Source organism: Aquimarina sp. EL_43 (assembly GCF_943422735.1).
GTDB classification, from domain to species: Bacteria; Bacteroidota; Bacteroidia; order Flavobacteriales; family Flavobacteriaceae; genus Aquimarina; species Aquimarina megaterium.
The window spans coordinates 1,038,087-1,268,772 of sequence record NZ_CALSBR010000001.1; the positions used below are offsets into that span (position 1 = coordinate 1,038,087).

Annotated in this window: 218 protein-coding genes and 1 tRNA gene (2 of these 219 only partly in view); 105 read left to right on the forward strand and 114 right to left on the reverse strand. The window is 32.6% G+C overall.

Going from position 1 to position 230,686, the window contains the following annotated elements; all coding sequences use genetic code 11:
- Positions 1–1,036 carry the 5' portion of a helix-turn-helix domain-containing protein gene (locus NNL09_RS04785; protein ID WP_196909283.1) on the reverse strand. The gene continues 611 nt to the left of window position 1, outside the view, so 1,036 of the gene's 1,647 nt are visible here — the first part of the coding sequence; it begins with the start codon at positions 1,034–1,036; its stop codon lies off the left edge, out of view.
- 427 nt (positions 1,037–1,463) lie between these two features.
- Here NNL09_RS04785 and NNL09_RS04790 point away from each other — a divergent pair, with 427 nt between their 5' ends.
- Positions 1,464–3,671, forward strand: coding sequence for a leucine-rich repeat domain-containing protein (locus NNL09_RS04790; protein ID WP_025663467.1), 2,208 nt, complete (start codon positions 1,464–1,466; stop codon positions 3,669–3,671).
- Positions 3,672–3,913: 242 nt separating this feature from the next.
- Here NNL09_RS04790 and NNL09_RS04795 read toward each other — a convergent pair whose 3' ends face one another.
- From NNL09_RS04795 to NNL09_RS04805, 3 genes are all read right to left on the reverse strand, one after another.
- Positions 3,914–5,014 carry a DUF4407 domain-containing protein gene (locus NNL09_RS04795; RefSeq protein ID WP_025663468.1) on the reverse strand — a complete coding sequence of 367 codons (1,101 nt, stop codon included), beginning with the start codon at positions 5,012–5,014 and terminating at the stop codon, positions 3,914–3,916.
- Between the two features lie 116 nt (positions 5,015–5,130).
- The gene (locus tag NNL09_RS04800) at positions 5,131–6,987 is read right to left on the reverse strand and encodes a M56 family metallopeptidase (protein ID WP_231389158.1); all 1,857 of its coding nucleotides are present in this window, start codon (positions 6,985–6,987) and stop codon (positions 5,131–5,133) included.
- Between the two features lie 77 nt (positions 6,988–7,064).
- Positions 7,065–7,436, reverse strand: a complete 372-nt coding sequence (locus NNL09_RS04805; RefSeq protein WP_025663470.1) for a BlaI/MecI/CopY family transcriptional regulator — start codon at positions 7,434–7,436, stop codon at positions 7,065–7,067.
- 166 nt (positions 7,437–7,602) lie between these two features.
- Between NNL09_RS04805 and NNL09_RS04810 the strand changes: the two genes are divergently transcribed.
- From NNL09_RS04810 to NNL09_RS04825, 4 genes are read left to right on the forward strand one after another with little or no spacing between them, the layout of a single operon-like run.
- On the forward strand, positions 7,603–8,622 hold the full coding sequence (locus NNL09_RS04810; RefSeq protein ID WP_196909285.1) for a hypothetical protein: 1,020 nt from the start codon (positions 7,603–7,605) through the stop codon (positions 8,620–8,622).
- A gap of 33 nt (positions 8,623–8,655) precedes the next feature.
- Positions 8,656–9,453, forward strand: coding sequence for a hypothetical protein (locus NNL09_RS04815; RefSeq protein ID WP_196909286.1), 798 nt, complete (start codon positions 8,656–8,658; stop codon positions 9,451–9,453).
- Between the two features lie 25 nt (positions 9,454–9,478).
- Positions 9,479–10,396: a hypothetical protein gene (locus tag NNL09_RS04820; protein ID WP_196909287.1), complete on the forward strand. Its 918-nt coding sequence runs from the start codon at positions 9,479–9,481 to the stop codon at positions 10,394–10,396.
- 1 nt (position 10,397) lies between these two features.
- The gene (locus NNL09_RS04825; protein WP_196909288.1) at positions 10,398–11,801 is read left to right on the forward strand and encodes a zinc-dependent metalloprotease; all 1,404 of its coding nucleotides are present in this window, start codon (positions 10,398–10,400) and stop codon (positions 11,799–11,801) included.
- A gap of 92 nt (positions 11,802–11,893) precedes the next feature.
- Here NNL09_RS04825 and NNL09_RS04830 read toward each other — a convergent pair whose 3' ends face one another.
- The 3 genes from NNL09_RS04830 to NNL09_RS04840 form a co-directional block, all read right to left on the reverse strand.
- Entirely contained in the window at positions 11,894–15,049 is a 3,156-nt protein-coding gene (locus NNL09_RS04830; protein ID WP_196909289.1) for a M43 family zinc metalloprotease, read from the reverse strand.
- 265 nt (positions 15,050–15,314) lie between these two features.
- On the reverse strand, positions 15,315–16,913 hold the full coding sequence (locus tag NNL09_RS04835; RefSeq protein WP_196909290.1) for a hypothetical protein: 1,599 nt from the start codon (positions 16,911–16,913) through the stop codon (positions 15,315–15,317).
- Positions 16,914–17,333: 420 nt separating this feature from the next.
- Complete coding sequence (locus NNL09_RS04840) at positions 17,334–18,722, reverse strand: dipeptidase (RefSeq protein ID WP_196909291.1); 1,389 nt, start codon at positions 18,720–18,722, stop codon at positions 17,334–17,336.
- A 78-nt stretch (positions 18,723–18,800) separates the two neighbouring features.
- On the opposite strand from NNL09_RS04840, the gene NNL09_RS04845 reads away from it, so the two are divergent.
- The 3 genes from NNL09_RS04845 to NNL09_RS04855 all read left to right on the forward strand — a co-directional run bounded on the left by NNL09_RS04845 (position 18,801) and on the right by NNL09_RS04855 (position 20,739).
- Entirely contained in the window at positions 18,801–19,490 is a 690-nt protein-coding gene (locus NNL09_RS04845; protein ID WP_196909292.1) for an aspartyl/asparaginyl beta-hydroxylase domain-containing protein, read from the forward strand.
- 171 nt (positions 19,491–19,661) lie between these two features.
- Positions 19,662–19,743, forward strand: a tRNA-Leu gene (locus NNL09_RS04850).
- A 180-nt stretch (positions 19,744–19,923) separates the two neighbouring features.
- Complete coding sequence (locus NNL09_RS04855; RefSeq protein WP_196909293.1) at positions 19,924–20,739, forward strand: endonuclease/exonuclease/phosphatase family protein; 816 nt, start codon at positions 19,924–19,926, stop codon at positions 20,737–20,739.
- Positions 20,740–20,991: 252 nt separating this feature from the next.
- Here the strand turns inward: NNL09_RS04855 and NNL09_RS04860 are convergent, their stop codons facing one another.
- The 14 genes from NNL09_RS04860 to NNL09_RS04925 all read right to left on the reverse strand — a co-directional run bounded on the left by NNL09_RS04860 (position 20,992) and on the right by NNL09_RS04925 (position 36,240).
- Positions 20,992–22,419, reverse strand: a complete 1,428-nt coding sequence (locus NNL09_RS04860) for an ion transporter (RefSeq protein ID WP_196909294.1) — start codon at positions 22,417–22,419, stop codon at positions 20,992–20,994.
- A 48-nt stretch (positions 22,420–22,467) separates the two neighbouring features.
- Entirely contained in the window at positions 22,468–23,286 is an 819-nt protein-coding gene (locus tag NNL09_RS04865; RefSeq protein ID WP_196909295.1) for a hypothetical protein, read from the reverse strand.
- Between the two features lie 6 nt (positions 23,287–23,292).
- Positions 23,293–24,906, reverse strand: a complete 1,614-nt coding sequence (locus NNL09_RS04870; RefSeq protein WP_254514208.1) for a hypothetical protein — start codon at positions 24,904–24,906, stop codon at positions 23,293–23,295.
- 2 nt (positions 24,907–24,908) lie between these two features.
- Positions 24,909–28,472: a cell division protein FtsA gene (locus NNL09_RS04875; RefSeq protein ID WP_196909297.1), complete on the reverse strand. Its 3,564-nt coding sequence runs from the start codon at positions 28,470–28,472 to the stop codon at positions 24,909–24,911.
- Positions 28,473–28,511: 39 nt separating this feature from the next.
- On the reverse strand, positions 28,512–30,047 hold the full coding sequence (locus NNL09_RS04880; protein ID WP_196909298.1) for a hypothetical protein: 1,536 nt from the start codon (positions 30,045–30,047) through the stop codon (positions 28,512–28,514).
- 4 nt (positions 30,048–30,051) lie between these two features.
- Complete coding sequence (locus NNL09_RS04885) at positions 30,052–30,441, reverse strand: hypothetical protein (protein WP_196909299.1); 390 nt, start codon at positions 30,439–30,441, stop codon at positions 30,052–30,054.
- A 5-nt stretch (positions 30,442–30,446) separates the two neighbouring features.
- Entirely contained in the window at positions 30,447–31,754 is a 1,308-nt protein-coding gene (locus NNL09_RS04890) for a hypothetical protein (RefSeq protein WP_196909300.1), read from the reverse strand.
- The gene (gene yidD / locus NNL09_RS04895; RefSeq protein WP_196909301.1) at positions 31,747–32,040 is read right to left on the reverse strand and encodes a membrane protein insertion efficiency factor YidD; all 294 of its coding nucleotides are present in this window, start codon (positions 32,038–32,040) and stop codon (positions 31,747–31,749) included. Before yidD ends, NNL09_RS04890 begins: the two co-directional genes overlap by 8 nt.
- Positions 32,037–32,276 carry a hypothetical protein gene (locus tag NNL09_RS04900; protein ID WP_196909302.1) on the reverse strand — a complete coding sequence of 80 codons (240 nt, stop codon included), beginning with the start codon at positions 32,274–32,276 and terminating at the stop codon, positions 32,037–32,039. Before NNL09_RS04900 ends, yidD begins: the two co-directional genes overlap by 4 nt.
- A gap of 116 nt (positions 32,277–32,392) precedes the next feature.
- Entirely contained in the window at positions 32,393–32,713 is a 321-nt protein-coding gene (locus tag NNL09_RS04905; protein ID WP_231389216.1) for a hypothetical protein, read from the reverse strand.
- A 303-nt stretch (positions 32,714–33,016) separates the two neighbouring features.
- A complete protein-coding gene (locus NNL09_RS04910) occupies positions 33,017–33,187 on the reverse strand; it encodes a YjzC family protein (protein WP_196909303.1) in 171 nt (56 codons plus the stop codon).
- Between the two features lie 191 nt (positions 33,188–33,378).
- Positions 33,379–34,047, reverse strand: coding sequence for a response regulator (locus NNL09_RS04915; protein ID WP_196909304.1), 669 nt, complete (start codon positions 34,045–34,047; stop codon positions 33,379–33,381).
- Positions 34,048–34,059: 12 nt separating this feature from the next.
- The gene (locus tag NNL09_RS04920) at positions 34,060–36,006 is read right to left on the reverse strand and encodes a sensor histidine kinase (RefSeq protein WP_196909305.1); all 1,947 of its coding nucleotides are present in this window, start codon (positions 36,004–36,006) and stop codon (positions 34,060–34,062) included.
- Between the two features lie 75 nt (positions 36,007–36,081).
- On the reverse strand, positions 36,082–36,240 hold the full coding sequence (locus tag NNL09_RS04925) for a hypothetical protein (protein WP_196909306.1): 159 nt from the start codon (positions 36,238–36,240) through the stop codon (positions 36,082–36,084).
- Positions 36,241–36,623: 383 nt separating this feature from the next.
- On the opposite strand from NNL09_RS04925, the gene NNL09_RS04930 reads away from it, so the two are divergent.
- The 8 genes from NNL09_RS04930 to NNL09_RS04965 all read left to right on the forward strand — a co-directional run bounded on the left by NNL09_RS04930 (position 36,624) and on the right by NNL09_RS04965 (position 42,151).
- A complete protein-coding gene (locus NNL09_RS04930; protein ID WP_196909307.1) occupies positions 36,624–37,349 on the forward strand; it encodes a hypothetical protein in 726 nt (241 codons plus the stop codon).
- Positions 37,350–37,887: 538 nt separating this feature from the next.
- Positions 37,888–38,163 (forward strand): helix-turn-helix domain-containing protein, encoded by a 276-nt coding sequence (locus NNL09_RS04935; protein ID WP_108808926.1) that lies wholly within the window; start codon positions 37,888–37,890, stop codon positions 38,161–38,163.
- A 19-nt stretch (positions 38,164–38,182) separates the two neighbouring features.
- Complete coding sequence (locus NNL09_RS04940) at positions 38,183–38,413, forward strand: hypothetical protein (protein ID WP_108808925.1); 231 nt, start codon at positions 38,183–38,185, stop codon at positions 38,411–38,413.
- A gap of 82 nt (positions 38,414–38,495) precedes the next feature.
- Positions 38,496–40,625, forward strand: coding sequence for a toprim domain-containing protein (locus NNL09_RS04945; protein ID WP_196909308.1), 2,130 nt, complete (start codon positions 38,496–38,498; stop codon positions 40,623–40,625).
- A gap of 531 nt (positions 40,626–41,156) precedes the next feature.
- The gene (locus tag NNL09_RS04950; protein ID WP_196909309.1) at positions 41,157–41,510 is read left to right on the forward strand and encodes a hypothetical protein; all 354 of its coding nucleotides are present in this window, start codon (positions 41,157–41,159) and stop codon (positions 41,508–41,510) included.
- 14 nt (positions 41,511–41,524) lie between these two features.
- The gene (locus NNL09_RS04955) at positions 41,525–41,761 is read left to right on the forward strand and encodes a hypothetical protein (RefSeq protein WP_196909310.1); all 237 of its coding nucleotides are present in this window, start codon (positions 41,525–41,527) and stop codon (positions 41,759–41,761) included.
- On the forward strand, positions 41,709–41,960 hold the full coding sequence (locus NNL09_RS04960) for a hypothetical protein (RefSeq protein ID WP_196909311.1): 252 nt from the start codon (positions 41,709–41,711) through the stop codon (positions 41,958–41,960). The genes NNL09_RS04955 and NNL09_RS04960 overlap by 53 nt, the downstream gene beginning before the upstream one ends.
- A gap of 23 nt (positions 41,961–41,983) precedes the next feature.
- A complete protein-coding gene (locus NNL09_RS04965) occupies positions 41,984–42,151 on the forward strand; it encodes a hypothetical protein (protein WP_196918863.1) in 168 nt (55 codons plus the stop codon).
- 418 nt (positions 42,152–42,569) lie between these two features.
- On the opposite strand, the gene NNL09_RS04970 is transcribed toward NNL09_RS04965, so the two are convergent.
- The 10 genes from NNL09_RS04970 to NNL09_RS05015 form a co-directional block, all read right to left on the reverse strand.
- Complete coding sequence (locus tag NNL09_RS04970; protein WP_196909313.1) at positions 42,570–43,502, reverse strand: hypothetical protein; 933 nt, start codon at positions 43,500–43,502, stop codon at positions 42,570–42,572.
- Positions 43,503–43,796: 294 nt separating this feature from the next.
- Positions 43,797–44,387 carry a hypothetical protein gene (locus NNL09_RS04975; RefSeq protein WP_196909314.1) on the reverse strand — a complete coding sequence of 197 codons (591 nt, stop codon included), beginning with the start codon at positions 44,385–44,387 and terminating at the stop codon, positions 43,797–43,799.
- 3 nt (positions 44,388–44,390) lie between these two features.
- On the reverse strand, positions 44,391–44,882 hold the full coding sequence (locus tag NNL09_RS04980) for a hypothetical protein (protein WP_196909315.1): 492 nt from the start codon (positions 44,880–44,882) through the stop codon (positions 44,391–44,393).
- A 2-nt stretch (positions 44,883–44,884) separates the two neighbouring features.
- The gene (locus NNL09_RS04985; RefSeq protein WP_196909316.1) at positions 44,885–48,445 is read right to left on the reverse strand and encodes a DUF6443 domain-containing protein; all 3,561 of its coding nucleotides are present in this window, start codon (positions 48,443–48,445) and stop codon (positions 44,885–44,887) included.
- 20 nt (positions 48,446–48,465) lie between these two features.
- Positions 48,466–53,025, reverse strand: a complete 4,560-nt coding sequence (locus NNL09_RS04990; protein WP_196909317.1) for a PKD domain-containing protein — start codon at positions 53,023–53,025, stop codon at positions 48,466–48,468.
- A gap of 188 nt (positions 53,026–53,213) precedes the next feature.
- Positions 53,214–53,570, reverse strand: a complete 357-nt coding sequence (locus NNL09_RS04995; protein ID WP_196909318.1) for a hypothetical protein — start codon at positions 53,568–53,570, stop codon at positions 53,214–53,216.
- A 262-nt stretch (positions 53,571–53,832) separates the two neighbouring features.
- On the reverse strand, positions 53,833–54,060 hold the full coding sequence (locus tag NNL09_RS05000) for a hypothetical protein (RefSeq protein WP_196909319.1): 228 nt from the start codon (positions 54,058–54,060) through the stop codon (positions 53,833–53,835).
- Between the two features lie 3 nt (positions 54,061–54,063).
- Positions 54,064–54,300, reverse strand: a complete 237-nt coding sequence (locus NNL09_RS05005) for a hypothetical protein (RefSeq protein WP_196909320.1) — start codon at positions 54,298–54,300, stop codon at positions 54,064–54,066.
- Between the two features lie 554 nt (positions 54,301–54,854).
- Positions 54,855–55,124 carry a hypothetical protein gene (locus NNL09_RS05010; RefSeq protein ID WP_196909321.1) on the reverse strand — a complete coding sequence of 90 codons (270 nt, stop codon included), beginning with the start codon at positions 55,122–55,124 and terminating at the stop codon, positions 54,855–54,857.
- A gap of 19 nt (positions 55,125–55,143) precedes the next feature.
- On the reverse strand, positions 55,144–55,413 hold the full coding sequence (locus tag NNL09_RS05015; protein ID WP_196909322.1) for a hypothetical protein: 270 nt from the start codon (positions 55,411–55,413) through the stop codon (positions 55,144–55,146).
- 173 nt (positions 55,414–55,586) lie between these two features.
- Here NNL09_RS05015 and NNL09_RS05020 point away from each other — a divergent pair, with 173 nt between their 5' ends.
- Positions 55,587–56,027, forward strand: a complete 441-nt coding sequence (locus NNL09_RS05020) for a helix-turn-helix transcriptional regulator (RefSeq protein WP_196909323.1) — start codon at positions 55,587–55,589, stop codon at positions 56,025–56,027.
- Between the two features lie 99 nt (positions 56,028–56,126).
- On the opposite strand, the gene NNL09_RS05025 is transcribed toward NNL09_RS05020, so the two are convergent.
- Both NNL09_RS05025 and NNL09_RS05030 read right to left on the reverse strand, forming a co-directional pair.
- A complete protein-coding gene (locus tag NNL09_RS05025) occupies positions 56,127–56,402 on the reverse strand; it encodes a hypothetical protein (protein WP_196909324.1) in 276 nt (91 codons plus the stop codon).
- Between the two features lie 11 nt (positions 56,403–56,413).
- Positions 56,414–57,016, reverse strand: a complete 603-nt coding sequence (locus NNL09_RS05030; RefSeq protein ID WP_196909325.1) for a hypothetical protein — start codon at positions 57,014–57,016, stop codon at positions 56,414–56,416.
- Positions 57,017–58,335: 1,319 nt separating this feature from the next.
- On the opposite strand from NNL09_RS05030, the gene NNL09_RS05035 reads away from it, so the two are divergent.
- Positions 58,336–58,656 carry a hypothetical protein gene (locus tag NNL09_RS05035; protein WP_108809132.1) on the forward strand — a complete coding sequence of 107 codons (321 nt, stop codon included), beginning with the start codon at positions 58,336–58,338 and terminating at the stop codon, positions 58,654–58,656.
- A gap of 38 nt (positions 58,657–58,694) precedes the next feature.
- On the opposite strand, the gene NNL09_RS05040 is transcribed toward NNL09_RS05035, so the two are convergent.
- The 3 genes from NNL09_RS05040 to NNL09_RS05050 form a co-directional block, all read right to left on the reverse strand.
- Complete coding sequence (locus tag NNL09_RS05040) at positions 58,695–59,915, reverse strand: site-specific integrase (protein ID WP_196909326.1); 1,221 nt, start codon at positions 59,913–59,915, stop codon at positions 58,695–58,697.
- Between the two features lie 383 nt (positions 59,916–60,298).
- The gene (locus tag NNL09_RS05045; RefSeq protein ID WP_196909327.1) at positions 60,299–61,135 is read right to left on the reverse strand and encodes a tol-pal system YbgF family protein; all 837 of its coding nucleotides are present in this window, start codon (positions 61,133–61,135) and stop codon (positions 60,299–60,301) included.
- The gene (locus NNL09_RS05050) at positions 61,125–61,691 is read right to left on the reverse strand and encodes an RNA polymerase sigma factor (RefSeq protein WP_025664295.1); all 567 of its coding nucleotides are present in this window, start codon (positions 61,689–61,691) and stop codon (positions 61,125–61,127) included. The genes NNL09_RS05045 and NNL09_RS05050 overlap by 11 nt, the downstream gene beginning before the upstream one ends.
- A 246-nt stretch (positions 61,692–61,937) precedes the next feature.
- Here NNL09_RS05050 and NNL09_RS05055 point away from each other — a divergent pair, with 246 nt between their 5' ends.
- On the forward strand, positions 61,938–63,149 hold the full coding sequence (locus NNL09_RS05055) for a S8 family serine peptidase (protein WP_196909328.1): 1,212 nt from the start codon (positions 61,938–61,940) through the stop codon (positions 63,147–63,149).
- Positions 63,150–63,283: 134 nt separating this feature from the next.
- A complete protein-coding gene (locus NNL09_RS05060) occupies positions 63,284–66,070 on the forward strand; it encodes a CHAT domain-containing protein (RefSeq protein ID WP_196909329.1) in 2,787 nt (928 codons plus the stop codon).
- A gap of 106 nt (positions 66,071–66,176) precedes the next feature.
- On the opposite strand, the gene NNL09_RS05065 is transcribed toward NNL09_RS05060, so the two are convergent.
- Positions 66,177–67,526, reverse strand: coding sequence for a T9SS type A sorting domain-containing protein (locus tag NNL09_RS05065; RefSeq protein ID WP_196909330.1), 1,350 nt, complete (start codon positions 67,524–67,526; stop codon positions 66,177–66,179).
- A 278-nt stretch (positions 67,527–67,804) separates the two neighbouring features.
- Between NNL09_RS05065 and NNL09_RS05070 the strand changes: the two genes are divergently transcribed.
- The 6 genes from NNL09_RS05070 to NNL09_RS05095 all read left to right on the forward strand — a co-directional run bounded on the left by NNL09_RS05070 (position 67,805) and on the right by NNL09_RS05095 (position 76,445).
- A complete protein-coding gene (locus NNL09_RS05070) occupies positions 67,805–68,152 on the forward strand; it encodes a hypothetical protein (RefSeq protein WP_025664299.1) in 348 nt (115 codons plus the stop codon).
- 671 nt (positions 68,153–68,823) lie between these two features.
- Positions 68,824–69,729 carry a DUF6607 family protein gene (locus tag NNL09_RS05075; protein WP_196909331.1) on the forward strand — a complete coding sequence of 302 codons (906 nt, stop codon included), beginning with the start codon at positions 68,824–68,826 and terminating at the stop codon, positions 69,727–69,729.
- 102 nt (positions 69,730–69,831) lie between these two features.
- A complete protein-coding gene (locus tag NNL09_RS05080) occupies positions 69,832–72,231 on the forward strand; it encodes a TonB-dependent receptor (protein WP_231389217.1) in 2,400 nt (799 codons plus the stop codon).
- A gap of 10 nt (positions 72,232–72,241) precedes the next feature.
- Positions 72,242–73,735, forward strand: a complete 1,494-nt coding sequence (locus NNL09_RS05085; RefSeq protein WP_196909333.1) for an ankyrin repeat domain-containing protein — start codon at positions 72,242–72,244, stop codon at positions 73,733–73,735.
- A gap of 1 nt (position 73,736) precedes the next feature.
- Positions 73,737–74,231, forward strand: a complete 495-nt coding sequence (locus NNL09_RS05090) for a DUF2271 domain-containing protein (RefSeq protein ID WP_025664303.1) — start codon at positions 73,737–73,739, stop codon at positions 74,229–74,231.
- A gap of 12 nt (positions 74,232–74,243) precedes the next feature.
- Positions 74,244–76,445, forward strand: coding sequence for a PepSY domain-containing protein (locus tag NNL09_RS05095; protein ID WP_196909334.1), 2,202 nt, complete (start codon positions 74,244–74,246; stop codon positions 76,443–76,445).
- Between the two features lie 181 nt (positions 76,446–76,626).
- Here NNL09_RS05095 and NNL09_RS05100 read toward each other — a convergent pair whose 3' ends face one another.
- Together NNL09_RS05100 and NNL09_RS05105 are read right to left on the reverse strand one after the other, a co-directional pair.
- Positions 76,627–77,082, reverse strand: a complete 456-nt coding sequence (locus NNL09_RS05100) for a DUF6438 domain-containing protein (protein WP_196909335.1) — start codon at positions 77,080–77,082, stop codon at positions 76,627–76,629.
- A 63-nt stretch (positions 77,083–77,145) separates the two neighbouring features.
- Positions 77,146–78,138, reverse strand: a complete 993-nt coding sequence (locus tag NNL09_RS05105) for a hypothetical protein (RefSeq protein WP_196909336.1) — start codon at positions 78,136–78,138, stop codon at positions 77,146–77,148.
- Between the two features lie 267 nt (positions 78,139–78,405).
- On the opposite strand from NNL09_RS05105, the gene NNL09_RS05110 reads away from it, so the two are divergent.
- The 3 genes from NNL09_RS05110 to NNL09_RS05120 are packed head-to-tail and all read left to right on the forward strand — an operon-like array spanning position 78,406 to position 82,407.
- Positions 78,406–78,924: an RNA polymerase sigma factor gene (locus tag NNL09_RS05110; RefSeq protein ID WP_025664307.1), complete on the forward strand. Its 519-nt coding sequence runs from the start codon at positions 78,406–78,408 to the stop codon at positions 78,922–78,924.
- A gap of 15 nt (positions 78,925–78,939) precedes the next feature.
- Positions 78,940–79,848, forward strand: a complete 909-nt coding sequence (locus NNL09_RS05115; protein ID WP_196909337.1) for a FecR family protein — start codon at positions 78,940–78,942, stop codon at positions 79,846–79,848.
- Positions 79,849–82,407: a carboxypeptidase-like regulatory domain-containing protein gene (locus tag NNL09_RS05120; protein WP_196909338.1), complete on the forward strand. Its 2,559-nt coding sequence runs from the start codon at positions 79,849–79,851 to the stop codon at positions 82,405–82,407.
- 110 nt (positions 82,408–82,517) lie between these two features.
- Here the strand turns inward: NNL09_RS05120 and NNL09_RS05125 are convergent, their stop codons facing one another.
- From NNL09_RS05125 to NNL09_RS05170, 10 genes are all read right to left on the reverse strand, one after another.
- On the reverse strand, positions 82,518–83,135 hold the full coding sequence (locus NNL09_RS05125) for an HmuY family protein (protein ID WP_025664310.1): 618 nt from the start codon (positions 83,133–83,135) through the stop codon (positions 82,518–82,520).
- A gap of 19 nt (positions 83,136–83,154) precedes the next feature.
- The gene (locus NNL09_RS05130; protein ID WP_196909339.1) at positions 83,155–85,239 is read right to left on the reverse strand and encodes a TonB-dependent siderophore receptor; all 2,085 of its coding nucleotides are present in this window, start codon (positions 85,237–85,239) and stop codon (positions 83,155–83,157) included.
- Positions 85,240–86,585: 1,346 nt separating this feature from the next.
- Positions 86,586–87,107 (reverse strand): FKBP-type peptidyl-prolyl cis-trans isomerase, encoded by a 522-nt coding sequence (locus NNL09_RS05135; protein ID WP_254514209.1) that lies wholly within the window; start codon positions 87,105–87,107, stop codon positions 86,586–86,588.
- A gap of 655 nt (positions 87,108–87,762) precedes the next feature.
- Positions 87,763–88,242, reverse strand: coding sequence for a hypothetical protein (locus NNL09_RS05140; RefSeq protein WP_196909341.1), 480 nt, complete (start codon positions 88,240–88,242; stop codon positions 87,763–87,765).
- Positions 88,243–88,466: 224 nt separating this feature from the next.
- The gene (locus NNL09_RS05145) at positions 88,467–88,685 is read right to left on the reverse strand and encodes a hypothetical protein (protein ID WP_196926495.1); all 219 of its coding nucleotides are present in this window, start codon (positions 88,683–88,685) and stop codon (positions 88,467–88,469) included.
- 57 nt (positions 88,686–88,742) lie between these two features.
- Entirely contained in the window at positions 88,743–88,994 is a 252-nt protein-coding gene (locus NNL09_RS05150; RefSeq protein ID WP_196909343.1) for a hypothetical protein, read from the reverse strand.
- A 574-nt stretch (positions 88,995–89,568) separates the two neighbouring features.
- A complete protein-coding gene (locus tag NNL09_RS05155; protein WP_196909344.1) occupies positions 89,569–91,395 on the reverse strand; it encodes a helix-turn-helix domain-containing protein in 1,827 nt (608 codons plus the stop codon).
- A 392-nt stretch (positions 91,396–91,787) separates the two neighbouring features.
- Positions 91,788–92,456, reverse strand: coding sequence for a response regulator (locus NNL09_RS05160; RefSeq protein WP_196909345.1), 669 nt, complete (start codon positions 92,454–92,456; stop codon positions 91,788–91,790).
- A 16-nt stretch (positions 92,457–92,472) separates the two neighbouring features.
- Positions 92,473–94,428, reverse strand: a complete 1,956-nt coding sequence (locus tag NNL09_RS05165; protein ID WP_025664314.1) for an ATP-binding protein — start codon at positions 94,426–94,428, stop codon at positions 92,473–92,475.
- A 90-nt stretch (positions 94,429–94,518) separates the two neighbouring features.
- Positions 94,519–94,680 (reverse strand): hypothetical protein, encoded by a 162-nt coding sequence (locus NNL09_RS05170; RefSeq protein ID WP_160170062.1) that lies wholly within the window; start codon positions 94,678–94,680, stop codon positions 94,519–94,521.
- Positions 94,681–95,014: 334 nt separating this feature from the next.
- On the opposite strand from NNL09_RS05170, the gene NNL09_RS05175 reads away from it, so the two are divergent.
- The 9 genes from NNL09_RS05175 (at position 95,015) to moaA (ending at position 102,401) form a co-directional block, all read left to right on the forward strand.
- A complete protein-coding gene (locus NNL09_RS05175; RefSeq protein WP_051476001.1) occupies positions 95,015–95,563 on the forward strand; it encodes a hypothetical protein in 549 nt (182 codons plus the stop codon).
- A gap of 484 nt (positions 95,564–96,047) precedes the next feature.
- On the forward strand, positions 96,048–97,223 hold the full coding sequence (gene glp / locus NNL09_RS05180) for a gephyrin-like molybdotransferase Glp (RefSeq protein ID WP_196909346.1): 1,176 nt from the start codon (positions 96,048–96,050) through the stop codon (positions 97,221–97,223).
- A 159-nt stretch (positions 97,224–97,382) separates the two neighbouring features.
- Entirely contained in the window at positions 97,383–97,718 is a 336-nt protein-coding gene (locus NNL09_RS05185; protein ID WP_196909347.1) for a winged helix-turn-helix domain-containing protein, read from the forward strand.
- A gap of 16 nt (positions 97,719–97,734) precedes the next feature.
- Positions 97,735–98,319 (forward strand): molybdenum cofactor guanylyltransferase, encoded by a 585-nt coding sequence (locus tag NNL09_RS05190; protein ID WP_196909348.1) that lies wholly within the window; start codon positions 97,735–97,737, stop codon positions 98,317–98,319.
- Complete coding sequence (locus NNL09_RS05195; protein WP_025664319.1) at positions 98,303–98,539, forward strand: MoaD/ThiS family protein; 237 nt, start codon at positions 98,303–98,305, stop codon at positions 98,537–98,539. The genes NNL09_RS05190 and NNL09_RS05195 overlap by 17 nt, the downstream gene beginning before the upstream one ends.
- Positions 98,540–98,562: 23 nt before the next feature.
- Positions 98,563–99,660 carry a HesA/MoeB/ThiF family protein gene (gene moeB / locus NNL09_RS05200; protein WP_196909349.1) on the forward strand — a complete coding sequence of 366 codons (1,098 nt, stop codon included), beginning with the start codon at positions 98,563–98,565 and terminating at the stop codon, positions 99,658–99,660.
- Positions 99,661–99,710: 50 nt separating this feature from the next.
- Entirely contained in the window at positions 99,711–100,154 is a 444-nt protein-coding gene (locus tag NNL09_RS05205; protein ID WP_025664321.1) for a molybdenum cofactor biosynthesis protein MoaE, read from the forward strand.
- A 338-nt stretch (positions 100,155–100,492) separates the two neighbouring features.
- Positions 100,493–101,404 (forward strand): bifunctional molybdenum cofactor biosynthesis protein MoaC/MoaB, encoded by a 912-nt coding sequence (moaCB, locus tag NNL09_RS05210; protein WP_196909350.1) that lies wholly within the window; start codon positions 100,493–100,495, stop codon positions 101,402–101,404.
- Entirely contained in the window at positions 101,397–102,401 is a 1,005-nt protein-coding gene (gene moaA, locus NNL09_RS05215) for a GTP 3',8-cyclase MoaA (protein ID WP_025664323.1), read from the forward strand. Before moaCB ends, moaA begins: the two co-directional genes overlap by 8 nt.
- Before the next feature lie 3 nt (positions 102,402–102,404).
- Here the strand turns inward: moaA and NNL09_RS05220 are convergent, their stop codons facing one another.
- Both NNL09_RS05220 and NNL09_RS05225 read right to left on the reverse strand, forming a co-directional pair.
- A complete protein-coding gene (locus tag NNL09_RS05220) occupies positions 102,405–103,370 on the reverse strand; it encodes a glycogen-binding domain-containing protein (RefSeq protein WP_196909351.1) in 966 nt (321 codons plus the stop codon).
- Positions 103,367–104,350, reverse strand: coding sequence for a hypothetical protein (locus NNL09_RS05225; protein WP_196909352.1), 984 nt, complete (start codon positions 104,348–104,350; stop codon positions 103,367–103,369). Before NNL09_RS05225 ends, NNL09_RS05220 begins: the two co-directional genes overlap by 4 nt.
- A gap of 161 nt (positions 104,351–104,511) precedes the next feature.
- Between NNL09_RS05225 and NNL09_RS05230 the strand changes: the two genes are divergently transcribed.
- From NNL09_RS05230 to NNL09_RS05260, 7 genes are all read left to right on the forward strand, one after another.
- Positions 104,512–105,348, forward strand: coding sequence for a universal stress protein (locus NNL09_RS05230; RefSeq protein ID WP_025664327.1), 837 nt, complete (start codon positions 104,512–104,514; stop codon positions 105,346–105,348).
- 26 nt (positions 105,349–105,374) lie between these two features.
- Positions 105,375–106,796 carry a cardiolipin synthase gene (cls, locus tag NNL09_RS05235; RefSeq protein WP_196909353.1) on the forward strand — a complete coding sequence of 474 codons (1,422 nt, stop codon included), beginning with the start codon at positions 105,375–105,377 and terminating at the stop codon, positions 106,794–106,796.
- A gap of 14 nt (positions 106,797–106,810) precedes the next feature.
- Positions 106,811–107,590 (forward strand): patatin-like phospholipase family protein, encoded by a 780-nt coding sequence (locus NNL09_RS05240; RefSeq protein WP_196909354.1) that lies wholly within the window; start codon positions 106,811–106,813, stop codon positions 107,588–107,590.
- A complete protein-coding gene (locus NNL09_RS05245) occupies positions 107,587–108,219 on the forward strand; it encodes a Crp/Fnr family transcriptional regulator (protein WP_196909355.1) in 633 nt (210 codons plus the stop codon). The genes NNL09_RS05240 and NNL09_RS05245 overlap by 4 nt, the downstream gene beginning before the upstream one ends.
- A gap of 152 nt (positions 108,220–108,371) precedes the next feature.
- Complete coding sequence (locus tag NNL09_RS05250) at positions 108,372–109,784, forward strand: rhodanese-like domain-containing protein (protein ID WP_196909356.1); 1,413 nt, start codon at positions 108,372–108,374, stop codon at positions 109,782–109,784.
- 75 nt (positions 109,785–109,859) lie between these two features.
- Positions 109,860–110,417, forward strand: a complete 558-nt coding sequence (locus tag NNL09_RS05255) for a YeeE/YedE family protein (RefSeq protein ID WP_196909357.1) — start codon at positions 109,860–109,862, stop codon at positions 110,415–110,417.
- A 4-nt stretch (positions 110,418–110,421) separates the two neighbouring features.
- Complete coding sequence (locus tag NNL09_RS05260; protein WP_196909358.1) at positions 110,422–110,835, forward strand: DUF6691 family protein; 414 nt, start codon at positions 110,422–110,424, stop codon at positions 110,833–110,835.
- Here the strand turns inward: NNL09_RS05260 and NNL09_RS05265 are convergent.
- From NNL09_RS05265 to NNL09_RS05320, 12 genes are all read right to left on the reverse strand, one after another.
- Entirely contained in the window at positions 110,824–111,828 is a 1,005-nt protein-coding gene (locus tag NNL09_RS05265) for a 2-hydroxyacid dehydrogenase (RefSeq protein ID WP_196909359.1), read from the reverse strand. The two genes, NNL09_RS05260 and NNL09_RS05265, sit on opposite strands and share 12 nt — an antisense overlap.
- Entirely contained in the window at positions 111,809–112,474 is a 666-nt protein-coding gene (locus tag NNL09_RS05270) for a hypothetical protein (protein WP_025664336.1), read from the reverse strand. Before NNL09_RS05270 ends, NNL09_RS05265 begins: the two co-directional genes overlap by 20 nt.
- A gap of 19 nt (positions 112,475–112,493) precedes the next feature.
- The gene (locus NNL09_RS05275; protein WP_196909360.1) at positions 112,494–113,015 is read right to left on the reverse strand and encodes a hypothetical protein; all 522 of its coding nucleotides are present in this window, start codon (positions 113,013–113,015) and stop codon (positions 112,494–112,496) included.
- Positions 113,016–113,058: 43 nt separating this feature from the next.
- Complete coding sequence (locus NNL09_RS05280) at positions 113,059–113,502, reverse strand: hypothetical protein (RefSeq protein WP_025664339.1); 444 nt, start codon at positions 113,500–113,502, stop codon at positions 113,059–113,061.
- An 82-nt stretch (positions 113,503–113,584) separates the two neighbouring features.
- Positions 113,585–114,028 carry an Hsp20/alpha crystallin family protein gene (locus NNL09_RS05285; RefSeq protein WP_196909361.1) on the reverse strand — a complete coding sequence of 148 codons (444 nt, stop codon included), beginning with the start codon at positions 114,026–114,028 and terminating at the stop codon, positions 113,585–113,587.
- A gap of 105 nt (positions 114,029–114,133) precedes the next feature.
- Positions 114,134–114,550, reverse strand: coding sequence for a hypothetical protein (locus tag NNL09_RS05290; RefSeq protein WP_196909362.1), 417 nt, complete (start codon positions 114,548–114,550; stop codon positions 114,134–114,136).
- Positions 114,551–114,575: 25 nt separating this feature from the next.
- Positions 114,576–114,995, reverse strand: coding sequence for a hypothetical protein (locus NNL09_RS05295; protein WP_025664342.1), 420 nt, complete (start codon positions 114,993–114,995; stop codon positions 114,576–114,578).
- A gap of 74 nt (positions 114,996–115,069) precedes the next feature.
- Positions 115,070–115,921 (reverse strand): universal stress protein, encoded by an 852-nt coding sequence (locus tag NNL09_RS05300; RefSeq protein ID WP_025664343.1) that lies wholly within the window; start codon positions 115,919–115,921, stop codon positions 115,070–115,072.
- 66 nt (positions 115,922–115,987) lie between these two features.
- Positions 115,988–116,836: a universal stress protein gene (locus tag NNL09_RS05305; protein WP_196909363.1), complete on the reverse strand. Its 849-nt coding sequence runs from the start codon at positions 116,834–116,836 to the stop codon at positions 115,988–115,990.
- An 85-nt stretch (positions 116,837–116,921) separates the two neighbouring features.
- Entirely contained in the window at positions 116,922–117,776 is an 855-nt protein-coding gene (locus NNL09_RS05310; protein ID WP_196909364.1) for a universal stress protein, read from the reverse strand.
- A gap of 40 nt (positions 117,777–117,816) precedes the next feature.
- Positions 117,817–118,668 carry a universal stress protein gene (locus tag NNL09_RS05315; protein ID WP_196909365.1) on the reverse strand — a complete coding sequence of 284 codons (852 nt, stop codon included), beginning with the start codon at positions 118,666–118,668 and terminating at the stop codon, positions 117,817–117,819.
- Between the two features lie 12 nt (positions 118,669–118,680).
- Positions 118,681–119,529: a universal stress protein gene (locus NNL09_RS05320; RefSeq protein WP_196909366.1), complete on the reverse strand. Its 849-nt coding sequence runs from the start codon at positions 119,527–119,529 to the stop codon at positions 118,681–118,683.
- Positions 119,530–119,669: 140 nt separating this feature from the next.
- Between NNL09_RS05320 and NNL09_RS05325 the strand changes: the two genes are divergently transcribed.
- The 9 genes from NNL09_RS05325 (at position 119,670) to dsrP (ending at position 130,912) form a co-directional block, all read left to right on the forward strand.
- Positions 119,670–122,066 carry a heavy metal translocating P-type ATPase metal-binding domain-containing protein gene (locus NNL09_RS05325; RefSeq protein ID WP_196909367.1) on the forward strand — a complete coding sequence of 799 codons (2,397 nt, stop codon included), beginning with the start codon at positions 119,670–119,672 and terminating at the stop codon, positions 122,064–122,066.
- Complete coding sequence (gene pdxH, locus NNL09_RS05330; RefSeq protein ID WP_196909368.1) at positions 122,066–122,674, forward strand: pyridoxamine 5'-phosphate oxidase; 609 nt, start codon at positions 122,066–122,068, stop codon at positions 122,672–122,674. Before NNL09_RS05325 ends, pdxH begins: the two co-directional genes overlap by 1 nt.
- Positions 122,675–123,226: 552 nt before the next feature.
- The gene (locus NNL09_RS05335) at positions 123,227–124,492 is read left to right on the forward strand and encodes an alginate export family protein (RefSeq protein ID WP_196909369.1); all 1,266 of its coding nucleotides are present in this window, start codon (positions 123,227–123,229) and stop codon (positions 124,490–124,492) included.
- A gap of 4 nt (positions 124,493–124,496) precedes the next feature.
- Positions 124,497–124,736 (forward strand): hypothetical protein, encoded by a 240-nt coding sequence (locus NNL09_RS05340; protein WP_025664352.1) that lies wholly within the window; start codon positions 124,497–124,499, stop codon positions 124,734–124,736.
- A gap of 4 nt (positions 124,737–124,740) precedes the next feature.
- Positions 124,741–127,065, forward strand: coding sequence for a molybdopterin-dependent oxidoreductase (locus tag NNL09_RS05345; protein WP_196909370.1), 2,325 nt, complete (start codon positions 124,741–124,743; stop codon positions 127,063–127,065).
- Between the two features lie 3 nt (positions 127,066–127,068).
- A complete protein-coding gene (locus tag NNL09_RS05350) occupies positions 127,069–127,767 on the forward strand; it encodes a nitrate reductase cytochrome c-type subunit (RefSeq protein WP_196909371.1) in 699 nt (232 codons plus the stop codon).
- Positions 127,760–128,386, forward strand: a complete 627-nt coding sequence (locus NNL09_RS05355) for a cytochrome c3 family protein (RefSeq protein ID WP_025664355.1) — start codon at positions 127,760–127,762, stop codon at positions 128,384–128,386. Before NNL09_RS05350 ends, NNL09_RS05355 begins: the two co-directional genes overlap by 8 nt.
- Positions 128,387–128,430: 44 nt before the next feature.
- On the forward strand, positions 128,431–129,552 hold the full coding sequence (locus NNL09_RS05360; RefSeq protein WP_025664356.1) for a 4Fe-4S dicluster domain-containing protein: 1,122 nt from the start codon (positions 128,431–128,433) through the stop codon (positions 129,550–129,552).
- A 139-nt stretch (positions 129,553–129,691) separates the two neighbouring features.
- A complete protein-coding gene (dsrP, locus tag NNL09_RS05365) occupies positions 129,692–130,912 on the forward strand; it encodes a sulfate reduction electron transfer complex DsrMKJOP subunit DsrP (RefSeq protein WP_025664357.1) in 1,221 nt (406 codons plus the stop codon).
- A 54-nt stretch (positions 130,913–130,966) separates the two neighbouring features.
- Here the strand turns inward: dsrP and NNL09_RS26170 are convergent, their stop codons facing one another.
- Positions 130,967–131,101: a hypothetical protein gene (locus tag NNL09_RS26170; RefSeq protein ID WP_255518921.1), complete on the reverse strand. Its 135-nt coding sequence runs from the start codon at positions 131,099–131,101 to the stop codon at positions 130,967–130,969.
- An 812-nt stretch (positions 131,102–131,913) separates the two neighbouring features.
- Between NNL09_RS26170 and ccoS the strand changes: the two genes are divergently transcribed.
- From ccoS to NNL09_RS05420, 11 genes are all read left to right on the forward strand, one after another.
- Positions 131,914–132,108: a cbb3-type cytochrome oxidase assembly protein CcoS gene (gene ccoS, locus NNL09_RS05370; protein WP_024768150.1), complete on the forward strand. Its 195-nt coding sequence runs from the start codon at positions 131,914–131,916 to the stop codon at positions 132,106–132,108.
- A 1-nt stretch (position 132,109) separates the two neighbouring features.
- A complete protein-coding gene (gene ccoN, locus NNL09_RS05375) occupies positions 132,110–134,311 on the forward strand; it encodes a cytochrome-c oxidase, cbb3-type subunit I (RefSeq protein WP_196909372.1) in 2,202 nt (733 codons plus the stop codon).
- 5 nt (positions 134,312–134,316) lie between these two features.
- A complete protein-coding gene (locus tag NNL09_RS05380; RefSeq protein ID WP_024768152.1) occupies positions 134,317–134,502 on the forward strand; it encodes a CcoQ/FixQ family Cbb3-type cytochrome c oxidase assembly chaperone in 186 nt (61 codons plus the stop codon).
- Positions 134,499–135,389 carry a cbb3-type cytochrome c oxidase N-terminal domain-containing protein gene (locus NNL09_RS05385; protein WP_025664359.1) on the forward strand — a complete coding sequence of 297 codons (891 nt, stop codon included), beginning with the start codon at positions 134,499–134,501 and terminating at the stop codon, positions 135,387–135,389. The genes NNL09_RS05380 and NNL09_RS05385 overlap by 4 nt, the downstream gene beginning before the upstream one ends.
- Before the next feature lie 76 nt (positions 135,390–135,465).
- Complete coding sequence (gene ccoG / locus NNL09_RS05390; RefSeq protein WP_025664360.1) at positions 135,466–136,887, forward strand: cytochrome c oxidase accessory protein CcoG; 1,422 nt, start codon at positions 135,466–135,468, stop codon at positions 136,885–136,887.
- 122 nt (positions 136,888–137,009) lie between these two features.
- On the forward strand, positions 137,010–137,456 hold the full coding sequence (locus tag NNL09_RS05395) for a FixH family protein (RefSeq protein ID WP_196909373.1): 447 nt from the start codon (positions 137,010–137,012) through the stop codon (positions 137,454–137,456).
- 3 nt (positions 137,457–137,459) lie between these two features.
- Complete coding sequence (locus tag NNL09_RS05400) at positions 137,460–138,161, forward strand: sulfite exporter TauE/SafE family protein (protein ID WP_025664362.1); 702 nt, start codon at positions 137,460–137,462, stop codon at positions 138,159–138,161.
- 183 nt (positions 138,162–138,344) lie between these two features.
- Positions 138,345–139,565, forward strand: a complete 1,221-nt coding sequence (locus NNL09_RS05405) for a sulfite oxidase (protein ID WP_196909374.1) — start codon at positions 138,345–138,347, stop codon at positions 139,563–139,565.
- Entirely contained in the window at positions 139,566–140,042 is a 477-nt protein-coding gene (locus NNL09_RS05410) for a monoheme cytochrome C (protein ID WP_196909375.1), read from the forward strand.
- Positions 140,026–140,997: a sulfurtransferase gene (locus NNL09_RS05415; protein ID WP_196909376.1), complete on the forward strand. Its 972-nt coding sequence runs from the start codon at positions 140,026–140,028 to the stop codon at positions 140,995–140,997. Before NNL09_RS05410 ends, NNL09_RS05415 begins: the two co-directional genes overlap by 17 nt.
- A gap of 2 nt (positions 140,998–140,999) precedes the next feature.
- Positions 141,000–141,884, forward strand: coding sequence for a sterol desaturase family protein (locus tag NNL09_RS05420; RefSeq protein ID WP_196909377.1), 885 nt, complete (start codon positions 141,000–141,002; stop codon positions 141,882–141,884).
- A gap of 21 nt (positions 141,885–141,905) precedes the next feature.
- Here the strand turns inward: NNL09_RS05420 and hemN are convergent, their stop codons facing one another.
- The 4 genes from hemN to NNL09_RS05440 form a co-directional block, all read right to left on the reverse strand.
- Positions 141,906–143,270: an oxygen-independent coproporphyrinogen III oxidase gene (gene hemN / locus NNL09_RS05425; RefSeq protein WP_196909378.1), complete on the reverse strand. Its 1,365-nt coding sequence runs from the start codon at positions 143,268–143,270 to the stop codon at positions 141,906–141,908.
- Positions 143,271–143,367: 97 nt separating this feature from the next.
- Positions 143,368–144,204 carry a universal stress protein gene (locus NNL09_RS05430; protein WP_025664368.1) on the reverse strand — a complete coding sequence of 279 codons (837 nt, stop codon included), beginning with the start codon at positions 144,202–144,204 and terminating at the stop codon, positions 143,368–143,370.
- 84 nt (positions 144,205–144,288) lie between these two features.
- Positions 144,289–145,353 (reverse strand): response regulator, encoded by a 1,065-nt coding sequence (locus NNL09_RS05435; protein ID WP_025664369.1) that lies wholly within the window; start codon positions 145,351–145,353, stop codon positions 144,289–144,291.
- Complete coding sequence (locus NNL09_RS05440) at positions 145,350–146,585, reverse strand: PAS domain-containing sensor histidine kinase (RefSeq protein WP_025664370.1); 1,236 nt, start codon at positions 146,583–146,585, stop codon at positions 145,350–145,352. Before NNL09_RS05440 ends, NNL09_RS05435 begins: the two co-directional genes overlap by 4 nt.
- A gap of 107 nt (positions 146,586–146,692) precedes the next feature.
- On the opposite strand from NNL09_RS05440, the gene NNL09_RS05445 reads away from it, so the two are divergent.
- The 7 genes from NNL09_RS05445 (at position 146,693) to deoD (ending at position 151,110) form a co-directional block, all read left to right on the forward strand.
- Positions 146,693–147,100, forward strand: a complete 408-nt coding sequence (locus NNL09_RS05445; RefSeq protein WP_025664371.1) for a hypothetical protein — start codon at positions 146,693–146,695, stop codon at positions 147,098–147,100.
- 18 nt (positions 147,101–147,118) lie between these two features.
- Complete coding sequence (locus NNL09_RS05450; RefSeq protein ID WP_196909379.1) at positions 147,119–148,003, forward strand: DnaJ C-terminal domain-containing protein; 885 nt, start codon at positions 147,119–147,121, stop codon at positions 148,001–148,003.
- Between the two features lie 10 nt (positions 148,004–148,013).
- Positions 148,014–148,307, forward strand: a complete 294-nt coding sequence (locus NNL09_RS05455; RefSeq protein ID WP_025664373.1) for a chaperone modulator CbpM — start codon at positions 148,014–148,016, stop codon at positions 148,305–148,307.
- A 203-nt stretch (positions 148,308–148,510) separates the two neighbouring features.
- Complete coding sequence (locus NNL09_RS05460) at positions 148,511–149,398, forward strand: RsiV family protein (RefSeq protein WP_196909380.1); 888 nt, start codon at positions 148,511–148,513, stop codon at positions 149,396–149,398.
- A 60-nt stretch (positions 149,399–149,458) separates the two neighbouring features.
- Positions 149,459–149,758, forward strand: coding sequence for a thioredoxin (trxA, locus tag NNL09_RS05465; RefSeq protein ID WP_025664375.1), 300 nt, complete (start codon positions 149,459–149,461; stop codon positions 149,756–149,758).
- A 2-nt stretch (positions 149,759–149,760) separates the two neighbouring features.
- Positions 149,761–150,405: a deoxyribose-phosphate aldolase gene (deoC, locus tag NNL09_RS05470; protein ID WP_025664376.1), complete on the forward strand. Its 645-nt coding sequence runs from the start codon at positions 149,761–149,763 to the stop codon at positions 150,403–150,405.
- Between the two features lie 6 nt (positions 150,406–150,411).
- Complete coding sequence (gene deoD, locus NNL09_RS05475; RefSeq protein ID WP_196909381.1) at positions 150,412–151,110, forward strand: purine-nucleoside phosphorylase; 699 nt, start codon at positions 150,412–150,414, stop codon at positions 151,108–151,110.
- Between the two features lie 62 nt (positions 151,111–151,172).
- Here the strand turns inward: deoD and NNL09_RS05480 are convergent, their stop codons facing one another.
- A complete protein-coding gene (locus NNL09_RS05480; protein WP_025664378.1) occupies positions 151,173–152,012 on the reverse strand; it encodes a universal stress protein in 840 nt (279 codons plus the stop codon).
- Positions 152,013–152,143: 131 nt separating this feature from the next.
- Here NNL09_RS05480 and NNL09_RS05485 point away from each other — a divergent pair, with 131 nt between their 5' ends.
- The gene (locus NNL09_RS05485) at positions 152,144–152,416 is read left to right on the forward strand and encodes an acylphosphatase (protein ID WP_196909382.1); all 273 of its coding nucleotides are present in this window, start codon (positions 152,144–152,146) and stop codon (positions 152,414–152,416) included.
- Positions 152,417–152,586: 170 nt separating this feature from the next.
- Here NNL09_RS05485 and NNL09_RS05490 read toward each other — a convergent pair whose 3' ends face one another.
- From NNL09_RS05490 to NNL09_RS05510, 5 genes are all read right to left on the reverse strand, one after another.
- Positions 152,587–153,036 carry a YHS domain-containing (seleno)protein gene (locus NNL09_RS05490; RefSeq protein WP_025664380.1) on the reverse strand — a complete coding sequence of 150 codons (450 nt, stop codon included), beginning with the start codon at positions 153,034–153,036 and terminating at the stop codon, positions 152,587–152,589.
- Positions 153,037–153,123: 87 nt separating this feature from the next.
- Positions 153,124–153,642 carry a DUF350 domain-containing protein gene (locus NNL09_RS05495; RefSeq protein ID WP_025664381.1) on the reverse strand — a complete coding sequence of 173 codons (519 nt, stop codon included), beginning with the start codon at positions 153,640–153,642 and terminating at the stop codon, positions 153,124–153,126.
- A gap of 5 nt (positions 153,643–153,647) precedes the next feature.
- Positions 153,648–154,667, reverse strand: a complete 1,020-nt coding sequence (locus NNL09_RS05500) for a hypothetical protein (RefSeq protein ID WP_196909383.1) — start codon at positions 154,665–154,667, stop codon at positions 153,648–153,650.
- 2 nt (positions 154,668–154,669) lie between these two features.
- Positions 154,670–155,650 (reverse strand): acyl transferase, encoded by a 981-nt coding sequence (locus NNL09_RS05505; protein WP_196909384.1) that lies wholly within the window; start codon positions 155,648–155,650, stop codon positions 154,670–154,672.
- 117 nt (positions 155,651–155,767) lie between these two features.
- The gene (locus tag NNL09_RS05510) at positions 155,768–156,115 is read right to left on the reverse strand and encodes a T9SS type A sorting domain-containing protein (RefSeq protein WP_025664385.1); all 348 of its coding nucleotides are present in this window, start codon (positions 156,113–156,115) and stop codon (positions 155,768–155,770) included.
- Positions 156,116–156,567: 452 nt separating this feature from the next.
- Here NNL09_RS05510 and NNL09_RS05515 point away from each other — a divergent pair, with 452 nt between their 5' ends.
- Entirely contained in the window at positions 156,568–157,974 is a 1,407-nt protein-coding gene (locus tag NNL09_RS05515) for an MATE family efflux transporter (protein WP_196909385.1), read from the forward strand.
- 65 nt (positions 157,975–158,039) lie between these two features.
- Here NNL09_RS05515 and NNL09_RS05520 read toward each other — a convergent pair whose 3' ends face one another.
- The 6 genes from NNL09_RS05520 to NNL09_RS05545 form a co-directional block, all read right to left on the reverse strand.
- Positions 158,040–158,867, reverse strand: a complete 828-nt coding sequence (locus NNL09_RS05520) for a hypothetical protein (RefSeq protein ID WP_196909386.1) — start codon at positions 158,865–158,867, stop codon at positions 158,040–158,042.
- A gap of 271 nt (positions 158,868–159,138) precedes the next feature.
- Positions 159,139–160,356, reverse strand: coding sequence for a hypothetical protein (locus NNL09_RS05525; protein ID WP_196909387.1), 1,218 nt, complete (start codon positions 160,354–160,356; stop codon positions 159,139–159,141).
- 135 nt (positions 160,357–160,491) lie between these two features.
- Complete coding sequence (locus tag NNL09_RS05530; RefSeq protein ID WP_196909388.1) at positions 160,492–163,257, reverse strand: TonB-dependent receptor; 2,766 nt, start codon at positions 163,255–163,257, stop codon at positions 160,492–160,494.
- Positions 163,258–163,776: 519 nt separating this feature from the next.
- Positions 163,777–165,105: a hypothetical protein gene (locus tag NNL09_RS05535; RefSeq protein WP_196909389.1), complete on the reverse strand. Its 1,329-nt coding sequence runs from the start codon at positions 165,103–165,105 to the stop codon at positions 163,777–163,779.
- Between the two features lie 41 nt (positions 165,106–165,146).
- Positions 165,147–167,957, reverse strand: a complete 2,811-nt coding sequence (locus NNL09_RS05540) for a TonB-dependent receptor (protein ID WP_196909390.1) — start codon at positions 167,955–167,957, stop codon at positions 165,147–165,149.
- Positions 167,958–168,338: 381 nt separating this feature from the next.
- Positions 168,339–168,698 carry a toxin-antitoxin system YwqK family antitoxin gene (locus tag NNL09_RS05545; RefSeq protein WP_025664391.1) on the reverse strand — a complete coding sequence of 120 codons (360 nt, stop codon included), beginning with the start codon at positions 168,696–168,698 and terminating at the stop codon, positions 168,339–168,341.
- Positions 168,699–168,968: 270 nt separating this feature from the next.
- Here NNL09_RS05545 and chrA point away from each other — a divergent pair, with 270 nt between their 5' ends.
- The 5 genes from chrA (at position 168,969) to NNL09_RS05570 (ending at position 176,035) form a co-directional block, all read left to right on the forward strand.
- Complete coding sequence (gene chrA / locus NNL09_RS05550) at positions 168,969–170,099, forward strand: chromate efflux transporter (RefSeq protein ID WP_196909391.1); 1,131 nt, start codon at positions 168,969–168,971, stop codon at positions 170,097–170,099.
- Positions 170,100–170,381: 282 nt separating this feature from the next.
- Positions 170,382–171,581 (forward strand): porin, encoded by a 1,200-nt coding sequence (locus NNL09_RS05555; protein WP_109097267.1) that lies wholly within the window; start codon positions 170,382–170,384, stop codon positions 171,579–171,581.
- A gap of 77 nt (positions 171,582–171,658) precedes the next feature.
- A complete protein-coding gene (locus NNL09_RS05560; protein WP_196909392.1) occupies positions 171,659–174,046 on the forward strand; it encodes an inorganic phosphate transporter in 2,388 nt (795 codons plus the stop codon).
- A gap of 226 nt (positions 174,047–174,272) precedes the next feature.
- Complete coding sequence (locus NNL09_RS05565; protein WP_025664395.1) at positions 174,273–174,956, forward strand: response regulator transcription factor; 684 nt, start codon at positions 174,273–174,275, stop codon at positions 174,954–174,956.
- The gene (locus NNL09_RS05570; RefSeq protein WP_025664396.1) at positions 174,956–176,035 is read left to right on the forward strand and encodes a cell wall metabolism sensor histidine kinase WalK; all 1,080 of its coding nucleotides are present in this window, start codon (positions 174,956–174,958) and stop codon (positions 176,033–176,035) included. The genes NNL09_RS05565 and NNL09_RS05570 overlap by 1 nt, the downstream gene beginning before the upstream one ends.
- On the opposite strand, the gene NNL09_RS05575 is transcribed toward NNL09_RS05570, so the two are convergent.
- A complete protein-coding gene (locus NNL09_RS05575) occupies positions 175,973–177,028 on the reverse strand; it encodes a glycosyltransferase (RefSeq protein WP_025664397.1) in 1,056 nt (351 codons plus the stop codon). The two genes, NNL09_RS05570 and NNL09_RS05575, sit on opposite strands and share 63 nt — an antisense overlap.
- A gap of 294 nt (positions 177,029–177,322) precedes the next feature.
- On the opposite strand from NNL09_RS05575, the gene trmB reads away from it, so the two are divergent.
- The 5 genes from trmB (at position 177,323) to NNL09_RS05600 (ending at position 180,550) form a co-directional block, all read left to right on the forward strand.
- The gene (gene trmB, locus NNL09_RS05580; protein WP_196909393.1) at positions 177,323–177,997 is read left to right on the forward strand and encodes a tRNA (guanosine(46)-N7)-methyltransferase TrmB; all 675 of its coding nucleotides are present in this window, start codon (positions 177,323–177,325) and stop codon (positions 177,995–177,997) included.
- 14 nt (positions 177,998–178,011) lie between these two features.
- Positions 178,012–178,641, forward strand: a complete 630-nt coding sequence (locus NNL09_RS05585) for a LysE family translocator (RefSeq protein WP_025664399.1) — start codon at positions 178,012–178,014, stop codon at positions 178,639–178,641.
- Positions 178,632–178,994: an MGMT family protein gene (locus NNL09_RS05590; RefSeq protein ID WP_025664400.1), complete on the forward strand. Its 363-nt coding sequence runs from the start codon at positions 178,632–178,634 to the stop codon at positions 178,992–178,994. Before NNL09_RS05585 ends, NNL09_RS05590 begins: the two co-directional genes overlap by 10 nt.
- Positions 178,995–179,167: 173 nt before the next feature.
- A complete protein-coding gene (locus NNL09_RS05595) occupies positions 179,168–180,307 on the forward strand; it encodes an Mrp/NBP35 family ATP-binding protein (protein WP_196909394.1) in 1,140 nt (379 codons plus the stop codon).
- 3 nt (positions 180,308–180,310) lie between these two features.
- On the forward strand, positions 180,311–180,550 hold the full coding sequence (locus NNL09_RS05600; protein WP_025664402.1) for a NifU family protein: 240 nt from the start codon (positions 180,311–180,313) through the stop codon (positions 180,548–180,550).
- Positions 180,551–180,598: 48 nt separating this feature from the next.
- Here the strand turns inward: NNL09_RS05600 and NNL09_RS05605 are convergent, their stop codons facing one another.
- From NNL09_RS05605 to NNL09_RS05625, 5 genes are all read right to left on the reverse strand, one after another.
- Positions 180,599–181,726: an acyltransferase family protein gene (locus NNL09_RS05605; RefSeq protein WP_196909395.1), complete on the reverse strand. Its 1,128-nt coding sequence runs from the start codon at positions 181,724–181,726 to the stop codon at positions 180,599–180,601.
- Positions 181,727–181,842: 116 nt separating this feature from the next.
- The gene (locus NNL09_RS05610; RefSeq protein ID WP_196909396.1) at positions 181,843–183,021 is read right to left on the reverse strand and encodes an AraC family transcriptional regulator; all 1,179 of its coding nucleotides are present in this window, start codon (positions 183,019–183,021) and stop codon (positions 181,843–181,845) included.
- A 13-nt stretch (positions 183,022–183,034) separates the two neighbouring features.
- On the reverse strand, positions 183,035–183,937 hold the full coding sequence (locus NNL09_RS05615; protein ID WP_196909397.1) for a metallophosphoesterase family protein: 903 nt from the start codon (positions 183,935–183,937) through the stop codon (positions 183,035–183,037).
- A 189-nt stretch (positions 183,938–184,126) separates the two neighbouring features.
- Positions 184,127–184,924 carry a DUF6544 family protein gene (locus tag NNL09_RS05620; RefSeq protein ID WP_196909398.1) on the reverse strand — a complete coding sequence of 266 codons (798 nt, stop codon included), beginning with the start codon at positions 184,922–184,924 and terminating at the stop codon, positions 184,127–184,129.
- On the reverse strand, positions 184,921–185,208 hold the full coding sequence (locus NNL09_RS05625; RefSeq protein ID WP_196909399.1) for a hypothetical protein: 288 nt from the start codon (positions 185,206–185,208) through the stop codon (positions 184,921–184,923). Before NNL09_RS05625 ends, NNL09_RS05620 begins: the two co-directional genes overlap by 4 nt.
- Before the next feature lie 203 nt (positions 185,209–185,411).
- Between NNL09_RS05625 and hpf the strand changes: the two genes are divergently transcribed.
- Positions 185,412–185,714 (forward strand): ribosome hibernation-promoting factor, HPF/YfiA family, encoded by a 303-nt coding sequence (gene hpf, locus NNL09_RS05630; RefSeq protein WP_024768211.1) that lies wholly within the window; start codon positions 185,412–185,414, stop codon positions 185,712–185,714.
- A gap of 570 nt (positions 185,715–186,284) precedes the next feature.
- The gene (locus tag NNL09_RS05635; RefSeq protein WP_196909400.1) at positions 186,285–187,136 is read left to right on the forward strand and encodes a M12 family metallopeptidase; all 852 of its coding nucleotides are present in this window, start codon (positions 186,285–186,287) and stop codon (positions 187,134–187,136) included.
- A gap of 116 nt (positions 187,137–187,252) precedes the next feature.
- On the opposite strand, the gene tyrS is transcribed toward NNL09_RS05635, so the two are convergent.
- Positions 187,253–188,548 (reverse strand): tyrosine--tRNA ligase, encoded by a 1,296-nt coding sequence (tyrS, locus tag NNL09_RS05640; protein WP_196909401.1) that lies wholly within the window; start codon positions 188,546–188,548, stop codon positions 187,253–187,255.
- Positions 188,549–188,814: 266 nt separating this feature from the next.
- Between tyrS and NNL09_RS05645 the strand changes: the two genes are divergently transcribed.
- Together NNL09_RS05645 and NNL09_RS05650 are read left to right on the forward strand one after the other, a co-directional pair.
- On the forward strand, positions 188,815–188,997 hold the full coding sequence (locus NNL09_RS05645; RefSeq protein WP_025664410.1) for a hypothetical protein: 183 nt from the start codon (positions 188,815–188,817) through the stop codon (positions 188,995–188,997).
- A 103-nt stretch (positions 188,998–189,100) separates the two neighbouring features.
- Positions 189,101–190,117: an NAD-dependent epimerase/dehydratase family protein gene (locus NNL09_RS05650; protein WP_196909402.1), complete on the forward strand. Its 1,017-nt coding sequence runs from the start codon at positions 189,101–189,103 to the stop codon at positions 190,115–190,117.
- Here NNL09_RS05650 and NNL09_RS05655 read toward each other — a convergent pair.
- From NNL09_RS05655 to NNL09_RS05665, 3 genes are read right to left on the reverse strand one after another with little or no spacing between them, the layout of a single operon-like run.
- A complete protein-coding gene (locus NNL09_RS05655; RefSeq protein WP_196909403.1) occupies positions 190,086–190,592 on the reverse strand; it encodes a DUF4296 domain-containing protein in 507 nt (168 codons plus the stop codon). The two genes, NNL09_RS05650 and NNL09_RS05655, sit on opposite strands and share 32 nt — an antisense overlap.
- Positions 190,589–191,929: a dihydroorotase gene (locus NNL09_RS05660; protein ID WP_196909489.1), complete on the reverse strand. Its 1,341-nt coding sequence runs from the start codon at positions 191,927–191,929 to the stop codon at positions 190,589–190,591. Before NNL09_RS05660 ends, NNL09_RS05655 begins: the two co-directional genes overlap by 4 nt.
- A 2-nt stretch (positions 191,930–191,931) precedes the next feature.
- The gene (locus tag NNL09_RS05665; RefSeq protein WP_025664414.1) at positions 191,932–192,663 is read right to left on the reverse strand and encodes a polyprenol monophosphomannose synthase; all 732 of its coding nucleotides are present in this window, start codon (positions 192,661–192,663) and stop codon (positions 191,932–191,934) included.
- A gap of 96 nt (positions 192,664–192,759) precedes the next feature.
- Here NNL09_RS05665 and NNL09_RS05670 point away from each other — a divergent pair, with 96 nt between their 5' ends.
- Positions 192,760–193,413 (forward strand): DUF4271 domain-containing protein, encoded by a 654-nt coding sequence (locus tag NNL09_RS05670; RefSeq protein WP_035095428.1) that lies wholly within the window; start codon positions 192,760–192,762, stop codon positions 193,411–193,413.
- A gap of 34 nt (positions 193,414–193,447) precedes the next feature.
- A complete protein-coding gene (locus NNL09_RS05675; RefSeq protein WP_025664416.1) occupies positions 193,448–194,194 on the forward strand; it encodes a uroporphyrinogen-III synthase in 747 nt (248 codons plus the stop codon).
- Between the two features lie 76 nt (positions 194,195–194,270).
- Here NNL09_RS05675 and pckA read toward each other — a convergent pair whose 3' ends face one another.
- The gene (gene pckA, locus NNL09_RS05680; protein ID WP_035095506.1) at positions 194,271–195,827 is read right to left on the reverse strand and encodes a phosphoenolpyruvate carboxykinase (ATP); all 1,557 of its coding nucleotides are present in this window, start codon (positions 195,825–195,827) and stop codon (positions 194,271–194,273) included.
- Positions 195,828–195,896: 69 nt separating this feature from the next.
- Positions 195,897–196,295, reverse strand: coding sequence for a DUF423 domain-containing protein (locus NNL09_RS05685; protein ID WP_025664417.1), 399 nt, complete (start codon positions 196,293–196,295; stop codon positions 195,897–195,899).
- A gap of 137 nt (positions 196,296–196,432) precedes the next feature.
- Here NNL09_RS05685 and NNL09_RS05690 point away from each other — a divergent pair, with 137 nt between their 5' ends.
- The gene (locus NNL09_RS05690; RefSeq protein WP_196909404.1) at positions 196,433–197,803 is read left to right on the forward strand and encodes a saccharopine dehydrogenase family protein; all 1,371 of its coding nucleotides are present in this window, start codon (positions 196,433–196,435) and stop codon (positions 197,801–197,803) included.
- Between the two features lie 145 nt (positions 197,804–197,948).
- A complete protein-coding gene (locus NNL09_RS05695; RefSeq protein ID WP_196909405.1) occupies positions 197,949–198,419 on the forward strand; it encodes an Lrp/AsnC ligand binding domain-containing protein in 471 nt (156 codons plus the stop codon).
- A gap of 72 nt (positions 198,420–198,491) precedes the next feature.
- Here NNL09_RS05695 and NNL09_RS05700 read toward each other — a convergent pair whose 3' ends face one another.
- The 5 genes from NNL09_RS05700 to NNL09_RS05720 form a co-directional block, all read right to left on the reverse strand.
- Positions 198,492–199,184 (reverse strand): zinc metallopeptidase, encoded by a 693-nt coding sequence (locus NNL09_RS05700; RefSeq protein WP_196909406.1) that lies wholly within the window; start codon positions 199,182–199,184, stop codon positions 198,492–198,494.
- A gap of 110 nt (positions 199,185–199,294) precedes the next feature.
- Positions 199,295–200,410, reverse strand: a complete 1,116-nt coding sequence (gene ald / locus NNL09_RS05705) for an alanine dehydrogenase (RefSeq protein ID WP_025664421.1) — start codon at positions 200,408–200,410, stop codon at positions 199,295–199,297.
- Between the two features lie 347 nt (positions 200,411–200,757).
- Positions 200,758–203,682, reverse strand: coding sequence for a leucine--tRNA ligase (locus NNL09_RS05710; RefSeq protein ID WP_196909407.1), 2,925 nt, complete (start codon positions 203,680–203,682; stop codon positions 200,758–200,760).
- Between the two features lie 104 nt (positions 203,683–203,786).
- Positions 203,787–204,722 (reverse strand): 2-dehydropantoate 2-reductase, encoded by a 936-nt coding sequence (locus tag NNL09_RS05715; protein ID WP_025664423.1) that lies wholly within the window; start codon positions 204,720–204,722, stop codon positions 203,787–203,789.
- A 205-nt stretch (positions 204,723–204,927) separates the two neighbouring features.
- On the reverse strand, positions 204,928–206,649 hold the full coding sequence (locus NNL09_RS05720; protein WP_025664424.1) for a thiol-activated cytolysin family protein: 1,722 nt from the start codon (positions 206,647–206,649) through the stop codon (positions 204,928–204,930).
- Positions 206,650–207,576: 927 nt separating this feature from the next.
- Between NNL09_RS05720 and NNL09_RS05725 the strand changes: the two genes are divergently transcribed.
- The 6 genes from NNL09_RS05725 (at position 207,577) to NNL09_RS05750 (ending at position 211,470) form a co-directional block, all read left to right on the forward strand.
- On the forward strand, positions 207,577–208,455 hold the full coding sequence (locus tag NNL09_RS05725; RefSeq protein ID WP_025664425.1) for an ABC transporter permease: 879 nt from the start codon (positions 207,577–207,579) through the stop codon (positions 208,453–208,455).
- Positions 208,456–208,513: 58 nt separating this feature from the next.
- A complete protein-coding gene (locus NNL09_RS05730; RefSeq protein WP_231389218.1) occupies positions 208,514–208,918 on the forward strand; it encodes a hypothetical protein in 405 nt (134 codons plus the stop codon).
- Positions 208,902–209,165: a DUF3098 domain-containing protein gene (locus tag NNL09_RS05735; protein WP_025664427.1), complete on the forward strand. Its 264-nt coding sequence runs from the start codon at positions 208,902–208,904 to the stop codon at positions 209,163–209,165. Before NNL09_RS05730 ends, NNL09_RS05735 begins: the two co-directional genes overlap by 17 nt.
- A 64-nt stretch (positions 209,166–209,229) precedes the next feature.
- Positions 209,230–210,024, forward strand: a complete 795-nt coding sequence (locus tag NNL09_RS05740; RefSeq protein ID WP_196909408.1) for an undecaprenyl-diphosphate phosphatase — start codon at positions 209,230–209,232, stop codon at positions 210,022–210,024.
- Positions 210,025–210,036: 12 nt separating this feature from the next.
- A complete protein-coding gene (gene truB, locus NNL09_RS05745) occupies positions 210,037–210,744 on the forward strand; it encodes a tRNA pseudouridine(55) synthase TruB (RefSeq protein ID WP_196909409.1) in 708 nt (235 codons plus the stop codon).
- 33 nt (positions 210,745–210,777) lie between these two features.
- On the forward strand, positions 210,778–211,470 hold the full coding sequence (locus NNL09_RS05750) for a hypothetical protein (RefSeq protein WP_196909410.1): 693 nt from the start codon (positions 210,778–210,780) through the stop codon (positions 211,468–211,470).
- Between the two features lies 1 nt (position 211,471).
- Here NNL09_RS05750 and NNL09_RS05755 read toward each other — a convergent pair whose 3' ends face one another.
- Complete coding sequence (locus NNL09_RS05755; RefSeq protein ID WP_196909411.1) at positions 211,472–212,086, reverse strand: thioredoxin family protein; 615 nt, start codon at positions 212,084–212,086, stop codon at positions 211,472–211,474.
- Positions 212,087–212,374: 288 nt separating this feature from the next.
- On the opposite strand from NNL09_RS05755, the gene NNL09_RS05760 reads away from it, so the two are divergent.
- From NNL09_RS05760 to NNL09_RS05775, 4 genes are all read left to right on the forward strand, one after another.
- A complete protein-coding gene (locus NNL09_RS05760; protein ID WP_196909412.1) occupies positions 212,375–214,648 on the forward strand; it encodes a WGR domain-containing protein in 2,274 nt (757 codons plus the stop codon).
- A gap of 134 nt (positions 214,649–214,782) precedes the next feature.
- Positions 214,783–216,090, forward strand: coding sequence for a leucine-rich repeat domain-containing protein (locus tag NNL09_RS05765; protein ID WP_196909413.1), 1,308 nt, complete (start codon positions 214,783–214,785; stop codon positions 216,088–216,090).
- A 51-nt stretch (positions 216,091–216,141) separates the two neighbouring features.
- Positions 216,142–216,705: a DNA-3-methyladenine glycosylase I gene (locus NNL09_RS05770; RefSeq protein ID WP_196909414.1), complete on the forward strand. Its 564-nt coding sequence runs from the start codon at positions 216,142–216,144 to the stop codon at positions 216,703–216,705.
- 33 nt (positions 216,706–216,738) lie between these two features.
- The gene (locus NNL09_RS05775; RefSeq protein WP_025664434.1) at positions 216,739–217,143 is read left to right on the forward strand and encodes an ACT domain-containing protein; all 405 of its coding nucleotides are present in this window, start codon (positions 216,739–216,741) and stop codon (positions 217,141–217,143) included.
- A 1-nt stretch (position 217,144) separates the two neighbouring features.
- Here NNL09_RS05775 and upp read toward each other — a convergent pair whose 3' ends face one another.
- From upp to NNL09_RS05795, 4 genes are all read right to left on the reverse strand, one after another.
- Complete coding sequence (gene upp, locus NNL09_RS05780) at positions 217,145–217,798, reverse strand: uracil phosphoribosyltransferase (RefSeq protein WP_196909415.1); 654 nt, start codon at positions 217,796–217,798, stop codon at positions 217,145–217,147.
- Between the two features lie 90 nt (positions 217,799–217,888).
- The gene (aat, locus tag NNL09_RS05785) at positions 217,889–218,527 is read right to left on the reverse strand and encodes a leucyl/phenylalanyl-tRNA--protein transferase (protein WP_196909416.1); all 639 of its coding nucleotides are present in this window, start codon (positions 218,525–218,527) and stop codon (positions 217,889–217,891) included.
- A gap of 221 nt (positions 218,528–218,748) precedes the next feature.
- Entirely contained in the window at positions 218,749–219,120 is a 372-nt protein-coding gene (locus NNL09_RS05790) for a DUF3127 domain-containing protein (RefSeq protein WP_025664437.1), read from the reverse strand.
- 12 nt (positions 219,121–219,132) lie between these two features.
- Entirely contained in the window at positions 219,133–220,005 is an 873-nt protein-coding gene (locus tag NNL09_RS05795) for a flavin reductase family protein (RefSeq protein ID WP_196909417.1), read from the reverse strand.
- A gap of 135 nt (positions 220,006–220,140) precedes the next feature.
- On the opposite strand from NNL09_RS05795, the gene NNL09_RS05800 reads away from it, so the two are divergent.
- Together NNL09_RS05800 and NNL09_RS05805 are read left to right on the forward strand one after the other, a co-directional pair.
- Positions 220,141–221,328 (forward strand): HAMP domain-containing sensor histidine kinase, encoded by a 1,188-nt coding sequence (locus NNL09_RS05800; RefSeq protein WP_025664439.1) that lies wholly within the window; start codon positions 220,141–220,143, stop codon positions 221,326–221,328.
- Between the two features lie 81 nt (positions 221,329–221,409).
- Positions 221,410–221,769 (forward strand): hypothetical protein, encoded by a 360-nt coding sequence (locus NNL09_RS05805; protein WP_025664440.1) that lies wholly within the window; start codon positions 221,410–221,412, stop codon positions 221,767–221,769.
- Here the strand turns inward: NNL09_RS05805 and NNL09_RS05810 are convergent.
- The 3 genes from NNL09_RS05810 to greA all read right to left on the reverse strand — a co-directional run bounded on the left by NNL09_RS05810 (position 221,766) and on the right by greA (position 223,173).
- Positions 221,766–222,176: a thioesterase family protein gene (locus NNL09_RS05810; RefSeq protein ID WP_025664441.1), complete on the reverse strand. Its 411-nt coding sequence runs from the start codon at positions 222,174–222,176 to the stop codon at positions 221,766–221,768. The two genes, NNL09_RS05805 and NNL09_RS05810, sit on opposite strands and share 4 nt — an antisense overlap.
- Before the next feature lie 4 nt (positions 222,177–222,180).
- Positions 222,181–222,570, reverse strand: a complete 390-nt coding sequence (locus NNL09_RS05815; RefSeq protein ID WP_025664442.1) for an HIT family protein — start codon at positions 222,568–222,570, stop codon at positions 222,181–222,183.
- A gap of 126 nt (positions 222,571–222,696) precedes the next feature.
- Complete coding sequence (gene greA, locus NNL09_RS05820) at positions 222,697–223,173, reverse strand: transcription elongation factor GreA (protein WP_025664443.1); 477 nt, start codon at positions 223,171–223,173, stop codon at positions 222,697–222,699.
- 120 nt (positions 223,174–223,293) lie between these two features.
- On the opposite strand from greA, the gene NNL09_RS05825 reads away from it, so the two are divergent.
- Positions 223,294–223,725 carry a hypothetical protein gene (locus NNL09_RS05825; RefSeq protein WP_025664444.1) on the forward strand — a complete coding sequence of 144 codons (432 nt, stop codon included), beginning with the start codon at positions 223,294–223,296 and terminating at the stop codon, positions 223,723–223,725.
- Positions 223,726–223,752: 27 nt separating this feature from the next.
- Here NNL09_RS05825 and NNL09_RS05830 read toward each other — a convergent pair whose 3' ends face one another.
- The 9 genes from NNL09_RS05830 to thiC form a co-directional block, all read right to left on the reverse strand.
- On the reverse strand, positions 223,753–224,163 hold the full coding sequence (locus NNL09_RS05830; protein WP_196909418.1) for a hypothetical protein: 411 nt from the start codon (positions 224,161–224,163) through the stop codon (positions 223,753–223,755).
- A 61-nt stretch (positions 224,164–224,224) separates the two neighbouring features.
- A complete protein-coding gene (thiH, locus tag NNL09_RS05835; protein ID WP_025664446.1) occupies positions 224,225–225,364 on the reverse strand; it encodes a 2-iminoacetate synthase ThiH in 1,140 nt (379 codons plus the stop codon).
- Positions 225,364–225,714: a four helix bundle protein gene (locus NNL09_RS05840; RefSeq protein WP_025664447.1), complete on the reverse strand. Its 351-nt coding sequence runs from the start codon at positions 225,712–225,714 to the stop codon at positions 225,364–225,366. The genes thiH and NNL09_RS05840 overlap by 1 nt, the downstream gene beginning before the upstream one ends.
- 87 nt (positions 225,715–225,801) lie before the next feature.
- The gene (locus NNL09_RS05845) at positions 225,802–226,575 is read right to left on the reverse strand and encodes a thiazole synthase (protein ID WP_196909419.1); all 774 of its coding nucleotides are present in this window, start codon (positions 226,573–226,575) and stop codon (positions 225,802–225,804) included.
- A 3-nt stretch (positions 226,576–226,578) separates the two neighbouring features.
- On the reverse strand, positions 226,579–227,214 hold the full coding sequence (locus NNL09_RS05850; protein WP_231389219.1) for a thiamine phosphate synthase: 636 nt from the start codon (positions 227,212–227,214) through the stop codon (positions 226,579–226,581).
- A gap of 67 nt (positions 227,215–227,281) precedes the next feature.
- Positions 227,282–227,746, reverse strand: coding sequence for a GNAT family N-acetyltransferase (locus tag NNL09_RS05855; protein WP_196909421.1), 465 nt, complete (start codon positions 227,744–227,746; stop codon positions 227,282–227,284).
- A 10-nt stretch (positions 227,747–227,756) separates the two neighbouring features.
- On the reverse strand, positions 227,757–228,533 hold the full coding sequence (locus NNL09_RS05860) for a hydroxymethylpyrimidine/phosphomethylpyrimidine kinase (protein WP_196909422.1): 777 nt from the start codon (positions 228,531–228,533) through the stop codon (positions 227,757–227,759).
- Positions 228,534–228,550: 17 nt separating this feature from the next.
- The gene (locus tag NNL09_RS05865; protein WP_025664452.1) at positions 228,551–229,153 is read right to left on the reverse strand and encodes a thiamine phosphate synthase; all 603 of its coding nucleotides are present in this window, start codon (positions 229,151–229,153) and stop codon (positions 228,551–228,553) included.
- A 92-nt stretch (positions 229,154–229,245) separates the two neighbouring features.
- A protein-coding gene (gene thiC / locus NNL09_RS05870; RefSeq protein ID WP_025664453.1) for a phosphomethylpyrimidine synthase ThiC crosses the window boundary here: on the reverse strand, positions 229,246–230,686 show its 3' portion. The gene runs 419 nt beyond the window's last position; 1,441 of the gene's 1,860 nt are visible here — the last part of the coding sequence; its start codon lies beyond the right edge, outside the window; its stop codon occupies positions 229,246–229,248.

A 230,686-nucleotide genomic window follows, 5' to 3' on the forward strand; every position in this document is an offset into this window, starting at 1 on the left:
TATCTATATTTAGCTTTTTATACTTTACAGAAAAACTACTATCTAGTTTTATCAATTTTTCCATGATTCTTAGCTGATTCGCTTTATCATTTTTCTTCTTATAATGATCTATAAGTAATGTAAATGCTTCTCTGGTTTCTAATATATAATTAGAAACGTGTACCGCAGAGTCGATTTTTTTAAAATACCCAATAGCCTCTTCTTCCTGTTTTAGTTCTAGTAGTGTTTTTCCTAAATATAAATAGGTAATAAGTATATTGGTATACGGAGTCTTTTTGGAAAGAGATAGAGACTTTTTTAAACTATCCTGTGCTATGTTATATTCTTTTCTATAATAACTATTGACTCCGTATGATGAAAGTAACTCAGAATAAAAATGTGGGATATCTCCTGATAGAGTCGATGTAATCCCTTTTTTCAAATAGAAATGTGCAGTATCATATTCTTTAAACAAATTATAACTATCCGACAGTTTACAGAGAGTAGCTATATAATGTGACCTAAATTTACCAATAGTATCCTGAGTCGATAGGAGGTCTAAATTTTTTTTATAGATTTCTAAAGATTCTTCATCTTTTCCTAAGATGGTCTTGAGTATTGCAATATTATGTGTTATAGCAATGATATGACCAATATTATTATTGATCTCTGCATGTTTTTTCGAAATTAAATAGGAAGTTAAAGCTTCATTATATCGTTCTAATTTTTGTAAAAGATAGCCTCTTAAAAGATAACCTCTTGCAGGGTAGAATTCATTTTTTACGACTTTGGTAACGGCAATCATAGAATCTGTGTATGCCAAAGCTGCTTTTGGATTATTTATATTCATTTCAAAGAATATTTGATATCCATTTGCTATCTCAATACTATCCTTGTCTTTCTTTGCTCTGGTAAGATATGTATTCGATATTTTTTTAACTAAAACAGAGTCTTTATAGTGTTTAATAAAAAGTGACCGTAATTCATCAAATGTTTTATGTGTTAATGAATCCGAAACTGAATATTGTTTTTCATTAATCCTGTTTTTCGTTATCATACTTACTCCTCTACCATGGAGAAAGGTGAAACTTATAAAAATTAAAACAATACTATAAATATTCTTCATTCTTATATTCAAAGTGAATAGTTAAAAATTCTTGACAAGATAAGGGATAACCATATAAATAGAGTATGATTTTAATAACAAATCATGAAACTTTCTTAAAAAAAACAAACCTTCTGATAAAAAGCATTTTGAAGCTAAAAACAATGGTTAAGATTTATAAATATACTGATCAAGATTTATAAATCCTAAGTTACTCTTGTTGTTATAGTGCAATTTCCACCTTTATCTTTGTTTCAAATAAGCCAGCAAGATCTACACAAAATTTGATATAAATAATCAAAAAAACATCCTCAATACAAAGCCTAAAAAACAAATTCTATTAACTATTTATCAAATTAAAACTAACTCATTCGTACTTATGAAAAAAATTATCTTTTTGGGTATACTACTATGCCTTACCCTAACCTCTTATGCGCAAAATATTCATATTCCTGATGCTAATTTTAAAAATGCTTTACTAGCATCATCAATAAATACCAATAATGATGCAAACATAAGTAAGCAAGAAGCAGAAAAAGCTTTATCCATAAAAGCTATAAATAAGAATATTCAAAATCTTACTGGAATAGAACATTTTATAAATTTAAAACACCTTACTATTCCTAAGAATAAGGTAACCTCTTTAAATCTAACAAAAAACACAAAATTACAATACTTGGATGTTGGTCAAAATCAGTTGACTAATTTAAATATATCGGGGTGTACACAATTAGAACGATTGGATGCAAATAGCAATCAATTAGCACAATTGGATGTATCTAAAAATGCGATATTATTTGAATTAAAAATATACAATAATAAATTTAAAAGAATTAATATTGATAGTAATACGAAATTATCAATACTTCATGCATGGACTAACCAATTAGAAGAATTAAATAGTACCAAAAACCTAAATCTAACTAGGTTATATGTGTGGGGAAATAAATTAACAAGCTTAGATGTTTCTAAAAACACAAAATTAGATGAATTAAATATAGGTAACAACTTACTAACCACCATAGACGCTTCTAAAAATACAATGCTTACTCATCTAGATGTAAGAGAAAGTCTGTTAACTAGTTTAAAACTGCCTGTAACTTCAACATTGAGACGTATAAACGTTGAGAAAAATAAACTAACGTCTATCAATCTTACCGGAAACTCAAATCTAGAAAGGTTAGATATAGGCTCTAATGCTTTAACAGAAATAGATCTTTCTAAAAATATCAACCTCGTTTATCTATATTGTTCAAAAAACAAGATAACTAAACTAGATGCCAGAAACTGTAAAATAGTTAACCTGGATGTTAGTGACAATAGTGAGTTAAAAACCATGTTTTTAACTCATCGATACCTAAGTAAATATATTAAGATCGATAAATGCCCAAAACTAGAATTTATTTGCTTACACAAATATTATTCTGATACTGCATACATACAAAATAGAGTTGATGCATTAGGTTATAATTGTGTTATTAGTAGTGACTGTAGCTTAGCTCCTACTTCTAAAATCATTAATTTTAATGACCCTAATTTTAAAGCTGGACTCGTATCAAAGTATGATATTGACGGTGATAATCAAATCTCTGTAGACGAAGCAGAAAAGGTAGGTGTTATCAATCTTGAAAATAAAAACATTAGTAATATAATTGGGATTGAATATTTTGTTAACTTAAGAGTTCTTCTTCTTAAAAACAATCAAATTTCTTCTGTAAACCTTAGTAAAAACAATAAACTAAACACCATAGATCTAGCCAATAATAAGCTAACCTCAATCGATCTTAGCAATAAGACTCTACTACGCTATCTTACTCTTGATAACAACCAATTATTGCAAATATCTCTAAACAGTAGTGTAGATTTACAAGTACTACGATTGTCTAATAACCAAATAACTACATTAGATATTACATCAAATACTAATTTAGAAACTGTGGATGTTAGTAGAAACTTAATATCCAAAATTGATATTAGAAATTGTAAATCTGTAAATAAGTTAAACATTAGCAACAATCCAAATCTAAGAGAAGCATATCTAACAGGAAATCATTCTTTTTACCAAAGTTACCAGCATTTCTCTGGGGTAGTTCATCATGCCAGACGTCTTTACTTAGATGGATGCCCAAAACTAAATTTTGTTTGTGTTAATTCGGTATCTTTTTTAAACGAGATTAACAACTATATAAGATTTACATTGGGGTACTCTAAATGTAACGTTAATACTAGTTGTAAACCTACCAAAACAAGTGCCTTTGATAATCACTTTATACTTTCGCCAAATCCGGCAAGTAACTATTTAGCAATAACTCCTAAAGACCCTTTAACTACTGGTAATGCTACTGTAACTATACTAAGGCTTTCTGGAGAAATTGTAAAAAAAGTAGTTGTTAAATTTATCGTTGATCCTAGAGACGAACTTATAAAAGAAGATCCTTTTGCTGCTCCAATTCCAAAAGGCACAAATGATATATTAATGGGTCTTAATTCTGTTTTGATTGATGTTACTGGATTACCTGTTGGCCAATATATTCTTCATCTTCAATCTAGTAAAGGGTTATTAACAACTAAATTTATTAAAAACTAAATCTCTATACTACTTAAAGAAAAGAGGTTGTGTTATTCGCTATTATTTGTAAATGATCAGGGAAATAGGTTGAGTTAGAAGTACAAAACACCTGTCATAAAATGAAGAATACATATTCACAACCTTTTTTTCTACAGATAGTATAGCCTATCTTTCTTATATAAAACATTGTTAAACGAACAGACCTCACAAGCCATAGTATAAGCTTGTGAGGTCTATTTTTATTTTAAGAAGTACCAAATTTATAAAATGCCCGTTTGCTTTTTATAAAAAGCATCTTGCTGTTTTTTCATCATTTCTCGGGCAATCTTTTTCTTATATGCATATAATTCCTCTTCTTCAGAAAGATCACCATATACTCTATCATTAATCGTATGATCTGTCTCTAATAGTACTTTTCGCTGATCTTCTTTCTGAGCAACCCATGTTTTTATTTCACCTTCTACATCTTCTAATTTAAAGTCATACTCTCCTTTTGGAGAGAATAATTTTGCGAAAATAGGTGAGGTTTCTATAGCAAGAAATAATAAAAAGATAAAAAATGAAGGTAACCAGGGTAACTCATTTAAAGCATTTACTCGAGCCATTAATCCATCAAAATTATCAATAATAGGTTGAGATGTTGTCACTTGATTATCATACTCGGCAGTCAATTCTGTTTTTTGAATTTCTAATGCAGCTATTTTCTCTGCATTCGCTTTTTTCAATTGGGCTAATTCTGCCAAAGCTGCATCATGTTTCTCGCGTTTTTCTTTATATACAGGTCCTTTTCCAATAATCTCTGTACCTTTTCTTCCTTCTGCCTCAGCAATATAAGTTTCATAAAGATCGTTAACCTCGGTTTCTTTGGTTGTTACTTCCTGTTTAAGTGTATTAATATCAGAATCAATTGTAGCAATAGCCGGGGTATATTGTGTTGCGATTTGCTCTTTATTCGCTAAAGTAAAATCATTCTTTTGCTCGAGTAAAACTCGATCAATTTCTTTCTCAAAAATCTTTAATTCTAAAGGTTTAGAAATGACAACTGCAATAATTATGGCCAAAATAATTCTTGGTGAAGCTTGTAGGAGTTCATCCATAAAATTATCCTTCTTCTTAATAGTGGATACAATAAACCGATCCAGATTAAAGATCAGTAACCCCCAGATTAAACCAAAGAAGATAGCAGTAAAATAAGTATCAAATACGGTATATAGGGCATAACTGGCAGCAATAAAAGCCATTACTGCTGTAAAGAAAACTGTTGCCCCAATACCAGCATATTTATTCTGTTCTCCATCAGAACTATCTGCTAATATATCGGCATCTGCGCCGGAGCATAAAATAAAAAAACGTTTTAACATCATCTAAGGGTTTTTTGATTGATAATAAGTATAACGCTGGTTTATAGCGATATGTTGCATAAAAAAACTCCCTGTAGGGAGTTTTCGTTCTTAAAACTATCGGAAAACTGGATACGTTAATTATTCTCTTTTTGTTGTTTTTCCCGAGCTTTTTGTTGTTCTTTTCTAACTTCTTGTATACGTTTTCTCGCTTCTTTTCTCTCTTTAATAGCCTCTTTTCTTACCACATCACGAGCTCTTTTCGCGTCGTCCATAGCTTTTCTGCGGGCTTTTTCTGCCTGTTTTCTTGATTTCTCTGCATTATCTCTCGCCATAGCTCTTACTTTCTCGGCTTGCTCCATAACTTGTTTTGCTTCTGCTCTACTCATTTTTGCATGAATCATTGCTTGTTTCTCGGCTTCAAATCTTGCTCTTTCAGCATTTCTCATGGCTTCTTCTCTAATCTTATAAGATTGCTCCCGGGCTCTATTCGATTCTTCCATAGCAATTAACCTGTCTTTCTCTGCTCGTTCCATCGCTATAGCTCTTGCTTGTTCTGCTTTATATCTTGATGCTTCTGCTCTCTCTATTGCCAAGTCAGCTATTTCTTCTTTTACTTGCTCTGCTTCATATCTTACCTCCTCTGCTCGTTCAATAGCGATAGCTTTATCTATTTCTGCCAGTTCTGCGAGTTCAGTTTTTTCTCTTTCTACTTCTTCCTTTATAAGTTCTGCTTCTCTTTCAAGTTCTTCAAGTTCTGCCCGAGAATAAGAAGGTGCTTTCGGAAGCTTTGACACTTTTGGCGCCTTAAGCGGTTTTGGAGGCTTTGGAGCTTTTAATTTTTTATGTGCTTTAGGAGAAGGCGGAGGTCCAGGAACGACACTCGTTTTCATTTTTGGTGGTGCTGGAGGTGAAGGTGGAATAAGATCATGCCCATCTGGATTAGCTTTATATAACCTTGTTTTTCGGTATACCTTATTGAGTTTTTTGAGAAACTTATCATTCGTGTTTTCTAGTTTGACACTAAATTGAAACTCTGTTAACTCATGGTCTTTCCACTGTTTTGTAGCATTATCAATAACGGCAGCCACACCAGATAAATCAGTGGTAATTCCATTAATGTTAATTTGCTCTCCACTAACTCTGATTTTCATTTTTTTATCAGGGTGAGTTGGTGCTACGGTAGTGCTGATTGTAGTACTTTTTTGTTGAGCTACCATCTTATTGTTAAACAAAAGAATACATCCTAAAAGGATAGGTAGAAACAGCAACAATCGAGTTGTTGCTTTAGTTTTAGAAAATTGTTGTGACATCATAACGATTCGTTTTTTGGTTAATGAATAATTGATAGGGCTCGCTAATACAGCTTGATGAGAACTGTTTGGATAATTAACGAGTAGGTCCATATATTGATGTATTGAAAACTGTTGCTTCAATACTTTTTGATCTGCAAGAAATTCATGATTTAACTTAATTGATTTTTTTAACCAAAACCATATTGGATTGAACCAAAAAATCACTTGAAAAATCTCTACAAACAGAATATCTAAAGTATGTCTTTGTTGTACATGAGTTTTCTCATGTAATAATACTTCTTGCGGAATAGCTTTTTTCTGAAATTCTTTTTTAGGAACAAATATGTAATGCAAAAATGTATGCGGAATAATAGAATTCGTGAGTAGCACATTAATATGTGAGGACTCTTTCAGGTTTTCATTTCTTCTTACCTTCTTAATCAAATGGTATATATTTTTTATAAATCTAATTGCAAAAATCAAAACACCTATACCATAAACGATCCATATAATTGTCGAAAAATAGTCTGAAGACGTGGCTTCTACCTGTACATTATCTGATAGGATTAGATGATTTACAGGTTGTTGAATATTTTCTTGATTAAGTACTGTATCTGTTTCATAAGTAATAGTAACCAGAGGGATCGTGTATGCAAAAATCAAGCTAAAAAGAAGGTAAAACCTTTTAAAATGATGCATATTCTCTCGTTCTAAAAATAGCCTGTAAAAAGACCATAATAGCACCAAACAAAGAGATGACTTTATTATATATATAATCATTGCTTTTGTTTTTGGATTTGTTTATCTACTATCTTTTTAAGTTCTTCTAATTCTGTAGTAGATAAGTTGGTTTCTGATGTGAAAAATGATGCAAACTGTGAAGCCGAATCGTTAAAAAAATTCTTAATCAGTCCATTTACATGTTTAGAAAAATAATCTGTCTTTTTTACTAATGGATAATATTCTCTTGATTTTCCATATAGCGTATAATTCACAAAACCTTTATCAATCATTCTTTTCAATAGTGTAGCTACAGTAGTAGTTGCAGGTTTAGGTTCTGGAAAAGAATCTAATAAATCCTTCATAAAGGCTTTCTCCAATTTCCAGAGATATTGCATTAATTGTTCTTCCGTTTTTGATAATTGCATTGTTCTACATTATTAGAATTAACTCTACAAATGTAGAGTAAAAATTTAAAACTACAAAAAAAACACGCTATAAAGTATCATTATAACATTTATTTCACATTAAAAATGTTGTTATAAAACGGGGAAATTTTAACTTTATAACATTAACCATTTAAATACATACACAATGAAAAAAGTACTATCTTCATTGGTGATACTCTGTATCACCATGTGCTTGCATGCACAACACAATTACGACAATCAGAACACCATTTACAGCTTAAGTGGTAATGTAGGAGTAGGAGTCACCAATCCGGCAGCCAAACTACATATCAACGGAGACATAAGAGGAAACCTTGCAGGAGGAGCACTGCGTATTAACGGAACTTATGGATACATAGATGTTGGTCCTCTTAACAGCGGATGGGCGCATATCTATACCGATATGCCAAAGTTTATCTTTAATAAAGATGTATACACTATTACAAATGCATTTTCTTCTTACAATAATGACCTCATCTTAAAAACCAAAGGAACTGAACGTTTAAGAATTAAAGATGAAAACGGATATATGGGAATCGGTATTTCTAATCCTCAAACTAGACTCCATATTAATGGAAGTATTAGAGGAAATCTTGCAGGAGGAGCATTACGAGTTAACGGAACTTATGGATACATCGATATTGGCCCTCTTAACAGTAGTTGGGCACATATCTACACCGATATGCCAAAGTTTATCTTTAACAAAGATGTATATACAACTACAAATGCGTTTTCTTCTTACAACAATGATCTAATCCTAAAAACCAAAGGAGTCGAACGTTTAAGAATTATTGATACCGATGGCACTGTTGGTATAGGAACCACTAACACAAGAGGTTATAAACTTGCTGTAAATGGTAATATCAGAGCCAAAGAAGTTGTAGTAGAAGCTTCACCATGGCCTGACTATGTGTTTCGTTCTGACTACAAATTACCCTCGCTAAATGAAGTCAAAAAACATATTAAAACTCAAGGACATCTTCCTAATATACCGAGCGAAAAAGAAGTTTTAGAAAATGGTATTCAAATAGGAAGCATGCATGCAAAATTACTCGAAAAGATAGAGGAATTAATGCTTTACACAATTCAACAGGATGAAGAACTGAAAACTTTAAGAAAAACGATATCTACTCTTCAAAATAAAGTCGAAAATCTCAGTAAATAAAAAATTCATTCAATAACTCTTAAAACCAAAACGATGAAAAAATTATCAAGTTTAATTCTATGCATTGTAGCTGTACTTAACCTTACAGCACAGGATGAGACTATTAATGGCAAACTTACTGTGACCAAACAAATCAAATGGGGAAGCACAGGAGCCATTATAAATACAGACCAGGGCGCTTCTGTTGAACTAAGAGGTAATGGAGTTCCTTATTTTGATTTCTCTAATGATCCTATTACCGATTATGATATGAGGTTAATCCTTAGAAATAACAATTTACTTTCTATTGAAGGTGGCGATGTTAAAATGAGCAATAAACTATCTACAGGTCAGAGCATTAGTTGGGGAAATACAGGAGCTATTATAAATACAGATCAGGGAGCTTCTATCGAACTAAGAGGTAATGGAGTTCCTTACTTAGATTTCTCTAATGACCCTAACACCGATTATGATATGAGGCTTATTTTAAGAGATAATAACACTCTTGGAGTTTCTGGAGGAAATTTAGCCATTGACGGAATCACAAAAACCAAAGAAGTCATAGTAAAACCAAATGTTTGGTCAGATTTTGTATTCGAACCTGATTATAGGTTACCAAGTTTAGAAGAGGTTGAACAGCATATAAAAACGAACGGACACCTAAAAAATATTCCTTCAGAAAAAGAAGTATTAAAAAAAGGGATTTCGATAGGAGAAATGAATGCTAAGCTTCTTCAGAAAGTAGAAGAATTAACACTATACACCATTCAACAAGAAAAAGAAATCAAAAGATTAAAATCTATTGAGGACAGATTAGATCAGCTTGAAAAGCTAATAGAATCTAAAAAATAAAAGTCTAATTAAACTAAATGAAATTATGAAAAACTGGATTTTTATTTTGATTCTTGTTTGTACAGGATTAGCTACAAAAGCACAGATCACTGAAGCTCCCAATGGAAATGTTGGCATTGGTACTACAACTCCATCTTCTAAATTACATGTAAATGGAGATGTGAAAATGAATATTGGCGAAGGATTTAGATTATTCGGAGATACTGAATACTTTGGACAATATCTTGATGCTATCATTTTTGAAATGCAGGATGGCAACTCTTCAGGCGGAGCGACCGATGGAGGGTTTGTTTTTAGAGGATATACTCCAACCGATCAAATAGCCAAAGAATGGATGACCATAAAAAGTGGTGGTAAAGTTGGAATAGGAACTTCTGCCCCAGCATCAAAACTACATGTAAATGGTGACTTAAAAATGAATATTGGTGAAGGATTTAGGTTATTCGGAGATACTGAATACTTTGGACAATACCTCGATGCTATCATCTTTGAAATGCAAGATAGTAATTCTTCAAACGGAGGAACTGATGGAGGGTTTGTTTTTAGAGGATATACTCCAACCGATCAAATAGCCAAAGAATGGATGACCATAAAAAGTGGTGGTAAAGTTGGAATAGGAACTTCAAATACTGGATCGCATAGATTAGCTGTAGAAGGATCCATAGGAGCAAGAGAAGTAGTTGTCGAAGCAGCGACTTGGTCTGATTTTGTTTTCTATGACGATTACAAATTGCCCACTCTTCAAGAAGTTGAAAATCATATCAACCAAAAGGGACACTTACAGGATATTCCCAGTGCTTCGGAAGTACAAGAAAATGGAATTTTCTTAGGAGAAATGGATGCTAAGCTTCTTCAAAAAATAGAAGAACTTACCTTATATATCATCCAAATGAATAAGAGAATAGAGCTGTTAGAAAAGGAAAACCAACTACTAAAAAAATAACATGAAAACATTTATAAAAAACCTAATAGTAGTAATAGCATTATTAGCTATTTCGAAAATACAAGCGCAAACATTCTGTTTTACCCCATCAGAAAGTTTTAATCAAGACGCATACGCATCTGCTTTAAGAAGTGCGGCAGTTGCAGATTCTTATTGCTTACGTATCTACGTTCATGTCATTAGAAGAAGTAATGGTACTGGAGGTCAAAGTGTTGCTCAAACCAATCAGGCAATTGATATCTTAAATCAGGATTTTAACCCTCATGGGGTTTCATTTGATTGGGACAATGTTATTAACTATATAGATAATGATAGCTATTATAGTAATCCAACTACAACTATTTATACCGTAAACAATCATTCTGATGGTATCGATGTATATATATTTGATGATGCTTCTAGTGCTGGTGGTAGAGCAAATGGTGTTGGAGAATCTTCAGAATTCTGGGTATCCGGAAGTTATTGGAAAGCTCCTTTTGGATCATTAGTAAGGTCTAGTGTTATCTCGCATGAGATGGGGCATGTATTGTTTTTATGGCATACTCATCATGGGACTGTGAATGAAGGAGGAAGTGATACCGGACAATGTGCCGAATTGGTAAACGGATCTAACAGTACAACGTGTGGAGATTATGTAGCTGATACTCCTGCAGATCCTCATCTTAGATTTAATGTAAACCATCCCGCTTGTACCTGGACTTCTAGTGGTACTGACGCCAATGGGGACAGTTATAATCCTGATGAGCGAATCATTATGGCTTATACGCATCCTGATTGTATGAGTCTTTTTACTGCAGGTCAAGGGCAACGTATGCGTAATGCAATTGCAACATTAACCCATCTTAAAAATGCTGTCGTAAGTTGTGGTAATAGTTGTCCAGAAAATTTAACGGTTACTCAAAACGTTCCATCTGGAGCTACAGATATTCAAAAAGCTACAAATACTTTGACTGCTACCAATACAATTGCCAATGGAGCAACTGCAACATATACTGGTGGTCAAAAATTAGTGCTTAAATCTGGTTTCAGAGCTCAAAACGGATCTCATTTTACTGCAAAAATAGAAGATTGTAATGTTAATAGAACAGAAATAGCAACACTTCCTGAAAAAGAAGTAGTTCTGGAGAATACTCAAATTTCTTCTGCTATAGGAAACAAAACTTTATTTAAGTTGCATCCTAATCCGGCAGATAGAACATTTACTATTTCATTAAATGGTGTGCTACCAAAGGAAGGGGTTTCTATTAAAGTTTATAATACAATGGGAGTACTGCAAGTACGCAAAAAAGTACTGTCGAAAAACTCAGAAATTAATGTAGATTTATTACCAGAAGGGCTTTATTATGTTATTATTGATGACAATCAAGGTAAAAAACATTCTAAAAAATTACTGATCAAACGATAACTAATTTATTTTATTTCTACATAAAAAAGCGGGTGTGCAGTATATAACTGACGCCCGCTTTATGTTTCCCATTTACAATCAGGTTTATTAGGTTATTTCTTTACAATGGTATGTATTTCTGAAGTTCCTTTGGATGTTATTTTCACGAAATAGTTTCCTTTTTCAGTTATTGTTCTTCCAAAAGGAAGTACTCCAGGGTTTCTATCATAGTTTTTGTGATAAATACGTCTTCCTAACAGATCATATACACTCATAGTAAACCTTTCTTTTCCTAATTTGGTTAGGTCAATATTAGTCATTTCGGTAAATGAGTTAGGATATACTTTAACCAGATTTTCTGCTTTTTCTGGACCTGCTGGTGCTGGTCTTTTGGTCAACAATCCCTGACCTGCATTAGTGTTATATGCATAATCCAATATAGTATACGATAATCCATCGTTTGCTACAGTAGCATAAAACCATCCGTAATGTGTATTACCACTAATTTTAAAGGTAAATCCTATATAACCAGATTTACCATTCCAATTCGTATATGAAGAAGAACTTACTATGTAACTATGAGATTCTGCAACAAAATTACTAGAAGCTCCAACTTCTACTCCTTCACCAAGTATGGTTACATTTTTGCTACTACCTTCGCATACAACATCTTTATTATAAGTAACCAATCGTACCGAATTATTGGTGTACCATGCTCCATAATCGCTGTTGTCTCCAACTTCTATTCTAAAGAAATCCCAGGTACTTGAGGAGCTTACAGTGATATCATTTATATCTACATAAACCACTCCGTCATTACTAGCACAAGGAGTACACGATCCACCACAATCTACTCCGGTTTCATCTCCGTTCTGAATACCATCTGTACAGGTAGGATCTGATCCTCCTGTTCCTACGGTAATCGTATAATCTTCTACCTCTCCGTAGCTAAAAGATTCACATGCTGTTGGGATACCATTGTATTTCATAGATACTCTCATTCTGGTATTCCCGTTTTTGGCGCTAGATGGGATTGTAAAACTACCACTTACTGGTGTGTCTTTTGAAGCAGCTTTACTCCATACCTGTTCGTCTGCATCAGCAAAATCTCCATCCTGGTTATAATCTATCCACACACTATATCCTTCAGAATATACGGTTCCTGACCAGGTTGGGGTAATGGTAATGGTATTAGAAGCTCCTTTAGATAATGTAGTAGATACCGAAGTGTAATCTCCATATCCTCCTGTAGAACCTGTAGAGGAGTTATCAATTGTTCCTAATTGTACTCTACTGATATATTCGTCTGATACACTTTTTCCGTTAGAATCACAGTATGTTATCGGTGTACTACAAGGCTCACATGATCCACCACAATCTACTCCCGTCTCATCTCCATTTTGGATACCATCATTACAGGTAGGGGTTGCTCCTAATTCTTTACTTCCTGCCTTAATAGTACCATAAGGCTCTGTACTATATGCATAATCTAATAATGAATATGAGTTTCCGCTAGCATTTACCTGAAATCGAAGCCAACCGTGGTATTCTTTAGCATTTTTAATAAATCTAAATCCTGCATACCCAGTTTGCCCATCCCAATTGGTATATGAATTTGTTCTAATCTCATGTAAATCAGGATATGCTCCTCCATCTACCCAATTACTAGTAGTACTAATTGGTGTATCTGCTGGTAAATTTGCAACCCTTTTTGTACTTCCTACAGTAATCATTGCAGCTTTATAGGTTTCGAATTGTAACGCAGGTTGACCACTTGGGTGCCCAGAAGCATTGTAAAATAATCCTCCGTAATTTGTTCCTCCACCCAAGGATGGAATATTAGCATCTGTAAATGGTTTCCATACCGTAGTGGCATCAACTGTAAGATCACTATTATCTACATAAACTACTTTAAAAGGATCATAAAATGAGAAGTTAAATATTACTTTATCAGAATTTAATGTACTTGTTCCACCTGAAATAATCGCATTTTTAAGAGTGATTGTACCTGAAGCATTATCAGCAGATCCATGATTATTAGTAGTCCCACTGTATTTTACCCTTAATTTCTTATTGTTTATTACCGTTATACTAGTTGAAAATCCTTGAGGAAGGCTTGACGTAAAATGCGTTCCTTGTGTTAATGTTCCAGAACTTAATGAAAAAGTACCCCCTTGTATATCTATATCATAAGAATCACCTACTAAGGTTCCATTATTAGATAATGATTCTTCAACCGTATTATTATTTACCACTAATGAAGCCCCAGTAAGATTTACCCCTGTAGCTGTCAGGTTAGCTGGTTGCCATAATGGTTTTCTTGTTGGGTGTTGTAATGCCGCGAGCATTCTGTCAATCTGTCCTTGTGTATACATTTTTGCACAACCTGCTGCTGCATCATACCCCATATAATTTTCATAGTTAATCAAATTTCCACAATCACTGGCTCCGACAACGCATCCATCGTCCCCAGAATCCGTATCTTCTTTTGGTGTATCACTAACATAATCTCCATTAGGGTCATCACATCCACCTTCAAAAGTATGTATTAAATTAAGCCAATGCCCAAACTCATGTGTAAATACAGATGCAAACTCTTTATTAGTATTACCATGTAAATATTGTCCGTTATAAACTACTCTTGCAATATTTGCATCAGACATTGTTGTATTTGGATACCATGCTACCCCAGAATTGTTCGAAACTCCATCACCATACAAATCACCTGTGATATACACATTCATATATTTATAATTGTCCCATCCATCTGAAGCAACAACAGGACTACTATAATTTCCCATTCCAGAAGCTACAGGATGAATAATTACTCCATTGGTACTACCTCCATCAGGATCAATTTTAGCCAATGCAAATCGTATACTTAGTGTTGATTTACGACCGTCAAAAACGGGGTCAATTGAATTAAAATCATCATTGAGTCCGTTAAAATCTTTATTTAACGCATCAAGAGCTCCTTTTATCTTATCATAATCAACGGTCTTCCCATGTTGAGTAGTACCATATACATGAACCACTACAGGTATAGTATACGTTTCTGCTGCTTTTTGAGAAAAAGCTTTACTCTGAACATAATTTTTGGTAAACTTATTGAAGTTTTCATATTCGGCTTTTGCTTTAGGATTTGCCGAAAAAATATACGCATTGGCATTACTTGCCTCACATCTTTTTGCATCTACTGGTTGCTGCGCCAGAAGAGACGAAACATAGGTAAATAGCATAGCTGCTAAAATAATAATTTTAGTTTTCATAATCGTATTGATTTTGTGTTATAGTTAATTACGAAAATTAAAACTATTGAAGCATTTAGGGTTATACTATTATAACCAAACACTATACTATGTTATCTGTTTCACACTATTTTAACATTTATACTGTCAAAAATACAAGGATAAAGCATAATCACTGTTGATTTTTAACAAAAAAAAGAATGTAAATAGGCACCCAATAATAAAGGTGCCTATTTGTTTTATTAGCTTGCTAATTATTGATAAACTGAATCTAATTTGTAATAAATCATTGTGAAATAACCGAGCTATTACCATTTCCTTCTTGAATTATCGTTACCGATAACGAAGTACCTTCTTGAGAAGCAGTTAAGCTATTAGCATCGCCAATTTGTTTTGTATTAAGAGTATTAGAATTTCCGATCTGAGTAGCATATGTAGTATTAAATGATCCATCCTGAGCAGAAATTACTCCATTCTCTTTTCCTTGTTGTAATTGGGATAAGAAATTTTGTTCACCATCTTGAGTGGCAATAGCACTGTTAAAGTGTCCCCCATCCAGAGTTTGCTCTACAGTATTAAAAAAACCATTTTGTGTACTCGTCATTTCATGAGCACCTCCCCAATTATTAGCAGTAGCTATGACACTATTTCCTTCTCCTTTCTGGGTTTGGGTGCTCCTAATACCATCTCCTTCTATTAGCACTTCACCCCTATTAAAAGCCCCTTCTTGATATTGCTCAACGTTGGATTCATACTCACCATATACGGTAGCAGTAGACTTGTTATAATTTCCCGTTTGTCGTTGGGATACGGTAGTGTTAAAACTATAAACAATAGTAGTAGAAGCATCATTTCCTATACCTTCTTGCCTTTGATTCACATAGCTTCTAATCTCCAGATTTGCATAAACATAATTACTTTCTCCTACCTGATTCTGAGAAATACTGCCTGGGATTGCACCTCCTTCAGGCATTCCATCATTAAAAGCCTGTGCTATATTTCCTATCCCATTCTGATGTTGACGAATAACCGTGGGTTTTGTATTTCCTTGATAAGCAAAAGCTTGATTAAATTCTCCCGTTTGGCTTTGCTCAATACGGTATATATTATATTGGATTGCAGTGGCTGTATTGTAATTACCATTTTGAAACTGAGTGATTTTACGTTCTCCAAAACTGAAACTCGAAGATGGGTGATTGGCAATCAATGTATTTCCTAATCCAATTTGTTCTTGAAAAATACTATTTTGACTAAAATCTTCTTCTTGAGTTGCTATAGCACTATTATTCTCTCCATATTGGTACTGCTCAATACTATTTTGACCAAAACCTTCTTTTTGAGTTGCTATAGCATTATTTAATATCCCTTGTTGATCTTGTATAATCTGGCCACCTTCAGTTTGAGATTGATTTGCCTGTGCTATATTATAGTTTCCATTCTGGGATTGAGTAATAGTACTGTTTACACCATATCCATTTTTTCCTATAGATGCGATCACCATGTTATTATTCCCTATCTGTATTTGTTCGATTCTACTTTCTGAAGAATAACTACCTATTTCTGCTTCTGCATTATTTGATACCCCTAATTGATTTTGATACACTTCATTAAAGTCTCCTTGCTCAATAGCATATGCCTTATTTTGATCGCCGGTTTGGATTTGACGAATAATACCATTACCCATTATTTCATTTTCTATACCTTGCTCTACTCTTGCACTATTATAATTACCATCCTGAACTATTGTTAAAGTATTGTTTACTCCTTTTTGGGAAATTTCTGTTTCATTTCCTTTTCCTGTTTGATCGACATCTATAACATTGTTTTGAGCAAAAGTGAATGCTACACTTAATAAAGCCGAAAAACCTAATATTGTTTTTTTCATCGTACTATTTTTTAATATTAAAAATTGATTTTAAGAATCTGTATTAATCAAATCAATGTTTACGATAAAACTTTAAAAATAGAAGTTAAGGGGATTTTGTTACCTTAAATTTACGATTAAAAAAAAGTAGAAAAAACAGATATTTTATGTTTTCGACAAAAGGTGTTAAAACATGAAGGTTATAATTTTTACGTAAGTTATTTCATTCATTATCATTAACTTACAAAATATCAAAGATTACATAATTTGGATTTAACAGGACCTTCTTTTACACGTTAGGGATAGTAGTGGCATCCTTTTTTGTTATCCTTAAATCTCTAAAAAAAACACTCTAGTGATTACAAAAAAGATATAACGAATAGCCCGACCCTGATTAAAAACCAGGGTAACGCCATCATTATTTTAATATATGCAAGAACCTTACTTACTTAGTTCTGTAAAATATTTATAGAAATATGGAATCGTTTCTATTCCTTTTAGGTAATTCCATACTCCAAAATGTTCATTAGGAGAATGTATTGCATCACTATCTAAGCCAAATCCCATTAGGATTGTTTTACTTTTTAATTCTTTTTCGAATAAAGAAACAATAGGAATACTACCCCCGCTACGTTGTGGTATTGGTGTTTTACCAAAGGTATCCTGATATGCTTTACTAGCTGCTTTATATCCAGTGTTATCTATTGGGGTTACATATCCTTGCCCACCATGATGCGGAGTTACTTTTACTGTTACTGCGTCTGGTGCTATGTTTTCAAAATGATTTTTAAACAATTCTGTAATTTCTTCCCAATCTTGATTAGGAACCAAACGCATAGAAATTTTGGCATAGGCTTTACTGGCAATTACTGTCTTTGCTCCTTCTCCTGTATAGCCACCCCAGATTCCGTTTACATCTAATGTAGGTCGAATAGAATTGCGTTCATTGGTTGTATATCCTTCTTCTCCATACACTGCATTGATATCTAATGATTTTTTATAGGCATCAAGAGAAAAAGGTGCTTTTGCCATTTCGGCTCTTTCTTCTGTAGAAAGATTTTCGACTTTATCATAAAAGCCAGGAATGGTAATATGATTATTTTCATCATGCAAAGAAGCAATCATTTTGGTTAATATATTGATTGGATTTGCTACTGCGCCACCATATAAACCACTATGTAAATCTCTATTGGGTCCTGTTACTTCGACTTCGACATAACTTAACCCTCTTAATCCGGTAGTAATAGAAGGAACATCTTTGGCGATCATTCCTGTATCACTAATTAAGATTACATCATTAGCTAGTTTATCCTGATTACGTTCTACAAACCAACTTAAACTTTTACTTCCTACTTCTTCTTCTCCTTCGATCATAAATTTTACATTACACGGCAACTGATTCGTCTTGGTCATAATTTCTAATGCCTTTACGTGCATATACATCTGCCCTTTATCATCACAAGATCCTCTGGCAAAAATGGCTCCCTCGGGATGGATCTCTGTCTTTTTAATTACAGGTTCGAAAGGAGGACTATCCCATAAATCTATCGGGTCTGGTGGTTGTACATCATAATGCCCATAAACCAATACTGTCGGAAGGTTTTTATCTATAATTTTTTCTCCATACACTATCGGATATCCAGGAGTTTCGCATATTTCTACAGCATCACATCCAGCATCTTTAAGGCTTTTGCTAATTTCTGATGCTGTTTTGATCACATCATCTTTATATGCTGTATCTGCACTAACAGATGGAATTTTAAGTAGCTCGAAAAGCTCATTTATAAATCGATCTTTATGTTCTTGAACGTAAGATTGTATGTTTTGCATGAATCTGAGTTTATTTTCGCCTAAAAGTAGTAAAAATGAAGTAAATTAGTTGTTCTCTATTTAAGTATATCTGCTAATATGAATGCATTTTTGAAGCTTCCCTTTTTATTTTCTGAAAATCGCCTTCTGAAAGACTTAAAACATTGTCAATCCTATTCTTTTACTTCTCATTTCAATACTGATGATTATTCTGGTAATTGGAAATCTATTGCTCTTAGATCTCTTAATGGGAATATGAATCAAATTTACGCGCACTCGTCTGGTGCTCATAATTACAAAAACACTCCTCTATTGGATCATTGTCCTTATTTTAAGGAAATAACTGCGCTTTTTGAGTGTGAAAAAGAATCTATTCGTCTACTCAATCTTTCACCTAATAGTAACATAAAAGAACATACAGATCATAATTTGGGATATGAAGATAGAAGTTTTAGAGTTCATATTCCGATCACAACAAATCGAGATGTTCATTTTTATATACATCATCAAGAAGTAACTATGGCTGTTGGCGAATGTTGGTACGGAAACTTTAATCTACCACATCGGGTAGAAAACAAAGGAGCAACCGATCGTATTCATTTAATTATAGATTGCATTCGTAATAAATGGTCGGATCAATTATTTGCTGAAGCTGGTTATGATTTTACGGCAGAAAATCAACCTCATCAATATTCTAAAGCAACTAAATTGAAAATGATCGAAGAATTAAAAACCATGAATACCGAAAGATCAAAAGCATTGATCAATTACCTAAAATCAGAATTGTAGAGATCAAAAAAGTGAGAAGATTTTAAAGAAAACATCCTGGTTTCTTAAATTGTTACTTATTACTTTTCATATTCTTCAAAAAAAATAATTTAAGTTCTTTGAGATTTATAAGGAATATGTATATTTGCACTCGCTTTTACAGAAAGTCCTAAGTATTGTAAAAGTTTTAATGCGGGCGTGGTGGAATTGGTAGACACGCTAGACTTAGGATCTAGTGCCGCGAGGTGTGAGAGTTCGAGTCTCTCCGCCCGCACAGCAAAGGAAAAGCCGAATCATCTGATTCGGCTTTTTTATTTAGGGTCATACATAGGTCATACTTTTTTATTTATCTCTTAAACACATACCTTATTAATTAAGAGAATTACGGAAATCTTCAATAGCTGAAAACTCTTTTTTAATACATTTGAAAGTAACCATTCTAATAATGCAGCTAATGAGAAAAAAAATACTCTTTATTATTATTCTTTTTGTACAGAATATTGTGTTTTGCCAGAATAATACAATCAAATTAGTATCATGGAATATTAGAGATTTCGGACAAACGAAAAACATTGATGAGTTAAGACAAATAGCTAATCTACTAAAAGGTGCAGATATTATAGCTATTCAGGAAGTAGTTGCCGGATACGGAGGTGCTCAAGCTGTTGCAAAATTAAACGATATACTTAATAGAAAAGGCGGAAAATGGGATTATGTGATTAGTGACCCTACTCATAGTCCTGCATATATGACAGAACGTTATGCCTACATCTGGAAAACAAAAAACATTAAAATTAAAAATAGAGGAAGGTTATTAAAAGAACTAAATACTGAAATTGACCGAGAACCATTATTGATTGATTTCTATAGTAACGATAATAAATTTACAATTATCAACTTTCATTCTCGTCCATATGGTAAAGATCCTAAACCGGAAATTAAAGCATTGACAAAATTTGTTGCAGATTCTTTACAAACTCCTTTACTTTTGGTAGGAGACTTTAATACTAATGAGAATGATAAAGTATTTTCACCTATTAAGAAAAAAGGATTTACTTCTACGATTGTGAATCAAAAAACAACCTTAAAAAGATCTTGTCAAAGTGGCTCCTATCTGAATTATGTTATAGATAATATTTTTTATTCTAAAAATGTTTCTAAAATCGATGGAGGAGTCATTGATTTTGTCAAATTTTGTGATAATCTAGAGAAGGCACGAAAACTTTCTGATCATCTACCTGTTTATTTAGAGTTTAAAATTAGTCATTAGGTTTAGACCAACTATAGGGCTATTAGAAAGTAATAGGTTTAAAAACTTCGACAAACTCATGCTGAATATTGGGGTTTTGACTTCATTTATAATGCTTCCTAAATCCACCGTAATTAGTCTTTATATCTCCTCGATTTAAGATAAAGGTAGGCTGATCTAAAAACCCTTATCCTAACCTTCTCCAAGAGGAAGAAGGAGCTTATGCTCATTGTACAACACTAGGTATTAATGAATTTTAAACCGAACCAACCGTTAAGCTAAATAAATAAGGCGAAAACTATCATCAACCTTCATATAATTATCAGGAGATAAGATGGATTGGTTTTGCTCATCAATAAGACCAAGAAATGTCTCGTTTCTTTCTATAAAGAATAGTTTTAGTTTCTTAACGATAATTTGATTTCCAAGATTTAAGTCGTTAAGACGAATACTTTTAATACGCTCTTTTTTATTGCCAAATAATTCATAAAACAAATTAGAAATATTAGGATTACCAATACAAGCTGTAATGATCTTAGCATCTATTAATTCTTTATACAAAATTTCGTCACCTTCAATTTTATCTTTTATAATTTCTGCATTAACTCGATCATTAATTTCAGCAATTGTATGAACATGTGGAGCCTCTTTTTCTATATTAAATATAGTCATTACAGTCCTTAGATCTACATCTCTTATAGTATCATGTACTTTAGATTCTGCAAAGACAATTGCAAACTTGGCGTTTTTTATCTTAATAAGAGCTAAGGTTTTGTAATCTGTAAAATCTGCATTTACATAAATTAAACCTGATATATCTTTTATGGGCCTAGTACTTACCAGCACTATTTTATTATAATTTTTTTTGTCCTTTAGAAGATCCTCAATGACATTTTGGGATGATTTGGTATATCCACAAATTACAATATGATTTTTGATCTTTAGACTTGTGATTTTTCCTGTAGTTATTGCATCCATAAGTTGATTTATTTTATTTAGAATAATTGAAACGAAAAAACCGAAAATAGCCATATTAAGTATCAATAGAAGTCCAGAGAATATTCTTCCAATCCATGTATTTGGGGTATCATCAACAAATTCTATTGTTTTTAAAGTATACCAAAGAGAATCTTTAAAGGAAGAAAATTCTGTACCAGCAATTTTATTTTCAACAACATAGAATACGAAACTTATTGATATAATAAGGATAAGAGTAATACTGAAGAAAACATAAAATATTCTATTTTCTTCTCGCATTCCTTGCAGTATAATATTCAACTTATCAAAATCTCTAAAGATTTTAAAAACACGAATCAATCTGAATAATCGAAGAAGTTTAAAGAACCTTAATACTCGAAATACTCTGAAAAAACTTAGAAAAGGGATAATTGCCAAAAAATCAAGCAGAGATGAAGGTCTAACCATCCATTTTAATTTATTATGAATAGCGCAAGCGATATTTTTATTTTTTATATCTCTTCTAAAATCAGAAGAAATATAAAAGCGAGCCAAATATTCTATAATAAAGAAGACTGCAATACTTATGTCTACAAGAGCTAAGTTAGTCGGTAATGCTTCATACTCATTTTGAAGAAAAGTCAAAATAATTGATAGTATAATAACTATTCCCAGGAATATTTCAAATAAATATTTTCTAGGGTTTTCATCATCAACCAACCAATATTTTAATATTTTTTTCATTTTTGCATGAAATTTTATCTAATCTTAAACGGTAAGAAAAGCTTTAATTTAAAAACCAAAAAAACCTTTCTTTTCTTTATTACTTTCTTGATGTTCTTTTAGTTTTTGTATAAACATGTTATCCAATCCTTCAATAGTATTGTTTATACCTAAAAGATTAGCTTTTAACTCCTGTTCTATAGCATGAACTTTATCTGTTAAAAGCCGTATTTGATTATCATGTAATATCGTTTTTAGCTTAGCATTTGTTTCATCAGTAAGCGTATGGATCGTATTTTTACTAACCTCTAAAGATTCTGAAATTGTTTTTTCTCCTTTAACGGAGAGTTGTTTTATTTTGGCGTCCATATTATTTTCTATAATCATAAGGGTATCCTCCATTTCATTTTGGATACTTTTAAGACTTTTTTCATATCCTGATATCAACAATTTTATTTTACTGTAGACTTTTTCTAATTCATTATGGCTATCTACTAATACAGGTTTTAGTTCTTTATTTTTGACAATGTTTTCTTCAGTTCTTTGCAATAAATTTCCTAATAAATTACTATTTCCTTCTACAAGTGCAATCATAGATTTATAATCGGATTTAATAAAACTAGTAAGCTCGTTAAAATTCTTACTATAGTTTCTGGTAAAAATCGAAGTAGTCTTCTTTAGGCTTTCAAAAGTTTGATCTGTATTTTGCGAAAAGGTATTCACCTGTAGATTTATTCCATTAATACCCTGGTTGAAAGATTGGTTTATCTTTTTTAGTTCGCTCGTTATATAATTGTAATTATTTTCTTTGTAAGCTTTTAGATATTTTTTTAACTGATAGAGCACTACAATGTGAGTAATGATTAGTATAATGATTAGATATATCATAAGGTTTTAAATTATTTTGATCATTATTTTTTTTACAACTTCCCATTGATTTGCTACTAATTGCATCTGTCCGTCTTCTCCTATTTGCTTAATTTCCGAACCAGTTCTATTAAAATTTTCACTAGTTAGGTTACAAATAGGTAAAAGAAAAATATCATAACTCTGTATGCCCGCTTGCATCATGTCTGAATAGTCATATAACAATCGAAAAGTAGCTTTAGAAGAATCATTAGGATCCATTATTAATTGTAAAGCGCTATCCCGTTTCTTAATTTTTGACTTTTTATCATCAGATAGTTGTCCTTTATCATCAGTAAAAGGAAAGTATAGAATTAAATTCTCTCGAATAGTTTTATTAATACTATTTAGAATGTGTTTTTTGACATCTTCTATCTTGTTAGATAGATCATGATTCGTAATTGTATCTGGTAATTCTTGTATTAAATTCCTTACAGAGTGATCTACTATGTTTGATATCTTTTCTGGTGAAACGGCATTATAAGATACATATTCTAAGATAAAATTTTGAGCTACTATCTCTTGTTTAATTTTTCTTTCGGCATTATCTTTATCATTGCAGGTTCTCAATTTTTCTTCAAGGTTTATTACTCGATTTTCTAACTCGTGATCAAGGAATTTTTGAAGTTTATCTGTATCTGAAAATTGATTCGACCTGATTTCTTGAAGTAATTCTTTTTTTAGAAATTTCCATGTATTGGACAAACTGGATACGCAATCCTTATTGTATTGGTGGTTCAATCTCGAAATGTAATTCTGACACCTTCTGTTAATAATAGTTTCAATCTTCTGTATATCTATCAGTTTCTGATTCATTTCTGATGTATTAGGAGCATCATCGATATGAGCTAAATCCTTATTCTTATTTGATTTTCTTTTAACTCTAAAAAACAGAAACGCTAAGAGCCCGTTAAGGACAAGACTAATAATCAAAATGATAAGTAACATCCAATTATATTTCTTTATAACAGATTCAAAATTAGAGGTGGATTTTTCTCTGTTTTCTTCTTCTAAAACAGTATCAAGTAAATTTGCTGACTTGTTATTTTTGTTTTGTAACTGCTCACTTCTATTTTCTATTATTTTGAAGCTATCTTTAGTAAACTCAATATATCTCTGGATTTTATTGATAAGCTCTATATAAGGAACTTCATTTCCTTTATGTTTAATAACACTCTTACTGATTAAATTGGTTTTTAGAATTGTGTTCAAAGAATCACCAAACTGCTCATTTGAGTAAAAAACAGAAACACTATATTGATTTCTTAATTTAATAAATCTCTTAGTGTAGTTCTGCAAGGAATCGATGTTTTTATCAGATTGATCAAATGAATTAAACTGTAAATGAATACTATCTAATGTAACATCTCTTAAATCCGGAATCGCTTCTGAATTGTTTTTAAATGCTCTATCCCTCATAATCAAATCCAAACTTTTATAAGAAATACTATCAAACAATGTATAAATCAATTGTTTATTTTCCTTCAATACTTGACTTTTTTCTTTTTCAGAGAGATGTACATCTTGAACTGTGGTAAAACTGTACCCTAATATCATCAATCCTACCAATGCGATTACTTTAAACATTTTTGTGTTTTTCATCATTACACACCTTTAAATTGATTCAGTTTTTCTGATATAATGATCTTAGAAAATGCGTACAAGTATGATTTTATAGCCTCAAAAAACAATGAATCACTTAGCATAGATTCTTTTTCTACATCTATTTTATAATTGATAACTTCTCGGATAGTATTACTAATTTTTGAAGGATCAGAAAAGAATATTTTTAGTTTTTCTGGATTATAAGACTTTTCTAGACCAAAGTTTTTGATCAAATCTGCTTCGAACCATAATTCATCAAAAAAATAATCAAAATAATCAATAACGTTTTGGGTTATTTCCGATATTGTAGGATCAGACTCCTTTACAAAATTTGCATACTGCAGCGTTTTCTTTTGAGCTGTATCTGCATCATGGATTAAATCTTTTTTGTTTCCTAAAGAGAGATAAAAATTATCAATATCTGCAGTTGGATTCGCTTTTATTTGTTCTAATCCTTTGATCCCACCAATTGCAGTGGATTCTTTTGGATTATTTAATATTTGAAGCTCTATCACCTGGATTTCATCTTGTTGGACTACTTTCTTTATAATTAAGTTTACAAGGTTTCCAATACCTTTGGGACGATTTAGATCATTGGATCCATTACTAATTGCTAATAGTTTTGCTCCATTTCCGCTGACTCCAATGTAAGAAGGAAGTTTTTTAACACTACTCATTTTCAGAATCTGAAAAGAATGGTAAAATATAGCACTATTGTGAATCAGGAATAGTAGCTTAAATTCGCTATCTAACATCAATTTTTTAGCAAAGCTGCTATAACTGAAGAAGTAACTAATCAAATCTGTAGATAGTAATCCTTTAGAGTTTTTTACATAATCAATAATATCTGTTTTAGAAAAATCTTCTCCAAAGCTCTTTCTCATTATAGATTCATATCGAGAGACAAAGCCATTATCAAAAGGATCATTTCCGCTATGAGATTCAAAAAGACTATTTCCTGCAAACCTAAAAGAGGTTGTTAATGCAGGTTTATTGTTTTCAAATACAATCAAATCGGTTGTCCCTCCACCAATATCAAGGTTCATATAGATTTCACCAGCTCCAAAGGTTCTGTCATAACTATAATAAGGTGCCCATGATTCTGTGATACTGGTTAGTTTTTCGGTATTAGAGGACTTGCTGTAATAACAAGAATATAGTTCGTTCCAGATATCAGTAAAGACAGTCATCTGGTTACTTCCCATACTTAAAGGTTTAAACCATAATAAATTTGCAGCTCCGGGATTAACCCCTTCACTCAATAATTTATTTCTCCCCATCCAAATCAACTGTTCCATAAATGCTTTCAGTTTATTTTGAGCAGCGATATTAGTCCCATCTGTAACTCCCCATTTGATATTAGAATGTACAAAATCATAATCTCTACGTAATACCCGTTGCCCAAAGCCAAAAGGGATATTGGTACTGGATAATACATTTATAGTATTGGTTTGCTCGGGATTTGTATCGTTATCAATATTAATAATAGAGCGAATCGGAAACTTAAAAACTGAATCGTGGCCCACAAGGGCAGGCAAAAACTCTGCAATCTGTGCAGCACCATAGATTGGATTTATAGAATCCAGATCATATTTTTTGAATACTTCGGTTTCTTTATTTGGTAGATGTAACATCACCATATCTGGATTAGCAGTATTGTCTTTTCCTTTGTATGAGGATAGGTTTTCTATGGTGTTTGAGGTCTTAACAGCGACAAAACTATTACTCGTTCCTATATCAAAGGCGATAGAAGCATCTTTATTTGCTAGCGAAATTACTTCTCCCATAAGGGGAATTAAAATACCTTCTAAAATTACATTCTTATCAGTATTATGAATGCGTACATGTACAGTATCAAAAGTTATATCTTTTGTTTTAGTATTCAGTTCGGTTTCTCCCTGTTCATTCCTATGTATTGTTGTTACATCCAAATAATTAGTTATACAAGGATATTTTTCATTGTTTCTGGTTCTGGAATGTGCCTTGGTAGGAATTCGTATGACTTCAGGTTTAGTTAATTCTTCTTTTATGAAATTATATGATATTTCTTCTCCTTTTAGATGATAGGATAATACTTTGTATTTATCATTATATTTTGTGTCTGAGACTTTAAAAAACGGATAGATTCCAAATGCCATATATGTTTTTATAAGAGCACCATACTCATCATTGTCGATAGTCTCGGGCTGCACTTTGTCATATGTTCTTTCAAAACTGATGGTTCCTTTCCCATTGTTTGCCTTTACCGGAATTTCCAGAGTAACAACAATAGCCCCTAGCTTTAGTTTTTCTATGGAAATCTGCTTTTTAAGATCTTCCAGAGTAAAATAGTTAAAGTAGGTTTCTGTAACGGGTAAAATAATATTCTTAACTTCTCCCGAAGGAAGCCAGAATTTAGCAGTATTTACTGGATAATCTAGTTGTATAAGATGTTTAGAAAGTAAATCATTACGAGTAATCCAAGGATATTCTATAACAGATTGCGGTAGTTTTCTTTTCTGGATAGGTGTTTTTGTAGATAGTTTTGCTTTTTCAGGGAATTCGCCATTAAGATAGTTCCATCGTTTTCTACTTAAACCTTCTAATAAAGCTAAGGGAGGTTTTTCTAATAATTTTCTTGTTTGGATTATAAAATCGCTTTGTCTGGCTATATTTTCTTCTTCTACAAGGTCAAATTTTTCGCAAAGAAAAGGTACAGTCCCGCCTAGAAAACTTACTTCTTGATTACTAATTTCCAGAATTTCATAATTATTAGTATACTCTTCTCCTTGATTTCTATTAAGACTGCTAATCATATTTTTCATGGCCGGATCCGCAATATGATTTCTGTTGTTTTCTATATAACTATAAACCTCTTTAAAAGATTGAGTGATACTGGGGTGGGTCATAAAGAAAATATTCATGAATTTTTGAAAATCTCTACTACGTTTATAAAGCGGCTCATTCCCTGTAAAAAAATAGCGATTATTATAATTACTTTTCAGTATTTCCGGGAGCTTATCACCTATCGTAAAGAAACCTGTGTAAGGAGAAGTCCCGGCTATAATATGATGGTCCAAAAAAATCAAAGTGAATTCATCAAAAACATTAGTAATCCCTCGATTAGTGAATCTAGAATCTTTATTATAATTATCAATGAATATCCTAAGTGTTTCTGCAAAAGTTCTTATCCCAGGGTTGTGGTCTTGTTTTAAGCGTTGTAATTCTTCTTTTTTCCATACTTCTATTTCAATCCTTCCTTTCAGCTTTAAGGTTTCATAACAAAATAAGATTTCGAATATATCCAAACAGTGTGAAATATATTTGTGATATGTAGTTTTGCCTAATAAGGCTGAAACACTCTTACCAGCACTCATGTAGGACTTATTAATAAAAGAGAATGAGGTTTCGAACAAGTGCATCTGCGCAAAAGGTGATGGAATAGATGTAACCGGGACTTCTGATGTACCCATATTATCTGTGATATCTCCTATTTTCCCCTCATCATACGGGTTATTCGCAAATTGATTCCAACCTATAGATGGAATCACCTGTTCTTTTATTAAACTTAATTTATGTGGCATGATCTTGTCGTTATTTGGTGATAATTTTACTTTGGATATTTATAGTGAAAATCGATTATCAATAATGTTAGATATTCCCTGATTAAGTAAAGTACTCAGAGTTCGTTCTCTATTACCTAATGGTTGGGCAGCAATACTTTTTGCGATTTTTGAAAATTCTTCATCATACTTGATCTTATCCTTTTTAAAAAAACTACTGTTGTTATTAGCATGAATTCCTGTTACAAGTGTGAATAGTTTTTTCTCGTCCAATGTAACTTCAGCTGGTAATGTTCCTGAGACATCTTTTATCAAACTCCCTTTATTACTTATAATCGAAAGATCAAAGGGTAAAAACTTACGGTCATGTTTTTCTAAAGCAAGTTCTAATAACCATCGATAATAGTAATGATTGGTAAAAGATTCTAGGTTTTTAAAAAAGGGTTGCTTCTCATAGTTATTAGAAAGTTTCAATTCATTTTTCCAGGCAAGTTTATCATTAGTCAATGCGTCTTTCATATAATTAGATACGTAGATGTTGTAGTAGTGAAAGTGTATAAATTGTTTGATATACTCGTCTCCTTTAAGCTGTTTAAGATGTAACATTCCAGAATCTTGATTCACACCATACTCAAAAAAACGAGAAGTTTGTGACAGGTCCTCCTTTGTTCCGGCATTAGGTTCGTATTCTAGAAATTCCAGAACAGAAGAAGCTGCCGTTAATTCAATAAAGTTGGCAGGATTTTTTTGTTCAATACCGCCATCAAAGTTTTCATAATTACTCTGTCGAGTGTCTCCTACATAAAACATGGTATTTACGAGTTGTTTTAAATTTCTATTGTAATACGATAAAGCGGCTTTGGTTTTAGTAATAAATGTACTAGAGTTAATAGCACTATCACCACTGTTGAATTTCTCTACGTCAACTTGAAAATAAGGAAGTACAGATACTCCACCAATAATAGCATTATTGATATAGGTTTTGTTATTCATCCCACTATTTTCATCACGAAATACATTCATAAGTAACGGAAATCCTGCTGCTCCGGTTCCTCCAAAAATCGAACTGATAATAAAGATGCGGTCATTTTGTTTAAAATCTTGGGTGAATTCTTTAAACTCAGAGGATTCAACCACATTTTTTAGCACTACACTACCCACATTCGGGTTGCCTAGAAATCCTTTTTCCAAAGGCATATCTTTATTAGCATTGCTGTACAAGAGATCAAATAACGCTTTCGTTTTTTCCATCTTTTTTGAAGACAACGAATTATAATCAACCATGTCTTTTAATGTGCCGTAATCTGTTCCACTAATATTCATCTCTTTAGGAGGCATGATTTTAGTTCTAAAGAAATGACCTTGATCTTCTTCTTCTGGAACTCCTGTATAAATAGTAGTATGGATTTTATTATAGTTTTGAATTAGCTTTCTACATTTTTCTACATCTCCATTATTAATGTCAGTATCGATAATCATCGGAATGATTTTTTCTGTATTTGTTTTGATACCAGAAGCAAGCAACATAGTTAATGACTTTAATACCCTAGAACCGGTACCGCCAATGGCAAATAGATATAATTTTGGTTTAGACATAAGATTAAAATTTTACAGGAATATATTTAGAATAAATAGAGAATCGCTTAAGCCCTATTGATAGAAAGAAATAGCCTATAAAGGAATATAGAGCATTGATCATAGCGAATAACCATATTTCATAATAAAAATCACCTAAAGTTGCTAGTTCGAATACAGAGAAACCCTCTAAAGCGATGGATGTAATAAAAACAGTAAATACATTAAATAGTCCAAATAAAAACCAGCTTCCCATCGTAGAAAAGCGCATTCCTCTTCTTCCTAGCATTAGGTAAAATATTGACCCATATAGTAATGAAGAGAATAGTAGTATCATAAACCCTACTGTATATCCTCTTTCATCCCATACCGACCAATTATTTAGATCTTCGAATAAAAAATAAAAATTTTCCATAATATTTATTGGCGTTTTTTAGTAAGTGTAAAATGTGCTAAAGTGTCATTTTGGCTTTTAAATGCTCTATCAAAAGCCTTGGTAATGGTATTAAAAGCAAAGGTTTTGTAGGTTAACGAATCCGCAACTATTCCAAGATCATCATCAAGACTAGTTTGTTTGATCCATAACGGATTCTTATTAAAAAGTGTGATCTTGATCTTCTCTGTATTAGGATTTAAATCATGAAAAATTGGTTGTAAGAAGTGAGATAGTTTTTCATGTTCAATAGTTGGTTTGTCCACATTCTTTTCTGAAAGAATACTTCTGTTCTTGGTTTTCAATACAATAGTTTCCTTGAGAAATCCAGGCTCGACCGTATAATTATTTGAGTCCATAAATTGTTTATGAAAACCTCGAAGCTGCTTATGTAAATTGATCCCCATGGTAAATTGTACAGGTCGGTTTTGACTGATTTCTTTAATTCGTAACAAATTATTTTCTATATTGATTGCTATTTTTCCCTCTCTGGGATTTTTAAGAAGATGGAATGCAGCATTGTTCATTGGAATATTATAAGAATGAGATTGTGCATACTTCCCGAATATATCCCTACTTACTAGCTCTTTAACAATATGTTTATTTCCAAAAACCCAGATATAAAAAGGACGGTTCTGTAATACGATATTGTAATAAGGTCTTTCTCGTGGATTCCCACTTCCTGTATTTAAGCGATCATAATAATAAGTTCCGTTAAAATCACTGAGGTATTGAAAAACTACAACTCCCAAATCTTCTTTTTGGATCAGATGATGATATATTTTTGTAGTTATTTTAGAGCTATGTACTCTTGTATTACTCTTACCTAGATCAGGAATACAATCTGAGACCAATATGCTTACTGAATTCTCTTTTACCGCATCAATCACATGACCGAATACATTTTGAAGTTTTGATGATCTTCCCTCTAAAATTGTTCCTTTATTCAGTTGATCTTCGAACCTCTGCCTGTCTTGCCTGTATTTTCTTGGACTGTTAGTAATCGTATAAATTTGTATGATATCATTATACATTTTATCTAAATCTGTAATTAGAAATGGAATTACTTCTTTAAGCGGATAGTGACCTACAATATCAGAATTAACATAGCCTTTCATACTTACTGAAGTTTCTAAAAAGAAATTAATTCTTTCTAAGGCTGGAGTTTCCTGAATTGTTTGATGATAGGGTACAAACTCATATTCAAGCTGTTCTGTACAGCTTATCATTAGCATAGCTAAAGCAAACAATAGTATTAATTTTGAAAACATATAATTTTTAATTTTGTTATTCATCAGTATCTAATTTTGTTAGAATTCTGTTATGGATTTCTTCTTGTAAGAACATTTCATTATTAGCAGAAATCAACAATTTTGTGTTGTCAATATCTAGAATATAGTAACCAGTCCTACAGTTTCTATATCTAAATTTCAATGCGCTAATTCCTTTATTAAACCCTTGCTTTTTAGTGATCTCAAAAACATGATTAGAGCAGCTTTTTTTAAAAATGCACCTTCTCCGGTTTGATTTTGGGATGAAAGTCCAATACAATCGAATGATGAGTAATAAGAAAAATTTCATCCTTTTGTTTTAGAAAAAACAACCATTTGTCGAGAAGTAGTATATCCGGGCTTCCCTCCGAATCCAAAACAACCACTTTCAGGTTGCACAAATGTGGTTACACTTTCTAACCGCACATATTTCCATCCAGAATTTGAATGGTATTTTATGATTTCTTCTAATTGCTCAGCTACTTGTTTTGAAGCATCTTTATTTTGAGTTACTGATGCTACAAATGGGATTACTTTATATTCCATAGTTGTTTTTTGTTATACTCAAAACTAAGGAGGTCATCAATCAATCCCTTACGTAAATTCGTAATCATAAAAAAAAGCGATATAAAAACTGCTCTTTTCTTAACTAACTGGAGGTATTAGTCTTCCCAACCACAAAGAGTTCTACCTATCTCCTTTGCTTTTGACAAAGTAACTTCGTATATCTTGGTAGAACATCGAGATAATCCTCTACAATGTTTTGTATAGTGATATCGCTTGCTGTTTTTCCCCATACAGATGTATACTTTAGGATCGTTTTGATAGCTGACTAAAACAAATGCAAGTAGTGTTAGTGTAAACTTTATATTGTCTTTTATGAAGTTGATTTTATTCAATTGGGTAACCTTATAATCTAAAAAGAGCATGTGATTTGGTAATTCTACCACCTCGATTTCTTTAAAATGTTTACTTTTTATCATCGTAAAATCAAAAATGATTTCATCCCCTTGAACAAAACTATAATAGACTTCTTCGGTTTGATCAAAAGAAGGTTTCGTAGTGGATTTGGCTAAATTAATTAATGGTTCTTATGCCAAAATTGAAATGACTTTAAATAAAATAAATAATAATAATATAATTTTTTTCAGTTACGAGTTTTTAATTAGAAAGGTTCTAGAGTTTTTAAAAAGGTTAAGCTTGTTGAGGTTTTTAAGTGACTAAGTAAAACAACAACAAGCTAACCCAATAACAAGCCTTAGAAAATTACTTGGATTATTTTATGCCTAAGCATATGCAATTAACTTCCAGGTGGTGTCTTCATCATTATAAGGAGGAAAAGTTTCTCCCTCAGATAAAGGAATTGTAGTTGAAGGAGTTCCCTGAGATTCCCATACTCCTGATTCTGGGCATTTTTCTCCTGTTTTTCTAGTTGTTCCTAGTGGTACTCTTGCCATAATTTTAAGTTTTAAATTATTATACTTCAAACCTAAAACCATTGTAAAACAATTCCTTACGAATATTCGTAAGGAAGCAATATTTTATAAGAATTATATGTAATTAAAATAATAACACCTCACATTTTACTATATGAGGTGTTATTCGGTTTTTAAAAAATTTGGTTTACTATAGCTATTTCAGTTTCTCATTATAAAAATCCAAGATCCTTGACCATTGCAATCAAATGAGTTGTATTTTTTGCTTTAAAATAATCAAATAGCTTACCTACCCTTTTATCTATAGTACTTTCACTACTAGGAGTCTTTTTTTGCCTTTTTAGTTTCTCTGAAATTTCTTTTTTGGTAAGCCCATTAGCCAATTCTTTAAGAATTAAAATATCAAAATCATCAAGATTAATCGTGTTGTCCTTATACAATTTACCTTCTAATTCCTGTGGGATATAAGTGTTTCCTAAATACACCTGCTCAAGGGCAGAAGTTAATTGTTTTATAGCATTCTGACCTTTGCATACATATCCATTTATATGTTGTTTGTCAAATATCATACTAACTTTGTCAGGCTTATCTTCTTGAGAATAAACGATAGTTTTTATATCTGGCTGTATTTTTTTGATCTCTTCAATAAGCTCAATACCTGAAGTTGGATTTCTTTCCCTATGATCTTTCTTAAAAGAAAGATCAGTGATTAGTAATTCAAAAGGTTGATTATCCTGATGTGCTTTCCTAAATTTAAGATATGCATCATAACAATATTGGGTATTATATATATCAGCAATACCCATCTTTTCTTTTAATAGATTAACTATTCCTTGATTGGCAAACTCATAATCTTCGGCAATTAATATCTTTTTGAACATATGATATTCATTTTAACTCAGAATCTGTATTTTAGCTTTAAAGCCATTTTCGTTTTCTGGATCAAATATAATTGTTCCATTAATGGCTCGAATACGCTTTTCCGTATTCTGAAGTCCATTTTTATGTAGCATTCTTTTTTTAGAGGCTCCAATACCATTATCAGAATATTGAATACTTAGTTTATTTGATTGTTGAATAAACGTAATGCCTACAAATTTTGCTTCACTATGTTTCTTCATATTAATCATTAATTCTTGTAAAACTTGATATAAAGTAATTTTCACAGCTTTGCTCATTTTTTGCCAATTAACATTATCAAAGTTTCTTAATACTAATTTGGTTTGATCAGAGGTAAAACTAGTAAGCATACTATAGAGTTGTTTATTGTATTCTCCTTCGACATCAAACCCACTATATTCTCGCGAGATATCTCTTGTTTTATTATAGATTTCATTTAATTTTTTAGGAATTATGGGGTCACTAGGATTATTTTTGAATTGCATCATAACCTGAAACACATTATTGCCAAGGTCATCATGTATCGTTTTAGAAATTTGGGTCTCTACTTCATATGCTTTTTCAACTAACTTTATTTTTGTTTCTTGTTTACTACGCTTGTTACGTTGTTTAAAAAAATAGGCCAAAAAACCAATTACTATTAATAAAACTATTATTCCGAAAAAATAAAATGTTTTTTGATTTCTCTGTTTTAGTATTTCAGATTCTTTTTCTGCATTTTCATTATCCAGTTTAAGTATTTTTTCTTGCTTTAATTTATCATCATATTTAATTTTGGCAAATTGAGTTTTAACCTGTAGTTCCAATTTGTATATACTATCTCTTAATTTTATAAATCTATTTTTCAAGTTTACATTATTAGGCTCTATTCTCATGAATAATTTTAAAGCATCTAATTCCCCTTTTGGATTTTTAATCTCTTTCGATACTACTAGGGCTTTTTTAATCCATAGCTTAGCTTTTTCTTGATTCTTTTCTAAGAAGTATTCACATAGATGCGTATAACTAGCTATTTGACCACGCTTGTCATTATTTTTTAATCGTATTTTTAATGCAGTCTGTAACTCAAATTCAATATCGTTTTTATTTTTCAACCACCTTGCATATGCTAAATTGTCAATTACTCTTGCTTTTTGTATGGGTTTGCTTATATATAAAGTATCATTGTTTATTTCAATAAGTTTTTTAATAGCTTTTGAATATTCTTTATTTGAGATGTAAGCAGTAGCTAAATTGTTGGTAAACTTTAACTTATCTTCCCTTGAACTTGCAGTTTGAATTGCTTTAATGTAATACTTTTTCGAACCATCAAAATTAAATAACTTTCTATGATTAGTTGCTAATACACTATATGCGGAAGCTATATATTTGACATCTTTATAAGGAAGTAAATATTGTAAGGATTCTGTAATAGTTTCTTTACTTCCAAAATAATCTCCTGAATTTTGTTGAATAAGTGCCATTGTTAATAGACGCCTACCTACTTGACTACTATCGTTAATCTTTGTGAAGTAACTTTTAGACTGATTATAATAATAAAAAGCACTATCAGGAATCTTTTTTATAATATTAAAATAATAACCTTTTAGATAATAATGTTGCCCTAAATACCGATCATTATTATTTGAGTTTGCTAGATTAAATAAGACTTCATTAAAGTATCTTAAACTATCAAATTGCTTAAGACGAGAATGAATAGAGTTTTTCCTAAATAAAATTTTTAGAACAAGTGTATCATTTTTACCTTTTTTGACTAGCCTAAATGCTTTGTTAATACTTTCATACCGTTTATTTATAGAATTAGTCTTATCTCTTGCTAGGTTATAATGATATAAAGCACTATCAGATTTTTGTTCATTAAGTATTAGATTGCCTTTATCTATCTTACTGCATGATAAAAATGATAGTACTAGAATTATTATGACGAGTCTAATATGCAATATTTTTTATTTAAAATTAAGATAAAAAGAAAAGCTGCACAAAAATGCAGCTCTTCAATTTAATGTAATTTATTATTAATCTCCATCTGGTTCATCTACAACCTGTTCATCATCTCCTTCTGTAGCGAATACATTGGTATATAACTCTTCAGATTCTTCAAGGTTTTCAATAGAACAAGAAGTAAAGTTCACACCCATAACAAGGGCTATCAGTATATAAAATAAATTTTTCATCTTTTTAAAAATTTTCGAATTAAACAAAGTGGATGCTGTTCGGGCATTTTGCCCGGATATGTATGCTTACAGCATCCGTTAGAAAAAAGGGAGTACTCCTTTGTTTTTTGGAAAGTGAAAATCCTTAGCAGTCGCATTTAGCTACTTTCCAATTGGCTGAATACCAACTGCAATACGAATTTTCGTAATAACTAGTTTTGTACATTTGTTATGTTAGCAATGCATAACAAGAACTAGTTGTTGAAGACAAATTTAGATGATGATTTTTGGATAGAGTCAAGCATAAATTGAGCACATTTCGGTCATCTCTAATAGCTTTAAACACAAAGGGTTTCAAGAGGTATGACCGAGATATGACCGACGAATAAATTTTCATTTCATCTATGAATCATAGAATAATAAGACTAATTGTTAGAAAAGCATTCAAAAAGGCCAGAGAAGAGTATGCAACACATACCGAAAATGCCTTAACAGAATATGTTTCAAGAAAACTTAATCAAGTAAGTAGTACAACCTTAAAAAGAACTTATAAAAAATATGTTTTAAAAGATAAGATTGACATAAATCCAAGTAAGCATACTATTAATGAATTATGTAAGTATATAGGATATAATGATTATGGAAACTTCATTAAGAAAACTAGACCTAAAAGACTCACTTATTTGATTTCAAAAATAGGTACGGCTATAGTATTGCCATTATTGATATTATTTTTAATAAAAAATGATCAAGCTATTATTAAAGACTCAAACTATAAATGCATGGCATGGGTAGAAGATCATTATGAAAAAATCTCTTGTGACTTGAATTTCCATCCAAAGTCAGGAAGAAAAATAGAACCATTCGAAACAAAAAAACTATCTAATTTCAGAAAAGTAGAAGTGACTATACTAACCAAGTTTTTTGCTGACGAGGCCAAAAAACAACCTTTAATATGGTATTATAAGAATAAAAAAGGTGAAATAGAATATTTTACGGCACCTGGATTACACCCAACAACTGGGAAAACATTAGATGAAATCACTCCATATATTATAGAGAAATATGTCCCCAAGCATAATTTTAAACCGGATTCTTTTATTAGTACTGATAAAGTGATAAAGGATTAATTCAATGCTTATATATTTTAAGCGATACTTATTTAACATAATAGATATAATAAACCAAAGCTTAACTAATTATCTAAAATCATTGAATATGCCTTAGAATATTCAAATCAAAATTGTTGATAATACTTCGCAACAATTGCTCGTATCTAGATTTCTAAAATTCTCGAAATCTGACACTTTCTAAACCTCAACCAACCTCATTTGACGTTTTTACACCAAAACTCACCTCTCTTAAAGCTCAAAAACACTCAAAAAAGCATTATCAAAACGTTATTGTTTCGTTAAAGTTTGCCTTTGTGCTCGATTTTTTGCCCGAAAATTCACTTGCATATATCGACATTAAAAAACATTTGAAAACATATCCCCACATTTGACGATACTAAAAACAGCACTCCAAATTTAGAGCATCTCAACTCTTCTCGTAACCTATTGTTTTTCATAGTTTTTTGTCTAAAATTTGCTTCAGATATCTAAACATATAATTGACTTTGCAAAGTACAATGATCTAAAAAGAGTATTCATTAAATCAAAAATCATAATGAAAGGAAAATTCATTGTATTCGAGAAAAAAGCTTTTTATAAGCTAGTAGAAGAAGTTGTACAAAGGGTAAAGAAAACCGAAAAACCCGATAAAGACAAACAGACCTCGGATTGGGTTAGTGCAATAGAAGCTAAAAAGTTACTTGGCATAAAGAGTAATGGTAAATTAAGAAAGCTTCTATATGATAATCATATTGTTGCTTCACAGCATGGGCGTACCATTTTATACTCCAAAAAGAGTATTCTGGCCTTTTTAGAACAACATAAAATCTAACTCTAAATGATAGAATGATATGAAAACATTTATCAGAACGGAGACAGAACTTATTAATCCTGAAGCTGATTATTATAGTCTTAGTGAAATCAGAAAGCTATTCAATCCTCCTATTTCCTATGTAACCATATGGAGATGGCAAAAGAGCGGAATTCTAAAATTAACTCCGTATGTATATGGTAACAAAAAGTACTATCATATAGATGAAGTTAACCAAGAATTAAAAAGGCATAAACAGTTAAAGAAATAATACTACGGGGTGTCTTATGTGGTATTTAGAATGATATGCCAGAATATCTTAAGGCATCCCAAAAACTTTAAAAACAAAAAAGATGAACCCAGATATATTAACAAAAGAAAATATCTTGAATAAGGTAAACTTGCAAGATGCTTTTAATCATTACTTGCAACCATATCATGAGAAAGGAATTCTTAAACAAGGGAAACACATCTCTAATCCATTTTTAGCGAACAAACAAAAAACTCCTTCTTTCAATATTTATAACACTGGCTCTAACAACTGGAGATTTAAAGATTTTGCAACCGGGGACGAAGGAAGCATTTTTGATTTGGTAATGCGATTAAAACAATGTGATTTTAAGGAAGCTCTTATGATCATCAATAAAGATTTTAGTTTGAACCTTACTTATGAAAATCCTAAAGTCGATTTTGATATTCAACGTAAGCAACAGTGGCAACCTATTGATTTGGAATATTGGTTGACTTATGGCATTACTGCCCCAATATTGAAACATTTTAGCGTATACCCAGTAGAAAAATATTGCAGGTTAAATAGTCAAGGTAAGCGTATTTCTTTTAATTCTTCCTCACAAAATCCTATGTATGGATATAAAATTTCTAGTGACTGTTATAAGATCTACTGTCCGCTTTCAACCCGCTTTCGTTTTGCATGGCTGGGCAATAAACCAGAAGCGTATATCTTTGGGTATAAGCAACTACCAAAAACAGGAAATCGTGTATTTATTACTGGTGGAGAAAAAGACGTGCTCTCGCTTTATGCTCGCAATGAACCTGCTATTTGTTTCAATAGTGAAACAGCCAATCCTCCTCCAAAAATTATTGATAACCTTAAGGCTCGATTTAAAGAGGTTATCGTTTTATATGATATAGATCATACCGGGATCTCACAGTCTATCAAACTCTCTAACAAATATGGTTTACAACGAATGATACTGCCAGAAAAATTAATGGAGGATAAAGGAAAAGACATTGCTGATTTCTATGCGCTTGGTTACAACCTAGATGCTTCTGATATTAAAATAGAAGCTTCAGAACCACTCCCAGAAATACAACTATTATCTACAAAAACACTTGCAAAAGAAAACGACTATATACCATTATTATTGAAAACTCAGAAAGTGCTTACCGAGCGCAAAGCGAAACTAATTCATAAAGTACCTCCTCTACTCTTTCATAAAGATATAGGAATTCTATACCCCAGAACCATTAATGTAATACAAGGAAAAGCGGGTGTACATAAAAGCAGATTAGCAGAAACCATTTGCAGTGCTTTGATCAAAAAAGAATCCTGGGATAGTGATTTATTACACTTTAGAAAAAACGCACAACAAGCAGTAACCATTTGCTATGTAGATACCGAACGTAACCTTACAGAGCAATTTCCATATGCTTTACAACAAATATTAAAAAAAGCAGGACATCAAAGAGAAGATACACCAGAAGATTTTGACTACATTTCATTATTGCAAATTCCTAGAAAGGATCGGTTTTCAGCTCTCACATCCTACATAAAAAGAGTAAAACAGATGTATGCCGGTCACGTGATTATAATACTGGATGTAATTACAGACTGTATACAAGACTTTAACAGGTCGAGCGATAGTATGCAGCTCATAGATTTAATGAACGACAGTATCAACTCTGAAGATGTTACTTTTCTGGCACTTATTCATGAAAACCCGGGTAGTACAGATAAAGCCAGGGGGCATCTTGGTACAGAATTACTTAACAAAGCAACTACGGCAATTCAGATTGGATTTGAAAAAGATAGCAACAGACGACCTACGGACTTGATTGTCTTGAATATATTAAAGTTTAGAGGTGGAAGACGTCCTGAACCTTTCTATATAAAGTATTGTGAACAAACCAACGGACTTGTAGAAGCAGATGCTGATCTTATTGATGAATCTGCAAGATCCAGAAGAACAAAAGCAGATCTTTTTGAAATTCAACAACAGATATCTCGATTGTTAAGAAGTTCCATTCAAGGTAAAACATTGGTAGAAGAACTTGCCTCTTATTTTGATTGTAGTGAACGAACTATTCGAGAGCGCTTACAGGAATGTATTGATAAAAGAATCCCAATACCTAACGGAAAAGGTATTCCTTCTGTACTACAAAAGAAAAAAGAAGGAAAGGAAGTGTTTTATAGCCTTGCTCCTATTAAAAGAGGACAAAAACAAAAGACTCTAGAACTATGACCTCTAAATAACGGAAGTTAGAAATGCGCACATATATAGTATTTCTAACTTCCGTTATCCTTAACTTTCTGAAAAACAAGAATTCACCATCATTAAGAAATAAATCCTGCTTTTCTTATTTCCAATGTGCATTTTCTTATAATTACATATGTTAAAGACAAACTGAAGTATTGTAAATCAAGTTAATACACAGATAACACACATTAGTTATATGTTAATCCGTATTGTATGGGATACAATGTATTTTGGTCTAAATTCAATTTAAAATAATCTATATTAATTTGGGGTAAGACACATTGGAAACTGGAAATAGCAGCTTAGCAAACTTTTAATATTAAGTTTTTAATTTCCAACACTTTATACTCAATAGAAATCGGAAATACTATATATGCGTGCATTTCTGGTTTCCAGATATATATTTTTATGATCGATTTACCCTAAAACGTATTAAACAATATTAACTTAGGTTAATTTGGTTTCACCCTTTATATTCTAACTGTTTCTATCATTATTTTAGTTTAAAATTAGAAGATGATAGAACAAATAAAAGATCTGCTAACAGGAGAATTCTTTACTCCTACTCGTAGTGATCAACGTTTTGCTACCAGAGAAAATCAAATCCGCTATAATAACCTTAAAGCGCGACAAAAACGAAGAGCCAAAGCCGATATCGATAGAGCATTAGATGCTAACCGTAATATTCTTAAAAAAATTTTAGATAATAAAAAAGAAGTGGTCAAAACACATGACTTTTTATTAGGAGCTGGATTTAATTTTGGAATTACAACTCATAAAATGAACAAAGAAGGAAAGCTTTGGAGTTGTGTGTATGAATATGCTCTATTGCATTTAGGAGATGATCGGTTAAAAATAACCAAAATATAGCCCATAAAAATCTCATGAAACATCCAAATATTATAGACTGTTATAAACTTGATCTCATCAAGGATATCCCTCTAGAACTTGACTTACTCACCCAACATAGAGATCGATTATTATTAGATAATCAAAAGCTTAAAAAGATAATACTTGCTTTAGGTATAGGGTTTGGCTTCATTATTATCTATAAAATTGTTACAACCAATGGAAAGAAACAGAGAAAAAATGAAGAAGAGGTATACTTCGAGAATGAGTAATGAGAACAATAATACGTTTAGAAAATTCTCAACACAAGGTGATGATTTTCTAAACAAACCAATAGTAAAAACTGTCACTAAAACCATTCTGATATCCGGAGGTATTTTTGGAGCGCTCTATATATCCAAATATTTCTTTAGTGCTACTGCAAAAATGATCAAGTCATTTAAAGAAGTGAAAAATGCCTGTAAAGAATAACCCACTACCCAATAATGTCTCTTATGAACCCCAATACAATGAATAAATTAGTAGAAAATACTCAAAAACCTGATACCGTTGCCACCGTTGTGAAAGTCATTTTTGGTGCTTTCCTTTTAGTACGTATTATAAAAACAAGTGTAGAGTTGTACTATACTTTAGAAGATCGAAAAACAGATAAATGTGAATAGTTATGATGTTATCGTTATCTTCAAAGTGCCAGAAAAATAACAACTGTTCACTCAAAGCATACACCATTATTAGGCACAAAACTGCAAAGGATATCCTATTTGATCGTTTATATCATAAATAAAACTAGAGATAATAGAATAGCAGGACATAACCATAATCTAGTATGTTTAAAACAACAATAAAAAGATCTATCATAAATTGCTAGTCCTGTACTTAAATAATAATTTTCCATAATTTTAATTACATTTTTGTCTATGGCCTATTATGAACTAAAATTGAAGACCTACCCATAGACCTCATTTGGGCCTTAATTTATACATAATAAAAAACCCAGTAAAGCTAGCTTTACTGGATTCAACTAAATATTTATAAGCTGTCAACCTATATTAGGACGACTCATTTTTTTTAATCTGTATATTACTCTAAATAAAAATCTAATATTTTAAAATCTTCATTTGAATAGATTTCTTTTTGCTCATTATTTACAATTTTAAAGATAGCATTATCAGTAGCTAAGAATACTTTATTGTTATGGATTCTATGTTTATAATTATCTGTTATCTCTTTATCAATAAAAAACTTTTTTAACGTTGATTTAATGTTATTAACATAATCATATTCTTCTATTACACAAAAACGTTTATTATTCTTATCTGAATAAACACTTAGCATACTAATTTTTTGATCTTTTTCCACTCTTACAGATCCAGAGTCAAAATAAATTAAATTTTTGTTTTCAAATCTTGGCTTTGGCAAACTATCAAAAGTAGTCATCCTTTGCTCTTTCAGGTCAAGAATCTTTAAATGAATTTTATGTTTTTTTATTGAAACAGATTTCGGGAAAACATCTGGATAAAATACATATCTCAAGTCACCAATATCATCATATTTCTTAAACTTAAAATCTTTATCTCCGATGTCTAAAGAAAATAATTTCTTATCTAAATTTAGAGTATATCCTAAAAGTTTATATCTATTATTCTTAACTTGAGCATCTGTAAAAAAACTATAATGAAGTGAATCTAAAACTATTGTATTGTCAGTTAAAGCTAATGAAGTATATGCTTCTACAAATGAATTAGAAGTTTTTTTTATCTGCTTATCACTTGATAATATATCAATTATTCTATCTCCAAAATATGCTATATGTTTTGAATTAAGAAACTTTAGATCACTTGGTAGTATCTTAATTGAATCTAATAGAATAGTTTGATTTTTATTAGTATTAATAAGATAAATTCCACCACCTTCTTTTTTATAAGCAGCAATAAGAATATCAGGTTCTTTATTAACCTCTTGATAACTATAACAAGAGGTTAAAGTGATTAATAATAATGTGATTCCCTTCATAATGTTAGCGTTTACCTAAATTTAAATTATATATTGTTTGTGTCGTTTCTACAGGTGCAGCTTTTGATGGACCATAGCGAAGCTAACAAAATATAATCCAGATATATTATACAATTTATAATTCCTGTTCATCTTACCAAAATACAATAGTACAGCTTCAAAAAATGAAACTATAATATTGTAATCCAAATAAAAAAACCAGCTACATTTCTGTAACTGGTTTCTTATCATTTATATATTCTTACCCTCCAAGCTTTGACGCCACTAGCGGAGCCCTTAGTTTAGCATAATTATTCAATCACTTTCCCATACTATTGATTTTAAAACATCTATCATTAACCCTTTTAGTTTACAATTTGACTCTTTGAAAGTTGAAAAATCCAATAAATATATTTTATCCTTTTTTTCGTTATATATGTAAAATAGGGTTGAGTAAGCTCCAAACTCTAAATCTGGGACTAATTCCTTAAACCAATATACGTCCTTGCTATTAATTTTTTCAATTCCAAAATCATACTTTTTGCCGATATATGGACTAATACTTAGGTATTCTTTAAAAATTAATTCTTTAAAAGTAAATTTGATTTTAGGATACTCAGTTATTGTTATTATCACTGGTGTATGATCCCATTCCAATTGAAAAATTGTCGATTCATTTCCTTTTTCTTTATAATTAAACATATCCTTTATTGAAGGAAGACAAAGACTGTAATTTCCGTCCGCATTGTAAAAAGGTTGGAATTCTACAGAATTACTATAGCAAGCGTTTTTGGTAATGCTATTTTTGAGAAAATCAAAATTTACATCGTCAATCTTAATCTGAATATTTTGTCCATTTGATTGGGAAAATATAAAAAATAAAAGCACTGGTATAATCAATTTCATCCTCTAGTCCTGAAGTTTTTTTTCAATTGTTTTTAGGAAAAATGTAAAATGATCGTTATTACGTTTATTGAAAAAGTATTTCCTGATATTAAAAACAAGATCTGATATTAAAAAATAAATTAATGGAATTAATAAATACAATTGATTATAATGCAAAAATATATAAATTAACATAAGTGTCGGTACTATGCATACACTTAAATGCTTAATAAAATAATTGGAAAAAGTAACCCTATAATTAATGTGACACTTAATCTCTTTCCCTTCAAATTTACCAAAAACTTTATATGAAAAATCTAAGGGGATATTAATTTTTTTCACTACTTTTTTTAATGCAAAAGTCTCATTTGATATTGTTCCTGTGTACCAAGGGTCATTTGTATACTTTTCATCTACAAAATATTGTAACTCTTGAATTACAGATGATTTTTCTGCATTTATAGTATAACCGTATCTTTGGTTTCCTATCAGAATATTAAATAAGGATATATTCATTGTTATAATTTTTGTAATGCTCTATAAAATTTCATCCTTGCACGATGTTTTTCATTAGATCCATCGTTACTATATCTATTATGTTGCATCATACGTAAATAACCATCTCTAGCTGTTTTGCTTAATGCCATACCATCAGCTGGAGTACCTGTTCTCAAATCTAACTGAATATTCTGAACTGACAAAGCTCCAGAAAAACTAAGAAGACCTATTGTATGTGATCCTGAATAAATTTCTAAACCAAGATTGTGTTTTGATTGTGGAGACAAAGTTAGGTTAATTGGCCCCATGCTACCTGTACCTTCAGTCCGTGTAAAATCTTCTCCATTATATGACCCTGCTATTTCTCCTCCTATACCAATATCGCTATACCCAAATCTAACTTCATGATCCTGCTCAATAAACTCTTGAATACTTTTGGGTAAATTAACATTTAATATAAAACCAGTATCTACACTCCATAATAATTCAGCATCAGCAATAACCTTATGAACACCTGCATCAATTTTCTCTCCAAATCCAAAAAACTTTTGCCCTTCTCTAAATTGTACTCCAAATGTAACTTCTCCTTTTAGGCTTACATGTGTACCTTTAATTTCTTGTGGATTATTTATATTTACTGTGAAATTAGGTTTTGAGTCTTGACCAATACCGTACTCTTTTTTAACAGCATTCCAAGCAACCTCATTACCTTCTTCATCTTCATATCGTCCCGAATTCCAATTGTACACCGAATCAGCTCCAGAAGGATCAGCCCAAAATGCTGGATTATTATCAAATGCCACATATGTGGAAGAAGAGAAGTGTGTTATTGGATCAATGGAAGTCCATCTGGCAATTGCAGGATCATATTGTCGAAGATCCATTTCATAAATACTTAAATCTTCATTTAACTCAATACCATTATACCCATAATTATGTTTTCTACCATTAATCATAGAATTAGCATGATTTGCTCCGTAGTTAATTCTCATTCCAAAAGGGTAATAATCTTTAACTTCTACAATCTCGGAAGCACTGATATTGCCGTCTTTATCAGCATCTTTATAGGATAATCTGATATTTCCTAAATGGTCTTGGTACTGATATATATACTTATACCCATCTGCCTCATGTTCTACGATCCCTTCTGGCTGGTTAAAGAACTCCAGATTACCATTTTTATAGACGAAATTACCTGCGTACTCTGTTGTCGATGAACTTCCATCTGTTACAATCTTCTTTAGTTTTGCTCCAGTGGCATCGTAAATGTAAGAAATATATTTTGCTCCACCATCAACATTTACCCTTGTAGGTAGGTTTAAATGGTTATAAACTATTCCGGTAATGTTCTTGTTATTATCAATAGTCATGTTACCACTCTTATCATACGAATAATCATTACCTGTATTAGTACCATCTTCAAATCCACCAGCTCCATCAATCTGCTCTTCAACAGTTAGAAGTTTATTTCCTTCGTTGTAAGTATAAGCTAAATGATCTAATACTACGCTTTGATTAGCTCCTCCCTTCTTATATCTTTTTAACGATCCTATATTACCGTTCTTATCATAAGTGATATCAGAAAGTTTAAACCAATTTTGCTCACTATTATTCTGATTATTATAATCTGCTCCATTAATCCTATTTAAAGCGTCATACTCATATTTGTAATGTCGCTCTACATTATCATTGGCAGTCTTCCATTGGGTCTCTGCTATATTCCCATTATACAGTGGTGTTGCTCCATGTTGTGGTGTATTGTAATTGATCTTAAAATCAAACAGATCATTATCATTCTGGTTATCGTTATTAATACTCTTTAACCATCTCCTTACATTGTATTTATAATTTACGTCCTGTAATCCTCCTCCAACTTCTTTAGTGATTAATTGACCTAAAGCATCGTAAGTATTAGATACAATAGTTTCAGGAGTTTGATCATTAATCGTTTGGGTTTGATCTTTTAGTCTACCCATATGATCATAAGTAAACGTATCTACCGTAACAATAGGTGCGTTGTTTCCTTTGGTATGAGTAGATTTTATTCTCTCCACTTTTCCTACAAAATCTAGCTTACTTTCTACAACATCACTAGTATTCAGATATTCATTCTTACTAGCTACATAAATAGCTCTTCCTTTCTTATCATAATAAGTAACAGTAGTAATCCAATAGTTAGTATTTAATACACGAACTTTGCTACCTGTCGGTAGAGTCTTAGTCTGATTAGAAACGGCTTCCCCATCTACAATATTAGGATTGGTTAGTCCATCAATATCAAAGTTATAATCATCGTAATAGTTGATAGTAAACACCTTATAGATACTTGTTGGATACGTCTCATTAGAATAGTATAAAGTAGTCCCACCAACAGCAATAGGAGAGGTTAGTTTGTGCTCAAACTGTGGCAGTGTAGTATCATCTTGTGATGTTGCGTTGTTAGTTCTACCTTGTATTACTCCTCTAAGGCTGCTATTAATTACCGTTCCTGTATACAATACCCTTCCAAAAGCATCGTACTTAGTAAACAACCACTGATCAAAAGTTTTACCAGTTATTGACTTTCTTAGACTAGCGTCTTGAGTAAGGATAGGTTGATCCAACTTATTATATACAATATACTCCCAATCTTTACCCGGAACTCTCTTTTCGATTAATCGGTTTCTGCGATCATATCTATACTGATAGCAAAGTTCTTTTAGCTCAGTTTCATCAATACCATCCGCTACATTTACCTTAGGAGGGATTACATAAGTGAGGTTTCCAAATCTATCATATACGTAGTAAGTGTCGTGTCCTGATCCTGCATTAAAAGCTCTTTTTAAAACAACTCGACCCTGCTTATCTTTATATTCTTTAACAGTACGATTATTACTATCTGCTGTAGTCCAATTTTCATCATGAGTAATTGTAATGTATAACTGATTAGCATCATAATAACCATCCTGAACCAAACTAGGTTTCTCTGTATCACTTGGATTTGCAAAGACTACCTTATGATATAATACCTCGTTAGTCTTATTAGTATACCAATTTGTTTTAATAGTATGATCTGCATCACTATTTCTATTAGCTTTCCAAGCTGTACCCGGAGCACCTACTTCTGTTACTCGGTTAAGTGGTGAAGGTTCAAAAATACTCTCAGAATACGCATTAATATTTTGGAGCGAAACGCCTGGGAAATCACTTTGGTAATTATCTCTGTAATATTGGTTGATATCAATATCAATGTCTACATCTTTGTAAGCTCCAATATGACTGTCCGATTCAAAAGGAAGATATTGCTTGTCCTGTCTTCCAAAATCATCATAGGAGATATGAGTTACAATATCTCTACCAGTAGGTGAGGCTTTGATTGCTCGTTGCTGTATGGGTCTACCCAGTCCATCAAAATAGGTAACACTTTCTATGGCTCTGTCTATATCATTGATATTAGAACAGTTTACACTTTCCATCTCTGCAATAGTCATAGCAGCTTGAGGAGTTACTGTATGTATATAGTTCTTATCGGATAGCACCACTTGAGCCTGAAGATTCCAGCCGATCAGAAGCATTACTATGTATATTATATGTTTTTTCATTCTACATGTTTATTAGTTAATTAATGTTGATCTCCGCAGTCTAGGCAATCGATGGGATCACCGCCTCCACCACCAGTAGATTTGTTTACTGTAATTGGCATGATTTTCTCTACAACTTGTCCAGTTTTTGAATCGGTAAATTTCACGCTTAATTCATATTCTCCGTTCTCACTCATTCCTGCAAGAAAACTTGATCCATTCCCTATATTACGCGTCCATGACGGGCTAGTCATTTTCCATAATTTCCATTGCGTTCTCGTATATTGACCTGAACCACCGCTTACGCTATTGATAGTAAAACGTCTTGTTCCATTAGTATTATTAAGATAAGCATAACCGGGAGTAATATTAACACTCATTGGATCATGAGATTTTACAACTCTGGTATTTCCTCCCCATTGGTATTGTCCACTTTCTAATCCTCTATCTACTAATCTAAATTTAATAGTATACGTTCCTTTATTAGGGAAGTTATAAGAAAGTGTCGTTCCGGTATTAGGTTGTTTTACATCATTTATAAACCACTGAAATAAATATGATTCTGTTCCTCCTGCTATTCCAGAAGCAAAAAATGTCGTAGTTGTTCCACGTACAATCTCTGATCTAGAAGCACTTACATTAGCTGCGGTTAAGGGGTGGTAAGCGTATAATTGTCTTACGGTACTTTCTACAGCTCTTCCGCTTACATTATCAATAACTTTAAAGTGTACGTTGTGTGTTCCTGTGGTGCTAGGAGTATACACAAATGTAGTTGCTGTACTAGCTTGCTTTGCTTTATTTACATACCATTCATATCTTAGGTTTCCTGTTCCTCCTCCAACATTTGAAGCTGTAAAGGTAGTTGCTGTTCCTTTTGGAATATTGGTGTAATTTGCACTTACAGAAGGAGCATTTAAATCTCTATATCTTATAACAACAGGTGTAGGCTTACTTTTTAATAATCTTTTCTTCACAGTATCATACGCGACTAAAATAATACTATAGCTCCCCTCATCAACAAAAGTTCTGGTAAAAGAATAAGAGTTATTACATTGTTCTTGATTACCATTAACAAACCAAGTATATAAGTAATTACTTCCAAGGTTTCCAGTAGCAAATGTTACAGGTTGTCCGGGAGTTACTCCCCCTGAACTTGTTATGTTAAACGTAATTGCGTCATAATCATCTGGAGATTGACCCTCGTAATTATAGTTAGTTCTTTCAATTATCTTGTCCTCATTATCCGCTATGTATTGTAATCGATTAAAGCCGTCATAATCATAATACATTGTATATCCTTTAGGATCGGTAATACTGGTTACTCCAATTAGAGGGTCGTAAGTATAAGTCGTCACCATTGCATTAGGTAAAGCATCTTTTAGATTTTGTAACGCTTCTCTAAGAATTTGTTCTTTACAAGTAGCTTCTTTACAATGATCGATATCAGCATTAGATTTTGCTTTCAAATCTGCTATATAAGCAGTAATATCTACATAAGTTGCATTCTCAATTTTAGCGATGGGATAGGTGTCTTGATATCCCCATATGTATATGATATGAGTTCCATCTGCTTTAGATATCTCTATAGGGTTTCCTGAACTATCATACTTATGATATTGTATACGATCTGTTAAAGAGTTGACAGCATTAATTACTCCTTTAGCAACCTGTATACTTTTAGGAAAATAAGAATTCGTAACGGTTCCCTGTTTGTATAAAGTACGCTGAGTCGATAAAATCGTATTATCGGTATAGGTTTCGGTTTGTATAGGAATGGCTATCCTATGCAATTGTTCTAATTTAAAATATGCATTTTTATCATCAATACTTAGATCGACCAGATTGTTACGGGAATTAGGGTAAAATATTTTGGTTTTTAAGGTATTGCCCTTACTACTTTTTACTATGTTTTGTGTCTGGAAATAATTAGGATGATCATAGTTATATGTTTGTTCTGTAACTATAGGATTACCACCATTGGTATCGAATGTCGTTTCTTTGGTAGTCGTTACTAATTTTTTACCAAAGGAATAAAAACCTCGGTTATAGAGAAAATCAAAATTAGCTCCACTACATGGCCCAAAACCACTTGCTCCTCCTCCTACTTGTAAACCAGATGGATCGGTTGAGTGAATATAATTAACAGGAAGACTTCTTTGATCAAAAAGTGTGTAATCATTTTCAATACTTTTTATTTTGGTATAACCATTATCATGATTACGTTTATAAAACTCCTGTTTTTTTAGACTTCCACTAGCCCAGCTCTTTGTATAATAATTGATAAAATTACCATAACCAAAGGTTTGTATTGCCCCAAGATATAATTGGTTGTACGGTATAGTAACTTCAGGGCAACTTCCTAAATAGTCAGGATGCTTAAAAAAATTAAATTGAGAACCTACGACCCCATTATCCATTATCCTATCTGCTGGAGTAGGCTCATAGATATAAACAATTTTACCATTATCTTTTCCGGAATGATCATAATTATACTCTGTTACCTGGGTATACTCGGCAGAAGGCCCTCCATTTATATCTAAAGCGTATGTTGGATAAGAAGTAATAACATTGAGTATTTGAGGTAAATTTCTAACCTTGTGCAATGTTTTATAATCCTCTTGATTAACAGGAATTAAAACATTGGGTTTGTTATAGGCGTATTCTTTTTTAGAAGTAAAATTTGGATTAGTTCCATCATAATTAGTGATGGATTTAATGCGTAATCCACCAACCAGATGCGTAACTGTTTCCTGACTATGTCCTTTTAGGTATTTCCAGCTTACACTAGCATATACAGAAGGGCAAGGTGAAGCTCCTAAAGCTCCATTACCATCCTCTCTGGCTTCCAGAGTGTATTCAAAATTGTTAGATAAATTTATTAAATCTACGGCATATGATGTATCGCAATACTGGGGGCTACATCCTCCTTTTCTTTGATATGTTTTTCCATCAAATTTTACATAAGAAGTACTACCGTTCAGGATAGGATTATTGTTACTGTTGGGGTCTTGTGCATTGGTAAAAGAAATATTGAGTTGTGCCTCGACAATATTATCCTGTTGGGGTCTAAATGTTTTTGTTGCCAATCCAGTGGGAGTACAGGTATATCCATCTCTGGATCCCATACCTTGTGAAGAAATACTAACCCTATCGCTTCCATATTCGGGTACATTGGCAAGTACCTGATATTTATTAGCCTCATAAGCAAACTCGGTATATCCCCCTGTAGGATATATGACTTTTTTTAATATTCCAGCCTTCATTTTTGTTTCATCTGGTGTTCTATCTCCAGTTCCAACTTCTGCTTTATGGGTTATACTTTTAAGATTTTCGATCATAAAATGAAAATCGGTTTCGTGTTTATGTACATAACTCCCTGTGTTATTATTAGCATATCCCCAAAAATCCTGACCAGAAGAAGTACGTAAGGGTAATGGCGTAGTATTATATTCAAAATGATACTGCTGTGGGGTATTCGTATTAGCGTATACATCTACTCCTTTTAATCGTAGAGAATTTCGATAATGAGGTTTTAGTAAACTTTGATACTCTGAATGGTACCCGCCACCCGATCTGTTATAATAATCATAATTAAAAGTAATTTGTTTAATAAGCTGGTCTACTCCATTAATAGTAGTATATATTTTGATGTGATTTAGCTTAGAAGACTCACTATCAATTCTATCCATACTATAATCAAAAAGTACGTATCCTGTTTTAAAATTTATTTTTTTTAATGTCTTTTCATGAGCTATATAATTTTTAGGTAATGACGGTCTGGGAGGCAAGGGTTTCCATCCCGGTAAAGGTCCTCCATTTCCAGAAGATAGTGGCATTGATACTCGATCTCCTGTGATTTCTCTTGTTTTATTAAACGTGTGACTGTCATATTCTAAAGTCACAATATCTGTTTGATTGGCAGAAGAAATTTTGGTAAGATACGAAGAGGTTGTAAATTTTTTATACGCATATGCCGATTGGTCATCCTGAAAGTTATCTGTAATTTCATGAGCATCAAAATTTAAAACACTTCCGTTTTCGGTAATTGCCGAAAACGTATAGTCTCCTTCACTAGCCGTAGCATTTATAGTTACAGGTTTATAATCAATAAATACAAATTTACCTGCATTCTGATCATAAATAAACTTACCCGTATTTCCTGAATAATTAAAAATATATTCATCGTGGTTTGAATCAGCTAATCCCTGGGTTACATCTCTAAAATATCTATTGTAAGTAGCATCAAATGTTAAATTTCCCAGATCAGGAATATCCCCGGTACCAGGTTGTCCTTTTACATTCCTTACAATAGCCCCGCCAGCATTTAATGTCCATCCCAGGCCAACCCAGGAAGCTTCTTCATTCACTCTAATTCCAGAAGTAGCATTATAACTTAAGCTAATCGGGATTTCTATATCCCCTTGCTTAATAGTATATAAAGGGATAGAAATATTTGTTGTTCCCAAATTGGTGTTGACAGGAAAAGCTCCAAATTTCCCCAAGCTTGCTGCTGTTGGAGATACAGGACTATAGGTATTAAGCTCTTGTCCAAATCCTATTCCCGAAAGAAACAAGAATAGGTATATGATTTGTTTTTTCATAAAAAGTAATTTTTGTAATGATTGAATTTTTATAGCAGAACCGATACGTATATGATGTACAAATCAGTAAAGGCAAATACTATAGATGATCATTGATTTGATATTAAGAATTGTTGTTGTGACACGAGCCGCATAAGTTAAATTGCAGTCTTTTTGTTTTCATAGTTAGATAATTATATAGTTAATATTTAAGTACTCCGTGTGCAATAATACACCATGTGAGTTTCATTTTTCGGGACTGGGCAAAAAAAGCTAAAAGTTTTTTTGTTTATGTCTTCTACCATAGTATACATCTCATTAACCGGAAGTTTATTGGAGAAGAAACCGCATTTAAACCCTACCGATTCTGCATAATAATACTGCTGTGAAGAGGTATCAAATTCTACAGGGGCATTAAGCTGTTTCATAATAAAAAGGGTACGGTATAGTTTGGTTTTAGAGATCTTTAGCTTTGCTGCCAGTTCCATAGGAGACCCGGTAGCATTAAGACGGATCAATTGATCAATACGTTGTATTAATTCGATTTGTTTTAACATGATATTCATCTGTTCTTTTTTTATTGTTTTTTAGTTGTCAGATGGAATTTGCCATTGATCATATTGGTTGGTATTAACCTAATTATTATGGCGCATTTCATAACTCTAAAGTTTTTCCCGATAATCGGGATTTAAATACTTGGGCTGTGCTTAGTACAGCCCCGAAGCTTACTTATTTAAAAAATCATTGCTATAGCTATAAGCAGGTGTCCACTATTGGTAAATTATGGAAAACGGGGCATGATGTTTTGGGGAAACATCAATAATGAGGTCATTCATAATAGAGTTCATCATCTTCTTCATACTCATCATCACCGTACCAAATCTTATCATATTCGACACGGTCAACTCCCAAAGGATAGTTATGTCTGGTTTCATAGCGTGGTTCCTTACCTTGTATTAGCTTGTCTTGCAACATCTTTATTATTAAAGAGATAGATATTACAACTATAGTAGAGAGAGCTAATAGTATAACAGTTTGTTGTACTGCTTTTTTCATAAGTCAAATGGTTTTTGTGATATCATGTACAAAAGCATATATTTTAGCATAGATCATCACCTGTTTTGGATTATCGTTTAAAAGTTGGTACATAAACTCACCAGCATCAATGTGCAATGCTTTTAAAATGCCATTGAGCATGTCTGGTGGGATATCATTTATATCGTCTGGTAACATATTTTCTTCATTAAAAATGGATACAGGAGCAACCGCAAAAGATGGGGTATTACAAAAACTCAACTTTAATTATGATTTGGATTACTCCTGTTTTTCCTTTTATCTAAGTAGGCAACACATACACTGATGGTTGTTTACTTCTTGTTTTTTGATTATTGTTTTCAATAAGAATACAGGAGTAGCACAACGCAATAGTTTTCTATACGGCTACATATCATAAATGGAGTACTATGTAATTGTGAACATACTCCCATATTCCTTTTGTACTTTTTGAAATTATGACGATAGAAGTGTAAGTACCCCCAAGTTTGGGAAAGGATATTTAAAAAATGGTTTTTAGCTATAAAAAGCTGGTTTTTAGTTGGTCATTTATCTCATGGTCTTTTGATTTGTGGCTTCTGACTTTTACATTTATAATTCGTTATTCAGTATTCATTTTGATATCAGGATTTTGCACAGATATGAGAAATAAGCATGGCCGTTCCATAAAAAAAATGACTACCCTTAGTAATTGATATACGAAACGGTACCATGCTTATATGAGTGTTACATCTGATATCCTATAGTGCTCATACAAAATTTAGCTTTGCTACAATATGCTAGTTCTTACTTTTTCATTATGAAACTGCAGTCATATATAGAGGACTACCTGTATTTATCGTTTCAATACGTAATTTTGATTTTTTAATGATTTCAGCAACTTCAAAGGGGGTACTTCCATTATAAAACTTTTCTTTTATCCAGATGCGAAGAAGAAGTGCGTAGCCTCTATGCTCCTTTACACAAGTTTTGAAAAGTTTTGGGTCTATAAACAAATAGTTAAATACCCTTTCTTCAAAAAACTTAAATTGATTTGGTTCTAAAACACGCTTTATATTCTCTTTCATAATACTTACTTATTTGGGGTTACATTAATCTTTCTAACTCTTTCTCTAATTGTTGCAAAAACACCTTACTATTTTCAATAGTTTGTTTTTGGTGAGAAATTGCCATTCGTATCATATCTTTAAGTATTTGCTTATTTGGATCTTTTTTTCTCCTATCTCTTATATTAACAATTGTATTATAATGAACATTGTGTTCTTTTGCTATAGCTCTTATCTGTGATGCGGTTAGTGTATCTTTTAATAATTTAGACAGTAAACCACTTATAGGAGTACGACTGCTTATTGCCATATCTTTTAAAAAAAATTTTACATGTTAATTCAATAGCATACAAATCATAAATTGTTAATACTGTTTTCATATATTTGTTTCTTAGTTATTGTTTTACAGTGTTAAAAATACGAAATAAAATTCGTATATACAATATTTATTTCGTATTTGTTATAATTTACACAATATTTATTATGAAAATAGGCGATAGAATAAGGAAAGTAATGGAGTTCAAAAACATGAACTACAGATCTTTAGGTATTTTACTGGATTATTCGGATGGCCAAACTAGAAATATCATGATAAATAAATCTGTTCCGAAAATTGACTTTGTACAAAACCTATTACGTGCTTTTCCTGAAATAAATGTCAACTGGCTGATAACTGGTGAAGGTAGAATGCTTGATGATGTATCAGAAAACCGAAAGGTTACAAATTACAGTAAACTTGATAATATAGAACTAATCAAACATCTTCTTGAAAGAAAAGATGAACTCATCCAAGATGAGACTTTTAAAGACTACGTAAGAATGGTGATGGAGTTAATCATGGCAGATGATGAAAGAGAGAAGAAAAACAAGGCCTTGGAGGAACTAAAAGAAATTGCTATAAAGAAGTATTCGAAAAGAAGTTGATTTTTTTATAGTGGTTGTTGTTTAAGAAGAATATTAATGATTCTAGATTATCATCTCTTATAAATTAATTTAAGTAGATTGTGTAGTATTAACATTTTTTCAAAAAGAGAAATCATGTATAATTTCATGGTATAGCTCATTAAATTCACTTTCGGTATAGTAATTAGGGTTCTCTTTCAAAATTTCTACCAACACTTCCAATTCAATACGCTGCTTTCTTTCATTGTTATGTAACTTAGAATTGTTTTTCATTTCCTTCCTGATTTCTTCTTTAACTTCCTTTCGTATAACCTTTGGACTATCATCAAAAAACTTTCTTTGTTCAGATGTAGTATATTTTCTAGGCTTCAATATCTCGAGTAATTTTTTTAACATCATTTATCCTATTAAATATTATCGGTTACTCTTTTTAAATCTTCATGAAATTCATCTATACAATCATCTACTAGCTTACCAGATTTGTATGATTTTCCTGATTCCTCAGCATACATCGCTTTAAAAATCATGTCTTTATAATATATTCTTTTAACCCTTTCAATAAAAGAAAGCTGTCTATAAATAATTTGATCTTTATACGTATAATATTTGACGAGAAAATATGTAAAAGCTGCAAATAACGAAGCAGCTATAACAAGAATCAAAACATATTTGTTTTGAGTAAAATCTTTTTGAGTGAGAAAAATGAGATGAATAAACCAAAATCCTGAAACCAATATTCCTGTAAGTGAAACAAAATGAAATTTGAAAGTACTACCCCTGGAGAAATCGTCGTGTAAGGATTTACAGCTAAAAAAGAAAAGAGCAGTCACTAACCCAAAAACAAATATCCAGAAATGAAAACTAGATCTACCCCGAAAAGAATGATCTCTATTGATTTGACGTTTCTCTGCATTTATTTTAGCAACATTTTGTTTAGAGGTTTTAACTAGGTCAGTAGCTAAAACGTAATATTGTTCAATATCAATTTTCCTATTTTTTAGATCTTCCAAATATTGATTCTGTAAATCATTCCTACGATTTATTTCTACTGAGTACTTTTGATTATTTAATGGGACTAATTTAGATTTAGCGTTAAAAAAAACATGGAATAAAGAAAGGGTGACTAGCATAAAAGCCATCACCCCTTTTATAAATGGTAATATTTTATTATTGTCCTTCTCTGTGATCGTCTTCATCAATGGTTCCATCGTCTCCTGGGTCAGTGAGTTGTAATTCTGTTTCGCTGATTTCATCATTTAGTGTTTGTCTTTCACAGCTACTCATAAAAAAAATTAAAAATAGCACGCTGAATAAAATTATAACATTCTTCATCTGATAAATATTTTAAGGTTTGTTACCCTAAAATACTATTAAATAAGGAGATTATCCTTTACCAAATGATAATTGAGTTTATTTTTTTTAGACTGATTTGGGGAAGTACTATAGAAATAGTAGAATCAATCCAATTTTATTTTAATATTTATCTTTTAAAAACAATCAAATATAAGAAAGAAGGCAGCTTTTTTAAATACGGTTTTACCGTAAATAACTGATTTTGTGAGAGTAAAACAATATTACAACACTGACATATAGGTTTTTATAAAGTCATAATTTTTGAAAAAAATTTACAACCCTATCTATTTACGGGAACCCGTAAACATTGGGATGAGCAATTTTACCTGTATAATCACGATTACAAAATCACTCCTTCTACAAATAATGTGATAGCTTCCTAAAAGCATGTACGGTTTTCTTGCTTTTTAGAGTGTTTGGTTACTTCAATCTAATGGTCATATAATGAAGGTTTAAAGAAATAAAAAAAAGAGCTATATCTGAATATTAACTACATAGAAACTATGTTCAATAGCACAGGTTTCTACGATAGATTTGAGAATGACAAATTCGAATATATTCTAGAAACTCAGAACAACAGAATATAGGGTCATTAGTTATAGGTCTTTTACAATGATAGGCTCTTTGAAACAGAATGAAAGTTTAGGTTCCTTATTTAGCTTATAGGTATATATGATCGAACAATTCATAAAAGTAAGAACCGATTTGTCTTTGGTTTATGCTTCTAAAAACTATTGTCTTTTAAATTTAATAGGTGCTCCCTCTCAATTAAGCATATCTCTATTTATAGAGAATATTACAGACATCAATCTTGATTATTCATTCCGCCTTCAACAAAATTTATATGCTAACTTTAAAAATATATAGTAACTTAGCAATTAGAAAAATTTAGGCAAACGGCCGCTACAAGCCGAGCAAAATATAAACCGCTGTATTGACCGACGCTACAATCGGATTTATGGTTACTTAATGAATAATGCTTAATTTAAAAAAAGATGATAAACTCATCGAGTTAAAAGAAGTATGTGAAAAACTAAAATTTAAAGACATTCGTACCGCTATCAAATGGTGCAAAAAAACAGGGATACCTGTTATCCCCAGAGGGAAACAAAAGCTTACTTATAAATTTCTTGTTGACATAGAATTAGATAGAGATATTGTAAAATTTCTTAAATCTGAATATCCAAAGTCCTGGAAAGAAATGTATACATTTTATCTTGACAATGACAAACGCGGATATGTGTTAGCAATAGAAGAATATAAAGTTTCTTCGAGAATCGAAGGAATAGTAAAGTAATTTGTTATTCTCTGAAATTAGAACAATATAGATGATGCCTAAAAGTTTAAGATCTTTTCTAAGGCATCATCTGTATCTTTATGAATAAAATTTCCTTGATACCCAATAGTTGTCGTTAAATGTCCATGTCTATATAACTTTTGCAGCATTTGCAGAGGCACTTTATCCCCAGCTATATTACCGAAACTATGCCTTGCAATATGATTCGTTATTTTTTTATCAATCTCGGCCAATTCAGCTATATCAGAAAGATTATTATTAAACTTTTTAGTTGCTGTTTTTATTTTTGCATACATATCTCTTGCATCTTTGGCATTTGCATTTTTCAATTCAGGAAAAATATAGTCGTTACCCTTTTTCTGATCTTTCCTATAAATTTCTAAAATAGAAATAACTTTTTCTGGCAATTTAATCGAAACCACTTTATTGTTTTTACCCATTTTATAATACAGCCTATCTTGTTTTATATCACTCCATTTCATTTTTAAAACATCTGCTATTCGTATTCCAGCAAGATAAAACGAAAAAAGAAATACATTTCTAGTATGTGCTATGGTTGTTCCTTCTTGTAAATCAAGATTTTCAATTCTTCGTATTTCAGATTCATCTAATCCAATTTTTAAAGTCTCAGGAAGGTTTATTCTAATTTTATCGGTTCCAAATGGATAATACTTCCTATCTACAACTCCCATTTTAATAGCTCTATTGTAAAGTAATCGAATCAATATCAAAATATTCATTATTGACCTTTCACTAACAGTTTCTTTCGCCTGGAGATGATACTTAAAACGGTTTAATAAAGTCTCATCGATCTCATTGAATGTTAAATTTTCATTTCCTGTAAATTCCAAAAAGCTGTTTACTTTGCTGTTGTCTGAAATTGCTCGATTGTGCTTTTTAGCCTTTCTTAAATTTTTAACATGTTCATCAGCAACCTGAAAAAAAGTTACAGTTTCAGTAACCCCTTTAATCTCATCAATAATTTGTCTAGCTGTAAATGATTTTTTAGTTGCCTCATACTCTAATATAAGATCCTCTATTGAATCAAACTTTTTCCTGATAAGTCTATTTAATTGATGATGTTTCGGATTTTCACTTGTTACTACCCTTGCTTGATCATCCCACTCATCAATACTATTTAGGTTAGTCAAGTATAAATAATTCTGTTTGCGATCTTTAGTTACTCTAATTGCTACTCTAAATATCTTACCTCCCAAGCCATCACTTTTGGGATGTAGTAGTACTTTAATTGTTGCCATAATATGAATATTGAGTCCAAATATAACGAATAAACTCAACCAAAAGGTCATACATAGGTCATACTTTTTGTGTTTTTCGTTGATTTTTAACATTTTCAAAAATCATATAAACCTTTTACACACAATACTTATGATGACATTTAAACACATTAGAAATCATTAGAAATCAAAAAATAATAGACTTAGGATCTAGTGCCGCGAGGTGTGAGAGTTCGAGTCTCTCCGCCCGCACAGCAAAAAAAGCTTCTCTTAATCGAGAAGCTTTTTTATTTGAGTACAATTTTTTTGCTGCTTTTTGACCCTTAATTGGAATTGCAATCAAATATTATCTCATGATTTTTAGTTGAATTAAATAATTAGCTATTTCTTTTAAAATTTACTTTCTATAATAACTTTTCCAAAACCTCTTTTGCCTTCTCATAATTATAGTTTTTATCATCTTTGAGAATTAATATTAACTGTTCTTTTGCTTTTACAACATCTGATTTTTTAATGTACAACAATGCCTTATACCAATATGCTCTAGAATAATCAACCATTCCGCTTTGCTGCAACTGGTCGAAGTACTCTAATGCTTTTTGATAATTTTCTAATTCGAGATGCGAAATTCCTAGATAAGAAAAAACATAAGGATTCATTTCGGTATTACCTTGTCTTTTAGTTTGTTCTATACTTCTATTAAATGCAGAAATTGCTTCTTCATATTTTTGATCTTCAAATAACAATGTCGCTTTTGCCAGCTCTTGATCGGTATCGCTCTGAACGATTAAAGAAGGTAGTTGGTCCCAATCACTATAAACCGAATATAGTTTTTTGAGGTCCTGATTTCCTGTAAATTTCATAATTAAAAAAATCAAGAAAACAGCTGCAATAGTACTTGCATAATAGATCCACTTTCTGTTATTTGTTTTCGGTTTAGAATACTTTTTTTCAAAAAATTGATCTGCAGATTCCTGAATTGTATTTTTCATCGTCATAAATTCAGAACTTCTACGATACGAACTAATTTTAGAAATGTCTTCTTTTAGAAATGTCTTAGAATTCATTAAAACCCATTCTTCAGCATTAATTGATGCTTTAACCGATTTATTAAGTTCAACTTCTTCTTTTAATAGATCATTAGATTGCATCTTTTTTTCAAATAGAAGTTTTTCGTCTTCATTCATTGCTCCCTTCACATAAGCATCAATCTGATCATATATTTCTTTATCAAACTTCATAATAACTCTTAATTACTTTAGTAAATCGCTTATCTGATTTAATCATTGCCAGAAGTTTGCTTCTACACTTAAAAACACGTTGTCTGGCAGTATTTACATTAGCATACTCTAATTCTTTTATAATTTCTTCGTACGACATATCATTAAAAAAAAGAGAAAGAATCTCTTTACAATTTTCAGATAAGGTGTTAAATTTTTCTCTGTATAATTCCATTTGTTCTTGTTCTAGCATGAACATTACAGGGTTCATTTCTTTATCTACTAGTGTATGTACTTGTTGATTCATTACCTGTCTTTTTTGTAATTCTAGTTCTCTTCGCCACATATTCTTACTAATTGTAAATAAATATGCTTCAAAACAGTCTATCTTTAGCCTTCTCTGTTGTACCCCTACAATAATGTACAATAATGATTCCTGAAAAATATCTTTGGCCTGATCTATTGTTCCTTTATTTTGATTAACAAATCTCAATGTCTTCGGAAAAAATCGTTCATATATTTCGGATATGATCTTATTATCTTGTTCTAACAAGGCATTAATAAATCGTTTACTCATCCCATTGATATTTGATAATATAATATTAAACTTACAAAAACTAAAGAATATACACCCGACCTTATCCTTAACACATCCTATATTACTTACTCTCAAATAGGTATACATTCATAATGACCTGCTAAATAGAGTTCATATAATTTGGGTAATAAATTCTTAATTTACACACTATAGTATATATACTATTAAAAACCCAATACCATGAAAAGCGCTAAATCATTTTTAAAACTTATAATACTATGTTTCATGATCACAAGTTGCAAGGATGATAATGGAGCTTTTTTATATGAAGACGCCAGCAAAAATCAAGATGCTATTGATAAAAACAAATCAAATATACATCCTATAAAAATACCTGAACAATTAAAAAATGAACTCATCATTGAATTTACCGATACAACGACTGAAGCAGATCAAGATGCTTTAAGACAAAAATATAATGTTATTGACTATAAGGCGTGTAGCTGTAATAATAAACGTGTGCAAAAATGGGTATTTGATCAAAATTCTTATACTGAAGGAAGAAAAGATGATATTGCCCAAGAAGGTGGTGTAGAAGGTACCGATTATCAATTTTATTATTATAATGAAAACATAACTCCTAACCTTATCGCAACAAATCAACCTGTAGGGCTAATAAATTCTTCTATCAGACCTGTTAATGATATAAACCCGGTAACCATAGCCATCATAGATACAGGAATTGACTTGAACATGCTACAGAATACACAACCTTTCTTATATAATAATGGATCCTATGGATCTTCATGCAATACCAATTACGAGATTTCTGGATGGGATTTTGTTAACCATGATAACAATATGTTTGATGATAATGGTCATGGAACTATTGTAGCTGATATTATTATGAAAAAATTAAAAGATAATAATATAAATGATTATCAAATACTTGCTATAAAAGCGTTTGATAAGGATGGCGCAGGAACCACCTTTGATATTCTTTGTAGTTATTTATATGCTGTTAGCAAACCCGAAGTCTCTGTTATTAATATGAGTTTTGGCTGGTATCAATACCCAAGTGATCTACTTTCTAAGTTCATTGATGCAAACACAAATATCTTACATCTTACTTCTGCTGGCAATAGTGATAATGACAATGATAATTTAGATCATTTTCCATCTTCAATTTATCATAATAATGTATTATCTATAGGAAGTTATCATGAACACAATGATCATTTTAAAAAATCTAACTTCTCTAATTATGGTATACTTAGTGTAGATTTTTTATCAAAAGGCGAAAAGGTGTCTTTCTACAATCATACTGTAGAAGGAACTTCCTTTGCAGCTCCATTTGTAGCAGCAAAAGCTATGAAATATTACATACAAGGCTATAGAACACCACAACAGATTATTGATCAATTAAGAATTAATGCTTATATACTTAATAACGAAAATCTATTATCTGTCTATTTCAAAGACAGAGTAATTAAATAATTTCTATAGGCCATACTTTATCTGTGTATTTCTTTCGGTAGCGGTTTCAGTGATTCTTATAAAATTACCTGGATAGCTTTTCTATTCTATATTAAAAGTTAACTATTTTTAGTTTTTACTTAACAATTTTATTCATGAATAACAACTTATGTTTACGGCCTACGGATTATTTCATTTTTAGCTTTATATGTATGTTGTGTTATTTCGGAAATGCACAAACCTCAAAAGCTCTTGTCGTAGAACATTATGAAAAAATAGAAAAATCTAATCATTCGTATCTATCTAAGATTGAAAGAATTAATCAATTATTAGAATTAGAAAAAATGAGTATAGATTCTTTAACATTAAGTGATCTATATCATAGATATAGCAAACTCAATTTTAGGAATAAAGATTACAAACATGCAATTATACATGGTAAAAAAGCTTTGGAAATCCAAAAAGAATTTACAGATTCTCTCCCGCAATTAATCAATAACACTTATAATAATCTTGCTTACTACTACTGGTATTCTGAAGATAAAACCAATGCTATCAAAACTTTTAAAACGCTTATCAAACAGCCTTTCAAGGATAAATTTACGATTAGAGCATATGCCATAAATTTAGCTAAACTGCTTATTGAAAGAGGAGATTATTATACATTATTAGATTATTTGCAAGAAGCAGAACATACCATCATGAAACAAAATAACTCATTGCTCAATAGAGAACTGTATAGCGTATACTTGAGTTTCTCCAATGTATATTCCAGAACCAACAAAATTGAACATTATTATAAAGCTATTGAATATCTAAAAAAAACTGAAAAAACAATTTCTCATTTACCAGATCAAAAATTAATCAAAACAAAAATCATTATCAATAATCGATATGGTAGTATTTATGATGAACTAAAAGAATACAATAAGGCCATAAGTTATTACGGCAAGGCCTTATCTCTAAGCCTGAAAACCAAAAAAAAAGACTCATTAAATATTGCTAAAATATATAATAATCTGGGATACATTTATATTGGTATAAATAAACCTGAAATTGCATTTAAGTATTATCAAAACTCATTAATATACAACCCATACCACACTTCGGCATTTGATAACCTGGGAGATTATTACTTGAACCAAGGAAGTTTCGAGCAAGCATTAATCCATTATCAAAAAGCTATAAGTTTCAATTGTTATGAATATGACAAACTCAATTTTTATGAACTCCCTTCTATAGAAGTTCTTCAACAATCTGATAACAAAATAGAATTAGTCAATGATTTAACAGATAAAGCTAAAGCCTGGTTACAATTCTATACTAAAACTAAAAACAAAGAATACTTAGAGTATGCCCTAACAACAATATTCAGAGCAGATGAATTAATTGACATTATACGGTCTGCAAGCTATGAGCAACAATCCAAATTCTTTTGGCGTAAAAGAGGAGTGGATCTTTATATGTTAGCTACTTCTATTAGCTATCAACTTAATCAACCAGAAAATGCTTTTTATTTTATAGAAAAAAGTAAATCTCTATCATTATTAGAAAACTTGACACATGAAGAAGCTAAGAAATTAGGTGGGCTACCAGAAGTATTACAAGAAAAAGAACACGTATTAAAACACGAAATATTACTGGCTAGCCAAAAAATAATTGATGAAGTTTCTTTCACCAAAAAAGACAGACAATCATTGGTTTTTAAGAAAAAAAGAAATTACGAAGAGTTTCTAAAATCTTTAGAAAAAGAATACCCTAATTATTATAATTACAAAAAGAAAATCGACTTAGTTTCTTATAAAGAAACACAACAAAAAGTTACTGAAACTAATACTGTAATAATTCAATATATTCTTTCTGATGAGGAAGGATATGGTATGTATATCGCTTCTGATACCACCCATCTGTTTACGATTCCTAATGTTCGAGTTTTACAAAAAGAAATCCTTGATCTACGTAAACTTCTACAGCGACCTTTATTTTCTATTAAGGACCAAAATTTATATAAAGCACTATCCTTTAGTATTTTTAAAAAATTGTTTCCATTTATAGATACCTTAAAATTGTATAAGAAGAAGAATAAAAAAATAATCATTATTCCGGATCATACACTTCAATACCTTCCATTTGAAATCTTAATCATGAATAATGACAATACCAATACTGTAGACAACTACTTTATCAACGATTTCGAAATTAGTTATTTATACTCTATATCCTTATCTAAAAGCGCTGAACATATTAATAAATCTCCTACTCAAAACCTTATTGGTTTTGCTCCTATACATTTTGAGAAACACAAACTTGTTGATTTAAAAAAGAGTGAGGAGAAAATGAAAAAAATCCAGCGTTTATTTGGAGGAAATATGTTAACAAAAAAAAATGCATCTAAAAGTAATTTCATAAAAGAATCCTCTACTTATAAAACCATCCATCTATCTACCCATGCGAGTTCTATGGGTAATCAAGATCCATGGATCGCTTTTTATGATGAAAAATTATATCTCAATGAATTATATTTTATTAAAACACAAGCAGAATTAGTCATTCTGGATGCATGTAAGACTGGCATCGGAGCATTACAACCCGGAGAAGGAACTATGAGTATTACTAGGGGGTTTTTTCATGCAGGAGCTAAAAGTGTTGTTTCTTCCCTATGGAATACCAATGAAAAATCTAATAATGAAATTATTCTTAATTTCTATAACTATTTAAAAAAAGGAATATCTAAATCATCTGCACTACGCAATGCTAAACTTGACTACCTAAAAACTCATCAAGGATCTGAGGTTTCTCCCTATTTTTGGGGACCTCTAATAGTCCAGGGCAATATAGATTCAATACAATTATCTGCTAATTCGCAAACATCTTTGTGGATATATATTCTTCTTTCTGGAGTATTGTTGTTGATCACACTATATCTAAGAAGGAAATTTTAATATTGTATAGTTATTTATAGTGTTTTGTTTTATGGTAAAAAATCCATTTTTTTAATAGAAAAGCCTACCCAAAAAAGGATAGGCTTTATTGATATTATTTCATATTCTAAAATATTATTTTCTGTGTCTTTTGATCAACTCCATTTGATATCTTAACAAAATACAACCCTCTTGAATAACTTGATAAATCCAATTTTGATTGATTTGCTTCTAAAGTTTTTTCTATAATATATTTTCCGGATATGTCATATACTTGTATTTTTTTAGCTCCCTCTAAGCCTAAAGTATTTATATTAAATACACCCGAGCTACTAGGGTTAGGGTATATATTCATATCAAATAAATCAGCCTGAGATTTACTCTGCCCTCCCGATAAACTGCTTATGCTACCAATAGGGTTGTTGCAGTTGTTACTATAAGAAACCTGAATCGGACCTTTAGAGATTGGAGCAGACCATGGTTTACATCCACTACGCACTTGTAATGTTATTTGGTAACTAGTAACTGCACCCGTACCCGTAGGGTTTCCTGAACCAAAATTTGGACTAAATTTATTCATTTCAAAACCCTGAGAAATTATCGGAGAAGCAGAAGGATTTGAAGATACGAATGCAAAAGTCCATTTATATTCTACTCCATTGATGAAAGGAGTAGCTTCGAATGTATTTGATGTACCCGGACAATAGCTCGATGGAAGATTAATTATAGTATTACTTAAATCATATATAGCTGGTGCAGCCGGAGTAAATATTTGGTGATATGTAGTTCCATATCCACAAACATTCTTTGGTGTTACATATACATTTACAGGACCCCCAGAATATGGCCCAGGTATTGTAACTGGGAAAGCAGGCACAGAGTTAGTAGACATTCCTGTCTGTAATGGTGAACCTCCTCCAAAATCAATTTTCCAATGATATTCATCATTTATAGAGGAATTTGGTGCTGGCGTAAATGTTACTGTATTCTGGGAGCAATAAGATCCCATTGATGTAACTGAAGTAATTGGGATAGTTCTACGAGCAAATCTATGACGATAAATTCCCCAATTACCTGATTTCCTAATATATCCTAATTTAGGTGTATAGCCACATGTATAAATAACTCTTACCTTAAATTTAACAGCTTGTAATGAACTATTGACTGTGAAAGTTACATTTGATTGTGAAGCTTGAGAAATATATCCTTGTTGTAAGATACTTCCGTTTTTATCAAGCAATAAATAATGATATCTATAAAATTTATTTGATGCAGAAGAAGGCCAATTAAATTTAAATGTATTTTGATTTCCCGGACAAGTAATAGTTGACACTGATATACCTGATATAGCCGGTGGATTGCATGCAAACATATCGTCTTCGGCCTCTATTTTTATTAGTGAATCGTTGTTTTTACTCATACCCATAAAGGAAATACAGGCAAACAAAAATGTAAAAAGTAGTTTATTGGTTTTCATAATTAAAAGTTTAATGTGTTTTAAGAATACCTACTCTTTTAAAGGCTTTTCGGTTTCCGCCTCTTTAGTATTTCTATACTAAAGGGGGAGAAAGAAGATTTCATTACCCAGTTTTTTGAAAAAAAAGTTATTTTTTTCAACTTAAATTAGTGCTTGCATTCCTAACAGAAAGGTATATTCTAATAATATACCCCTAAAGAGTTTTTTGTTGGAATTATTAGTGACTTTGTTTATCTTTTGGTGTCTCAATATATACAACAACAAAATCATATTATAAAATGAAAAAGATTCTTTTAATTTTAACGGTAGTATTAACAGCTAGTTTTACCTCTATAAATAATAATGATATCGTAGAAGCACAGGTAACCTATAGTGGACAATCTGATAAAGCGTATTATTTTACTAATAAGGATACAGGAAAGGTGCTCGAATTTACTTTTGTAAGTAAAAAAGCGATCTCTAAGTATGATTTAAGTACAAAAAAACTTACAGGAAAAGAGTTTATAATTACTTATGAAATTGATAACATAGAAATTGTAAGCAAGGATACACAAGTGAAACAATACAAAAAACGTTTAATTCTTATCGATATAAAGATGACAGACAGCGAAGTAGTTAATAACTAACAAAATCTTAGGTGAGAGAGTTTGAGTCTCTCTGCCCGTATAAAATAAATAAGAAACCTGTAAATAATTGATTTACAGGTTTCTTATTTTTTACCCAAATCTTTCACTTATATTATTATCAGCACTTTATAGTTTTTTTGATTATGAATAATTATGCTTATCTATTTATGAGGCGAAAAACGGACTAATTACTAGTGTACGGTTTGTAAGCGAATGATGGCATAAAAATTAAGCTAAAACTCAGACAATATGATTTATTGATAATTACCTCTACATAAGCGCTACAGCTTAAGTTTTTACTGTTATTTGTATCCCTAAGGACAAAAAAACTCTCCATACCAAAGGATATGGAGAGTTTACATTAACACTATGGTCATAAAACAAAAAACACGCTTTATTAATTTTAATAAAGTATACTCTAATTTCTGATTTCCTCTTTAGATACTCTTATCAACACCCTATAAAACGAGGTTTATGATACGTACCTGTATATTTTAAAAAATCTATTATCGATTATTTTTTTGCGTGAATATCAAATTGTAGCAAAAAAATGAAAAATAAAACAAAAATCTATTCCTATTTAGATTCGTTCTTAATAAATTTGCAACAAATATATATCTTATTTTAATTCAATCTAAATAAGGATTAATAATTTTTTAAAATATTCAAAAATGAAACAATTAACACTTACATCTCTTTTATTATTAGTTGCAGTATGTACTATAAATGCTCAGGGTAAGAAAAAGCAAGATAAAAATGCTATAAAAAAAATGTGTGGTTGCTACGAAGTAACTTTCAATTTTGCAGAAACCTTTCAATATAGTAATGATTCTCTTTATAAGCCTTCAAAAACAAAAATTGCCAAAGGGTTAGAATGGGCTCAATTGGTTGAAGAGGATAAAAACAAAGTTTCTATTCAGCATCTATTACAAGTAGGGGATCCTTCAAAACCTCATATTGTAAAACATTGGCGACAAGATTGGATATATGAAAACACCGATTTCTATATGTTTAACGGTAATAATTCCTGGAACTATGAAAGTAAGCCTGAATCTGAGGTAAAAGGGCAATGGACTCAAAAAGTATATCAGGTAGACGATAGTCCTCGCTATGAAGGTTCTGCAACCTGGGTACATGTAGATGGAAAAAGTTTTTGGGAAAACAGAACAGACGCTCCACTACCAAGACGAGAATACACTAAAAGAAGTGATTATAATGTAACTGTTAGAGGAAACAGACATGAGATTACTAAAGACGGTTGGATCCACGATCAAAATAATGATAAAGTAATACGCGAAGCAGGCAAAGCCGATGTTATTTTGGCTAAGGAAAAAGGCTATAATACTTATGTAAAAGTAGACGATAGCCGATGTAAAGCTGCGGCAAACTGGTGGAAAGAAAACAACCAAAAATGGGCTTTGGTTCGTAATAAATGGGAAAAGGTCTTTAGTAGAAATGCCAATTTGGTATTAGAAGCTAAAGTCGATAATAAACCACTATACAAGCATTTATTTTCTGATGAATACACAAAAGAACAAGATATTAATAAAGTCATTGAATCTTTTGTAGTTCAATAAGAATAATCATGACCGCAACCACAACCACAATAAATATATAATATAATCATGTCAGTCTTAAAAAAATTACCCCTATTGCTACTTCTATGTAGTTTAAATTTAATGTATAGTCAAGCCACTATACAAGGTGTTGTAAAAAGTGAATCTAATGAAGCGATTCCTTATGCAAATGTTTTTATTAAAGGATCTAGTCTAGGTGCACAAGCACAAGAAGATGGTACTTTTACGATTACCAATGTTCCTTTTGCCACTCATGAGATAGTAGCCAGTGCTGTTGGATATACCGAACTTAGTCAAAAGAAAGATGTATCAGGAGATATCTCGAATCTTATTTTTGTATTGCAAAATGATACCCAGTTAGAAGAGGTTGAACTTTTTGGTTCTAGAAATAAAAGAGCAGAAAAATTAGAAACACTCACCAGGCTACCTTTACAGCCCAATGAGCAATTACAGAGTATTTCTATACTGTCACATAAACTTATTGATCAGCAAAATGCTTTAACGCTAAGCGAGGTTACCAAAAATGTTGCTGGTGTGTATACATTTGCCACATACGGAAATATAAGAGAAAGTATGTCTTTAAGAGGATATAGAGGTATTCCTTTATTAAAAAATGGAGTTAGAATTAATTCAGATTTCAGAGGAGTTGGTGTTATTACCGATATGGCAGGTGTCGATAATATTCAGGTACTAAAAGGAATTTCTGCAATTAGTCAAGGTTTAGGAGGTGATTTGGGTTCTGTAGGAGGAGTCATAAATGTTGTAACCAAAACTCCTAAGTTTTATAGCGGAGGCGAAATAAATTTAAGACTTGGTAGTTTTGGCAAAGTACGCCCCACATTTGATTTTTATGGTCCTTTAGACAAAAAGGAAACCATTGCTTTTAGAGTAGCAGGTTCATATGATAGAGCAGATAGTTATAGAGTAAAAGTGAATTCGGAGCGTTTTTATATAAACCCTTCTCTTGCATGGCAACCTAATGAAAAGACCTCTATAGTTCTCGAAATGGATTACATGGATGATAGTAGAACTCCGGATCAAGGAACTATTAATTTAGGAGATTATGCAACAAATAACATTTTAAAATTACCAAATGATAAATTTTTAGGTTTCGAATCAGATAGAAACAACTCTGTAAACACCACTTATGCAGTACGTTTTGAGCGAGAAATAAATGATGACCTAAGCATAAAAGCTGGATATTTTGCTTCAGATTTAGAAACGTATGCAGAGACTTCTTATGCTTTTCAGGGAGGCGGAAGATCTGGATTACCAGAGCTACTTAATACACAAAGATATCGAGAGTATTATGCTCAGGGAAGAAGTGATAAAAATAGTGTTTTACAAATAGATTTGGTTGGTAAAGACATTAAAACAGGTTTTTTAACACATACATTTCAGGCAGGGATAGATTATAGAAATACTACTTTTGACAATACGGCTTATACGGCTAACTATCCCGATAATGATAATGACCCCGATAACGATCCTCCTACGTATATAGATATTATCGATGTCACCCAACCTATCAATAATATTTTACCTGATGGGGTTACGGTAACACCAAACCCTGCAAGAGCTACAGGATCTAAAACAAAGTCATATGGATTTACTGTCCAGGATAAGATTTCTGTTACAAAATGGGTAGATCTCTTTTTAGGTTTACGATATACCTCATTAGAAAGAACCAAAGGTAATTTTATAGGAAGAAGTTTGACTGGAGCAAAACGAGATGATGCCTTTAATCCTTTAGTAGGATTAAATATCAAACCTACAGAAAATATTATTATTTTTGGTTCCTATGCCAGTAGCTCTAATCCTATGACTTCTTTTTACCGGGATATTAATGGTAAAGAGTTAGGCACAGAACGTTGGGATCAATTTGAAACAGGTATTAAATCGGTATGGTTAGACAAAGCTTTACGTTTTAACGTAACTTATTTTTCGACCTACAGCAAAAATTTAAACTTGCAAGCAATTGACCCGGCAGGTAATTTCTTAGGATATTATTTACAAGGAGGAGAAGATACCAGAAGTGGTGTTGAAATAGAATTAATAGGTAGAGTATTGCCCAATTTAGAAATAATAGGGGGTTATTCTTATTTAGATGCCAAATATAAAAATCATGTATCATATTATTTTAATTCTAGTCCTATAAATACACCTAGGCATACAGCAAATTTTTGGGTACGTTATAACTTCCAAAAATATGTAAAAGGTCTGTCTTTAGGTGCTGGAGCTTACTATTTAGGAGAACGCCCACATAATGTATGGTCTAGAAATTACACACATACCGGAGTCGTTCCTGGTGTTAGGCCTTTTGACTTAAAAGCATATACTACGGTAAATGTACAAGCATCATATAAATTTAATAGTAAATTAAGTTTAGATGTTTTCGGAAATAATGTTTTTAATGAAATTGGATATAATGCGTATCGTACTGTATATCTTAACAGGATTCAACCTGCTAGTTTTGGGACGGTATTGCGATATAAATTTTAAATTTAAAAAAATGAATACTATAAAATTATTAGCCGCATTTCTTTTGTTTGTTAATGTTATACAAGCTCAGACAAAAAATGTTTTTTTAGAAAGAGAATTCTGGAAGACTAATCCTTCAATAAAAGTTATAGACCAGAAAATTACAGAAGGTAATAGTGCAACAGTATTAAACAAAAATGGATTTGATGCTGTAGTATATGCTATTTTAGAAAACGCAGATAATGCAATAATAAAACACTTGCTTTCTAAAAAAGGGAATGGCGTTAACAAGTTAACCCATGATAAACGAACCTATGTATTTTGGGCAGCTTATAAAGGAAATCTTGAATTGGTAAAACATCTCATTAATAATAATGCCAGATTAGATTTAAAAGATTCACACAATTTTTCACCATTAACTTTTGCTGCCGTCGCAGGACAAACTAATACAGAAATCTACGATGTGTTTATAAAAAACGGGATTGATGTTAAAAGTGATTTAGATGAAAAAGGAGCCAATGCTTTATTACTATTAATTGGTCATTTAAAAGATTTTGAACTTGTAGATTATTTTGTAGGCAAAGGACTTAATCTTGATAGTATAGACAACCATGGAAACGGAGCTTTTAACTATACAGCTTATAAGGGCAACAAAACCATGTTGGAGTTATTAATAAAAAAGGGATTGCCTTATAAAAATCCAAGTGCCAACGGGGATAACGCTATTTTGGCAGCTACTATAGGCTCACGTAGCGGTTATAATCCATTGAGTTTTATCAAGTACTTAGAAGGTTTAGGCATTAACCCGAACATTACTAATAAAGATGGAATAACACCACTGCATAACATCGCTTATGGTAATAAAGACTTAAACACATTCAACTACTTTTTAGATAAAGGGGTAAATAGTAATCAAAAGGATGATAAAGGTAATACTCCTTTGTTAAATGCATCTCATAGCAATACCTTAGAGGTAGTGAAATTATTGGTAAAAAAGACAAATGATGTAAATACCACTAATAAAGAGGGGCATTCTGCGTTAACCAATGCTATAAAAAACAACACAATAGATGTAGTTGATTTTTTAATTAGTCAAAAAGCCGATGTAAATGTTATCGATTCTAAAGGAAATAATTTGGTATACTACACACTAAAATCGTATAATCCCAACAAGGTTGATCAATTCAAAAAGAAAATAGCCGCTTTGACTAAAAAAGGATTTGATATTGCCAAGCCTCAAAAAAACGGAAATACATTATATCATTTAGCTATAGAGAAAAACGATCTGGAGTTATTAAAAATGATTCCTGATTATAATATCGATATCAATGCTAAGAATAAAGAGGGAATTACAGTCTTACATAAAGCAGCAATGAGTGCTAAGAATAATAAAATCTTAACATATTTATTATCTATTGGAGCCGATAAGACCATTAAAACTGATTTTGAAGAATCTGTATTTGATTTGGCAAGTGAAAATGAAGTATTAAAGGGAAACAACGTAGATTTAAATTTCTTAAAATAAAATGAAAAAAATAGTAACATTTAAACTGTTTCCGATAATAGCATTTGCCATTTTTACAGTATTTGGGTTTAAAAGTACTACAGATAGTAATACTTATAAATGCATGATACAAATGACAAATTATACGGGAGAAGGTGCATATATCGTTATTTCTTTATTAGACCCGAACGGAAACTACGAAAAAACACTATTTGTACAAGGTGATGATGAAGAATGGTACCATGATATTACAGATTGGTGGAAATTCTATGGAAAAAAACGTCAAGACATTGATGCGATCACAGGAGCAACTGTAAGTGGCGGTGGACGATCTATCAATATTATTGAAATTGAAAACGATAAGATAGACTCTGGCTATAAGATACGTTTTGAATCCGCTGTAGAAGATCAAGAGTATTATAAAGATGATGTAGAGTTTGAGTTAACATCTGAAACTGTAAAAAGTAAAGTTGAAGGAAAAGGATTTATACGATATATTCGTATGATGCCACAATAACAATACGATTAAATGACAATTTCAATTTGGAGATATAGCCACCTTGCTTTGGCTATATCTTCATTTGCTTTTATACTTATAGCCTCTTTAACAGGGATTATTTTAGCATTCGAACCTATATCGAATCAGCTAGAGGCTTATGCTGCAAACAACACAAAAAACCTCACTCTTGCACAAACCATAACAGTATTGCAAAAACATTATGATGAAATAATTGAAATTGAAATTGATAATAATGATTTTGTATCAGCCTCGGTAATTACCAAAGAAGGAAAAAACAAAACCTTTTATGTCGACCCGCTAACTGGTAAAAAAGTAGGTGATATTATCGAAAAAGCTCCCGTCTTTAAGTTTGCGACCAATCTACATCGTTCTTTATTTCTAAAAAGTACTGGTCGTTTTTTTGTGGGACTAGTTTCTTTTATATTATTTTTAATTGCAACAACCGGAGTTCTTTTAATTATTAAAAGACAACAAGGTATACGTCGTTTTTTTTCTAAAGTTATAAAGGAGAATTTTGAACAATATTACCACATACAAATAGGCCGATTAACATTAATTCCTATCATTATAATAGCCCTAACTGGTGTATACTTGTCACTAGAAAAATTTTCACTGCTACCATCCAATATCGTTAAACATCAAATAGATTTTGAGAATATAAAAGAAACCCCAAAACAGCAAATCAAAGATTTTGAAGTTTTTAATCAAATGCAGTTAAAACATGTTAGAAAAGTAGAATTCCCTTTTTCTGATGATCCCGAGGATTATTTTCATATAAAACTATCTGATAGAGAATTGAATATTAATCAATTTACAGGCGATGTATTAAGCGAAGTAGAGTATCCTTTTAATACATTACTATCACATTGGAGCTTGGTGTTACATACAGGTCAAGGAAGTATCCTATGGTCTGTCATCCTACTTATTTCTAGCTGCTCTATTTTGTTCTTTATGTATTCAGGTTTTTTAATGACTCTAAAACGAAGAAAGAAAAGTCTGGTACTAAAAAATGTTTATCATAAAGACAAATCTGAATACATCATCTTGGTTGGGTCAGAAACCGGAAATACATTTGATTATGCAAGACTCTTCTATGATGCTTTAATTGATTTGGGAAAAACGGTCTTTATTTCAGAATTAAACAAGTATTCCTCCTATAAAAAAGCAGAGCATTTAGTCGTATTTACAGCAACTTATGGTAAGGGAGAACCTCCTACAAATGCAAAGAGCTTTGAGCAATCTTTTAAAAAAATCGAACCTAAAAAAGAAATGAAATTTTCGGTTGTCGGTTTCGGTTCATTAGCGTATCCTGATTTTTGTAAGTACGCGATAGACATTGACAAAATGTTACAATCTCATCCAAAATTTAAATCGATTGCAGAACTATACTCTATACATAACCAATCTTATGAATCTTTTAAAAATTGGTCTTTAAAATGGGGAGAAAAGATTGATTTATCCATACAGGTAAAACAGTTACAAAAGACCACAAAATCTAAAAACAATAAACGGTTCTCGATTGTTCATAGATCGCCACTCAATAATGATAACACCTTCATACTTCGTTTACGTCCAGAAGAAAAAATACGGTTTACATCAGGAGATTTACTAGCTTTTTATCCAGAAAACGATGCTGTAGAACGATTATACTCTATTGGGAAAATTGATAACGATATTCTTTTGAGTATTAAAAAGCATGAATTTGGTATATGTTCGACTTATTTTAGTAAGCTTAGTAAAAATGATAGCATTACGGCATCAATAAAGCGAAATCCTGATTTTAATTTCCCAACCTATGCAAAAGAGGTTATTATGATTGCAAACGGAACAGGAATAGCTCCTTTTTTAGGAATGATTAGTAAAAACAATAAGAAAATAAAAACACATCTATTTTGGGGAGGAAGAAATAAACAATCTAATGAATTGTATAACGAAATAATTCAGGACAGTTTAAAAAACAATAATTTAACTACTTTTTATCCTGCTTATTCAAGAGCTCAACCAGGAAAAATATACGTACAGCATATACTTAAAAGAAATAGTAATCTAATTATAAAAACATTAGATAAAAACGGAGTTATACTAATTTGTGGGTCTGTTACCATGCAAAAAGAAGTTGTTAATCTCTTAGACAAAATATGTAAAGAAGTTAATAATAAACCAATAAGTTATTATCAAAATAAAGGACAACTTAAAATGGATTGTTACTAATTTTTAAAACTCTTAATATATTCTAATCAAAAAAAAACCTGACAAGTTAAACTCATCAGGTTTATAAATAGACACTAAATTAAGGGCAACCTTTACAAATCAAATCATTACTACTTATTATTATTAACCCCTTAATTTCCTCTATTTTTAAAGACATCTAGTTCAAGGCCTACCCAAAAAACTATCCCTCTTTATTTTCATCACTTTCGTAACCCATTGTGATGTTATCTATTGCATTTTTTAATGTAGTATCAATTTCTTTTAGGGCACCATCAATTTTGGAAGAATAATATTTATATTCTCTACCATTAAAACGCAATGTAGTAATTGGCTTATCTCTCACTTTTTTAAAAGTCAAATCTTCGTATGAACCTTTATTTAGCATCGTTTGTAACGCTCTGAGTTCCTGTTCTTCTAGTTTAGCTTTTATATTTCCTTTTACAGAAACGTGGTGTATTCCCGAGTAAGAGACCGAGCCATCTTTATATATCCATACATCATACACCGGGCATTTTCCCATACAAGATCCTTTTGAATAATATACCAGCGCTTCATCTTTTGATGTATTTACAGCAGCATTTTTGGTGGATTGACAAGAGAAACTTACCATTATTAATATTATCATTACATATTTCATACACTATCTTTTTTAAGTAATAGTGGTTTGAATGACCAAATCACTGCTACAATTTTTATCATTCTAATGCTTGTGAATACTACAGTGTGTTTTATTTTTATTACCGAAAGTATTTGCATTTTTCCATGATCCGGGTAATGGTAGGAAGCTTCTACTACTTTTTGCGATATTTCCTCTTATATAATTTCGCAGTTTTATCATTTCTGCACTATCATACATCATCTGGATCTTTTTTTCTGCTCTACTGCTTCCATTTACTCCTCCTGCTCTGGTCACAAACGTTGCAAAGATCTCTGCGATATCTTCTCCGGGATTGGTAGAAGCATATTGCGTTACATAGCGTTCTTTGTATTTATCATAAAATTTTTGTGCATCATTTTGATTATTCACTTTTCGAAATTCTTCCCAGATATCGGCCCAATGATTTTGATATAGTTTATTGATATTAGAATTATCTCTGGAGCATCCTTCTCCTGTAAAGAAATTTTTGCAATCGCCTTGAGATACAGAAGAATCAACCTGTACTTTATCCAAAGTGATGATATGTCCAAATTCGTGCACTATAGTATAGGCCAGTTCTCCTCTTGCATTAAATCCTCCTTGATATGCAAAATCTATCGCGATACCCATCTGCCATTTCGAGAGGTCCTGTGTTCTTTCTACTACATATCCAGCGGTTCCATCATTCTCGCCAGCAAAAATTACAAATTCACTCATTTTTGATCTATAATCGGGCGGAACAATTTTTTTTACCAAGTCCCATATTTCCTCATGCTTTTTAGTATCTTTTTGAAACTCTAACAGTTTCCCAGTTACTTTATAATCTTTTTCTTTTATGATTTTATCGCCATCAACTTTATAAAGAGTTATACTTCCACCATCACCACTAGTCCCACTGTCAGTTCCTGTATCGCCACCAGTAGTACCTTGGGTATCTGTATTCGAATTCGGCTGTGGGCCGGCTGCATCATCATCTTTGCTACAGGATTGAATAGAAATTGTCGCTATACTCAGAAAAATGATCAGTATATAATTCCATTTTTTTACGTTCTTCATAGTTTATTTTGGGTTAAAAATTAAACGTCCTTTCTTACACAACAGTGAACTTCTAAAACACCCTATTTTTTTATTTACTTTTTTTTAAAATCTTCTAAAAAAAATTTAGAAATAGGGTAAAAGCAAAATATACTGTTGTTATAGTATATGGAGATATCATTACAATAAAAGCTTAAGTAAAAGGCATTAGTAGAAAGAAAAAACAACATCTTTCTATACTTTTTCTTTAAATACCGTAGTTTTGAAAAAAAGCTAAGTATTTCTAAGATGTCAGAAAAACAAAAGTCTGTTTGTGATGAAAAAAACTTTAGAATAATTTTTGATAATCATTCTGAAGTGATCCTGAATTTCATTTATTATAAGTGTGGAGATATGAAACAGGCAGAAGACATAACGCAGGATGCTTTTGTAAAACTTTGGAAAAATTGCAAGAAAGTACTTTTTGGTAAGGCAAAATCATTTTTAATGAAAGTAGCTCAAAACGCTTTTTTTAATGAGCTGAATCATGAAAAAGTAATCCTAAAATACAATCAGCAAAGCTTCTCTTCTATTCAATATGATTATAGTCCCGAGTTTTTAATGGAAGAAAAAGAATTCATGGTAAAATTACAACGTAGTATTTCTGAACTCCCGCCAAAGCAAAGAGAAGTCTTTCTATTAAGCAGAAAAGACAAGAAAACCTATAAAGAAATTGCCGAGATTATTGGGTTAACCCAAAAAGCAGTAGAGCGAAGAATGCATTTAGCATTATTAGAATTAAGAGAAAAATTAGGGCGCGCGGTTTAACAAGAGAATAAAAAAATGGAAAAGTCAGATAACATAGATGTTTTTTTAGCCAAATGGGCCAGTGGTGAATTATCCGAAGAAGAAATCAATGCTTTCAAAAAATCTAAGGATTATATTTTATACGAAACTATTCTAGAAGGAACAAAGTTACTCGAAGTCCCGACGGTAGATAGAGAAAAACTTTTTGATCGTATTCAAGAAGATATCTCTAAAGAGAAAAAAGTAATCTCTTTGATTCCTGGGTGGGCATATGCAATTGCTGCAAGTATTGCACTTATTCTGGGCTACACTTTATTTTTTAATCAAAACATTACACATCAATCCGGATTTGGCGAACGACTAGCAATAACACTTCCTGATGGTTCTGAAGCAATTTTGAATGCCAAATCAAAACTATACTATAAAAAAGGAAGCTGGGAAAATACAGAACGAATCGTATTTTTAGATGGAGAAGCCTTTTTTAAAGTGAAAAAAGGAAATACATTTACCGTAAAATCTGATAACAACTCTGTATCGGTATTAGGCACACAATTTAACGTTAATGCTTCTTCTAAATTTTTTGAGGTAATCTGTTACGAAGGTAAAGTGAAAGTAGAAAATGGAATTTCTTCGAAAATTATTACCAAAGGACAAGCAGTAAGAAGTATTGATTCATCATTCGAAGAATGGGAATTAAATGATACTGCTCCTTCATGGGCTGCAGGAGAAAGTAGCTTTGTCAACACCCCATTACAACAGGTGATATCTGCTCTCGAAAAACAATATAAAATTACTATTAAAAGTGAGCGCATTGGTATCGATCAGCGATACAGTGGTGGGTTTGCCCATGATAATTTGCAAAATGCTTTGCATACTATTTTTGATGCAATGGATATTAAGTTTATTTTTATAGACAAGAATACTGTAGAATTGTCTAAAGAATAAATGAAATACCACTTTTTATTGCTTATTTTTCTTTTTTTTCTAACTGCAAATGCTCAAGAAAAAAAGAAAGACATACATTATATTGACCTCTCATTAGACGGTTTTCTAACCGAAATGGAAGGGCTTTTTGATGTAAAATTTTCTTATAACACCTCGTCATTCACAGACATAACGATCACCGTAGATCAAGATGCTATATCTTTAGACGAAATTATAGCAATAATATCTAGTCAATTTCCCATAAATTTTACGCAAGTTGATGAACGGTACTACGTTGTTAAACTTAATAAAACAACTTCTTTTTGTGGATATCTAACCGATGAAACCCACACCCCTATTGAGGGAGCAACTATACTTAACGAAGTAAAAAAAACAGGAACCTCATCTGATGATAAAGGTTTTTTTTCTTTAAAAGATAATAGCATATCAGATACTTTAACTATTTCATATCTTGGATATAAAACCATTACTATCCCTCTTAAAAAAGTAATCAACAAAAAATGTGACACCTACATTCTGTCTCCCGAAGATTTTGTGTTAAACGAAGTCATAATAAAAGAATATCTAACCTCTGGAATAGTAAAAACCAGAGATGGCTCGGTTAAAATTCAACCAAATAATTTAAATATAATTTCGGGATTATCCGAGCCCGATATTTTGCAAAATATTCAACTATTACCTGGGATCGAAAGTCCGCTCGAAACCGCTTCGGGGATTTATATAAGAGGTGGTACTCCCGATCAAAACCTAATTCTATGGGACGGTATTAAAATGTATAATTCTGATCACTTTTTTGGGCTTATTTCAGCTTTCAATCCATACATCACCAAAGATATTACCATATACAAAAGTGGAACTCAACCTATTTATGGAGATCGGGTCTCGGGAGTTATTGACATCAAAACAGATCAAACTGTACCCGATACAACACAAGGAGGTATAGGAATTAATATGACTCATGCCGATGGGTATTTAAAACTTCCTATTTCTAAAAAAACTGCTGTTTTACTATCGGCCAGAAGATCTATTACCGATGTTATTGATACTCCAACAATTAACACTTACTCTAACCGGGCTTTTCAGAATACAAGTATTACTGATAACAGATCTATTTTTGATCCTGAATCTTCAGAAAATAAAGAGCTATTTTATTTTACCGATGTAACCCTAAAATTAATTGCCAATCTTTCTAAAAAACACGATATCTCTATTTCTAATTTGTTTACTCAAAACAAACTTGATTATTCTTTTAAGGATTCTCAATTTGCAGATATGTCACAAGATAAGCTGGCTATTAAAAATTTTGGAACAAATATTTCCTGGGATAGCAAGTGGAGTTCTCGATTCTCTACAAAAACACAATTTTCATATTCTGAATATGTGCTCGAATACCAGGGGAGAAATCTCTTTATTAATCAAGATCTAACTATTGAAAAAGAAAATGCTATTGAAGAATACGGAGTGTTATTTCATTCTGACTGGACTATTAATCCTCATTTCACTTTTTCTAATGGATATCAATTCTACCATAATCAGGTAGCATTTTATCTAAAAGAAAATGATGCTGAAGTTGGAAATTATCAAGAGAATCCTACTCATAGTTTTTATTCTCAATTACAATATAGTTCTCCCCAAACATGGTTGATTAGTCTTGGGGTAAGAGGAAATTATTATGTTGCATTACAATCTACTTTTATCGAACCCAGATTCTATGTAGAACGAAAAATAGGAAAGCATTTTAGGGTTAAAGGATCTGCAGAAGTCAAAAACCAATCTATTAGCCAGGTGATTGAGTTTGCTACTTTTAATTTTGGTCTCGAAAATCAGTTATGGGTCGCAGCACAAGAAGATGATATCCCATTGTTGAGAAGTCAGCAATACACGCTGGGCACTCTTTTTCATAAAAAAAATTGGAACATTGAGATAGACACCTATTACAAAAAGATAAAAGGACTTACTTCGCTAACCAGAGGGTTTGAGTCTACTTCTGGTGACTTGTCTGAAGGAGAAAGTATCTCTACGGGAATAGATCTATTAATTAAAAAGAAAGCAGGTAAGTACTCTACCTGGCTTGGGTATTCATTTTCTGATACCGAGTTCATATTTAATACGCTTAATCAAGGTAAAGCTTTTAAGGGAAATAATAATATCACGCATTCTGTTTCTTGGTCTCATGCTTATCAGTGGAAGAAATTTCAGTTTTCGTTGGGGTGGAAATATCGTACCGGTACCCCATATACTCCTGCATTAGGGTTTACAATAGTAGATAATCAACCCATTGTTCAATACGGTGCTATAAATTCTAAGTCACTACCCGATTATCACAGACTGGATTTTTCTGTAGTATATGATTTTAACTGGTCATCAAAAAATGATAGAATAAAAAGCCGCCTGGGTTTCTCTTTATTAAACCTATATGGGAGAAAAAATATTTTAGATCGAAGTTATCCACTCTATCAATTAACCGATAGTGAAAATAATATTTCTTACGAATTAAGAGAAATCAATAAATCTTCTCTTAATATTACTCCTAATGTTACATTTAGACTAAGTTTTTAAATCATTGTTTCTTTATATAAAAAAAACTCCTCAAGTTTTGAGGAGTTTTTATCATGAGTATAAAGAATTAGTTTAAATAGGCTAGTTCATAATTTTTTGCATCAATAGCATTACTCAAAAGATGTTTCTCCTTTGTTAGGATTATACACATAATTAAATGTATAATATTGTGACTTTTTAGAAGTATCCTCGTCCTGATAATAACTCAGTATTTCTACTTTTGCATAGTTACCGTTACGAGTTTTAAAAACAAGTATTTTTCCAGGAATTGGAGAGATCAAATGACTTGGAGGTCCAGCATAATTATACCAACCTTTATCACTTCCTGTAGGGATCGCAAATGCAGCATCTGCATCTTGACTAAAAGTTACATCTTTTGCACTGGTTACACCTGCAAATGTACCAGTAACTACTGCTGCTCCTACAGTACCATTACGTGCGGGTTCTTCTGCAACACCAGTAACTGTTCCTCCATTAATTGCTATGGTAGTACCTCTAAATGCAACATCCCAATCGGTATCACTGGTAGTTATTTTTCCTGTCTCAAAATCAAATTTGGTAAATGCCCCTCCTATAGGGTTTCCAGTTCCCTGACCACCTGTTTGTATAGCCTCAAGGTTAGAAATTTTCTCAGATTTAACAGGTACTGGAGTAGGTGCATCATCATCGCTGCTACATGAAATAAGTACTGTACTAAGTACTAAAAATAATATTGATAATTTTTTCATTGTCATGACATTTAAAATATTAAAATTGATAGTTAAGTTTTGCATATAATTGTATCCCAGGTAAAGTGGGAATGTTATCTTCGGTATAATCAAAAAGATTGTTTGCACCTATTTGTAGTGTAAATTTTTCATAAAAGGTCTTACTGGCTGCAATATTTGCTGTCACAAATCCATCAACAAAGCTGGTGTCATAATCATCTATAAGATCATTACCGTTAGTATCAAACAAGGCATATTTACTTCTATATAAAAGCCTTAGGTTTATATTCGCTTTCGCGGAAACGATATCATAAAAAACTTTAAAGTTCGCATTATGTCTCGAGCGATTCACAAGTCCAAAATATTCTGATCTCGAGACTACAACTGTTTGGTTAGTTTCGGGATCACGAGCAAATACTTCGCCATTTTTCACTTGTTTTTCTTTTTCTTTATCAAAGGCATAGAGTAGTTGGTAACCTGCACTCAATCTTACATTATCAGTTATCCTGTAATTAGTATTAAATTCTAGACCTGTAGTGTATATTTTATCAAAATTGAAATAGCTAAACACGTTTTGCCCATTGGTTTTACGAGCAATAACACGAGTATCGATAAGGTTTTTAAAATCGTTTCTAAAGAAATTGAGTTCTGCATTCCATCGCTTTTCTTTATAAGTTAATCCTGCATTATATCCTATAGAACTCTCTGCTTCAAGGGGATCTTGTAGCGATGATTCGGGAACAACTACATCAAGAATTTGACCCTGCGCCTGTAGTTCGTTTAATTTTTCTAAAGCCACATTATATCCCAATACAGTATAGCCGACAGCAGAGTTTGTAAAGTCAAAATAAAGCTGTCTAAAATCCGGAGCTTTAAAACCATATCCTATAGAAGCTTTGGCAGCCAACGCATCTGTGATTTTATACCGTAATGCAAGCTTAGGACTAAACTGGTTGCTATATTCTGAATGATTATCAAAACGTGCTCCCGCAATGATGTTTAATCGCTCAATAAGATGCAAATCATATTGAGCATACGCATATTGAGAATTAAAATCTACTTGCTTATCAAAAAAAGTACGATCCAACTGGTCGTATTGAAAGCCCACCCCGAGGGTAAGTTTACTTCTATCTTTAAAAGCGTAGGTAGTTCGTATTTCTGGACGTAATAAACGTTGATCAAAATCACTATCACTTACTATATCGCCAGAACTAGAGTCTGCCAGTTCTTCTTTGGCATTGTAATTCGTATAATAAAACTCGTATTGAGTAGTTAGATGATCACTCCATTTGTGATCGAGACGTATGTGGCTATTCCATTCCTGTTCTTCGCTGTCTCCTTCAAAACTTGTAGTATTGGTGGTAAATCCAGCATCCTGGTATTGCGTATATAAACGACCAGACAGAAATAACGAAAACTGATCAGAAAAATCATAATATAACCTGCCGTTAAATGTATAATTCTCGAATGGGTTTACAGTCTGTCCCGCAGTATCAGGAGTAAGATCATAACCTTCACTAGAAAATCGATTTGCAAAAACACCATAACCAAGTTTCTTAATACGTTGCTTAATATCTACATTAATATCCTGCTGGGTATAACTGCCTATTCGATAAGAAGCATTACCCGATAACACATCGCTTTTTGGTTTCTCGGTAATGATATTAATTACACCTCCCAAAGCTTCAGAACCATAAAGACTACTAGATGGCCCTTTAACCACTTCTACTTGTTTTATATTACCAACGGTTAATCTGTTTACATCAAAATTTCCTGCTTTTCTACCCACCAGAGGAACACCATCTATAAGAATTAAAATATAATCTGAAGCAATACCTTGTATTTGTACTCCTTCGAAACCGCTTTCATCGGCAACAGTTATAATTCCTGTTTGCTCATTTAGGATTTCATTAAGTCTAATGGTTCCCGATTGCTTAATGGTTTCCTGAGAAACAATAGTAACTGGTAAAGGCAGAGAAGAAAGCTGTCTTTTTGTTCGGGTAGCTGTAAGAACTACTTCTTGTAGCTCATTAACCAAAGTAGTGTCTATAGTTTTTTCTTGCGTATATCCATTTACAACAACAAAACCTGCTAAAACACAGATTATCAGATTCTCAAACTTCATTTTTATTTAGAATGTTTCTTAATAGAGTGCAAATATATATTTATTTTTATTTATTCTAAATAAACTTAACTATTTTTGTTATTAAATTACAGAAATAACCTACAAATGATGAAAACGACATTTTGTACATTTTTGGGAATAGCATTACGATCTATAGCAACTACTTAAGTAGAAAAAAACAATTGAGATGTGATGCTATTAAAGAGGTGTGTGGTTGTCACAAAGTTATATTTAGAAATCCCGAAACATTTGCTACCGAAATTGATTATAAAAAACAAGGATATCCAGAGAGCTTTTTTGTTATTGGTACATGTAACAAAATATATGATTACCCGATTACCCCACCTTCGGACCTCACAGCGATGCTGAAACAAGTTCAAATAAGCTCGTGAGGTCTGATAAAAAAAGATCATTATCAATACAACTTAATCTTTGTTTTATGCTAATCAAAAATCCTTAAAATAGATCTCAAAACAAATTTCGACAAGCCATTTTTATTTATACTTCTATACCGTAACTTCTTACAACCAATATTATAAAACATACAATATAAACCACTGAATTATAGATTTTTATACTAGCATTATTGGATTTAATATGGAAATAATGCAAAAAATATTTAAAAAAAAGGAGAAATATCTTACGGGAAACCGTAATTATTTGAAAGCTTCTTACTATATTGTGCTTTAGGAAAATAGAACTACTAAAAAAGATAAAATAGTTCGTTTTATATTTTTTAGACACAAATTATCGAATAGAAATTATATATAAGGATTTAGGGTTAAATCATTCAGAAATCATATCCTTTTTTGAGCTATTTACTCTAAAAATATCCTTATAATGGTTGGTTTACATTAAATCAATCGTTATTCAGACCCTGCTTTTGTTGGCTCGCCAAAGTTTTACAATTGCGGGGTTGTTTCTGTTTTATAACTACCTATTCAGTAGTTTTTTACGATTGATCAAAGCTGTAATTGCTGTTCTTTCTAAGTCAACAATCTCAGTTATTTTAAGTATTACCTCAAATTTAAAGCTAATAAACGACAATTCCTTGTGGATTTCCGTAATAAAAGCGTTAAACTAATGTGAATCTGGTATTTCAAAAATTTAAATATCTGATTTTTAGATTTTTATATTTAAAACATTTTATTTATTATCTGGTAGGTAGTAACACCAGACCTCACAGGTCTTAGAAACCTGTGAGGTCTGATTAGAATAAAATCTATACGTGAAATCGTTAACTACAGTAACTAAGCTTTTACTTTAGCATACTGCGACACCTTTTTGATATGAATTAGCCTGTCATCCGGAATCTATGATTGAAACAAAAATACTTGGTTAATACACTATTTCTTCAAAACAAGATTTAGTTCCATTGTATACATCATAATTGTTTCTGGTTCAACATCACCTGTAAAAGAACCCCTTTTTCCGTATGCCAGGTATGATGGTACGATCATCATAATTATAGCACCTTCATTAATTAACATAAATCCTTCTCTTACACCCTCTAGCATACCATACATAGAACCTACTAATCCATATTTGCTATCATCCCTGGTCAATTCTCCTAATACTTCTCCGGTTGCAGGGTTTATCGTTTTATAATAAAAAACAATAAGATCTTCCTCTGTAGGAGTTAACCCATTTCCTTCTTGTTCTATAACATAGTGTAATCCCGATTCTGTTTCTATGGCTGGTATCTCATTTTCTTCAATAAATGATTTGATCCATGCAATCTCAGCATCTTTTTCTTCTTGAGTATACTCCAAATTTATTGGATCTGGTTCTAAAATTGAGCCATCATCATCTGATTTGCACGAAAAAATAAAAATCAAAAAGCTTGTTAATAATAATGTGTTTTTCATCATGTTACTGTATTTGTGATTGTTTATATTTTGGTTAATGTATTTGTTGACATTGTAACTATGACGCGATAATAAAAAATACCAGTTTCATTTTTCGGAACTGGGAAAAAAGTTTTTATTCATTCTAAAAAAATATATTTCTTGGCTCGCTTCCTTATGAAATAGCATAAGACAGATGATCTTGATAGATATATAGGATAAAAAGAAGTGTTTATTCTAGACTTGATCCAGAATAAATAAAAATGATATTTATCTAAAGGAAAATCAAAGGTTTAAGATCTGGAGTATGAAACACCAGACCTCACAGGTTATAGAAACCTGTGAGGTCTGATTAGAATAAAATCTATACGTGAAATTTTTAGCTACAATACCTAAACTTTTACGCTGGTATATTCTCTTTTTAACCACCAAGACCATGCTATGCGTCTTTTTGGCCTTCTCACGGGCCTTTTTGACGAAGTTTTTAACCCACTGCCTCCAATTTTTAAAAGGGTATTCTAAAATTTTAAGGCTTTATCTTAAAATTTTAACCTCCGCAGTGCAATTTTTAACCCAATGCGTTAAAAATTGCACGAACCGAGTTAAACCGAGGGCCTTTTTGGCCCATCAGAAGGTCTTTTGGGTTAAAGCTTGATAACCCGGGTTAAAAGAAAAGCTATTCTTCTGTTTCATCGGTCTTAGGAACACTTTTGGTACGGGCAAAAAACTGTTTTAGCTCTGCTACTTTTTCGGTAAATCCAGGTTTACCTGCACCTTTGCTATATTGTGAATATGAATAATCATTTAACGCATCCTGGTAATTATCATAATCATGCAAGATTTTGGTACTTTCTAAACGATACGCGAGGCTCTCGATACGTCCCAAAAGACTTTCTGTAAATACACGAGCATTATAATCTTTCTCAAACTCTACCCAATCTACATCGGGAGAGCTTAATACGCTGCTATGCTGGCGATAATCCCAAACCTTATTAACAAACAATTTGTTTTTTTCATTAATCGCCTTGTAATCCTGGCGCTCTCTTTCGGTTAATGCCGATAGCTTATCCATAAATATGGCTTCTAACTGGGTAACCAGCATTTTTGCCTTTTCTTTCTCATCTTTGGTAAGTTGATCTTCGATAATATTTCTCATTTTTTTATAATTTAATTTAGTATTAGTACTTCGACAGGCCTGTCCTGAGTTTATCGAAGGGCTCAGGGTAACAGGTGTTGGATGTCCGAAGTCGGGAGTTAGGAGCCCGAAGACAGGTGTTGGGATTTGGGAGCTAGAATAGAAATAACATCTAACTTCGACCATTCATTCCTAATTTCTCATTCTTCAATATTCAGTATTCAGTGTTCTTTATTCGAAATTCATCATTCATTACTTTTCTCTTCTTCTTTTATTTTTTGTTGTATGCTGTCTAATATATGATACATTGTGATTACATCTTTACCGTTAATTTTTACCGGGGGATTGATCTGGGTAAGCACATTATGTACAATCTCTGGGGGTGCTTTTGTTCTCATTGTTATTTTATGGTCCACCAGTTTTTTTTGATTTTCAGGTAATTGATTGTAACGTATAAAAAGCATAAGCAGGCAGTTTATGATTGATCTCTAAGCAGGTTTGTCTTGGTTTTATCAAAGAGTTTAGGGCAATATTGGGCTATTACACAAATTATTGTTTTTAAGAAGTACTATATTTCTTGCTTTATAGATCAATTGTATCGCATCGTCACTGGATTTACCCTGCGCATAGAGCTTATTAATCCAATTATACAGTATAATTTCGTAGGGGCTATCATGAACCAGGTTATACATAAACTCATCGGTTTTAAGATGTAATGCCTGTAGGATATCAGACATAAATTCGGTTTTATTTTGATATGGGTTGGTTTCCATAGGAGATAGGTTTTGTTCGGGTCAAATGTAAAGGGGAGCAGTGATATAATACAAGTGCTGTACCTCGTGTTTTATAAAAACGGGGGTGATAATTTATATAATAAGACTGTTTAATGAATGTCGAATAAAGAACACTGAATACTGAATAACGAACTGTCGAATGTAAAATGAAAATAGTTGGAAGCTTGTAGTCCGAAGTCAGAGGCTTAGAGACGGCCCTTCGATAAATTCAGAGTAATACCAATGGGCTGGAATGACAAATCGTGATGTTTTTTAATCTGTGTTCAATTGTCATTCCGGACTTGATCCGGAATCTACAATTGGAGAGGCGTTTTCGCTGTGGATCCCAGCCTTTAGTTTATCCTGAGCCATGCCGAAGGGCCGGAATGACAAAAATGGTGAATAATGAATATAGAACACTCAACTACTCACATACTAACACACTCAATAACAAGAATACACCTAGCATCCGACTTTGAGCTTCCGACACCTGTCACTCTGAGCCCTTCGATAAACTAAGGACAGGCCTGTCGAAGGGCCAACACCTGACACCTGATACCTGACCCCCGTCACCTCACACCTCATCCTTTTCACCCTCTAACTTCTTTACAAAATACGAAGGATAGATCCCGGTTTTTTTATAAAACTTTTTGGCAAATATTTCTGACGAATTAAACCCTACCTCCTGGGCTATGGCTTTGATTGTATATTTTCTAAATATAGGATCGACCTGTAGTTTCTCGATTGCAAAATCAACACGCAGGTCATTAATATATTGGCTTATACTCTTTTGTTTATAGGTGTTTACTACCATCGACAAATAACTGGTGTTTGGCCCAAAACTTTTGGCCAAATCTTTGGCATTAATATTAGGAGTAAGATAAGCCTGTTGTTCCTCGAACTGTTGTAACTGGCCAAGCAGATGTTGCAAGGCTTCTTCACTAATTACCGATAGCGTTGTTTTATCCCTAGATGGGGTTATGGGTATAGTATCCTGCTGCGTATTGGTGGCTAACAACTGCAAAAAACGTTTTTTATACACGTACTGTTTATAATAATAGTAGACAATCCCACCGATACTTAGGAGCAATAATCCCGAAATCACGATCCCCCATGTAGCGATCTTATTTTTTTCTTTTTGTAAGACTACATTTTGTTGGGTGAGTTTTTTATTCTCATATTTGGTCACCGCATAGATCTCCCGGTTTTTTTGGTTGATCTCTTGCATCTTATGATGTACCCGATCATATACCATAGCCTCTTCTTGTACATCCTCTTTTAATTGAAATATAAAGCCCAAAGCTTCTAGAATAGAGGTTAAACTATGTCGTTGTTTTGCATATAGGTAAGCTGCTTCTGCATACTCTAATGCTTTATTTTTATCTTTTTCAAAATAATATTTAGTAAGATCAATATTACTAGCAATCAATCCTCCAATATCGTTTATTTCTTTTCGTATTTCTAATCCATTTAGTAATAATGCTTCTGAGCTCTTATTCTCTTTATTTTCATACCATTGAATACGTCCTAAATTAGTCAACACCCTTGCATATTCTCTTTGATCCTGTTGCACTATTGGGTTAGTCACCAGCTCTTTCAATATGGTTATTGCCTGGTCGTATCTACCCTGATCAGCTAATATATTGGCTTTGGTGTTTTTAAACATCAATATATGATTAAGTCCTATAGTTTGTATAGATAAACTATCCTTCCCAAGAGCTAAAGCTTGTGTATTATATTTTATCGCTTCGGTATAATTTTTTTGTCCTCTATTCGCTACCGAAATGATATGATATAACCCGGCCAGATTTCTAAGGCCTGAAGCGTGCCTTAAATAATTTACTCCATCTACTGCCGTCGTTTTACATCCAGAATAATCTTCTAAAGAAGCCTGAATATTTGCCATAATCAATAAATTTCTACCTGCTCCTATAGTATCTTTAGTGGTTCTAAATATTTTAAAGTTTTCATTACGATATTTAAAAGCTTCTATTAATTGGTTATTAGTCTTATAATACAATCCTAATTTAGTTAAGGCACTTACCATATGTATCGTATCCCGATTATGTCTTGCCAAATCATACAACTTATGGGTATATACAATGGCACTATCGTACTGCTTAGCTTTACCTAGCAACCATGTTTTTTGCCTTAATCCTTTATATATCAGAGAATCTTTTTGTAATAAAAATGCACTTTCTAAAAAAGAACTAACATGATATAATCGCATTGATAGAGGTAAAGAATCTACATTACTTAATGCATATTGTTGCGTTATATTTTTTAATTGTTTTTGGGTTGGGTTTGTCAGGCTTTTGGTTTGGCTATATATTGCAGTGGTCATAAGAAATACCACTCCCAGTATAGGATACCTATAAAAATTGACAAGCCTGTGTTTCATTGTACTAAACTACTAAATTTTAAATGAAAAAGTAAGGGGTTGGGGTCAGATGTTGGGTGTCAGGAGTCGGGTGTCTGGTGTCGGAAGTTTGAAGTCGGGTGTCGGAAGCTTGAAGTTAGGGGTTAGTCTTTCGGCAGGCCTGTCCTGAGTTTATCGAAGGGAGAGTATTGAATATCGAATACTGAATAACGAGTGTCGAATAATAAATATAAAACTCTAAATGTAAAAGTAAACCCCTGTCACCCTGATTTTATCGAAGGGCTCAAGATAAACTAAAGGCCAGAATCCATGATTGGAATAACATTTTCGCTATGGATCCCAGCCTACGCTGGGATGACAAAAAGTATTGAAATGAAGACTTACCCTTCGACAGGTTTGTCGAAGGGATCTACCTACAACAACCCTAAATCTTTAGTCATTGCCACCAGGTGAATGGCATTTTTTGCTTTAAAATTATATTTTAATTTATTAAGTCGCTTCTCTATAGAGCTTGTACTATTAGGAGAAATTTGATTTTTCTTAAAATGATTCCCTATCTCTTCCTGGGTAAGGCCATCAGACAAATGCTTTAATAACAAAATATCATAATCCTGGAGTTCGAAAACATTATTCTTACTCATTGCATTTTCTAATTGTGGGGATACGTATCGAATGTTGTTAAACACATCGGTAACCGATTTTACCAATTCGTTTAGTCCATAGCGTCCTTTGCATACATAACCATCTATGTGCTGTTCTGCAAAAAACGATTTAATTTTACCGGGTCTATCTTCCATAGAATAAATAATAACTTTAACATTAGGTTGGATCTCTCGTATGGCTTCTACAAGTTCAATCCCCGAAGCCAATTTTCGTTCTCTGTGGCTCTCTTTAAACGAAAGATCTGTGATCAACAGATCAAAAGGGGCATGATCACTAATTGCTCTTCTAAATTTTAAAAGAGCATCATCACAATATTGTGCTTGTTGTATTTCATCAATCCCAGTTCTTTCTCGAAGAATATGTGCGATACCATGGCTAATACTACCAAGATCTTCTGTGACTAAAACTTTCTTAAACATAAGCTCTATATTATAATTAATTCGGAAAATTTATCTTCGCTTTAAAGCCTTTTCCTTTTGCTGAATCAAAGATAAATGATCCTCCGATCGTTTTTATACGGTTTTCCGTATTTTGGAGTCCGTTACTATATATTATTTCTTCTGAAGCTACGCCAACACCGGTGTCAGCATACGTTATTACTACACCTTTGGGTGTTTTCTTAAATGTGATCGCCACCAGTTCGGCATGACTATGTTTTTTCATATTTACCATTAATTCTTGCAAAGTACGGTGTACAATGATCTTTTTTTCTGGATTTATCGCCTGCCAGTTGATCTCATCGATATCTTTAATAATAATCTTGGTACCATTGGTACTATAACTACTTAACATACCATTAAGTTCGGTAGCATATTCCTCTCCTGTTTTAAAACTATTATGCTCCCTAGAGATATCCCGGGTGGTATTGTATATTTCTTCTAATTTATCTAAGACCCCAGGGTCATTTTGATCATTTTGCATCTGCATCATCACCTGGTATACATCATTGGCCAACTCATCATGCAATTTTTTAGAGATACGTGCTTCTGCATTATATACCTCCCGTATTTTTTCTCGGCGTAGTCGTTGCCTGTATAAATAAAACAACAGCCCTCCTATTAAAAAAACAAACAGTGTACTAAACACATAAATCACCTGTTGCCGTTCTTTTCTGGCCGTTTCTGCTTTTAGAATCAGGTTTTCGTTGGTGAGTTTATCGTTTTCATAGCGGGTTACCGCATAGATCTCCCGGTTGCTTTGGTTTACCTCTTGTATTTTTTTATGAATTCGATCATACTCTTTTGCCTCTTCATTGGTTTTCTCTTTTAGCTTAAATATAAATCCTAAGGACTCAAGAATTAATGCTAAACTATGCTGTTGTTTTGAGTCTTTATAAGCAGTTTCTGCATATTTTAAAGCTTGTATTTTATCTTTATCCAAATAATATGTAGCAAGGTAAATACTATTAGCTATAACTCCTTGAACATCTTGTATTTCTTTTCGCATTTCTAAAGCCTTGAGGAGGAGTTTTTCAGAACCCTCATTGTCTTTATTTTCTAACCATTGTATATATCCTAAATTACTTAACACTCTTGCATGTTCTCTTTGATCTTGTTGTACTACAGTATTACTCACCAATGTTTTTAATATCGATATTGCTTGTTTATATTTCCCTTGATCAGCCAATATATTGGCTTTTGTATTTTTAAAAATTAAAATATTTTTAATTCCTATAGTTTTTACTGATATACTATCATTCCCAAGAGCCATAGCCTTTGAATTATATTTTATAGCTTCTCTATAGTTTTTTTGTTCTCTATTCGCTACTGAAATAATATGATAGAGCCCTGCAAGATTTCTTAAGTCTGAGGTACGTTCTAAATAAGTTACTCCGTCCACTGCTGTCGTTTTACTTCCTGAATGATCTCCTAAAGAGGTTTGGATATTTGCCATATTCAATAAACTTCTACCAGCTCCAATTGTATCCTCTATTATCCTGTATAATTTAAATTTTTCATTGTAGTAGTTAAAAGCCTCTGCCAACTGATTATCATTTTTATAGTATATACTAAGTTTATTCAAGGCATTTATTATATACATAGTATCTTGATTATACTTTGCCATAGTATAAAATTGATGGGCATATGTAATAGCACTATCATACTGTCTAACTTTACCTAACAACCATGTTTTTTGCATTAACCCATCATAAATTAAAGAATCTTGTTTAGATAATAGTATTCCTTTTAAGTATGAACTAACATGCTGTAAACGTTCTGGTATGGATAAAGAATCTGCCTTACTAAGGTTATAATATCGAGCAAGACTATCTAACTGAGATTGTGAAAAAGAAGTTTTTGCTTCTGCCTGGCCAAAAACAGGTATACTACTGCATAAAAGTAGTAGTATAATCGTTATAATATAGAAGGAATCGACACGCCAAAGTTTCATTCCCCTAAAATACTAAATATATTGGGTGTACAATAGTATAAAATCTACTACATACACCCAATTTAATAATTATTATTCAATAAGGAATCATTAATTCCCTCCATTATCTTCATCATTATTAACTTGTCCATCATCACCTGTAGCAACTGTCTCAACAGAGATGTCTTCTGTATCGTTAATATTATCTGCAGTACAAGATGCAAGGTTTGCCGTGATAAAAAGGGTCATAAGTAGGTATAAAAAAGTTCTCATAATATTTTATTTTTTTAAGATTTAACATGGGGATTGCTGCCTGGTTCTACACCAGGGATTTGGGATAGCAATCAAATAGTGCGGGAATATTCCCTTATTTTTTCGGAAAGTTGAAATCCGGTGCGGTAGTGTTTAGCCACTTTCCTTTTGAGCTTTTACCATCGCGCTACGGATTTCCGTAACATCTAAATCCATACATTTACTATGTTAGCAAAATGAAACTGGAACTAATTGTTGAAGCGAATTTATAAAGACCCCAAGTCTATTTCCGTAAACAATTCCAAGGATTCCAAAGATTCCATTGAAATCCTAAAGATTCCAATAACCTATGCCTATGAGAACAAAAACAAGTGTGACGTACAAGAATGAGATTCTTGAAAAGTACAAAAGGGAAAAAGGTGGAGAAATGAACTGTTATCTCCAAGAACCAACCCGAAAACAAATTAAAGAAGCCTGCTTATGGCTGTTAAACCGTAGAAATGAGAAGTATGATGAAAGTATTCTAAATCGTTTTTTTCAATTTGAAGAAGGAGAAAACAAAGCATACGCTATCGAACGTGTTCACGGTGACAAATTTAAACCCATTGTAAATTTTTTAACAGGAGAAACAAAATCAACCACTCCTGCTAATCTAGAGTTAATCGCATGGCTTATCGATTTTAAGCCAAGACCCTTATCTATTTACTTAAAATCAAATACCGAGAATGAAGTAACATTAAGTGAGTCATTTCAGAAAGAAGAAAATGCCTACTATCTTAAAAATGAAAACCAAGTTGTAGACATTATTCCTGAGACCAAAGTGATCGAAAAAACAGATAAGAGTATAACCATTATCTCTCAGATCAATCCCACGCTTAGGATTACGACTATCGTATCCTTATGATGAGGAATCCCGTAAAAGACCCGTTAAACTTGTACTAAATCAAGTCTAGTATAAGTCGAACAAGTCAACAATAACCAGTGTAGTCATAGGGTGTCTGTCAAAATGTAATTGGAAAAACATGATTTTATAATCATTGACAAGACCCTGACTAACATTTTTTAACAGAGTTTATTCAAGGAATAGGATCAACTCAACCCTAAGTGTAAGACCCCATAGGTACATACTGAACATGATTCGGTATTCCTGTGGGGTCTTTTTTAATGATGAATACTGGTTATCGGTATAGTATATACATCCTATTTAACCAGACCTCACAGGTCTTAGAGATCTGTGAGGTCTAAAATCCTACCAGATACCAAAACACGTCAATACACAACATTATAAATTCAACTATCTGTTTTGAGCATATTTATACAAAACTTTTCAAAATAGAGTTTTGCTAATCAAATTTCGCTGTATCTTTGTGTACACAACGAAATTACCTATGATAGCTGTAGAAAAAGCCCTTGAACTCATCAATAATAGCATCAAAAAAACAGATGTTATCACTACGACACCTATATCAAAAGCATTGGGATATGTACTGGCAAAAGATATTATGTCTCCCATCAATATGCCGCCTTTTAGACAATCTGCAATGGACGGATATGCATTGGGATCTGTCGAAGAGAAAAAATTTGACCTAATCGGTGAAGTAAAAGCCGGCGACGATACCGATCATAATCTAGAGCAAGGTAAAGCGATTAGAATTTTTACCGGTGCCCCTGTACCATCGGGAGCAAAGGCCGTTATCATGCAAGAAAAGGTAGAAATACAAAATAACCAGGTATTACTACAAGAGGTTGTGCCTTCTAATGCCAATATTCGCCCTCTTGGTGAGCAAATAAAAAAAGACGATATCGCACTCTTAGAAGGGACTACAATTACCGCTGCCGGTGTAGGATATCTCGCGTCTTTGGGAATCACCCATGTACAGGTCTATCAAAAACCTTCTATAGCAATCATCGCTACAGGAAATGAATTAGTACCACCAGGGCAAACTCTTAAATATGGACAAATCTATGAGAGTAATTCGATCATGCTATCGACTGCTTTGACTAAAGTAGGATTTGTCGATATATCTTATTTTAAGGTAGAAGATGAATATGATATTACTCTTGCTCTTTTAGAAAATACAATAGCTCATTATGATGCGGTTTTAATTTCTGGCGGAATATCGGTTGGGGATTATGATTTTGTAGGTAAAGCACTAAGAGCATTAGATGTCGATGAAATTTTTTATAAAGTAAAGCAAAAGCCAGGAAAGCCACTTTATTTTGCCAAAAAACAAGGTACAACCATATTTGCGTTACCCGGTAACCCTGCTTCTTCACTAAGTTGTTTTTATATCTATGTATTACCTGCATTGCTCAAAATCTCAGGATATAAAGAGTATAGTTTAAAACGAACTACCGCTAGTTCTAATCTCAAATACATAAAAAAAGGCCAAAGAGCAGAGTTTTTAAAAGCATATTCCCAAAAAGACAAAGTAACTATCCTTGATGGACAGGCATCTTCTATGCTACGATCTTTTGCCCAGGCCAATGCCTTGGTTTATCTTCCCGAAAACGTAACAGAAGTTAATATTGGTGATATAGTACAGGTAATTAATTTGCCATAAAATCCTCGAGTATATAAGGTAATTAGAATTAGACCTCACAGGTCTTAGAGACCTGTGAGGTCTGGTTAAGCTTATACCATTTTTGATCTAAAAAATCTTTTAAAAGAAAAAAACTCTAAAAAAATCGTTGTATCTTTGAAAACCTAACGGTTTTATGATATGGATTATGTAATAAAAAGTAGAATTTGGATAGAATCTGAGCACGGTGTGTTTTTAGGTGAAGGAAGAGTAAAATTATTAAAAGCGATCGCACAAACAGGTTCATTAAGCAAGGCAGCCAGTGCGTTAGAAATGTCATATAAAAAAGCCTGGAACTTATTAGACAGCATGAACAAATCTACCAAAGAACCTTTGGTGATTACTTCTACTGGTGGTAAAGGCGGTGGCGGAGCCAATCTTACTCCGTATGGTAAGAAAGTCATTGAAACATTTGATAACATTAATCAAAAATGCTGGGAGTTTCTGGATAAAGAGCTAAAACAAATCTCACTATAACCATTTTAACGTTTATATGATTGACCCAAAAAATATAACAGGAATTATCCTTGCCGGAGGAAAGAGTTCTCGAATGGGACGAGAAAAAGGATTGATCCTACTCGATGGCAAACCTTTTATTCAGCATAGTATTGATGTATTGAGCCCATTGGTTAATACCATACTTATTGTTAGTAGTAATTCTGATTATGATGCTTTTGGGGTCAAAAGAGTTGAAGATATTATAGTTGAATCTGGGCCGTTAGCAGGGCTACACTCTGGATTAATGCATAGTAATACAAAACATAATTTGGTTATTAGCTGTGATGTTCCTTTAGTAACGACCGAATTCTTAAAAAAGCTGCTATCCTATGAAAAAGAAGATTACGATATCGTTCAATTTGAAGCCGACGGAAAAAGTATTCCACTAATCGCATTATATAAAAAACGATGTGCAGATCGATGTCAAGAATTACTAGCGAATGGAGAGCGACGTTTACGTAAACTTATTTCAGTAGTAAAAACAAAAACCATTACCGTACTTGAAAAAGAGCGTCTTTTGGTAACTAATATGAATACCATTGAGGATTTAAAAACAATTACAAATGCAATTGACCATTAAATATTTTGGTATGCTGGCCGAGGCCACAACAACTAATGAAGAATACTTACAAACCGAGGTTTGTTCGGTTTCTCAATTAGTAAAAAAGCTAAAAAATCAATACCCAAAATTAGATAATACTGATTTTAAAGTGGCTATTGATCAACAATTAGTTGACCAAAGTCATATTATTAACTCAGAAGTAGAAGTAGCTTTGTTGCCGCCATTCGCTGGTGGATAATTTAATTATTCAAAATATAGATCATGAATTCTTTTAATCCCAGATATCATAGACAAATCATCTTGCCCGAGATCGGCACCGCTGGTCAGGAAAAACTAGATACTGCAAAAGTATTAGTTATCGGGGCGGGTGGACTGGGGTGTCCTGTACTACAATATCTTACAGCAGCAGGAGTAGGCACAATTGGTATTGTTGATTTTGATACCGTAGATATCTCTAACTTACATCGCCAGATTCTATATGGCACCGATTCTTTGGGAACAAATAAGGCCGTAGCAGCAAAACAGCGCCTTACAGATCTTAATCCTACAGTAACTATTAATACATATACAGAAAAACTAACTCCAAAAAATGCCATATCTCTTTTTTCTGAATATGATATTATTGTTGATGGGACTGATAATTTCTCTACCCGATACCTAGTTAATGATGCTTGTATTATCACCGATAAACCGTTGGTATATGGAGCTATTTTTAAGTATGAAGGGCAAGTATCCGTATTTAATTATCAAAATGGTCCTTCTTATCGATGCTTATTCCCTGAACCTCCAAAAGCAGGAAGTGTTCCTTCTTGCTCAGAGATAGGAGTTCTGGGAGTATTACCAGGTATTATTGGTAGTATGCAAGCCAACGAGGTTCTTAAAATTATTTTAGACCTGGGTGATGTACTTAACGGAAAACTGTTAATGTACAATTGCTTAACTACACAATTCTCATCTTTTACTATTAATCGAGTTACAGCAGAAGTATTCAAAGTACTCGATTCTGCAAATCGATTTGAAACTAATGACTATGACCTTTTTTGTGGTGTGAAGCAAATTTCAGAAATCACTGCCCAAGAAGCTTTTTTAGTAAAAAACGCCCAATTTATAGATGTTCGTGAGACTCATGAGCAACCAAAAATTGAATATTTAAACCCTATTTATATCCCATTAGGTAGTCTTAAACAAAAATTAGATACTATTTCTAAGCAAAAAGAAACGATAGTTTTTTGTCAATCCGGTATTCGAAGTAAAAAAGCTTTAGATGTCTTACTTCAGAATGGATTCAGAAACATATCTCATATAAAAGGAGGGGCTATTGCTTTACATGAAATCATACCAGACCTCACAGGTCTCTAAGACCTGTGAGGTCTAAAGACATTTGGATTAAAAAGATCTAAAAAATAACTATGGAAAAAAAGAAACCAAAAAATGTATTTGTACAAGGTCCTATTTCGTCAGAATTTATAGGAACATCTATTGCAAAACATCAAACTAAAACCAGTATAGGAGCCCATAACATATTTCTGGGGCAGGTTCGTGCAGATGAAATTGATGGTAAGATCGTTACGGCTATTGACTATACTGCTTATGAAGAAATGGCAAATCAAAAGTTTTATGAAATACGAGAGGCCACTTTCGAAAAATTTGACCTTACTTGTATGCATATTTACCATAGCTTAGGGACAGTAAATGCCGGAGAGATTTGTCTTTTTGTGTTTGTGTCTTCCCCGAGAAGAAAAGTAGTTTTTAAAGCTCTAGAATACGTGGTTGAAGCTATTAAAGCAGATGTTCCTGTTTTTGGAAAAGAAATTTTTGAAGATCAAACACATCAATGGAAACAGAATAGTTAGTCCTGTTTTATGAATTCTAAAAAAACAAGAATCGAAAAAGAAATGACGAATGAAACAAAATAACTTATGGTTTGTCATTCCAGCGTAGGTTGGAATCCAAAATAAAACTGAATGTTAAAACCGCAAAGATTAATATTCTTTCGGTTCATACTAATTAAGAAGAATTGAATGGATTTAGTTTCTGATTGCCATGATTAGATCACGTTATGGATCCCAGCCTACGCTGGGATAACAAAGTAAGATAGAAAATAATATGTTTGCCATTCTGATGTATCCCAGATTGGCATTCCAATATAGTTAGTATAGAAATGCTAATTATAAAAATTGAAATATAAAACATGGTAGACATCACTCATAAAACATCTACATTAAGAATTGCAACAGCTCAAGCAATTGTAAAGGTTAGTAAACCCGAAACTATAGAGGCAATAGAACAAGGTACTGTTCCAAAGGGAGACGTATTTGCAATGAGTAAGGCAGCTGGATTACTTGGTGTAAAAAAAACTCCTGATTTACTTCCAGATTGTCATCCATTACCAATTGAATATACTGGAATTGAGTATACCATTGAAGGATTAGAAATCACAGTTTTGGTTACTATAAAAACGATTTATAAAACCGGTGTAGAGGTAGAAGCTATGCATGGAGCAAGTATTGTAGCTCTAAATATGTACGATATGCTAAAACCTATTGATAAAGGTGTCGAGATTCATCATATCAAATTGCTCAATAAAAAAGGAGGGAAATCTGATTATAAAGATAAATTTAGAAGAGATCTTAAAGCTGCTGTTATTGTTTGTTCTGATACTATTTCTGAAGGAAAGAAAGAGGACAAAGCTGGTAAAGCTATTATTGCAAAATTAGAGCAATGCGAAGTTGATATTTTAGATTATGTAATCATTCCCGATGAGGCCGAAATCATACAGGAAAATGCAAAACAGTATCAACAGCAAGGAGCAGATCTCATTATTTATACCGGGGGTACCGGCCTCTCTAAACGAGATGTTACTCCGGATGCATTAAAACCACTTTTAGATCGAACCATTCCTGGTATCGAAGAGGCCGTACGCAAATATGGGCAAGATCGTATGCCCTACTCTATGTTATCTAGAAGTGTAGCAGGAACGATTAAAAACACCCTGGTATTAGCATTACCAGGCTCTACTAATGGAGCAAAAGAGTCTATGGACGCTATTTTTCCTGAAGTATTACATGTGTTTAGAATTTTAAAAGGAGCGAGACATGACTAAGTCAAACATACTTACCGATACCTTTGGCAGAAAACACAATTACCTACGTATTTCGCTCACAGAGCGATGTAATCTTCGATGTACATACTGTATGCCAGCAGATGGCATTCAATTATCCCCTAAAGATCACCTTATGACCTATGAGGAAATTTATACCATCGCCAAAGAATTTGTAAGTATGGGTGTTACCAAAATTCGGTTAACAGGAGGAGAACCTTTGATACGCAAAGATGCTGCTCTTATTATGGAAAAACTCTCCTCGCTTCCTGTTCAATTAACATTAACTACTAATGGCGTGATTGTAGATAAATTTATAGATCACTTCAAAAAATGTGGTATTAAAACTCTTAATGTTAGCCTGGATTCTCTCGATACTCAAAAAAATAAAGAAATTACCCGTAGATCATATTTCGAAAAAGTGTATCAGAATATCATTTTATTAGTTAAAGAAGGTTTTCTGGTAAAAGTGAATTGTGTCTTGATGAAAGGTTTTAATGATGATGAAGTTATTGATTTTATTAATTTGAGTAAAAACCTACCTGTACATGTTCGATTTATCGAGTTTATGCCTTTTGATGGAAATCAATGGAATATGGAGAGACTGGTTTCCTTACAAGAGATTCTCTCTAAAGTACATTCTAATTTCGAAAAGAATGATATTGTAAAACTCCAAGACGCCCCTAATGACACCACAAAAAGTTATCAAATAAAAGGATATCAAGGCACTTTTGCTATCATAAGTTCTGTGACCAATCCATTTTGTGATGGTTGCAACAGAATTCGTCTAACTGCAAACGGGCAGATAAAAAACTGTTTATTCTCTTCAAAAGAATCAGATCTTTTGACCAAACTAAGAGCAGGAGAATCAATAATCCCTATCATTCAAAACGCAGTACAAACCAAATTTAAAGTACGCAATGGGATGGATACATTGGAGAAATTTAACCAATCAGATATGCATTCTAATAATCGTAGCATGATTGCCATTGGAGGGTAGTATTTATCTAACCATACAAACAGAGTTTATGTTTCCATGAAAATCATATTCTTTTACAGGATTGTCGGGGTCAATAATCCATTTTCCATCTACTATAAACTTGTATTGATGCTTACCTCCCGAAAGCATTAAGGTATCTATCCATCCTTTTTTGGTTCGGGTCATTCTATACTTCTTTTTTGACCAATCATTAAATGATCCAGATATGATTACTTGTTTGGCGTTTAAAAACCCATTAAGAGTAAATTTTACAGGAACTTTAATATTAATTACCGAATTAAACCCATTAAATTCGTTCCTTTTCTTTTTGGGGTTATTGGGATCAACAATCCATTTTCCGTCAACTATAAATTTATATTGATACTCCCCTGGTTTTATTTTTAATGTTAACTCCCAACAATCTTCGGTTTTTGTCATCGTAAACAGATCTTCATTCCATTTATTAAAACTCCCACTCAAGACTATCTTTTTTGCATTTTCATATCCATTAAGTGTAAAGGTTACATTACCTTCTTTATTAGGATAAGCTGTATACATTTTTAGATTATAAGAAGGTAAAACATATCCATTTTTTCTTACTCTAACTATATTACCATCTTTTCTCGAAGGTTCTGCCCAATATGCATTATTAATTACAAATTTAAATTCCCATGAGAATTCATCAGTAAAATCACTTATTTTTTTCTTGAGTTCGTATCGATTCTCATCAATTTGAATCATACTCCATTTCCTTTTTGACCAATTATTAAACTCACCAGATACTACAACATTTTTTATATCAAGATCATCAAAATCAAGTATACTTCCATATTCGTCTGTAGTTACTTTTTTATAATCTCTTTTGTCAAAAGAAAATATTAATGTATCTCCTTCTATTCTATATCCTTTAAAAGGTTCGGTTTGGGCATAGGAGCTCTCTCCTGCAATAGCAAGAATTAAAAAAACAATATATAGTATACTTTTTTTCAATTTCTTATAATCGGGTACTTCACAAAGTACAGTTTTTCTTTTTGATAATTAATTATAGTTCTTTTTTGTCGAAAAAACTCATATCCCAAAACTCCGTCGAGATCAGTTCCAAAAGCTTCGTTCATCTTATTTAAATTAGTTAAAATTGTATTCATAGGACCAAAATAAATAGTTTCACTTAGTTTTACCCGAAACAATTTTCCTGCCATAACCTCTATGCTATGATTACCTGCGCCGGTTAATAGTAATCTCTTTTTAGGATAAAAATATTTAAGTACTTTACTTCCTATCTTTTTATTTATCTGGTTAAACTCTGCAGCACTATCTAATCCAAATCGAACCTTGATTTCATCAATAAACCCATCTAGTAGAATAGTATGTTTTTTTAATCTAAAACCTATACTATCTATAATTTTCTCTGCATATACATTTTTATCAAATCTAGATCCATACCTATCTACTTTGGTTAATGTAATTTGATTAAGGTACATATCAATAAACACTTCATAATCTTTTAAAATACTATATCCAATTATGCCTAATAAATTTATTTTTTTGGTTTTCTCTATATGAGCCAAATCAACTATATCAGAAACCCTATTCTTTAAACTTAAGTTTTGTAGTATAAATTCTTTAACATTCTGTTCGAATGTATCATCTATAACTGCAATCACCCCAGAAGTTTGTTTTCTTTTACTAAAATACTGATCTCGATCAGAAAAATGTACTTTATTTAAGATCAATGCTTCAGATCCCGTATCGATAATAAAATTACCTTTCTTGTTTTGTATTTCTGCTTCGACTACTATTAGGTGATCAACAAGCTTAAAAGGAATCCTTGCTGTATATTCGTTTAAAATTTCAGCTTTAGAAAAAATGATGTTATCATCTTCAGAGAAAAACTCGGGCTTATTATCGTATGCAAAAATTACAATAACATTAATAAAATATAATAGTATGCCGACTAGGGTTCTCTTCATAAAAAATAAGACCCTAAATTCAAATACTTGTTACACTTTTTGAAGCTTCAACACTAATTTTATTTCAATATTTAAGAAGGCTTCCTTATAGATATTCATGACGGATATCATAGTTGTTTTATGCTATCTACTTTATTTTTAGAACTATAAATCTTTTACACATGAAAAATATCCTTCTCCCTACCGACTTTTCAGACAATGCTAGAAATGCAATACATTATGCTTTAGAGTTTTTTAAAAATGAACTTTGCACTTTTCACCTCTTTAATGTACAGAAAGCATCTAAGTATACTACAGATGATCTTATGGCTGCTCCAGCTAATACCACAATACACCAATCGGTAATTAGCGATGCTAAAAAGAAACTTAGTCAAATAGTCGAAGAATTAACCGACCAATATCCAGACGAAAACTATACATTTAATACCATTACTGATTATGATGTCTTTATAGATGCCATACGACAAGTGGTTAAATCTAAGAATATCGATATAATCATTATGGGAACAAATGGTGCTACAGGAGCATCAGAGGTTGTGTTTGGGAGTAATACACTTAATGTTATTCGCAAAATAGACTGCCCTATAATTGCCATTCCTCAAGGACATAAATTTAAAGATCCAAAAACCATTTTATATGCGATAGACTACTGGGATCATTTTAATACAGAAGGTATCGAACCTTTAATGGATACTATCATAAAACATAAATCTTCTTTACGGGTTCTTAAAATTAAAGAAGATGATACTGTAACTGTAGCCGATTTTGATGACAAAAAACACATGAAAGAGTTTTTTAAAGAAATAAATCATACATTTCACTCTATTATTAATGTACCAACTGCTTTAGCTATTAATAGTTTTGTGCAAATCATGGGTATTGATATGACGGCTATGTTTATCAAAAGAGAAACATTTTTAGATCGATTTTTTAAGGGGTCAGAAACGTCTAAAATAAGTTATGGAACACGAGTACCTCTCTTAATTATGCATAGTTGATATGTTTATAAAACTCATACAATAAAATGTTATTATATATTGCTACTACGCTTTATATCCTGTTAGGAATTTTTATTGTTATACGACTCCTTTTAAATGGAATGCGGCCTACAAAAACATTGGCCTGGCTTCTTACTATTTTTACGATTCCTGTTGGTGGGATCTTTTTGTACTTAATGCTTGGTAGAAATCGTAGAAAAAATAAATTATTCCGATTAAAACATACATCAAAAGTAACTTCATACATCGCAAAAGCATTGGATCAATATTCTTCAATAACAGAAGAAGAATATGCAGAACACCACAAAATCATTTCTCTAATTACCAAAAACTCTTACTTTGCTCCCTGCACAGGAAATGACGTGAAATTGCTTAAAAATGGCGAAGCTACTTTTCAAGCTATATTTGACGCTTTAGAAAGTGCAGAGCATTTTATTCATTTAGAATATTACATTTTTGAAGAAGGTAAACTAACATCTGATCTTTTCGAGCTTTTTCAGAAAAAAGTAAAAAACGGAGTAAAAGTACGTGTATTATATGATGGTATAGGTAGTATGTCTTTGAGTAAAAAGTATATCAAAAAACTACAAAACATCGGGGTCGAAATCCATAAATTCTTGCCTATAAAATTTGGTAAATTTTTATCATCGATAAACTATAGAAACCATCGTAAGATCATAGTAATAGACGGTAAGATTGCATTTACAGGAGGTATCAATGTATCTGATAAATACGTAAAAGGTGATGCTAACTTAGGGGTTTGGCATGATATGCATTTACAACTCAACGGACCCGTTGTTCATAGTCTTCAGGCTATTTTTGCAATGGATTGGTATATGATAAGTGCTAATGATGAAGTTCTGGACACTTCATATTTTCATACATATAAAAAGACAGAAGGTTCTACAGCTCAAATCGTACATAGTGGCCCGGATTCTGATTTTTCGGCAACCCAACAGATGTATTTTTCTATAATTAATGAAGCCAAAGACTATATCTATATTACAAACCCCTATATTATCCCCGGAGAATCCATTCTGGATGCACTAAAAGTAGCTTCAATGAGCGGAATTGATGTAAGGGTACTGCTTTCAGAAAAATCGGATAATGTTATAGTCAAATGGTGTATTCGTTCCTATTTTGAAGATCTGCTACAGGCGGGAGTAAAAATATACCTATTCTCAGAAGGCTTTTTACATAGTAAAACCATTGTCGCCGACAGTACCATATCATCTGTAGGAACAACTAATTTGGATGTTAGAAGTTTTGAACAAAACTATGAGGTAAATGCAGTAATCTACGACGATAATTTTGCTATAGAATTAAGAGATGATTTTTTGAGAGATATTAAAAATAGTAAGCAATTAGATTTTAACACTTTTATACAACGCCCCTGGAGTGAAAAATTAAAAGAAGGTTTTGCCAAAATCTTTAGTCCGGTTTTGTAAATTTATTGATGAAAATGAAAGCATTTAAAAACATAGGGATAGTACTCTCTGGTGGAGGATTTAAAGGTGTTGCTCACATAGGAGTTATACATGCCCTTGAAGAAGCCGGAATGACTGTCGATTTTGTTTCGGGTGCCAGTGCAGGAGCTATTGTAGGATCATTATATGCTGGTGGTTATGCTCCAGAGGAAATAAAAAACTTCTTTACCAAAACCCCTTTATTCAAATTAAATCGGTTCTCTCGAAAAAAAGCTGGTTTTTTAGATTCTGAAAAATTTTATAACGACCTACTTACTTATTTTCCCGAAAACTCCTTTGAATCCCTACATAAAAAATTATTCGTTACAGCTACTAATCTTATTGAGGGAACGACAAAAGTATTTAACACAGGAGAGTTGATAAAACCTTTGTTGGCATCTGCTGCATTTCCTGGTGTTTTTACTCCGGTAACCATTAATAATGAATTATATGCCGATGGTGGAATCTTGGATAATTTCCCGGTATCATCGCTCAAAAAACATTGTGACCTGATTATTGGTGTAGATGTATCCCCGATCAGAAAACCAAAAATTTCTGATTTTAAGCATTCATACAACGTTATGCAACGCGCCTATTACCTTAGAGCTATGCCAAATGCCGAAGTTAAGTTTAACCTATGCGATATTATAATTCAACCTAAGAAATTGGTTAATCACGGTATTTTTAGCAGTAGTAGCTTGGATAAAATATATGATCTTGGATATCAGGAAGCAAAATTACAATTAGGATTATTCCTAAAAAATCTAGGAGGATGATTAAAGAAATAAAAAATAAATACGGTCACCTTTTTGAAGACGAATTGCTCGAAGAAATTAATCAGGTAGGAACTTTTAAAGAAATCCCCGAAGGTTTTGAGCTCATCAAACCCGGAAGCTATATTAAGTCTATGCCTTTGATCATTAGTGGTGCTATAAAAGTGCTTAGAGAAGATAATGATGGCGACGAATTATTATTATATTTTTTAGAACAAGGAGATACCTGTGCAATGACATTATCTTGCTGCCTGGGACATCATAAAAGTGAAATTAAAGCCATTGCCGAGACAGATACCAAATTAGTAATGATTCCTATCGAAAAAATGGAGGAATGGACAACAAAATACAAATCCTGGAGAACCTTTGTTTTTAGTAGTTATCATAAACGATTAGTAGAAACCATTGAAACCATAGACAGTATTGCTTTTCTAAATATGGATGATCGTTTATTAAAATACCTTAAGGACAAAACCAAAATCAGTCATGCTAAAATTATCAATACTACACATCAGCAAATTGCATATGATCTTCATACGTCTAGAGTAGTAATTTCCCGGTTGCTTAAAAAACTTGAGAAAAAAAGTATTGTTAAACTTAACAGAAACAATATCGAAGTATTAGAAATGTAAGCTGTTGGTATTCTTAGTAAAGAATCCCTTTTAAACAAGCTTTGTAACAATTGTTACTGTATTGCAATAATAATTGCATTATTTTTGAAAAATAAATAATAAATGCATAGCTTCTCTTCCTAAAATCAAGAAAAGCTTAAAAAATAGAATACATGAAGATAGAACAAATATATACAGGATGTCTCGCTCAGGGAGCTTATTATATAGAAAGTAACGGTGAAGTAGCAATTATAGATCCTCTACGAGAAATTAAACCTTATATAGAAAAAGCGGATGAAGATAATGCAAAAATCAAGTATATTTTTGAAACTCATTTTCATGCAGATTTTGTAAGTGGTCATGTAACACTGGCCAAAGAAACTGGTGCTGATATTATATTCGGGCCTAGTGCTAACCCTTCTTTTGAAGCAACAATTGCTAAAGATGGGCAAGAATTTCGACTAGGAGAAATTACCATAATTGCACTACATACTCCAGGGCATACTATGGAGAGTACGACTTATCTTCTTAAAGATGCTACAGGTAAAGATCATGCAATTTTTAGTGGAGACACCTTATTTCTTGGTGATGTTGGTCGCCCCGATCTCGCTCAAAAAGCAGCACATATGACTCAGGAAGAGTTGGCAGCAACACTTTATGACAGTTTACGCACCAAAATTATGCCTCTGGCAGATGATGTTATCGTATATCCTGCACACGGTGCTGGTTCTGCCTGTGGTAAAAACATGATGAAAGAGACAGTAGATACTTTGGGGAATCAAAAGAAAATGAATTATGCGCTTAGAGCAGATATGACTAAGGAAGAATTCGTAAAAGAAGTAACCGATGGGTTACTGCCTCCTCCTTTATATTTTCCACTTAATGTAAAAATGAATAAAGAAGGTTATACTGATATAGAAGAAGTAATTCAAAAAGGGACAAGACCGTTTTCTCCAAATGATTTTGAAGCTCTCGCCAATGAAACCGGAGCTATAGTTCTAGATGTAAGGCATCAGACCGAATATGTAAAAGGGCATATCCCCCGATCAATATTTATTGGTATTGATGGTGGGTTTGCACCTTGGGTTGGAGCCTTAATTGCAGATGTACAACAACCTATTTTATTAGTAACACCAGAAGGAAGAGTAGAAGAAACAATTACTCGGTTATCACGAGTAGGGTTTGATAATACCTTGGGATATCTCGAAGGTGGTTTCGAAGCCTGGAAAAAAGCAAGTAAAGACTATGATACCTTAACTTCAATCTCTGCATTAGAATTTAAAAATGCTTTAGAAGAAGAAGGTACTCCTGTTTTTGATGTACGTAAAGAAAGTGAATTTACTGCAGAACATATTGATGATGCACATAATACACCATTGGACTTTATTAATGATTATTTAGCTGAATTTCCTACCGATAAAACTTTCTATGTACATTGTGCAGGAGGATATCGCTCTGTAATTGCAGCGTCTATACTAAAAAGTCGTGGTATTCATAACCTTATAGATATTGCCGGAGGTTTTAAAGACATAAAAGAAGTAGGCATTAAAACTACAGATTATGTGTGCCCCTCTACCATAAAGTAAAATATAACTGTTTTGTAACCAAGGTTACAGACAACTCGTTTTCAATTTAATTACTTTGCCAAAAAATTAATATAAATGAATTGGATTTACAATCCCTGGCCGTGGTATGTATCGGGACCACTAATCGCATTAGTATTATTTTTATTACTAATGGTTGGAAAAAGATTTGGTATGTCATCTAATCTAAGAACGATATGCACTATCTGTGGAGCAGGAAAAACATCAGATTTTTTTAGATTCGACTGGAAGGCTCAACAATGGAACCTGATTGTGGTATTAGGTGTAATTATAGGAGGATTCATTGCCAATACTTTTTTATCGGTAGATAATTCTGTATCTATTGATCCAAAAGTAGTTTCGGACCTTCAATCCAAGGGGTTTAATAGTGCCGGAATGGAATACATGCCCGATATGTTATTTTCTAATGAAGCTTTAACAGATCCTAAAACACTCTTTTTACTCATAATCGGTGGACTATTTGTAGGTTTTGGAGCCAGATATGCTGGCGGGTGTACTTCGGGACATGCTATCTCTGGATTAAGCAATTTGCAACTACCTTCTCTTATTGCTGTGATTGGATTTTTTATTGGAGGACTAACTATGATACATTTTATTTTTCCTTTAATTTTTTAAACATATGCGTTCAATTATATATTTAGGTATTGGTATTTTCTTCGGAATTGTTTTATTCAAATCAGAAGCAGCATCGTGGTTTAGAATCTATGAAATGTTTCAGTTTGGATCTTTTCATATGTACGGAATCATTGGTTCTGCGGTAGGATTAGGTATTATCATTACTCAAACTATAAAAAGATTTAGAATAAAGTCGTTTTATGGTGATCCTATAACTTTTGCTCCTAAAGACAGAAGTTTCAAAAGATATATATATGGTGGTATCTTCTTTGGATTAGGATGGGCTCTGGCAGGGGCATGCCCTGGACCTATGTTTGCTCTTTTGGGAGCTGGCTATTTACCAATTCTAATCGTACTTATCTCTTCTATACTGGGTACTTTACTATACGGAGTAGTTAAAAACAAACTACCCCACTAACTCCAGGGTTAATTCGTTTTTACCAGGCTCATTTTGTTGCCAGCAATTAATATTATAAATAGTTGTTTCTGCAATAGTAGTAAGTGCTTCTTTGGTAGCAAATGCCTGATGAGGTGTAAGAATTACATTAGGTAAATCAAGAAGTTGTTGTAGTGTTTTATCCTTAGGTTTGTTTTCAGAATGATCATAAAAAAAGATTCCGCTTTCATGTTCATACACATCTGCGCCATATCCAGCTATACTTTTTGATGTTAACGCTTGCAATACATCTTGTGTATGCACTAATGCACCCCTTGCAATATTGATAAGTATCGCTTCTTTTTTCATTTGCTGAATTCGATCAATATCTATAAGGTGATGCGTCTGAGAATTGAGTGGCGTACATAAAAAGATAATATCGGATTGCTTACATAAATTGTCAAGAGTCGCATATGATACTTGATACTTTTCTTCTAATTTTTTATCTTCATATATATCATGGCCTATGATCTCACAATTAAACCCGTACATGATTCTGGCAATTGTTTTTCCTATTCTACCGGTTCCAATAATACCAACAGTTTTTTTATTGATATCAAAACCTACAAGGTGACTCAACGAAAAATTATATGTGCTTACTTGATGATTAGAAGATATGAGTTTACGGCTAAGTGCTAACAATAATGCTATTGCATGTTCTGCTATGGTTTGCGGAGAATATCCAGCTGCATTAGCCACTTTGATCCCTAACTTTTTAGCTGTATTAATATTGACATTATCATATCCTGTAGAACGAAGTGCTATATATTTAACTCCAAACTCTTTTAATCTTTCTAAAACCATAGAAGATCCATCATCTGCAGAGAAAATAGATATGGCATCAAAACCTAATGCCAGCCCAGCAGTTTTTGAAGTTAGTCGTTCTGGCACATATTTAATTTGATGCTTTTCATTATTTGCCTTTTCCAGAAAGGGAATTTCAAAGTCCTTGGCGCTATATATCAATATCTTCATTAGTAAGTTCTTCTATAATTAATAATTGTTGTCCCTTTAGTGCCCAAACCAGTACTTTAACATAGTCGGTTACTGCTTTTTTAATATTTTCGGGCTCTGTGATATCTATTGATCCTTTCCAAATTAATTCTCTTTCTTTATCTGGGCAAATGCAATAAAGTGAAGATTCTGCATGAAAAATTTGATATTCTTCATAATAATCTTCATCATAATATATATCTTGATTTTCGTAATAGTCATCTCTAAAACTGTCAAATGTTTTATCTAGATTTCTATATGCTTTTACAACAGTTACTTTATCTTCGACTCCTAATACTTTAGAAAGTAAAATTGCATCAAAGCCGTTTTCTATAAGCTGAGACTCAAGAGCCATCATTTCTTTTTCGGTTTTTGGAGAAGTTGTAAAAGAACTCTCAAAATAATCCAAACTCCTAACAGCATTAACACCACTTTTCTTCAGTTCTGTTGCTAATTTCTTTTCGAATACTTTTCGGGCGCTTTCATCTGGAGTGATTCCGATAACCAGGACTTTTTGAGCTTCAAATGTATCAATATCAGGGCTTTTCCAGTTTTCGACTAATTCACTAGATGAACAACTGTACAGTAATCCACTAATAATTAAAAGATATATATATAATTTGTTCATATTTTCTTGGTATAGGTTATTAAAATTTATGTAAGGTTTTCGGTTTTATAATTTTATCTAATCGTTCTACTACTATGCTGGTATATTCTGGTGCTTTTTCGATAATAGATTCGCCAGATATCACATCAACATCTTCTAAGGCTATATTACTACTTCCTACAGTTGATAGAATAATGAGCTTATCTAATTGACTTGGGTGATTTTTGATAAATTTTTTTACGTTTCTCGGTGGGCTCCCATACTCCCATGAATTAATAATAACCAAAGCATCCCACTTATCGATATCTACAGTAAACATCGTATACACATCTATTATCTTAAAATAAACTACATCATTTTGATAATGCCTAATGATACCCTGAACCAAAGAATCTTTAAATCTGCTTCCTTGTGAAGCTATTAAGACTTTAGTTTCCAGATTAGCATCATTAACTTCAAAAGGGATTACGGTATCCATAGAATAAGTATACTCATACCACACCCAAAACCCAGCAAAGAGTATCAAAACAGAAAATACTATAATCTTCAGTATACGTTTCATCTACTTATAATTGATTGTTTTTTTTGATTCTTATTATATCACCTTAATTCAATAGACGTTTTTGTTTGCCTTCTTTCATTATGGTTTTTATCAAATCAAAAACCTTTCTTTTTGTTTCTTTATAATTGTTTAGGTATTTACTTACTGCCATTGTTAATTCCCAATGATCTTCTTTGTATTGTTTTTCCTCTACAGGTTGATCAACTCCGTCTAACAATATGGTAAGTTCATTATGGTGATTAATTATTTTTTTTAGTAATGGGTCGAGACCTTTCCTGCTAAGAGATAGTTCTTGTAATATCTTCCTACTTTTCTCAAAAATCTTTTTTGAAATTAGTTGTATTGTATGATTTTCTATAAGTTCATCTAAAAAGTGTTGTTCATCTTTGACAAATTTAAGTTCTGATACCCAGTTTAGAGAAATTTCATGTAATTCTTCTGGGCTTCGCCATTCTACATATTTTACATTTGGTTGCTTTGCTTTCATGATTTCTATTTTAAGGTGATCATTTTAGATAAAAAGACAGAGAATAATGTCCCAAATCTATTCTCTGTCTTTCTTGTATAGATTAATCTATTTCAATTATCTTTTTAGGTTGCTCTTTTGCTTCTTCCTTTTTTAGAAGATTGAGAGTAAGCACTCCATTTTTGTAGATAGCTTTAACCTTTTCATTCTGGTTTACGCTTGTGGGTAACTGTAATTTTCTATCGAACTCGTTATAACTAAATTCTCTACGTGTATACTCTTTTTCCTCTTCTATTTCTTCTTTACTTTTTTGAGCACAAATGTGTAACACATCGTCTTCCATAGTCACTTCAATATCTTTCTTTGAAAAACCAGGAACTGCGAGTTCAATTTCAAAATTATCTTTGTTTTCTTTGACATTCATTGCAGGAAGATTTCTGTCTTTTACAAAAAAATCGTCTGCAAAAAAATCATCTGTATCTAACCATGTAGAAACACGGTCATTGATCCAGGGAAATCTGTTTTTGTTAAATTTAATTAATGACATAACGTTAAGGTTTATTAGAGTTATTATTACATTAAAATTAAACTGATAACGGGCATTTTAAAATGACAATTATCAGTTTATTAGCATTTTAACCTGTATTTAACGTTACTTCTTGTTCTTTTTTAAAACTCCGCCTGCATACAGAAAAACTTCAGATTTTAACCTGCTGAAATTTTTATAGAAGTCATCAAAAGTGCGCCTTACCAGAATATGATTTTTATAGTAAAAATTGTCACAAGAAATAGTATCGCATTCTAGCATACCTCCCAATTCGCTTTCATGTGTTCTGATACCTTGACTTATCTCTTGTATTTCTTTCTCTATATCTACGATTTGCCGTTTAAACTCTTGTAATCGTTCAAAAAGATTCGGAGTAGTGGGTTCAAAAACATAAGAATTTAATAATTGATTGATAAAATGTATTTCACCTTCGATAAATCGAAGACTTGATTTCCATTTTAGGATATCAAAATGGATCTCTTTTAATTCTTTATCAGAGGTATTATCTGTTGCTGCCATCATTTTTTCTAGGTTTTAAATAAAAGCTTTAATGGGGGTACAAATCTTTTTTGAAATATGATCTTATCAAAGCTTTGGTTTGATTATCGGTCATACTATCTGCTTTGAGCACATCTTTTACCTTTTCACCAATATCTTTATAGTTGGTTATTAATTCTTTATTGAATTTTTCTCCTGTCTCTGCAGGCCCATAAATCACAATCCTATCTGCATCTTTTATAAGAGGGACAATCTTCTTAAAATAGGCTTTAAATTGGTGTTTCTCTCGTTCGAGATATTTACTATCCTGAACTACATCCTGTGGCCCGCCTTTAAGTCGTGTTCCCGAACCACCATGAATACGAAAGTTTTCAATTTCTGATAGTATGGTTGTCATATCCTCACTATCTTCTTTAACAGAAATGACATGAGCCTTTTCTTTATCTATCCAAATTCCTATATGTTTCATCTGTTTATTTTTTATGGTTAAAGAGTATTCACAGCAGTTACGAAATGTAAACTGCCTGATTATAGTATATCTACTTAATTTGCTAAATCATGCAAGGCTAGTACAGGTACTTGCGAATGCTGTCCCAAATTTTTCACCATTGGTCTTGAAAATATACTTCCAAAAAAACTGTGTTTTCTATTGATAAAAGTAATCATATCACTCTCCCGGCTTTCTACAAAACTGCTAAGGCCTCCTTTTACATCTATATTATGCAGTGTATGAAAAGTATATTTTATACCATCTAGGTATTCTACGAGCAATCTCTTGTTGTTTTCTTGTTCTTCATCTAGATCATCATCATTAGTAACATGAAGAATTCTTATTTCAGCATTTGTGATTCGTGCTATTTCAATTAGATATTGAAGTTCTCTGCGCTTAATCTGAGTTCTATAATCTGTTGGAAATACAATTTCTTTTGGCTCCTTATAATTGGTGTTTTCTGGTATTGCCATAACGGGGCAATTTCTTACTTTTTCCATCACCAAAACTGTATTACTACCGTAAATCAGATCTCCAGCATTAGTCGTCCCTTTGGTTCCCATAACGATCATTTCGATATCCTTTTTCTCTACAGTATCTTTGATCGCACTCAATACATTATTGAATTGAGATATCATAAAAAACTTATGATTAGGATTATCATCTCTAAAACTCAACCTTTCTTCAATTTTACTTAAGCCCTTTTCTGATTTCTCTTTGGCCTCTTCATAAAATCGTTCTCCTGGTTCGGGAATCATCATACTTTCTAACGCATAACCAGTTGCATTAAACACATTAAGTACATAAAAATCACATGTTTCGTTTTTATATAGCTCTATAGCATATAGTATAGCATTCCACGCGTTTTTTGAAAAATCCGTGGGTAACAAAATCTTTTTTTTCATCACTTAGGTCTTTAGGATTAGTCTTATAAATGTATGGGTATAACCTTGTAAAAACTATGATAATTATCAGCTTAACTCAGGAATAACTAAGAAAGGAATAGTTGTATGAAATCCTATTTTTTTTATAACGGGTTCGTGTGTGATATTTTCTATAAGACTATGTTTATATTTTGACATGCATAGCATATCAACATTCATCTCATCAATAAATTCATTAATAAGTTTTGCCTTTTGAGTAAATCGAGGAATCCAATGAATACAATAATTATAGTCTTTAAAATTTTCTTTAAGATTCTTAAGATTATGTTCTTGTATTTCGTCTAATTTTTCTTTTTCATGAATATGCATTATTCTAATATTTGAAGAAAATACCGTAACAATATCTAGAAGAGGTTTTAGAGACTCTATGTTATAGAGGCATTTAAAATCTGTGGCAAAAGCAATCTCTGTAGGTTTTTTAAAATCAAATTCATCTGGCACCACCAGTATCGTGCAATCCTTAATATTATTAATGACTTTAACCGTATTACTTCCTATAAGAACTTCTTTAGCACCACTGGCTCCCTTAGTTCCCATAACAACAAGATCGATATTTTTACTTTTTATGGTTTTGTTAATGGTATCGGTAAGTTTTTTGGAAACAGAAATGGTTTCAAACGTATGCTTAAAATCTTCTGTATCCCTAACTATAGAATGAAGTGTTTCGGTAAGCTTTTCTTGAGACTCATTACTTAATTCCTGATATAACAAATCTCCTTTGGTAGTATTAATTCTACTCGTTAAAACCGGAGTATCTACATCAAAAGTATTTAAAATATAGAATTGACATTCCTGACCTTGAAATAATCGGGTGGCATAAAAAAGTGCACCATAGGCATTATTAGAAAAATCTGTGGGAACAAGTATCCTTTTCATTTCTTTTCAGTTTTACAAATTATATCATAAAACTAGCTTTATAATAGCAAGAATACTATGACAAATCTCATGTCTGTACAAACTCTTAAATCGCAGTATCAGCCGGGATCACTAAAAAAGGAATTATAGTATTAAATGTCATTTTTTTGATGATCGGTTCTTTTATTATTCTTTCTACAAAACTATGCTCATAATTAATCATTACCAGAATATCGATTTCTAGTTCTTCAATAAATTCCTGAATAGCATGTTCTACAGTTGAAAAATCAGGCATGACATGAAAATCATATTTTACACGTTTAAAATAATGTTCTAATGAACTAGAATTATAATGTTGAGAAGGATCTAATTCGGGTTTATCATATATATGAATCATCCTAACAGTTGCATTCTGACTTTTGGCAAATTCTAGTATTGGAGCGATCTCTGCCTTATGATACATTCGCTCAAAATCTGTTGCAAAAGCTATTGCCGAAATTTCTTTAAAATATGAATCATCAGGAATGATAAGGATAGGACAATGTAATACATTCTTAACTACTTTCTGCGTGGTACTCCCCAAAAAAAGATTTTTACTCCCGGTTGTTCCTTTGGTACCAATAATGATCATTCCAAAAGTGCTATCTTCTAAAAGCTTGTTCATGTTTTGAACCAAAGATCCTTTCTTACTTATGGTTTTAAAAGTATGATGCAACCCCGGTTTAGAGTTATGGATATCTTCTAAAGTCATTTTCAGTCCTTGCTCAGATTCCATCTTAATCGCTTCATAAAGATGACCAATACGCTGAGAACTCACGACACTTATAAGTTGTATTGGTTCTAGATCATACGTGTTTAACAAATAAAACTCACAAGGAACATTTCTATATAATTCTATAGCATACAATATAGTATTCCAAGCATTATCAGAAAAATCTGTTGGGATTAGAATTTGTTTCATTTGTCTATATTTATCAGACCGGCAAGGTCTAGAGTTAATATCACGCTATCCTTTCTATAGAAGGGATTACCAAAAAAGGAATATTGGTATGATAGGCTACTTGATTAATTACTGGTTTGAATAAAAGATTTTCAAAGAAAGAGTGTTTATTGTGAATCATGATCAATAAATCGATCTTGTACTTTTTCTGAAAATCTTCTACAGCTTCTAGTACATCCACTCCTTCTGCAATGTGAAAAATATGAGTGTTATTTTTAAAATACTTATCCAATTCTTCCTTAACCTTATGTTGTTCAAGCCCTAAAGCAACTCCATAATAAGCATTTAAAATATTAAGTCTACAAATATATTTATCACAAATTTCTTTTACTAAAGGTAAATATTTATTATCAATACTAAGATTATAATCTGTTGGGAACAAAACATCTTTTGGTTTTTCAAATTCAAAACCGGAAGGAACTGCAATAACAGGACAATTCACTTTTTTTATCGTATACATAGTATGTGTCCCAATAAAAACTTCTTTGGCACCAGTAGCTCCTTTGGTACCCATTATTATGAGATCAATATTGTATTTTTCGACAACCGACTTGATTTCTCCTATCAGAGTATTAAAAACCGATAATCTAACAAAACTGTGTTTCGGGTTATTAAATTCTTCTTTGATTTTTTCTTCTGTTCGTTCGATATCACGTTTAGAATTTATCATTGCAATATCTTCCATGCCATACGGTGCAGGGTTCTCGATAAGATACCCTGTGTGATAAGATACTGGCGTAAATGTATTGAGTAAATAAAAAGTAGTTTCTTCCTCTCTAAACAAATTTAAAGCATATCTAATCGCATTAAATGCATTATCAGAGAAATCGGTAGGTAATAAAATTCGTTTCATCTCTATATAATTTTAATATCGTTGTAAGTTTTGCATCACTAAAAAAGGAATCCTAATATGTAGTCCTATTTTATCAATTGTAGATCGATCTAAAAGATTTTCTAAATAAGAGCGCCTTGAGTTTACCATTACCAAAAAGTCTATTTCATTACGTTCTATAAACTGATTTATAGCATGGGTAAGATCCTCTGCTATCTCTTGATGAAATATTAATTCTGCATTAGGTAATGATTCTTTTAAGAAATGCTTATTATCTTCTTGTCTGATAGAAAGTTTGTCAAAGTTCGAGATATATAAAAAATTAATAATAGATCTGAAGCTTTTAGTTAATGTACTAAACAATTTTAGTTCTCTTCGCTTAAATGGCAATTGATAATTTGTAGGAAATAGAATATTTTTTGGCGAATTGTAACTACAATCACTTGGGATTGCCAATACAGGACATTTTACATATTTAAGAACCTGTAAGGTATTGCTCCCAAAGGTAAGCTTTCGATCATTAGTTTCCCCTCTTGTTCCCATAATCAGAATATCCATATTTTCTTTATCTACCAGATCATTAGCCTCATCGGTTAGACTCCCAAACATGGGTAGTAATTTATACTCATGTCTAGGATTAGGTGAAATATTCTTTATTTCTGAAAGCACTTTCTCTAGTGCCATGTTAGAGCTTTTGTATACTTTTTCTTTTAGTTCATCAAAAATTTCGCGAGAAACTACGGTGTTATGATCGTATACCTCATCGGCATAAGCATGTAGAATAAAGAAATCACACCGCTCATATTTAAAAAGTTCAACAGCATATCGTAAAGCATTCATGGCATTTTCTGAAAAATCTGTAGGAATCAATATTTTTCTCATCGTTTGCTTTTTTTGATATGTTATACTCAAAACTAGGTAATTGCAGATGCAAAAACTATGATTTTTGTCAGTTGAAGAATCATGACATTTGTCATATTATATAAATGCATACTTTTTCATATTTGTAGCAAACAAATTCTATGTCAGAGCATACTTGTTTTCACTGTGGAGATGATTGTAGTAAGACGGTAATCAAATTTGATCAAAAAACATTCTGCTGTAATGGGTGCAAAACTGTATTTGAAATTTTTTCGACTCATGATTTATCCTGTTATTATGACTTACAGTCTGCTCCTGGCGCCATTCCTGAAGAAATTAAAGGAAAATACGATTATCTCGACACTCCTTCTATTGCTGAAAAACTAATAGAATTTAATGATGGTAATACTCAAATCATCACACTATATATTCCGCACATGCATTGTAGTTCCTGCATTTGGATATTAGAAAATCTACATAAGCTTCAACCAGCGATTACAGCATCTCAGGTTAATTTCCCTAAAAAAACAGTTCGTATTACCTTTAATAGTGATCGTGTTTCCCTCAAGGCATTGGTCATTTTACTTAATTCTATAGGCTATGAACCCTATATTAGCCTGGATGACTACTCTACAGGAGAGACACAAATAAATCGAAGTTTGATTTATAAACTTGGTATTGCTGGTTTTGCTTTCGGAAATGTAATGTTTTTATCGTTTCCAGAATATTTTGAAGTGTCAGAATACTGGTTAGAACAATACAAACACGTTTTTCGTTGGTTAATGTTTACTTTTTCATTGCCCGTTGTATTTTATGCTGCACAAGATTACTTTATTTCTGCCTATAAAGGATTACGGTCTAAAATATTAAATATTGATATTCCCATCGCTTTGGGGATTCTGGTTCTTTTTTTAAGAAGTACTACAGAAATAATTTTTGATTGGGGTACTGGTTTCTTTGACAGCCTCACCGGACTGTTATTTTTTCTGTTGCTAGGAAAATTTTTCCAGCAAAAAACCTATTCCTTTTTATCTTTCGAAAGAGATTATAAATCTTATTTCCCAATTGCGGTAACAAGAATTGCTTTTACACTACACAAAAAAGAAAGAAAAGAAGAAAATATACAAGTTTACGATATTAAAAAAGGTGATCGACTATTAATCAGAAATGGCGAATTAATCCCTGTAGATGCAATTCTTATCGAAGGTGATGCTCAAATTGATTACAGTTTTGTAACTGGCGAAAGTGAATCGGTTACCAAACAATCGGGCGATACTCTTTTTGCCGGAGGCAGACAACTTTATGGAGCCATAGAAATCGAAGTTTTAAAATCTGTAGAACAAAGCTATCTTACCCAATTATGGAGTAATGATGTATTTAATAAAGATAAAACAGCTTCATTTACCAATCTTACCGATGCAATAAGTAAATATTTCACGATTACAATCCTATGTATTGCCGTACTCGCTACTTCTTTTTGGTTATTTGTTGATCCCTCAAAAGCAGCACAGGTATTCACAGCTGTACTTATTATCGCTTGTCCATGTGCATTAGCATTAGCAAGACCGTTTGCCTTGGGTAATATCCTTCGCATCTTCGGAAAAAACAAATTCTATCTTAAAAATGCAGATGTTATAGAACGATTAGCCAGGGTAGATACCATGATTTTTGACAAAACCGGTACCATAACTACTACAATTACAAGCGAAGTGACTTATGAAGGAATGAAACTAACACCCGAAGAAGAATCCTTGCTTAAAAACACCTTACGAGCATCAAATCACCCTCTTAGCAGAACACTTTATAATATATTAGCAGAACACGATATTCTAACCTTAGATGAATATCATGAACATATCGGAAAAGGAATTGAAGGTAAACTTGAAGAAGACACTATCAAAATAGGGTCTGCAAATTTTGTAGGACAGGATATTAATTCTGAAATCACAAACACTACGGTTCATATTAGTACTAATGAACAATATAAAGGCCATTACGTTTTTCACAATCAATATAGAAAGGGAGTTAAAAAAGTATTTGATCAATTATCTAAAGATTACAAACTCGCTATTTTATCAGGAGACAATGAAGGAGAAAAAGAGTATTTAAAAAAACTACTCCCTAAAAACACTTCTTTACTTTTTGATCAAAAACCAGACGATAAGCTAAACTATATCAAATCATTACAACAACATAATCAAAACGTCATCATGGTTGGAGATGGATTAAATGATGCCGGAGCTTTAGCCCAAAGTGATGTAGGTATTGCTGTTTCAGAAAATGTAAATGTATTTTCTCCTGCGTGTGATGCCATTCTTGATGCTTCAAAATTTGATACTATATCCGTTTATCTTAACCTATCAAAAAAAGCGATTGCGATTATTAAATCAAGTTTCGTTCTATCATTTTTATATAATATTATAGGTCTATACTTTGCTGTTACCGGTCAACTCTCTCCCGTTATAGCAGCAATACTAATGCCATTAAGTTCTATCTCTATTGTTGCATATGTTACCTTGCTTACAAACTGGTCCGGAAGAAAATTAATATCAAAATAATGATGAATACTTCTGATGACCATAATCCAATTCAACATTTTCAGCAATGGTTTTATGAGGTAGATAAAGCTCATCCCGAGGATGAAGCTAATGCAATGTTACTCTCCACCATCGGGGTAGATGGTTTTCCCAAAAGTAGAATTGTATTATTAAAACGCTTCACCTGGGAGGGTTTTATCTTTTTTACTAACTATAACAGTGAGAAAGGAAAGGCCATAGCGCAAAACAATAAAGTTTCTATCGCCTTTAATTGGACAGCAGCAAAAAAGAAAGTCTTAATTGAAGGAGAAACAGAAAAAATTGCCAGCAACTTATCAGAAGGATATTTCGAATCACGACCAGAAGGTAGTAAATTAGGAGCCTGGGCTTCTGATCAAAGTAAAGTAGTTTCTTCGCGCAAAATACTTGAAGACCAACTAAAACACTACGAAACCAAATTCAAGAATCAAATTATTCCAAGACCAAAACATTGGGGAGGATACTTAATTAGACCCAATAGGTTTGAATTTACAGAATATAATCAGATAGAAAGGTTTATCCATACCACAACATATAAACTTCTACCAGATTATAAGTGGTTTAAGGATATAGGATACACTCATAAATAGATATTAGTAGTCGTTCATTATAATCATATTAGAAATATAAACTTCTGAGTGTTTCACTTTAATTTCCGAAAAATTGAATCTATACAACCACTATTTTGGAAAATATCTAATGCCAAAATTAATTTTTCTAACAAAGTCTGTTTTACATAAAACCATCTATAATTAAACAATTTTTTTAGCTATAATATTAGTTCACCGCAAATTAGATGTGCTTTCAAAAAAGAAAGAAGTTCATTCTCTAAATTCTATTCTTATTTAGATTGAATTAATATATAAGCTTTATGACAATTATCATGCTTTAAGATCCTATTTGAGAATAGTTTTATCCGTATATTATAAGGTGAAAAAAGACATCTAACTATTTGTTTATTCTCTAATCTTAGAAAAATAAATAGCATTACTCAGAGTATTTAAAAATGAGAATGATGGTTGATTTTGAGCCTTGTATTTAATCAGTTTTTACGTTAAAAAAACTAAACCTGATTGATATCATTGCATGCAATAATAAATGAACCAATATTTACCGTAGTTAATTTATAATCAAATCTTACTATGAAACTCGTTAAACTTAGTACCCTCATTTTTTTCACATTATTTATTACAACTATTAATGCTCAATTAAAAATCGATGCCGAAGTACGACCACGATTCGAATACAGGCATGGATTTAAAACTCTTTTCCCAGATGGTGCAGATCCAGCAACATTTGTGTCTCAGCGCACACGATTAAATGCTGGATATAAAATGGAGAAATTAAATTTTTACGTAAGCCTACAGGATGTAAGGGTATGGGGAGATGTACCCCAACTCAACACAGCAGACAAAAATGGTTTTAGTGTTCAACAGGCTTGGGGAGAAATTCTTTTTAATCCAAATATTTCATTAAAACTAGGGCGCCAGGAAATTGCATATGACGATCAACGTATTTTTGGAAACGTAGGTTGGGCACAGCAAGCTAGAAGCCATGATGCTGCACTTATAAGATACAATAAAGACAGCTTCAAATTCGATCTGGGTTTTGCATTTAACCGAGGAGAAGAATCCCTAACAGGACATACACTTACAACGCCCAATACATATAAAAGTATCCAATACGCCTGGTTGCACAAAGATTGGGAAAATTTTTCGGGAAGCTTTCTTTTTCTTAACAACGGATTACAGTATACAGATGCTACCAATTCAGATAATAATGAAACTAGGTACAGTCAAACTGTAGGAACTCATTTAAAATACAAAAAAGGAAAATTTGGTCTTACCTCTAATCTTTATTATCAATTCGGAAATGATTTGGGTGATAATGACCTAAGCGCATATTTATTAGGACTAGAGGCAGATTATAAAGTATCAGAACAATGGAAAATAGTACTTGGTGGAGAACTACAAAGTGGTAATGATAATGGAGCACCTGCAAACGGAGATAATGAAGCTTTTACTCCTTTTTATGGTACCAATCACAAGTTTAATGGATTAATGGATTATTTCTATGTTGGAAACCATATCGGAAATGTAGGGCTAATCGACTTGTATCTAAAAGCTAATGTAAAATTTAATCAAAAATCTACATTAAATGTGGCTGCTCACAATTTTATGGCTGCCGCAGATTTACCCGCAGATGAATCTAAACAACTGGGTACAGAAATAGACCTGGTATATTCATATAATTTACAAAAAAATGTAAATATCAAAGCTGGATATTCTCATCTCTTTGCTTCAGACGGAATGGAGATACTGAAAAATAATTTTGATGGGAATACCAATAATTGGGGATGGGTCATGGTGACAATTAAACCAACTCTATTCACAACCAACAAACAATAAAACTATGCCAATTAAGAGTTATTTAGCCCATCCGCAAAAAGGAGAAAAAAATGAGCTTATCAATGCACTATCTTCAATAGAGCAATGTGAAGTCATGCCAGCCAATAATAAGGATGTACTCATCTTAATTACAGAAACCGAAAATGAAACCGAAGAAGCAATTCTAAAAGAAAAACTAGATACTATAGAAAGTCTAAAATTATTGGCTATGGTTTCTGGATTTAATACACCACAAAACAATTAGTATTATGTATACCTCTCTCACAAATAGAAGAAAATTCATAAAAAAGATGGCTATGTTGTCTGCGATGACTGCCGCAGCAACTATGTTTCCGGGAATCTTATTTGCAGACGAACAGGAAAAAGGGTTACCAAGTGGTGATATCAATTGGACAAAGGCTCCATGTAGATTTTGTGGTGTAGGATGCGGAGTGCTTATAGGAACAGAAAACGGAAAAGCTGTAGCTGTAAAAGGAGACCCTAAGAGCAGTGTTAATAAAGGGCTACTTTGTGTAAAAGGATATCATCAAATCATGTGTATTCAATCAAAAGATAGACTAACTCATGCTTTGGTAAAGAAAAACGGTCAATACGTTAAAACTCCAATCAATGAAGCTTTAGACATTGTTGCCAACAAGATGAAGGACACTATTAAAAAGCATGGTAAAGATAGTGTAGCCATGTACACTTCTGGTCAATCTACAATTCCTGAAGGATATGTTGCTTCAAAATTAATGAAAGGTGCGATTGGCACAAATAACTTAGATTGTAATGCTCGTTTATGTATGGCGAGTGCAGTAGCTGGTTTTTTAACCACTTTTGGTGCTGATGAACCTATGGGCTGTTATGAAGATATCGATCATGCCGACTATTTTATTACATGGGGTAATAATATGGCAGAAATGCATCCGGTATTGTTCTCCAGAATGCTAGAACAAAAAAATAGAAGAGGCGCTAAGATTATTGATTTTGCAACACGTACAACACGTTCTAGTACTGCATCTGATAGATCTATATTATTTGAGCCTCAAACCGACTTGGCCGTTGCCAATGCGATTTGTTATGAAATTATCAATAATGGATGGGTAAATAAATCTTTTGTAGAAAAACATTGCAATTTTAGCAAAGGACTAACCAATATGGGATATGGTCTGGAAGATAATTACAAATTTAAAGATAAGCCACAAAAAATAGATTTTGAAGCTTATAAAAAATTCCTGAACGATTATACTCCAGAAAAAGTAGCTAAGTATTCAAAAGTATCTGCAAAAGATATTAAGTATTTAGCCTCTATTTATGGAGATCCAAATAAAAAGGTAGTTTCTTATTGGTGCATGGGAATGAACCAGCATACAAGAGGAACGTGGATGAACAACTTAGTCTATAACATCCATTTACTTACCGGAAAAATTTCACAACCAGGAAATGGCCCATTTTCGCTAACCGGGCAACCATCTGCCTGTGGTACTGCAAGAGAAGTAGGTACTTTTACTCATAAATTGCCTAAAGGAGTCGTGACGAATGAAAAACATAGACGTCTGGCTGCAAAAATTTGGAAAGTGCCTTATGAACGTATACCTTCTAAACCAACCTATCACGCTACAGAAATGTTTAGAGCAATTGATCGTGGGGATATTAAATTTATTTGGACACAAGTAACTAATCCATTGGTTTCAATGCCAAAAACAAGCAGGTATCGACCAGGTATGGAGAAAGACTCCTGTTTTGTTGTCGTTTCTGATGTTTTTCCTACACCAACATCTGATGTAGCAGATGTAATTCTACCAGCATCATGGCATATAGAAAAAAGTGGATTGTATGGAAACTCTGAACGAAGAACGCAACATTGGGATAAAATGGTAAACGGTCCCGGAGAAACCACTCCTGATGCATGGATGACTATTGAAATTGCAAAACGATTGGGGTATGGTGACTTATTTCCGTATAGTGAAGAAAATCATGTCGAGGAAATTTATAATGAATATCGGCAGTTTCATGAAGGAGCAAAACATGGGATGGCGCCTTTAGAAGTTCTGAAAAAAGAATCTGGTGTAATATGGCCATATGTAAACGGAAAATCTACACAATGGCGTTTCAATTCAAAATATGATCCGGCTTGTTCTAATGGTGAAGATTTTCATTTTTATGGAAAACCAGACGGAAAAGCAATTATATGGCAACGTCCTTATGAACCAGCTCCAGAAGAACCCGATAATGAATATCCATTTTGGTTAAATACCGGAAGAGTTGTTGAGCATTGGCATACAGGCTCTATGACACGCAGGATTCCTGTTTTACATAAAGCGATGCCAAGTGCCTATGTAGAGTTTCATCCAGAAGATGCAAAAGCATTAGGAATTAAGGATGGTGAAAATATAAAAGTAACATCACGTAGAGGTTCGTGTATATTACCTGCATCGATAAATAAAAGAGGGTTGCCTACCAAAGGCCAGGTCTTTGTGCCCTTTTTTGATGAAAATATGCTAATTAATGACGTTACTTTGGATGCTTTTTGCCCGATTTCTAAAGAACCTGACTATAAAAAATGTGCCGTTAAAGTTGAAAAAGCATAGGCTATGAAAAAGAGACTCGGAATCATATCACTTTTTTTAGTATTGTTCATAGCCTTTATTACTATTTGGAATTATAGTTATCAAGAAGGTTTGGAAGAAAGTTATATCCCTATTGAGGAAAGCTCGACCGAAACATTTATTCCGTTAGAGAGTGGTGTGTTCAAACGTTCTGGATTGGCATTAGAGTATGCAAATATGCCTGTCGATGAAGAACATCAAAGATCACTAGACACTTATTATGATAATAGGGCATATCCTGGGGCACCACCCAGTATCCCACATCCTGTTAAGGAAGAAATGAGCTTAGGAGCAAATACCTGTTTGCAATGTCATGAAAATGGAGGTTTCGTTACCAAATTTAATGCATATGCACCAGTTACACCCCATCCAGAAATGGTTAATTGCAGGCAATGCCATGTAGTACAAAACACCGAAACTCTCTTTACCGAAAATGGTTTTGCAAAGGCTCATGCCCCAAAAGTTGGGATGAATAATGCTTTACCTGGGAGTCCGCCAATGATTCCGCATCAAATACAAATGAGAGAAAATTGTTTGTCTTGTCATGCCGGACCCGCAGCTCCAAAAGAGATCAGAGTATCTCATCCCGAGCGTATAAATTGTAGGCAATGTCATGTTCCTAAAGATAAAACAGTAACAGATATTGAAGTTTTCACAAGAGCTAATAGTATTGAAAATGAATAGATATAATAACATACATATTCTGATGTATACTTTCCTTACCGTTATATTATTTTCTTGTAAACACGGTGAAGGTGAATACCATAATATTACGGATAAAATAGAAGCCAAGAGCAAAAATTATCACGGTACTTCTATTTCTTCAGAACAGTATTTAGAAGGTATAAAAACAATCAAAGTCACAGAAGGAGAACACACATTTTTGATTCCTGAACGTAAAAGCGAAATCAAATCATACGCCTGTACAGAATGTCATACCAAACCACTAGAAGAATTAAAAAGTGAAAATCCTTCAAAAAAAGCGCATTGGGATATTAAGCTGGCTCATGCAGATCTAAATACTATGAACTGTATTACTTGCCATAACGGTAATGATATGGACAACTTAACTAGTTTAACAGGTACAGACATTGATTTTAACAGGAGTTATACATTATGTAGCCAATGCCATAACAAACAGTTTAAAGATTGGAAAGGTGGTGCGCATGGTAAAAAACTAGGAGGATGGGCTCCTCCCAGAGCATCAATGACCTGTGTAAATTGCCATAACCCACACAAGCCAGGTTTTGAAACCAGGTGGCCTGCAGGGTATAATACTCAAAAAGTAAAAGAACGAGAATAGTTTAGCTATCACACTTTCATGTAATACCTCTTAACAATTTAACAATGAGCGACAATACTAAAAAATGGTTTTCTCTAAACCTAAATAGCAAAAAGAAACAAAATACAGGTTCTTGCGGTTGTGGAAAAACATCTGGTGGATGCGGCTCTCATACTAAAGATCAAATTAGTGATAAAGAATTTGATGCTGCGGTAGATGCAGCTATTGGTGACGAACGCAAAAAAGATGGTTTTGACCAGGTTTTTGATGTACAAATGGATCGTCGAACTGCTTTTAGGAAATTAACCGCTAGTCTAGTTATCGGGGCCGGAGCAGTAAGTACATCTTGTAATCTGACTTCTGGAGAAGAAACCAAAGAAAAAGCACAAATCGATTGGGAAGAACAGTTTAAAGGCAATTACAAATTAATGACCGATGAGGAAAAAAAAGCCACTGTTGACCGATTAGTACGTTCCTATCAATTACGAAAAGGGAAAAATATAAGTATGTCTTCTAAAAATGCCGAGAAAGATGTGCTTTTTGGATATGCTTTTAACATCTCTAAATGCCAAGGGTACATGGATTGTGTAAGTGCATGCGTTGAGGAAAATAATCAGGATCGAAATTCGCAGATGGAGTATATTCGAATTCATGAAATGAAAGACGGAAAAGGTCTTAAGTTTGATGAAGCCGATGACAATTATTACCATGAAGTCCCGGCAGAAGGCCATTTTTATATGGGAACACAATGTTTTCATTGTGACAATCCCCCATGTGTAGAAGTTTGCCCTGTGCAAGCTACATGGCGTGAAGAAGATGGATTAGTAGTTGTAGATTATGACTGGTGTGTGGGCTGTAGGTATTGTATGGCAGCTTGCCCATATGATGGTCGACGATTTAACTGGAGTACTCCCGAAGTTCCCGAAAATGAGATTAACAAAAATCAACATTACTTAGGAAATCGTATGCGTAAAAAAGGGGTTATGGAAAAATGTACTTTCTGTGTACAACGTTCACGAGCTGGTAAAAATCCCGCTTGTGTAGAAGCTTGCCCAACAGGAGCACGAATTTTTGGAAACTTATTAGACCCCGACAGCACAATACGATGGGTTCTCAATAATAAAAAAGTATTTAGACTAAAAGAAGATCTTGGGACAGAACCTAAGTTCTGGTATTTTATGGATTAATAAAATTGCGTGAGGGATTGAAACGGCATCCTTTTCTGTTACTTCGAGTTGTCATTCGGAGCTTGCCGAAGGACGAGAAGTAAGTTAGAAAAGATATAGTGAAAAGCCCGACCCTATGGGCACGCCAAAAAAACAACACATGAAACGACTTAAAGTTTTTGGAAGTTTAGTTAAAGATAGCTTAGATACTACTACTCAAGGCTCAAAAAAATACCACATCTGGATGGCATTTTTGACTTTTGTTATGCTCATTGGGATGTATTGTTATTCTTTACAAATAGAACACGGCCTAAGTGTCACAGGAATGAACGACAGAGTAAGTTGGGGGCTGTATATTTCTAATTTTACATTTCTGGTTGGTGTTGCTGCAGCTGCAGTAATGCTGGTTATGCCAACTTACGTACTAAAAGATATTGATTTTAAACAAGCTGTACTTATTGGCGAGGGACTGGCCGTAGCTGCATTGATTATGTGCTTGGCTTTTGTTGTAGCCGATATGGGTGGGCCATCTGTATTGTGGCATATGATACCGGGAATCGGAGTCTTTAATTTTCCAGCTTCGATGTTAACCTGGGATGTTATTGTACTTAACGGATATTTATTTTTAAATATCTCGATCCCGTTTTACATTTTGTTCACACGCTATCAAGGAAAAGTGCCTAATCCAAAAATCTATGTGCCAGGAGCAATTTTGTCTGTATTTTGGGCGGTAGCTATTCATTTGGTAACTGCATTTCTATATCAAGGCTTACAAGCTCGTCCTTTTTGGAATAATGCATTATTAGGGCCTCGATTCCTGGCATCTGCCTTTGCTGCCGGACCTGCCTTGATTATCCTTGTTTTGGCAATCATTAGAACATTTACCGAATTTAAAATAGAAGATAAAACAATCAAAAAAATTGGTATGATTGTTACTGTAGCAGCCCAAATCAACCTGATCATGTTAGTGTCTGAGTTGTTTAAAGAATTTTATGCCCCAACACATCATAGTGAAAGTGCATATTATCTATTCTTTGGTTTACATGGTAAAACAGCATTATTACCTTGGATATGGACGGCGATTCCTCTAAATGTTTTAGCAACTGTATTGCTAACTTTTGGTAAACTGCGTAACAATTTAAAGGTGTTATATTTCTGTTGTTTTATTCTCTTTATAGCCATCTGGATAGAAAAAGGGTTCGGTTTGATCGTTCCTGGTTTTATCCCAGGACCTTATGGAAAAATTTCGGAATATACTCCTACAGGAATAGAAATTGGAGTAACTCTTGGCATTTGGGCTTTAGGAGCTTTCATTTTTACCATACTTGCAAAAACTGCAATCAAAATAGAAACAGGGAAATTACAGTTTAGGAAAAAATAAATAAGGCCGAATTTTAATAAAAATTCGGCCTTTTAGCATCTAATAACTCGTAGTTTAATGTGCGTAGCGCCTAACTCCGGTGAACAAAGTATCTTCATAATTATAAAGCTTTGGTACACAATCCAAAAACATATTTTGTTTTTGTGTTGCTATTTTTAGTTGTTTTCTAATATTTCGTAAAGTTCTCATGATGATTAGTTTTTGATCCCTAGGTATTGGGATGGATTGATAAATATATGTTATCTATATCGCCTTTTTGAATTCCAGGTATATCCGATAGGAGCGTTTAATTTTCTTGTGATTCTGTTACTGTCTATAGTTCTCATGATTTTTGTTTTTTGATTGATGTATAAATTGTTATATTTTTCTAATAGTTGTGCTTAAAATTATCTGTATCGTCTTTTCGAATTCCAGGTATATCCAATTGGTGCATTTAATTTTCTTGTGATTCTGTTACTGTCTATAGTTCTCATGATTTTTGTTTTTTGATTGATGTATAAATTGTTATATTTTTCTAATAGTTGTATTTAAAATTATCTGTATCGTCTTTTCGAATTCCAGGTATATCCAATTGGTGCATTTAATTTTCTTGTGATTCTGTTACTGTCTATAGTTCTCATAATTTCTGTTTTTTTTTGATTGATGTATAAATTGTTGATTTTTTTAAATAGTTATACTTAAAATTATCTGTAACGTCTTTTTGAATTCCAAACATAACCTTTGGTTGCTGTTAATTTTTTAGTGATTTGATTGTTGTCTAAAGTTCTCATAATTTCTGTTTTTATAATTGATGTATACCTACTAGACGTCGATAAATCATTTTTGTTACAGTACTATGTATAAAAAGGTACTATTTTAACAATTATTAACATTATAGGACCATAAAAGCACTAATAAATTGGATATTCTCGCTAAGAATAGCCTTAATTAATAAAACCTGATAAATGTCATTTTTTTAGAAAATGTTCGCGCATACTTTTGACTCATAATCAAAAGTAAGTATGGGTGTAATCTATATACTCTTAACGATTAGTATTATCGTTGCCATCGTCTTTTTTATTAGCTTCATTATATCGGTCAGAAATGGTCAGTATGATGATGTCTATACTCCTTCTGTTAGGATGCTTTTTGATGATGAACTTATAAAGGAAAGTAAAGAAAAATCTTCGGAATCCACTAAAACTAAACAATCTTAATATGGAAATGGAACAATTCTATTACGATAATAAAATCGTAAAAAAATTCTTATATGCCACTCTATTATGGGGTATTGTTGGGATGTCTGTAGGCTTACTACTGGCGTTTCTATTTTTATTCCCTAATCTAACAGATGGAATCTCATGGTTAAGCTTTGGGAGATTAAGACCATTGCATACCAATGCTGTTATTTTTGCATTTGTTGGTAATGCTATTTTTGCAGGAGTATACTACTCTACCCAACGTTTGCTAAAAACCCGTATGTTTAATGATACACTTAGTAACGTTAACTTTTGGGCATGGCAATTGATCATTGTTGGTGCGGCTATTACACTTCCATTAGGGTATACCACTTCAAAAGAATATGCCGAGTTAGAATGGCCTTTTGATATTGCCATAGCTATTGTTTGGGTAGCTTTTGGATGGAATCTTATTGGAACCATTTTAAAAAGAAGACAACGCCATATGTATGTTGCAATATGGTTTTACCTGGCCACTTTTGTTACGGTTGCTGTTCTTCATATTTTTAATAGTCTTGAGTTACCGGTAAGTGCCTTAAAAAGTTATTCGGTATATGCAGGTGTTCAGGATGCTTTAGTACAATGGTGGTATGGTCATAATGCAGTTGCATTCTTTCTTACTACTCCTTTTTTAGGGTTGATGTACTATTTTATTCCAAAAGCTGCTAATAGGCCTGTGTATTCTTATCGATTATCTATTGTTCACTTTTGGTCTTTAATATTTATCTATATCTGGGCAGGACCTCATCACCTTTTATATTCGTCTTTACCAGATTGGGCACAGAATCTTGGTGTAGCATTTTCTGTTATGCTAATTGCTCCATCCTGGGGAGGTATGATTAATGGATTATTAACATTAAGAGGTGCCTGGGATAAGGTACGTACCGATCCTGTATTAAAATTTATGGTAGTTGCCATTACTGGTTATGGTATGGCCACTTTTGAAGGACCAATGCTATCTCTAAAAAATGTAAACGCCATTGCGCATTTTAGTGATTGGATTATTGCTCACGTTCATGTTGGTGCATTAGCCTGGAATGGGTTCTTAACCTTTGGGATGGCGTATTGGTTAATCCCAAGATTATTCAAAACCAAATTGTGGTCAACAGGATTGGCTAATGCTCATTTCTGGATTGGTACTCTGGGGATCATCATGTATGCATTACCGATGTATGTTGCCGGATTTGTACAAGCTTCTATGTGGAAACAATTTAATCCAGACGGAACACTTACTTACGGTAATTTCTTAGAAACTGTAAATGAAATCATCCCAATGTACTGGATGCGCGCCATAGGTGGAAGTTTATTCATCTTCGGAATGTTTATCATGTTATACAACGTTATTAAAACTATAAAAAATGGTAGTACTGTGACAGACGAGCTTGCAGAAGCTGCTCCGCTTACCAAGGTAACTAAACACAGAACCGCTAAAGAAGGATATCACACCTGGCTAGAAAGAAGACCTGTAAAACTAACCATTTTTGCTACTATCGCCATCTTAATTGGGGGTATCGTACAAATAGTCCCTACTTTAATGGTAGAATCTAATATCCCTACGATTACTAGTGTAAAACCATACACTCCTCTTGAGTTAGAAGGAAGAGATATTTACATTAGAGAAAGTTGTGTATCCTGTCATTCGCAGATGATCAGACCTTTCCGTAGTGAAGTAGAACGATATGGCGAATACTCTAAAGCTGGTGAATATGTCTATGATCATCCTTTCTTATGGGGAAGTAAACGTACAGGACCTGATTTAATGAGGATTGGAGGGAAATATTCTGATAACTGGCACTTAAATCATTTTTATGATCCGCAAACAACCTCATCGGGATCTATTATGCCAAGCTATAAATGGTTGATCAAAAACAAACTTGATCGTTCTCAAACTGAGGATAAAATGAATGCTATGGTGACTTTAGGTGTTCCTTATACTTCAGAAGAAATAGCCAGAGCACAACAATGGATGGATGAACAAGCAACTACAATAGAGAAAAACTTGTATACCGATCCTGATTTTGTAAAAACTTATGAAGCCGATAAAAAATATGCACAGGAAAACGGATTGGATTTTATCGAGATGCGAGATAGAGAAGTTGTAGCCTTAATTGCCTATATCCAAAGGTTAGGAACCGATATAAAAGTTAAAAACAAAGAAACCGTAGTTCAAACTAAAGAATAAACGTCATGCTAAAATTTATAAAAGGCCATATGGAAAGTATTGAAGGTATTGAAATCTATCCAATGATTTCACTTCTTATCTTTTTCATCTTCTTTGCTGCATTATTCTGGTGGGTTTTCACCGCAAAAAAAGAGCATATAAAAGAAGTAAGTCAAATTCCATTAGAAACTGAAAACGAAAACGTGTTATGAGAAGTACTGCATCCTATATAAGAATTATTACTTTTCTATTCCTAGCATACCTATTAATAGAATTAACTGTAGAATCAGGAGAACAATCTGCATTTATAGCACAACCTCTCACCTGGTTAGTATTAGGAATGGTTTTACTGTTTATTATAGCAATAGAAATTAGTTTAGAAGCATTAAGAAGTATCCTCTTTCGTTCTTTAAAACCTGATGCGCAAGAACGTTACATTCTGGCAGAAAAAGCTAAAAAAGAAAAACAATTTAAATGGATTAAAAGCATCTATTTAAAACTCCTCGATAGTAAGCCTGTAGAAAGTGAAGAAGAAATCATTTTGGATCACAACTATGATGGGATTAAAGAGCTCGATAATAATTTACCACCATGGTGGGTTTATATGTTTTATGCTACAATTATATTTGGTATAGTTTATTTGGTACGCTTTCATGTATACAATGATTATACTCAGGCAGAAGAATATGAAACTGAAGTAGCCGAAGCTAAAATTGCAATCGAAAAATACAAAAAAACGGCTAAAGATTTGGTAGATGTAAATACGGTTACATTACTAACAGATGCTTCTGATATTAATGCAGGAAAAGCAGTCTATACAACCAATTGTGTCGCTTGTCATAAGGCAGATGGCGGTGGAGGTATTGGCCCTAATCTTACTGATGAGTATTGGATTCTGGGAGGCGGAATTAAAAATGTATTCAGAACAATTTCTGAAGGAGGAAGAGATGGAAAAGGAATGGTTGCCTGGAAACAAACTCTAAAACCTGTTGAAATGGCACAAGTAGCGAGTTACATCATTACATTAGGAGGCACAACTCCCGCCGAACCAAAAGAAGCACAGGGAGAAATTTGGACTGATCCAGATGCGCAGAAATAAAAAAGTAGAAGGAAGAAATTCCTGAGTCTGTTTCGGATTTAACAACTGTAGTACTGAACGAATAAAATCAAAACCATTGGAAACACCCGAAAACGAAAGATTTAGAGATTCTATCGGCACCATAAACGAAGAAGGTAAACGTGCATGGGTGTATCCTAAGAAGCCTAGTGGTAAATATTACGATTATCGTAAATGGGTAAGTTATGGCTTACTAATATTTCTATTTGCTGCTCCTTTTGTCAAGATTAACGGCAATCAGTTTTTATTATTTAATGTCCTCGAACGTCGTTTTAATATTTTTGGAGCACCATTTTGGCCACAGGATTTTCATTTATTTGTCATCTCTATGTTAATAGGGGTTATATTCATTACCCTATTTACAGTCGCTTTTGGTAGATTATTTTGCGGTTGGGTTTGCCCGCAAACTATCTTTATGGAAATGGTTTTTCGTAGAATAGAATACTGGATCGAAGGTGATCGCGGAAAACAAATTCGCCTGAACAAACAACCCTGGAATGCAGAAAAGATTCGAAAACGCACTCTTAAATGGATTATATTTTTTATCATTTCGTTCTTAATTGCTAATATATTTTTAGCCTATTTGATCGGAAGCGATGTATTATTACGATATATCATTGATGGGCCATTACAACATATAAGTACCTTAATCTCCTTACTTATATTTACTGCTGTCTTCTATTTTGTATTTGCATGGTTTAGAGAACAGGTTTGTATTATTGCTTGTCCTTACGGGCGATTGCAAGGAGTACTACTCGATTCTAAATCAATTGTAGTTGCATACGACTATAAACGTGGAGAAAAAGAAGCAGGAAGAGCTAAGTTTAAGAAAAACGAAGATCGCATTTCTACCGGAAAAGGAGATTGTATTGATTGTTTTCAATGTGTGCATGTTTGCCCAACAGGAATCGATATCCGTAACGGCACACAACTAGAATGTGTAAACTGTACTGCCTGTATTGATGCCTGTGACCATATGATGGAAAAGGTAAACCTTCCGAAAGGATTAATACGATATGCCAGTGAAGATAACATTGCCAAAAAAGCAAAATTTAAATTCACCCCAAGATTAAAAGGATATAGTGCTGTTTTAATAATTCTAACCGGTGTTTTACTAGGAATGTCATTTTTAAGAAACGACGTAGAAGCAAATATCTTACGACTACCAGGGCAATTATACGAGAGAAAAGAGAATAATATCATTAGTAACGTGTACACCTATAAGTTGGTTAATAAAACTACGGCAGAAATTGAAGATGTTCGTTTTGAATTGATGTCCCATAAAGGAAAAATAGAACTGGTCACTCACAAAAATTTTAATGTCCCTAAGCAAGGAATTGCTGAAGGTACTTTATTTATTGAAATTAACGGTGCAGCGCTAAAAGGGGATAGTGACCGATTAAAAATCGGAGTATATAGCAACGACAAATTAATTGAAACGACAACTACCGCATTTTTAGGACCTAGAAGTTATAGATAATAAAAAGTATAAATTATAGTGGATTGTAGCCTTTGCCTGAATGACAAGTGTATTTTGATATTTTGTTCCTTTTTATCATTCTGGCATAGGCCCAACCCATAATCGAACTAAAGAAAAATATTATGAAAATAAACTGGGGAACCGCCATCGTATTAGTATTTATAGGGTTTATCTCTTTTATCCTATATTTTGTTGTGAAAATGAATACCAATACAAATTATGAGCACGATTTGGTAACAGAAGATTATTACAAACAAGAACTCGCTTTTCAGAATGAAATCGATGCTGAAGAAAACTCAAAAAACCTACTAAAAGACGTTATCGTAGAAAAAACAGCCAAAGGTCTGGTAATTTCATTTCCAGAAGACAAAAACTATAGTGATATTTCTGGAACCATATCCTTATACAGACCATCGAATAAAAAGCTGGATTTCGAAATTCCTATTTCGCTCTCTGCTTCAGAAGTAATTATTGAAGATAAGGATCTATTAGAAGGACGTTGGAACATCACTGTCGATTGGAAATACGAAAACATTTCATATTTGTTTAAAAAATCATTTACATATTAAAAAATGCTTATCTCTGCATTCATACTTGGTCTATTAGGTAGTTTTCACTGTGTGGGAATGTGTGGTCCTATTGCCTTTATGTTGCCAGTAAATAAGTCTAATACTACTCAAAAATTCTTTCAAGTATTTTTATATCATTTTGGGCGATTATTATCCTATAGCATCATTGGGTTATTCTTCGGAATCATAGGAAAGAGTTTAAATCTTTTCGGGCTACAGCAAAAATTATCTATTGCAGTTGGGGTTTTGATGATCATAATTGTAATGATCCCTTATCAAACTTTTTCTAAATATAATTTCTCAAAACCGATCTATAAAATTATCTCCAAAGTCAAAAATGCTCTGGGCGTAGCCTTAAAAAAGAAAACACCAGATACTTTTCTTTCTATTGGCTTCTTAAATGGTTTTTTGCCCTGTGGCTTGGTGTATATGGCTGTTTTTGGAGCTATTGCCTCTGGCCATATCCTTAAAGGTAGTTTATACATGACTTTTTTTGGGTTAGGAACCATACCCTTAATGACAATGGCTGTATATGCTGGGAATTTTTTAACCCGAAAAGCCCGACAACACGTTCAAAAAGTTATTCCGGTGTTTGTAGTCATAATTGGGCTATTATTTATCATACGAGGTCTTGGATTAGGCATACCATATCTTTCTCCCAAACCTGTAACCGAAATAGTTTCTGCAAATTTTGAGTGCCACTAACTACAGATTTTAGTAGATTATATTTTTAATTATAATATAGTATTTAAGATCTGTATTTTATAGTACAATGACCTTAACAGAATACCCTTCTCTACTTGCCAAAACACATATTGTAACCTTTGTTACCGAAACAAAGAATGAAAAACGTTAAATTTATGAGGTAAAACAATAAGTGTTTGCCAAATGAAAAGACGAAACTTTGTTAAAAAAGCGGTATTAAGTTCTATGGTAACAGTCATAGGGTATGATATTGTTTTCGGGGCTATAATGCCCAAGGGATACAAACCACTGGGATTGCAAGGTTCAGATCCTTACAAAATGTTCAAAATGGATAAAGAAATGGTAATCTTAAATGATAAACCATGGAACATTGAGGCTAAAGCTCATTTATTGGATGATAAAGTGACTCCTAATAAATATATGTTTATTCGAAACAATGGTCTAATTCCTAATACTATAAATGCCAAAAATTGGACATTAACTATTGATGGAGAATCTGTAGTCCAAAAGAAAGTATATACACTTGCCGAATTAAAATCAAAATTTAATCAATATACTTACCAACTAACTTTAGAATGCGGTGGTAACGGTCGTAGTGAATTTGACCCTCCCGCAAAAGGCAATCAATGGACTGTTGGAGCCGTATCTTGTGCAAAATGGACAGGCATTAGGTTACGAGATCTTCTTGAAGATGCCGGTATAAAGGACAATGCAGTGTATATTGGCTATCATGCTATCGACACTCACTTAAGTATGGACCCCAATAAAGAACCTATATCCCGAGGAGTTCCAGTAGCAAAAGCTTTTCAAGATGAAACATTATTAGCCTTTAAAATGAACGGAGAAGATATCCCATTGGCTCATGGGTATCCTTTACGTTTAATTGCTGGAGGATGGCCCGCTTCTGTTTCTGGTAAATGGATCAACAGAATAAGTTTACGTAACAAAGTGCATGATGGTACCAAAATGAAAGGGACTGCATATCGAGTACCTTGTGAACCAGTATCACCTGGCAAAAAAGTAAGTGATGAAGATATGTGTATCATAGAATCGATGCCTATAAAATCTCTGATTACGTATCCCAAATCAGGAGCAATGATTAATGAAGGAAAAAAATTAAATATCAGAGGGCATGCCTGGGCCGGCGAATTGGAAGTCGGTAAAATGGAATATTCGATTGATTTTGGATCAACATGGGAAAAATGTTCAATAGAAAAACCTGTAAATCGACTTGCCTGGCAACATTTTTATGCGACTATTGATTTCCCGAAAAAAGGATACTATGAAGTCTGGGCACGTGCCACAGATACACAAGGTGTTAGCCAACCCATGATTCTCCCAGGTTGGAATCCTAAGGGATACTTAAATAATGCTTGTCATCGTATTGCAGTAAAAATCATATAAATGGAGCAACAAAAACAGTTTAAATACTATGTAAAAGCCATTTATCGTCTTATGATGATACTATTCATTATGGTTGGTATAATCACCATTGGAGGGATTTATCTTCTTATTGATCCAACGTTATCTGTTTTTAAAAAAAACGAATCTAATTCGACATACCTTACAACTACTGAAGACAATGAAGATAAAATTGAAAATGGAATTCACCTAAGAACCGGCCTAGTTGAAGCCAAAGGGTTAATGGAAGTAATAAATAATTGTACTAATTGTCATTCGTCTAAGCTCATTATACAAAACAGGATGACTACAGAACGATGGGTAACAACGATACGGTGGATGCAGAAAACTCAAAACTTATGGGATTTAGGAACCAATGAAGAAATCATTATAAACTACCTTGTTACTAATTATCCTCCCAAGAAAAAAGGAAGGCGTGAAATATTAACAAATATTGAGTGGTATGATTTACAGGATTAGCAACATCATAATTTTGGGAATACTTTTTTTTTCCTGTACAAAATCTAAGAATAAAGTAAAGGATGTGATTTCTAAAGAAACCAAAATAGATACAAAAACGTATTATAGTTCTAAACATCTAATAGAGGCCGAAGAATTAGTATCTCTTTCTAAACAACAACATATAAAAATAATAGATTTTAGAAAAGCAAAAGACTATGCCAAAAATCATATTAATGGGGCGATAAATATCTGGCGTACAGATATAGAAGATTCTTCATATCCGTATAAAGGGATGATGGCTAAAAAAGAAAGAATTGAGCAATTATTTAGTAGATTAGGTATTAAAAATAACGATACCTTAATAGTATATGATGATCGAGGATCTTGTGATGCTGCTCGCTTTTGGTGGGTACTTAAAAATTATGATTTTAAATCTGTGAAAATATTAAACGGAGGATTAATCTCTTGGAAAAAAGCAGGAGGCTTGATTAATAATCATACTGTATTAATTACTCCATCAACTTTTACACTTCCTAATAATAATACTTTTGAACTATATATTAGAAAAGAAGAAATCATTAAAGCCCTAAACTCTAGTAAACAAGTCGTCATTCTAGATACCAGAAATATTGATGAATTTAGCGGTAAAAGACAAAAACAAGGAGCTTTTAAAGCTGGAAGAATTCCTAAAAGTATACTAATCGATTGGGCAGAAACCATAGATCATCAAGGAACACATAAATTTAAATCTTATGATAATTTAAATATGATTTACAGTAGAATGAGAGCTTCAAAAACAGATACTATCATCGCATATTGTCATAGTGGAGTGCGCTCAGCACATACTGCCTTTATACTAACAGAGCTATTAGGTTACAAAAATGTAAAAAATTATGATGGTTCCTGGATAGAATGGAGTTATTTTGATGTTCTTCCATTTGAGCAAGATAGTACGACAACAATAAAGAATTAATTATGGAAAAATATATAAACGCATTTACCGACTCTTTTATAGGTAATGTACAATGGACCTGGAGATCAATACTATTTGAGGTTCCCTGGTACATGAATTATTTCTGGGGCCTTATTATTATATCACTAGTAGTATGGGGGTTAGAAATTGTTTTTCCGTGGAGAAAAAATCAATCCATTTTTAGAAAAGATTTTTGGCTAGATGGCTTCTATATGTTTTTTAATTTTTTCCTTTTTGCCATTGCCATAAGTGGTTTTTATAAGCTACTCGAAGTAGTTTTTATAGACATAGGGATTTCTGCAAAAACATTAACCATAATTGATGTTTCTAATCTTTCTACGTGGGCACAACTTCTATTGTTTTTTATTGTACTCGACTTTGTACAATGGTTTACTCATATTCTACTTCATAAGTATCCTTTTCTATGGAAATTTCATAAAATACATCACTCTGTTAAAGAAATGGGATTTGCAGCCCATCTAAGATATCACTGGATGGAAAACATTTTTTATAAACCGCTTAAAACTATTGGTGTAATGATCTTAGGTGGTTTTGAACCAGAGCAGGCTTATATTGTACATTTTTTGGCCATTACAATCGGTCATTTTAATCATTCGAATATAAAGATTACCTGGGGACCACTTAAATACATCCTCAATAACCCTGTCATGCATTTATATCATCACTCTTATGAATTACCAAAAGGCTCTTATGGTGTAAATTTTGGGATTAGTTTAAGCCTTTGGGATTATATCTTTAAGACCAATTATATTCCCGAAGATAGCGGCACAATAGCATTAGGATTTCCCGGGGATGAAAAAATCCCAAAAAATTTCATTGGTCAAATCATCTATGGTTTTAGAGCATCAAAACAGAAAAAAGAATAGTTTTTCAAGTTCTTAAGATAATTAAACGGTCATCGAAAACAACATAGTCTCTGGTATTTTGCGTTGTAATCTAAGGTCAAAAGCCATGCAAATATTACGAACAAAAGGTCTGCCTTTTTCTGTAACACTTATATGAGAATCATTAATTGTTAATAATTGATCTGCTTCTAATTCTTTTAAGTTCTGTAAAACCTCTGGTAGTTCTTTAAAATACATATGATCATCCTCCCATTTGGTATAAAAATGACACATCAAATTAAGAATATGTTTGCGTATGATCTGATCTTCTATCGTTAAAATATGTCCTCGATAGACAGGAATAATACCTTCTCTTACCAAATGTTGATATTCTTCTACTCCTTTTACATTTTGGGCAAAACCATACCAACTATCACTAATTGCAGATACTCCTAAACCAATCATTGCATGTGTTTTGGAAGCAGTATACCCCATAAAATTGCGATGTAAAGTTTGATTTTTCATAGATTGGTATAGCGAATCATTTTTTAAGGCAAAATGATCCATTCCGATTTCTACATAACCTACTTCTGATAGTAACTTTTTCCCTACCTCATATTGTTTTCGTTTTTGCTCTCCTGTTGGGAGGTCTGATTCGTTAAAACCACGTTGCCCATTACCTTTCTGCCATGGCACATGTGCATAACTGTAGAATGCCAACCGATCGGGCAGTAGCTCTTTTGTCTTTAGGATAGTATGAACAACTGCTTCCTGAGTTTGAAAAGGCAGCCCAAAAATGATATCATGTCCTACCGAAGTAAAACCAATTTCTCTCGCAGTCTCTGTCACATATTTTACATTCTCAAAAGGTTGAATTCTATGAATTGCTCTCTGTACCGTTTCATTATAATCCTGAACTCCAAAACTTACTCTTCTAAAACCAACATCATACAGCGCTTGCAAATGTTCTCGAGTTGTATTATTGGGATGCCCTTCAAAACTTAATTCACAATCTTTTGCTTGTTCTACTCCTGAGAAAATACCATTAATTAAATATTGTAAATTATCTGGTGAAAAAAATGTAGGTGTGCCTCCTCCCAGGTGTAATTCTTTTATTCTAGGTTTAGTCTCAAAAATCTTAAGGTACAATTGCCACTCTTTTAAGATTGTATTTATATAAGGTTCTTCTACATCATGCCGTTTTGTAATACGTTTATTGCATCCGCAAAATGTGCACATACTTTCACAAAATGGCAGGTGGATATATAAACTAATCCCTTCTTCTTCATTACTTTCTACAAATGATCGTTGTATAGATGTTGTCCATTTTTTTAATGAAAAAGTATCTATATCCCAATAAGGAACAGTAGGGTAACTTGTATATCGAGGTCCCGGAATATTATATTTATGAATTAAATTTGCACACATTTTTTTTGTTTTTTGAACTATTCTTAGTTGTCAAGATGGTCAGCTTCAACTTAATTGGTTATATAAACCGACTATTTCTTCTTTCTTCATTTATAAGTCACTCATGCAATACCAAAAAAGGAATAGTAATGTGATAACTTATTTTTTCGACTGTAGGGTGAAATAAAATACGCTGGAAGAAATTGAGGTTTTTGGCAATCATAGTAATCATATCGATATCTCTGCTTTCAACAAAACATTGTATAGCCTCTTCGATATTGGGATTAGACAGGAAGTGAAAGCTATGCTCTATTTCATCAATAGAATCATCTAGAAAGTCTTTATTTTTTCTTTGACGATCGGTTAATTCTTGTTCTTTTTTGGCAACATGCAAAACCCGTAAAGCGGCTTCATTTAGCGTAAGAGTATCCATAATCGTATTTAACACTCTACTTTTGTATAACATATTATAATCTGTGGGAAATGCAATTTCTTTAGGTTTGGTATACTTGGCTTTTTCGGGTATTACCAAGACAGGGCACTTTACTTTTGTGATTACATCTCCTGTATTACTACCAATGGTTTTTTCTTTAATCCCCGAGGCTCCTTTGGTTCCCATTACAATAAAATCAATATTCTTTTCCTTGACCTGTTTTCTAATTGCATCTACAAAAAAGATATATTCATTAATTGTGAAAAAGCTATGTTTTGTATTTAAAGGTAGTTTCTCTATTCTCTTAAGCAATAATTGCATTTGCTCTGTATCACTTTGGGTACTTTTTTCTAAGACTGTTTTTTTTGAACCATACAAAGAATCTCCTCCTATCATTTCTTCAAAAGGAGAGACATGTAACAAATAAAAATTACATTTCACCCTTTTAAAAAATGATAATGCGTATGTAATCGCATTCCACGAATTTTCAGAAAAATCTGTAGGGATCAGGATGTTCTTCATTTTTAATACTTTCTAATACAACAAATGTATTAGGATGTACTCATGAAAAATATGACAAAAATCAGTTTGGGTGCTTTTGTATTTTTATTCTACTAACTGAAGGCCAGGTAAATCCAAAATTTTTATGTTACGTCCTTCAATTTCAATCAATCCATCTTTTTTAAAACTGGACAGTGTGCGTATCAAACTTTCTGTCGCAATCCCAGCAACACTAGCCAAATCATTTCTGGATATTTTTATACTATCTTCAGGTTTTTTATTCAATACATCGGCAAATTGAAGTATGGTTTGAGCTGTTTTTTTACGTACCGAACTATAGGCCATTTGTAATAATTGTTCTTTGATATCAGAAAGATTATCGGTAAGTAACTCCATTAATTCAAGAGAAATATTTTTACTCTTTTCTAATATCTCTTTTAGGTTATTTTTTGATATTCCTGCTAATTCTGAATCTTCGACTGCTGTTGCCGATTCTAGATATGGAGTATTATCTATAAACGAAGTGAACCCCAGAAAATCATCGGTTTTGTATAAAGTAGTGATTAATTCTTTACCATTCTCATCCATTTTATGACTTTTAACAACTCCTTTTAAAATCAAATATATGTTATTAGAATGTTCTCCTTCTTCATAGATTACTTCTCCTTTTTTAAATTCAGAAATCTCACCATGATCATCAAAAAAATTCTTAAGCTCGTGTAAATTTCTAAGTCCGCTATCTTCAGAAGTATTTGTTGCTGATGTAGAAAATTCTTGGTCTTTAACAATTTTAGAGAGTAATGCTGCTTTTGCAAGACGGCTTTCGATTGCACTCAATAGTTCTTCCTCTTCAAAAGGTTTGGTTAGATAATCATCTGCTCCCAGATCCATTCCTTTTCGAATCTCTTTATGTTCTGTTTTTGCAGACAAAAATATAAAAGGAATATGATTGGTTGCTATATCATAGGATAGTGCTTCAAGCACTCCATATCCATCAACCTCTGGCATCATAATATCACAAACAATGATGTCTGGCTTTTCTTCTTTTGCTTTGGTAATACCTACTTTTCCGTTAGGAGATGTGATTACTTTATAATCCGAAAGCTCCAACAGTTCTGCGGTATTTTCTCTAAGTGCCGTATCATCTTCGATTAAAAGAATAGTTTTCATGATTCGTGGATATTGGTTGTAGGTATGGTAACAATGAATGTAGACCCTTGGTTTTCCTTACTTGTAAAAGTAATACTACCTCCCAGGTTTTCCAAATGACTTTTCACAATATTTAACCCAATACCTGTTCCTTGATCTAATAAGGCATTTTCTGCCCTAAAATATCGTTTAAAAATAAAGTCCTGTTCTTTTTTAGGAATACCAATCCCTTGATCAATAATCTTAAATGTAAGGATATCATCCTCGAAACATACCTGCAAATCAATTACAGTGTGTTCTCCAGAATATTTGATAGCATTATTAATTAAATTTGTAAGCACGAGTTCTAAAATCTTTTCATCAAACTCTATAACATAATCATCAATATCCTTAGGGTAATTTATTCTCTGTCCATCTTTAAGTAGCATATTAGCATCATAAACCACTTCATTGACCACTTTACTAAGTGGAAACTGGCTATACTTATAAGTTACTTTTCCTGTTTCGAGACGTTCGATAGATAAAAAATCATTAAGGATATTATCCAGGTATTTCACTTTATTTTTTATGGTATCGAGATGTTTTTCTCTTTTTTCTTGTTGCTCTGTTTTAGTGTATTTTCCGGTAAGTGTGGCCGAAGTAAGAATACCACTTAGCGGTGTTTTAAACTCATGCGAAACAAGTGAAAGAAATTTTGTTTTTAACTCACTTAAATCTCTTTCCTTTTTTAAAGATTCTTTAGTTTGCGCTTCGGCTTCCATACGAAGTTTTACTTCTTCTTTTAATTCTTGTATGGTATGATGCAGTTCTTCTGTACGTTCTTCTATTTTTTGCTCTAGCTTAACATTTAAATCTTGTATTTGCTGTTCTTGTTGTTTTCGAAGTGTAATATCGATAACAAGAGCCATTACATAATTATTACCATAAATTGCAAATGGGTTTAAGCCTGCTTCTACAGGAAATACCGAACCGTCTTTTCGTATCCCAAAAAGATCTCGTCCTGCACCCATATTACGTTTTTCACTATGTTCTACAAAGCCTTCAAAATGCTTTTTATGACCGTGATGGTATTTTTTTGGTATCAGTGTATTAAGGTGTTTTCCTATCAACTCATCGGTCTCATAACCAAAAATAGTATTAGCAGATCCGTTAGTTGCCACTATTGTTTGTTTCTCATTCACCACAATGATACCTTCTGAAATGGCCTCAGAAAGTAATTTGAAAATGTTATTGTCTTTTTCGAAAACTTTCATGCTTCAAAAGTAATCATTTTGATTTGTTACCAGAACTGATTTATGTCATAAAAAATATGACTCAGTCTGATTACATTTATATTCATTAACCTATAATTTTTTATGATATGAATACTGCTCAAAATATAGGAATTACATTTTATCAAAACCTTGGCAAACTATTTTATGCAATTGCTGCGTCGGATAAAATAGTTCGTAAATCAGAATATGATTCTTTACGAAAAATTGTAAAAACAGAATGGTTAAAAGTAGATGATATTGAAGATGAGTTTGGTGTCGATGCTTCTTTTCAAATTGAAATCGTTTTTGACTGGCTTGATTATGAAGAATTGAGTGCAGAAGAGTGTTTTATTCAATTCGAAACCTTTTTTAAAGAGCACCAATCTCGTTTTACCGATAAACTAAAACAATTAATCTGGAGTACAGCTAATGCTATTGCGGGCGCGTTTTCTGGTAAAAATAAATCTGAATTAATGATGCTTGGGCGATTGAAATTAATCTTTGAAAAACAGTAACTAATTTTTGATTAGCATATGGAGTTTATTGATTACTATAAAATATTAGGGATTTCAAAAAATGCTTCAGATAGTGACATCAAAAAGGCATATAGAAAATTGGCCAGAAAATATCATCCTGATTTAAATCCTAATGATAAAGAAGCTGAAAGAAAGTTTAAAGAGATTAATGAAGCCAATGAAGTATTAAGTAATCCCGAAAACCGAAAAAAATACGATCAATACGGTAAAGATTGGAAACACGCTGAAGAGTTTGAAAAAGCTAAACAATCAAAGCATCAACACAAAAGTACCGGGCAACAACATTACAGAAATTATTCAGAAAGTGATTTTTCTGACTTTTTTGAATCTATGTTTGGAGGCTCAAGAAGAAGTGCAACATATGGTAGAACCCGATATAGAGGTGAAGACTACAATGCAGAGCTACATCTTAATTTAATCGACGTTTATAAAACACATAAAAGAACGCTAACTGTTAACAAAAAAAATATTCGAATCACAATTCCTGCAGGAGTTGAAAACGGACAAACTATAAAAATCAAAAACCATGGAGGCCCAGGAATCCAAGGTGGGCCTAATGGTGACCTATATATCACTTTTGTTATCGATAACAAAACTCCTTTTAAACGCGACAAAGGCGACCTTTATTTGCATGCTGATATTGATCTATATACAGCAGTCTTAGGGGGTGAAATTATGATTGAAACTCTTGACAGAAAAGTAAAACTAAATGTAAAACCTGAAACTCAGAATGGTACCAAAATAAAACTAAAAGGAAAAGGATTTCCTATATATAAAAAAGAAGGACAATTTGGAGATCTCTTTATTACATATACTATCAAGATCCCAAAAAACCTGTCAGAACAACAAAAAGAATTATTTAGAACATTATCCAAGCTTTAAATGTATTATAATGACCAAAGGACATCTTATACCAGTATTAGAATTCTGCACACGCCACGAGATAGAATTCTCTTTCGTAAACTCACTACATGAGTTTGGATTAATTGAAATTATTACGATTCGGCAAACTGCATTTTTAAATTCTGATGAATTACCCAGAATCGAACAAATTATACTATTCAATAAAGAATTGGAAATTAACCTTGAAGGTGTTGAAGTCATTATGCGTTTGCTAGAACGAGTTCATCAAATTCAAAACGAAATGAATATACTTAAAAACAAATTAGGACTATACGAAAATTAGCTTTCATAGCGGTTCAAAAACTTAATCTGTATAGATCGACTTTTTTAAAAAGTAGCTTAATTACAGGTTTTTTAATTACACACTACATAACAAAAGGGTGGGTTTCATTCGAAACTCGCCTTTTTATTCGTCAACCAAGCTGATCAATATCATATTTTTTAATGGTTCGCTATCTTACTTTTATATGAATTAAAAACTTTCGTATGAAAACTCTTATCACTTGTATTGTTTTTTTAAGTTTCATCGCTTGTAAAAAACAAACGCCTATTCAAAAACCATCAGAGCAAAAAGAAACTGAACAACAACATACAGAACAAAAAGCAGAAGATACTGTATCTGTTTTTTCTGAAGAAAGCCTGGAGCTAGATCAGGAAAAAACAAAAGCTATAAAAAGAGAACGATTAATCACTGCCAGAGACGATAAAACTCAATTACAAGAATTAGTAGTTTCTAAAAGCTTCTTAAAAGAAGAGGATCTTTATGTCTTAGATTATCAATACCCCTACCTAAATGAAAAAATTGATCCTTCATATTCGGTATTTAATGATTTTATTTCAGAAAACTATCTGAATATTGAAAAAACCGAAAATCAAATTCTTGAAGACAAAGAGTTACTTTGTGATACTTTAAAAATCAATAGGTTTAGAGATAAAAGAATTATCGATTATAAAATCTATAGTGTAAAAAGTGATCGTATTAGTGTTGTCCTTTACAAAGAGAACTATTATTCTGGAATGCTATATTCTACATATCTCTTTGATTGTATAAACTTTGACCTTAAGAAACATAATTTCATTTATTTTGATGATTTCTTTGAAACTGGCACAGAAGAAGAAGTGTTTACTACTATAAATACAATTATAAAGGACGGTATTAGCTCTGGAGAATTGTATTATGATTGTTGGGAGCTTTCAAAAGGGGATTTTAAAGCTTATAAAAACAATTTTGTGGTAAATGATGATACCGTAGAATTTTATTTTGATGATTGCGTTATTTGTCCTTCCTATACGGGAACATATTCTATAGAAATCCCAATTAAAGACATAATGCATCTTATCAAAAAATATAATGACCGTCCGATAGTAAGTTAATTTCTTTAATTAAAAATTTTCTCGGCTCATTATTATAACTTAGCAAGTAAAAGAGAATAGATGAAAAGTAGTTTTAACAATATCATAGAATCAAAAACACCTGTATTAGTAGATTTTTTTGCAGATTGGTGCGGCCCCTGTAAAATGCTTGCTCCTATTCTTAAAGAGGTTAAAGATGAACTAGGAGATGCCATCAAGATTGTAAAGATAGATGTAGATAAAAATCAACCTTTGGCATCAAAATATCAGGTTCGTGGTGTTCCTACAATGATTTTGTTTAAAGATGGTAAACAACTTTGGAGACAATCCGGAGTATTGCAAAAAAATGATTTGCTTGGCATAATAAATTCACACCAATAACCATGGCACTCAATACATATATAGATCACACATTATTAAAAGCCAATGCTACAGTTGACGATATTAAAAAACTCTGTGCAGAAGCAAAAGAACATCATTTTTATGCAGTTTGTGTGAACAGTTATTATGTTGGTTTGGCAGAGAGTGAATTAATGCACACAGACGTTAATATAGCTGCTGTAATAGGTTTTCCTTTAGGAGCCACCATCACCAAAGCAAAAGTATACGAAGCCCAACAATGTATTGATGAGGGTGCAAATGAAATTGATATGGTACTTAATATCGGACTATTAAAATCTGGATATTATAAAATCGTAGAAGAAGAAATAAAAGCAATAAAAAAAGCGATTGGAAAGCATGTTTTAAAGGTAATTTTTGAAAACTGCTATCTCACAGACGAAGAAAAGAAAATCGCCTGCCAATTATCCCTTAATGCTGGGGCAGATTTTATAAAAACATCAACAGGTTTTGGCACTGGTGGTGCCACTATAGAAGATGTACAACTTATGAAAAATGAAGTAAAAAATGCAATGCAAATAAAAGCTTCTGGAGGAATCAGGGATGCAGAAACAGCAAAACAATATATTGATTTAGGTGTATCCAGAATAGGAACCTCATCTGGGATCACTATAGTAACTTCAAAATAAAACAAGATGAGTTTACATATTGCAGCACAACCGGGAAACATAGCAGAAACTGTCTTATTACCAGGAGATCCTATGCGTGCAAAATGGATTGCACAAACCTTTCTCGACAATCCGATCTGTTATAACGAAGTTAGAGGAATGCTAGGGTATACCGGAAGTTACAAAGGTAAATCTGTCTCTGTACAAGGAACCGGAATGGGGATTCCCTCTGCTCTTATCTACAGTCATGAGCTTATTAATGACTACGGGGTTAAGAATTTAATTCGCGTAGGCTCTGCAGGTTCATATCAAAAAGATATTAAGCTTAAAGATATTGTTATTGCAATGGCAGCTTCTTCTACTTCGAATATCAATACTGCCCGATTTATAAATTCAGACTACTCTCCTACTGTAGATTTTGAATTATTTATGAAAGCAATACAATATGCAAAAGATAATAACATTCCTATTAAAGCGGGAAATGTATTATCCTCTGATGAATTCTACGAAGATGATCCTAATTCATATAAGCGTTGGGCAGAATTTGGAGTGCTTTGTGTCGAAATGGAAACAGCCGGATTGTATACTATTGCAGCAAAACATAATGTTAAAGCCTTAGCCATTTTAACGATATCTGATTCATTAGTCACAGGAGAAAAAACTTCTTCGGAAGAAAGAGCAACTACTTTTAATAAAATGGTTGAAATTGCTCTAGGCACTCTTTAAAACACCTTATAATATAGTAATAATTACCCCACAGGCTTAAAAGCCTGCGAGGTTTTTTTGATTTATATTTTAAATGTGATCACAGGCTTGTTTGCATGGTTTGCTATATCCTCGCCTATACTTCCATTAAAGAAATGTGCCAAACCACGACGACCATGGGTCGGAATCGCAATGATATCTGCATTAATCTTTTTACTATAATTAAAAACTCCGCTTTCTACACTGTAATCATTAAAGTAGGTTACCTTATCATACATATCCAGATTACCAGAATCTGCTTTAAAAAGAAATTCTTTTACTCTTTCTTCTATTTGATCCGAACTTCTAAATTGTTCTCCCGGTAGATTCACATATAGCAAATGTATATTAGCATCCAGAGCATTAAATAACTTGATCGCATTATGATATGCTTTAATATTTTCTATCTTAAAATCACAGGCAAATACAACTTCATTTAAAGCAAAATTATCTACAGGATTCTTTATTACTAATACAGGGATGTCGGATGTACGTACTACTTTTTCTGTATTTGATCCTATAAACACCTCTTCTCGTAAACCGCTAACACCATGAGACCCCATAACAATTAGGTCTGCTTCATTTTCATGGGCAACTTCATTAATTTCGCTAAAAATCTTATAGTTTTGTACAGTCTCTGTAACCTGAATACCTTTTAGGTACTCTTTGTCTAGAAAAGTGCTAAACCTTTTTTCGGCAAGTTTCATATAATACATTGCTTCATTTGCCTCCTGAGTTTCATTTTTAATCAATACAGCTTCAGACAATCCCAGCATATGCAATACTATGATTTCAGCATTTTGTTGTTTCGCTAATAGTGCTGCAACCTGTAATGCGTATTCTGAATATTCTGAAAAGTCTATGGGTACAAGAATTTTTTTCATAATTAACTGTTTTTATACAATCAAAATTAAGCGATGTTAATGCTAATTAAAATGATAATTATCATATCAATACAATACATAACATGTCTTAAAAATATTTTTTATAGTATCTTTAAATATTACTACACACAATGCAAAAACATTATAATATTACAGTAAAAGGAAAGGTGCAAGGAGTCTGGTATAGAAAAAGCACACAAGAAAAAGCCATAGCGCTGCAAATTGCAGGAAACGTAAGAAATCTTCCTAACGGAAATGTTTACATAGAAGCCGAAGGAGATAAAAACCAACTTAACCTCTTATTAGAATGGTGTGCTATAGGTCCGGAATTTGCAAAAGTGGATGCTATATCTTTTGAAGAAGGTGACTTGCAATTTTTTAAAAACTTTGATATTTTGCGTTAGGTAAGTTTACAATTCTTCATTAGGAATATTTTTTATTTACCATAAATAGGGTCAATTCCAAAATGTATAAAACAACAAAGCCTACCAGAGTCTCCTCCTAGCAGGCTTTGTCAACTAACCAATCAATTATTGAAAAAACTTAGCATTACATGCAGCTCAATAGGACTGCATTACTTTTTTATTTTAATTTTTTGCCAATTCATATCTGCTTTCTTTTGCAACTTTGGAGCATCTTCTTTTATCCATTTATCCAATGTGTTAATTCCCCATGCATTATAAAACAGGTATAACTTACCATCTCTTACTTCAAAGGTTTTAGGGTTTATATCTACTTTTTCACTATTTACTGCTACCGCATAGGCGCAATATCCTCCATACTGTGGAACATATCTATCTGGATTATTTTTAAACTTTTTTAGATTTTCCTGATTTGCAAATTTGTAGTTTACTTTATCATGAGTTGCTATAAATTTACTATTCCCTTTAACTGCTTTGTTATTAAAGTATTCTGTTACATCATATCCCTCTGCTACAAAATCTTTATTCGTATTATAATCTACTTGTTGAGCACTTACAGTTGCTATAAAAACAAAGAATAGTATGGTTATGTATGGTTTCATGTATTCGTTTTATTACACTCTCACACATTAAGTCGTAAAAAAACTTAATCATTACACTTTTAACATAATTATAAGGTAATTAAGCTATTATAGCAGAAAATTAGTAGTTTCTGGATATGGTATAAGAGCACTAATCAATAGACTAATGCTATCTTTTGCTATTAAGGTAATGGATAACAATGTAGCAGTAACTACTACAGCAGAAGCTACATTATTTTGTTGAATATCTTTAAACTCATTTACTCCTTTGGTAAGGGCAGAAAAAAGTAAAAAAACCGAAGTATTAATAAGCAGGGCAAATATAAATCCGATACATAGATACAAGCCAGAATATTGAATAATTTCTCCGAGCATGATTTCATTTTCTCCAGACATCGATAGTCGAATCATATTGGTTATCGATGGGATAATCTCCCCCAGAATCATACCTATCGACAAAATAATTCCTGCAGCAAAAACAGAAAAAGCCATATTATCTTCTCTAAAGGAAATATTCTTAAAAAACACTCTTTGCAGGATTTTAAAAGAAATAAACAATATGAGTACAGAAACGACAATAGCAAGTACTATTTCTATAAAAGCAAGGGTTAATAGTTTCGTTTGCATGAGTTTTAGATGTTAGTTAATACAATATACCAATGATTTATGTTACCAAAATTTTTGGGTAATGTGCCAATGGTAAAATGTTTATTTGTGGTCTCCCACAAATAATATCGTTTCCCATTTTGCACTTTATATATTCCTTTTGCCGGGATATGTAACCCAAGAACAGAGTGCTTATAATAATCGCTATTAAGAATAGCTACATCATATCCAAAATGACTAAGAATAGCATAAATAATTACAGTTCTGGTATCACAATCTCCTTTTAGGTTTCCCATAAAACTTACAGGGTTTTGGATTCCGAAAGGAATATTACCAATACAACAATCAGAGCATTCTTCTAATATCACCCGAATAGATTCTTCATATTTTTCTGGAGATTCACAATCATTTTCAAAAACAAAAGAATACGGAATATCTTGTATAAAAGTCACTACCATTTCTGCAAACTCAAATTGATTTAGTTTGTTTGAGTTTTTAATAGCAGTAAGTTCTTTCAGAATTAAATCTAGTCTCGGCGTATCAGAAGTTGCAAGATATTGATACAACTTACCCCATGATTGCTGTTTATGTTTTTGTACAGTATTAAAATATTCTTTTCTAGAAGAAAAATAATCCTTTTCCCGAATCGAAAACTTTCCTTTAAAAGTGTTACCATAATTATCTGTCCATTGTCGGTTCTGTCGTAATAGTACTATAGAATCTCCTTCTTCCAGAGCTTTCTCTCGATAAATATATTCTGAAATATCAGATTTTTGGTTTTCTATAGATATCGGAATAGCATCCAACATATGTCGTAATCCTAGTATAGATCCCAAAACAAAAGTACTGTACAATACATAACGCCATTGAAATCTTTTTTGATTACCATCTAATTTCCCTAATAACCACGAAAGTAATAATAGCACTAATGCAAAGGCCCAGAATAAAGAAATAGAGAAAAAAGATTGTACAACACTACTGCACACCAAAGAGATTAATATGATCGCTGGAAACGAAAAACAACCTAATTTATTATTAATTGCCATATTTATAGTGCCATTAAATTACAGCCTCTGATATCACTATGATCAAATCTACCAATAATTTCGAAACTTCCATCGGGATACGTTTTACCTAAATCCTGAGTAGCGATAAAAGAACATGAATTTATATTTGCCAGATCTATAACATTTATACCTCCTGTTTTATTAACTTCTAATTGAGTTAAAGCATCTTCAGGGTTTCTGATGGAAATTTTCATCCAGGGAGGGCAGTAAAAAAGTCCATCTTTTTTAGAATAGGCTTGCGATAATAATTCTGTCATCCCATATTCGCTATGAATTTGAGAAACTCCAAAACCATTTTTAAGAACCTTATGTAATTCTTCACGAATCATTTCTTTTCTGCGACCTTTCATACCACCGGTTTCCATAATTATAGATGCCTCGTTTAATCGTACATCATAATTCTCAACAAGATCCAATAAAGCAAATGAAACTCCCAGAAGTAGTATTTTTTTATCTTCTGCAATAAGTTGTCGAAGGGTTTCTACCAATTTTTTAGTATCATGTAAATAAAATCCACTTTGGGGATGATTACTATCATTGATCAATTTTTCGGCCATATATACCAAAGAAGAGCCATCTCTTTCTAAATAAGAAGGTAGTAGTGCTAATACTATATAATCCGTAATATCACCATAGAAATGTTGAAACCCTTTTCTAAAACTTCTTTCATACACTGTAAGATCACTAACATGATGTTTGCTAGTCACATTACCTGTTGTACCACTACTGGTAAAAACTTTATGTATTGAAGCTTTAGTGCTTACAATTTTCTCTTGTTTAAAGAATTGGATTGGCAAATATGGAATATCATCAATACATTTTACCGAAGTTTTTGCTATTCCTAGAAGATTACAAAACCTCTGATATGTTAAATTGTTGCTGTATTGATGTCTAAAAACATGTAGGGCCGATCTCTCAAAATCTGTGTTGTTTTGAATAGAAAAAATAGTATCAGCCTGCATAAGATTTGTTCTACAAAATTTGTTGAACAAAGGTATAAAAAAGAGCGCCTTTTTAGTCTTGTTTTTTTTAGATTATAAAAAACAAGAGGACTCAAAAGAAAGTATTTTAATCAAAAATTATTTAATAATAAGTTTCTTAGTAGCTTTTAAATCACCTTCGGTAACTTTAATTACATATACACCAGGGTTTAAATGGGTAATATCTAATTCTCTACCAATTAAAACTTTAAAAAGCACTTTTTCTCCTAAAACTGTAAAAATTGAAACTGTTTTTGTGAGGTTTTTAGTAGAGGTAATGTATAATACACTTCCAGCAGGTGCTGGATTGGGGAACAAACGCAATCCTTCGATTTTTATGCTCTTCGAATCTTGTGTTTCGGCTATATCAGACTGTGCTTGGATTCCTGGAGCAAAGGAAAAGCAGATGAGACTAATACATGTAAGCAGCAAGTAGATTTTTTTCATACAAAAATTTATTTTGGGGCAATAAATATACAACATAAAAATTAAAAACATTACAAATTATTAGCATACTTGTGTATAAAACCCAGATTTAATGGTAGTTCTGTATACAAGTTACGGTTTTCACTTACTAAGCATCTTGATTTTATTCTTACCATCAAAATTATCATTTCTATCCTTAATTTTATCTTTTTTATACTGCAGCTATACAATACTTTTTCAAAAAGACATCATCATAGATTTGATGAATTTAAAATTCTTACTAGCAAAAAAATCAAAATGAATTCAAATTTAAATTTTGTAAATCAAAAATAATGCCTGATATTTGTTTCATTATGAAGTTATAAAAGAATTATGTACATAATTGTGCGCATAGAGACCACTCGATTTAAAAGCTAAGGATTCCTTCTTTAGCACTTCTTTATTTATATTTTCAATTCGTAATTCTTATTATAATGACTCAAAAAAAACTTACACTTACCCGTATATTTTCATATTTCAAAATTGCACTAACTGGTAAAGAACAAGAATTCACTTCGGGGAGTATTCGCAGAGCAGTTTTCATGCTTTCTGTACCTATGGTTCTGGAAATGATGATGGAATCTATCTTTTTTCTTGTAGATGCATACTATGTTTCTAGTCTTGGGGCAAATGCTATTGCTACAGTAGGATTAACAGAATCTGTACTTACCCTGGTATATGCTATTGCTATTGGACTTAGTATGGGGGTTACTGCAATTGTTGCTCGCAGAGTGGGTGAAAAAGATATTAGTGGTGCCTCTCAGACAGCAATACAATCTATCCTTTTAGGGATAGTAATTGCCGCTATAATTAGTGGTATAGGTATCATTTTTCCGAAAGAAATACTTGGACTTATGGGGGCCGAACCAGATCTCATCGCAGATGGATATGGCTACACTCAAGTATTATTAGGCGGAAACGTGACTATCATGCTTCTGTTTTTAATCAATGCCGTATTTAGAGGTGCAGGTGATGCTTCTGTAGCAATGCGAGTATTAATCTTTTCTAATCTATTAAATATCATTCTAGATCCGGTTTTTATTTTCGGGTTTGGTCCTGTTCCTGCTTTTGGTGTACAAGGAGCAGCAATTGCTACAACTATAGGTAGAGGTAGTGCCGTAATATTTCAGTTGCTAATTCTTTTTTATGGTTGGAGTAAGATCAAGGTGGCTTTTAAAGATATTGTTTTTAGAGCAGGAATTATGCTTAATCTTGTTAAGGTCTCTTTGGGAGGGATTGGACAATTTATTATCGGAACATCTAGCTGGGTATTCTTGATGCGAATTATGGCTGAATTTGGTAGTGAAGTACTGGCGGGGTATACTATAGCTATTAGAGTATTAATGTTTACACTTATGCCTTCTTGGGGAATGAGCAATGCTGCGGCTACATTAGTAGGTCAAAACTTAGGTGCTGCAAAGCCAGAACGTGCCGAGCAATCGGTTTGGAAAACAGGAAAATACAATGCCTATTTTATGGCTATTGTATCCATATTTTATCTCTTATTTGCAGAAGCAATTATAAGAATCTTTAGCGATGAAGCGTTAATCATAGAATATGGAGCTTTAAGTTTACGTGTAATTGCTGCTGGCTATGTGTTCTATGCTTATGGAATGGTGATCATACAATCTTTTAACGGAGCAGGGGACACCAAAACTCCTACTGTCATTAATTTCTTTTGTTTTTGGGTATTTCAGCTACCTTTTGCATACCTCGCTGCCTTAGTGTTGAATTGGGGCGCAATGGGAGTATTTCTTGCCATTACCTTTGCCGAAGTTTTAATTGCGGTGATTGGAATTATCTGGTTTAAAAAAGGAAAATGGAAAGAAGTGAAAGTATAGTTAACTATAGAATAAGCCCCGTAAAACAAATTTTATGGGGCTTTATCTGTTAGTAAATCTGGAAGTTATTTGACTACCTTATAGGTTTCTGTACCATTTTTGATAATATAGAATCCTTTAGGTAATCGATTTATGATTTCTTTTTCTTCAAATTCATTCTTTATATTATGTCTAGAGTAAAAAGTTCCATCAAATTTACAAATCTGAATCAAGTAAGGTAAACGTTGAGAGCTTTCTAATGCAATATTTGTTCTACCTGGACATGAATAAGAAATTTTTGCCGCAGGCTTTGATCCTCTCTTTAATTCCTCAATTGTTTTATGTGAAGTTACTTCTGAAATTACTTGGTCATATCTTCTAAAACTTTGACCAAACACACTTGTTACTGTATATTGCATAGTACCAATTTCTAAGGGATATCTGCCTTTGTTCCTTAAAGTACTTGGGTTTGATATACCATTGCAAATTGAAGTTATAGCTTCTGATCTATCGTCACCAAGAAGATTTGTTCTATATATTCTATATCTATTTGAGGCTACTCTTCTAATCCCGTTATATTCTAAGACAAGAAATAAAGGGTTATTCAAATTCACACCATTATCTTTAATTACTAAACTCCAAAAATTTATAGTTGTCCAACTAGGGTAATTAACTGTATCATCCTCAGAGTTTATTCTTCCTGATGTTACCAAATTTTGTCGAGATTCTGAGTTTTCATATAATCTATAATAAATTCTTTCCGTGAAGTTACCTTTTAAATCAAAATCAAAATAAATTCTGTCATATCTATTAAGCGAATTACCGCTTGAGATAATAGATAAGTTTTTCAGGTCAAATTGAGCGTTTATAAGTAATGCGTTTGATAAAAATAAAAGTAAAATAATTTTTTTCATAATAATTAGATTTTAAAAGTTACATTACGAAATTACTTTAAAGTTCAGCTGGTCATGCTGAGGTTTTCACGTACTTGGTTGTTAATTTACTATTTTTTAACAGAGAAAAAGTTTTGATAACACTGGCATTCAAATATTTAATTTATTCATCAATTAAGTATTAGATTTTATCTAAGAGTTCATTTAAAGTTTTCAAATAATAAAATTTTCACAAAAAAACACCCTCATGTTTTGAGGGTGTTTTTATAATGTGGCTAATCTATTGTAATTATTATTCTTTTACAGTATAGTTGGTCCAAGCAAATTTTGAGAAATCTGCACCAACTCCAGCTTTTACTGTTACAGTACCATCGGCAGCTACAGTAATAGCATCGTTATCTGTAGTAAAGGTACCTGTAATCGTACCTCCAACTTTATCGTCACCTACATCACCTTGTTGTATAGCATTTGTAAAAGTAACTGAACCATTTCCTTTCTTATCATCTGTATCTACTCTGTTTCCAAAAGAAGCTTTACCAACTGTTCCAAAGAAAGCGTTATTAATAGTAGCTTCTGTACCTCTTCTTATTTCTGCTCCAGCTTTTAATGGAGTTATTTCAGAAAGGTTTAACACAGTAACTTTTTCGAAAGTAGGTTTAGAAACCGGAGTAGCAGCATTGTTAGAACCATTACTATCAAATTCTATACCTCTTGGATCCTCGGTAGCGTCATTAAATCCGTTTTCTCTAACTCCAAATAGATTGGTTAAAGTTCCTGTATATCCTTGAGTACCATCAAACATATCATCTTTGATATTTACACAAAGAACATTCTCTACACTTACAGTTCCACCAAAGAACTCAATACCATCATCTGCACCATTAAAAATAGCAATGTTATTGATTGTTGTTCCGGTACCTACAGTATATAAAGAAATTCCATTAAACTCCTGATCTCCATTAATTTTGGCTCCTGTATATTCTGCTATTACATAAGTAAGAGTACCTGAGCTATCTGCGTTATCAGTACCTCCATAGTTAAGCCCTGCAACTTCAGACTCAGCAGTTGCTCCTTTGTTAGTTGGAGTTTTTCCTGCAATTACTATTCCTCCCCAGTCTCCTGGTCTTGGATTAGCTGCATCTGAAGTAAATTTTATAGGAGCAGCCGCAGTACCTTTAGCTTCGATTTTTGCTCCTTGCTCAACAGCCAAGTATACATCAGTGCCTCCTGCTTTTGCTTTTACAGTTGTTCCTGCTTCTATTGTTAAAGTCTGCCCTGATTTCACAGTTAATGACCCAGTAAGAACCCAAGTCTTACTTGCTGCCAGAGTAATATCACCTGTAATATTACCTTTTAAATCTGCTTCATCTAAATCCGGATCATCCTGAGAAGCTATCGTACCATCTTTTGTGGGTTCAGAAGGAGTCGGTGCAGGAGAATCATCATCGCTAGAACAAGAAAATATTGTTGCTGCTATTACTAATATTGGTAAAAACCTTAATTTTTTCATTTTGTTTGTTTTTGAGTTATTATTTCATTCTTAACAAAGAACCCTATAGAATCTAAATTCAGAGTAAAGGGTTCATTATGTATATGTTATATATCTTACTTTAATTTTATCTTAAGGTAAAATGCTCTTTATATGTTAAAATTTATAGTTAAGTCCTAGTGAAAAATTTATTCCTCTTTGATAAGATCTCATAACAAATTCTTGAGGTACATCCCTTATTTGTTCAATTTTGGGATTTAAGAGGTTAGTGGCTTTGAATTTAATTCCTATTTGATCATTAAACTTTCGTTCCATAATAAAATCGAGATTGGCTACAGCTTTTTGAACAATATTATTATTGAAGTTTGACCCAATACTAAATACTTTATCGGTTTGATATGCAAATACCAAGGTTGCCAAAAACTCTTTCTTGTCATTAACACTTCTATACGTGATATCACTGTTAATCAAAAGAGGCGCTGCTCCTTCTAATTCAGAGTCTTCACCTGTAATAAGAATCCCCTGATCTTCAAGTTCATCTGTGTCTTTGAATTCTAAATTCGTATACATATACGTAGCATTTCCTCCAACACTTAATTTTTGAGATTTATCATCATCTGTTTCATTTTTGTATATGTTCTTTTTAACCTCAATTTCAACTCCTGCTATGGTAGCGTCTCCTAAATTAGCATATGTAAAGTTCCTGTCGGCTGCAGATATTCGTTCTATTCTATTGATCGCATCATTAACTTGTTTACCAAATACTGAGGCCGATATCAATTCATCACTCTGCGGGTATATTTCCCATTTTAAATCGATATTATAGTTATCTGATGGTTTTAACTCGGGGTTTCCAGATTCTAAATAATCAATCCCTTCATACACAAATGGGGCTACTTCTTTAAATTGAGGATATGTATAGGTCTGACTCGCCGAGAGACGAAGTATATTTTTTTCGTTGATGTTATATTTTAAGTTAAGAGAAGGAAGAAAATAAGTTTCATCTATATCTAATGGCCCTCCATTATCTCTATCAGAATTTGTAAGATTGGTAAACCATTCTACTTCCATTTTTACATCTTCAAATCTTCCTCCTACACTGGCGTAAAATTTTTCTGAAAACTTGTAATCGACACCTAACGCAGCAATGTTCATAACCTTATTAGCATCATATGTAAATGGGTCGAGAGCATTTTCTCCAAAACCAAAACCAGTTGTAAACCTAAAGACATCATTATCTAGTGCTGCCTGGTTTAAAGTAGCTTCAAGGTTGTTAGGATCAATAACTATAGTACTGGGTAAATTATAATCGAAATAGATAGCTTCAAAATCCCTTGTTGTATTTCTAAAATTATACGCAAGAGTTATTTTTCCTTTATTTTCATCTTTTGCTCTTCCACCAAAATACCTTGTTATTGTTGCATTGGCATTAAGATCATCTTCTTTAAGATTATGATAATAACGACTATTATTTCTAGGTGTACCAGACGCCAAACGAGTTATATCCTCATCGGTATTAATGATAAAAATATTTCTCTTTCTATTAGGTTCATCATTCTTTACCAAGTTATAAGATACTCCCAAATCAATATCAAAAGATTTCCCTATTTCATGTTTTGAAATAAGTTGATTAACATACAATAGGTTTTGATTCTGAGTTTGCTGTACTACTCGTGCAAGTTCACCATCTGTATCTGCAACATCAGGTTTTGTTCCTAAATAATCCTGAACTTTTTGACTATTTGAGTGTACCAAAAAGGTGTTGTAAGATATATCATTGGATAAATTTATTTTATACTTAAAATTACCCATTGCCACCTTGGTATTAGAGTAGTCAAATTCTTCGGCACTTGTATAGCTACTTCCAAAAGTACCATCGTTATTAAAGTTTATTGAACTACCATCTTTATAGTTATATCCATTACTAAAAGAACCTACTAAGAACATGGATAATGAACTTTCGTCTCCAAAATTATATTTCTTTCCCCAATCTAAAGAAACACCAAGATTTAAGGGTACAATTCCAGATTTATTTGGTGCCAGATTATCATCAAAAGCATATACTGTTAAGTCTGTTAATTTTGGATCTGTATGGTCGGCTATTCCAATCCAATTAGCACCATCTATTGTTTTAAAGTCTTTATTTTCTACAGCTTGAGAATTTACTCCGCTGGATACACTTACTTTAAAACCACTTTTACCTTCAAAAACCTTACTGTTAATATTTATATTCGCGCCTCCAACGTCTCCATTTTGGTTATTAGAAAAAGCCTTACTTACTCCTAAATTCTGTATAATATCTGTAGGAAATAAGTCTAAAGAAATATTTTTATATCTAGGATCGTTTGACGGTAACGGAAGATTATTTAAGGTTGTGCTATTATATCTGTCACCAAGTCCTCTAACATATACCTTATTAGATCCTTCTTGTTTTGCTACTCCTGATATTTTGGCGGCTGCGGCTGTCGCATCACTCACTCCTTTTCGCGAAAGCTCTTCTGCCCCAATTTTTTGTTCAATTTGAACAGCATTTTTCTGCTCTATCAAAAGAGCTTCTTCGCGTTCGCGGTTGGTAACTACTTTTATCACAACTTCTTCTAATGCTGCTGCTGTAGCTCCCATAGTAGCATCTACCACCGCTACTTTATCTGCTTCTACTACTACATTAGGTATTTCTACCGTTTGATATCCTGTAAAGCTAAACTGTAGCGTATATGTCCCTACAGGAACTCCCGTAATCTCATATAATCCATCAAAATCTGTAGACGCTCCTTTGGCAGTACCTCCTACAATCACATTAGCAAAAGGAAGAGGTTGATTGTTTGATTCTTTATCTAATAATTTTCCGGCAATAGTCCCGGTTTCTTGTGCAAAAATAGCCCCTACAAAAAATAGCGCTAGTACTGTAAATGTTTTTCTCATTATGTGTTTTCAAAATCTGATACAAATAAATACGGTTTTACAGTAATTGTCTTTACCCCACTATTATGCTTAGTTTAAGGGATTGTGATGTAGGGAAAATGAATAAAAAGGCGAAACCTGTAGGATTTTTAGGAGAATTTGCATCTAGATTTTTTATACTATAAATCACTAGCAAACTACTGATTTATAAGGTTTATTTACATCAATCGAGAGCCATTTATCTATACCATTTTTTGAGTCTCGAATATCGATAGTAATACAAAATCTGTTTTTTATAAATTATTAGAGAATTGTTATGAAGATGTTAAACCAGATAAATTCATAGAATCTGTCTTAACAATAAGATAAAATACGGTAACAAAATATAAGATTCCTAGATGAGTTTTCTTTACGTTTTTTATCTTCTAATTTGATTATTAATATTTTACAAACGACCTATTCTGAAATAAGCTAAAAAAAAGAAGCCTGGCGATTAGCCAAGCTTCTACAATTCAAATACTTAAAATATGGGATATTATATTATTGACGAGTCCAATCTGATGTCCAGGTATCACTCTCTTGTAATGCTCCTGCATAGTTAGCAGCGTCAAAAAATGCTCCTAGTGTAGAAGGATCAAAATTATCTACACCATCTACAGCAGTAGTATACGAATAAGTCCCTCTGAAACCAGTAATTTCAAAACCAGTTGGTATAGCAGTACCTGCACTATTAAAAGGAGCACCAGAACCATCTACAGTAAAATTATTAAACGTTGCAAAATCTGCGAGATCAACAGTTGCACCACCATGATCTAAATCAAATGACTTTGCATTATCAATGATAGAATTTCTAACAATTACCTCATTATTATTAAGGTTGATTAATGTTTGATCATCGTCTACTTCAATCCCTTTTCCTGGGAATGCTTTAATTATAGCATTGTACAACGTTACTTTGGTTCCTGCTCTAAATTCAATTCCTTTATTTTCTCCATCACCATCTTCTGCACCGATTAGTGTGATATTAGATAAGGTAGGATTAGAGAATGGTGCTGCATCTGGTGTAGAAGATAAATTATCTGCTTCGATTCCTTTATCTCCAGCTGCAGAAGTTTGCTGTGCGATCCAGAATTGTCCATTTCCGATCCATCCATCTGTCCAGTCAAAAGAATCATCCCCAGCACCAGTTACAATAGCATACTTTAAGTTTACAGTTCCGCCAAAAAACTCTATTCCGTCATCATTTCCGTTAAAAGCCTGGATGTATTCTAAAGTAGTTCCATTACCAACACCGTATAATGACAGTCCGTTATATTCTGCATCATCATTAATTTTTCCTCCTGTATATTCTAAACGTACATAACGTAATATCCCTGAGTTATCTGCTGGATCGGTTCCTCCATAGGTAAGATTTGCAACTTCTGTAGTTGCTGTAGTACCTCTATTGATAGGAGCTTTACCTGCTAATAATAATCCTCCCCAATCTCCTGGATTAGGAGTAGATTTATTAGAAGTAAACACTATAGGTTGTGCTGCAGTACCTTCTGCGATAATTTTTGCTCCTTGCTCGATAGCTAAATATGAGAACACTCCTCCTACATCACCTGCAATAATTTTTGTACCTGCTTCGATCGTTAATGTAACTCCATCTACCACCGATACACCTCCTCTTAGCTCGTATACCTCACTAGATTTTAATGTAACATTTTGTGTAATCTGACCCTCTAATATTTCGGTTCCAGAAGTATCACCACCAGAACCTCCCTGGTTGATTGTGATATCTCCGATATTATCTTCCTGTATGGTACAAGCACTAAATAAAACTGCTGTTCCGATTACTATTCCCGTAAGTAAATTTTTAGTTTTCATTTTATATAATGATTAATTTTAGTTGTGTTTTCTGTTTATAATTAAAGTTTAAAAGTAACCCCAAGGCTAAAGTTGATTCCGTTATCAAATTTATAGGTGGTAAACTCCTGACCTAAGTCTTCCTGATCCTGGTATCGTTCTATAGATGGATTTAATAAGTTTTTAGCTTTAAGGCTTATTTCAACATGCTTTCCGATCTCATCTTTGAAATTAAAGTTTAGTACTCCAAATCCTTTTTCGAAAATATCTCCTACCCCGTTTCCACCGGCAGAATACACACGATCTCCAAAAATGTTAAAATCTAAAGCTGAAGTAATTTTGTGATTACCAAATTCTTTGGCATATACTACATCTGCATTAACAAGAAAAGGAGAAGCTCCTTGTAATTGTCTTTCTATATTAGTTGGTGCAATATTAGAACCATTAAAAGTTGTAATCGTTGGGTCAATTTCTACCTTTGTATACATTATTGTGGTATTAACACCAAAGTTTAGGTTGTTCCAAACTGTTTCTTCTGTCTTAAAGAGATTACCCAGATTCTTTCTATATTCTAATTCTGCTCCAAAAATGATTGCATTATCAGAATTGATAAATGTGTTTACATTTGAAGCTGATGCTACAAACACTTTTTCGATTGGGTTTTCGATATATTTCCCAAATAGTGTAGCTGCTACTAATTCACCAGTCTGCTCAGGAAAATGTTCCCATTTGATATCAACATTATAATTATCAGAATTACTAAGAATAGTATTTCCCAGAGTAGCTTCGGTAACATCTTCATCTAAGAAAGGTGCTATTTCTGTAAATTTTGGTAATGTAACCGTTTTACTAGCTGCAAAACGAAGGTTTGACTTTTCGTTTAACTCATATTTCAAACTTATACTAGGGAGAATAAAAGTTTCGTCTATCTTTTGTGTTTTGAAAGGAGATGTTTCTAAATCTTGTTGTTCTCTATAGAATACATTTTGTTCAAACAATTCTGCACGAATACCTCCATTGAAGGTTAGTTTCTCTGTTAACGCATATTGCAAATTTGCATACCCTGCAATGGTTGATAAATCTGCCTCATAAATTCTTGTTGGATTAAGGTTTTCTAAAACGATGTATTCTCCGTTAAGAAAATTGGTTTCATTTAATAATGCATCTGGATTATTAAAATCTACATTTTGATTTACCAGGCTATTAAGATTATAGTTTAACTGATTAGATTCAAAATCTCTATCTTTTGATCTTCCTGCTACTCCAAAAGTTAATTTATTTTTAAAGTTATCATCTTCATCTTTTCCGAAATTAATATCAAAATCAATTTTTCCAGAATAATCATTTTCATTCAATTCCTGATAAAAACGTTGGTTATTTGCTAAATCCGGACTTGTACGGTTTCCTAAAACAAGGTTTCCGTTTTGTAATTCTGTAAACACCAATTGACGTCTGTCTGGTATTAAGCCCTTTGCTTTGTTATATGCAAATCCCCAATTTAACTGATACTTTCTTTCGTTAAATCTATGTTCTCCGGTAAGTTGTTGTGTAAACAGATTATTTTGTTCGTAGGTTCCTCTTCTTAAACGAATACCTACATCTGTATCTTCACTACTTACACCATCTGTAAATTCTCTAAGCTCATCTTCGGTATCATTAACAAATAAAGTAGTAGCAAGAATCTTATTGTTACTGTTCCATCGGTATCCTATACTTCCTAATATTGTGGTATTCGTAAAATACTCATATCGATCTACATTTTTAAAATTCCCTATTCCGGTAATACTTTCTCCCTGAGAGTTAAAAGCAGCCTGATTACCTCCCAAAGCAGTTCTATGGCTTTGATCAAATGATGCGGTAACCAATACATCTAACTTCTGATCTTCTGCAACTGTAAAGGTTTTACCACCGGTTATACTCATACCTCCATCGGGAGCATTAAATCTTTTTACCGGATTAAAGGAAGTATCAAAAGGATAGTAATCTATTTCTGTACTATTATAATTGTAATTCGGAATATCTAAGAAAACAGGAACTCTTCTAGATCCATCATCTAATCCCCATTCATCGTATTGCCCACCATTAAGTAAGAAAAAATCATTACTAACAGCATTAGAATTTACTCCCGAACTAAAACCAACTTCTAAAAAACCTTTTCCGGGACGATCTTTGGTATCGATATTTACACTTGCTCCAGCAAAATCACCATAAATATTAGGAGAATATGTTTTATAGATTCCTAAATTCTCAACTATATCGGTCGGAAAAATCCCAAGATCAATAAGTTTTAACTTTGGATTTAATGACGGAATAGGCAGTCCATTTAAATAGGCATTGTTATAACGATCTCCTAATCCACGAACATATAGTTTATCACTCTGTCTAGAAATACCAGTTGCTTTAGTTAAACCTGTAGCAACATCACTTACTCCTTTTTTAGAAAGTTCTTGCGCTCCTATCTTTTGTTGAATAGTCACCGCATTTTTTTGTTCTAATAAAATAGCTGCTTCAGATTCCTTTTTAGTAGTAGTTTTAATTACAACCTCATCTAGTGCAGCTGCACTTGCTGCCATTGCAGTATTAACAGTAGTAGCTTCATTTGACTTTACGATTACATCTTTAATGTCTAAAGTTTCATATCCTACAAAACTAAACTCTAGTACATATGTCCCTGGTTCTACGTTTTCAATAGTATATAAACCATCAAAATCTGTAGTCGTTCCTTTTGTTGTTCCTTTAATTAATACATTAGCAAAAGGTAAAGGTTGATTATTAGATTCCTTGTCTAATAATGTTCCGGTAATCGAACCGGTTTCTTGCGCGAAGAGTATTCCTACAAAAAATAACGCAAAAAGTGTAACAATTTTTCTCATTTAACTTGTTCTGAAATTCCCGGCAAAGAACGACAGGTAGTGTTAAATGTGTGTTATTCAAAAATTAATTATGTGTCATATTAATGTTAGGTAAATGTTATCATCCCATGTTTATAGCATGTTTTCTTAACATTAATAATTTGTTAGAGGTAACTGTAAAGGATTGAGAATAAAAAAACAATGAGAATTTCTCTCTTCGACAAAAACTTACTTAATTGTTAAGAAAAGCCTCTGTTATATAGGGAATGTAAAAAAATATTAAAAATTTCCTAAGAGTAAAAAGTCAAATTGTAGAAGTAGTGTTGTTATTTTTTGAAGATTTTACCTACAAAAAAGACTTCCAAATTGGAAGTCTTTTTTGTGTATTTTTTGTAGTAAAATCTAGTTTTTATAATTCACAACTACATTGTCTTTACCCGACCAAGTTGTTACATCAGCGATTTGATTTTTATCATAATTTACTTCTGATAACTTATCTGCATTCCAGAAAAACCATTTTCCTGTTTTTACTCCATTATCATATTGCCCCATGGCAATTTTCTTTCCAGTAGCATCATATGATTTCCACTCTCCATGAAGCTTACCTTCTTTATTATAGAAACCTTGTTGTCTTACTGTTCCATCTTCAAAATAAAATGTACCTTTAATCTGATCTCCTTGCTTTTCAAAAGTAGGTTTTACATCCTGAGCCATTACAGTCGCCGAAAATAAAATGGCCATTGCTACTATTATCTTTTTCATGATTTTAAATGTTTTATTATTATTTGGGATGTCGACTTATATTATAAAAGTAATATTTATTTTACATTTAAACAACATTTCGGTAACATTAAATTAACATTAATCCCGTAATATACTTATTTTCATTTGTTTAGCTTGCTAAAAAACTCTCCTTTGTAATATTTAAAATTATCAATCCAGTCTTATTTTTATTATCATGACCAGTATTATATTTATACTTTTGATGACGTTAAATTATTCTGTGTCATTTTATAGGTTTATTATATTTAAATGAATAACAAGAAAAGACTTATTGAGGTTGCTATTGTTTTTTTTAAACTAGGTTGTTTTGCTTTTGGTGGTCCGGCAGCACATATTGCCATGATGGAAAATGAAGTAGTAGATAAAAGAAAATGGATGGATAAACAACATTTTCTGGATCTTATCGGAGCCACTAATCTAATTCCTGGTCCCAATTCTACCGAAATGACCATGCATTGTGGGCATGAGCGTGCAGGAACTGCTGGTCTATTTGTTGCCGGAGCCTGTTTTGTTTTTCCCGCAGTAGTTATTACAGGAGTGTTGGCCTGGTTTTATACTTCTTATGGAAAGCTACCCGAGGTAACTCCTTTTATTTTTGGTATCAAACCCGCCGTACTTGCTATTATTTTATCGGCAATTCTAAAATTAGGAAAAAAAGCATTAAAAAACTGGGAACTAGGTATAATTGGAGTTTTAGTACTAATTATTAGTTTATTGGGAGTAAATGAAGTTATTGCATTATTAAGCGCAGGTCTTTTTGGAGCACTATATTTTTATTCTAAATCTAAACTAAATACCTCACCCAAATCCATTGCCCCATTCTTCATATTTAAAATTTCTACATTTACTTTTATTAAACTTTCTTCTATAAAAGTTCTTTGGACATTTTTTAAAGTTGGTGCTATATTATATGGTAGTGGTTATGTTTTATTTGCATATCTAGATGCAGAATTAGTTACAAAAGGCTGGTTAACCAGATCAGAATTGATAGATGCCATTGCAGTTGGTCAATTTACACCAGGTCCTGTTTTATCTACCGCAACCTTTATTGGTTATCAATTAGCTGGATTTTGGGGAGCCATAGCAGCTACACTAGGAATCTTTCTTCCTTCTTTTCTTTTTGTATTACTTCTTAATCCATTAGTACCCAAAATGAGAAAATCCAAAATACTTAGCTATTTTCTCGACACTGTCAATATTGCTGCAGTTTCTATCATGTTATCGGTATTGTTTACAATGTCTTTAGATACCTTAATCGACTGGAAAGCAATACTTATTGCTTTGATAGGTGTTATTATGATTTTTGGGTTTAAGAAAGTAAATCCCATGTGGATTGTACTTGGAGGATCACTTTTGGGGTACGTGTTAAGTCTTATATAGAGCCACTTTTAACGATAGCTTAAAGTTTTGGTAACATAAAAACTCGCCAAATAAAATATTTTTGGCGAGTCGTAAGACGACATTTGTAGTTTCAAAAAATCATATTAGTTTTTGTCGACTTAGATTTTTGAAATACAGGGCTAACCGAAAACGGTTAGCCTTTTTCGTTTTTGCATAAATACTTAAAAAAAACATTTTAATATAATCATTATAAAACATTAAGTTAACATTAACTTAACATTGGTACAGGTTCTTTGCAAGCGACAAAAACTAGTATCGATTATGAAATTAAAGAATACACTAACAGCGTTAGTTCTATTTACGCTTTGTTTTGTAAATGCTCAAGAAACTACTGAGACCAAATTTGGAAAAGGAATCTTAAATGTCGTTGCCAAAGATAGCTCGTGGAGCATGAAATTTGCAACCAGATTTCAATTACTTTCTACTACCGGTTGGGATATTAACGATAATAATTATAGCAAGCCAGAAACCAACTTCCTCGTAAGAAGAGCACGTTTAAAATTTAGCGGTTTTGCTTATAGCCCAAAAATTAAATATAAAATAGAATTGGGGGTATCTAATAGAGATATTTCTGGAGCTTCAGAATTCACTAGCAATGCTCCACGTTATATTCTAGATGCCGTTATAAAGTGGAATTTCTATAAAAACTTTACACTTTGGGCCGGACAAACAAAATTGCCAGGGAACGTAGAACGTGTTATTTCTTCGGCAAACTTGCAATTAGTAGATCGTTCTAGGTTAAATAGTCGTTTTAATATAGATCGTGATTTAGGAATACAGTTAAGACATCATTTTAAATTATCAGATAAATTCATCATTAGAGAAATTTTTGCAGTTTCCCAGGGAGAAGGAAGAAATATTACCAGTGGAAATTTAGGCGGTCATCAATATACAGGAAGGCTAGAATTGTTACCTTTTGGCAAATTTAAAAGTAAAGGAGATTATAAAGGAGGAGATCTTAAGAGAGAACAAACTCCTAAATTAATGCTGGCAGCTACTTATGACCTTAATGCCGATGCTGTAAAAAACAGAAGTAATCAAGGATCTTATATGCAAACCAGTACTGGTTTTTACGAGACTAATATCTCTACCATATTTGTAGATGCTATGTTTAAGTACAAAGGGTTTTCTTTTATGGGAGAGTTTGCCGATAGAGAAGCTGATGAAGCAATTGCAGTAGAAGAAGATGGAACACCAACTGGAGATATAGTTCAGGTTGGTAATGCGATAAATCTTCAAGCTGGATATTTGTTTAAAAGTAATTGGGAAATAGCAGGACGCTATACCAATCTTAATTATGATGCAATTGTTGGAAAAAATCTTGAAGAACAATATACCCTTGGGGTATCAAAATATGTAGCTGGTCATAACTTAAAAGTTCAATCCGATATAAGTTATACCACTGAAGATGGTAATGGTAGTGGGTTAATGTATAGATTACAATTTGATATACATTTCTAAATCACAAGCTAATACATAACAGTTTGGTAACATTAAGCTGAGAATTGATTATAATATTTGCACCTTAAACAAAAAGTATGGATAATATTTATTTATTAATGGTAGTCGCGCTAGCAATATTAGCGGTTGCCGACCTTATTGTGGGAGTTAGTAATGATGCTGTTAACTTCTTAAATTCTGCTATTGGTTCTAAAGCAGTTTCTTTTAGAACAATAATGATTGTTGCCAGTATTGGTATTGCAGCTGGAGCCGTTTTCTCTAGTGGATTAATGGAAGTAGCGAGAAAAGGAATTTTTAATCCTGGTGAATTTTATTTTGATGAAATCATGATCATTTTTATGGCAGTTATGATTACCGACATTCTCCTTCTCGATTTTTTTAACACGCTGGGGATGCCAACTTCGACAACGGTATCTATTGTATTTAATCTTTTGGGAGCAGCAGTATCTATTGCACTAATTAAAATTGGAGCGGATCAAGGGTTAGCTTTTTCTGATTTAGGAAATTACATTAACACCAAGACAGCAACAAAAATTATTAGTGGTATTTTGCTCTCGGTAGTGATAGCATTCTCGGTAGGTGCTATTGTACAATTTATAACTCGTTTATTACTATCCTATAATTTTGAAAAGAAAGCTAAATGGGTTGGTGCTTTATTCGGAGGAATTGCATTAACTGCATTATTGTATTTCATTTTCATGAAAGGAATTAAAGGAACCAATTACGCCAAAGCTATAGTTGATGTTGTATATAATGGAGGTCCTGAAGGGCTATTAGATTGGGCCAATACTTATTTTGGTAGTACGTATGAAAATGTAAAGGAACTGGCAAAAGCTCAGAAAAACCTTTTCAAGATAGATGGTAATGCAGGAACAATCAAAATGACTTTAAGAGGATATTTAGAAACCTATGTATTTCAGATCGTAGCTGCCGGTTTTGTATTGTGGTCAGTATTATCTTACCTACTTATTAATTTCTTTAAAGTAAATATCTATAAGCTTATCATTATTGTAGGTACATTTGGATTAGCATTAGCTTTTTCGGGTAACGATTTGGTAAACTTTATTGGTGTACCTATAGCGGGCTGGCAATCTTATGAAGCCTGGGTAGCTTCTGGTATTCCTGCTACAGAGTTTTCTATGGATGTTTTAGCCAAAAAAGTAGACACTCCAACTTTACTACTATTTGGTTCAGGAATAATAATGGTACTTACATTATGGTTTTCAAAAAAAGCTCGATACGTTGCCGATACCGAAATTAACCTTTCTAGAGAAGGAGAAGCCAAAGAACGTTTTAAACCAAATTTTCTATCAAGAGGTGTTGTAAGAAGTACCGTTTTGATATCTCAGGGACTAGGTATTATTACACCAAAACCTGCAATGGAGTTTATAGAAAAAAGATTTACTAAACCCGTTATAGACTTACCAAAGAATAAAAGCTACGAAATGCCTGCATTTGATATGGTAAGAGCTGCAGTAAATCTTATGGTTGCCGGAGTCTTAATTTCTATTGCAACTTCTATGGGATTACCACTTTCTACAACCTATGTTACTTTTATGGTTGCAATGGGTACCTCATTAGCAGATAGAGCTTGGGGAACAGAGAGTGCAGTATATCGTGTAGCAGGAGTGCTTAACGTAATTGGCGGATGGTTCTTTACCGCTATAAGTGCATTTGTCGCAGCTGCAACAGTAGCGTTTTTGATTAATCTTGGTGGCCCTATAATGGTTGCAGTATTATTACTTATTGCTGTATTGCTTTTGGTAAGAAACACTATTAATTATAGAAAGAGAGTTAAAGCAGAGAAAGCAGAAGATAGTCTTAAAAATTCTGAGAGCAGCTCTGTTCAAGGAGTTATCGAAGAAAGTGCAGATAATATCAAATCCTTTGTAAACAGAGGAAATAAAATTTACACAAGCACAATAGAAAGCCTTGTGAAATATGATTTAATCGCCTTAAAGAAAAGTAAAAAAGGAATTGCTAAACTAGATGAGGAAGTTGAAGAGCTAAGAGACAATATTTTTTACTTTATCAAGAATCTGGATGAGTCTAGTGTAGGTGCCAGTAATTTTTATATTAATATTTTAGGGTATCTACAAGATATGTCTCAGTCTTTAGAATATATCACTAAAGCAAGTCACAAACATGTAAACAACAATCATAAAAAACTTCGATTTAATCAGATTAAAGATTTAAAAGAAATCGAAGAACAATTAAATGAGTTGTTCGGGCAAATCAAAAAAGCATTTAGTGATAGAGACTTTGATCATATTGATACCATTATTAATGAAAAACAAGAACTCTTTAATAAGGTAAATCAAAAAATTGATAAACAAGTTGCTAGAACGAGAACTGAAGAAAATAGCCCAAAAAACACCACCTTGTATTTTGGATTACTATTAGAAACCAAAGATCTTATTACCGCAACAATGAACTTGTTAGAGACCTATAGAGAACACAAATAGTAGATCTCACCACTAATAAAAATTGTAAAAAAGGCTAAATATATTGATGTTTAGCCTTTTTTATTTTTAACTTCACTATATGAATTTGGCACAAAAAACCATCACGTTAAGCAAATGTTATCTACTCACACAACTAATGTTAGCTTATCGTTACCAAATCTATATAAATATGTATACTTCGTATTAAGTGGTATATTTATCCAATGTTATGTAATGCTATACTATAATGAACAAAAAAGATATTACGATACTATTAGTTGATGATGAACCCGATATTTTAGAAATTGTTGGGTATAACCTTACTGCAGAAGGATATACAGTAATAACTGCAGAAAATGGTGTTGAAGCTGTAAAAGCTGCAAAAAAGAAAAAACCACATCTAATTATTCTTGATGTAATGATGCCAGAGATGGATGGTATAGAAGCCTGTGAGCATATAAGAAAATTACCAGACTTGCAAAATACAATCATCACCTTCCTTACAGCACGTGGCGAAGACTATTCTCAAGTTGCTGGTTTTGATGCCGGAGCAGATGATTATATCACAAAACCCATTCGCCCAAAAGTTTTAGTAAGTAAAGTAAAAGCGCTATTAAGAAGACTTAAAGAAGAAGAGTCTTCAGACAATGTTGTTAAAATAGGAAATTTGGTCATTAACAGAGATGAATACAAAATTGTTAAAGACAAAAAAGAAATTGTATTACCAAGAAAAGAATTCGAATTACTATCTTTATTGGCCTCTAAGCCTGGCAAGGTTTTTAAGCGAGAAGATATTCTTGATAAGGTTTGGGGTAATGAGGTCATTGTAGGCGGTCGTACAATTGATGTGCACATTAGAAAATTAAGAGAGAAAATCGGCGATAATAGTTTTAAAACTATTAAAGGAGTAGGATATAAGTTTGTAGTTTAATGGCAGAAAACTTTAAAAAGTCGTATAGATTTGCATATCTATCTTCTTTATATATAACCATATTATTAACGCTCGCATTGAGCGTTTTTTTATACATTCAATCACTGTTTAATCCATTTATTATAATTGGTTTTATAGTGCTTTGTTATCTAATTTGTTTTCTCATTATTCAGTACAGGGTAGAAAAGTTTATTTATCGTAGAGTACGTAAAATCTATGATGATATCGAAATGCTGGAAGTAGATTCTATCGGAGAAGGCCCTGTAACTACAGATATGAGAACTCTTATCAAAGAAGTTGAAAAGTTTGCCCAACAACGAAAAACAGAGATCGAAACTCTAAAAATTAGAGAAGCTTATCGTAAAGAATTTATGGGTAACGTTTCTCATGAGCTAAAAACACCCTTATTTACTGTTCAGGGGTATATTCTTACCCTCCTCGATGGCGCAATGGATGATCCCGAAATTCTTGACAAATATTTAAATCGTGCAAACAAAGGAGTTGAACGCTTGATTTATATTGTAAATGATCTGGATATGATTACCAAACTTGAAGTAGGTGATCTTAATCTTAATTATACCAATTTTGACATTGTAGAATTAGTACAAAGTGTGTTTGATTTATATGAAATGAAAGCTGCAAAAAAGAACATTGCTCTTACGTTTGATATGAATTATGAAGAACCTATACTCGTACATGCCGATAAAGAACGTATACAACAAGTACTTTCTAATTTGATTGTAAATTCAATAAAATACGGAAAAGAAGATGGCACTACAGAAATAAGCATCGAAGATTTAATCCGTAATAAAACCATTGTTAGAATTACAGATAATGGTGAAGGAATTGCGCAAGCCCATATTCCACGATTGTTTGAGCGTTTTTATCGTGTAGACAAAAGTGGATCGCGTAAAGAAGGTGGATCTGGTCTTGGGCTAGCTATTGTAAAACACATTATCGAGGCACATCATGAGCGCATTTATGTAGAAAGTGATTATCGAGTGGGAAGCGAATTTTCATTTACTTTGGAAAAAGTGAAAAAGTTCCCTATAGTCAATATCGGTACTAAAACTACTTAACCCTCTGTATGCATTTAAATCCCTTAGTTTTGTTAATGTAAACTCGTTCTGATTACAACTAGGAACTAGCTTATTAACCGTTAAACGCTCTGCAAGATATTCTTGCTCAAACTGTCCGGGAGTTGGTATAAAGAAAGCTTTTTTCTTCAATTTTGCAAGATCCATTACTGTTGTATATCCAGATCTTGAAATAATCAGGTTACTACTATTAATAGTATCTTCCAGATCTTTTCCAGTTAAATAATTATGAATAGTAATATTATTTTTCACATACGTCTGTTGGGTTTCTTCAATAAGTCCACGTACAAATACAATCCTCTTATCACTTTGTTCAAATTCATAAAACAGCTTTTGCTCTAATAGCGTACGTTGTGGTTCTGGGCCAGAAAGCAATACCATAATATCATATTTTTTAGGCACAATTTGATACTCAAATCTACTTAACGGCCCAAGATAAGTCACAGGAATATTGTTTCTCTTAGGATGCCCTAACTCACCACTAAGATTAGGATCATCTGCCATATCAGGAACCCAACACACATCAAATTTTTTAATATACTTATTATGTAGTTTAGTACTAATAGAAGTAGTTTTTCCGCTTAATACAGTAAGTTGATGCGTAATAAATACCGAAGGAATACTCTTATGTCGTACTCCCATTCTGTTATCAGAGATAATACCACAAAAATTTTCCTCTTCAATGATTTTTTTTATTGCCTTTTTTTCAGCACTAATTGCATGAGCAATTTTAGGACTGTTTAACAACATCTTTAATTTGAAATTACTCCCTTTTTTAGAATACTCTATATTATAAGAAGGGAGTTCTTTGGTAAGTAGCATAGGGAACTCCTTCTTTAATAGTGATAAGGCAACCCCATCAGAAGCAATAACAGGCTCTAAACCTTCTGCTAGTAATGCATTGATAATAGGAATACATCGGGTTGCATGACCTAGTCCCCAATTAAGAGGAGCAACAAGTACTTTTTTATTCAAACGTTCTAGTATTTAAGTTGTTATAGTAACTATCAATTTGATTCTTAATAATAAAAGTAATCCTATTTTCTTATGCATATATTTCCTTAATTTTACCAAAAAATTATCTTAAGTGAAATTTTATATTCAAAAACAAGAATGTATTGATTATTTAATTGAATCTGAATGATAACAAATACAGATATTCTATATAAAAAATTACATCAACCGTATTGAAAAAGACAATATCGAAAAGAGTTAGTGTAACACAAATCGAATTTAAAAGACAAGTAAGTAAAGAAATTAAGAGGATCAGTGGGTAGTAAGAATAAATTAAAACGATTTAACGAAAACAAAACCTTTCATAATGTAGTAGAACCTACTAGAGAGGATGTAATCAATAATACATTAGGATATAAAGGAAAATGGAATGATAATTTTTTCAAAAACCAAAATCCAATCGTTCTAGAGTTAGGTTGTGGTAAAGGAGAGTATACCGTAGGGCTAGCAGAAAAATATCCTGATAAAAATTTTATTGGTATTGATATTAAAGGGGCACGTTTTTGGCGAGGAGCGAAAACCGCAATAGAAAATGAGATGTCTAACGTAGGGTTTATAAGAACTCAAATAGAATTAATCGATCATATTTTTGAAAAACAAGAGATTGATGAAATATGGATTACCTTCCCAGATCCACAGATCAAATATAAACGTACAAAACATCGATTAACCAATCATGATTTTTTACAACGTTATAAAAAAATCCTAAAACCAAACGGCATTGTACATCTTAAAACAGATAGCGAATTTATGCATGGATACACATTAGGACTATTGCATGGCGAAGGGCATAATGTACTCTATTCTAATCATAATGTGTATCACAATGAAGGGTCTCCAGAAGTTGTAACTTCGATTCAAACTTTTTATGAAAAACAATATTTAGAACAAAATAAACCTATAACTTACATCCAATTTAAGATCACGTAATTACCTCATTAATTTTGGAAACTACCAAACTATTTTTAGTTACATTTTTTGCATCACTAGTTGGAGTAATTCCTCCTGGATTGGTAAATATGACAGTAGCCAGAACTTGCCTAGAGAGAGGTAAAAATAATGGAATTTTAGTTGCAATTGGTGCATCAATAGTTGTAATATTTCAGGCATTAATAGCAATTCTTTTGGCCAAGTATATTTTCTTCAATCCATATGTTAGAAATATATTACTTCGTACAGGAGCAGTGATCTTTTTTTTCATGGCTATCTATTTTTTTGCAAAAGCAAAACAAAAAAGCACAAAAATAAAAGTATATCGAAATAATGACACCAGAAGCTTTTTTAAAGGTGTTATGATGTCTGCAATTAATGTATTACCCATACCCTATTTCTGTGCTATTGCCGCAGGAATGAGTGTTAGTGGAAAAATAGAATACGATACCCTGCGAATTACTGCTTTTATCATAGCGGCTGGAGCAGGAACCTTTGTAACCCTCTATTTTTATGTATTTTCTTTCCTTAAAATCGAAAAGAAAACTGCATCTATTGCCAAATACTCTAATTATTTTATGGGAATATTAATGTTGATTCTAGTAGTGATAACCTTAGCAAGAATTATATATACATGGGAGTAAAGAAAAATGATATAGATACCGGATCAGAATCTGACACAAATTTTTTTGAAAGAGTATATGAAGTTGCCAAACTTATTCCATACGGTAGAGTCACTTCTTATGGAGCTATCGCAAAATGTTTGGGTGCAGCACGTAGTGCTCGAATGGTAGGTTGGGCTATGAATGCCTGCGGAGGCCGTGAAGATGTTCCTGCCCACCGTGTTGTAAATAGAAAAGGAATTCTTACCGGAAAACATCATTTTCAAGGCACTAATCTAATGCAACAGTTACTAGAAAATGAAGGTGTTGAAGTTGTAGATAACCAAATTATAGATTTCGAAAAACTGTTTTGGGACCCTATGAAAGAGTTATAATCCTTCTAATCTCCTAATTTTTCAAAAATTTACAAATATTAGGATATAATCAATAGCGATACTGCTATAAATCATTTCAATTTATAGGCTTTATAATCTTAACTTTTCGACCTATCTTTGTACTTAGGATCAATCTGAATTGATCAAATTAGTTAGAAAAAGAAATAATACTCATGAAGTTAGAGAAATCGGATATCTTAAAAGCATTAGAGACTATCACTGTGGCTGGCGAAGGTAAGAACATGGTAGAAAGTGGTGCTGTAAAAAATGTAATTACTTTTGGTGACGAGGTCATTGTAGATTTAGTTTTAACCACCCCAGCATTACATATTCGTAAACGTGCAGAAGTAGATGTAATGAAAGTTATTCATGAGAAAGTATATGAGAAAGCAAAGGTTAAAGTTAACCTCAAAGTCGAAGCGCCTGCTGCTCAACCACAAAACAACGAGATTAAAGGAAAACCTATCCCGGGAATTACTAATATTATTGCAGTAGCTTCTGGTAAAGGAGGTGTAGGTAAATCTACAGTAACCTCTAATCTTGCTGCAACTTTGGCCAAAATGGGATTTAAAGTTGGTGTATTAGATGCAGATATCTACGGCCCTTCTGTTCCTATAATGTTTGATGTAGAACGCGAACGACCTCTTTCTGTAAAAGAGGATGGAAAATCTAAAATGAAGCCCATAGAAAATTATGGAGTTAAGATTTTATCTATTGGATTTTTCACCCAACCAGATCAGGCGGTAGTTTGGAGAGGGCCAATGGCAGCAAAAGCATTAAATCAAATGATTTTTGATGCCGCATGGGGAGAGCTCGATTTTATGTTAATCGATTTACCACCTGGTACAGGAGATATACATTTGTCTATTATGCAGTCACTGCCAATAACGGGAGCAGTAGTAGTTAGTACTCCTCAAAATGTAGCATTAGCAGATGCCAGAAAAGGAGTAGCTATGTTTCAACAAGACAGTATTAATGTACCTGTCCTCGGGATTATAGAAAATATGGCATATTTTACACCAGAAGAGCTTCCTAACAATAAATATTATATCTTTGGTAAAGAAGGAGCTAAATACCTTGCAGAGGATCTCGATGTTCCATTTTTGGGAGAGATTCCATTAGTGCAAAGTATACGTGAAGCTGGAGATGCAGGTAGACCTGCAGCATTACAGACAGCAACACCAATAGAAAAAGCCTTTGAAGAATTGACAAAAAATGTGGTTCAGGAAGTAGTGAACAGAAATGATAATCTACCTCCAACCGAAGCAATTAAAATAACAACAATGGCAGGCTGTTCTGCTGTAAAAAAATAGAAAATGACTTCTGAAGAATTAAAAATTAATGTAGAAAAGGCCCTAGATGAAATAAGGCCGTTTTTGGAGAGTGATGGAGGAAATATTTCTTTAATTTCTATTGAAGATGATAAGATCGTTAAGGTTCAATTAGAAGGCGCATGTGTAGGGTGCAGTGTAAATCAAATGACTCTTAAATCTGGAGTAGAAATGACGATTAAAAAATATGCTCCTCAAATCGAATCGGTACTTAATATAGAATAAGTATATTACTTAATAATACAAAAACCCTATGTTTAAGGAGTTTACTCCTTAAACATAGGGTTTTTTTAGTCCAAAAAACGGGTGTAAAACAGGTATTCTTAAAATGATTAAATGATAGATCATCCAACTGCCTAAAAATGTACCAAAAATTAATACTGAGAACTTAGGTAAAAATCCCCAATCCAGATTCATAACATAATACCCTATCGCAATCATAATCGTTTGATGTAGAATATAAAAAGGATACACTGCACGGTTACAGTATGCTAATTTTTTACTCTTCCTATTTAAGAATTTTGCTCCATACCCAAATAGTACCAAAATCCAGGACCATAAATTAATTACTTTAACCAATGCTTCAGAGAAATGTACCAATGTACTATCCTCTAATTGTAACCATATCCATATTTGTGTACTAAATGTAATAACCCCTATAGTTAGTGCTTTAGATTTTATTCGATCTATACTATTCCAGAATTCTTTTCCAGATGCAATGAGAACAAATCCAAAGAAAAATAAAATGAAGCTATTTATAAAATTGAACCAATCATCGATCAAGGCGTGAGTGACAGGAAAAAAAGGTTCTAAAAATGCTTCCGTTAAATATAATGGAATAATAAAAAGATATAATCCATATTTTTTTTGCACATTTTTCCTGACCCAAATAATTAGTTTGGTCGGATTTTTTTTGATCCAGATAAATACTGGTGAAAGCACTAATGAAAATATCAAAAGATAAGGTAAAAACCAGAGGTGGTGCCAACTAAAATTTCCTTCTGGATATATTCCAGCATATGCTATGGTAGTAAAATATTCTACTAGCGAACCAGAAAACTGATGGTTTGCCATACGTTCAAAATATACCTGTGGAGGGACAATAAATAACATCCCAAAGAGTAATGGAATTGCCAGTCTTTTAATACGTTCTAGATTGAATTGCCATAAATTTCGAGAAGAAAGCGCATAATAAGTCCCCATACCCGATATCACAAATAAAATAGGCAAACGCCACTGATTTAAAAAAAGCATAGGCCAGCGAAGCCAATCATAAATTATGTTGTTTTTAATATGAAAGCCCCAAGGCACAAAAAACATTCCTACATGATAAAAAATCAATAATCCAAATACAATAACTCGTAACCAGTCGAGATCATATCGACGAATTTGTTTCTCCATAATACTTATAAAATTTGTTTTGCCAAAAGTGAAGTATTTTGCTTATAACCAGGTATTAAAAAAAGAGTATTGCGTCTAGAATTATAATTTTAGACACTTTTTACTGGTGTTTAATCTTAAGAAACAGATTTTTGAAATTTCACAAATGCTTTTGGAGACATTTCTACATGTTTTTTAAAAGCGTTATAGAATGTGGCCTTTGATTTAAAACCAACAGAATTACCAATAGCTTCAATGGTGAGATGATCATAATTTTTATCTAATAACCTTTTTTTCGATTCTTCAATTCGATATTGATTTATAAAATCATTAAAATTCAGATTCGTATTTGCATTTATAATTTGAGAAATATAATTAGAATTGGATCCTAAGCTTTTTGCCAAATCTTTTAATGAAGCTGTAGGCAACAAATAATATCCTTCGTCTTTGATATACGATTTTATTTCTTTTATAGAGTTTTGATCATTCTTAATTTTTGAAGTCTCATACTTGTCAGCTATCCACGAGTTTTCAAAGAATCTCGATTCTGAAAGTAGCACAAAAGTTGTAATTAAAATAAGTGAGGTAAGAAAGATAAAAATATAATGATCTCCTGCATCATCTTCAAAATTTAGAAATACTAAAAACACAAGGATAAATGTTGCCAAAAATCCAATAATCGTATTTCTAGAAAAATCATATTTATTAACTTTTATACTATTTGCATTTTTAGTTTTACTAGTATAAAAATGCCTTACTATAAGTCGTATAGATAGTATGATATAAATGATAAAACTGGATAATACGAGCCATCTAAATTCATCTTTTATCCATAGGTAAGAATAATTGATATTATCCGGAACAGGGACTCTTTGCATTTCTGAAAAATATGCTCCCAAATATGCATTAATCTTTACAGAAACAGGCTGTATATAATATGTTATCTGAGACAAAAAATATACTGCAGATGGCAAAACATGAATCCAATACTTCTTAAAAGTAATTGAATCTCGTTCGAGAAGTGCATAAATAAACAAATATATTGATGGTCCCAAAAGCAATACCAGTGGCTCGGTACTATCATTTACATGGGGTACATATTTTAACAGCCCTGTATAGCATAAAAAAACATCAATTGCAATAATAGATTGCAGCAATAAAGACCACCCATATATTCTAAAGGCAGTATTTTTTGAGGTTCTAAAAAGAATTACCAAACTTAGTAGTATTCCTAAAAACACACCTAAAAACATAAAATATGATACCGGATTATGGCGTATCGGGATTTTATCAATTATGTATTGAATACTTTGCATCAAATAAGATCATCTATTCTGTAATAAACTCAGTAAGTTTTTGAGGTCCTTCTAGAGGAACTCTAATGATTTTTAATGTCCCGTCTTCTGTTGTCGAAATTTGCCACTTCATCAAGGTGATACTCCCATTTTCGATTTCTATTCCTGTAATAGATCTGGGATGAACACAACTCCCATCATTAAACAGTGCTAGTTCTCCTGCTTCCGGAAATCTAGGTCGATGAGTATGACCTATAATCGTTAACAAATTCTTGTTATTAGCAATCCATTTTTTGATTCTACGTTCTATTCGTATCGTTTCTTTGTAGTTTTTTGCAGGACTGGTTGGGTCTGCAATTCCTACTACCTGAAGCGGTTTCCATAAAACTCGTACAAGAAATCTATTTATTCTCCAGCCTATATAATTCATAAAATCTGCCTGGTGACCATGAATCAGGAAAACTTCCTGCCCTGTATTCTTATGTTTCAACACAATAGCTTCATTATATTTTATATCAGGAAACAAAGGAACTTCTTTATCTGTATCTGTTTTTTGATCAAAATAAGAACTAAGATGCTTTTTAACATATTTTGGATCCCGATATACCATATCATGATTACCCCAAATCAAATTTAATCTATAGTCTTCGTGAAATAATTGTAATAACTCGTATATATCTTTATGTGCTCTAAATATGGTTTCGAAACTTAAATTCTCCCACAGTTCATCTCCATCACCTAATTCACAATAGGTAAATCCTTCGGTATAATAATGTTTCAAAGCATGGAAATAAATATTGCGATTATTAGCAAACTCATCTGCAAAACTATTATCTCCCCGATGACAATCACTAAAAAAGATGAACTTAGACGTATCATCAAACGGAATTACTTTGGCATTTTTATAAGCACGATCCAAACGGGATTGAGAAGACATACACTACGTTTTTAGTAAATATACAATACTATATATTTTATTTGTGCTCGACTACCTAAAAAACATATAGTATTTTAATATCTGTTTGTATTTGATTCTCGTTGTTATCTTTATGAGAGCTTAATAGAGCTATAAACTATTTTTCTATAAGTTGATCCAATTCTAGATAGTTTGTTTCGACATGTGCCGTTAGTTCATTAATTTGTAATCAAGAATAGTAGCTTTAAAATACTTCTGTTTCCCTTTTTTAAGATCCCAGATTGCAGTCATCGTATTCGGAATCAACAATCCATTATAATCTTCATATTCTCCTAATTCTCCAATAAAATCTTCCAATTCTGTATCTCGATATCTTTTGGTTTTAAAATGATCGATCATCCCATTTTGGTTAAATATAAAAAAGCCTTCAAGAGTATGATTCTCCTTTACGACAGTAGCCTTTATCGTTCTATAATCTATCGCCTCCCAGGAAATATCAGAGTTTAGAAAACCTATCGGAAACCAGATAAGTTCTCCCAAATACCGCCCCAATGAACTTTGATCTACTTTTTGACCCGAAAACAGAACTATATTTTTCAATCCCAATACACTCACTTTTACTTCACCTTTACCATTAGTATATTTATCTCTGATTAGCATAGGTAATGCTTTTGCTTTCCATATAAACCCAAAGTTGTTAGAAGACATGTATTGCGTAGCAAAAAATGGTAACCATTTTTTTTCTGGATTCGTTCTGATCTGTCCTTTTTGGGTGAAAATAGCATTGCAGTATTTTGATTTTCCTACAATTTTGACTTTGCTAAGGTAATTTTTCATTAGATCAGGAAAATCATCCAAGTCTTTCAGAGTAATTTTTGCATCTATTTCTCTATTTTTATCGAATAATAGTACTTTTTCTTTTTCTATAGAAGCATTAAACGATACTATCCCCACTATAGATATCACAGTTAACAGTATTAGTATACTTCCAATTATAATCAAAATCATTTATAATTGTTTTTTGCTAGTTGTAACCAGGTCTTAAGGTCTTCTCGGGTTCTATCGTACTTATTTTTTAATAGACTCAAAGAATTTGTAGAAAGTTGATAAGCAAGTTTTTTAGCATTATACTCTATTTTAGAACCTATCTGTTGACTCCACAGATTTTTCTGACGGCAATAATTTATAGAGTCATTAGTCATTTTAAGAGTTGCCGATTTAATTTCTTCTTCTTTATCTGCACAAGATATAAGAACAGTAGTAAAAAACATCCATAATACATGTTTAGACATATATACATATTTTTATCGAATTTCGTCGAAAAGACTGATTTTCGGAATGATATTTGTCATATTTAAAAAAGATGCTAGTCTTTATTTTAGCATAGAGATTAGATCAAAATACTAGCTCTAATGAAGCTCAGAAACTATGTGAATTTTATACTAATACAGAGTAGTATAGATCTAACAATTAAGAACCATAAAATATAAAAAAAATGCAAATCAATATTCAATTTGTGCAAATGCCAACTAGTGAAACTATGGAAGGTTATGTACATGAAAAACTAAATAAATTATTCAAAAAATATGACTGGATAATTAAATCGGATGTGTTTTTTAAAAAAGAAAATGACCCAAAAGGAAAAGGTAAAATCTGTGATGTAGAGTTAAGTTTACCAGGACCAAAACTATATGCTACATCTAATGAAAAAAATTTTGAATTTGCTTTTAAAGAAACGCTTAGTGATCTGGAAAGACAACTCAAAAAACGAAAACAAGAAATGAAGCCATACATCTAGGCGCTACATTTCTGAAATGGGATCAAAAATTTAACAGCCTAAAGTTCAAAAACTGATATTTGTCATATTTTATGAATGCTAATAGAGCTACTTTAGCTAATGGTTAACAAATGATTTCTTTAAATTTTTAGTTAAAAGAAATGGGGTTTGTTATAGAAATGTAACAAAGCCAGAACAAAGAAATTAACTCTATTTCTAGGCAAATAGTCCGTAAATTATATTTAGCAATAAATTAAATTGAACATTAGGAACTAGTATACCAATTAATAAAATTAATTTCTTTGAAGAAAACAGGTAGGTGCATACTTACCTGTTTTTGTTTTATATATACTTATCTTTAAAATTTATCGAAAAACAAATAAAACTTTTTCGATTATAACAAAAACAGGTAAGTGTCTGTTTTTTAATACAATTCAATTCTTCATTACAAGACAACCATAATTCTATTATGCTAAACACTTGATTTACAGACATAAAAATAAATTTTCAAATCGATTCAAATACAATATCAAGTGTCTATTGATCGTTAATTTCTACATATAAACACAAATTCAACTTAAATTTTACATTATGAAAACTAGTAAATTGTTAAGCCTGTCGGTTCTTACATTATCTGTATTACTATTTACCAATTGCCAAACAGAAGATGAATCTGTAACTACAGAAATTAATCAGGAATCTTCTAAATCAGAAGCTTCTGCAGAAGTTTATCCATTAACAGGAAATGAAAAAAAAGTTACCAAAATGTTTTTTGGTGAGGAAACAGAATTTAACGAAGTAGATAATAACCTTATCCTTGGTGATATGATATTATCTCCCGAACAGGTAGAAGAAACTAACATTTTAGAAAAAGGAGTGATCCGAAGAAATAGGCATTGGCCTAAATCAGGAAGCTATTACTACATTCATTATACCGTTGATAGTAATCTACCAAACAAAGGTCGTGTAACTAGCGCGATTAATCACTGGGAAAGTAAAACCAAAATACGATTCGTAAAAAGAACAAACCAAAGAGCTTATATTCGTTTTAGATCAGGATCAGGATGTTCTTCTTCTGTTGGAAGAACGGGGGGTAGACAAAATATCACCTTAGCTTCTGGTTGTTCTACTGGAAACACTATTCATGAAATTGGACATGCAATTGGTATGTATCATGAGCAACAACATCCTAAGCGTGATAACTATGTTACTGTTAATTTTAACAATATCCAAAGTGGTAAAGCTTCTAATTTTAATAAAAGATCTTCTTCTTCAGTGAGAACCTCAACGTTTGATATTGGATCTATCATGATGTATGGTTCTTATTTTTTTAGTAAAAATGGAAAGCCTACAATCGTAAGAAAAAACGGAAGTACTTTTAATGTACAACGTAGAGCATTAAGTAGTAGAGATCTAAGTGTTATAAAACGATACTATAAGTAAAAAGAATAATCATTAATTAGAAAAGGAGAGGAATATTAAATATTCCTCTCCTTTTTTTAATATTCTATTTTTAAACCAATTTGATGTAGTATCCTTAAATAGATTCTACTCACATTTTATACTACCCTGATCACAAAATAGTTTTTCTTACCACGTTGTAATAAAACAAACTGATCGTTGATCAAGTCATTATTAGATATCGAATAACTATCGCTAACCTTTTCTTTATTTACCGAGATAGAATTTTCTTTCAGTGCTCTTCTGGCTTCGCCATTCGATTTAAGAAATCCTGTGTGTTCTGCCAGAGCACCAATCATATCCATACCATTAGCGATCATATCTTTTGCAATCTCGGCTTGTGGCACTCCATCAAAAACATCTAAAAAAGTAGCTTCATCCAAACCTTTTAGATCTTCAGATGTAGATTTTCCGAAGAGAATTGCAGATGCTTTAATAGCGTTATCAAGATCTTCCTGAGAATGTACAATAACAGTAACCTCATCGGCTAGTTTCTTTTGTAAAATTCGCTGATGCGGAGCTTCTTTATGAGCAGCCACCAAGGTTTTTATTTCCACTTCGGTTAAAAACGTAAAAATCTTAATGTATTTTTCGGCATCTTCATCACTGGTATTTAACCAGTATTGGTAAAATTTATATGGTGATGTTCGCTTTGCATCCAACCATACATTTCCGCCTTCAGATTTACCAAATTTAGACCCGTCAGACTTCGTAATCAACGGGCAAGTTAAGGCATATCCTTTTCCGCCAGCTATTCTTCTGATCAGTTCGGTTCCTGTAGTAATATTACCCCACTGATCGCTACCTCCCATTTGCAAAGTACATGTATGTGCTCTATACAAATGTAAAAAGTCATATCCTTGCACCAGTTGGTATGTAAATTCTGTAAATGACATCCCTTCTGAAGATTCTGACGAAATTCGATTCTTAACAGAATCCTTGGCCATCATATAATTTACTGTTATATGCTTACCCACATCTCTAATAAACTCTAGAAATGAGAACTCTTTCATCCAATCGTAGTTATTGACCAATACAGCTGCATTGGGAGTATCGCTTTCAAAATCCAAAAATCTACTAAGTTGTGATTTTATAGCCTCCTGGTTATGGCGAAGTGTTTTTTCATCCAGTAGATTACGCTCTGCCGATTTCCCCGAAGGATCACCGATCATACCTGTAGCACCACCAACCAATGCAAAAGGCTTATGCCCTGCTCTCTGGTAATGTGCCAGCAACATGATAGGAACCAGGTTACCGATATGCAATGAATCTGCTGTAGGATCAAATCCCACATAGGCAGATCTCATTTGCTCCATTAGGTATTCTTCGGTACCAGGCATCGCATCGTGCAACATTCCTCTCCAACGTAATTCTTCTATAAAATTTGTAGTCATTGTACTATAATTCAATTAAGAGCGACAAAGATAAAAATATGGATAATATCCAGCTATGAATATGATAGAAATTGGATGGTATTGATTTATTGTTCTTACCAATTGTAAAACATCTTTTACACTAAAATATTCCTTCCTCTTTTCTCTTAAAAAATTCTTGGCTATAATTTAATTACACGTTTCTGACTTTTCACTGAAAACAGGGGGAATGCAGTCTACAAATAATAATAATTTTCATTTCTATTAATTAAAAATCAATTTATATCATGAAAAAACAAGCAAGTAATTCAAAAAAATTGAATCTTAAAAAATTAGAAATCACAAAATTAAATGGTCTACATACTATTTATGGAGGAGCACCAACTCTAGGAAAAAGTGATAATCAAACACCAACCACTACAGAAGAACCTGATCTTGCAACATGTAGATGTACTGATTACTGCGATTAAGAATATAAAAGGCCTCAATAAATTTTTTAAATATTGGGGTCTTTATTATTTAACCAAAAAATGTGCATTATTTGTTTACTTTAGTATCGTAGAATAATATACTATGATATTAGTTACAGGAGCAACAGGTTTAGTAGGAACACATCTACTGATTAGACTCATTCAGGAAAAACAACAAGTGCGTGCCTTATACAGAACCGAGGCCAAAAAAGAACATGCCAGAAAAGTGTTCTCCTCTTATTTCACAAGTGAGGAAAAACATTTGTTCAACACTATAGAATGGGTAAATACTGATATTAACAATATTCCTGTTCTAACTCAAGCTTTTGAAGGAATTACTCACGTATATCATTGCGCTGCCAAAATTAGCTTTAATCCATCTCACTATAAAAAATTAAGAAAAGCCAATATCCATGGTACTGCAAATATTGTAAACCTTTGTTTACTCAAAAAGGTAACTAAGCTCTGCTATGTAAGTTCAATTGCAACACTTGGAGAAAATTTATCCAGTTCTCATATTGATGAAAAAGCAGAATGGAATCCTGAAACTCCTAATTCTGTGTATTCAATTACCAAATATGGTGCAGAAATGGAAGTCTGGAGAGGAATACATGAAGGGCTTACCGCAGTAATTGTAAACCCTGGTATCATTATCGGTCCAGGTTTTTTTGATAATGGTAGTGGATATCTCTTTAAAAGAATTTATAAAGGAATGAAATATTATACTACCGGAACCACCGGTTATGTAGCTATAGGAGATGTTATCGATATTATGTATAAACTTACTACAGGTCCCTATAGCAATCAACGGTATATTCTGGTTGGTGAGAATTTAAGTTACAAAAGTGCTTTTGGCATGATTGCCCAGGCACTGCACAAACCATTACCTAAAAAGAGAATTTCTCCCTTTTTGATGAAAATTGCCTATTATGCGCAACGCGTTAGTCATATTTTGTTTAGAACAAACAGATCCATATTTAGATCATCTATACGAAGTGCATTTTCTACAAAATACTATGAAAACGACAAAATAAAAAAAGAGCTTATTTACAGTTTTACTCCGATTGAAAGAAGCATAAAAGAAACTGCTACTGTTTTTTTGAAGGAGGAGGGGTATTAGTCCTTTTTTTCTTAGCTTCTTCTATCTTGCCTTCGATTACATCTTCTGTAATAACAGGCAAATCTTTAAGATTAACTGTATCCTTACTTTTTGCAATAGAATCTTCAATTTTTTTAATAGAATCTTCTTCCTTTTTCAGCTTCTCGTATTTTGCTGTTTCTTTATCCAGATTAGCCTTTACACGAATAAAAATCGCTTCATATTTTTCTATCTGACCAGAATACCAGGCATTATTCTTGGCAAAAATAACACTATCTACACCATGTTTTTTCAGAATAAAATCTTCAGGATTAATACTTTTTTCCTCAAAGATTTTTCTGTTAGAGCTTTTTGCTGCTCTTACAAAAGCAATATCAGTTAGAATTTCGACCATACGGTCTTCTTCTATAAATGATTCTGGTTTAGGACTTTTATCTATACTCTGACAAGAAATAATAGTCAGAAAAGCTACAGTATATATTACATTTCTAATCATCTGTCAAAAGTTAGTCGTTGTGCGTGTCGCACATCATAGAATTTAAAGTTCTTATATACCAAACTTCCATTAACAAAAGTATGCGTAATCCTTGATCTAAAGGTTGTTCCTTCAAAAGGCGACCATCCACATTTATATGAAATATTATCTTTATTTACTGTCCAGGGAGCATTTATATCGACCAATACAGCATCTGCATAATACCCTTCTTTTATAAAACCTCTTTTCTCGATCTGAAACAATATCGCCGGATTATGACACATTTTTTCAACGATCTTTTCTAAGCTTATTTTATTCTGGTGGTAAAATTCTAACATAGCAGGAAGTGCATGCTGCACCAATGGCCCTCCAGATGGTGCTTTGGTATACACATTATCTTTTTCCTCTTTAGTATGTGGAGCATGATCTGTAGCAATTACATCTATTTTATCCTTTAGCAATGCTTTAAACAGAGCATCTCTGTCTTTTGCTGTTTTCACAGCAGGATTCCATTTAATCAATGTCCCTTTTTCTTCATAATCTGTATCAGAAAACCACAAGTGGTGAATACAAACTTCGGCTGTTATTTTCTTTTCCTTAAGCGGAATTTTATTGGTAAACAATTCTAATTCCTTTGCTGTCGAAAGATGAAAAACATGTAATCGCGCTCCCGTTTTTTTAGCCAGTGCTATTGCTTGTGATGAAGATAAATAACATGCTTCTTCACTCCTTATAATAGGATGAAATTTTACAGGAATATCATCACCATACTCTGCCTTATATTTTGCAGTATTATTCTTAATCGTTTCTTCATCTTCACAATGCACCGCGATTAACAAGTCTGTAGATGAGAATATTTTTTCTAATACTTCTGGATTATCGACCAGCATATTTCCTGTAGATGATCCCAGAAACAGTTTAAGAGCTGCCACTTTTTTAGGATCTACTTTTAGAATTTCTTCTAAGTTATCGTTTGTACCTCCAAACATAAAAGAATAATTCGCGTAGCTTGTTTTTGCAGCGATTTCAAACTTTTCTTCGAGTTTTTCTATTGTTGTTGTTTGCGGTACAGTATTAGGCATTTCTATAAAAGAAGTAATACCACCGGCTATAGCAGCCCTAGATTCAGTTTCTATAGTTGCTTTATGTGTTAATCCAGGTTCTCTAAAATGCACCTGATCATCAATAACCCCAGGTAATAAGTATTTACCTTCGGCATCAAAAATGTGCACATCTGGTGATTTTGCACTTATCTGCGGTGCAATTTCTTTAAAAATACCATTTTCTATATATACATCTCCATTAAAAATCTGCCCTTCATTCACGATGTTAGCATTTTTAATAAGCACATTATCCATAATCATATTTCGTAGCGATTAAATAAGCTGTTAAATTTCATTTTTATAACACCAAAAACAGCTTCAGAAATAATTCCTTTACTCATTTTTGATGTTCCCCTGGTTCTATCGGTAAAGATTACAGGGATTTCTTTTATTTTAAATTTTAATAAATACGCCTTAAACTTCATCTCTATTTGAAAGGCATATCCCACAAATCGAATTTTTTTAAGGTTTATTTTTTCTAATACCTCTCTTTTATAACAGACAAATCCTGCGGTTGTGTCATGAATATCCATTCCTGTTATAAATCGAACATATTTTGAAGCTCCCCAGGATAATAAAACTCTACTCATTGGCCAGTTCACTACATTTACCCCGGTCACATATCTAGACCCAATAGCAACCTGAGAAGATCCTTTGGCACAAGCATTATACAACCGTATAAGATCATTAGGATTATGAGAGAAATCTGCATCCATTTCAAAAATATACTCGTAAGATCGTTCTAGCGCCCATTCGAAACCAGTAATATATGCTGTACCTAAACCTAATTTCCCTGCTCGTTCTATTAAGAAAAGAGATTCTGGGTGTTCTAACTGTAACTCCTTTATCTTATCTGCAGTTCCATCTTGAGAATTATCATCTACAATAAGAATATGGAAATCACGCTGAAGCGAAAGCACATTTTTAATGATACGCTCCACATTTTCAATTTCATTATAGGTAGGGATTATAACTAAGGCATCCACCATCTAGGCTATTTTTCAGGCAAATATAACTAAATAATTACTAGTTATTTTCTTGTTTTTATGAGTTAATTGATCGTAATTTTGGTCCAAGAACAGAATATGGAATTTATTTTACGAGAAATAACATCAACAAATTGGCTTACTATCATAATCACAGTATGCCTGATGCTACTAGCTACAGCCAAAGGAGTGAATATGCTTCGCTTTACTGATTTCATGATGCTTTTTAGTAACAGTAAATATATTATATCCTATCAAAAGTTAAATAAGCTTTCTTCTTTATTTAATGCGATCTTACTATTGTTTCAGGTCGTTTCGGCATCCTTGTTTCTATATTTATGCTTTGGTGTATTCGAGTGGCAAGTGGTACCCAATCAAATTACATTGTATTTTAAGATTGCAATCATATATACCGTTATCGTTATTTGTAAATTACTTATAGAAAAAATAGTTGCAACTATTTTTTCTATTGATTCTATTATTGATGAATATTTATTTTACAAAGTATCATATCGTAATTTTATGGGAGTCATATTGTTACCTATTAATATTATATTTATTTATGCTTTACAACCCTCTAAAATTGTATTCATAATACTCCTAATTTTACTAATTATTCTCAATACAATCATGCTTGTTTCTTTTTATAAGAAAAACGAAAATATTATTTTGAACCACTTATTTTATTTTATTTTGTATCTTTGCGCACTTGAAATCGCACCCTATTTTATACTGTATAAGCTTATTAGTTAATTAGTAGGATCTTTACAAAAAAGAAAGAAAATATATGAAAGTGAAGACAATTTTGGTTTCACAGCCGGAACCTAAAGTGGAAAATTCACCTTATTTTGATTTAGAAGAAAAGGAAAAAGTAAAAATTGACTTTATCCCCTTCATTCATGTAGAGGGAGTTGACTCAAAAGAAGTAAGGTTACAAAAAGTAGATTTATCATTATATACTGCTATTATCCTTACTAGCCGTAACTCTGTTGATCATTTCTTTAGAATAGCAGACGAAATGCGTTATAAAGTACCTGACACACTTAAGTATTTTTGTCAAAGTGAAGCTGTAGCATATTATTTACAGAAGTATGTTGTATATCGAAAAAGAAAGATATATGTTGGAAAGCGTACGTTTCAGGAACTATCTCCTTTGATCAAGAAATATAAAAACGAGAAGTTTTTATTACCTTCTTCAGATAAGTTAAAGCCACTAATTCCTGAAACATTGGATAGTCTAAAAGTAGAATGGAAGCAAGCTGTTTTTTACAGAACTGTGGTAAGTGACCTTTCTGACTTAAGAGATGTATTTTATGATATTTTGGTCTTTTTTAGTCCATCTGGAATACAATCTTTATTTGAGAATTTTCCTGATTTCAAACAAAACGACACCAGAATTGCTGTGTTTGGAAACTCAACAGTTAAAGCAGCCGAAGAGCACAACCTAATTGTTAACATTCAGGCACCGACTCCAGAGACACCATCAATGACAATGGCGCTTCAAAAATATATTAAAGAAGTAAATAAGAAATAGATAGTTTTATTTATTTTCAATGTATAAAAAAAGGGATCGAATATCGATCCCTTTTTTAGTATTGCAGTGAAAAATCTTATTCAAATTGTTTAAAATTCTTTTTGAAAGAATTTACTAGTTCTTCAGCTTTAGCATCATAAGCTTCTTTATCTGCCCATGTATTTCTTGGATTCAGAATATCTGAAGGTACATCAGGACAGCTTTCTGGCATACTAAGATCAAAATGTTTATCAGTAACATAGGTTACATCATTAAGTTTACCTTCTAAAGCTGCATTGATCATTGCCCGGGTATATTTTAATTTCATTCGGCTCCCTGTACCGTATGCTCCACCGGTCCATCCCGTATTTACCAACCAGACATTAGCTCCTGTTTTTTCGATCTTATCCATTAACATATCTCCATATTCTTTAGGATGTAGTGGCATAAAAGGAGCACCAAAACAAGCAGAAAAACTTGGTAATGGCTCATTAACTCCTGCTTCGGTTCCTGCAACCTTAGCTGTATATCCACTAATAAAATGATAAGAAGCTTGCTCTTTGGTTAACTTAGAGATAGGAGGTAATACCCCAAAAGCATCTGCAGTAAGGAAAAAGATATTGGTTACCGTTTTACCTCTGCTAGGCACCTTGATATTTTCTATATGATCAATCGGATAGCTTACTCTTGTATTTTGAGTAATACTAGAGTTTGTATAATCCACAACTCCGCTATCATCTATAATTATATTTTCTAATAATGCTCCTTTTTTAATAGCATTATAAATTTCTGGTTCTTTTTCTGAAGAAAGGTCTATTACTTTAGCATAGCATCCTCCTTCAAAATTAAATACTGTATCTTCTTCTGTCCAGGCATGTTCATCATCTCCTATTAATTTTCTCTTAGGATCTGTAGACAAAGTAGTTTTACCAGTTCCTGATAATCCAAAAAACAGAGCAGTTTTACCATCTTCTCCTTCATTAGCAGAGCAATGCATAGGTAAACAATTACGTTCTACAGGGAGAATAAAATTTAAAGCAGAGAAGATCCCTTTCTTGATCTCACCTGTATATCCTGTTCCTCCTATTAAAGCTATTTTTTTAGAAAAATTAAGGATCGCAAAATTATGCTGTCGTGTACCATCTACTTTTGGATCTGCCATAAATCCGGGCGCATTAACGATCAACCAATCGGGATCAAAAGACTCTAATTCTTTTTTTTCTGGCCTTAAAAACATGTTATATGCAAACATATTAGACCATGGATATTCATTAAGTACCCGAATATTTAATTTATATTCTGGGTCGGCGCATGCATAGCTATCACGCACAAATACTTCTTTTCCTGAAAGGTAATTCGTTACTTTATCATACAATGCATCAAATGCATCTTGATCAAAAGGAATATTAATATCCCCCCACCAGACTTTATCTTGTGTGATATGATCTTTAACAATAAAACGATCCATAGGGGATCGTCCAGTAAATTCGCCTGTATTAATTGTTAATGCACCTGATTTGGTTATTTTCCCTTGACCTTTTCGCACTACTTCTTCTTGAAGATTTTCAGAAGGTAATTGGTAGCGCATTGTAGCATTTTCAATACCGTAATTCTTTAACGAAAACGTTTTCGTAGTTGGATACAGTGGTTCCATATATAATATGTTGTGTTTGTTATGTACGTGCAAAATTATAAATAATAATTACACCAACCGATAAAAAAATCACTTAATCTTTACCAATGAAATTACGAAAAAAACCCATCCAAGTATCAGCAGGAGGCCTCCCAAAGGAGTAATAAAACCAATGCTTGACAGAGAAATCCCTAAAACTTCATCGATCACCAAAAGGTATATTGACCCAGAAAAAAGGGTTATTCCCCCCATAAAAAAGTAAAAAATACGCTTTCTGGTAACCTCTTGTAAAACAGACATATTCCCCAAAATAATACAAACGATAGCATGATACATTTGATATCGCACTCCGGTAGTAAAAGAATTAATACTTTCTGGATCTACCAATTTCTCTAATCCATGAGCTCCAAAGGCTCCTAATAATACCGCAAGTAATGCCATCACCGCACCGGTAATCAAAATTGTTTTGTTTGCTGATAATTTATTCATAATTGACTATAACAAGTATTAAATTTTAAACTTTAGACAAAAATTCTTCAAAAATATAATTAATACGCAGTTATAGAGAACCTAATCTTTACGGTATTTATTACATTCGTATCAAAGTTATCAAAATATCAGAAGGTATGCGAAAGATCTTAGTTATTGGTGCAGGTAAATCTACTGCAGTTCTCATTAAATATTTTCAGGATAAATCGAGTTCAGAAAATTTATATATCACTATTGGTGATATTTCTATTGAAAATGCAAAAAAGCTAGCCAGCGATCATCCCAATACAGAAGCAGTACTTTTGGATGTTTTTGATCAGGACTCACGAGAAAAAGCTATTCAAAATGCAGATATTGTAGTATCAATGCTTCCTGCACGGTTTCATATCGAAGTAGCCAAAGATTGCTTAAAGTATGGTAAATGCATGGTTACTGCATCATATGTTAGCCCAGAAATGCAGGAACTCGATGCAAAAGTTCGTGAAAAAGGACTCGTCTTTATGAATGAGATTGGTGTAGATCCTGGTATTGATCATATGAGTGCAATGCAGGTCATTGACAGGATTAGAAATCAAGGTGGTAAAATAATTTTGTTCGAGTCTTTTACAGGTGGCCTGGTCGCTCCCGAGAGTGACACTAACTTATGGAATTATAAATTTACCTGGAATCCTCGTAATGTGGTTATTGCCGGACAAGGTGGTGCCGCAGAGTTTCTACAGGAAGGAACATATAAATATATCCCTTATCATAAATTATTTAGAAGAACTGAGTTTTTAGAAGTCGAAGATTATGGTCGTTTTGAAGCCTATGCAAATCGAAATTCTTTAAAATACCAAAGCATTTATGGGTTAGATGACATCTTAACCCTATATAGAGGAACCATAAGAAGAGTAGGGTTTTCTAGAGCATGGAATACTTTTGTACAGCTAGGAATGACTGCAGATGATTATACCCTTGCAAATTCGGAAGACATGAGTTATCGTGATTTCACAAATAGTTTTCTTGCCTATTCTCCTTCAGATTCGGTAGAATTGAAACTTCGTCACTACCTTAAGATTGATCAAGATGATATTATGTGGGACAAACTTCTGGAACTTGATCTTTTTAACCCAGATAAAAAAGTAGGTATTCCTAATGCTACTCCAGCACAGATTCTTCAGAAAATATTGATGGACAAATGGACTTTGGATGAAGGAGATAAGGATATGATCGTGATGTACCATAAGTTTGGTTATGAGATTAATGGCAAACACAAACAGGTAGATGCTACTATGGTAAGTATTGGCAAAGATCAAACATACACGGCAATGGCAAGAACTGTAGGTTTGCCAGTCGCAATGGCTACATTACGAATTCTGAACAAGCAAATCACTACCCCGGGAGTACAGATTCCTATTCAAGAAGAGGTATACACTCCTATTCTCAAAGAACTTGAAGAGTACGGTATTGTATTTAAGGAAAGAGAATGCGATTATCTTGGCTATAACCCAGATGGCGTAAAAGGATAGATAAATTAAAAAATTAGTGCTTTTTAATTCAATCTAAAACCTATTAAACAGCTAATTGGTTTAATTTTTTAATAATTTCTATTTTTATATTTCAATTACAAACCATTAATTGTATTTTTAGTTAATAATTGTAATTTCATGACTTATGAAAGGTCAAAACCATACCTTAAAAATTGATGGTATCGATAAAGAGATTTTACGTAATCTCATGGAAGATGCCCGAAGACCAATTCTTGAAATCGCCAGAAAAGTAGGAATATCAGGAGCTGCAATCCATCAAAGACTTCGTAAGTTAGAAGCTTCGGGGCTTATTGCCGGATCAAAGTTTATTATCGATCCCAAAGTACTAGGATATAAAACAATGGCTTTTGTAGGTGTGTATCTAGACAAAGCCGTAAGTAACCCAAAAGCTGTAAAACAATTACGAGACATCCCAGAAGTAATCGAATGTCATTACACTACGGGAAATTGGTCTATTTTTATTAAAATATTATGTAGAGATAATGAACATTTAATGGTTGTATTAAATAAAAATATTCAAGCTATTGAAGGTGTATCCCGTACAGAGACTTTTATATCATTAGATCAGCAAATTGATCGACAGATTAAGATATAGCAAGCATAATAAGAAATATACTCGGCTATATATCCTAATCTAAATATCCCAAAAAATATAGTCAAAACTCTTTTAATCCCTTCTACCCATAAAGATAGAAATAAAATACAGCAAGGTTGCCAAAGAACCTAAAGCAGCAACTACATAAGTACGTGCAGCCCATTTTAATGCATCTTTAGCGCCTGCATGTTCTTGTGCAGTAAGCATATTATTATTTTCTAACCACGCTAATGCTCTATTACTAGCATCGTATTCTACAGGAAGTGTAATAAATGCGAATAATGTGGTTACTCCAAATAGTATTATCCCAATTAGAAAAATGGTATTTCCAAAGATCATTCCTGATGCTGAGAGAACAAGCCCTCCCATAATCACAAAATTAGAGAGTTTACTTGCGATTCCTACAGCAGGCACAATCTTCGATCTCATTGTTAACCAACTATACGATGTGGCATGTTGTACAGCATGCCCACATTCATGAGCAGCAACTGCCGCTGCCGCTGCATTACGTTGATTATATACTCCTTCACTTAAGTTTACTGTCTTATTTAATGGATTATAATGATCTGTAAGCATTCCGGCCGTAGAAACGACTTGCACATCACGAATTCCATTATCCTGTAGCATTTTTGTGGCAATTTCTGCACCACTCATGCCATTTTGTAAGCTGATATTAGAATACTTTTTGAATTTACTTTTAAGTTTATTGCTCACATAGGTACTCACCAAAAATATGACTCCCGCAATAATATAATACCCCATCATAACTATTCACTTTTTTTATTGTAATTAAATTTGGAATATAAAATACAAAAACCTCGCCATAATAACGAGGTTTTTGATTAAATAAACTTGAGTTAGCCAATAAATCGAGTTTAATTCAAATATGCATTTACATCTTTTAAAGGAAGATTAAACGCTTCTGATATCGCAGGATACACGACATCACCGTTAATCACATTGAGTCCTTTTTTAAGTGGTAGATTTTCGTTACAAGCTTTTTTCCAGCCTTTATTTGCCAATTGTACTGCATATGGCAAAGTGACATTAGTTAATGCCAAAGTTGACGTATATGGTACTGCTCCTGGCATATTTGCAACAGAATAGTGCACTACATCATCAATAATATATACCGGATCCTGGTGAGTTGTTGGTTTTGTTGTTTCAAAACAACCTCCCTGATCTACTGCTACATCTACAACCACAGTTCCTGGTCTCATTTCTTTAAGCATATCGCGAGTAATTAATTTTGGTGCTTTGGCACCTGGTATTAACACTCCTCCGATAATTAAATCAGAATCTTTTATATGTTTACGAATATTATATTCATTAGAAAATTCTGTCTTTACATTTGCTGCCATTACATCATCTAAGTAACGTAATCTCTTCATACTAATATCCAAAATCGTTACATCGGCTCCCATTCCTGCAGCCATTTTAGCAGCTTGAGTCCCTACTACACCTCCACCAAGTACTAATACTTTTGCTGGTGGAACACCAGGAACACCACCAAGAAGAACTCCTCTTCCTTTTAATGGTTTTTCTAAAAACTTAGCTCCTTGCTGGATAGACATACGTCCTGCTACTTCACTCATCGGAGTTAATAGTGGTAAGCTACGATCAGGATCTTCGACTGTTTCATACGAAACGCAAACCGAACCACTTGCAATCATTGCATTGGTTAATTCTTCTCCTGAGGCAAAATGAAAATACGTAAATACTAACTGATCCTTTTTGATCAATTTATATTCTGGTTCAATAGGTTCCTTGACCTTAATAATCATTTCAGCAGTACTATATACCTCTTCTATGGTAGGCAAAATTTTAGCACCTGCTTTGATATATTCTTCATCTTCAAAACCACTTTGAAGGCCAGCATTTTGCTGTATAAAAACAGTATGACCATGTCTAACAAGCTCCATAGTCCCGGCAGGCGTAACACCTACTCTGTTCTCGTTATTTTTGATTTCTTTGGGAACACCAATTACCATATCTTTAATTTTTGTGCCGAAAATATATGTTTTTCGCAAAATACACAATTAAAAAACTCCAAAAAATACAATCTTAACAATTTTGAAGAATCATCGAATTTTCCTAAAAAAATTAGATTTTCAACAGTTTATTTCATTTTTATTGAAATTTTTTCGGTGTAAATCAAAAATCATTTACATATCAATATTTTCTGTTTCTGTATTAGTAGTCATTTTTTTGAATGAAATATAATCAAAACAACAAATTAACATCAAATAACAGTGAAATTATCATAATAAAGTGAGGTTGACAATTACACTTTAATCCTTAAACATTTTAAGGAACCAACACACTTACAATCAAACTTCTAACCAACTACATTTACAATTTTACCAGGTACCACGATTACCTTTTTAGGCGCTCTACCGGCAAGTTGTTCTTGTGTTTTTTCATGAGCCATTACGGCTGCTTCGATCTCATCTTTGCTTAGCTCTAATGACAACTCCATCGTAAACCGCATTTTACCATTAAACGAAATAGGGTATTGCTTAGTACTTTCTACCAGGTGTTTCTCCTCAAATACAGGAAATGCAGCCATCGATATAGACTCATTATGTCCTAGCTTTTGCCATAATTCTTCGGCAATATGAGGTGCATAAGGAGAAATTAACACGATTAAAGGCTCTAAAACTGCTCTAGAAGTACATTTCTGAGCTGTTAATTCATTTACTGCAATCATAAAGGTACTTACCGATGTATTAAACGAGAAGTTTTCGATATCTTCTTCTACCTTTTTGATGGTTTTATGTAATGTCTTTAAATCTTCTTTGGTAGGTTCGGTATCGGTTACACCAAACGCCTCCCTATCATGATATAGTTTCCATAGTCTTTTAAGAAAAGAATGCACTCCTGTAATCCCGGCAGTATTCCAGGGTTTTGCCTGTTCTAATGGCCCCAGGAACATCTCGTATAATCGTAAACTATCTGCTCCATACTGCTCACAAATACCATCCGGATTCACCACATTGTATTTAGATTTTGACATTTTTTCTACTTCGCGAAGTGTTAAAAATTCATTTTTAGAATTATAAAAAAACCGAGAATCATTAGAAAAATTAAATTTTGGATCAGATTTAAGCTTTTCTACATCCACAAAATCAGTAACTCCAATTAGATTTGAAATATCAATTCGTTTATATCTATATTTAATTTCCCTCAATTCCGCTTCGGAAAGACCCTGATTCCTATAAAACTCATCTTTTTCATCAAAACGTTCAGGTTCTTTGGAAATAGTATTATCAATTATATCTTTTGAATAATAAATAGGTGTTATAGATTTATTTTCCAGATAACTTTCAAAAACAAAAGCACTCTCTCCCAAAATCATTCCCTGGTTGATTAGTTTTTTAAACGGCTCATCAACGGTAAGGTATGCTCTGTCTTTTAAGAATTTGGTCCAGAAACGAGAATATAATAAGTGACCCGTTGCATGTTCGTTTCCTCCTATATACAAATCTACATTTTGCCAGTATTGCATCGCTTCCGCAGAAGCGAATTCATGATCATTATTAGCATCCATATATCGAAACGGGTACCACGAGCTTCCTGCCCAACCCGGCATCGTATTTAATTCTAAAGGAAACACACTAGTGTCATTTATAAGGTCATTAGACACCACCTCATTTTTCTCTACGTCCCATGCCCAAAAATCGGCACGACCTAATGGTGGCTCACCTGTTTCTGTAGGCAAATACTTTTCTACTTCGGGTAATGCCAACGGCAAATGTGCAACATCAATCATCTGTGGCATCCCGTCTACATAATACACCGGAAACGGCTCTCCCCAATATCGTTGACGACTAAATACGGCATCACGCAATCTATAATTGGTTTTTCCTTGCCCCTGACCTAGTTTTTCTAACTCATAAATAGCAGTTTTGGTTGCTTTCTTATAGTTTAATCCATTAAGGAAATCAGAATTGGCTATGATGGTCTTTTCTTTATCGGCAAAAGCTTCTTCAGAGATATCTACCCCTTCAAAAATATTAGTGATAGGGATATTAAAATGCTTTGCAAAATCATAATCTCTCTGGTCTCCGCATGGTACTGCCATTACAGCACCGGTACCATATCCTGCCAATACATAATCTCCGATCCAGATGGGTACAGGTTCTTTGGTAAATGGGTGCTCTGCATATGCTCCTGTAAATACTCCACTAATGGTTTTTACATCTGCCATACGCTCACGTTCGCTACGTTTGGCCGTTGCTTCGATATAGGCTTCTACATCTGCTTTCTGTTCAGGAGTTGTTATTTTGGCAACTAATTCATGTTCTGGAGCTAATGTCATAAATGTAGCACCAAAAATAGTATCAGGACGTGTGGTAAATACTTCGATGATCTCATCGTGTTCTTTAACCTTAAAAGTTACACTGGCACCAACAGATTTTCCGATCCAGTTGCGTTGTGATTCTTTAAGAGAATCTGTCCAATCGATAGTTTCTAATCCTTGCAACAATCGTTCTGCGTAGGCCGAGATTCGCATACTCCACTGCGTCATCTTTTTACGAATCACAGGATATCCTCCTCGCTCAGAAACTCCGTTTACAATTTCATCATTTGCCAGTACGGTTCCTAATTGTGGGCACCAGTTTACTTCGGTTTCTGCCAAATAGGTTAATCTGTATTTTAATAATACTTCTTGTTTTTCTTTTGAAGAAAAATTATTCCAGTCTGCAGCCGTAAATGCTGTTATATCTTCATCACAAACTGCATTTACTTTTGTGTTTCCTTCTGAAGCAAAAATAGTTTCAAGATCATCAATCGTTCTTGCTTTATCTGCATCGTTATCATACCACGAATTAAAAAGTTCTATAAAGATCCATTGTGTCCATTTATAAAAATTAGGATCACTGGTCTTTACTTCGCGACTCCAATCAAAAGAAAATCCAATTTTATCTAATTGCTCACGATAACGAGCTATATTTTCTTTGGTAGTTATTGCGGGATGCTGCCCTGTCTGGATCGCATACTGCTCTGCCGGTAATCCAAAAGAATCATATCCTTGCGGATGTAATACATTAAATCCTTTATGGCGTTTATATCTTGCGTAGATATCACTGGCAATATATCCTAGCGGATGCCCAACGTGTAATCCCGCACCCGATGGATATGGGAACATATCCAATACATAATATTTAGGTTTATCACTGTTGTTTTCTGCTTTAAAAGTGCCTTTTTCTGCCCAATATTTTTGCCACCTGGCTTCAATAGTATTAAAATCGTAGCTCATTACGTTTATTTCTGTATTACCATTTTTATGAGAAGTGCAAAAATATGGTATATACTAATATTATTGTGTCTAATTTGAAGAAATGTAATAATATTAGAGGTCTTTTATTTATTTTTTAAAGTTCTGGCTTTAGTCTCCATAGGTAATAAGCAACTATATATAAACGTATTTGCAGGTGTTGAAATATCTAATTTCGCTCCTTGTTTTACAATAAAGCCATTAAAATTATCTAATTCTGAAGGTCTGCCCTCCATAATATCACGTTGCATAGAAGCAGTAGAATCATAGGGTTGTTTACCGATAAAAGTCAGAATCCGAGATACGATATCTTCAGGTAACGAAACCCCTTTAGCGATACCTACTTTATAAATTTCGGTAGCTGTCTGTTCTAAAACACGATAGGTTTCTGGATTTTCATATACCTCTCCGATTGTAGCACGAGTAAGTGCACCAATACCACTAACGGTAGTAATAAACATAAATTTGCTCCAGATATCTACTTCAATATCTTTAGAAATCGCATTGTTAAATCCTGCTTTGTCAAATACTTCTTTTACTACCTCAAGGCGATCTGTTTCACTTTTGTCTAATTCGCCAAAAACAACTTCGGGTTGATGACCAAAATGAGAAATGACACCAGGGCTTTCTATCTTACTATAGATTTTACATAATCCTCCCAATACATGTTTTGCAGCTACTACAGAGCATACTTTTTCTGCATTATCGGCTCCATTTTGTAATGGAATAACAATAGTATCTTCTTTTAAAATAGGATGAATTGATTTTGCTGCTTCGGCTACCTGCCATGATTTGGTACAGATTAGTACTATATCTGCTTTTTCTACAGTATCAATCTGATCTGTTGCATAAAATGGGTGAGTTACAAAATCCCCATTAATACTTTTAACCTGCAATCCTTTATTTTTAATAGCTTCGAGATGTTTTCCTCTGGCTACCAAAGTTATTTTTTGACCAGAATTAGCAATTTTTCCTCCAAAATACCCTCCAACTCCACCAACTCCAATGATGACTATATGCATATTATAATACTATTTTAATGATCTCAAAAACATAAACTCAAATCTAATGAATTCTTTATTTTCCTAACCTTAGTTCACCGCTAAAGTTTAAAACAATAAAAAAAAGAGAGTGTTAGTACAAACACTCTCTTTTTATATGGCAGTTTATTCTAGACATCTATTAAATGCCTTTATAAACTGCTAATAAAGCATTATGAACAAATTCTTATTTTAATATATAAGATGCATAATCAGCCACAAATGGAGCACCTTCAACTGTAGAAAAAGCGCCATTCCACGTTTGTTGATCAAAAGATTCTCCTATCGTATAATCTGGAACATATGGATTGTGACGATCAACATCTACCCATTTTTTGAGATTAGCATTATACTCATAGATAACATATCGTCTTCCTTCACTTGCAGTATCATAATATGGATTGCAACTTGCATCACACTCACCCACTTCTGACACCACTCTAAAACGTTCGCCAATGGCTGACTTCACATTAAAATCTATTACTTTACCCACTGCAAATTCCTTTTTCCCTGTTAAAGGATAATAATCTCTTATAGAATGCTCTATACCATACCCCCAACGTAGTTTTTTACCTGCCTGGTACCATTGTCCTAATTCTGAATCGTATTTCTCTACATATAATCTACCAAAAAGCTCTGCTCCACTGGTACCATGATCTGATGCTTTATACAAAGCAACTGTTATAGGATCTATCCTGATTTTATCATAGTTTACAAGATCACAGTTTTTAACCGTATAATTTATATTTTGAACTACATTAAAAGTTCTGTTTCCATGAACATAATTTACTTTGTATGAGATTGGGTATCCTGGATTTTGACGAGATACATTTGCTCCTTTTGCCAAAAACCCTACAACTCCCTCTAAATCATTAGCTAATGCCGACAAAGATGAAGAGATCCCTGCTTCAGGATTACCTCCTAATTGTTTAACCTTTACATTGGCGTTTTGAAAAATTTCTTTATATCGGGCAGACACATCAACATTAACAGTTCCTACTCCTTTATAAGCAAATTTCAGTGCTGCCTCTACCTCTAAAGCGCTCTCATTAGACTCATATATCATGGTATATAACCTTCCATAAGTTACTGACTCTATATAAGAAGATGGGTTTGCCTGATCCGCAGCAACCTCTTTAAAATCGGTTACATACGGATCAAGTCTTTCTGGGGCAACACTATTACTTAACCAGCCATATTGACCAATTATATTCTCTTTTGGGGAAACAGAAGCAGTAAAAAAACGTTGCTTAAGTGTAACGGCAAACCTGGTTTTTTGTTCGTTAAAATTAATTCCTAATTGTCCTGACACATTGATACTTGGTCCAGAATATCCTGCTTTTAAGGCAAATTGTAGTTGTTTTTCACTATGTATTCTCTCTATAGACACTTCAAAGCTTGCAGGAAAACTTGCATTACTATCATAATAATTATTCAGGATTTCATTTAAGTTGTCTTGTACCTTTCCTGGTGTTGGAGTATCAACATTTCTATATGTTGAAGCAGATGTTCCTGATAAAACATTTACCCTTACCTCTATAGGGTTTCGGCTCTCTCCATAAATTGGAATTGATGTAGGTGCTCCTTCTTGTATCGACCTAGAAGCTATTAGATTACCCGGCCAAAGCAAAGAACCATTAGGATCTAACAGAAAAAAATCTGAATCACTTTGATTGAAAGAAACTTCTTTTGTAACACAATTTTCTTCTACTAAGCTTTTTGCAGATTTGCTTTTATCGCCTTGTTCTTTTATAACCAAATTGCTAACACCATCAGGAATATCCTCATAGAGATACTGAGCTTTTGATTCTAGTTTTGTAACGGCCTGATCATCTAATTTATCATCGTTTTGGCAAGATACTAGTATTGCCAAAGAAAGCCCCAATAAAGTAATATTTGTATATTTCATTAAATAAAATTTTAAATCATTTAGTTAAATCAGTAGTTTAATTGCCTTTTTATGTTATGCAACAATAAGTCATTATGCATACTCTAAAAACCATCACAGATATAAAAAACACTGTTTTTTTTGTTTTTAAAACACCTCTACACTATGAGTTTTGAACATGTAATCTACTGCTTAAAAACTTTTACCTTTTTTAAGAATTTAAATTCAAAAGAGAACTAGTATTACTTTCTATATCATATGATTGCACATATGATCTTATTTAAATTCTGGCGGCAAATATAACACAGGCAACTATCTTATCCTATGGCAATCAAAGCATTAAGACATTGATCACAATTCGTATTTAACATTTTTTTTATTTGCTAAAATGAAACAGATATGAAGAAAAAAAGTGTAAACTATACTTATTTAATAATTTACAAATTAAAATAAATCTCGACGAATTTCGAGATGATGTTTAGCCATAATAATCCCAATCCAAAACCGTAAATAAAAAATATGAATTTTAACACTAAAGTGTTAAAAAATGTAAATTTTAATAACTAATACATTTATCCTTTACCGCAAAGATCATAATACTGGCATTAACAAAACACAAAGCATCCTTAAACATCTTTTTCATATTTACTAAGACCTCTCTTAACAACTTAATCACAAGTTTCAACATCTTGTGCTTACAATAAAAAAGCAACCGGAATTTAGTGCTGAATCTTTAAAATTTATTTTAATACAATAAAATGGATTTAAGCAAGGTTGTAGTAAAGTATACGTTATTCATATGTAAATCAAATGCAATCAAACTATATCGTAAAAACAGATCCCGTTCTGTAATGGGGTTAACTTGAGTAATTTATTCTAAAATGAGGTGCATTTTAGAATAAAAAGTCTCCTTAACTTTATTATTTTTACGCACAAATCAATTTATTTATGAGTTCATCTTTTGAAAAATACCAAAAACGACGACTAATCTCTTCTTATTTTTCTGTTGTTATTAGTATTTCTTTGGTATTATTTTTATTGGGCTTATTAGGCTTGTTGGTTTTAAATACTAAAAAAGTAGCGGATCATTTTAAAGAAAAAATTGCACTTACTATTTATTTAAAAGATACCGCCAAAGATGTTGAAATCAAACAGCTGGAAAAAACTCTGGCGTTGGCAGAATATACTAAATCGACTGCTTTTATTTCTAAGGATGAAGCTGCCGAGGAACACAGTAAGGATATCGGAGAGAATTTTATGGATTTTCTTGGGTACAATCCACTTCAGAATTCTATCGACGTATACTTAAAAGCTGATTTTGTAGATCAGGCAAAAATTGAAGAAATAAATGCTTCTATCATCAAAAAAGATTTTGTAGATGAAGTGATTTATGATAAACCTTTGATCTCATTATTAAACGATAATATAAAGCGTATTAGTTTTTGGGTACTTCTCATTAGTGGTATTTTCACTTTTATTGCTGTATTGCTTATTAACAGTTCTATCCGTTTATCGGTGTATTCAAAAAGGTTTATTATTAAAACCATGCAAATGGTTGGTGCTACAAAAAAATTTATTCGCAAGCCTTTTGTATGGAAAAGTGTGCGATTAGGGATGATAGGAGCAATTGTAGCCTTAATTGGTGTTGGGATTGTATTATACTATCTTAATAAAACATTCCCAGAACTGGCATTGCTTGATGACAAAATCTTACTTATTATTTTATTTGCTGGTATTTTTGGGATTGGCATACTTATCACCTGGATCAGCACATTCTTTGCTACACAACGGTTCTTAAATTTAAGAACTGATGAATTATACTATTAATCTAATTAACACGAATAACTAAACGTATTAACTTAAAACTACTAATCTAGATGTATTAATGGGTAAAATTGCTAAAATATATCTTTCGATCATTTTTGTACTTTTTATTGCCTTTATGGTAGCAGTAATACAAACATTTCGACCTGTACGTAATGTGCAACCTGATGATGTTATGAAGATTGAAGGAATTGTAACCAACATACAGGAAGGATCGGGATTTGATATTGTAATTACCCTTAAAAATGATAAACACCACTACTATATTAATCGTGGATTACAATATCAATTAACTGTAGAACAACTACGCTCTGATATTCTTAATAAAAGAGTTACTTTGTATGGTATAGAAAGATGGACTATATTTACCCGTGATAAAAATATGGGACATATATCAAAATTAATAATTGATGATATTGTAATATTTAACGAAATTGATAACGATGAGCATGAAAAAACAATCTAATAAAAATACGCCAAAACCTGACTTTATTTTTGAAAAGAAAAACTATATCGTTATGGCTATAGGGATAGCGGTAATTGCTCTTGGCTTTATTCTCATGGCAGGAGGAGGAAGTGATGATCCTAATGTTTTTAATCCAGACATCTATAATTTTAGAAGAATTCGATTGGCACCAACTATTGTTTTAATTGGTTTTGGTATTGAAATATATGCTATTCTTCTAAATCCCAATAAGAAGAAAAAACAGTAATTTATCATTTTATTTTACGGTAGTTATATCTTTGCGTCAAATTTAAGAAATCCCAAAATTCTCTATGGAAATCATCGACGCAATTATTCTAGGCATAGTACAAGGGCTTACCGAATTCTTACCTGTTTCTTCTAGTGGTCATCTCGAGCTTGGCAAAGCTATTTTAGGTGATCAAAGCGTACCAGAAGAATCTTTACTTTTTACTGTAGTTCTACATTTTGCAACTGCGCTTAGTACCATAGTAGTGTTTAGAAAGGATATAGTAGAGATTGTAAAAGGAATATTGAAATTCGAAAAAAACGAAGAAACTCTCTTTTCTTTTAAAATCATTATCTCTATGATTCCTGCTGTTTTAGTAGGTTTATTTTTTGAAGAACAATTAGAAAAGCTTTTTGGAGGCAATATTATGTTTGTTGGTTTTATGTTACTCATTACAGCTGCGCTATTATGGTTTGCAGATAAAGCTAAAAGTACTCGAAAATCGGTTAGCAACTCAAATGCATTTGTAATTGGTATTGCTCAGGCAATCGCAATGCTTCCAGGAATTTCGAGAAGTGGTGCTACAATATCTACTTCGGTATTGTTAGGAAATGACAAAACCAAAGCCGCTCGCTTTTCTTTCTTAATGGTTATCCCTTTAATTTTAGGAAAAATTGCTAAAGATATACTTGGTGGAGATCTTATTTTTTCATCAGAAAACAGTATTCCTTTGGCACTTGGCTTTCTGACTGCATTTGTCTCAGGGCTTTTTGCATGTACCTGGATGATTTCTTTGGTTAAAAAGAGTAAGTTAACTTATTTTGCCGTATATTGTATACTTGTTGGTTTATTAGCCATCAGTTTTGGTTTTATTAAATAGCCCCCATCTATAATGCTAACCGAACAAAATTATAAAGACGGTCAAGTTCTTTTAATCGACAAACCGCTGCAATGGACATCTTTCCAAGTTGTAAATAAACTTCGTTGGCTTATCCGGAAAAATTTTGGTATCAAAAAAATTAAAGTAGGTCATGCAGGAACGCTCGATCCTCTTGCAACAGGACTATTGCTTATCTGTACAGGAAAATATACTAAGCGTATACAAGAATTTCAAGGACAAGCCAAAGAATACACTGGGACAATATTACTTGGAGCCACAACACCTTCTTATGATTTGGAAACCGAGATTGATCAGACTTTTCCTGTAGATCATATTTCTGAAGAAATTATTCATAAAACAACATCCCTTTTTATCGGAGAAATAGAACAATACCCTCCGATTTTTTCAGCTTTAAAAAAAGACGGAAAACGATTATATGAATATGCACGAGAAGGAGAAACTGTAGAAATTAACTCTCGAAAAATTACTATAACCGAATTTGAAATCACTAATATCAAATTTCCGGAAGTAGAATTCAGAGTTGTATGTAGCAAAGGGACATATATTAGATCATTGGCACATGATTTTGGAAAAGCATTAAATAGCGGGGCTCACTTAACTGTTTTAAGAAGAACTAAAATAGGATCATTTTCGGTTGAAGATGCGACTACAATAGAGTCTTTTGAAAACCAGTTAGCCTCAAAAATTGAAACTACATAAAATATTGTAGAATAAAAGTAGTTATAATTACCTATGGAATTTGTAGAAAAACATAAAGCTTTGATTATCACATCTATGTTGATGGGAATCGTCGTTCTAAGTCTTTACAATATCAATATGATAAATAAGCAAAAAGAACAATCTGAAATCTTAATGGAAATCCCTGAGGAATTTCTTGCCGAAGAAGAAGAGCCCGAAGAAGAACTAATCGCTCAGGAAGATCGACAATTAATTGCTGCCAAAAGAACACATGCTGCTTTTAATGAGGATTTTGAAGATCCAGAAGAGTTTGAACAACGAATGAAATCATTAACAGAAGCTGAAACTTCTGCAGAAGAAAGTGAAGAAGCTGCACCAACAGAAGGAGAGGCTCCTATTGATGAAGAGGAAGAAAGTGAAACTGAAAAAAAGGAAAAACCAGAACCAGAAGGTAAAGAAACCAACAATAGAAACAGTTCTCTTACTTATAGCTTGAAAAACAGAAAATCTATAGATCTACCTAACCCAGTATACACATGTAACGGAAATGGTAAAGTAGTAGTAAAAATCGAAGTCAATAAAAATGGATATGTAATTAATACCAAAATAGACAAGAGAAATTCTACTACCAGAAACGAATGTCTTTTTGACAATGCTATGGATTATGCCAGAAAAGCTTTATTTTCTCGTTCTGATATAGAAGAACAAGAAGGTACTATTACTTATTACTTTAATTACGGATCTTAAGCTACAGTAATCTCAACACATCTTCTGCAATATTCGCACCTTTGTCCTTGTTATACCAAACTTGTAAATCTTGCTTAAACTCTGGATCTAAACTGCCGTGTTGCTCTTTATAATCATTTACCATTTGTGTTGTTACAGAAGGCCTGGGACCCCATGAGTTTAACACTTCTTTGTTTTGATTATCAAACACAATTAATTTAGGTATTGATTTTCCTCCGTTGGTTAAAAAATTATTCATCAACTCATCGTGATCATCTCTAGAGATGATTTTTAAATCTATCCCATCATTTAATTCTGCAAGTTTATTCAATACAGGTAATACATGCGCAGCATCTCCACACCATCCCTCTGTTAATACTACCCAGGTTACATTTAGATCGGCATTAGAAAATGAGGTACTAATAGATTCGTCTATTTTCAAAGTCTTATCCCATCGTTTCATTCTACGATCATTAAGCATACTATAATTTGTTAATGCTTCAGATTGTTCGTGACCAGTAGATTTATTTTCGGTTAACAAGTCACTAATCAGGTTCTTATATTCCTGATATGTGTAGGAATTATCAATTCCTTGAGTTATCAATTCGGGTATTGTCATTGTAGTAGGTTGTTCCATAATTATAGGTCTCAAAAATAGGTAAAACAATATTTTTATATCAAAAACGCATAGATCAAAATCGTATAACTGTCAATTTTTGAAGGTTTCTTATACATAGACGATAGTTATCTTTAAAACTTACAGATATTCTATACTCCCTGAAAACAGTGGGTACGTTTATACGGTTAATAGTGTACTCTGTATACAATTAGATTTGAATCTTTGTATTCTAGTCTTTTTTTTTGATTTTAATATAAAACAGACGTACATATATCATAAAAAGTAGCTCATAACTAATCTAATTATATGGAATCTCTCGAGAATACCGAATCAAAAAACAGTAAAACAAAAACAGATAAAGATTACGCTATAGAATTTGAATCCGCAATGAAAAACTGGGGAGAATATTATTCAGACTGGGCAGGATGCAAAAATATTTATGTGGGTGAAGATCGAGAGATAAAAGGTAATACCATCTATCCCGAAAGCGGCGATTGGGTTGTAAATGACATAAGAGGTAAAAGCGGCACTTATGGTATTGATCATGAATCTTCTAGAATCTATAAAGTAAAACTAAAAAACCCAGAACACTATCCCAAAGTAGATTATAAACAACAAGCATTAAAACTAAAAGTCGATGCGGTAGCACTTATGGAGCGATACCATTGGTTCTCAATGCTTTTTAGAGACTGGGCTCATCAAACAGAAGTAACTCCCTATGGCGTATGGGATACCCCCGATGATATAGACAAAGATTATGAAAATGAAAAAACCGAATTCGTAAATGATCCCCATTTAGCTTTATACTGGTTATTACATTTTGGGTTTTCTTTAGATAATAGATACGAAGAAGTAAAAAACATAGTACTTGATAATCAATTAGAAGAACAACTAGAATATTTTAAAATGACTCTTGGTTTTTTTAATACAACCGATGCTTTTTATGATCTACAGATACATGATGAATATTCTTATTGTGATGAGGAGGATAGTTTTGAAAATCTATTCTTAAGAAGACGTGCATACTTAGTATTTAATACTCAATCTTATGAATTTAGAGGGAAAGAAGATAATTTACAACAATGGTGGTTATCTATAATTATATATCCCCAGGCAGAAAAAAACATGATCAAACGTATGCGATGGCTAAAAAATAACTTAAAAAAACATAATAAATGGATTGAGTTTGATGAAATAATCAAAACGGTTAAAATAGAAGAAATCAGTTTACTACCATATATATTGGCATGTAGTCCCAATACAAAAGACAAAACAAAACATGCAAATCGTTTTTTAGAAGAACTACTCGATGGAAAGAAAATCTGGAAAGAAAACATACGACGTAAGTTCGTACAAATCATGATTTGGGATTTAAAAGATCTTTTTACAGAAAAAGATCTTCTTAAAAAGGCGGTCAATTTTTACTTCAAAGGAAATACTGCCTCCAAAGAATATGCAGATTTATTAACTGTAATAGGAGAACCTACTCCAGATTCTGATACCGTTCAAAAGATTTTAAGAAAACTCGCCGACATTTTTAAAGATTATGATGATCTTAAAACGACCACAGCCGAAAAAGAACGTTTATATAAAAAAACAGACGCTATATTCTCTTCTTTAGAAGAAAAACTACTATATCAAGTTATAGAAAACAGTAATGAATATGAATTATCAAAACGAGCCTTTTATTTCTTGTATCTAAATGACCTTCCTAATAAGCAACAAACTATTACACAACTGTTTTCTAACTTAGGATTATATCATCATGATATTCCTGAAATTTTCACAAAAGAATTTCCTCACTTAATCAAAGATGAGAACGATCCTAATATCGAAATTGTAAAATCATGGTTTACACTACCAGAAAGTAAATTCGAAAGTAGGTATAATGCAGAAAAAGCTCCCGGAGTTGCCTGTATGTTTTTCCTGAATGTTTTACACTTACCCGATATTTTTAATTTCGTCGTCAACACATTATTACTTGATGAAGACACTCTTCAAAAAATACCACACCTATCAGAAGTTATTTTTACACAATTACTTTCTGAAGAATATGGCACTAAAATAAACCCTACTAATAGGTTTAATAAAGAGCAAATTGAAACCATGCTCGAAAATACCTTTACGTTTTTAGAAAAAAATCATTCCAAAATTCCCGGAGGTAGCACAGAAGCTATCCGTACCATTTACCACTGCGAGAATCCACTAGCAAAAAACTGGATTAAAGAACATCACAAAAGTACAGATATTGAAAAACGTTTTGGAAATATGTCTATTGACATGGATGATCTTACCGAAGAAATAAATGATGCTTTAGAAAGCGCCCTAGAATTTATAAGAGATGCAGAACAAAATGTTTATTTAGAATATAAAGACGAGAAATCATCAAAATTTTGGAAAATAAAATATTACCAAGAAATTTTCACAATAACTTATGGTAAAATAGGTACGAAAGGACAATCAAAAACAAAAGAATTTAAGGATATAAACACAGCACATAAAGAAGGAAAAAAGCTTATTGAGCAAAAAATAAAAAAAGGATACATATCGACCACTGAAAAATATTTTTATCAGAAATAAAAACAAAAAAATATGATTTTAAAGCTAACAGTCAGGAATTTAAATAATAACTTTACAAGAGGGACATTATACACTTTACACATTACAGACGTATAGCATTATTTTAAGGGGTTTTCGATAGAAAATTTAAATACATGAAAAAATCATTTACTATAATTATTCTATTACTAGGATATATAACTGCTATTGGTCAGGAAAATAAAATTTACACCTCATTGCAAGAAGCATTAGTCAATAAAGATCAGGTGTACAAGCTAGACCTTAGCCATACTAAACTCACAAAACTATCTGATTCTGTAGCCCAACTAAAACATTTACAATACCTTAACCTTGAAGGAAATGAAATAAGTAAATTACCAGAATCTATTGGGGATTTAAAAAAATTAAGAACACTTAATGTAAAAAAGAACAAACTTGTTGAGCTACCGGGATCTTTTGGTGATTTACAAAATATAGAGGTTTTATTTTTATCTGAAAATCAAATCCTTACACTCCCCGAGTCTATTGGAAATTTAAAAAAACTAGGATGGTTATTCTTAAAAAATAATCAAATCAAGGTGTTACCCGAATCCTTTGGTAATCTTGCAAGTTTAAAAAAATTGGATTTAAGACAGAATCAACTTGTCGAGTTATCTAATACTTTTAGTAATCTTACCAGCTTACAAGAACTTCTTATAGAAGGAAATCGACTTTCTGAATTACCATTAACATTTGGGAATCTAAACAATATAGAAGCGCTAAATCTATCTGGCAATCAAATTGATGAATTACCCGAATCTTTTGGAAATCTAAATAGCTTAGAATGGTTGATTTGTAAAGAAAATAAGCTAGATCGTATTCCTGAAACCTTCGGAAACCTTTCAAAATTAAAACTGCTGTACTTAAATGCTAATAAAATAAGTAAGCTTCCAAAATCTTTTCAAAATCTTACCAATTTAAAAGACCTCAACCTATCTGGCAACAGACTTTCTAAAGCAGAAAAAGAAATAAGCAAACAATTATTACCTAATTGTGAAATTAATTTTGAAAACAGTTACTACTCTTTGCAGAAGGCCTTAGAAAATAAAAAAAATGTTGACATCCTGTATCTTTCGGATAGTGAATTAACAGAACTCCCAGAATCAATAGGAGAGCTTAAAAATTTGCAAAAGTTATATCTCATAAGCAATCAACTTAAGAAATTACCAAAATCCTTTGAGAAACTTAAAAAATTAGAAACTCTTTCCTTGTCTTATAACAGTATTGCAAGTTTACCAGAATCCCTATACAAACTTAAAAACTTAAAACAACTCTATTTAGATAGTAATAAACTCTCTTCTTTGCCAGAGTCTATAAAAGATTTAAAAAAATTAAAAATCATTCATCTATCTGGTAACAACTTATCTGATCTAGAAAAGGAAAAAATTAAAAAACTACTGCCTGATTGTTCGATTTCTTTTTAAAATAAACAGTATTTTAGAAATTTGATCTATAAAACAAACTAAGAATATACTATGCAAAAACACAGATGTGGTTGGTGCCTTGGCGACCCTCTATATGAGGCCTATCATGATACCGAGTGGGGAGTACCATTACACGACGAGCAGCTTTTATTCGAATTTTTAATCCTCGAAACTTTTCAGGCAGGTTTGAGTTGGATTACCATTTTACGAAAACGAGAAAATTTTAGAGTTGCTTTTGATAATTTTGATTATAAAATCGTTGCTAAATATAACGACACGAAGAAAGAAGAATTATTACAAAATGCTGGAATCATTCGCAATAAACTAAAAGTAAATTCTGCAATAACCAATGCTCAGAATTTTATTAAAATACAAGAAGAGTTTGGCAGTTTTAATACATACATCTGGAGTTTTGTAGATGGGAAACAAGTTCAGAACAGTTGGCCTCATTATAAAGATTGCCCTGCGACTACAGAAACTTCTGATATGGTAAGTAAAGATTTAAAAAAGCGAGGGTTTAAGTTTGTGGGTTCTACCGTGATTTATGCTTTTATGCAGGCTATTGGTATGGTAAACGATCACGAAGTAGGCTGTTTTAGATACAAAGAAGTTTAACATATCACACAAAACCATTAAAAACATCAGAAGATGAGTGGAGAAACTAATTTAACTACTTTAATCAGAAACATGTCTCCTGTATTACAAGCTGGTGAGTTTGTTTTTTCTACAGTAAAAAATACAGATCATATTCCCAGAGAAGATAGTATTGGTGAATTTAAAGAACCCGAAGGAGTAACTATTATAATTGATCGTAAAAAGGCAGAACATCTTAATCTTTCTTATGAATATATTGCTTCATGGATAACTTTAGAAATCCATTCTTCGCTGGATGCAGTAGGCCTTACAGCTATTTTTTCGACAGAATTAGCAAAACATAAAATTAGCTGCAATGTAATTGCCGGCTATTATCATGATCATATTTTCGTTGACAAAAAAGATGAACATAAAGCAATTAATGTGTTAAAGAAACTATCAAAAAATTATAAAGGATAGCTTACAGTTTTATTCCAAAAGATAAATCTCCTGCATCACCTAGGCCAGGAATAATATAGCTCTTATCATTTAATTTTTGATCAACCGCAGCAATCCAGAGATGAGTATTTTCGGGAAAAACATTTTTAATATATGATATCCCTTGCTCTGAGCCTATTACAGAAACAATATGCACTTGTTCGGGGATACCATGTTTTTTCATCGCAATAAATGTATTTTCCAGAGTCTTTCCTGTTGCCAACATTGGATCTGCCAAAATCAAGGTTTTATCTTTCAAAGAAGGCGAAGCCAGGTATTTTACCACAATTTCAAAATCATCATCATTATTTTGATGATCTCTATAGGCCGAAATAAATCCGTTCTCTGCTGTATCAAAATAATTTAATAATCCTTGATGCAATGGTAATCCGGCTCTAAGAATAGAACACAATACGAGTGCATTTTTAGGCACAGAAATTTCTTTGGTTCCCAAAGGGGTTTGAATTGTTCTAGTTTCATAATCCAGCGCTGTACTTAGTTCGTAACTTAGGATTTCGCCTATCCGTTCGATATTCTTCCTAAAACGCATTGCATCTTTCTGTATAGTAACATCTCTTAATTCTAAAACAAATTGATTTAAAATTGAATTTTTTAATCCTAAATTATGAATAACCATTGATACTGCATTTTAAGAAGTTATTAAAACTATTATTTCCTGTTACTTTTTGAAATCAATTGAAGATCAGAATAGCTTCCTAATCATATATTATTTCAAATATTTTATAAACGTGGTCCTGGTAATTTCTCTGGCACCCAAGCTTGCCAAATGATCAGTATACACCTGGCAATCGATCAATTGTATCTCTTTTTTTATTAACCACTCTACCAAAGTAATAAAACCATATTTAGAAGCATTACTTACTTTAGAAAACATACTCTCACCACAAAATACTTTTTTATCTTCTAACAAAACCCCGTACAAACCTCCTACCAAAACAGATTGTTCCCAAACCTCAACAGAAATAGCATATCCTAATTGGTGAAGTTTTGTATATGCCTTTTGCATATCATTTGTAATCCAGGTACCTTCTTGTTCTGGCCGTTTGATTGTTGCACAGTGTTGTACAACACTATCAAAGGCCTTATTAAATGTTACTTCAAACTTATTTTTTCTGATAAGTTGACGCATACTTTTACTTACTCTAAGCTCTGGCGGAAAAAGTACCATTCTGGGATCTGGACTATACCATAGGATCGGTTGATCCTCATCATACCAGGGAAAAATCCCATTATGATATGCCTTTAGTAATCTATCAACAGAAAGATCTCCTCCTATAGCCAAAAGACCATTAGCATCAGCAAGAGTAACCGGTGGAAATTGTATTGAATCTGTTAAAATGTACAAAATATACTTATAAACCTTTATACAACGTTAAATATCAATCAGTTGTTTGAATTGACCAAAAAAATCGCAATATTTGTTAGGACCTTTTAAGATAAATTTTGTTCATCATTGCTTTTTTGAGTTTTATTAAAAGGTTAACCTAAAACCACAATAATGAAAAGTCCGATATTATCTTATATCGGACTTTTTTCTTTTTATTAAATAGTGTACTTAAAACCTATTTAGAATGGTAAATCATCATGTTCTTCTTCAGAAAAATCTTTTGCAGGTTCAAAAGCGTCTACCGGTGGAGTTGGAGGAGCACTTTGAGCTACAGGTTGCAAGCTCTCAATTCTCCATCCCTGGATAGAATTAAAATACTTAGTTTCTCCTTGTGGATTTACCCACTCACGACCACGTAAATTAATACTTATTTTCACATCCTGACCAACTTGAAAAGGATTTAATAAGTCACATTTATCCTGAACAAACTCTACCATGATATGCTGTGGGTATTGCTCTTCAGTAGTAACTACAATTTCTCTCTTTCTAAAACCATTGCTTCCAAAGGTTTGAGTCTCACCGATCATCTTTACTTTACCTTGTACTTCCATCTTATTGAATTATTATTTTGCTGCTAAAATGTTCCATGCCGTATCCATATCATCCTGATCGAGATACTGCTTTGCAAATTTATGAATTTCTATTAGGTTAGCCTCCTGAATTTTATCCTTAATATCATTATGGTTATTAACAAATTCTAAAGCTTCAGATTTTGTTGGCATTCCTTCTACATTTCCTAGTTTACCTAAATCATTTCCTGTAAAAACAGTACTGTTTCTTACTTCTTCTGGCAATGCATCTACACCAATTCCTATTGAACTTAATGGTTTAGGCACTTCAAACATTCCCATATTGGCTCTACTATACCAATTACCTCCCATACGAGCAACCTGATCTATCTTATGCTGATCTATTCTATTATTTTCGTCCATAACATTCTCATTAATATGCATAAGAACGACTTCGCAGATAATAAGATTACCAGCTCCCCCTTCAGTACCCATAGGAACTACCTGATTAACCTTACATTCAAACTGTACCGGAGATTCCCCTACACGATACGCTTTGACTTTTTCTGAAGGAACCATGGTAAGCCCAGATTTTACAAACTCGTTAACTCCCTCTGGATACTCTGTACTTGATAATGACATCTGCTGTACAATATCATAATTCACAATATTAATGACTACTTCTTTGGTAGATTTTGCATTTTCTAATGTATGTTTAGTCGTATTATCTCTAACTCTTCTTGCCGGAGAAAAAATAAGAATCGGTGGATTCGCACTAAATACATTAAAAAAACTAAACGGAGATAAATTAGCATTGCCATTTACATCCATCGTGCTAGCAAAAGCTATAGGTCTGGGACCGATTGCTCCAAGAATTAAGCCATGTAATTTTCCTGTAGTAACCTCTGATGGATCGATTGTAATCATAATTTGTTTTATATTGAGCAAATATAACCAAAGTTTGGTTTTAGAATCATTAAAAAAACAGGTTTTAGAATCTGTTTTATAAACAATAAAATCGTTTTAAAACGTTTATATTTAGGATTTAGTTAACTAGTCTGTATGAATTTTTCTGATGAGCGTAATTTTTCGAGCTATTTTATTATTATAGCTGTTTTAGTTATAACTGGCCTAGTTTTATGGAATACATCGTTATTCATGCAACGTCTTAAAGATGATGAACGAACTAAAGTTGAGATATGGGTGCAATCCCAGAAAGCATTAGACAGCGAACAATCTGATGACTATCTAGAGTTATCTATTGTTATCAATACAACAAACAAATCTATTCCTATCATCATTACAGATTCTAAAGGTGACTTTATTAGAGATTCTTTAGGAAAACCTGATCCTAGTTATTTTAAAAACTTATCTAAAAATGAGATAACAGATGAAGAAAAACTCAAATCATTTTTAAAAACGTTAAAATCAGAAAACGACCCAATAGAACTCGATCTGAAAGATACCGTTCAATATATTTATTACGGAAATTCTGATATTTTAAATAAATTGAAATATTACCCAATGACTATTGCCATCATTATATTTCTATTAATTGGAGTAATTTATTTCTTTTTTACTACCTCTAAAGCTAGTGAGCAAAACAAACTTTGGGCAGGTATGGCTAAAGAAACTGCTCACCAAATAGGCACACCATTATCCTCGTTGGTGGGATGGAATGAAATCCTGAAAACCGAAAATGTAAATCCAGAATATATCGTAGAAATAGAAAAGGATATTGAGCGGCTAAAGATAATTACAGAACGTTTTTCTAAAATTGGTTCTATTCCTAATCTCGAAGATGTTGATATTGTAGAAGAAACCCGAAATGCCTATACATATCTTCAATCCAGAAGCTCTAAACTTATTAATTTCTCACTTAATTTACCAGATAAACCTATTCATGTATCATTAAACTCCCAATTATATAGCTGGACAATCGAAAACCTCGTAAAAAACGCTATTGATGCAATGCGAGGGAAAGGAGATCTTAATATTGATCTTATAGATGATGCAAAGCGGGTATTTATACGAATTAAAGACACAGGTAAGGGTATTCCTAAAAGTAAATTCACCAAAATTTTTGAGCCTGGATATACATCTAAGAGCAGAGGGTGGGGTCTGGGTCTATCCCTATCAAAAAGAATTATAGAAGAATACCACTTAGGAAAAATTAAAGTTCTTAAATCAGATATTGGTAAAGGCACTACTTTTCAAATTACACTTCGCAAGTCTGGAGTTACTTCTTAATATTAAATTTTCTTAAAAAGGTATAACAATATTTTTTTCACAACGTTATAGAATACCTATTAAACGCCAAATCTAAACAAAGTGAAAACTGAATATATTATTTTAAAAGAAACAACTCTTAACAATAATTGTCCAGAATGCTACTCTACTGATGGCATGATACTTTCTTTCAAACAACAAAGACTAAAATCAAAACTTCTGGTCAAAACCAAAAGTAATATTGTCGAAAGTATTAACTGTAATAAATGCGAAAATCAAATTTTCCCAGGACAATGGACTACAGATATAGAAAGAGTATATGATTACCATAAAAAAACAATCACTCGCCAATCTGGATCACTGCGTTTTACCAAATTGTTTTATATTCTATTATTTATTGGGATTGCTATCGCTGCTTTTGTATACATCTATCTTTACAGATCTGATCTTTTAGGAATCTAATATTGTTTCATAATCTGGCGTAATTCATCTGTAATCAAAAAGGTTTTATCTGCATTAAAATCAAAACAAACTGCTACATCATGACCTTCTGCACAAAGTACTCCTTCATCATTATACAAATGATGATGTAACCCAAAACTAGAGTTTTTAATAAACTCAACTCTAGTTTTGATTATTACATTTCCCGGAAAAAACAACGGGTTTTTAAAATCACATTGTGTAGAAACCAGCATAGGTCCTTTTTTAGTTTCGGCATATAATGTTGCCAAACCGGTTACTTCCCAGAATTGAACACGTGCACTTTGCATATATTTCATAAAATTCACATTGTTCACATGCTGATACGTATCCATCTCACTCCAATCAATTCGAAGTTGTAGAGATAGTTTAAAACCTGATTCCTGCATACACTTATAAATTCGATTGAATTTCTTTTGCCAGTGCTTTAAATTCTGATTCTGACATAGAAATTTTATGCTGAAAAGTCATTTCTTTCATTTCATTTAGCGGAATTAAGTGTACGTGTACATGCGGGACTTCTAAACCTACGACGGCAATACCGACACGTTTACAGGAGACTGTTTTCTCTATAGCTTTTGCTACTTTACGAGAAAAACGCATTAACTCCAGATATTCGTCTTCATCCAGATCAAATATTTTATCTTCTTCTTTTTTAGGAATACAAAGTGTATGTCCTTTTGCATTTGGACTAATATCCAAAAAGGCGTAATAATTCTCATCTTCGGCCACTGTATATGATGGAATTTCGCCATTTACAATTTTAGTAAATAGGGTAGACATTAATTAAATTTTAGTTGGGTTACGGTTTTCGAAATATAGTTTATTTATCTGTAAGTCAAAACCATAAAAAAGCCTTTTTTAAAAAATTAAAAAAGGCTTGTAACAAAATTTAAGAAATTGTTTCTTTTATTCTCTTGTAATCTCTACAACATCAAACTTCATAATCCCGTTAGGCACTTGTATTTCAGCTATTTCGCCAACACTTTTTCCTAATAGACCTTTTCCGATAGGAGAATCTACAGATATCTTTCCAGTTTTAAGATCTGCTTCACTTTGCGCTACCAGTTTATAAGTCATTTCGGCACCATTAGTTTGGTTTTTGATCTTTACAGTAGAATGTATAAGAGCCTTAGATGTGTCTAATTGAGATTCGTCAATTAAACGTGCATTCGAAAGAGTCTCTTCTAATTTAGAAATTCTCATCTCTAATAATCCCTGTGCTTCTTTTGCGGCATCATACTCGGCATTTTCACTTAAATCCCCTTTATCACGCGCTTCAGCTATCGCTTGAGAAGCTTTTGGGCGCTCTACATCCTTAAGCTGACCTAGTTCGTCTCTTAGTTTTTTAAGCCCCTCGGCAGTATAATAAGATACTTTGCTCATAACTTCATCGTTTATATAAATACAAAAAATCCCACAAGAATGGGATTTGTTATTCAAAGATAACAAAAATTTTACTGAAGACTGCAAATTTACGTAATTTGCCAATACAATAGTAGTGTTATGAAAAAGACTTTATTTTTTGCAAGTATTCTTTTGATTTTATCATGTAGTAGTGATGATAATGGAGATAATAATCAATTTCTACCTCCTTCGAGCGTTAATTATCAAATCAATCTTAATTTACCTCAATTTAACCCACTTAAATTTCCAAGTAATCATTTGGTAGATAACTCAGAAAACGGGAGTATTAAAGGAGTCATTATTTATAATATTGATAACACTCAATATTCAGCTTTTGAGCTTAGCGACCCTAATCATTCTCCTAGTTCTTGCTCTACTCAGACGATTGATGGAATTACCTCGACTTGCAATTGCGATGACGGAAACAGTTACAATATTATTACCGGACAGCAAACCTCTGGAGATGGTCAATTTGGATTAAGGCGATATAATGTGCGACGAGAAGGAAATACGTTATTTATATCTAACTAACTGTACAAAGAAAAAAACAGCTTGTTTTTAATCTACATCTTGTTTTTTTGAAATCACAATTTTAAAAGAAAGCGGAAAATCAAAATCCATTAACTTAAATTCATACTCATCGTTCCAAAAGGAAGGCGTATATGTATATTCTGTTTTTCCTAGTAAACCGTACCTGCAAACCTCTACTTCTCCACAACTATTCCCTTTAGAAAGCGATAGTTGTACACCCGTCTTTGTTGGACCACCGGCACCATGTGTTGGGCGTTTATGAGAATAACCTGTTAATAGAATAGACAAAGAATCTGTAAGCATTACTGGTATATTAGGTTTTAGCTCGACCAGTATTGGGTTTGTATATTGTATTGTTCCTGTATTTTCTTCTTGTTGGGCATAACTTAAATGATTCCAAAAAAGAAAAAGAGAAATTACAGTAATTATCCTACTCATAAAAATAAAATTACACATCCTATATTCAAAACAGTTTTTTAGCCCTTAAATATATTACAATTTATTTCCAATTATAGGCCCAATCTTTCCAAACCACTTCTAACCCCTTATTTTTAAGCATTTTCACTACATCTCCTGTAGAGCGTTCATCAGAAATTTCGAACTGTTCTAAAGACTGTGGTTCTACTACATAACCTCCTGGATTAGTTTTAGACTCGGCGCTTATAGAAGTGATTCCGAGATTTACAACATGCTCTCTAAACACTTCACTTTCTCGAGTAGACATAGACAACTCTACATCTTCATCTAACAATCGAAAAGCACATATCAACTGCACCAAATCTGAATCTGTCATTGCTACTTTTGGTTCTAGCCCACCGCTATGTGGTCTTAGTCTCGGAAAGGATATCGAATATTTTGTTTTCCAGTATGTTTTTTGCAAATAGTTAAGATGCAATGCTGTAAAAAAACTATCTGCTCTCCAATCCTCTAATCCAAAAAGGGCTCCTAACCCTATTTTATGAATTCCTGCTTTACCTAATCGGTCCGGAGTTTCTAATCGATAATCAAAATTAGATTTCCTTCCTTTTGGATGATGTTTTTTATACTCTTCTTTGTGATATGTTTCTTGATACACCAATACGGCATACAAACCATTTTTAATTAATAGTTCATAGTCTGACTGATCTAATGGCTGCACCTCTATCGTAATATTGGCAAATTTTGATTGTATGAGTTGTATGGCATTATTGATATAATCTACTCCCACTGTCCTATTAGCTTCTCCCGTAACCAAAAGGATGTGATCATAGCCTTTGGACTTTAGAAAACCTACTTCTTTTAGAATTTCTTTATCGGTTAATGTTCTTCTCGGAATTTTATTAGTCATACTAAATCCACAATACGTACATATATTTTGGCATTCATTACTTAAGTACATCGGGGTATACATCTGGATGGTATTGCCAAAACGTTTTTTAGTAGTATAGCTACTTATTTGCGCCATATGTTCTAAATATGGTTTTGCAGTAGGAGAAATCAATGCCTTAAAATCTTCAAGATCTCTTTTAGGTTTTTCAAGAGCATGAACAACATCTGCTTCTGTCTTAGAAAAAATACTGGAAAGTGTTGCTTCCCAATTATATTGCTCGAATATATCTTTGAAACTGGTATCAGGTAACGGGTATCGGGCATCTGTCATTACTTAATTGCTTTAACTAAATTAAACAACATCTTTCTGATAAAAACTACCTTGTTTAACAGATCATTTGCTTGTTCTTTTTCTAAATAGCCTAAATCTTTTGATAAAATCAAAAGATATTCGACCTCTGAAATAGATCCAGAAGCAATTCGTAAGAATCTTGCAAATTCTTTGTTGGAATCATGACCACAACCTTCAGATATATTGGTTGGAACAGAAGTGGATGCTCTTCTTAGTTGTGATATAATCCCAAACCTCTCGTCATCAGGAAACCGCTTAGTTAATTCATAAATTAGTAAACATAATTTATGGCTTTCTTTCCAAACTTTTAATTCTTTAAAATCTCTCATAAACATATTTTAATCAGTTTCTAAGTATCACTTTTCGACATTACCCCCAATACCCGAAACCTGATACCCAAATTCTGATACCTCTTTTTAACCTTGTGTTAAAAATGATGTTAACGGGCTGCTCGCCTCTGCATGTTGTCTAACAGGAGCTAATTTTGAGTCATATGCCATACGACCTGCCTCTACAGCCATTTTAAATGCTTTTGCCATCGTTATTGGTTGTTGAGACACTGCAATAGCCGTATTTACTAATACTGCGTCTGCACCAATCTCCATCGCTTGTGCCGCATGAGAAGGGCTTCCGATACCAGCATCTACAATTACAGGAACATTACTTTGATCTATGATAATTTCTAAAAACTCTAATGTTTTTAATCCTTTATTGCTTCCTATTGGAGCACCCAAAGGCATTACACATTGTACTCCCACTTCTTCTAAGCGTTTACACAAAACCGGATCTGCATGAATATATGGCATGACCACAAATCCTTGTTTTACTAATTCTGAAGCAGCGTTTAGGGTTTCTATAGGGTCTGGCAATAAATATTTTGGATCTGGATGAATTTCTAATTTTATCCAGTTTGTCTCTAAAGCTTCTCTTGCTAATTGCGCTGCAAAAACCGCCTCCTTAGCATCACGAACTCCAGACGTATTAGGAAGTAAATTAATTCTGGGATGATCCAAATGTTTTAATATATCATCATTTTCATTATTAACATCAACTCTCTTTAATGCTACTGTTATTAATTCACTTTCTGATATAAGTAATGCATCCCTCATTAACTGAGAAGAGCTAAATTTTCCTGTACCCGTAAATAAACGGGATGAAAATTCTTTATCTGCAATTTTTAATTTTTCCATTTCTTAACGATTAGCTGGTAGCTTTTGAACCATTAGTTTTTTTATAGTTTTTATTTTTTTCTCCAGATTTACCTGGTTTGTCAACTCTCCCGAAACAGCAATTCCTGATATTCCTGTCTGCATAAGTGTGGTAATATCCTTTTCTGTAATTCCTCCTATTGCAACAACAGGTATTTCTGCATTTTCATTTTTAAGTTGACTAAGAATATTTTGACAGCCATCAATTCCTAACACCGGACTTAGTTTTTTTTTAGTTATTGTATGCTTATAAGGGCCAAGACCTATATAATCTACACCATCTTTAATATGTTGTAAACAGTTTTCTATAGTATTTGCAGTACCACCTATAATAAAATTATCACCAAGAATTTTTCTTGCCTCTCCTGGGTTCATATCATTTAATCCCAAATGTATGCCATCTGCCAGAACAGCTTTTGCCACACTTACATTATCATTAACAATCATAATAGCATCATATTGATCACAGATATTACGGCATTGTATTGCCGTATCCAGATACGTTGCTATGTCTTCATCTTTAAGACGTAGTTGTATCCATTTGCAACCAGCTTTGCAAGCATTCTTTATATTTTTAAGATGTTCCTGTGGAGTTTTACCTTGTGAAATATATTGAAGCATAGTCATTAGTTTTAAGAAGTTATGGAGTTAAGAATTGCTTTAGAATAACTGTTTAACAATTTGCTTATTATTTTATATTTAATTCCATAACAGGTAAAAACCTGTTTGGGATATCACTTTTTATTCTACTAACTGTTTTAAACCCAAATTTGATGTAGAACTTTTCGGCTTTAGGTTCTGCATATAATTGAATCTTTTCAAAATGACTTTTTTTCATTTTTTTCAAAAAATCATTTATCAAAACAGAACCATATCCTTTCCCAATACTATCAGGGTGGAGAAATATATTATCTAGTTCAACTACTTTATCTTCTTTCTCTATATAAGAATAATATCCTTTTAGATCATTTCCGCAAGTTATTTTATACACTTTATTTTCAATAATATAATCCTTTGTCATAGTAAGATCTTTCTCCCATTTTTTAATTTGCTTGTCATCATATCCCCAAAATGCTTTTGATATTTTGGTCAAGCTAGTTATTTCTTCAGCATCGTTAACATCGGCCTCTACTATTGTTTCTTTATTCATCATACTAATCAATCTAAATCTTATGATACCCCAACAGGCTACTATTAGAACTCAGTACTTTTTCGGTATACCTTTTTCCTCTATAACAAGCTTTGAGCAAAGGAAACCCTAATGCCAAATATGTTGTAATTGCAGAAGAAAGTACACAACCGCTTCCGTGTTTTTCTGATATGTTTTGTCTTTTTGGATTAAACACAAACTGTTTCTCATTGTTAGTAAACAGCTCATCTTTTCCGATTGCTTCTTTTCTATGTCCTCCTTTAAGAAAAAGATTCGTTTTATTAGCAATATGAGCGATTGTTTCTTCAATAGTTTTACCTGTATACAACCTTTCTATTTCATTATAATTGGGTGTTAGAAGGTAAATTTTGTTTAATATTTCCTCAAACTGTTTTTCAATATTATTCTGATCATCCAAATTGTCATTATAAGAATGAAAATTAAAATCAGAACTAGATGTTAATACTGGATCTAAAACAATTTTAATTGCATTATTTTTTTCTAATACAACATCAATAATTTGATTGAGTACTTCCCAGTTTTGAACGATTCCTATTTTTACATACGTTATTGCAAACCGATCAAATAGTATATCTATTTGATTTTTAATCACGTCAAAATCCATCCATTGGCACGATGCAAATTCAACATCATTCTGGATCGTATTTGCGGTACAAACAGACAGACCGTAGCCTTTTAACGCTTCGATTGTTTTAACATCTGCAGTAAGCCCGGCTCCGTTAGATGGATCAAAACCTGCTATAGTAAGTATGTACGGTCTTTTTATCATTCCTACTAAGAGTTGCTTTACGTAGTTTGTATTGTTTTAAGCTTATCATAAATCATTTTGAAACTTTCTAACGAATCCTCTGTATTCCATATTCCTCCTAAAACACCTACTCCTTTAAATCCCAGATCAAATGTTGCTTGTAATGTACTTTCATTAATCCCTCCCATTCCTATTACAAATTCATTTAGATCAGTAACATCAAATCCTTTTCCTGTATAACCAACTTTTGAAATTGAACTAAAAACAGGACTTAATAACACATACTCAAAAGTAGCCGGGCAATTTTTTATATCCTCTTTAGAATGAAAGGAACTACTTACTTTATAGTCTTTTGTTTTATAATCATAAATATATTCTTCTAGTTTTTCTTCTAAATCCAATCGTGGTTGTTCCTGAATATGAATTCCTCTCAAATTAAATTCTTCACATAACTCATGAAATTGATGTATCATAATACGGTTGTGGTATTTTGTGTCAATTTGATTGAGCAAAACTCTGTATCCTTCAATATTCATAGTTGGTTTACGAAAATGTAATATTTCTAAACCATTATCGAATAGTGAATTGATTTTATCGGCTTCACTTTCTAATTCTTGTTCTGAGGTTAATATGATTAGCATAGATTAAATATCAGGTTTTAGCTATCGGCCATTGGATATCAGTGATCAGGTATCAGTAATTCACTGAAAGCCTAACACCTTATACTTGAGACCTACAAATATACTTCGCTTCCTTTTTCTTTAAATTCTTCTGCTTTTTCCTGCATCCCTGCTTCGAGTGCTTTTCGGTCATCAATTTCTTTTTTTGCAGCATAATCGCGTACTTCTTGAGATATTTTCATCGAACAGAATTTTGGACCGCACATACTACAGAAATGAGCAATTTTTGCACCTTCCGCGGGTAGTGTTTCATCGTGATATTCTCTTGCCAGTTCTGGATCCAGAGATAAATTGAATTGATCTTCCCATCGAAACTCAAAACGCGCTTTACTTAAGGCATCATCTCGATGTTGCGCTCCTGGATGTCCTTTTGCTAAATCTGCGGCATGCGCTGCCAGTTTATAAGTAATCACTCCCGTACGTACATCTTCTTTATTTGGTAATCCTAAATGTTCTTTTGGGGTCACATAACATAACATGGCAGTCCCATACCAACCTATCATAGCAGCTCCGATTCCCGAAGTGATATGGTCGTATCCGGGAGCAATATCAGTGGTCAAAGGGCCTAAGGTATAAAAAGGCGCTTCTCCACAAGCTTCTAATTGCTTATCCATATTTGCTTTGATCATATGCATTGGCACATGTCCTGGTCCCTCGATAAAGGTTTGTACATCGTGTTTCCAAGCAATTTTTGTTAATTCTCCCAGTGTTTCTAGCTCTGCAAACTGTGCCTCGTCATTAGCATCTGCAATACAACCCGGGCGTAACCCATCTCCTAAGGAAAATGCCACATCATAGGCTTTCATGATCTCGCATATTTCTTCAAAATGTGTATATAAAAAACTCTCTTTATGATGCGCAAGACACCATTTTGCCATAATAGACCCTCCTCTAGAAACGATACCGGTGATACGCTTTGCCGTCATAGGCACATATGCTAAACGCACTCCTGCATGAATGGTGAAATAATCTACTCCCTGTTCTGCCTGTTCGATCAATGTATCTTTAAAAATTTCCCAGGTTAAATCTTCGGCTTTACCATTCACTTTTTCTAATGCTTGATAGATAGGTACAGTTCCTATAGGTACAGGTGAGTTACGAATAATCCACTCACGGGTTTCATGTATATTTTTTCCTGTAGAAAGATCCATAATATTATCTGCTCCCCAGCGGCATGCCCATACTGCTTTTTCTACTTCTTCTTCGATACTTGATGTTGTTGCAGAATTACCAATATTGGCATTGATTTTTACCAAAAAATTTCTCCCCAAAATCATAGGTTCACTTTCTGGGTGATTGATATTAGATGGTATAACAGCTCTTCCTCTGGCAACTTCTTCTCTTACAAATTCTGGAGTAATTACCTCGGGAATACTAGCTCCAAAATCTTGACCGGGATGTTGTTTAGAAAGGCGTTTTACTTCTTGAAGTTTTTGGTTTTCGCGTATAGCCACATATTCCATTTCGGGAGTAATGATACCTTGTTTCGCATAA

Coding starts and splice junctions, on each gene's coding strand:
- NNL09_RS05305 (WP_196909363.1), bottom strand. CDS start 116,836: ATGAAAAGGATACTTGTTCCCACAGATTTTTCTAATAATGCCTATGGT.
- NNL09_RS04840 (WP_196909291.1), bottom strand. CDS start 18,722: ATGCAAAACATACAATCTTACGTTCAAGAACATAAAGATCGATTTATA.
- NNL09_RS04960 (WP_196909311.1), top strand. CDS start 41,709: ATGGAAAGAAACAGAGAAAAAATGAAGAAGAGGTATACTTCGAGAATG.
- NNL09_RS05060 (WP_196909329.1), top strand. CDS start 63,284: ATGAATAACAACTTATGTTTACGGCCTACGGATTATTTCATTTTTAGC.
- NNL09_RS05040 (WP_196909326.1), bottom strand. CDS start 59,915: ATGGCAACAATTAAAGTACTACTACATCCCAAAAGTGATGGCTTGGGA.
- NNL09_RS05415 (WP_196909376.1), top strand. CDS start 140,026: ATGATTTACAGGATTAGCAACATCATAATTTTGGGAATACTTTTTTTT.
- NNL09_RS05130 (WP_196909339.1), bottom strand. CDS start 85,239: ATGAAGTTTGAGAATCTGATAATCTGTGTTTTAGCAGGTTTTGTTGTT.
- NNL09_RS05850 (WP_231389219.1), bottom strand. CDS start 227,214: ATGCTTCAATATATTTCACAAGGTAAAACTCCACAGGAACATCTTAAA.
- NNL09_RS05760 (WP_196909412.1), top strand. CDS start 212,375: ATGGAATCTCTCGAGAATACCGAATCAAAAAACAGTAAAACAAAAACA.
- NNL09_RS05435 (WP_025664369.1), bottom strand. CDS start 145,353: ATGAAAACTATTCTTTTAATCGAAGATGATACGGCACTTAGAGAAAAT.
- NNL09_RS04855 (WP_196909293.1), top strand. CDS start 19,924: ATGAGAAAAAAAATACTCTTTATTATTATTCTTTTTGTACAGAATATT.
- NNL09_RS05335 (WP_196909369.1), top strand. CDS start 123,227: ATGAAACTCGTTAAACTTAGTACCCTCATTTTTTTCACATTATTTATT.
- greA (WP_025664443.1), bottom strand. CDS start 223,173: ATGAGCAAAGTATCTTATTATACTGCCGAGGGGCTTAAAAAACTAAGA.
- NNL09_RS04885 (WP_196909299.1), bottom strand. CDS start 30,441: ATGGAAAATTTTTATTTTTTATTCGAAGATCTAAATAATTGGTCGGTA.
- NNL09_RS05555 (WP_109097267.1), top strand. CDS start 170,382: ATGAAATTAAAGAATACACTAACAGCGTTAGTTCTATTTACGCTTTGT.
- NNL09_RS05205 (WP_025664321.1), top strand. CDS start 99,711: ATGGAAAAAAAGAAACCAAAAAATGTATTTGTACAAGGTCCTATTTCG.
- NNL09_RS05520 (WP_196909386.1), bottom strand. CDS start 158,867: ATGAAAAAAATTATTTTACTTTTATTTTTATCAAACGCATTACTTATA.
- NNL09_RS05410 (WP_196909375.1), top strand. CDS start 139,566: ATGGAGCAACAAAAACAGTTTAAATACTATGTAAAAGCCATTTATCGT.
- NNL09_RS05720 (WP_025664424.1), bottom strand. CDS start 206,649: ATGAAATATACAAATATTACTTTATTGGGGCTTTCTTTGGCAATACTA.
- NNL09_RS05100 (WP_196909335.1), bottom strand. CDS start 77,082: ATGAAATATGTAATGATAATATTAATAATGGTAAGTTTCTCTTGTCAA.
- NNL09_RS04965 (WP_196918863.1), top strand. CDS start 41,984: ATGAACCCCAATACAATGAATAAATTAGTAGAAAATACTCAAAAACCT.
- NNL09_RS05855 (WP_196909421.1), bottom strand. CDS start 227,746: ATGATGAATAAAGAAACAATAGTAGAGGCCGATGTTAACGATGCTGAA.
- ccoS (WP_024768150.1), top strand. CDS start 131,914: ATGGGTGTAATCTATATACTCTTAACGATTAGTATTATCGTTGCCATC.
- NNL09_RS26170 (WP_255518921.1), bottom strand. CDS start 131,101: ATGAGAACTTTACGAAATATTAGAAAACAACTAAAAATAGCAACACAA.
- NNL09_RS05450 (WP_196909379.1), top strand. CDS start 147,119: ATGGAGTTTATTGATTACTATAAAATATTAGGGATTTCAAAAAATGCT.
- NNL09_RS05710 (WP_196909407.1), bottom strand. CDS start 203,682: ATGAGCTACGATTTTAATACTATTGAAGCCAGGTGGCAAAAATATTGG.
- NNL09_RS05460 (WP_196909380.1), top strand. CDS start 148,511: ATGAAAACTCTTATCACTTGTATTGTTTTTTTAAGTTTCATCGCTTGT.
- NNL09_RS05570 (WP_025664396.1), top strand. CDS start 174,956: ATGGCAGAAAACTTTAAAAAGTCGTATAGATTTGCATATCTATCTTCT.
- NNL09_RS05405 (WP_196909374.1), top strand. CDS start 138,345: ATGAAAAGACGAAACTTTGTTAAAAAAGCGGTATTAAGTTCTATGGTA.
- NNL09_RS05080 (WP_231389217.1), top strand. CDS start 69,832: ATGTATAGTCAAGCCACTATACAAGGTGTTGTAAAAAGTGAATCTAAT.
- NNL09_RS04940 (WP_108808925.1), top strand. CDS start 38,183: ATGAAAACATTTATCAGAACGGAGACAGAACTTATTAATCCTGAAGCT.
- deoD (WP_196909381.1), top strand. CDS start 150,412: ATGAGTTTACATATTGCAGCACAACCGGGAAACATAGCAGAAACTGTC.
- NNL09_RS05190 (WP_196909348.1), top strand. CDS start 97,735: ATGATTGACCCAAAAAATATAACAGGAATTATCCTTGCCGGAGGAAAG.
- NNL09_RS05260 (WP_196909358.1), top strand. CDS start 110,422: ATGCGTTCAATTATATATTTAGGTATTGGTATTTTCTTCGGAATTGTT.
- NNL09_RS05660 (WP_196909489.1), bottom strand. CDS start 191,929: ATGGATAATGTGCTTATTAAAAATGCTAACATCGTGAATGAAGGGCAG.
- moeB (WP_196909349.1), top strand. CDS start 98,563: ATGAATTCTTTTAATCCCAGATATCATAGACAAATCATCTTGCCCGAG.
- NNL09_RS05135 (WP_254514209.1), bottom strand. CDS start 87,107: ATGAAAAACACATTATTATTAACAAGCTTTTTGATTTTTATTTTTTCG.
- NNL09_RS05230 (WP_025664327.1), top strand. CDS start 104,512: ATGAAAAATATCCTTCTCCCTACCGACTTTTCAGACAATGCTAGAAAT.
- NNL09_RS05430 (WP_025664368.1), bottom strand. CDS start 144,204: ATGAAGAACATCCTGATCCCTACAGATTTTTCTGAAAATTCGTGGAAT.
- NNL09_RS05355 (WP_025664355.1), top strand. CDS start 127,760: ATGAATAGATATAATAACATACATATTCTGATGTATACTTTCCTTACC.
- NNL09_RS05670 (WP_035095428.1), top strand. CDS start 192,760: ATGGAATTTATTTTACGAGAAATAACATCAACAAATTGGCTTACTATC.
- NNL09_RS05315 (WP_196909365.1), bottom strand. CDS start 118,668: ATGAAACGAATTTTATTACCTACCGATTTCTCTGATAATGCATTTAAT.
- pdxH (WP_196909368.1), top strand. CDS start 122,066: ATGATGAATACTTCTGATGACCATAATCCAATTCAACATTTTCAGCAA.
- NNL09_RS05400 (WP_025664362.1), top strand. CDS start 137,460: ATGCTTATCTCTGCATTCATACTTGGTCTATTAGGTAGTTTTCACTGT.
- NNL09_RS04915 (WP_196909304.1), bottom strand. CDS start 34,047: ATGTTCAAAAAGATATTAATTGCCGAAGATTATGAGTTTGCCAATCAA.
- NNL09_RS04970 (WP_196909313.1), bottom strand. CDS start 43,502: ATGAAGGGAATCACATTATTATTAATCACTTTAACCTCTTGTTATAGT.
- NNL09_RS05345 (WP_196909370.1), top strand. CDS start 124,741: ATGTATACCTCTCTCACAAATAGAAGAAAATTCATAAAAAAGATGGCT.
- chrA (WP_196909391.1), top strand. CDS start 168,969: ATGAATAACAAGAAAAGACTTATTGAGGTTGCTATTGTTTTTTTTAAA.
- NNL09_RS05795 (WP_196909417.1), bottom strand. CDS start 220,005: ATGATTACAATCGATCCATCAGAGGTTACTACAGGAAAATTACATGGC.
- NNL09_RS05650 (WP_196909402.1), top strand. CDS start 189,101: ATGATATTAGTTACAGGAGCAACAGGTTTAGTAGGAACACATCTACTG.
- NNL09_RS05505 (WP_196909384.1), bottom strand. CDS start 155,650: ATGCAGGCTGATACTATTTTTTCTATTCAAAACAACACAGATTTTGAG.
- NNL09_RS05275 (WP_196909360.1), bottom strand. CDS start 113,015: ATGAAACGTATACTGAAGATTATAGTATTTTCTGTTTTGATACTCTTT.
- NNL09_RS05240 (WP_196909354.1), top strand. CDS start 106,811: ATGAAAGCATTTAAAAACATAGGGATAGTACTCTCTGGTGGAGGATTT.
- hemN (WP_196909378.1), bottom strand. CDS start 143,270: ATGTGTGCAAATTTAATTCATAAATATAATATTCCGGGACCTCGATAT.
- NNL09_RS05170 (WP_160170062.1), bottom strand. CDS start 94,680: ATGAGAACTTTTTTATACCTACTTATGACCCTTTTTATCACGGCAAAC.
- NNL09_RS05050 (WP_025664295.1), bottom strand. CDS start 61,691: ATGAGTAAACGATTTATTAATGCCTTGTTAGAACAAGATAATAAGATC.
- NNL09_RS05495 (WP_025664381.1), bottom strand. CDS start 153,642: ATGCAAACGAAACTATTAACCCTTGCTTTTATAGAAATAGTACTTGCT.
- NNL09_RS05765 (WP_196909413.1), top strand. CDS start 214,783: ATGAAAAAATCATTTACTATAATTATTCTATTACTAGGATATATAACT.
- NNL09_RS05480 (WP_025664378.1), bottom strand. CDS start 152,012: ATGAAAAAAATTCTTGTACCCATAGACTTTTCAGAATATTCAGAATAC.
- NNL09_RS04805 (WP_025663470.1), bottom strand. CDS start 7,436: ATGCAATTATCAAAAACGGAAGAACAATTAATGCAATATCTCTGGAAA.
- NNL09_RS05045 (WP_196909327.1), bottom strand. CDS start 61,135: ATGAAGTTTGATAAAGAAATATATGATCAGATTGATGCTTATGTGAAG.
- NNL09_RS05035 (WP_108809132.1), top strand. CDS start 58,336: ATGCTTAATTTAAAAAAAGATGATAAACTCATCGAGTTAAAAGAAGTA.
- NNL09_RS05280 (WP_025664339.1), bottom strand. CDS start 113,502: ATGAAAGCAAAGCAACCAAATGTAAAATATGTAGAATGGCGAAGCCCA.
- NNL09_RS05310 (WP_196909364.1), bottom strand. CDS start 117,776: ATGAAACAAATTCTAATCCCAACAGATTTTTCTGATAATGCTTGGAAT.
- NNL09_RS05225 (WP_196909352.1), bottom strand. CDS start 104,350: ATGAAGAGAACCCTAGTCGGCATACTATTATATTTTATTAATGTTATT.
- NNL09_RS05125 (WP_025664310.1), bottom strand. CDS start 83,135: ATGAAAAAATTATCAATATTATTTTTAGTACTTAGTACAGTACTTATT.
- NNL09_RS05755 (WP_196909411.1), bottom strand. CDS start 212,086: ATGGAACAACCTACTACAATGACAATACCCGAATTGATAACTCAAGGA.
- NNL09_RS04870 (WP_254514208.1), bottom strand. CDS start 24,906: ATGAAAAACACAAAAATGTTTAAAGTAATCGCATTGGTAGGATTGATG.
- NNL09_RS05160 (WP_196909345.1), bottom strand. CDS start 92,456: ATGTTTAAGAAAGTTTTAGTCACAGAAGATCTTGGTAGTATTAGCCAT.
- moaA (WP_025664323.1), top strand. CDS start 101,397: ATGACTAAGTCAAACATACTTACCGATACCTTTGGCAGAAAACACAAT.
- NNL09_RS05420 (WP_196909377.1), top strand. CDS start 141,000: ATGGAAAAATATATAAACGCATTTACCGACTCTTTTATAGGTAATGTA.
- NNL09_RS05150 (WP_196909343.1), bottom strand. CDS start 88,994: ATGGAAACCAACCCATATCAAAATAAAACCGAATTTATGTCTGATATC.
- NNL09_RS05655 (WP_196909403.1), bottom strand. CDS start 190,592: ATGATTAGAAATGTAATATATACTGTAGCTTTTCTGACTATTATTTCT.
- NNL09_RS05695 (WP_196909405.1), top strand. CDS start 197,949: ATGAAAGGTCAAAACCATACCTTAAAAATTGATGGTATCGATAAAGAG.
- NNL09_RS05525 (WP_196909387.1), bottom strand. CDS start 160,356: ATGAAAAAATTAAGGTTTTTACCAATATTAGTAATAGCAGCAACAATA.
- NNL09_RS05485 (WP_196909382.1), top strand. CDS start 152,144: ATGCAAAAACATTATAATATTACAGTAAAAGGAAAGGTGCAAGGAGTC.
- NNL09_RS04905 (WP_231389216.1), bottom strand. CDS start 32,713: ATGATAAAAAGTAAACATTTTAAAGAAATCGAGGTGGTAGAATTACCA.
- ccoN (WP_196909372.1), top strand. CDS start 132,110: ATGGAAATGGAACAATTCTATTACGATAATAAAATCGTAAAAAAATTC.
- NNL09_RS04975 (WP_196909314.1), bottom strand. CDS start 44,387: ATGAAATTGATTATACCAGTGCTTTTATTTTTTATATTTTCCCAATCA.
- NNL09_RS05110 (WP_025664307.1), top strand. CDS start 78,406: ATGTCAGAAAAACAAAAGTCTGTTTGTGATGAAAAAAACTTTAGAATA.
- NNL09_RS05615 (WP_196909397.1), bottom strand. CDS start 183,937: ATGTCTTCTCAATCCCGTTTGGATCGTGCTTATAAAAATGCCAAAGTA.
- NNL09_RS05530 (WP_196909388.1), bottom strand. CDS start 163,257: ATGAGAAAAACATTTACAGTACTAGCGCTATTTTTTGTAGGGGCTATT.
- NNL09_RS05300 (WP_025664343.1), bottom strand. CDS start 115,921: ATGAAAAAAAAGATTTTGTTACCCACGGATTTTTCAAAAAACGCGTGG.
- NNL09_RS05730 (WP_231389218.1), top strand. CDS start 208,514: ATGGGTAAAATTGCTAAAATATATCTTTCGATCATTTTTGTACTTTTT.
- NNL09_RS05285 (WP_196909361.1), bottom strand. CDS start 114,028: ATGTCATTAATTAAATTTAACAAAAACAGATTTCCCTGGATCAATGAC.
- NNL09_RS04815 (WP_196909286.1), top strand. CDS start 8,656: ATGAAAAAATTATCAAGTTTAATTCTATGCATTGTAGCTGTACTTAAC.
- NNL09_RS05010 (WP_196909321.1), bottom strand. CDS start 55,124: ATGAAAGAGAATATAAAGCGTGTTTTAGAACCAAATCAATTTAAGTTT.
- NNL09_RS05360 (WP_025664356.1), top strand. CDS start 128,431: ATGAGCGACAATACTAAAAAATGGTTTTCTCTAAACCTAAATAGCAAA.
- NNL09_RS05685 (WP_025664417.1), bottom strand. CDS start 196,295: ATGAATAAATTATCAGCAAACAAAACAATTTTGATTACCGGTGCGGTG.
- NNL09_RS05750 (WP_196909410.1), top strand. CDS start 210,778: ATGGAATTTGTAGAAAAACATAAAGCTTTGATTATCACATCTATGTTG.
- NNL09_RS04860 (WP_196909294.1), bottom strand. CDS start 22,419: ATGAAAAAAATATTAAAATATTGGTTGGTTGATGATGAAAACCCTAGA.
- NNL09_RS05725 (WP_025664425.1), top strand. CDS start 207,577: ATGAGTTCATCTTTTGAAAAATACCAAAAACGACGACTAATCTCTTCT.
- NNL09_RS05740 (WP_196909408.1), top strand. CDS start 209,230: ATGGAAATCATCGACGCAATTATTCTAGGCATAGTACAAGGGCTTACC.
- NNL09_RS04950 (WP_196909309.1), top strand. CDS start 41,157: ATGATAGAACAAATAAAAGATCTGCTAACAGGAGAATTCTTTACTCCT.
- NNL09_RS04995 (WP_196909318.1), bottom strand. CDS start 53,570: ATGAATATCATGTTAAAACAAATCGAATTAATACAACGTATTGATCAA.
- NNL09_RS05605 (WP_196909395.1), bottom strand. CDS start 181,726: ATGGAGAAACAAATTCGTCGATATGATCTCGACTGGTTACGAGTTATT.
- NNL09_RS05595 (WP_196909394.1), top strand. CDS start 179,168: ATGAAGTTAGAGAAATCGGATATCTTAAAAGCATTAGAGACTATCACT.
- NNL09_RS05270 (WP_025664336.1), bottom strand. CDS start 112,474: ATGAACAAATTATATATATATCTTTTAATTATTAGTGGATTACTGTAC.
- NNL09_RS05455 (WP_025664373.1), top strand. CDS start 148,014: ATGACCAAAGGACATCTTATACCAGTATTAGAATTCTGCACACGCCAC.
- dsrP (WP_025664357.1), top strand. CDS start 129,692: ATGAAACGACTTAAAGTTTTTGGAAGTTTAGTTAAAGATAGCTTAGAT.
- NNL09_RS04980 (WP_196909315.1), bottom strand. CDS start 44,882: ATGAATATATCCTTATTTAATATTCTGATAGGAAACCAAAGATACGGT.
- NNL09_RS04935 (WP_108808926.1), top strand. CDS start 37,888: ATGAAAGGAAAATTCATTGTATTCGAGAAAAAAGCTTTTTATAAGCTA.
- NNL09_RS05490 (WP_025664380.1), bottom strand. CDS start 153,036: ATGAAACCATACATAACCATACTATTCTTTGTTTTTATAGCAACTGTA.
- NNL09_RS05790 (WP_025664437.1), bottom strand. CDS start 219,120: ATGGAAGTACAAGGTAAAGTAAAGATGATCGGTGAGACTCAAACCTTT.
- NNL09_RS05105 (WP_196909336.1), bottom strand. CDS start 78,138: ATGAAGAACGTAAAAAAATGGAATTATATACTGATCATTTTTCTGAGT.
- trxA (WP_025664375.1), top strand. CDS start 149,459: ATGAAAAGTAGTTTTAACAATATCATAGAATCAAAAACACCTGTATTA.
- NNL09_RS05175 (WP_051476001.1), top strand. CDS start 95,015: ATGAGAACAAAAACAAGTGTGACGTACAAGAATGAGATTCTTGAAAAG.
- NNL09_RS04910 (WP_196909303.1), bottom strand. CDS start 33,187: ATGGCAAGAGTACCACTAGGAACAACTAGAAAAACAGGAGAAAAATGC.
- hpf (WP_024768211.1), top strand. CDS start 185,412: ATGCAAATCAATATTCAATTTGTGCAAATGCCAACTAGTGAAACTATG.
- NNL09_RS05815 (WP_025664442.1), bottom strand. CDS start 222,570: ATGTCTACCCTATTTACTAAAATTGTAAATGGCGAAATTCCATCATAT.
- NNL09_RS04820 (WP_196909287.1), top strand. CDS start 9,479: ATGAAAAACTGGATTTTTATTTTGATTCTTGTTTGTACAGGATTAGCT.
- upp (WP_196909415.1), bottom strand. CDS start 217,798: ATGGTTATTCATAATTTAGGATTAAAAAATTCAATTTTAAATCAATTT.
- NNL09_RS05700 (WP_196909406.1), bottom strand. CDS start 199,184: ATGATGGGGTATTATATTATTGCGGGAGTCATATTTTTGGTGAGTACC.
- NNL09_RS04890 (WP_196909300.1), bottom strand. CDS start 31,754: ATGAATAACAAAATTAAAAATTATATGTTTTCAAAATTAATACTATTG.
- NNL09_RS05845 (WP_196909419.1), bottom strand. CDS start 226,575: ATGGAAAAATTAAAAATTGCAGATAAAGAATTTTCATCCCGTTTATTT.
- NNL09_RS05065 (WP_196909330.1), bottom strand. CDS start 67,526: ATGAAAACCAATAAACTACTTTTTACATTTTTGTTTGCCTGTATTTCC.
- NNL09_RS04810 (WP_196909285.1), top strand. CDS start 7,603: ATGAAAAAAGTACTATCTTCATTGGTGATACTCTGTATCACCATGTGC.
- NNL09_RS05090 (WP_025664303.1), top strand. CDS start 73,737: ATGAAAAAAATAGTAACATTTAAACTGTTTCCGATAATAGCATTTGCC.
- NNL09_RS05540 (WP_196909390.1), bottom strand. CDS start 167,957: ATGAGAAAAATTGTTACACTTTTTGCGTTATTTTTTGTAGGAATACTC.
- NNL09_RS05635 (WP_196909400.1), top strand. CDS start 186,285: ATGAAAACTAGTAAATTGTTAAGCCTGTCGGTTCTTACATTATCTGTA.
- NNL09_RS05810 (WP_025664441.1), bottom strand. CDS start 222,176: ATGCAGGAATCAGGTTTTAAACTATCTCTACAACTTCGAATTGATTGG.
- NNL09_RS05025 (WP_196909324.1), bottom strand. CDS start 56,402: ATGTTAAAAAAATTACTCGAGATATTGAAGCCTAGAAAATATACTACA.
- NNL09_RS05325 (WP_196909367.1), top strand. CDS start 119,670: ATGTCAGAGCATACTTGTTTTCACTGTGGAGATGATTGTAGTAAGACG.
- NNL09_RS05840 (WP_025664447.1), bottom strand. CDS start 225,714: ATGAGAGATTTTAAAGAATTAAAAGTTTGGAAAGAAAGCCATAAATTA.
- NNL09_RS04945 (WP_196909308.1), top strand. CDS start 38,496: ATGAACCCAGATATATTAACAAAAGAAAATATCTTGAATAAGGTAAAC.
- NNL09_RS05775 (WP_025664434.1), top strand. CDS start 216,739: ATGAGTGGAGAAACTAATTTAACTACTTTAATCAGAAACATGTCTCCT.
- NNL09_RS05395 (WP_196909373.1), top strand. CDS start 137,010: ATGAAAATAAACTGGGGAACCGCCATCGTATTAGTATTTATAGGGTTT.
- NNL09_RS05250 (WP_196909356.1), top strand. CDS start 108,372: ATGAAGATAGAACAAATATATACAGGATGTCTCGCTCAGGGAGCTTAT.
- NNL09_RS05085 (WP_196909333.1), top strand. CDS start 72,242: ATGAATACTATAAAATTATTAGCCGCATTTCTTTTGTTTGTTAATGTT.
- NNL09_RS05610 (WP_196909396.1), bottom strand. CDS start 183,021: ATGCAAAGTATTCAATACATAATTGATAAAATCCCGATACGCCATAAT.
- NNL09_RS05445 (WP_025664371.1), top strand. CDS start 146,693: ATGAATACTGCTCAAAATATAGGAATTACATTTTATCAAAACCTTGGC.
- NNL09_RS04790 (WP_025663467.1), top strand. CDS start 1,464: ATGAAAAAAATTATCTTTTTGGGTATACTACTATGCCTTACCCTAACC.
- NNL09_RS05535 (WP_196909389.1), bottom strand. CDS start 165,105: ATGAAAACTAAAAATTTACTTACGGGAATAGTAATCGGAACAGCAGTT.
- NNL09_RS05590 (WP_025664400.1), top strand. CDS start 178,632: ATGGGAGTAAAGAAAAATGATATAGATACCGGATCAGAATCTGACACA.
- NNL09_RS05265 (WP_196909359.1), bottom strand. CDS start 111,828: ATGAAGATATTGATATATAGCGCCAAGGACTTTGAAATTCCCTTTCTG.
- NNL09_RS05515 (WP_196909385.1), top strand. CDS start 156,568: ATGACTCAAAAAAAACTTACACTTACCCGTATATTTTCATATTTCAAA.
- NNL09_RS05320 (WP_196909366.1), bottom strand. CDS start 119,529: ATGAGAAAAATATTGATTCCTACAGATTTTTCAGAAAATGCCATGAAT.
- NNL09_RS05070 (WP_025664299.1), top strand. CDS start 67,805: ATGAAAAAGATTCTTTTAATTTTAACGGTAGTATTAACAGCTAGTTTT.
- NNL09_RS04825 (WP_196909288.1), top strand. CDS start 10,398: ATGAAAACATTTATAAAAAACCTAATAGTAGTAATAGCATTATTAGCT.
- ald (WP_025664421.1), bottom strand. CDS start 200,410: ATGGTAATTGGTGTTCCCAAAGAAATCAAAAATAACGAGAACAGAGTA.
- NNL09_RS04865 (WP_196909295.1), bottom strand. CDS start 23,286: ATGATATATCTAATCATTATACTAATCATTACTCACATTGTAGTGCTC.
- deoC (WP_025664376.1), top strand. CDS start 149,761: ATGGCACTCAATACATATATAGATCACACATTATTAAAAGCCAATGCT.
- NNL09_RS04845 (WP_196909292.1), top strand. CDS start 18,801: ATGAATGCATTTTTGAAGCTTCCCTTTTTATTTTCTGAAAATCGCCTT.
- NNL09_RS05565 (WP_025664395.1), top strand. CDS start 174,273: ATGAACAAAAAAGATATTACGATACTATTAGTTGATGATGAACCCGAT.
- NNL09_RS05735 (WP_025664427.1), top strand. CDS start 208,902: ATGAAAAAACAATCTAATAAAAATACGCCAAAACCTGACTTTATTTTT.
- NNL09_RS05690 (WP_196909404.1), top strand. CDS start 196,433: ATGCGAAAGATCTTAGTTATTGGTGCAGGTAAATCTACTGCAGTTCTC.
- NNL09_RS04875 (WP_196909297.1), bottom strand. CDS start 28,472: ATGCCACATAAATTAAGTTTAATAAAAGAACAGGTGATTCCATCTATA.
- NNL09_RS05715 (WP_025664423.1), bottom strand. CDS start 204,722: ATGCATATAGTCATCATTGGAGTTGGTGGAGTTGGAGGGTATTTTGGA.
- NNL09_RS05145 (WP_196926495.1), bottom strand. CDS start 88,685: ATGCTTTTTATACGTTACAATCAATTACCTGAAAATCAAAAAAAACTG.
- NNL09_RS04830 (WP_196909289.1), bottom strand. CDS start 15,049: ATGAAAACTAAAATTATTATTTTAGCAGCTATGCTATTTACCTATGTT.
- NNL09_RS04990 (WP_196909317.1), bottom strand. CDS start 53,025: ATGAAAAAACAAATCATATACCTATTCTTGTTTCTTTCGGGAATAGGA.
- cls (WP_196909353.1), top strand. CDS start 105,375: ATGTTATTATATATTGCTACTACGCTTTATATCCTGTTAGGAATTTTT.
- NNL09_RS05385 (WP_025664359.1), top strand. CDS start 134,499: ATGAGAAGTACTGCATCCTATATAAGAATTATTACTTTTCTATTCCTA.
- NNL09_RS05830 (WP_196909418.1), bottom strand. CDS start 224,163: ATGAGTAGGATAATTACTGTAATTTCTCTTTTTCTTTTTTGGAATCAT.
- NNL09_RS05165 (WP_025664314.1), bottom strand. CDS start 94,428: ATGAAACTTTGGCGTGTCGATTCCTTCTATATTATAACGATTATACTA.
- glp (WP_196909346.1), top strand. CDS start 96,048: ATGATAGCTGTAGAAAAAGCCCTTGAACTCATCAATAATAGCATCAAA.
- NNL09_RS05770 (WP_196909414.1), top strand. CDS start 216,142: ATGCAAAAACACAGATGTGGTTGGTGCCTTGGCGACCCTCTATATGAG.
- truB (WP_196909409.1), top strand. CDS start 210,037: ATGCTAACCGAACAAAATTATAAAGACGGTCAAGTTCTTTTAATCGAC.
- NNL09_RS05000 (WP_196909319.1), bottom strand. CDS start 54,060: ATGAAAAAAGCAGTACAACAAACTGTTATACTATTAGCTCTCTCTACT.
- NNL09_RS05560 (WP_196909392.1), top strand. CDS start 171,659: ATGGATAATATTTATTTATTAATGGTAGTCGCGCTAGCAATATTAGCG.
- NNL09_RS05665 (WP_025664414.1), bottom strand. CDS start 192,663: ATGGTGGATGCCTTAGTTATAATCCCTACCTATAATGAAATTGAAAAT.
- NNL09_RS05185 (WP_196909347.1), top strand. CDS start 97,383: ATGGATTATGTAATAAAAAGTAGAATTTGGATAGAATCTGAGCACGGT.
- NNL09_RS05865 (WP_025664452.1), bottom strand. CDS start 229,153: ATGCTAATCATATTAACCTCAGAACAAGAATTAGAAAGTGAAGCCGAT.
- NNL09_RS04795 (WP_025663468.1), bottom strand. CDS start 5,014: ATGTTAAAACGTTTTTTTATTTTATGCTCCGGCGCAGATGCCGATATA.
- NNL09_RS05095 (WP_196909334.1), top strand. CDS start 74,244: ATGACAATTTCAATTTGGAGATATAGCCACCTTGCTTTGGCTATATCT.
- NNL09_RS05245 (WP_196909355.1), top strand. CDS start 107,587: ATGATTAAAGAAATAAAAAATAAATACGGTCACCTTTTTGAAGACGAA.
- NNL09_RS05645 (WP_025664410.1), top strand. CDS start 188,815: ATGAAAAAACAAGCAAGTAATTCAAAAAAATTGAATCTTAAAAAATTA.
- NNL09_RS05120 (WP_196909338.1), top strand. CDS start 79,849: ATGAAATACCACTTTTTATTGCTTATTTTTCTTTTTTTTCTAACTGCA.
- NNL09_RS05055 (WP_196909328.1), top strand. CDS start 61,938: ATGATCACAAGTTGCAAGGATGATAATGGAGCTTTTTTATATGAAGAC.
- NNL09_RS05140 (WP_196909341.1), bottom strand. CDS start 88,242: ATGAGAAATATTATCGAAGATCAACTTACCAAAGATGAGAAAGAAAAG.
- NNL09_RS05155 (WP_196909344.1), bottom strand. CDS start 91,395: ATGAAACACAGGCTTGTCAATTTTTATAGGTATCCTATACTGGGAGTG.
- tyrS (WP_196909401.1), bottom strand. CDS start 188,548: ATGACTACAAATTTTATAGAAGAATTACGTTGGAGAGGAATGTTGCAC.
- NNL09_RS04930 (WP_196909307.1), top strand. CDS start 36,624: ATGAATCATAGAATAATAAGACTAATTGTTAGAAAAGCATTCAAAAAG.
- NNL09_RS05020 (WP_196909323.1), top strand. CDS start 55,587: ATGAAAATAGGCGATAGAATAAGGAAAGTAATGGAGTTCAAAAACATG.
- NNL09_RS05825 (WP_025664444.1), top strand. CDS start 223,294: ATGAAAAAGACTTTATTTTTTGCAAGTATTCTTTTGATTTTATCATGT.
- NNL09_RS05115 (WP_196909337.1), top strand. CDS start 78,940: ATGGAAAAGTCAGATAACATAGATGTTTTTTTAGCCAAATGGGCCAGT.
- NNL09_RS05510 (WP_025664385.1), bottom strand. CDS start 156,115: ATGAAAAAAATCTACTTGCTGCTTACATGTATTAGTCTCATCTGCTTT.
- NNL09_RS05600 (WP_025664402.1), top strand. CDS start 180,311: ATGACTTCTGAAGAATTAAAAATTAATGTAGAAAAGGCCCTAGATGAA.
- NNL09_RS04800 (WP_231389158.1), bottom strand. CDS start 6,987: ATGCATCATTTTAAAAGGTTTTACCTTCTTTTTAGCTTGATTTTTGCA.
- thiH (WP_025664446.1), bottom strand. CDS start 225,364: ATGACAGATGCCCGATACCCGTTACCTGATACCAGTTTCAAAGATATA.
- NNL09_RS05620 (WP_196909398.1), bottom strand. CDS start 184,924: ATGATTTTGATTATAATTGGAAGTATACTAATACTGTTAACTGTGATA.
- NNL09_RS05440 (WP_025664370.1), bottom strand. CDS start 146,585: ATGAAAGTTTTCGAAAAAGACAATAACATTTTCAAATTACTTTCTGAG.
- NNL09_RS04955 (WP_196909310.1), top strand. CDS start 41,525: ATGAAACATCCAAATATTATAGACTGTTATAAACTTGATCTCATCAAG.
- NNL09_RS05350 (WP_196909371.1), top strand. CDS start 127,069: ATGAAAAAGAGACTCGGAATCATATCACTTTTTTTAGTATTGTTCATA.
- NNL09_RS05295 (WP_025664342.1), bottom strand. CDS start 114,995: ATGAAACATATAGGAATTTGGATAGATAAAGAAAAGGCTCATGTCATT.
- NNL09_RS05290 (WP_196909362.1), bottom strand. CDS start 114,550: ATGATGGCAGCAACAGATAATACCTCTGATAAAGAATTAAAAGAGATC.
- NNL09_RS05075 (WP_196909331.1), top strand. CDS start 68,824: ATGAAACAATTAACACTTACATCTCTTTTATTATTAGTTGCAGTATGT.
- NNL09_RS05545 (WP_025664391.1), bottom strand. CDS start 168,698: ATGAAAAAGATAATAGTAGCAATGGCCATTTTATTTTCGGCGACTGTA.
- moaCB (WP_196909350.1), top strand. CDS start 100,493: ATGGTAGACATCACTCATAAAACATCTACATTAAGAATTGCAACAGCT.
- NNL09_RS05015 (WP_196909322.1), bottom strand. CDS start 55,413: ATGGCAATAAGCAGTCGTACTCCTATAAGTGGTTTACTGTCTAAATTA.
- NNL09_RS05380 (WP_024768152.1), top strand. CDS start 134,317: ATGCTAAAATTTATAAAAGGCCATATGGAAAGTATTGAAGGTATTGAA.
- NNL09_RS05625 (WP_196909399.1), bottom strand. CDS start 185,208: ATGTCTAAACATGTATTATGGATGTTTTTTACTACTGTTCTTATATCT.
- NNL09_RS05500 (WP_196909383.1), bottom strand. CDS start 154,667: ATGGCAATTAATAATAAATTAGGTTGTTTTTCGTTTCCAGCGATCATA.
- NNL09_RS05195 (WP_025664319.1), top strand. CDS start 98,303: ATGCAATTGACCATTAAATATTTTGGTATGCTGGCCGAGGCCACAACA.
- yidD (WP_196909301.1), bottom strand. CDS start 32,040: ATGAAATTTTTCTTATTACTCATCATTCGATTGTATTGGACTTTCATC.
- NNL09_RS05675 (WP_025664416.1), top strand. CDS start 193,448: ATGAAAGTGAAGACAATTTTGGTTTCACAGCCGGAACCTAAAGTGGAA.
- NNL09_RS04925 (WP_196909306.1), bottom strand. CDS start 36,240: ATGAAAAATTTATTTTATATACTGATAGCCCTTGTTATGGGTGTGAAC.
- NNL09_RS05340 (WP_025664352.1), top strand. CDS start 124,497: ATGCCAATTAAGAGTTATTTAGCCCATCCGCAAAAAGGAGAAAAAAAT.
- NNL09_RS04985 (WP_196909316.1), bottom strand. CDS start 48,445: ATGAAAAAACATATAATATACATAGTAATGCTTCTGATCGGCTGGAAT.
- NNL09_RS04900 (WP_196909302.1), bottom strand. CDS start 32,276: ATGGAATATAAAGTAATCCCATTTGTAGCATCAGTAACTCAAAATAAA.
- NNL09_RS05800 (WP_025664439.1), top strand. CDS start 220,141: ATGAATTTTTCTGATGAGCGTAATTTTTCGAGCTATTTTATTATTATA.
- pckA (WP_035095506.1), bottom strand. CDS start 195,827: ATGGAACCACTGTATCCAACTACGAAAACGTTTTCGTTAAAGAATTAC.
- NNL09_RS04880 (WP_196909298.1), bottom strand. CDS start 30,047: ATGTCTAAACCAAAATTATATCTATTTGCCATTGGCGGTACCGGTTCT.
- NNL09_RS05255 (WP_196909357.1), top strand. CDS start 109,860: ATGAATTGGATTTACAATCCCTGGCCGTGGTATGTATCGGGACCACTA.
- NNL09_RS04835 (WP_196909290.1), bottom strand. CDS start 16,913: ATGAAAAAAACAATATTAGGTTTTTCGGCTTTATTAAGTGTAGCATTC.
- NNL09_RS05860 (WP_196909422.1), bottom strand. CDS start 228,533: ATGATAAAAAGACCGTACATACTTACTATAGCAGGTTTTGATCCATCT.